Origin of the sequence: Actibacterium atlanticum, assembly GCF_000671395.1 — a bacterium.
Taxonomy (GTDB): domain Bacteria; phylum Pseudomonadota; class Alphaproteobacteria; order Rhodobacterales; family Rhodobacteraceae; genus Actibacterium_D; species Actibacterium_D atlanticum.
Genome location: NZ_AQQY01000007.1, coordinates 1 through 199,981, shown reverse-complemented (window position 1 = coordinate 199,981; position 199,981 = coordinate 1). Strand labels below are relative to the sequence as shown.

At 59.3% G+C, this 199,981-nt stretch carries 208 protein-coding genes, 6 tRNA genes and 1 pseudogene; 120 read left to right on the top strand and 95 right to left on the bottom strand.

Translation table 11 applies throughout. The features are described from left to right. Nucleotides 1-211 precede the first annotated feature (211 nt). The 4 genes from ATO10_RS12185 (at nucleotide 212) to ATO10_RS12170 (ending at nucleotide 4,171) form a co-directional block, all read left to right on the top strand. Complete coding sequence (locus ATO10_RS12185; RefSeq protein ID WP_035251835.1) at nucleotides 212-1,030, top strand: TIGR00282 family metallophosphoesterase; 819 nt, start codon at nucleotides 212-214, stop codon at nucleotides 1,028-1,030. An 83-nt stretch (nucleotides 1,031-1,113) separates the two neighbouring features. Then, nucleotides 1,114-2,892, top strand: coding sequence for an SLC13 family permease (locus ATO10_RS12180; RefSeq protein WP_035251834.1), 1,779 nt, complete (start codon nucleotides 1,114-1,116; stop codon nucleotides 2,890-2,892). A 74-nt stretch (nucleotides 2,893-2,966) separates the two neighbouring features. Further along, nucleotides 2,967-3,332 (top strand): hypothetical protein, encoded by a 366-nt coding sequence (locus tag ATO10_RS12175; RefSeq protein WP_035251831.1) that lies wholly within the window; start codon nucleotides 2,967-2,969, stop codon nucleotides 3,330-3,332. Nucleotides 3,333-3,430: 98 nt separating this feature from the next. Continuing rightward, the gene (locus ATO10_RS12170) at nucleotides 3,431-4,171 is read left to right on the top strand and encodes a YebC/PmpR family DNA-binding transcriptional regulator (protein ID WP_035251828.1); all 741 of its coding nucleotides are present in this window, start codon (nucleotides 3,431-3,433) and stop codon (nucleotides 4,169-4,171) included. 74 nt (nucleotides 4,172-4,245) lie between these two features. On the opposite strand, the gene ATO10_RS16045 is transcribed toward ATO10_RS12170, so the two are convergent. Next, nucleotides 4,246-5,853, bottom strand: coding sequence for a calcium-binding protein (locus ATO10_RS16045; RefSeq protein ID WP_051598126.1), 1,608 nt, complete (start codon nucleotides 5,851-5,853; stop codon nucleotides 4,246-4,248). Nucleotides 5,854-6,014: 161 nt separating this feature from the next. Here ATO10_RS16045 and ATO10_RS12160 point away from each other — a divergent pair, with 161 nt between their 5' ends. After that, nucleotides 6,015-6,263, top strand: coding sequence for an HP1242/YdcH family protein (locus ATO10_RS12160; RefSeq protein WP_035251826.1), 249 nt, complete (start codon nucleotides 6,015-6,017; stop codon nucleotides 6,261-6,263). On the opposite strand, the gene ATO10_RS12155 is transcribed toward ATO10_RS12160, so the two are convergent. Together ATO10_RS12155 and ATO10_RS12150 are read right to left on the bottom strand one after the other, a co-directional pair. Then, a complete protein-coding gene (locus ATO10_RS12155) occupies nucleotides 6,260-7,663 on the bottom strand; it encodes a helix-turn-helix domain-containing protein (RefSeq protein ID WP_035251823.1) in 1,404 nt (467 codons plus the stop codon). The genes ATO10_RS12160 and ATO10_RS12155 overlap by 4 nt on opposite strands. Nucleotides 7,664-7,743: 80 nt before the next feature. Then, complete coding sequence (locus ATO10_RS12150) at nucleotides 7,744-8,949, bottom strand: multidrug effflux MFS transporter (RefSeq protein WP_035251821.1); 1,206 nt, start codon at nucleotides 8,947-8,949, stop codon at nucleotides 7,744-7,746. A 175-nt stretch (nucleotides 8,950-9,124) separates the two neighbouring features. On the opposite strand from ATO10_RS12150, the gene ATO10_RS12145 reads away from it, so the two are divergent. The 9 genes from ATO10_RS12145 to ATO10_RS12110 all read left to right on the top strand — a co-directional run bounded on the left by ATO10_RS12145 (nucleotide 9,125) and on the right by ATO10_RS12110 (nucleotide 16,229). Then, nucleotides 9,125-10,657: an acyl-CoA carboxylase subunit beta gene (locus ATO10_RS12145; RefSeq protein WP_035251819.1), complete on the top strand. Its 1,533-nt coding sequence runs from the start codon at nucleotides 9,125-9,127 to the stop codon at nucleotides 10,655-10,657. A gap of 35 nt (nucleotides 10,658-10,692) precedes the next feature. Next, nucleotides 10,693-11,034 carry a hypothetical protein gene (locus tag ATO10_RS12140; RefSeq protein ID WP_238323494.1) on the top strand — a complete coding sequence of 114 codons (342 nt, stop codon included), beginning with the start codon at nucleotides 10,693-10,695 and terminating at the stop codon, nucleotides 11,032-11,034. Next, a complete protein-coding gene (locus ATO10_RS12135; protein WP_035251816.1) occupies nucleotides 11,027-11,428 on the top strand; it encodes a RidA family protein in 402 nt (133 codons plus the stop codon). Before ATO10_RS12140 ends, ATO10_RS12135 begins: the two co-directional genes overlap by 8 nt. Next, nucleotides 11,425-11,805, top strand: a complete 381-nt coding sequence (locus ATO10_RS12130; RefSeq protein WP_051598125.1) for a DUF6497 family protein — start codon at nucleotides 11,425-11,427, stop codon at nucleotides 11,803-11,805. The genes ATO10_RS12135 and ATO10_RS12130 overlap by 4 nt, the downstream gene beginning before the upstream one ends. A 214-nt stretch (nucleotides 11,806-12,019) precedes the next feature. Next, the gene (locus ATO10_RS16705) at nucleotides 12,020-12,151 is read left to right on the top strand and encodes a hypothetical protein (protein WP_272945306.1); all 132 of its coding nucleotides are present in this window, start codon (nucleotides 12,020-12,022) and stop codon (nucleotides 12,149-12,151) included. A gap of 66 nt (nucleotides 12,152-12,217) precedes the next feature. Beyond that, nucleotides 12,218-12,568: a hypothetical protein gene (locus ATO10_RS12125; RefSeq protein WP_035251813.1), complete on the top strand. Its 351-nt coding sequence runs from the start codon at nucleotides 12,218-12,220 to the stop codon at nucleotides 12,566-12,568. Between the two features lie 340 nt (nucleotides 12,569-12,908). Further along, entirely contained in the window at nucleotides 12,909-13,109 is a 201-nt protein-coding gene (locus tag ATO10_RS12120) for a hypothetical protein (RefSeq protein WP_035251811.1), read from the top strand. A gap of 133 nt (nucleotides 13,110-13,242) precedes the next feature. Further along, nucleotides 13,243-15,288 (top strand): acetyl-CoA carboxylase biotin carboxylase subunit, encoded by a 2,046-nt coding sequence (locus ATO10_RS12115; RefSeq protein ID WP_035251809.1) that lies wholly within the window; start codon nucleotides 13,243-13,245, stop codon nucleotides 15,286-15,288. A gap of 20 nt (nucleotides 15,289-15,308) precedes the next feature. Beyond that, nucleotides 15,309-16,229: a hypothetical protein gene (locus tag ATO10_RS12110; RefSeq protein WP_035251807.1), complete on the top strand. Its 921-nt coding sequence runs from the start codon at nucleotides 15,309-15,311 to the stop codon at nucleotides 16,227-16,229. 25 nt (nucleotides 16,230-16,254) lie between these two features. Here the strand turns inward: ATO10_RS12110 and ATO10_RS12105 are convergent, their stop codons facing one another. Next, entirely contained in the window at nucleotides 16,255-16,719 is a 465-nt protein-coding gene (locus ATO10_RS12105; protein ID WP_035251805.1) for a DUF4174 domain-containing protein, read from the bottom strand. A gap of 102 nt (nucleotides 16,720-16,821) precedes the next feature. On the opposite strand from ATO10_RS12105, the gene scpA reads away from it, so the two are divergent. Further along, nucleotides 16,822-18,954, top strand: coding sequence for a methylmalonyl-CoA mutase (scpA, locus tag ATO10_RS12100; protein WP_035251804.1), 2,133 nt, complete (start codon nucleotides 16,822-16,824; stop codon nucleotides 18,952-18,954). Between the two features lie 112 nt (nucleotides 18,955-19,066). Further along, the gene (locus tag ATO10_RS12095; RefSeq protein WP_035251802.1) at nucleotides 19,067-19,690 is read left to right on the top strand and encodes a VOC family protein; all 624 of its coding nucleotides are present in this window, start codon (nucleotides 19,067-19,069) and stop codon (nucleotides 19,688-19,690) included. Here the strand turns inward: ATO10_RS12095 and nhaA are convergent. Then, nucleotides 19,687-20,865, bottom strand: coding sequence for a Na+/H+ antiporter NhaA (gene nhaA, locus ATO10_RS12090; RefSeq protein ID WP_035251801.1), 1,179 nt, complete (start codon nucleotides 20,863-20,865; stop codon nucleotides 19,687-19,689). The two genes, ATO10_RS12095 and nhaA, sit on opposite strands and share 4 nt — an antisense overlap. 110 nt (nucleotides 20,866-20,975) lie before the next feature. Between nhaA and ATO10_RS12085 the strand changes: the two genes are divergently transcribed. Genes ATO10_RS12085 through ATO10_RS12075 form a run of 3 tightly spaced genes read left to right on the top strand, consistent with a single transcriptional unit; the run spans nucleotide 20,976 to nucleotide 23,092 of the window. After that, complete coding sequence (locus ATO10_RS12085; protein WP_035251800.1) at nucleotides 20,976-21,659, top strand: molecular chaperone DjiA; 684 nt, start codon at nucleotides 20,976-20,978, stop codon at nucleotides 21,657-21,659. Beyond that, entirely contained in the window at nucleotides 21,656-22,690 is a 1,035-nt protein-coding gene (locus ATO10_RS12080; RefSeq protein ID WP_035251798.1) for an endonuclease/exonuclease/phosphatase family protein, read from the top strand. The genes ATO10_RS12085 and ATO10_RS12080 overlap by 4 nt, the downstream gene beginning before the upstream one ends. A 39-nt stretch (nucleotides 22,691-22,729) precedes the next feature. Further along, a complete protein-coding gene (locus ATO10_RS12075; protein ID WP_035251797.1) occupies nucleotides 22,730-23,092 on the top strand; it encodes a hypothetical protein in 363 nt (120 codons plus the stop codon). On the opposite strand, the gene ATO10_RS12070 is transcribed toward ATO10_RS12075, so the two are convergent. The 4 genes from ATO10_RS12070 to ATO10_RS12055 are packed head-to-tail and all read right to left on the bottom strand — an operon-like array spanning nucleotide 23,089 to nucleotide 28,660. Further along, nucleotides 23,089-24,627, bottom strand: coding sequence for a Ppx/GppA family phosphatase (locus ATO10_RS12070; protein ID WP_420313646.1), 1,539 nt, complete (start codon nucleotides 24,625-24,627; stop codon nucleotides 23,089-23,091). The genes ATO10_RS12075 and ATO10_RS12070 overlap by 4 nt on opposite strands. A 53-nt stretch (nucleotides 24,628-24,680) precedes the next feature. Further along, entirely contained in the window at nucleotides 24,681-26,849 is a 2,169-nt protein-coding gene (locus ATO10_RS12065) for an RNA degradosome polyphosphate kinase (protein WP_035251795.1), read from the bottom strand. A 30-nt stretch (nucleotides 26,850-26,879) separates the two neighbouring features. Then, nucleotides 26,880-27,560, bottom strand: a complete 681-nt coding sequence (locus tag ATO10_RS12060) for a P-loop NTPase family protein (protein ID WP_035251793.1) — start codon at nucleotides 27,558-27,560, stop codon at nucleotides 26,880-26,882. Then, entirely contained in the window at nucleotides 27,560-28,660 is a 1,101-nt protein-coding gene (locus ATO10_RS12055) for an AI-2E family transporter (RefSeq protein ID WP_035251790.1), read from the bottom strand. Before ATO10_RS12055 ends, ATO10_RS12060 begins: the two co-directional genes overlap by 1 nt. Before the next feature lie 135 nt (nucleotides 28,661-28,795). Here ATO10_RS12055 and proS point away from each other — a divergent pair, with 135 nt between their 5' ends. From proS to ATO10_RS12030, 5 genes are all read left to right on the top strand, one after another. Continuing rightward, the gene (proS, locus tag ATO10_RS12050) at nucleotides 28,796-30,130 is read left to right on the top strand and encodes a proline--tRNA ligase (protein ID WP_035251789.1); all 1,335 of its coding nucleotides are present in this window, start codon (nucleotides 28,796-28,798) and stop codon (nucleotides 30,128-30,130) included. Nucleotides 30,131-30,276: 146 nt separating this feature from the next. Beyond that, nucleotides 30,277-31,191 carry a Hint domain-containing protein gene (locus ATO10_RS12045; RefSeq protein WP_035251788.1) on the top strand — a complete coding sequence of 305 codons (915 nt, stop codon included), beginning with the start codon at nucleotides 30,277-30,279 and terminating at the stop codon, nucleotides 31,189-31,191. 82 nt (nucleotides 31,192-31,273) lie between these two features. After that, the gene (locus ATO10_RS12040) at nucleotides 31,274-31,765 is read left to right on the top strand and encodes a DUF2937 family protein (RefSeq protein ID WP_035251787.1); all 492 of its coding nucleotides are present in this window, start codon (nucleotides 31,274-31,276) and stop codon (nucleotides 31,763-31,765) included. A gap of 100 nt (nucleotides 31,766-31,865) precedes the next feature. Beyond that, nucleotides 31,866-33,113, top strand: a complete 1,248-nt coding sequence (locus ATO10_RS12035) for a lipoprotein-releasing ABC transporter permease subunit (protein WP_051598130.1) — start codon at nucleotides 31,866-31,868, stop codon at nucleotides 33,111-33,113. Then, nucleotides 33,106-33,783, top strand: coding sequence for an ABC transporter ATP-binding protein (locus ATO10_RS12030; protein ID WP_035251783.1), 678 nt, complete (start codon nucleotides 33,106-33,108; stop codon nucleotides 33,781-33,783). Before ATO10_RS12035 ends, ATO10_RS12030 begins: the two co-directional genes overlap by 8 nt. Nucleotides 33,784-33,932: 149 nt before the next feature. Here the strand turns inward: ATO10_RS12030 and ATO10_RS12025 are convergent, their stop codons facing one another. The 4 genes from ATO10_RS12025 to ATO10_RS12010 all read right to left on the bottom strand — a co-directional run bounded on the left by ATO10_RS12025 (nucleotide 33,933) and on the right by ATO10_RS12010 (nucleotide 35,768). Then, the gene (locus ATO10_RS12025; protein ID WP_035251781.1) at nucleotides 33,933-34,709 is read right to left on the bottom strand and encodes a hypothetical protein; all 777 of its coding nucleotides are present in this window, start codon (nucleotides 34,707-34,709) and stop codon (nucleotides 33,933-33,935) included. A gap of 102 nt (nucleotides 34,710-34,811) precedes the next feature. Then, the gene (locus ATO10_RS12020; protein WP_051598124.1) at nucleotides 34,812-35,135 is read right to left on the bottom strand and encodes a FadR/GntR family transcriptional regulator; all 324 of its coding nucleotides are present in this window, start codon (nucleotides 35,133-35,135) and stop codon (nucleotides 34,812-34,814) included. A gap of 140 nt (nucleotides 35,136-35,275) precedes the next feature. Then, nucleotides 35,276-35,351 (bottom strand) — tRNA-Ala (locus ATO10_RS12015). Nucleotides 35,352-35,441: 90 nt separating this feature from the next. Next, complete coding sequence (locus tag ATO10_RS12010; RefSeq protein ID WP_035251779.1) at nucleotides 35,442-35,768, bottom strand: TIGR02300 family protein; 327 nt, start codon at nucleotides 35,766-35,768, stop codon at nucleotides 35,442-35,444. A gap of 149 nt (nucleotides 35,769-35,917) precedes the next feature. Here ATO10_RS12010 and ATO10_RS12005 point away from each other — a divergent pair, with 149 nt between their 5' ends. Together ATO10_RS12005 and ATO10_RS12000 are read left to right on the top strand one after the other, a co-directional pair. Further along, nucleotides 35,918-36,622, top strand: a complete 705-nt coding sequence (locus ATO10_RS12005; protein ID WP_035251777.1) for a M48 family metallopeptidase — start codon at nucleotides 35,918-35,920, stop codon at nucleotides 36,620-36,622. Nucleotides 36,623-36,653: 31 nt separating this feature from the next. Next, on the top strand, nucleotides 36,654-37,304 hold the full coding sequence (locus tag ATO10_RS12000; RefSeq protein WP_035251776.1) for a GntR family transcriptional regulator: 651 nt from the start codon (nucleotides 36,654-36,656) through the stop codon (nucleotides 37,302-37,304). A gap of 161 nt (nucleotides 37,305-37,465) precedes the next feature. Here the strand turns inward: ATO10_RS12000 and lpdA are convergent, their stop codons facing one another. From lpdA to mdh, 7 genes are all read right to left on the bottom strand, one after another. Next, a complete protein-coding gene (gene lpdA / locus ATO10_RS11995) occupies nucleotides 37,466-38,860 on the bottom strand; it encodes a dihydrolipoyl dehydrogenase (RefSeq protein ID WP_035251774.1) in 1,395 nt (464 codons plus the stop codon). A gap of 290 nt (nucleotides 38,861-39,150) precedes the next feature. After that, the gene (gene odhB, locus ATO10_RS11990; protein WP_035251772.1) at nucleotides 39,151-40,650 is read right to left on the bottom strand and encodes a 2-oxoglutarate dehydrogenase complex dihydrolipoyllysine-residue succinyltransferase; all 1,500 of its coding nucleotides are present in this window, start codon (nucleotides 40,648-40,650) and stop codon (nucleotides 39,151-39,153) included. Between the two features lie 4 nt (nucleotides 40,651-40,654). Beyond that, entirely contained in the window at nucleotides 40,655-43,621 is a 2,967-nt protein-coding gene (locus tag ATO10_RS11985) for a 2-oxoglutarate dehydrogenase E1 component (protein ID WP_035251771.1), read from the bottom strand. A 144-nt stretch (nucleotides 43,622-43,765) separates the two neighbouring features. Next, the gene (gene sucD, locus ATO10_RS11980; protein ID WP_035251770.1) at nucleotides 43,766-44,653 is read right to left on the bottom strand and encodes a succinate--CoA ligase subunit alpha; all 888 of its coding nucleotides are present in this window, start codon (nucleotides 44,651-44,653) and stop codon (nucleotides 43,766-43,768) included. A gap of 12 nt (nucleotides 44,654-44,665) precedes the next feature. Next, nucleotides 44,666-45,208: a hypothetical protein gene (locus ATO10_RS11975; RefSeq protein ID WP_035251768.1), complete on the bottom strand. Its 543-nt coding sequence runs from the start codon at nucleotides 45,206-45,208 to the stop codon at nucleotides 44,666-44,668. Between the two features lie 3 nt (nucleotides 45,209-45,211). Beyond that, nucleotides 45,212-46,405 carry an ADP-forming succinate--CoA ligase subunit beta gene (sucC, locus tag ATO10_RS11970; RefSeq protein WP_035251767.1) on the bottom strand — a complete coding sequence of 398 codons (1,194 nt, stop codon included), beginning with the start codon at nucleotides 46,403-46,405 and terminating at the stop codon, nucleotides 45,212-45,214. A 334-nt stretch (nucleotides 46,406-46,739) separates the two neighbouring features. Further along, a complete protein-coding gene (gene mdh / locus ATO10_RS11965; protein ID WP_035251765.1) occupies nucleotides 46,740-47,702 on the bottom strand; it encodes a malate dehydrogenase in 963 nt (320 codons plus the stop codon). 157 nt (nucleotides 47,703-47,859) lie between these two features. On the opposite strand from mdh, the gene ATO10_RS11960 reads away from it, so the two are divergent. Next, nucleotides 47,860-48,615 carry a sulfite exporter TauE/SafE family protein gene (locus ATO10_RS11960; RefSeq protein ID WP_035251763.1) on the top strand — a complete coding sequence of 252 codons (756 nt, stop codon included), beginning with the start codon at nucleotides 47,860-47,862 and terminating at the stop codon, nucleotides 48,613-48,615. A 14-nt stretch (nucleotides 48,616-48,629) separates the two neighbouring features. On the opposite strand, the gene ATO10_RS11955 is transcribed toward ATO10_RS11960, so the two are convergent. Next, nucleotides 48,630-48,926 carry a hypothetical protein gene (locus ATO10_RS11955; RefSeq protein ID WP_035251760.1) on the bottom strand — a complete coding sequence of 99 codons (297 nt, stop codon included), beginning with the start codon at nucleotides 48,924-48,926 and terminating at the stop codon, nucleotides 48,630-48,632. Between the two features lie 180 nt (nucleotides 48,927-49,106). Between ATO10_RS11955 and ATO10_RS11950 the strand changes: the two genes are divergently transcribed. The 10 genes from ATO10_RS11950 to ATO10_RS11910 all read left to right on the top strand — a co-directional run bounded on the left by ATO10_RS11950 (nucleotide 49,107) and on the right by ATO10_RS11910 (nucleotide 56,030). After that, entirely contained in the window at nucleotides 49,107-49,961 is an 855-nt protein-coding gene (locus ATO10_RS11950) for an HpcH/HpaI aldolase/citrate lyase family protein (protein ID WP_035251758.1), read from the top strand. 3 nt (nucleotides 49,962-49,964) lie between these two features. Continuing rightward, nucleotides 49,965-50,516: an NnrU family protein gene (locus ATO10_RS11945; RefSeq protein WP_035251755.1), complete on the top strand. Its 552-nt coding sequence runs from the start codon at nucleotides 49,965-49,967 to the stop codon at nucleotides 50,514-50,516. A 1-nt stretch (nucleotide 50,517) separates the two neighbouring features. Next, the gene (locus ATO10_RS11940) at nucleotides 50,518-50,721 is read left to right on the top strand and encodes a DUF1737 domain-containing protein (RefSeq protein WP_035251751.1); all 204 of its coding nucleotides are present in this window, start codon (nucleotides 50,518-50,520) and stop codon (nucleotides 50,719-50,721) included. Beyond that, nucleotides 50,721-51,755 carry a MaoC family dehydratase gene (locus ATO10_RS11935; RefSeq protein WP_035251750.1) on the top strand — a complete coding sequence of 345 codons (1,035 nt, stop codon included), beginning with the start codon at nucleotides 50,721-50,723 and terminating at the stop codon, nucleotides 51,753-51,755. The genes ATO10_RS11940 and ATO10_RS11935 overlap by 1 nt, the downstream gene beginning before the upstream one ends. Nucleotides 51,756-52,049: 294 nt before the next feature. Then, the gene (gene sdhC, locus ATO10_RS11930) at nucleotides 52,050-52,454 is read left to right on the top strand and encodes a succinate dehydrogenase, cytochrome b556 subunit (protein WP_035251748.1); all 405 of its coding nucleotides are present in this window, start codon (nucleotides 52,050-52,052) and stop codon (nucleotides 52,452-52,454) included. Further along, nucleotides 52,454-52,825 carry a succinate dehydrogenase, hydrophobic membrane anchor protein gene (gene sdhD, locus ATO10_RS11925; protein ID WP_035251746.1) on the top strand — a complete coding sequence of 124 codons (372 nt, stop codon included), beginning with the start codon at nucleotides 52,454-52,456 and terminating at the stop codon, nucleotides 52,823-52,825. The genes sdhC and sdhD overlap by 1 nt, the downstream gene beginning before the upstream one ends. A gap of 14 nt (nucleotides 52,826-52,839) precedes the next feature. Further along, nucleotides 52,840-54,651: a succinate dehydrogenase flavoprotein subunit gene (gene sdhA, locus ATO10_RS11920; RefSeq protein ID WP_035251744.1), complete on the top strand. Its 1,812-nt coding sequence runs from the start codon at nucleotides 52,840-52,842 to the stop codon at nucleotides 54,649-54,651. Between the two features lie 11 nt (nucleotides 54,652-54,662). Then, nucleotides 54,663-55,442, top strand: a complete 780-nt coding sequence (locus ATO10_RS11915) for a succinate dehydrogenase iron-sulfur subunit (RefSeq protein WP_035251741.1) — start codon at nucleotides 54,663-54,665, stop codon at nucleotides 55,440-55,442. 159 nt (nucleotides 55,443-55,601) lie between these two features. Further along, the gene (locus tag ATO10_RS16535) at nucleotides 55,602-55,757 is read left to right on the top strand and encodes a hypothetical protein (protein ID WP_202898661.1); all 156 of its coding nucleotides are present in this window, start codon (nucleotides 55,602-55,604) and stop codon (nucleotides 55,755-55,757) included. 90 nt (nucleotides 55,758-55,847) lie between these two features. Beyond that, nucleotides 55,848-56,030 carry a hypothetical protein gene (locus tag ATO10_RS11910; RefSeq protein WP_035251739.1) on the top strand — a complete coding sequence of 61 codons (183 nt, stop codon included), beginning with the start codon at nucleotides 55,848-55,850 and terminating at the stop codon, nucleotides 56,028-56,030. A gap of 58 nt (nucleotides 56,031-56,088) precedes the next feature. Here ATO10_RS11910 and ATO10_RS11905 read toward each other — a convergent pair whose 3' ends face one another. From ATO10_RS11905 to ATO10_RS11890, 4 genes are all read right to left on the bottom strand, one after another. After that, nucleotides 56,089-56,214, bottom strand: coding sequence for an entericidin A/B family lipoprotein (locus ATO10_RS11905; protein WP_035251736.1), 126 nt, complete (start codon nucleotides 56,212-56,214; stop codon nucleotides 56,089-56,091). Between the two features lie 517 nt (nucleotides 56,215-56,731). After that, complete coding sequence (locus tag ATO10_RS11900) at nucleotides 56,732-57,577, bottom strand: hypothetical protein (protein ID WP_155886759.1); 846 nt, start codon at nucleotides 57,575-57,577, stop codon at nucleotides 56,732-56,734. Then, on the bottom strand, nucleotides 57,574-59,532 hold the full coding sequence (gene parE / locus ATO10_RS11895; protein ID WP_035251731.1) for a DNA topoisomerase IV subunit B: 1,959 nt from the start codon (nucleotides 59,530-59,532) through the stop codon (nucleotides 57,574-57,576). The genes ATO10_RS11900 and parE overlap by 4 nt, the downstream gene beginning before the upstream one ends. Before the next feature lie 117 nt (nucleotides 59,533-59,649). Beyond that, nucleotides 59,650-59,901, bottom strand: coding sequence for a hypothetical protein (locus ATO10_RS11890; protein WP_035251729.1), 252 nt, complete (start codon nucleotides 59,899-59,901; stop codon nucleotides 59,650-59,652). A 216-nt stretch (nucleotides 59,902-60,117) separates the two neighbouring features. Here ATO10_RS11890 and ppk2 point away from each other — a divergent pair, with 216 nt between their 5' ends. The 3 genes from ppk2 to ATO10_RS11875 all read left to right on the top strand — a co-directional run bounded on the left by ppk2 (nucleotide 60,118) and on the right by ATO10_RS11875 (nucleotide 63,181). After that, entirely contained in the window at nucleotides 60,118-61,119 is a 1,002-nt protein-coding gene (gene ppk2 / locus ATO10_RS11885) for a polyphosphate kinase 2 (protein WP_051598123.1), read from the top strand. A 74-nt stretch (nucleotides 61,120-61,193) separates the two neighbouring features. Next, nucleotides 61,194-61,790 (top strand): SAM-dependent methyltransferase, encoded by a 597-nt coding sequence (locus tag ATO10_RS11880; RefSeq protein WP_035251726.1) that lies wholly within the window; start codon nucleotides 61,194-61,196, stop codon nucleotides 61,788-61,790. Nucleotides 61,791-61,831: 41 nt separating this feature from the next. Continuing rightward, on the top strand, nucleotides 61,832-63,181 hold the full coding sequence (locus tag ATO10_RS11875; protein ID WP_035251724.1) for an MATE family efflux transporter: 1,350 nt from the start codon (nucleotides 61,832-61,834) through the stop codon (nucleotides 63,179-63,181). Between the two features lie 4 nt (nucleotides 63,182-63,185). Here the strand turns inward: ATO10_RS11875 and ATO10_RS16040 are convergent, their stop codons facing one another. The 4 genes from ATO10_RS16040 to ATO10_RS11855 form a co-directional block, all read right to left on the bottom strand. After that, nucleotides 63,186-65,195 (bottom strand): acyltransferase family protein, encoded by a 2,010-nt coding sequence (locus ATO10_RS16040; RefSeq protein ID WP_081806511.1) that lies wholly within the window; start codon nucleotides 65,193-65,195, stop codon nucleotides 63,186-63,188. After that, on the bottom strand, nucleotides 65,192-65,605 hold the full coding sequence (locus ATO10_RS11865; protein WP_035251721.1) for a hypothetical protein: 414 nt from the start codon (nucleotides 65,603-65,605) through the stop codon (nucleotides 65,192-65,194). The genes ATO10_RS16040 and ATO10_RS11865 overlap by 4 nt, the downstream gene beginning before the upstream one ends. A 219-nt stretch (nucleotides 65,606-65,824) precedes the next feature. Further along, nucleotides 65,825-66,436: an SGNH/GDSL hydrolase family protein gene (locus tag ATO10_RS11860; RefSeq protein ID WP_035251718.1), complete on the bottom strand. Its 612-nt coding sequence runs from the start codon at nucleotides 66,434-66,436 to the stop codon at nucleotides 65,825-65,827. A 184-nt stretch (nucleotides 66,437-66,620) separates the two neighbouring features. Beyond that, nucleotides 66,621-67,823 (bottom strand): pyridoxal phosphate-dependent aminotransferase, encoded by a 1,203-nt coding sequence (locus tag ATO10_RS11855; RefSeq protein ID WP_035251717.1) that lies wholly within the window; start codon nucleotides 67,821-67,823, stop codon nucleotides 66,621-66,623. A 139-nt stretch (nucleotides 67,824-67,962) separates the two neighbouring features. Here ATO10_RS11855 and ATO10_RS11850 point away from each other — a divergent pair, with 139 nt between their 5' ends. Beyond that, on the top strand, nucleotides 67,963-68,223 hold the full coding sequence (locus tag ATO10_RS11850) for a succinate dehydrogenase assembly factor 2 (protein ID WP_035251714.1): 261 nt from the start codon (nucleotides 67,963-67,965) through the stop codon (nucleotides 68,221-68,223). Nucleotides 68,224-68,367: 144 nt separating this feature from the next. Beyond that, on the top strand, nucleotides 68,368-68,865 hold the full coding sequence (locus ATO10_RS11845) for a MarR family winged helix-turn-helix transcriptional regulator (RefSeq protein ID WP_420313645.1): 498 nt from the start codon (nucleotides 68,368-68,370) through the stop codon (nucleotides 68,863-68,865). Here ATO10_RS11845 and ATO10_RS11840 read toward each other — a convergent pair whose 3' ends face one another. Then, complete coding sequence (locus ATO10_RS11840; RefSeq protein WP_035251710.1) at nucleotides 68,866-69,294, bottom strand: VOC family protein; 429 nt, start codon at nucleotides 69,292-69,294, stop codon at nucleotides 68,866-68,868. It abuts the gene before it with no gap. Nucleotides 69,295-69,450: 156 nt separating this feature from the next. Between ATO10_RS11840 and thyX the strand changes: the two genes are divergently transcribed. From thyX to ATO10_RS11825, 3 genes are all read left to right on the top strand, one after another. Further along, a complete protein-coding gene (gene thyX, locus ATO10_RS11835) occupies nucleotides 69,451-70,359 on the top strand; it encodes an FAD-dependent thymidylate synthase (RefSeq protein ID WP_035251709.1) in 909 nt (302 codons plus the stop codon). 129 nt (nucleotides 70,360-70,488) lie between these two features. Next, nucleotides 70,489-70,818, top strand: a complete 330-nt coding sequence (locus tag ATO10_RS11830; RefSeq protein WP_035251707.1) for a hypothetical protein — start codon at nucleotides 70,489-70,491, stop codon at nucleotides 70,816-70,818. An 83-nt stretch (nucleotides 70,819-70,901) separates the two neighbouring features. Then, the gene (locus ATO10_RS11825; RefSeq protein WP_162174099.1) at nucleotides 70,902-71,207 is read left to right on the top strand and encodes a hypothetical protein; all 306 of its coding nucleotides are present in this window, start codon (nucleotides 70,902-70,904) and stop codon (nucleotides 71,205-71,207) included. Here ATO10_RS11825 and ATO10_RS11820 read toward each other — a convergent pair. Together ATO10_RS11820 and ATO10_RS11815 are read right to left on the bottom strand one after the other, a co-directional pair. Continuing rightward, a complete protein-coding gene (locus tag ATO10_RS11820; RefSeq protein ID WP_035251704.1) occupies nucleotides 71,204-71,491 on the bottom strand; it encodes a hypothetical protein in 288 nt (95 codons plus the stop codon). The genes ATO10_RS11825 and ATO10_RS11820 overlap by 4 nt on opposite strands. A gap of 239 nt (nucleotides 71,492-71,730) precedes the next feature. Next, nucleotides 71,731-71,937, bottom strand: a complete 207-nt coding sequence (locus ATO10_RS11815; protein WP_035251702.1) for a cold-shock protein — start codon at nucleotides 71,935-71,937, stop codon at nucleotides 71,731-71,733. A gap of 216 nt (nucleotides 71,938-72,153) precedes the next feature. Here ATO10_RS11815 and ATO10_RS11810 point away from each other — a divergent pair, with 216 nt between their 5' ends. Both ATO10_RS11810 and ATO10_RS11805 read left to right on the top strand, forming a co-directional pair. Further along, nucleotides 72,154-72,465, top strand: a complete 312-nt coding sequence (locus tag ATO10_RS11810) for an arsenate reductase family protein (RefSeq protein WP_035251700.1) — start codon at nucleotides 72,154-72,156, stop codon at nucleotides 72,463-72,465. 48 nt (nucleotides 72,466-72,513) lie between these two features. Continuing rightward, nucleotides 72,514-72,870, top strand: coding sequence for a hypothetical protein (locus ATO10_RS11805; protein ID WP_035251697.1), 357 nt, complete (start codon nucleotides 72,514-72,516; stop codon nucleotides 72,868-72,870). On the opposite strand, the gene ATO10_RS11800 is transcribed toward ATO10_RS11805, so the two are convergent. The 8 genes from ATO10_RS11800 to ATO10_RS11765 all read right to left on the bottom strand — a co-directional run bounded on the left by ATO10_RS11800 (nucleotide 72,852) and on the right by ATO10_RS11765 (nucleotide 83,359). After that, the gene (locus ATO10_RS11800) at nucleotides 72,852-73,415 is read right to left on the bottom strand and encodes a DoxX family protein (RefSeq protein ID WP_035251693.1); all 564 of its coding nucleotides are present in this window, start codon (nucleotides 73,413-73,415) and stop codon (nucleotides 72,852-72,854) included. The two genes, ATO10_RS11805 and ATO10_RS11800, sit on opposite strands and share 19 nt — an antisense overlap. Before the next feature lie 2 nt (nucleotides 73,416-73,417). Then, complete coding sequence (locus tag ATO10_RS11795; protein WP_035251691.1) at nucleotides 73,418-74,173, bottom strand: HvfC/BufC N-terminal domain-containing protein; 756 nt, start codon at nucleotides 74,171-74,173, stop codon at nucleotides 73,418-73,420. Next, nucleotides 74,170-75,030, bottom strand: a complete 861-nt coding sequence (gene bufB, locus ATO10_RS11790) for an MNIO family bufferin maturase (protein ID WP_035251689.1) — start codon at nucleotides 75,028-75,030, stop codon at nucleotides 74,170-74,172. Before bufB ends, ATO10_RS11795 begins: the two co-directional genes overlap by 4 nt. Nucleotides 75,031-75,093: 63 nt before the next feature. After that, nucleotides 75,094-75,372: a BufA1 family periplasmic bufferin-type metallophore gene (locus tag ATO10_RS11785; RefSeq protein WP_035251902.1), complete on the bottom strand. Its 279-nt coding sequence runs from the start codon at nucleotides 75,370-75,372 to the stop codon at nucleotides 75,094-75,096. Between the two features lie 217 nt (nucleotides 75,373-75,589). Further along, the gene (thrS, locus tag ATO10_RS11780) at nucleotides 75,590-77,536 is read right to left on the bottom strand and encodes a threonine--tRNA ligase (protein WP_035251688.1); all 1,947 of its coding nucleotides are present in this window, start codon (nucleotides 77,534-77,536) and stop codon (nucleotides 75,590-75,592) included. Nucleotides 77,537-77,636: 100 nt separating this feature from the next. After that, complete coding sequence (locus ATO10_RS16035) at nucleotides 77,637-79,793, bottom strand: tetratricopeptide repeat-containing sulfotransferase family protein (RefSeq protein WP_051598120.1); 2,157 nt, start codon at nucleotides 79,791-79,793, stop codon at nucleotides 77,637-77,639. A gap of 11 nt (nucleotides 79,794-79,804) precedes the next feature. Beyond that, the gene (locus ATO10_RS11770) at nucleotides 79,805-82,864 is read right to left on the bottom strand and encodes a valine--tRNA ligase (protein WP_035251687.1); all 3,060 of its coding nucleotides are present in this window, start codon (nucleotides 82,862-82,864) and stop codon (nucleotides 79,805-79,807) included. A 63-nt stretch (nucleotides 82,865-82,927) separates the two neighbouring features. Continuing rightward, the gene (locus ATO10_RS11765; RefSeq protein WP_035251685.1) at nucleotides 82,928-83,359 is read right to left on the bottom strand and encodes an Lrp/AsnC family transcriptional regulator; all 432 of its coding nucleotides are present in this window, start codon (nucleotides 83,357-83,359) and stop codon (nucleotides 82,928-82,930) included. Nucleotides 83,360-83,481: 122 nt separating this feature from the next. On the opposite strand from ATO10_RS11765, the gene ATO10_RS11760 reads away from it, so the two are divergent. After that, the gene (locus ATO10_RS11760) at nucleotides 83,482-84,627 is read left to right on the top strand and encodes a type III PLP-dependent enzyme (protein WP_035251684.1); all 1,146 of its coding nucleotides are present in this window, start codon (nucleotides 83,482-83,484) and stop codon (nucleotides 84,625-84,627) included. A gap of 69 nt (nucleotides 84,628-84,696) precedes the next feature. Beyond that, the gene (locus ATO10_RS11755) at nucleotides 84,697-85,764 is read left to right on the top strand and encodes a DUF2235 domain-containing protein (protein ID WP_051598119.1); all 1,068 of its coding nucleotides are present in this window, start codon (nucleotides 84,697-84,699) and stop codon (nucleotides 85,762-85,764) included. Between the two features lie 2 nt (nucleotides 85,765-85,766). Here ATO10_RS11755 and ATO10_RS11750 read toward each other — a convergent pair whose 3' ends face one another. Further along, nucleotides 85,767-86,228, bottom strand: a complete 462-nt coding sequence (locus tag ATO10_RS11750) for a PaaI family thioesterase (protein ID WP_035251682.1) — start codon at nucleotides 86,226-86,228, stop codon at nucleotides 85,767-85,769. Beyond that, nucleotides 86,225-87,094 carry a methylenetetrahydrofolate reductase [NAD(P)H] gene (gene metF / locus ATO10_RS11745; protein ID WP_035251681.1) on the bottom strand — a complete coding sequence of 290 codons (870 nt, stop codon included), beginning with the start codon at nucleotides 87,092-87,094 and terminating at the stop codon, nucleotides 86,225-86,227. The genes ATO10_RS11750 and metF overlap by 4 nt, the downstream gene beginning before the upstream one ends. Nucleotides 87,095-87,196: 102 nt before the next feature. On the opposite strand from metF, the gene ATO10_RS11740 reads away from it, so the two are divergent. Beyond that, on the top strand, nucleotides 87,197-88,099 hold the full coding sequence (locus tag ATO10_RS11740; RefSeq protein WP_035251679.1) for a LysR family transcriptional regulator: 903 nt from the start codon (nucleotides 87,197-87,199) through the stop codon (nucleotides 88,097-88,099). Between the two features lie 90 nt (nucleotides 88,100-88,189). Next, nucleotides 88,190-88,975, top strand: coding sequence for an inositol monophosphatase family protein (locus tag ATO10_RS11735; protein ID WP_035251677.1), 786 nt, complete (start codon nucleotides 88,190-88,192; stop codon nucleotides 88,973-88,975). Between the two features lie 24 nt (nucleotides 88,976-88,999). Here the strand turns inward: ATO10_RS11735 and ATO10_RS11730 are convergent, their stop codons facing one another. Further along, nucleotides 89,000-89,740 carry a rhomboid family intramembrane serine protease gene (locus ATO10_RS11730; protein ID WP_035251896.1) on the bottom strand — a complete coding sequence of 247 codons (741 nt, stop codon included), beginning with the start codon at nucleotides 89,738-89,740 and terminating at the stop codon, nucleotides 89,000-89,002. Nucleotides 89,741-89,856: 116 nt separating this feature from the next. Between ATO10_RS11730 and ATO10_RS11725 the strand changes: the two genes are divergently transcribed. The 4 genes from ATO10_RS11725 to ATO10_RS16025 all read left to right on the top strand — a co-directional run bounded on the left by ATO10_RS11725 (nucleotide 89,857) and on the right by ATO10_RS16025 (nucleotide 93,907). Next, nucleotides 89,857-90,402 carry a tetratricopeptide repeat protein gene (locus ATO10_RS11725; RefSeq protein WP_051598118.1) on the top strand — a complete coding sequence of 182 codons (546 nt, stop codon included), beginning with the start codon at nucleotides 89,857-89,859 and terminating at the stop codon, nucleotides 90,400-90,402. A gap of 47 nt (nucleotides 90,403-90,449) precedes the next feature. Then, nucleotides 90,450-90,535 (top strand) — tRNA-Leu (locus ATO10_RS11720). Between the two features lie 302 nt (nucleotides 90,536-90,837). Next, nucleotides 90,838-92,334: an SGNH/GDSL hydrolase family protein gene (locus ATO10_RS16030; RefSeq protein ID WP_051598117.1), complete on the top strand. Its 1,497-nt coding sequence runs from the start codon at nucleotides 90,838-90,840 to the stop codon at nucleotides 92,332-92,334. A gap of 79 nt (nucleotides 92,335-92,413) precedes the next feature. Beyond that, nucleotides 92,414-93,907: an SGNH/GDSL hydrolase family protein gene (locus ATO10_RS16025; protein ID WP_051598116.1), complete on the top strand. Its 1,494-nt coding sequence runs from the start codon at nucleotides 92,414-92,416 to the stop codon at nucleotides 93,905-93,907. 86 nt (nucleotides 93,908-93,993) lie between these two features. Here the strand turns inward: ATO10_RS16025 and metG are convergent, their stop codons facing one another. Then, the gene (metG, locus tag ATO10_RS11705) at nucleotides 93,994-95,712 is read right to left on the bottom strand and encodes a methionine--tRNA ligase (RefSeq protein ID WP_035251675.1); all 1,719 of its coding nucleotides are present in this window, start codon (nucleotides 95,710-95,712) and stop codon (nucleotides 93,994-93,996) included. A gap of 144 nt (nucleotides 95,713-95,856) precedes the next feature. Between metG and ATO10_RS11700 the strand changes: the two genes are divergently transcribed. Both ATO10_RS11700 and ATO10_RS11695 read left to right on the top strand, forming a co-directional pair. Then, the gene (locus tag ATO10_RS11700; RefSeq protein WP_035251672.1) at nucleotides 95,857-96,285 is read left to right on the top strand and encodes a DsrE family protein; all 429 of its coding nucleotides are present in this window, start codon (nucleotides 95,857-95,859) and stop codon (nucleotides 96,283-96,285) included. Between the two features lie 71 nt (nucleotides 96,286-96,356). Continuing rightward, the gene (locus ATO10_RS11695) at nucleotides 96,357-97,400 is read left to right on the top strand and encodes an aldo/keto reductase (RefSeq protein ID WP_035251670.1); all 1,044 of its coding nucleotides are present in this window, start codon (nucleotides 96,357-96,359) and stop codon (nucleotides 97,398-97,400) included. A gap of 227 nt (nucleotides 97,401-97,627) precedes the next feature. On the opposite strand, the gene ATO10_RS11690 is transcribed toward ATO10_RS11695, so the two are convergent. Next, nucleotides 97,628-97,701: transfer RNA gene (locus tag ATO10_RS11690), tRNA-Cys, on the bottom strand. Nucleotides 97,702-97,856: 155 nt separating this feature from the next. On the opposite strand from ATO10_RS11690, the gene ATO10_RS11685 reads away from it, so the two are divergent. The 3 genes from ATO10_RS11685 to ATO10_RS16020 all read left to right on the top strand — a co-directional run bounded on the left by ATO10_RS11685 (nucleotide 97,857) and on the right by ATO10_RS16020 (nucleotide 100,943). After that, nucleotides 97,857-98,510: a protein-L-isoaspartate O-methyltransferase family protein gene (locus ATO10_RS11685; protein ID WP_035251668.1), complete on the top strand. Its 654-nt coding sequence runs from the start codon at nucleotides 97,857-97,859 to the stop codon at nucleotides 98,508-98,510. A 57-nt stretch (nucleotides 98,511-98,567) separates the two neighbouring features. Next, the gene (locus ATO10_RS11680) at nucleotides 98,568-99,947 is read left to right on the top strand and encodes a TolC family outer membrane protein (protein WP_337588307.1); all 1,380 of its coding nucleotides are present in this window, start codon (nucleotides 98,568-98,570) and stop codon (nucleotides 99,945-99,947) included. Between the two features lie 78 nt (nucleotides 99,948-100,025). Further along, complete coding sequence (locus tag ATO10_RS16020; RefSeq protein WP_051598115.1) at nucleotides 100,026-100,943, top strand: hypothetical protein; 918 nt, start codon at nucleotides 100,026-100,028, stop codon at nucleotides 100,941-100,943. A gap of 72 nt (nucleotides 100,944-101,015) precedes the next feature. Here the strand turns inward: ATO10_RS16020 and ATO10_RS11670 are convergent, their stop codons facing one another. Further along, nucleotides 101,016-101,336, bottom strand: coding sequence for a DUF6280 family protein (locus tag ATO10_RS11670; protein WP_035251662.1), 321 nt, complete (start codon nucleotides 101,334-101,336; stop codon nucleotides 101,016-101,018). A 225-nt stretch (nucleotides 101,337-101,561) separates the two neighbouring features. Here ATO10_RS11670 and efp point away from each other — a divergent pair, with 225 nt between their 5' ends. Beyond that, nucleotides 101,562-102,125, top strand: a complete 564-nt coding sequence (gene efp, locus ATO10_RS11665) for an elongation factor P (protein ID WP_035251660.1) — start codon at nucleotides 101,562-101,564, stop codon at nucleotides 102,123-102,125. 6 nt (nucleotides 102,126-102,131) lie between these two features. Here the strand turns inward: efp and ATO10_RS11660 are convergent, their stop codons facing one another. The 4 genes from ATO10_RS11660 to ygfZ form a co-directional block, all read right to left on the bottom strand. Next, the gene (locus ATO10_RS11660; protein ID WP_035251658.1) at nucleotides 102,132-102,824 is read right to left on the bottom strand and encodes a helix-turn-helix transcriptional regulator; all 693 of its coding nucleotides are present in this window, start codon (nucleotides 102,822-102,824) and stop codon (nucleotides 102,132-102,134) included. Further along, on the bottom strand, nucleotides 102,824-103,207 hold the full coding sequence (locus ATO10_RS11655) for a VOC family protein (protein WP_035251656.1): 384 nt from the start codon (nucleotides 103,205-103,207) through the stop codon (nucleotides 102,824-102,826). The genes ATO10_RS11660 and ATO10_RS11655 overlap by 1 nt, the downstream gene beginning before the upstream one ends. A gap of 63 nt (nucleotides 103,208-103,270) precedes the next feature. Then, entirely contained in the window at nucleotides 103,271-104,077 is an 807-nt protein-coding gene (locus ATO10_RS11650; RefSeq protein ID WP_081806509.1) for a fructosamine kinase family protein, read from the bottom strand. After that, entirely contained in the window at nucleotides 104,070-104,810 is a 741-nt protein-coding gene (gene ygfZ, locus ATO10_RS11645; RefSeq protein WP_035251654.1) for a CAF17-like 4Fe-4S cluster assembly/insertion protein YgfZ, read from the bottom strand. Before ygfZ ends, ATO10_RS11650 begins: the two co-directional genes overlap by 8 nt. Before the next feature lie 197 nt (nucleotides 104,811-105,007). On the opposite strand from ygfZ, the gene ATO10_RS11640 reads away from it, so the two are divergent. After that, a complete protein-coding gene (locus tag ATO10_RS11640; RefSeq protein WP_035251652.1) occupies nucleotides 105,008-105,334 on the top strand; it encodes a hypothetical protein in 327 nt (108 codons plus the stop codon). A 256-nt stretch (nucleotides 105,335-105,590) separates the two neighbouring features. Here ATO10_RS11640 and ATO10_RS16235 read toward each other — a convergent pair whose 3' ends face one another. After that, the gene (locus ATO10_RS16235) at nucleotides 105,591-106,433 is read right to left on the bottom strand and encodes an SRPBCC family protein (RefSeq protein WP_081806508.1); all 843 of its coding nucleotides are present in this window, start codon (nucleotides 106,431-106,433) and stop codon (nucleotides 105,591-105,593) included. Continuing rightward, the gene (locus ATO10_RS11630; protein WP_035251651.1) at nucleotides 106,426-106,752 is read right to left on the bottom strand and encodes an ArsR/SmtB family transcription factor; all 327 of its coding nucleotides are present in this window, start codon (nucleotides 106,750-106,752) and stop codon (nucleotides 106,426-106,428) included. The genes ATO10_RS16235 and ATO10_RS11630 overlap by 8 nt, the downstream gene beginning before the upstream one ends. A 104-nt stretch (nucleotides 106,753-106,856) precedes the next feature. Here ATO10_RS11630 and ATO10_RS11625 point away from each other — a divergent pair, with 104 nt between their 5' ends. After that, nucleotides 106,857-107,306 carry an MmcB family DNA repair protein gene (locus tag ATO10_RS11625; RefSeq protein ID WP_035251649.1) on the top strand — a complete coding sequence of 150 codons (450 nt, stop codon included), beginning with the start codon at nucleotides 106,857-106,859 and terminating at the stop codon, nucleotides 107,304-107,306. Here ATO10_RS11625 and ATO10_RS11620 read toward each other — a convergent pair. Next, nucleotides 107,290-107,490, bottom strand: coding sequence for a DUF6324 family protein (locus ATO10_RS11620; RefSeq protein WP_035251648.1), 201 nt, complete (start codon nucleotides 107,488-107,490; stop codon nucleotides 107,290-107,292). The genes ATO10_RS11625 and ATO10_RS11620 overlap by 17 nt on opposite strands. Before the next feature lie 102 nt (nucleotides 107,491-107,592). Here ATO10_RS11620 and ATO10_RS16715 point away from each other — a divergent pair, with 102 nt between their 5' ends. Further along, nucleotides 107,593-108,495 carry a helix-turn-helix domain-containing GNAT family N-acetyltransferase gene (locus tag ATO10_RS16715; RefSeq protein WP_035251645.1) on the top strand — a complete coding sequence of 301 codons (903 nt, stop codon included), beginning with the start codon at nucleotides 107,593-107,595 and terminating at the stop codon, nucleotides 108,493-108,495. 60 nt (nucleotides 108,496-108,555) lie between these two features. Beyond that, nucleotides 108,556-108,632: transfer RNA gene (locus ATO10_RS11610), tRNA-His, on the top strand. A 166-nt stretch (nucleotides 108,633-108,798) separates the two neighbouring features. On the opposite strand, the gene ATO10_RS11605 is transcribed toward ATO10_RS11610, so the two are convergent. After that, on the bottom strand, nucleotides 108,799-110,769 hold the full coding sequence (locus tag ATO10_RS11605; protein ID WP_035251643.1) for a TonB-dependent hemoglobin/transferrin/lactoferrin family receptor: 1,971 nt from the start codon (nucleotides 110,767-110,769) through the stop codon (nucleotides 108,799-108,801). Nucleotides 110,770-111,075: 306 nt separating this feature from the next. Between ATO10_RS11605 and ATO10_RS11600 the strand changes: the two genes are divergently transcribed. From ATO10_RS11600 to ATO10_RS11560, 9 genes are all read left to right on the top strand, one after another. Next, nucleotides 111,076-112,128, top strand: coding sequence for a hemin-degrading factor (locus tag ATO10_RS11600; protein ID WP_035251641.1), 1,053 nt, complete (start codon nucleotides 111,076-111,078; stop codon nucleotides 112,126-112,128). Further along, complete coding sequence (locus ATO10_RS11595) at nucleotides 112,125-112,964, top strand: heme/hemin ABC transporter substrate-binding protein (RefSeq protein ID WP_035251640.1); 840 nt, start codon at nucleotides 112,125-112,127, stop codon at nucleotides 112,962-112,964. The genes ATO10_RS11600 and ATO10_RS11595 overlap by 4 nt, the downstream gene beginning before the upstream one ends. After that, nucleotides 112,964-114,037 (top strand): FecCD family ABC transporter permease, encoded by a 1,074-nt coding sequence (locus tag ATO10_RS11590; RefSeq protein WP_035251637.1) that lies wholly within the window; start codon nucleotides 112,964-112,966, stop codon nucleotides 114,035-114,037. Before ATO10_RS11595 ends, ATO10_RS11590 begins: the two co-directional genes overlap by 1 nt. Before the next feature lie 3 nt (nucleotides 114,038-114,040). Continuing rightward, nucleotides 114,041-114,835, top strand: a complete 795-nt coding sequence (locus ATO10_RS11585; protein WP_035251635.1) for a heme ABC transporter ATP-binding protein — start codon at nucleotides 114,041-114,043, stop codon at nucleotides 114,833-114,835. Between the two features lie 2 nt (nucleotides 114,836-114,837). Next, nucleotides 114,838-115,509 (top strand): MotA/TolQ/ExbB proton channel family protein, encoded by a 672-nt coding sequence (locus tag ATO10_RS11580; RefSeq protein WP_238323491.1) that lies wholly within the window; start codon nucleotides 114,838-114,840, stop codon nucleotides 115,507-115,509. A gap of 4 nt (nucleotides 115,510-115,513) precedes the next feature. Further along, the gene (locus ATO10_RS11575) at nucleotides 115,514-115,891 is read left to right on the top strand and encodes an ExbD/TolR family protein (protein ID WP_035251632.1); all 378 of its coding nucleotides are present in this window, start codon (nucleotides 115,514-115,516) and stop codon (nucleotides 115,889-115,891) included. Then, nucleotides 115,888-116,277 (top strand): ExbD/TolR family protein, encoded by a 390-nt coding sequence (locus ATO10_RS11570; RefSeq protein ID WP_035251631.1) that lies wholly within the window; start codon nucleotides 115,888-115,890, stop codon nucleotides 116,275-116,277. Before ATO10_RS11575 ends, ATO10_RS11570 begins: the two co-directional genes overlap by 4 nt. Nucleotides 116,278-116,298: 21 nt before the next feature. After that, nucleotides 116,299-117,126, top strand: a complete 828-nt coding sequence (gene tolA / locus ATO10_RS11565; RefSeq protein WP_051598114.1) for a cell envelope integrity protein TolA — start codon at nucleotides 116,299-116,301, stop codon at nucleotides 117,124-117,126. Nucleotides 117,127-117,239: 113 nt separating this feature from the next. Further along, a complete protein-coding gene (locus tag ATO10_RS11560) occupies nucleotides 117,240-117,854 on the top strand; it encodes a CDP-alcohol phosphatidyltransferase family protein (RefSeq protein WP_035251627.1) in 615 nt (204 codons plus the stop codon). Here the strand turns inward: ATO10_RS11560 and ATO10_RS11555 are convergent. Further along, nucleotides 117,851-118,165, bottom strand: coding sequence for a DUF6476 family protein (locus ATO10_RS11555; protein WP_035251626.1), 315 nt, complete (start codon nucleotides 118,163-118,165; stop codon nucleotides 117,851-117,853). The genes ATO10_RS11560 and ATO10_RS11555 overlap by 4 nt on opposite strands. On the opposite strand from ATO10_RS11555, the gene ATO10_RS11550 reads away from it, so the two are divergent. The 3 genes from ATO10_RS11550 to ATO10_RS11540 all read left to right on the top strand — a co-directional run bounded on the left by ATO10_RS11550 (nucleotide 118,164) and on the right by ATO10_RS11540 (nucleotide 121,324). Further along, nucleotides 118,164-119,192, top strand: coding sequence for an RluA family pseudouridine synthase (locus ATO10_RS11550; RefSeq protein WP_035251625.1), 1,029 nt, complete (start codon nucleotides 118,164-118,166; stop codon nucleotides 119,190-119,192). The two genes, ATO10_RS11555 and ATO10_RS11550, sit on opposite strands and share 2 nt — an antisense overlap. Nucleotides 119,193-119,344: 152 nt before the next feature. Further along, on the top strand, nucleotides 119,345-120,241 hold the full coding sequence (gene rpoH / locus ATO10_RS11545; protein WP_035251624.1) for an RNA polymerase sigma factor RpoH: 897 nt from the start codon (nucleotides 119,345-119,347) through the stop codon (nucleotides 120,239-120,241). Between the two features lie 105 nt (nucleotides 120,242-120,346). Then, entirely contained in the window at nucleotides 120,347-121,324 is a 978-nt protein-coding gene (locus ATO10_RS11540; protein ID WP_035251623.1) for a Gfo/Idh/MocA family protein, read from the top strand. Here ATO10_RS11540 and ATO10_RS11535 read toward each other — a convergent pair. Next, nucleotides 121,312-122,706, bottom strand: coding sequence for a DUF3179 domain-containing protein (locus ATO10_RS11535; RefSeq protein WP_051598113.1), 1,395 nt, complete (start codon nucleotides 122,704-122,706; stop codon nucleotides 121,312-121,314). The genes ATO10_RS11540 and ATO10_RS11535 overlap by 13 nt on opposite strands. 97 nt (nucleotides 122,707-122,803) lie before the next feature. Here ATO10_RS11535 and ATO10_RS11530 point away from each other — a divergent pair, with 97 nt between their 5' ends. Continuing rightward, nucleotides 122,804-123,100: a DUF4389 domain-containing protein gene (locus ATO10_RS11530; protein WP_035251622.1), complete on the top strand. Its 297-nt coding sequence runs from the start codon at nucleotides 122,804-122,806 to the stop codon at nucleotides 123,098-123,100. Here ATO10_RS11530 and ATO10_RS11525 read toward each other — a convergent pair. Then, entirely contained in the window at nucleotides 123,097-124,920 is a 1,824-nt protein-coding gene (locus tag ATO10_RS11525; protein ID WP_035251621.1) for a M3 family oligoendopeptidase, read from the bottom strand. The two genes, ATO10_RS11530 and ATO10_RS11525, sit on opposite strands and share 4 nt — an antisense overlap. Before the next feature lie 129 nt (nucleotides 124,921-125,049). On the opposite strand from ATO10_RS11525, the gene ATO10_RS11520 reads away from it, so the two are divergent. Next, nucleotides 125,050-125,880, top strand: coding sequence for a fumarylacetoacetate hydrolase family protein (locus ATO10_RS11520; RefSeq protein WP_035251620.1), 831 nt, complete (start codon nucleotides 125,050-125,052; stop codon nucleotides 125,878-125,880). Here ATO10_RS11520 and ATO10_RS11515 read toward each other — a convergent pair. Both ATO10_RS11515 and ATO10_RS11510 read right to left on the bottom strand, forming a co-directional pair. After that, nucleotides 125,877-126,599 carry an NUDIX hydrolase gene (locus ATO10_RS11515; RefSeq protein WP_051598112.1) on the bottom strand — a complete coding sequence of 241 codons (723 nt, stop codon included), beginning with the start codon at nucleotides 126,597-126,599 and terminating at the stop codon, nucleotides 125,877-125,879. The two genes, ATO10_RS11520 and ATO10_RS11515, sit on opposite strands and share 4 nt — an antisense overlap. Then, the gene (locus ATO10_RS11510) at nucleotides 126,560-126,937 is read right to left on the bottom strand and encodes a DUF983 domain-containing protein (protein ID WP_035251619.1); all 378 of its coding nucleotides are present in this window, start codon (nucleotides 126,935-126,937) and stop codon (nucleotides 126,560-126,562) included. The genes ATO10_RS11515 and ATO10_RS11510 overlap by 40 nt, the downstream gene beginning before the upstream one ends. 212 nt (nucleotides 126,938-127,149) lie before the next feature. Between ATO10_RS11510 and ATO10_RS16015 the strand changes: the two genes are divergently transcribed. The 4 genes from ATO10_RS16015 to ATO10_RS11490 all read left to right on the top strand — a co-directional run bounded on the left by ATO10_RS16015 (nucleotide 127,150) and on the right by ATO10_RS11490 (nucleotide 129,235). Further along, a complete protein-coding gene (locus tag ATO10_RS16015; protein ID WP_051598111.1) occupies nucleotides 127,150-127,677 on the top strand; it encodes an EF-hand domain-containing protein in 528 nt (175 codons plus the stop codon). A gap of 82 nt (nucleotides 127,678-127,759) precedes the next feature. After that, complete coding sequence (locus tag ATO10_RS11500) at nucleotides 127,760-128,344, top strand: RNA polymerase sigma factor (protein ID WP_035251618.1); 585 nt, start codon at nucleotides 127,760-127,762, stop codon at nucleotides 128,342-128,344. A gap of 1 nt (nucleotide 128,345) precedes the next feature. After that, nucleotides 128,346-128,708, top strand: a complete 363-nt coding sequence (locus tag ATO10_RS11495; protein ID WP_051598110.1) for a hypothetical protein — start codon at nucleotides 128,346-128,348, stop codon at nucleotides 128,706-128,708. Continuing rightward, entirely contained in the window at nucleotides 128,705-129,235 is a 531-nt protein-coding gene (locus tag ATO10_RS11490) for a periplasmic heavy metal sensor (protein WP_051598109.1), read from the top strand. Before ATO10_RS11495 ends, ATO10_RS11490 begins: the two co-directional genes overlap by 4 nt. Here the strand turns inward: ATO10_RS11490 and ATO10_RS11485 are convergent. After that, a complete protein-coding gene (locus ATO10_RS11485) occupies nucleotides 129,232-130,611 on the bottom strand; it encodes a diguanylate cyclase (RefSeq protein WP_035251617.1) in 1,380 nt (459 codons plus the stop codon). The two genes, ATO10_RS11490 and ATO10_RS11485, sit on opposite strands and share 4 nt — an antisense overlap. A gap of 100 nt (nucleotides 130,612-130,711) precedes the next feature. Between ATO10_RS11485 and ATO10_RS11480 the strand changes: the two genes are divergently transcribed. From ATO10_RS11480 to ATO10_RS11460, 5 genes are all read left to right on the top strand, one after another. After that, on the top strand, nucleotides 130,712-130,990 hold the full coding sequence (locus ATO10_RS11480; protein ID WP_035251616.1) for a DUF3572 domain-containing protein: 279 nt from the start codon (nucleotides 130,712-130,714) through the stop codon (nucleotides 130,988-130,990). A gap of 57 nt (nucleotides 130,991-131,047) precedes the next feature. Next, nucleotides 131,048-131,749 (top strand): HAD family hydrolase, encoded by a 702-nt coding sequence (locus ATO10_RS11475; protein WP_035251615.1) that lies wholly within the window; start codon nucleotides 131,048-131,050, stop codon nucleotides 131,747-131,749. Nucleotides 131,750-131,821: 72 nt separating this feature from the next. Further along, nucleotides 131,822-133,588 (top strand): DUF4153 domain-containing protein, encoded by a 1,767-nt coding sequence (locus tag ATO10_RS11470; RefSeq protein WP_035251614.1) that lies wholly within the window; start codon nucleotides 131,822-131,824, stop codon nucleotides 133,586-133,588. Nucleotides 133,589-133,657: 69 nt separating this feature from the next. Beyond that, nucleotides 133,658-134,245: a heme NO-binding domain-containing protein gene (locus ATO10_RS11465; protein WP_035251613.1), complete on the top strand. Its 588-nt coding sequence runs from the start codon at nucleotides 133,658-133,660 to the stop codon at nucleotides 134,243-134,245. Between the two features lie 16 nt (nucleotides 134,246-134,261). Then, nucleotides 134,262-135,257, top strand: coding sequence for a diguanylate cyclase domain-containing protein (locus ATO10_RS11460; RefSeq protein WP_238323489.1), 996 nt, complete (start codon nucleotides 134,262-134,264; stop codon nucleotides 135,255-135,257). Nucleotides 135,258-135,267: 10 nt separating this feature from the next. Here ATO10_RS11460 and ATO10_RS11455 read toward each other — a convergent pair. From ATO10_RS11455 to ATO10_RS11430, 6 genes are all read right to left on the bottom strand, one after another. After that, nucleotides 135,268-135,342 (bottom strand) — tRNA-Glu (locus ATO10_RS11455). A 36-nt stretch (nucleotides 135,343-135,378) separates the two neighbouring features. Continuing rightward, nucleotides 135,379-135,453 (bottom strand) — tRNA-Glu (locus tag ATO10_RS11450). A gap of 84 nt (nucleotides 135,454-135,537) precedes the next feature. Further along, complete coding sequence (gene recJ, locus ATO10_RS11445; protein ID WP_238323486.1) at nucleotides 135,538-137,289, bottom strand: single-stranded-DNA-specific exonuclease RecJ; 1,752 nt, start codon at nucleotides 137,287-137,289, stop codon at nucleotides 135,538-135,540. Further along, nucleotides 137,286-138,248 carry a class II fructose-bisphosphatase gene (gene glpX, locus ATO10_RS11440; protein ID WP_035251611.1) on the bottom strand — a complete coding sequence of 321 codons (963 nt, stop codon included), beginning with the start codon at nucleotides 138,246-138,248 and terminating at the stop codon, nucleotides 137,286-137,288. Before glpX ends, recJ begins: the two co-directional genes overlap by 4 nt. Before the next feature lie 84 nt (nucleotides 138,249-138,332). Further along, nucleotides 138,333-139,619 carry a homoserine dehydrogenase gene (locus ATO10_RS11435; RefSeq protein WP_035251609.1) on the bottom strand — a complete coding sequence of 429 codons (1,287 nt, stop codon included), beginning with the start codon at nucleotides 139,617-139,619 and terminating at the stop codon, nucleotides 138,333-138,335. Nucleotides 139,620-139,697: 78 nt separating this feature from the next. Next, complete coding sequence (locus ATO10_RS11430; RefSeq protein ID WP_051598108.1) at nucleotides 139,698-139,997, bottom strand: hypothetical protein; 300 nt, start codon at nucleotides 139,995-139,997, stop codon at nucleotides 139,698-139,700. 157 nt (nucleotides 139,998-140,154) lie between these two features. Here ATO10_RS11430 and ATO10_RS11425 point away from each other — a divergent pair, with 157 nt between their 5' ends. Beyond that, nucleotides 140,155-140,643 (top strand): hypothetical protein, encoded by a 489-nt coding sequence (locus ATO10_RS11425; RefSeq protein WP_035251607.1) that lies wholly within the window; start codon nucleotides 140,155-140,157, stop codon nucleotides 140,641-140,643. Here the strand turns inward: ATO10_RS11425 and ATO10_RS11420 are convergent, their stop codons facing one another. From ATO10_RS11420 to ATO10_RS11410, 3 genes are read right to left on the bottom strand one after another with little or no spacing between them, the layout of a single operon-like run. Then, nucleotides 140,644-141,228, bottom strand: coding sequence for a TadE/TadG family type IV pilus assembly protein (locus ATO10_RS11420; RefSeq protein WP_035251605.1), 585 nt, complete (start codon nucleotides 141,226-141,228; stop codon nucleotides 140,644-140,646). Continuing rightward, entirely contained in the window at nucleotides 141,225-141,821 is a 597-nt protein-coding gene (locus tag ATO10_RS11415; RefSeq protein WP_155886757.1) for a TadE/TadG family type IV pilus assembly protein, read from the bottom strand. Before ATO10_RS11415 ends, ATO10_RS11420 begins: the two co-directional genes overlap by 4 nt. Continuing rightward, entirely contained in the window at nucleotides 141,821-143,578 is a 1,758-nt protein-coding gene (locus ATO10_RS11410; protein ID WP_035251601.1) for a TadE/TadG family type IV pilus assembly protein, read from the bottom strand. The genes ATO10_RS11415 and ATO10_RS11410 overlap by 1 nt, the downstream gene beginning before the upstream one ends. 328 nt (nucleotides 143,579-143,906) lie before the next feature. Between ATO10_RS11410 and dnaG the strand changes: the two genes are divergently transcribed. The 3 genes from dnaG to ATO10_RS11395 all read left to right on the top strand — a co-directional run bounded on the left by dnaG (nucleotide 143,907) and on the right by ATO10_RS11395 (nucleotide 148,573). Then, on the top strand, nucleotides 143,907-145,859 hold the full coding sequence (dnaG, locus tag ATO10_RS11405) for a DNA primase (protein ID WP_035251599.1): 1,953 nt from the start codon (nucleotides 143,907-143,909) through the stop codon (nucleotides 145,857-145,859). Nucleotides 145,860-145,976: 117 nt separating this feature from the next. Further along, nucleotides 145,977-147,962, top strand: a complete 1,986-nt coding sequence (gene rpoD / locus ATO10_RS11400; RefSeq protein WP_035251597.1) for an RNA polymerase sigma factor RpoD — start codon at nucleotides 145,977-145,979, stop codon at nucleotides 147,960-147,962. Further along, a complete protein-coding gene (locus tag ATO10_RS11395; protein ID WP_035251595.1) occupies nucleotides 147,962-148,573 on the top strand; it encodes a hypothetical protein in 612 nt (203 codons plus the stop codon). Before rpoD ends, ATO10_RS11395 begins: the two co-directional genes overlap by 1 nt. A gap of 86 nt (nucleotides 148,574-148,659) precedes the next feature. Here ATO10_RS11395 and ATO10_RS16010 read toward each other — a convergent pair whose 3' ends face one another. Then, complete coding sequence (locus ATO10_RS16010; protein ID WP_162174098.1) at nucleotides 148,660-149,325, bottom strand: family 16 glycosylhydrolase; 666 nt, start codon at nucleotides 149,323-149,325, stop codon at nucleotides 148,660-148,662. Nucleotides 149,326-149,480: 155 nt separating this feature from the next. Here ATO10_RS16010 and ATO10_RS11385 point away from each other — a divergent pair, with 155 nt between their 5' ends. From ATO10_RS11385 to ribD, 3 genes are all read left to right on the top strand, one after another. Continuing rightward, on the top strand, nucleotides 149,481-149,885 hold the full coding sequence (locus tag ATO10_RS11385; protein ID WP_035251594.1) for a secondary thiamine-phosphate synthase enzyme YjbQ: 405 nt from the start codon (nucleotides 149,481-149,483) through the stop codon (nucleotides 149,883-149,885). 145 nt (nucleotides 149,886-150,030) lie between these two features. After that, nucleotides 150,031-150,498, top strand: coding sequence for a transcriptional regulator NrdR (gene nrdR / locus ATO10_RS11380; protein ID WP_035251592.1), 468 nt, complete (start codon nucleotides 150,031-150,033; stop codon nucleotides 150,496-150,498). A 3-nt stretch (nucleotides 150,499-150,501) separates the two neighbouring features. Then, nucleotides 150,502-151,596 (top strand): bifunctional diaminohydroxyphosphoribosylaminopyrimidine deaminase/5-amino-6-(5-phosphoribosylamino)uracil reductase RibD, encoded by a 1,095-nt coding sequence (gene ribD / locus ATO10_RS11375; RefSeq protein ID WP_051598106.1) that lies wholly within the window; start codon nucleotides 150,502-150,504, stop codon nucleotides 151,594-151,596. Here the strand turns inward: ribD and ATO10_RS11370 are convergent. The 3 genes from ATO10_RS11370 to ATO10_RS11360 form a co-directional block, all read right to left on the bottom strand. Continuing rightward, nucleotides 151,593-153,593 carry a capsular polysaccharide biosynthesis protein gene (locus ATO10_RS11370; RefSeq protein ID WP_035251591.1) on the bottom strand — a complete coding sequence of 667 codons (2,001 nt, stop codon included), beginning with the start codon at nucleotides 153,591-153,593 and terminating at the stop codon, nucleotides 151,593-151,595. The two genes, ribD and ATO10_RS11370, sit on opposite strands and share 4 nt — an antisense overlap. 6 nt (nucleotides 153,594-153,599) lie before the next feature. After that, entirely contained in the window at nucleotides 153,600-154,733 is a 1,134-nt protein-coding gene (locus ATO10_RS11365; protein ID WP_035251589.1) for a polysaccharide biosynthesis/export family protein, read from the bottom strand. 96 nt (nucleotides 154,734-154,829) lie between these two features. Next, nucleotides 154,830-156,131 (bottom strand): capsule biosynthesis protein, encoded by a 1,302-nt coding sequence (locus tag ATO10_RS11360; protein WP_035251854.1) that lies wholly within the window; start codon nucleotides 156,129-156,131, stop codon nucleotides 154,830-154,832. Nucleotides 156,132-156,341: 210 nt separating this feature from the next. Between ATO10_RS11360 and ATO10_RS11355 the strand changes: the two genes are divergently transcribed. From ATO10_RS11355 to ATO10_RS11330, 6 genes are all read left to right on the top strand, one after another. Next, a complete protein-coding gene (locus ATO10_RS11355; protein ID WP_035251587.1) occupies nucleotides 156,342-156,941 on the top strand; it encodes a riboflavin synthase in 600 nt (199 codons plus the stop codon). A gap of 128 nt (nucleotides 156,942-157,069) precedes the next feature. After that, a complete protein-coding gene (gene ribB, locus ATO10_RS11350) occupies nucleotides 157,070-158,179 on the top strand; it encodes a 3,4-dihydroxy-2-butanone-4-phosphate synthase (RefSeq protein ID WP_035251585.1) in 1,110 nt (369 codons plus the stop codon). Nucleotides 158,180-158,182: 3 nt separating this feature from the next. Next, nucleotides 158,183-158,722 (top strand): 6,7-dimethyl-8-ribityllumazine synthase, encoded by a 540-nt coding sequence (locus ATO10_RS11345; RefSeq protein ID WP_035251583.1) that lies wholly within the window; start codon nucleotides 158,183-158,185, stop codon nucleotides 158,720-158,722. Further along, the gene (gene nusB, locus ATO10_RS11340) at nucleotides 158,719-159,171 is read left to right on the top strand and encodes a transcription antitermination factor NusB (protein WP_035251580.1); all 453 of its coding nucleotides are present in this window, start codon (nucleotides 158,719-158,721) and stop codon (nucleotides 159,169-159,171) included. The genes ATO10_RS11345 and nusB overlap by 4 nt, the downstream gene beginning before the upstream one ends. 173 nt (nucleotides 159,172-159,344) lie before the next feature. Further along, nucleotides 159,345-160,028, top strand: coding sequence for a M90 metallopeptidase family protein (locus ATO10_RS11335; RefSeq protein WP_035251578.1), 684 nt, complete (start codon nucleotides 159,345-159,347; stop codon nucleotides 160,026-160,028). A gap of 55 nt (nucleotides 160,029-160,083) precedes the next feature. Further along, nucleotides 160,084-160,461, top strand: a complete 378-nt coding sequence (locus ATO10_RS11330) for a hypothetical protein (protein ID WP_035251576.1) — start codon at nucleotides 160,084-160,086, stop codon at nucleotides 160,459-160,461. 46 nt (nucleotides 160,462-160,507) lie between these two features. Here the strand turns inward: ATO10_RS11330 and ATO10_RS11325 are convergent, their stop codons facing one another. Next, nucleotides 160,508-162,271: an ABC transporter ATP-binding protein gene (locus ATO10_RS11325; RefSeq protein ID WP_035251852.1), complete on the bottom strand. Its 1,764-nt coding sequence runs from the start codon at nucleotides 162,269-162,271 to the stop codon at nucleotides 160,508-160,510. Nucleotides 162,272-162,415: 144 nt separating this feature from the next. On the opposite strand from ATO10_RS11325, the gene ATO10_RS11320 reads away from it, so the two are divergent. After that, entirely contained in the window at nucleotides 162,416-163,615 is a 1,200-nt protein-coding gene (locus ATO10_RS11320; protein WP_035251574.1) for a pyridoxal-phosphate-dependent aminotransferase family protein, read from the top strand. Here ATO10_RS11320 and ATO10_RS16530 read toward each other — a convergent pair. Together ATO10_RS16530 and ATO10_RS11315 are read right to left on the bottom strand one after the other, a co-directional pair. Further along, nucleotides 163,612-163,788 (bottom strand): hypothetical protein, encoded by a 177-nt coding sequence (locus tag ATO10_RS16530; RefSeq protein ID WP_202898660.1) that lies wholly within the window; start codon nucleotides 163,786-163,788, stop codon nucleotides 163,612-163,614. The genes ATO10_RS11320 and ATO10_RS16530 overlap by 4 nt on opposite strands. Nucleotides 163,789-163,845: 57 nt before the next feature. After that, nucleotides 163,846-164,958: a pyridoxal phosphate-dependent aminotransferase gene (locus tag ATO10_RS11315; RefSeq protein WP_035251572.1), complete on the bottom strand. Its 1,113-nt coding sequence runs from the start codon at nucleotides 164,956-164,958 to the stop codon at nucleotides 163,846-163,848. Between the two features lie 97 nt (nucleotides 164,959-165,055). On the opposite strand from ATO10_RS11315, the gene ATO10_RS11310 reads away from it, so the two are divergent. From ATO10_RS11310 to ATO10_RS11300, 3 genes are all read left to right on the top strand, one after another. Further along, the gene (locus ATO10_RS11310; RefSeq protein ID WP_035251570.1) at nucleotides 165,056-165,808 is read left to right on the top strand and encodes an alpha/beta hydrolase; all 753 of its coding nucleotides are present in this window, start codon (nucleotides 165,056-165,058) and stop codon (nucleotides 165,806-165,808) included. A gap of 3 nt (nucleotides 165,809-165,811) precedes the next feature. Continuing rightward, nucleotides 165,812-166,774, top strand: coding sequence for an alpha/beta hydrolase (locus tag ATO10_RS11305; protein ID WP_035251568.1), 963 nt, complete (start codon nucleotides 165,812-165,814; stop codon nucleotides 166,772-166,774). 120 nt (nucleotides 166,775-166,894) lie between these two features. After that, complete coding sequence (locus tag ATO10_RS11300; RefSeq protein ID WP_272945303.1) at nucleotides 166,895-167,641, top strand: alpha/beta fold hydrolase; 747 nt, start codon at nucleotides 166,895-166,897, stop codon at nucleotides 167,639-167,641. A 62-nt stretch (nucleotides 167,642-167,703) separates the two neighbouring features. On the opposite strand, the gene phaZ is transcribed toward ATO10_RS11300, so the two are convergent. Further along, nucleotides 167,704-168,969: a polyhydroxyalkanoate depolymerase gene (gene phaZ / locus ATO10_RS11295; protein WP_035251566.1), complete on the bottom strand. Its 1,266-nt coding sequence runs from the start codon at nucleotides 168,967-168,969 to the stop codon at nucleotides 167,704-167,706. A 114-nt stretch (nucleotides 168,970-169,083) separates the two neighbouring features. Here phaZ and phaC point away from each other — a divergent pair, with 114 nt between their 5' ends. From phaC to ATO10_RS11275, 4 genes are all read left to right on the top strand, one after another. Further along, entirely contained in the window at nucleotides 169,084-170,868 is a 1,785-nt protein-coding gene (gene phaC / locus ATO10_RS11290; RefSeq protein ID WP_035251564.1) for a class I poly(R)-hydroxyalkanoic acid synthase, read from the top strand. 143 nt (nucleotides 170,869-171,011) lie between these two features. After that, complete coding sequence (locus ATO10_RS11285) at nucleotides 171,012-171,461, top strand: phasin family protein (RefSeq protein ID WP_035251561.1); 450 nt, start codon at nucleotides 171,012-171,014, stop codon at nucleotides 171,459-171,461. 134 nt (nucleotides 171,462-171,595) lie between these two features. Continuing rightward, nucleotides 171,596-172,153, top strand: a complete 558-nt coding sequence (gene phaR / locus ATO10_RS11280; RefSeq protein ID WP_035251559.1) for a polyhydroxyalkanoate synthesis repressor PhaR — start codon at nucleotides 171,596-171,598, stop codon at nucleotides 172,151-172,153. A 26-nt stretch (nucleotides 172,154-172,179) separates the two neighbouring features. Continuing rightward, on the top strand, nucleotides 172,180-173,148 hold the full coding sequence (locus ATO10_RS11275; RefSeq protein WP_035251554.1) for a LysR family transcriptional regulator: 969 nt from the start codon (nucleotides 172,180-172,182) through the stop codon (nucleotides 173,146-173,148). Here ATO10_RS11275 and ATO10_RS11270 read toward each other — a convergent pair. From ATO10_RS11270 to ATO10_RS11200, 15 genes are all read right to left on the bottom strand, one after another. After that, entirely contained in the window at nucleotides 173,145-174,344 is a 1,200-nt protein-coding gene (locus ATO10_RS11270) for a DegT/DnrJ/EryC1/StrS family aminotransferase (RefSeq protein WP_035251543.1), read from the bottom strand. The genes ATO10_RS11275 and ATO10_RS11270 overlap by 4 nt on opposite strands. A 90-nt stretch (nucleotides 174,345-174,434) precedes the next feature. Further along, the gene (locus ATO10_RS11265; RefSeq protein WP_035251540.1) at nucleotides 174,435-175,736 is read right to left on the bottom strand and encodes an NAD(P)/FAD-dependent oxidoreductase; all 1,302 of its coding nucleotides are present in this window, start codon (nucleotides 175,734-175,736) and stop codon (nucleotides 174,435-174,437) included. After that, the gene (locus tag ATO10_RS11260; RefSeq protein WP_035251537.1) at nucleotides 175,733-177,088 is read right to left on the bottom strand and encodes a glutamine synthetase family protein; all 1,356 of its coding nucleotides are present in this window, start codon (nucleotides 177,086-177,088) and stop codon (nucleotides 175,733-175,735) included. Before ATO10_RS11260 ends, ATO10_RS11265 begins: the two co-directional genes overlap by 4 nt. Continuing rightward, entirely contained in the window at nucleotides 177,081-177,797 is a 717-nt protein-coding gene (locus ATO10_RS11255) for a type 1 glutamine amidotransferase (protein WP_051598105.1), read from the bottom strand. Before ATO10_RS11255 ends, ATO10_RS11260 begins: the two co-directional genes overlap by 8 nt. Before the next feature lie 65 nt (nucleotides 177,798-177,862). Next, entirely contained in the window at nucleotides 177,863-179,197 is a 1,335-nt protein-coding gene (locus ATO10_RS11250; protein WP_035251534.1) for a glutamine synthetase family protein, read from the bottom strand. Further along, nucleotides 179,194-180,000 carry an ABC transporter permease gene (locus ATO10_RS11245; RefSeq protein ID WP_035251533.1) on the bottom strand — a complete coding sequence of 269 codons (807 nt, stop codon included), beginning with the start codon at nucleotides 179,998-180,000 and terminating at the stop codon, nucleotides 179,194-179,196. Before ATO10_RS11245 ends, ATO10_RS11250 begins: the two co-directional genes overlap by 4 nt. Next, on the bottom strand, nucleotides 179,997-180,881 hold the full coding sequence (locus ATO10_RS11240; RefSeq protein ID WP_035251531.1) for an ABC transporter permease: 885 nt from the start codon (nucleotides 180,879-180,881) through the stop codon (nucleotides 179,997-179,999). Before ATO10_RS11240 ends, ATO10_RS11245 begins: the two co-directional genes overlap by 4 nt. A 67-nt stretch (nucleotides 180,882-180,948) precedes the next feature. Further along, nucleotides 180,949-181,668, bottom strand: coding sequence for a transporter substrate-binding domain-containing protein (locus ATO10_RS11235; RefSeq protein WP_035251529.1), 720 nt, complete (start codon nucleotides 181,666-181,668; stop codon nucleotides 180,949-180,951). A gap of 33 nt (nucleotides 181,669-181,701) precedes the next feature. Next, complete coding sequence (locus tag ATO10_RS11230) at nucleotides 181,702-182,481, bottom strand: ABC transporter ATP-binding protein (RefSeq protein ID WP_051598104.1); 780 nt, start codon at nucleotides 182,479-182,481, stop codon at nucleotides 181,702-181,704. A 153-nt stretch (nucleotides 182,482-182,634) separates the two neighbouring features. Beyond that, nucleotides 182,635-183,078, bottom strand: a complete 444-nt coding sequence (locus tag ATO10_RS11225; RefSeq protein WP_035251526.1) for a tellurite resistance TerB family protein — start codon at nucleotides 183,076-183,078, stop codon at nucleotides 182,635-182,637. A gap of 15 nt (nucleotides 183,079-183,093) precedes the next feature. Continuing rightward, nucleotides 183,094-183,510, bottom strand: coding sequence for a tellurite resistance TerB family protein (locus ATO10_RS11220; protein WP_035251524.1), 417 nt, complete (start codon nucleotides 183,508-183,510; stop codon nucleotides 183,094-183,096). 68 nt (nucleotides 183,511-183,578) lie between these two features. Next, a complete protein-coding gene (locus ATO10_RS11215; RefSeq protein ID WP_035251521.1) occupies nucleotides 183,579-184,256 on the bottom strand; it encodes a hypothetical protein in 678 nt (225 codons plus the stop codon). A gap of 8 nt (nucleotides 184,257-184,264) precedes the next feature. Further along, entirely contained in the window at nucleotides 184,265-185,908 is a 1,644-nt protein-coding gene (locus tag ATO10_RS11210; protein WP_035251519.1) for a CTP synthase, read from the bottom strand. Between the two features lie 166 nt (nucleotides 185,909-186,074). Continuing rightward, complete coding sequence (secG, locus tag ATO10_RS11205) at nucleotides 186,075-186,443, bottom strand: preprotein translocase subunit SecG (RefSeq protein ID WP_035251517.1); 369 nt, start codon at nucleotides 186,441-186,443, stop codon at nucleotides 186,075-186,077. 79 nt (nucleotides 186,444-186,522) lie between these two features. Further along, the gene (locus ATO10_RS11200) at nucleotides 186,523-186,921 is read right to left on the bottom strand and encodes a DUF6524 family protein (protein ID WP_035251515.1); all 399 of its coding nucleotides are present in this window, start codon (nucleotides 186,919-186,921) and stop codon (nucleotides 186,523-186,525) included. A gap of 135 nt (nucleotides 186,922-187,056) precedes the next feature. Between ATO10_RS11200 and ATO10_RS11195 the strand changes: the two genes are divergently transcribed. Next, nucleotides 187,057-188,370, top strand: coding sequence for an adenylosuccinate synthase (locus ATO10_RS11195; RefSeq protein WP_035251513.1), 1,314 nt, complete (start codon nucleotides 187,057-187,059; stop codon nucleotides 188,368-188,370). Continuing rightward, nucleotides 188,370-188,630, top strand: coding sequence for a DUF2842 domain-containing protein (locus ATO10_RS11190; RefSeq protein ID WP_051598103.1), 261 nt, complete (start codon nucleotides 188,370-188,372; stop codon nucleotides 188,628-188,630). Before ATO10_RS11195 ends, ATO10_RS11190 begins: the two co-directional genes overlap by 1 nt. Nucleotides 188,631-188,664: 34 nt before the next feature. Here ATO10_RS11190 and ATO10_RS11185 read toward each other — a convergent pair whose 3' ends face one another. Continuing rightward, the gene (locus ATO10_RS11185; RefSeq protein ID WP_155886755.1) at nucleotides 188,665-190,902 is read right to left on the bottom strand and encodes a hypothetical protein; all 2,238 of its coding nucleotides are present in this window, start codon (nucleotides 190,900-190,902) and stop codon (nucleotides 188,665-188,667) included. A 149-nt stretch (nucleotides 190,903-191,051) separates the two neighbouring features. Between ATO10_RS11185 and ATO10_RS11180 the strand changes: the two genes are divergently transcribed. The 7 genes from ATO10_RS11180 (at nucleotide 191,052) to ATO10_RS11150 (ending at nucleotide 197,851) form a co-directional block, all read left to right on the top strand. Then, on the top strand, nucleotides 191,052-191,705 hold the full coding sequence (locus ATO10_RS11180; protein WP_337588306.1) for a thiamine diphosphokinase: 654 nt from the start codon (nucleotides 191,052-191,054) through the stop codon (nucleotides 191,703-191,705). Nucleotides 191,706-191,783: 78 nt separating this feature from the next. Then, a complete protein-coding gene (gene rpiA, locus ATO10_RS11175; protein WP_035251508.1) occupies nucleotides 191,784-192,566 on the top strand; it encodes a ribose-5-phosphate isomerase RpiA in 783 nt (260 codons plus the stop codon). A gap of 17 nt (nucleotides 192,567-192,583) precedes the next feature. Further along, a complete protein-coding gene (gor, locus tag ATO10_RS11170) occupies nucleotides 192,584-193,942 on the top strand; it encodes a glutathione-disulfide reductase (protein ID WP_035251505.1) in 1,359 nt (452 codons plus the stop codon). Between the two features lie 65 nt (nucleotides 193,943-194,007). Beyond that, nucleotides 194,008-195,147 (top strand): FtsH protease activity modulator HflK, encoded by a 1,140-nt coding sequence (gene hflK / locus ATO10_RS11165; protein WP_035251503.1) that lies wholly within the window; start codon nucleotides 194,008-194,010, stop codon nucleotides 195,145-195,147. Nucleotides 195,148-195,149: 2 nt separating this feature from the next. Continuing rightward, nucleotides 195,150-196,028 (top strand): protease modulator HflC, encoded by an 879-nt coding sequence (gene hflC, locus ATO10_RS11160; protein ID WP_035251501.1) that lies wholly within the window; start codon nucleotides 195,150-195,152, stop codon nucleotides 196,026-196,028. Next, on the top strand, nucleotides 196,028-196,222 hold the full coding sequence (locus ATO10_RS11155) for a DUF2065 domain-containing protein (RefSeq protein ID WP_035251499.1): 195 nt from the start codon (nucleotides 196,028-196,030) through the stop codon (nucleotides 196,220-196,222). Before hflC ends, ATO10_RS11155 begins: the two co-directional genes overlap by 1 nt. A 204-nt stretch (nucleotides 196,223-196,426) precedes the next feature. Continuing rightward, the gene (locus ATO10_RS11150) at nucleotides 196,427-197,851 is read left to right on the top strand and encodes a DegQ family serine endoprotease (protein WP_051598128.1); all 1,425 of its coding nucleotides are present in this window, start codon (nucleotides 196,427-196,429) and stop codon (nucleotides 197,849-197,851) included. 44 nt (nucleotides 197,852-197,895) lie between these two features. Here ATO10_RS11150 and ATO10_RS11145 read toward each other — a convergent pair whose 3' ends face one another. Beyond that, nucleotides 197,896-198,432: a peptidoglycan-binding domain-containing protein gene (locus tag ATO10_RS11145; RefSeq protein ID WP_081806514.1), complete on the bottom strand. Its 537-nt coding sequence runs from the start codon at nucleotides 198,430-198,432 to the stop codon at nucleotides 197,896-197,898. 163 nt (nucleotides 198,433-198,595) lie between these two features. Between ATO10_RS11145 and ATO10_RS11140 the strand changes: the two genes are divergently transcribed. Together ATO10_RS11140 and ATO10_RS11135 are read left to right on the top strand one after the other, a co-directional pair. Then, entirely contained in the window at nucleotides 198,596-198,919 is a 324-nt protein-coding gene (locus ATO10_RS11140) for a 2Fe-2S iron-sulfur cluster-binding protein (protein WP_035251495.1), read from the top strand. Beyond that, a complete protein-coding gene (locus ATO10_RS11135; RefSeq protein ID WP_081806506.1) occupies nucleotides 198,919-199,758 on the top strand; it encodes an FG-GAP repeat domain-containing protein in 840 nt (279 codons plus the stop codon). Before ATO10_RS11140 ends, ATO10_RS11135 begins: the two co-directional genes overlap by 1 nt. Before the next feature lie 49 nt (nucleotides 199,759-199,807). Here the strand turns inward: ATO10_RS11135 and eno are convergent. Continuing rightward, nucleotides 199,808-199,981, bottom strand: a pseudogene (gene eno / locus ATO10_RS16230) (phosphopyruvate hydratase); the annotation flags it as partial.

The following is a 199,981-nucleotide window of genomic DNA, read 5'->3' as shown; positions in this document are numbered from 1 at the left end:
ATGTTCAGCACCGCGCTTTCTGCGTCAGCAACACGTTGTTTTTCCACAGAATCGGCTCAAAGCGGACTTTCAGCTGTTTGTTGGATGATGGCGCCGCGCTCGATGGTGGATTTTGCTGGTTTTATGCGGGCGGCCGTTCTTGCATGGGTCCAAGACCGCTATGGGTGGGACAAGGCTTGCCCTTTACGGCCTCTGCGCATAGTCAGATGATATGAAGATCCTGTTTCTTGGAGATGTGATGGGGCGCGCTGGGCGTGCTGCGATGACCGAGCGCCTTCCGAAACTTCGCGCCGACTGGGGCCTCGATTTTGTCGTGGTGAATGGCGAAAACGCGACCTCGGGCCACGGGCTGACTGCGGCTCATGCCAAAGCGTTGCTGGGGGCGGGGGCTGACGTTCTGACTCTTGGGGATCATGCTTTTGATCAAAAAGAGATGCTGAGTTTCATTGATCAGGAGCCCCGCATCATCCGGCCTCTGAACTTTGCCAAGGATGCGCCGGGGCGTGGCGCGCGGCTGTTCAAGGATGGGCGTGGCCGCAAGGTTCTGGTGGCGCAGGTATTGGGGCAGGTCTTTATGAAACGCCCCTTTGATGATCCGTTTTCCGCCATTGAACAGGTGCTGAAGACCAACCCGCTGGGCGGGCTGGCGCAGGCGTCGCTGGTGGATATCCACTGTGAAGCAACCTCCGAAAAAATGGCGATGGGGCACTGGTGCGATGGCAAGGCCAGCGTGGTGGTCGGCACCCACACCCATGTGCCCACGGGCGATGCGCAAATCCTGCCCGGTGGCACGGCGTTTCAGTCAGATGCAGGCATGTGCGGCGATTATAACTCGGTCATTGGGATGGAAAAGGCGGAACCCTTGCGCAGGTTCATCACCGGCATGCCCAAAAACCGGTTCACCCCGGCAACGGGCGAGGCAACGCTTTCGGGCCTGTACGTGGAAACCGATGATCGCACCGGAAAGGCCACCAAGGTGCGCATGGTCCGGGATGGCGGGCGCCTTGAAACTGCGCATCCGGGGGCGTGATTTCGCGCGCCCTGCACGAGAAGCCTTGTGCGGCAGCGCTTTGGCGCTAATGATGGCTGCGGACAAGAGATTGACCTAACGCAATGATAGACCTCGCACTTTCCCAGACATCCCAAGCGATTTTGGCGCTGACCATTGTGGTCATCATGTTCGTGCTATTCGTACGGGAACGCTACCCAACCGAGGTCATCGCCCTGTCGGGGGCGGCCTTCATGCTGGTGCTGGGCATTTTGCCGTATCAGAACGCGCTGGATGTGTTTTCCAACCCCGCTCCCTGGACCATCGCGGCGATGTTTATCGTCATGGGCGCGATGACGCGGACGGGTGCGTTGGAAGGTTTCATGAGCTTCGTCGATCGAATCTCGGTGCATCGTCCGATGTGGGGGATTATCGGTTTGTTGGGGTTTGTCGTTGTGGCGTCGGCCTTCATGAACAACACCCCCGTGGTTGTCTTGATGATCCCGGTCTTTGTGAAGCTGGGCCGCACGTTGGGCTTTCCGGTCAGTAAGTTGCTGATCCCGCTGTCTTACGCGTCGATCCTGGGCGGCATGACGACGTTGATCGGCACCACGACCAACCTGTTGGTGGACGGTGTCGCGCGCGAAGCGGGGCTGGAGCCGTTTTCGATTTTCGAGGTCACCCCGATGGCGGTGATCCTGGTGGCCTGGGGCATGATCTATTTGCGTTTTATCGGCAAGCGTCTGCTGCCGAACCGGGAATCCATGGCTGATTTGCTGTCTGATCGCTCGCGCATGAAATTCTTCACCGAGGTGGCGATCCCGGAAGGATCAGAGCTGATTGGTGATTCCGTCACCAAGGTGGACCTGTTCAAACGTGATGGTGTGCGGCTGATCGACGTGCTGCGCGGGGATGCGTCTTTGCGGCGGGACATGAAGAATGTTGCACTTGAAGCCGGGGACCGCGTGGTTTTGCGCACCGAGATGTCCGAACTGCTGGGCCTGCAGCAAAACAAAAAGCTGAAGATGGTCGACAAGCTGTCTTCGCGCGAAACCAAGACGGTCGAGGCGCTGATTTCGCCCGGTTGCCGGATGATTGGCCGCTCGCTGGGCGAGCTGCGATTGCGTCGCCGCTATGGTGTTTATCCGCTGGCGGTGCATCGCCGGAACCAGAATATCGGCCGCAAACTGGATGATCTGGTGGTTAAGGTGGGCGATACCCTGCTGCTGGAAGGCGCGCCCGAAGATATCCGCCGTCTGGCCGCGGATATGAACCTTGTCGATATCTCGCAACCTTCGGCCCGCGCGTTTCGACGCAGCCACGCGCCCTTGGCGCTGGGCGCTTTGGCGGGGATCGTGCTGTTGGCGGCGTTGGGGATCGCGCCAATCCTGTTGTGCGCCATCTTGGCTGTCGCGGTGTTGTTGCTGACCCGCTCGATTGACTCGGAAGAGGCGTTTTCGGTCGTTGACGGGCGTTTGCTTGTGCTGATCTTTTCAATGCTGGCCGTTGGCGCGGGGTTAGAGGCCTCGGGCGCGGTCAGTATGATCGTAGGCCAGTTCAGCCCCTATCTGGCGCAATTGCCGCCCTTCTTCCTGGTCTGGGCGATCTATCTGATGACTTCAGTGCTGACCGAGCTGGTGACCAACAACGCCGTGGCAGTGGTGCTGACGCCGATTGCCATCGGGCTGGGGCAGGCATTGGGCATTGATCCGCGCCCGTTGGTGGTGGCGGTGATGGTGGCGGCGTCGACATCGTTTGCCACGCCGATTGGATACCAAACCAACACGCTGGTTTACGGCCCCGGCGGATACCGGTTCACCGACTTCCTGAAGGTGGGCATTCCGCTGAACCTGTCCATTGGCTTGCTGGCCTCGGCGTTGATTCCGTTCTTCTGGCCGTTGTGATCGGTTAACGCGCTCGTGTCTGGACGCGGGCGGTGGATCGCGTCAGTGTCTGCAGAAAGCCAATTGAGGACCCCATGCGCAAAATCGCTTTGATCAGTTTCGCCCTGCTGGCTGCCTGTGCCAGCGATCAGGACGCCGCGCCCAAAGAGGTGCGGGTGACCCAAGACACGCTGAGCGTGCGGCTGACCAATGGCAAGCTGTGCAAGGCTCCGCGGCCTGAGACGGGCAATTGGGCCGGGCAGTTTGACACCTGCGACAGCCCGATTGAGTATCGGGTGGAAGGGGTGGATCGCACCAACCCGGTACGCATCCTGTTCGAGGAATTCTTTGGCGCGCTTGGCGGCGAGGATTTGTTACTGCCCGAGGCGCGCGTGACCCTGACCGCGCCGGATGGTCAGGCGTGGGTGTTCCTGTCACCACCCCGCGTAAAGGCGGATTGATCGGCTGCCCAGTACCGCAAATCCGGCCCTAGCCCTTGCAGGGCAGGGCGGCGCTGCCGTATAGAGGCGCGGACCAGATTTAAAGCGCGGAGAGTTCCATGGCAGGCCATTCAAAATGGGCAAACATTCAGCACCGTAAGGGGCGTCAGGATGCGGCCCGTTCGAAGCTGTTTTCGAAACTGTCAAAAGAGATCACCGTGGCCGCCAAAATGGGCGATCCTGATCCTGAAAAGAACCCGCGCCTGCGTTTGGCTGTGAAAGAGGCCAAATCGCAATCCGTGCCCAAGGACGTCATCGAGCGCGCGATCAAAAAGTCGACCGCGGGCGAAGGCGATGATTACGAAGAAATCCGCTACGAAGGTTATGGCCCCGGCGGCGTGGCGGTGATTGTCGAAGCGATGACCGACAACCGCAACCGCACCGCATCAAGCGTGCGCTCGACCTTTGCTAAAAACGGTGGAAACCTGGGCGAAACCGGTTCGGTTGGGTTTATGTTTGAACGCAAGGGCGAGGTGACCTATCCGGCCGATGCGGGCGACGCCGACACCGTGATGATGGCCGCGATCGAAGCGGGCGCCGAAGATGTCGACAGCTCGGACGATGGTCACATTATCTATTGCGCGGATACCGATCTGCACGCGGTATCGCAGGCGCTTGAGGCAGAACTGGGTGAATCCCAGTCGACCAAGCTGATCTGGAAGCCGACCACCACCACCGAGCTGGATCTGGAAGGGATGCAGAAGCTGATGAAGCTGATGGACGCGTTGGATGATGATGACGACGTGCAGCGTGTGACCGTGAACTTTGAAGCTTCGGATGAGGTTATGGAGCAGCTCTAAGCGCCCATTATTAAATTGAAAAAGGCCGCCCCTAGGGGCGGCCTTTTGCGTTTTTAGGTGGGCGCGTAACGCCGTCACACGAAGACAATATCGTCCACCAGGTTGTTGGCATTGTTGACGCCCAGCAGGATCATGCGGTCATCGCCGACGCTGAGGATCGTGATATCTCCAAAGGTGATGGCGTTATCGGCGACAAAGCTGCTGGCGTTGTTATAGCCAAAGCTTTCGTCCACGCCGATCATGTCGATGTTGTTTTCAAAGTCCAGAACGATGTCCACCTCGTTGCCCTGCAGGAACACGAAGGTGTCAGCGCCGTCGCCGCCGATCTGGATGTCCTGACCCGAACTGCCGTTCAGCACATCATCACCCGCCTGCGCCAGCAGCACGTCATTGTCTGCGCCACCGTCGTAGTAGTTGTTGCCCGCGATGCCGATGATGAAATCTTCGCCGGTGCCGCCGAACATTTCGTCATTGCCGCCGCCGCCAATCAGCACATCGCCATCTGCGCCGCCAAACAGGAAATCATTGCCGCCGCCGCCGTTCAGCGTGTCATTGCTGTTAAGGCCAAAGATTGCATCTTCGGTCGTGGTGCCGGTGATGTCATCCGCCACGGTCGTGGTATCCCCTGCGTCCCCGACAATGATGTTTTCAAACAGGGCTGCCTCTTGTGCGACGCTGGTGGCACCTGCCAACAGGTTGTCCAGCGCGGTTTGCAGATCTCCGACTGCCCCGGCCACATCCCCCAGAAGGGCGGTTGCGGCGCTTTGGATATCGTCCAGCACGTCAAAGATGGGGTCCATGATCGCGGTCATCTGGCTGGCGATCGTGTCGAACACGGCGTTGATGTTGATGCCCAAAGCAGCCAGAACGTCGATCACGAAATCTTCGACAATGCCCAGGATCAGGCTGCCCAGATCGGCCACGGTTTCGATGATATCTAGGATGTTGATCGTCGGGCCAAAGGGCGGGATGTAGATATCAACGTCCAGCGCGTTTTTGATCGAATTTGCGATGTCGGCGGCCGCGTCAAAGACCGCCAGGGCCGAGTTCAGCGTGCTGGTGATCGAGCTGAGGCTGGGCACCAGTGCATCAATGTCATCAACGGTGCCTTGAATCGCGCTGATCGCGGCGTTCACCGGGGCCATCAGCGCATCGCGCGTGGTGATCCAGGAATCCGCGATGTCGGAATAGTCCTGCATGCGGCTGGCCAGTTCCGAGCCTGAATAGATTTCCTGATCGCCCAGGCTGTCGACCAGAAGGTCGGCCTCGGTTACCCGGTCGGAATTCAGCGTCAGCAATCCCTGAACGCTGGTGTTCACCGTGCCCAGAAACGTTGACATATTGTCGACAACGCTGCGGGTGGGCGCCCATGCGTCATCCAGCACTCCCATCACATCGGCCTGATCGTCGACGGTGCCCGAGACGGTATTGGCGATATTGTTGAGCTGGGTGATGGCGGTGCCGATGCCGAAAGGCGCGGCCCCCAAAAGGTTCACCACAGAGTTGGGCAGATCAATCGCATCGGCGCGCTCGCGCAGAAGGTCTTCGATTTCTCCGGGGAGTTCCAATACGTCCAGCGCGACGTCCAGAACGGTGTCAATCGTTCCGGTTGTGCCGGCAATGCCGCTAAGATCGCCCTGAACTGAATTTACGTCATCGACGTAGTTTGAAATTTGTACCATTGCGCGTAACCCGTTTCCTGAACTAATGCGCGAAACTTGCACAAATTGCGTTTCATGTCACGAAAAACAAGGGTTTGCCCCGGCGCGTTTGATCCGCGTCAATGTCGCCGGGTGAGGGCGGCAGTAGGCTTGGTTTGCTTTAAGAAGGAAGGAAACCGCCAATGTCGAATACGCCCCATGAACTGATCGAAGAATTCCCGGACAAGGTGGAGATCATGCGCGAGCTGAAGGTCTCGGATGCGCATTTCGCCAAGCTGTTTGATCAGTATCACGAGGTGAACCGGGCCATCCATCGCGCCGAAACCAACGTCGAGCCGACGGAGCAGTTGCACGAAGGAGAGTTGCGTAAGCAACGTATGGCGCTGAAGGATGAGATTGCTCAGCTGATCTCGGCGGCGCAGACCGCTTAATCCGCGATCTCATAGGGCAGGATGCCGCGCTTGTCGGGGTCGATGCCCAATCTGCGCTCAAGGGGCGGGACGGCGCGCTGGTGACAGTTGTGCCGCTCGCATATCCGGCAGGAAATGCCGATCGGCTCGTAGGCCGCGTCGCGCCCGACATCCAGATCATCGGCATAGACGATCTGGCTGGCATGGCGGACTTCACACCCCAATCCAATCGCGAAACGCCGCCGGGGCGCGCCCCAGGCCCCCCCTGGTTTAGTGATGTCATGCGCCAGACAGAAGTACCGCGCCCCATCTGGTGTTTCGGCCAGTTGGCGCAAAAACTTGCCGGGGGCTTCGAAAGCGTGGTGGGCGTTCCATAGCGGGCAGGCACCGCCGAAACGGGCGAATTGCAGCTTGGTGGCAGAGTGGCGCTTGGTGATCGTACCGGCCTGATCGACCCGCGCAAAGAAGAACGGCACGCCCTTGGCGCCCGGGCGTTGCAAGGTGGACAGCCGGTGCGCGACCTGTTCCAGCGAGGCGCCGAACAGGTCGGCCAGTCGCTCCAGATCGTGCCGGGTGTCGCGCGCGGCCTCCAGAAAAGCGCGATAGGGCAGCATGGCCGCCCCGGCGAAATAGTTGGCCAGCCCGATACGGGCAATCGCGCGGGCTTCGTCGCTTTGGAACCGGGCGAAATCCAGCGTGGCATCCAGCAGGTCGGCCTGAGTCAGCAGGGCGACCTGATGCAGCAGTTGAAAGCGCTGGGTGGCCGGGTCTGCGCTGGCCGAGAGCGTCAGGGTTCGGCTGGCGGGATCATACTGCCGTAAGGGCGCATCGGGGAGCCGGGTGACGGTGACGCCTCCGCGTTCCAGCGCCTCTTTGGCGGTGATGTAGGGATCAAGCCGTTCGCCTTTGGGGCAGATGAAATGTTCTGCGGCGCGGTCGACGGCATCAATGTAATTGTCGCAATAGTGGAAAAAATCGCGCACTTCTTCCCAGGCGCTGGGCTGGACGCGGGCGTCTTCGCGCCCCAGAGCTTCGTCCAGCGAGGCCAGCCGTTCATGGGTTTGGCGATAGGCGCGGTGAAGATCCAGAAAGGCGCGCGCAAGGGCAGGGGCGTTGGAGGCGGCCAGTCGCAGATCGGCCAGCGGCGGCGTGGTATCGCCAAAGACCGGGTCGGCCAGAGCCTCGCGCATGTCGGCGACCACGCGTTCCGCATCGCCCGAGGACAGTTCAGTTACGTCAAAGCCGAACTCTTGTGCCAGCGCCAGCACCACGCTGGTCGATACTGGTCGGTTGTTGTTTTCCATCTGGTTCAGATAGGGCAGCGAGACGCCCAGCTTGGCGGCGAAATCCTTTTGCGTTAGTCCAAGGCGGGTGCGTGTCTCGCGCAGTTTGACGCCAGCATAGAGTTTTTGATTTGCCATGAGGGCCTTCGCGACTTTGCATAAATCCGGATTAGTATTTGCAAACTTACGGCAAGCCGCTGCCAAAGGCACGCGTGTTTTTAGCGGTCGCGCATCACACGGTCGACTTTCAGCACATAAAGCATGCACAGGATCGACGCGGCAGAGGTGGCCAGCATGATCAGCAACAGCGGGTAAATCCCGGTGCCAGGAGACAGCAGGGCGCCAGCCAGCGCGGACAATCCGGCGCCACCCCCAATGATGATCGCCCCGCCCAGCCCGCTGGCGGTGCCCGCCAGATGCGGGCGCACCGACAGCGCACCCGCCGTGGCGTTGGGCATCACCAGCCCATTGCCCAGCCCCAGCGGGACCATAAAGCCAAAGAAGGCGATCGGGTGGGTGGCGCCTATCAGGAACAGGAGCAGGCTGGCGGCCAAGCCCGCGGTCGTGATCAGCGTACCCATCACGATCATCGGGTTGATCCCGATCCGCGCCGAATAGCGCCCGGACAGAAAATTCCCCATGATATACCCCATCGCACTGGTCGAAAAATACAGGCCAAGCTGTGCGGGCGATAGTTGGAACACGTTTTCCCCCACATAAGGCGCACCGCCCAAAAAGGCGAAGAAGGCGCCCGATATCAGCCCGGCCACCCCGGCGTAGCCCCAAAACCGGCGCGAGGACAGCAATTCGGGGTATTCGCGAAACTGGGCGGCAAGGGACAGGTCTGATGGGGCCTTGGTTTCACCCAGATCCTTCCAGACCAGCGCCCAAACCCCAAGCCCGCTGGCCAGCAAAAACCCAAAGCTTGCCCGCCAGCCAAAGGCCTCGTCCAATAGTCCGCCAATGGCCGGGCCGACCATCGGCACCACGGCCATGCCCATGGTGACATAGCCGATCATCGAGGCCGATTGTTCGGTATCATGTGTATCGCGCACCACGGCGCGCGACAGAACCATGCAGGCGGCTACCACGGCCTGCGTCATTCGACACAACAGGAAGACCGAGGCGTTTGGGGCGATCAGACACCCCAAGGTGGCAAGGCAAAACAGCGATACTGATCCCAGAACCACAGGCCTGCGCCCGTATTTGTCCGAGATCGGTCCGATGAAGATTTGCAGCACCGCATTGACGGCCAGATAAGCGGCGACCGACAGTTGCATGACGCGGTAGTCGGTTTCGAAATAAGCGGTCATCCCCGGCAGCGACGGCAGAAAGATATTTAGCGACAGCGCCGAGAGCCCGGCCATCAGGACCAGAGTCAGGATATGGGGCGCTTTGCCAAAGGGTGGGGGCGCGAGGGGCATAGATTTGGATTAGGGTTTCTCGGCACGCCTGTCCAGCAATCTGTCGCTGAGAAATTAGCAAATTTGCAATTCGCTATGCTAAGCCTGCCAACAGTTTGCAAATATACCGAATTTCGCTTTGGTTTCTGCGGTGCGGCGGTTAGTGTGCCCCAAATCTGCATGGGGAGAGAGTCACATGAAAGACATCCTGCAAGAGCTCGAAGAGCGCCGCGAAGCCGCCCGTCTGGGCGGGGGTCAGCGCCGCATCGACAGCCAGCACAAAAAGGGCAAACTGACCGCGCGCGAACGGATCGAGCTGCTGCTTGACGAAGGGTCGTTCGAAGAGTTCGACATGTTCGTGTCGCACCGCTGTACTGATTTCGGTATGGAAAATCAAAAGGTTGCGGGCGATGGTGTGATCACCGGCTGGGGCACGATCAACGGCCGTATGGTTTATGTGTTCAGTCAGGACTTTACCGTTTTGGGCGGCTCTTTGTCGGAAACCCACGCGCAGAAGATCTGTAAAATTCAGGATATGGCGGTGCAAAACGGCGCGCCTGTGATTGGCCTGAATGATTCAGGCGGGGCGCGGATTCAGGAAGGTGTGGCCTCGCTTGCCGGGTACGCCGAAGTGTTCCAGCGCAACATTATGGCGTCCGGCGTCGTGCCACAGATCAGCGTGATCATGGGCCCCTGCGCCGGTGGCGCGGTGTATTCGCCCGCGATGACCGACTTTATCTTCATGGTCAAAGACACGTCCTATATGTTTGTGACTGGCCCCGACGTTGTGAAAACCGTCACCAACGAGGTCGTCACCGCCGAGGAACTGGGCGGTGCAAGCACCCATACCAAGAAATCCTCGGTCGCTGACGGCGCCTTTGAAAACGATGTTGAGGCGCTGGCCGAGGTTCGCCGTCTGGTGGACTTCCTGCCGCTGAACAACCGTGAAAAGCCCCCGGTACGCCCGTTCTTTGATGCCCATGACCGGGTTGAAGACAGCCTCGATACGCTGATCCCCGACAACCCGAACCAGCCTTACGACATGAAAGAGCTGATCACCAAGGTTGCCGATGAGGGCGATTTTTACGAGATTCAGGAGGATTTCGCTAAGAACATCCTGACCGGTTTCGTGCGCATCGAAGGCCAGACCGTGGGCGTTGTCGCCAACCAGCCGATGGTTCTGGCTGGTTGTCTGGACATTGACAGCTCGCGCAAGGCCGCGCGTTTCGTGCGCTTCTGCGATGCGTTTGAAATTCCGATCCTGACGCTGGTGGATGTGCCCGGCTTCCTGCCCGGCACCAGCCAGGAGTATGGTGGCGTGATCAAGCACGGTGCGAAGCTGCTGTTTGCCTATGGCGAAGCTACCGTGCCCAAGGTTACCGTGATTACCCGCAAGGCTTACGGCGGGGCGTATGACGTGATGGCGTCCAAACACCTGCGTGGTGATTTCAACTATGCCTGGCCGACCGCTGAAATCGCGGTGATGGGGGCCAAGGGTGCGACCGAGATCATCCATCGCGCCGATCTGGGCGACGAAGAGAAAATCGCAGCGCACACCAAAGACTATGAAGACCGCTTCGCCAACCCGTTTGTGGCAGCCGAACGTGGCTTCATCGACGAGGTGATCATGCCCCATTCGACCCGTCGCCGGGTTGCCCGCGCCTTTGCCGCGCTGCGGGGTAAGAAGCTGCAGAACCCCTGGAAGAAGCACGACAACATTCCGCTGTAATCCAGGGCTGCCAGCCGATGCGCACAAAGTGGCATATGCAACGTGAAGAGGGCGCGCTGACGATCGCGCGCCAGCTGCCGCCGCGTTTCGACGTGGAGGTCACCACGCGTATGCCCAAAGGGCGCAAGGGCCGGTTGGCTCATCTGATCCGGCAAGACCTGTGGCGCGCCATGCAGCGTCAACGCGGGTTCTCGCCGGTGGTGCGGGTCGAGGAGGACGGATCGCACCTACTGGTCCGGGCGGGAGGACGCATCCTCGCCCGGACCTTCCCAGTCGACTATGTTCAGAACGTGATCAAGGGCGTTCTGGAACATCCTGAAAACCGCGCCCGCTGGGCTGCCAATGCCCGTATCGAAAAGGAGAAAGATCATGCCTGAATTTCACCTCTTCGCGAAGGGGCCACGCCCGGTAGCGCCGTTTTCCCATGCGGTTGAAGCAGACGGTTGGGTGATCCTGACCGGCCAGATGCCCACCGACCCCGAGGCGCCCGATGCGCCTCTGCCCGAGGGTATCGAGGCCCAGACCCGGCGCGTGATGGACAATCTGGCGCTGATCCTGGCCGAAATGGGCCTTGATCTGAGCCACGTGGTGCAGTGCCGCTGTTTTCTGACCGAATTCGAACGCGACTATGCGGCGTTCAACGACACCTATCAGACCTATTTTCCCGAAGACCGCCGCCCGGCCCGCACCACTGTGGGGGTGACCGCGCTGGCCGTGGGCGCGTTGGTGGAAATTGACTGTATCGCCCGCCGCCCCGAGGCTGGCGCATGAAGCGTGCGGTCGCATATCTGGCGCTGATGGCGCTTCCTGCCGCCGCACAGGCCGCCATCGAGGTGCCCTCGGGCCGCGCGCTGAGCCATCATGATGTGATCATGGATGCGCCAGGGGCTTCGGGTGTGACCGCGCGGTATCGTTTTATCGCGCCCGGGTTGCTGCCCGAAGATGTGGCCGCTTTGGGCGATGATATACAGTACCTGTGCGATCAATTTGTTCTGCCGCGATTGCAGGGCAGCGACCAGCAGGTGGCGCATATCGTTATTTCAGTCAGCGACCGTGTGTTGCCTTTCGGCGAAGCTGCGCCGCATGCCACCCAGGTTTTCGAGGCCTTCCGTGTCGAAGACGGGCTCTGCATATGGGAGGGTTTTTGATGACTCTACAATATGTTGCGTGGCAAAGCTTAGGTGCTGGGGCGGTTGCGTCTTTCGCGCCACAGCGTCCTCAGCCCCCGATCTTTCCATATGCTTCCAAGCCGATCTGCGGTATGATCCCGTCGGGCCTTGAGTATTGTGCCCGCAGTATTGGTACCATCCCGTCGTTGCATTGGCAGAACCGGCGGGGCCAGAAATGGAACAGGAGAGAGACATGTCGAAAACCATCAAGACCGTCGTGGCCGTGTGCCTGGTCGCCTTCACCGCTGCTTGCGCTGCAGAAGAAGAAATCATCTATGTTGAGCCCGAGCCCGTCGTTTCGGAGCCGGTCTACAACAAGTACTAAAACAACCTTGGGGCGGGCTTTGCGGCCCGTCCCTGGCCCCCTCCGTATTGCCGTTCAGGAGGGAACATGCTGAAGCATCGCGGTTTTCCAAGCCGTCTACCCGGCACAGATTTTCAATTTACCATCCGTCGCGACAACAAGAAGGGCGCCACCGCCCTGATTGCACGCGAGCGCTACGCCGATCGCCGCCCTGCTGACAGGCGCGCCGACACGGGCTTTATTCAGGCCCTGTGGGAGCATTTTGGCGACGAACCGTTTGAGCGCGGTAATCTGGATGCCGGGCGGCTGAGTTGGCTGTTTGGCCGCGAGGTTGTCCCCGCCGAAGATCCGTTCGACCCTGAAAGCTATGAAGCGCTGTTGCGCATCGACATAGATCGTGCCCGGGCCGCGTTCCCGGACGTGTTTGGGGGCGAATGATCGGCATGATTTTGCTTGTATCACCAGTATTTGGGCAAAAAACGGCCCAGCGCGCGCTGCACGGCGCCAAGGGCTTTGCGACGCGCCTGACCTGCGGCACTGTCAGGTCAGAGCGGGCGTCTTGCTTGCGTCGTGGGACGCCTGGTCGATACAACAACCGTTACCCTTCCCCTTCTTACTGGTCTGACCTTTCCCGGGTCAGACCAGCCCTTTCAGTGGTGATATCTGATCGGCGATCTGCCGCCCAAGCGGCGTTGGCAGACGACTGTGGCCTTTCAAATAAGGCCCAAAGCCCCCATATTGGGGGGGTATATAACCCCCATGAAGGCGGAGCAGATCAATGTCCAAGCTTAAATACATCGCAATCCCTGCAATGGTTCTTGCCCTTGCCGGCTGTCTTGAAGACGACGGCGAGCGCGCGCTTGCGGGCGCCGTTGCCGGTGCGCTCATCGCAGATGCCACGGGCGAAAATGTCGCCGCTGGCGCAGCCATCGGTGCAGCTGGCGGTGCCCTGTGCGACGACGCAGGCGTGTGTAACTGATTTCGTAAACGCGCGGGTCATCCGACCCGCATCAAACTATCGAAAAGCCATCCGGACCGCGTGTCCGGGTGGCTTTTTTCGTGATCCGGCGGGGGCGACGAACATGCCCCGGCCCAATGCTGGAGGGGACTGAATGTTCGACAAGATCCTGATCGCCAACCGTGGTGAAATTGCCTGCCGTGTGATGAAGACGGCCAAGAAAATGGGCATCAAGACGGTGGCCATTTATTCGGATGCCGACAAAAACGCGCTGCATGTGAAAATGGCAGACGAGGCTGTGCATATCGGCCCGCCCCCGGCAAACCAGTCTTACATTGTGATCGACAAGGTCATGGATGCGATCAAACAGACCGGCGCGCAGGCTGTGCACCCCGGTTATGGTTTCCTGTCGGAGAACTCCAAGTTCGCCGAAGCCTTGGAAGCTGCTGGCGTTGCCTTTGTTGGCCCGCCCAAAGGTGCGATTGAAGCCATGGGTGACAAGATCACCAGTAAGAAAATCGCGCAGGATGCAGACGTGTCGACCGTGCCCGGTTACATGGGGCTGATCGAAGACGCCGATGAGGCCGTGAAAATCTCGAATGAGATTGGCTATCCGGTGATGATCAAAGCCTCGGCCGGTGGCGGTGGTAAAGGGATGCGGATCGCCTGGAACGACGAAGAAGCCCGCGAAGGTTTCCAGTCGTCCAAGAATGAAGCCGCCAACAGCTTTGGCGACGACCGTATCTTTATCGAGAAATTCGTCACCCAGCCACGTCACATTGAAATTCAGGTTCTGTGCGATGCGCATGGTAACGGTATTTACCTGAACGAGCGTGAATGCTCGATCCAGCGTCGTAACCAGAAGGTTGTGGAAGAAGCCCCGTCGCCCTTCCTGGACCCTGAAACCCGCAAAGCCATGGGCGAACAGTCGGTCGCACTGGCCAAGGCGGTTGGGTACACCAGCGCCGGTACCGTGGAATTCATCGTCGATGGCGACAAGAATTTCTATTTCCTTGAGATGAACACCCGCTTGCAGGTGGAACACCCCGTGACCGAGCTGATCACCGGTGTTGATCTGGTGGAGCAGATGATCCGCGTTGCCAATGGCGAGCCGCTGACCATCACGCAGGACGATGTGCAGATCAACGGCTGGGCAATTGAAAACCGCCTGTACGCCGAAGACCCGTATCGCGGTTTCCTGCCGTCGATTGGCCGCCTGACCAAGTACCGCCCGCCCGCAGAACAGGCCGCTGGCCTTATGCTGGAAAACGGCAAATGGCAGGGCGATGCGCCTGCTGGAGATCATGCCGTACGCAACGATACCGGCGTCTATGAAGGCGGCGAGATCAGCATGTATTACGACCCGATGATCGCCAAACTGTGTACATGGGCCCCGACCCGTGAAGCGGCGATTGAAAGCATGCGCGTAGCGCTGGACAGCTTTGAGGTCGAAGGCATTGGCCACAACCTGCCATTCCTGTCGGCCGTGATGGATCATCCGAAGTTCATCTCGGGCGACATGACCACCGCCTTTATCGAAGAAGAATACCCCGAGGGTTTCCAGGGTGTGAGCCTGCCCGGTGACGCACTGCGCAAAGTGGCGGCGGCTGCGGCAGCAATGTATCGCGTCGTTGAAATTCGCCGGGCGCGGATTTCGGGCACCATGGACAACCATGAACGCAGCGTGGGCAATGATTGGGTGGTCACCGCCCAGGACGAAAGCTTTGCCGTGACCGTGGATGCGGATCAGGAAGGTTCAACCATCACTTTCGCCGAAGGCGACAGCGTGCGCGTTTCGTCGGATTGGGTGCCGGGCCACAGCCTTGCCCATATCGACATCGACGGCACCAAGCTGGTGCTGAAGGTCGAGCAAACGCCGAACGGCTTTGGCATCCGCACCCGCGGCGCTGAGATGGTGGTGAATGTCTTCACCCCGCGTCAGGCTGAACTGGCTGCGCTTATGCCTGAAAAGGTGGCGCCGGATACCTCGAAACTGCTGTTGTGCCCGATGCCGGGTCTGATCGTGAAAGTCGACGTCGAAGTGGGCGACGAAGTTCAGGAAGGTCAGGCGCTGTGCACCGTCGAAGCAATGAAGATGGAAAACATCCTGCGGGCCGAAAAGAAAGCCGTGGTGACCAAGATCAACGCCGCAGCGGGTGACAGCCTTGCGGTGGACGATATCATCATGGAATTCGAGTAAGGCAATCAACGGGCATCCAGATGGACCTGATCCTGCATCTTGGCGCGCATCGCACTGGCTCGACCACGTTTGAAAAGACGTTGTCGAAGAACGCTGCTGTGTTGCGGGCCGAGGGGACCGGGGTCTGGACGCCAGCAAAAGTGCGACAGATCGAGGGGTTTTCCTCGATCTGTGGCAGACAAGAGCAGCTTGCCAAAGGCGACTCGCGCTCTGTTCTGGAGGCGGCTATTGCCCGTGGCGCGCTGCAAGACCGCCTGAATCAGGCTCAGGAGTCCGGGTTAAAGACCTTGCTGATCTCGGAAGAGAACATGCTGGGCACAATGCAGCGCAACCTTACAATTTTGCAGCTTTACGATAATGCGGCGTGGCGGTTGAAAACCTATGCCGACTATTTCGACAGGGCACCTAAACGGGTGGTGATGGGGCTGCGCAGTTATAGTTCTTATTGGCGTTCGGCCTATATCTTTGCGCTGCGCAAGCGGCCTGAAACGTTGTTTTCCAACATCTCCTATGAACTTGCGACGCAGCCGTTGGGCTGGTGTGACCTTGTGCAGGGGGTTCGGAAAGCCTTTCCCGAAGCCGAGATTTGCCTGTGGACGCAGGAAGGGTTTCGCAACAAAGAGTTGGGCATCATTGCCAAGGCGTTGGGGCGCCAGAATGCTGACGGTCTGGAAGCGTTGAACCGGGAGGCCAATATCGGTCTGGGTGTCGCCGACATCCCCTATATTTTCCGCGCCCGGCGTCACAAGGCCGAAATCGCCGACAAGGAATTGGACCGCCACATCCAGCGCAACCGCGCCCGTGGCGTCGTGCTGCCTGAACCCGCGATGTTCACGCAAGACCAAGACGCCTTAATGGACGCAAAATACGCGGAAGATATCGCGAAACTGCGTGCGGGCTATTTGGGTGCTCGGATGCTGGATGAGGGAGCCGCCGCATGAGCATGCCGCTTCTCCATCCCGTCGTTCAGCGCCGGTCGCGGATTTCCTGCTGGCGCAGCGGCATTTTGTCGATGGCGCGGCTTAGCTCGCGCACGTCCCACGGAAACGGCTTGCGCAGGTTCACGGTGCCGTCTTTGGCGATCAGCGCCAGCATGAACCCACGCGGACGCAGGGCGGTGCGTGTGGATGACATCGCTGCCGGATCAGTATCGGTGATCACCACAACATCGCGCACGGCCAATTCCTCGGGCAGGGCGGCCAGCAGGTCCATTTGCTGCACAAAACGCGGGTCATTGGGTGAGTCTGCAAAGACAACCACGGGGCGCGCCAGCCATTCAAACGCGGCAAGGTCCGTATCCTGCGCTGAAAACACGGTTTCAGGCGCTTCCTGCCAGATTTCCAGCGGTGTGGGGGCGGTTGCATCCGTGGCCTGCGCCAAAGCCGGCGTGAATCCCGCCAGCACAGTCAAAAACGACAATACAAATTTCATGACACCTCCGTACCTCCAACATATAGGCGGGATACGGGAAAATGCGAAGGCTGCTTGGGGCGAAAATCCTGGCGCCATGACGAAAAGTGAAAGGACGATCCGATGACGGATAAGCTGAATTCCTGGTCCAAGATGGCCGAGAAGGAACTGCGCGGGAAGCCTCTGGATGACCTGACATGGAACACCCGCGAAGGTATTGAGGTTAAGCCGCTCTATACTGAAGCCGATGCCGATGGCCATGATCACATGGGTTCGGTTCCTGGTCAGGCGCCCTTTACCCGTGGCCCCAAGGCGACGATGTATGCCGGGCGTCCGTGGACGATCCGTCAGTATGCGGGCTTTTCGACGGCCGAAGCTTCGAACGCGTTTTACCGCAAGGCGCTGGCCGCCGGTCAGCAGGGCGTTTCGGTGGCTTTCGATCTGGCCACCCACCGCGGCTATGACAGTGACCACCCCCGCGTTGTGGGCGACGTCGGTAAAGCCGGCGTGGCCATCGACAGCGTCGAGGATATGAAAGTTCTGTTTGACGGTATCCCGCTGGACAAGGTGTCAGTGTCGATGACGATGAACGGCGCCGTGATCCCGATCCTGGCGAACTTCATTGTCACCGGCGAAGAGCAGGGCGTCGATCGCTCTGTGCTGTCGGGCACCATTCAGAACGACATTCTGAAAGAGTTCATGGTGCGCAACACCTATATCTACCCGCCTGAGCCGTCGATGCGGATCATTTCGGACATCATCGAGTATACCTCGACCGATATGCCGAAGTTCAACTCGATCTCGATCTCGGGTTACCACATGCAGGAAGCGGGCGCCGATCTGGTGCAGGAGCTGGCGTTTACGCTGGCCGACGGCAAGGAATACGTCAAGGCAGCGCTGGGCTGCGGGCTGGACGTCGATGCCTTTGCCGGGCGTCTGTCGTTCTTCTTCGCCATCGGCATGAACTTCTTCATGGAGATCGCCAAGCTGCGCGCCGCGCGCTTCCTGTGGCACGAAATCATGAGCGAGTTCGAACCCAAGAACCCCAAGTCGCTGATGTTGCGCACGCACTGTCAGACTTCGGGCGTGTCGCTGCAGGAACAGGACCCGTATAACAACGTGGTCCGCACGGCTTATGAGGCCATGTCGGCCGTGTTGGGCGGCACCCAGTCGCTGCACACCAACGCGTTTGACGAAGCCATTGCGCTACCGACCGAATTCTCGGCCCGGATTGCACGCAACACCCAGCTGATCTTGCAGAACGAAACCAAGGTCACCAAGGTCGTCGATCCGCTGGCGGGCTCGTATTACATCGAAAGCCTGACCAACGAGCTGGTCGAAGCGGCGCGTAAGATCATCGCTGAGATCGACGAGATGGGCGGCATGACCAAGGCTGTGGCCAGCGGCATGCCCAAGCTGCGGATCGAAGAAGCCGCGGCCAAGTATCAGGCCTCGGTTGATCGCGGCGACGAGGTGATCGTCGGCGTCAACAAGTTCCGTCTGGAAAAAGAAGACGAGATCGACATTCTGGATGTCGACAACGTGGCGGTGCGCGAATCTCAGGTCGCGCGCATCAACAAAACCCGTGCAGAGCGTGATCAGGCGGCGTGTGACGCCGCGCTGGCCGCTTTGTCGGAAGGCGCAAAGAGCGGCGAGGGCAACCTGCTGCGTCTGGCTGTGGAAGCCGCCCGCGCCCGTGCAACTGTCGGAGAAATCAGCATGGCTATGGAAGATGCGTTCGGCCGCCATCGCGCCGAGGTGAAGACATTGGCAGGCGTTTACGGCGCCGCCTATGAAGGCGACGAAGGCTTCGCCGCGATCCAGAAATCGGTGGAAGATTTCGCCGAAGAAGAGGGCCGCCGCCCGCGTATGCTGGTGGTGAAAATGGGGCAGGACGGTCACGACCGCGGCGCCAAGGTCATTGCCACCGCCTTTGCGGATATCGGTTTTGACGTCGACGTAGGCCCGCTGTTCCAAACCCCCGAGGAAGCCGCGCAGGACGCTGTCGACAATGACGTGCATATCGTTGGCATCAGTTCGCAGGCTGCGGGTCATAAGACACTGGCGCCCAAGCTGGTGCAGGCCCTGAAGGACGCCGGGGCCGAGGATATCCTTGTGATCTGTGGCGGTGTGATCCCGCAGCAGGATTACCAGTATCTCTATGACAACGGCGTTTCCGCGATCTTTGGTCCGGGCACCAACATTCCCGAGGCCGCGCAGGATATCCTGAAACTGGTCCGCGATAGCCGCAGCTAAACATCGACGACGTAGGTTTCTGGAACACAGAAAACGCGTCGCCCTTTCTTGCCCCCTGCGCGGATCGCGTGGGGGGCTTTCTTTTTGAAACTGTGCTGGCTAGGGTCCGTTGATGACCACGTTGACTTTTGATCATTTGGCCGTCACGGCACCCGATCTTGACGCTGGCACAGCTTGGGTGGAAGCCTCGTTAGGCGTAGAATTGGCCCCGGGAGGCAAGCACCCGGTGATGGGCACCCATAATCGCCTGTTGGGACTTGCTCCGCACGAATATCTGGAAGTGATCACTGTTGACCCAGAAGCGCCCGCGCCGGATCGGGCGCGCTGGTTTGGCTTGGATCAGGTCAGTGGCCCACCACGCCTGACCAGCTGGGTGTTGCGGTGCGACGATATTGATACGGCGCTGGCTGCCCTTCCGCCCGGGGCAGGCCGCGTCCTCGCTCTGCAACGTGGGGATTTACGCTGGCGCATGGCGGTGCCAGACAACGGGTTACTGCCGTTTGACGGGCTGTTTCCAGCGCTGATCCAATGGGATTGCCCGCACCCTGCGCCAAACTTGCCCGACTCGGGGTGCCATTTGGTGGAGCTGTCCTTGGCACATCCACGCGCCAAAGACCTAGACCAGCTGCTATCCCCGTTTCTGGACGCGCCCCGCATCCAGTTCCTGTCCAAGCCACGTGCTGCCCTGTCAGCGGTGATCGACACACCGACAGGGCGTAAGGCGTTGCGCGGTTAGGCGGGGGCGGGTTCCTCTTGGGGCCGCGCGGCCAGCATCAGTACCCCAAAGCCGATCAGGGCCGAGATCAGCGAGCCGCTGAGCACGCCCAGGCGCACCTGGTTCATCAGTGCCGGGTCGCCAAAGCTGAGCGAGCCAATGAACAGCGACATGGTAAACCCAATACCCGCAAGGCAGGACAGGCCGTAAAGATGCAGCCAAGTGACACCGTGTGGCAATTGGCCCAGCCCGGCCTTCACGGCCAGCCATGTGATGCCAAAGACGCCCAGCTGTTTGCCCAGTATCATCCCGGCGGCGATGCCAAGGGGCAGGGGGGTGAACAGGTCGCTTACGGACAAGCCAGCCAGCACAACACCCGCGTTCGCAAAGGCAAAGACAGGTACGATCAGGTACAAAACATAGGGCGTCAGCCCGTGTTCAAGCGCGTGCAGGGGGGACTTGCCCCATTTGTCGGTCATCGGGATAAAGAAGGCAGTGATCACCCCGGCCAGCGTCGCGTGGACGCCGGACTTCAGCACCAGGACCCACAAAACCAAACCCAGCAACAACGACGGCGCCATGCGGTGTTGCCCTGTGAAATTGCGCCACGCCAACCCGGCAATGGGCAGCAGCGCCAGCAACAGGTAATCCACCTTAAGTTCGGCAGTATAGAACAAGGCAATCACGATGATCGCGCCAAGGTCGTCCAGAATGGCCAGTGTCAGCAGGAACACCTTGAGCGCCACCGGCACACGATTGCCCAACAGGGCCAACACGCCCAGCGCAAAGGCGATATCTGTTGCCGCGGGGATCGCCCAGCCGCGCAGGGTCTCGGGCGAGCCCCAGTTCAGCGCCGCGTAAATCAGGGCGGGCACGGCCATGCCCCCCGCCGCTGCTACGGCGGGCAGAACCACATCGCGTGGGTTCTTCAGATTGCCTTCAAGGATTTCTCGTTTCAGCTCTAGCCCGATCAGAAAAAAGAAAATCGCCATCAACCCGTCATTGATCCACAGGATCAGCGGTTTTTGCAGCCCATCACCGTTCAGGGTGACCGCCAGCTTGGCGCCCAAGGCCCCGTCATAGAACGGAAAAAGAGACGAGTTTGCCACTGCCAACGCGGCAATGGCCGATAGCATCAACAACACGCCTCCGGCGGCATCGTGTTTGAAAAATCGGTCTACAGCGCGCAGTAACATTAGTCCCCCTGGATTTGTCTTAGTGTTTCAGATGGGATTGACCGACGCAGGGTCAAGAGAATTCGCAAAATCCCCTGTAAAAGATTTCAAATGGGGCCTAGGGTGCCCACATGTCGGTCTGGTCTCGCATCGCAGAAGCTGTCTCGGCCCTTGCCAATGGTGAAAGCCTTGCGCAGGTGTTTGATGCTTTGCGTACGCCGCCTGAACGCAGCGTTGGCTTTACCATTGCTGTGATTGCACTGGGGGCCAAGATGGCCAAAGCCGACGGCCACGTTACCCGCGATGAAGTCACCGCCTTTCGTGAAGTTTTCACCATCCCGCAGTCGGAAACCGAAAACGCCGCCAAAGTGTTCAACATGGCGCGGCGCGACGTCGCCGGTTTTGAGGATTACGCCCAACGTATCCGCCGCATGTTTGGCGACGAGACCGGCCCGCTGACTGACCTGATGGAAGGGCTGTTTCATATCGCCATGGCGGATGGGGAATACCACCCCGCCGAACAGGAATACCTGCGCCGGGTGTCGCAGATCTTCGGGCTGGGGGATCGTTGCTTTAACGTGTTGCAAGCACGATTTGTGCCGGATGCAGCACCTGACCCCTATGATGTGCTGGGCGTTGCCCCGGATCAGCCGCTGGAAGACATCCGCAAGGCATGGCGCGGCTTGGTACGGGAAACCCACCCGGATCAGATGATCGCGCGCGGCGTTCCCGAAGAGGCAGTGAAACTGGCGCAGACCCGTCTGATCGCCATCAACGCCGCGTGGGAGCAAATCCTGGCCGAGCGCGCCGCATGAGGATCGCGACGTATAATGTCGAATGGTTCAATACCCTGTTCGACGATGCGGGGGGCCTGATTGACGATGACAGCTGGTCCAGCCGCCATGACGTGACCAAGGCCCAGCAGACCGAGGCCTTGGGGATTGTGTTCACCGCGCTGGATGCCGATGCGGTGATGATCATCGAAGCCCCCGATCACAATGGTCGCCGCGCCACCGTGCCCGCGCTGGAAAACTTTGCACAGACCATGGGCCTGCGCGCCAACCGCGCCATCATTGGGTTTGAAAACCACACGCAGCAGGAAATCGCGCTGTTGTATGACCCCACCAAGCTTACCCCGCGCCATGACCCGCTGGGACATGAAACCGGCAAGAAAGGCGCCCGTGATGCGCCCCGCTTTGACAGCGTGTTCCGCTGGGATCTGGATGTAGATGCCGCGCCTGATCTGATACGGTTTTCCAAACCTCCGCTGGAACTGGAGGTGGAAACCGCCGCCGGCAACCGGCTGCGCATGATCGGGGTGCATGCCAAGTCCAAGGCGCCCCACGGTGCCCGCAACGACGCCGAGGCAACCCGCCTGTCGATTCAGAACCGCCGCAAGCAGCTGGCGCAATGCATTTGGCTGCGCCAACGGGTTGAACATCATCTGGATGCGGGGGATCCGCTGATTGTGCTGGGCGATTTCAACGATGGCCCCGGCCTTGATGAATACGAAAAGCTGTTTGGCCGATCCGGTGTCGAGATCGTGCTGGGCGGTGAACAGGCCGACCCCGCGCGCCGTCTGTTCGATCCGCACGCCCATCAGGCGTTGCTGGGCCGTATTGCCGCGCAACCGGTGACGGCGCGCTTTTATCTGGCGCATAAAAAACGCTATCTTTCGGCGCTTTTGGACTATGTCATGGTGTCCGAAGATCTGCGCGCCAAACGTCCCGTATGGCGCATCTGGCATCCCTTCGATGACGTCGCCTGTTATCAGGTACCGGAACTGCGCGAGGCCTTGCTGACGGCCTCGGATCACTTCCCGGTGACGCTGGATATAGAGCTTTGACACCTTCAATTGTTACATTGATGTGCTTATATAAAAGGCATGAAACATTTTGCCGCGTATAGCCTTGTTGCCCTGTTGTCACTGCCATTGGCCCCCGTTGCCATGGCACAGGAAAGTTCCGACCCCACTGAGATGAGCGAAGGTCTTGACCTGTTGGGGGAGGGGCTGAAGCTGTTGATGGAAGGGCTGGGCGACGAGGTCGAAGGCCTGGCGCAGGAAATGGAACCGGCGCTGCGTGATCTGGCGGGTCAGGTCGGCCCGGCGATGCAGGAACTGCTGGAACTGGTCGACGACTTTAACGCCTATCACCTGCCGGAAATCATGCCCAACGGCGATATCATCATTCGCCGCAAAACCCCGCAGGAAATGGAGATCGAACCGGAAGGCGAGATCGAAATCTAGCGGCGTTTGCGTTTGAGTACCGGCTCAACGCCCAGCGATTTACACAGCGATACCATGCGTGCTTCGGCCACTTCCCCGAACAATGCATCCGCATGGGCGGGCACTTTGACCTCAAGCAGGCCCTTCTTGGGATACAGTTTTATCTGCGGCAGCGCGTCATGGGTCGGGCTGGTAAACATTGCGCCCAGACGCATGGCTTTGCCCAGTACCTCGGCTTCTTTCAGTTGACGCGCATCCAGAAGATCGAACAGCGGCTCCAGCCGGCTGCCCGCGCGCGAGTTCTTGTAGCGGTGCAGCAAAGCAACGCCCAGAAACACCCGTCCGGGGTGGTTCAGCCCCCCCAGATTGGCGCGGGTGGCATTGTCAAAACACACTTCGTGCCGGTAATCGGGATGGGCGCGCCAGGCGGTGTCGTGCAGCAGGCAGGCGGCTTTGATCAGGCGCTTCTGGTCTGTGCGTGCACTGCCAAAAAGCGGCAGGACGAAATCATAAAGCTTGCGCCCAAATCCAGGCACGCGGGATGAGCTTGCCTCGGCAAAGCGACAGGCCTCGATCAGGGGGTCGCGTTCCCGCAGAACCTGCGGCATTTGTTCATAGAGCATCCCCTCGCGGATCCCGTAGGACGACACGAATATCTCGGCTGGTTTCAGCGTGCGCACCAGTTGTTTCAGCACTTGGCCCGCAATCGGCAAGAGCGCCATCCGGGTGGCAGAAATAGAGGTACGGGCGCGCAGGGTCTCAGGGCCCTGTTCCTCCATCCATTTGATCGTGTCGATGATCGACTTGCGGGTCATCTGGTATTCGTGCTGCACCAACAGCGGATAGCCACGGCGTTCCATATCCAGACGCGCGATGGCCCGCCACGAGCCCCCCACAAGGTACAGCCGCTTGTGGCCGGTGCCCATCTGTGCGGCCAGATCGTCAATGGTTTCAGCGATATAGCGCTTGAGCCCTTTTTGTCCGCCCTTCACATCGCGCAGTTTCAGCGGCCCAAGGTTCGAAGTCACACGCTTGCCGACCTCGCCACTGGCCAGCTCGGCCAGTTCCAGCGACGAGCCGCCAATATCGCATACCAAGCCTTCCGCGCCGGGCCAGCCCAACAGCACGCCCTGCGCCGATAGCCGGGCCTCTTCGCGGCCATCAATGACCCAGACCTTCAGGCCGGTCAGTTCTTCAACAATGCGCTGAAATTCGGGGCCGTCTTCGGCGTCGCGCATCGCGGCAGTGGCGACGACGGTCAGAGGCGTCGCCCCGATGGCCTCGGCAACACCGGCAAATCGCTGCATCGCGGCCAGCGCGCGGTCGCGCCCTTCGGGGTTCAGGCGGCCGGTTTCCGACAGGCCCGCCCCCAACATGCACATCAGCTTTTCGTTGTAAAAATAGGCCGGGCTGCGCGCGGCACCGTCAAACACCACCAAACGAACAGAGTTCGATCCAACGTCGACCACGCCGACACGAGACAAATCGCGTGCGGCTGGGTCGTCAAACAGCGGGCGGCCAAAGGGGCCAAATTCTTCGCTGCCATCCATCGCCATGGGCGCTTCCCCGGTTAGTTCTGGTTCATCTTTCCCCTGTTTGGGGGACGAGGTCAATCGTTGGGACGCGCCAGTTTGGGCACGTCCTGCGCACCAGCAGTGCCACGGCCCGACAACGATGGGTTTTCCATGAAGAAACGATGGCAGTTAAAGGCGTTTTCTTCGAACGGATGGCGCGTATAGCTGTTGTCAGGGTTCATGACCCAGCTTTGCGCCTGATCGGCCAGATTGGCAGTCATCACCTGATCGACGATCTGCGCCTTGACCGTGGGGTTGCGGATTTCCACCAGCGTCTCAATGCGGCGGTTCAGGTTGCGCCCCATCCAGTCGGCGGAACTGATGTAAACGCGGGCGTTCTGTGACGGCAGGCCCGCGCCATTGCCAAAGCAGGCGATGCGGGAGTGCTCCAGAAATCGCCCGACGATAGATTTGACGCGGATGTTTTCTGACAGCCCCTTGATGCCGGGGCGCAGGCCGCAAATGCCGCGGATCACCAGATTGATCTTCACCCCGGCCTGACTGGCCTCATAAAGCGCATCAATCACATCAGGTTCGATCAGCGAGTTCGCCTTGGACCAAATCTCAGCCGGTTTGCCCTGACGGGCGAATTCAGCTTCGCGGCGGATGTTGTCGATCAGCGTGGATTTCAGTGTCAGGGGTGAGATCGACAGGTTTTCCAGCCCTTCTGGCTCGGCGTAGCCACCAACATAGTTGAACACTTTGGTGGCGTCGCGCCCCAGTGCTGGGTCGCAGGTAAAGAACGACAGGTCTGTGTAAACCTTGGCAGTAATCGGGTGATAGTTGCCGGTGCCGTAATGGGTATAGGTCACCAGCTGATCGCCCTCGCGCCGCACCACGGTGCTGATCTTGGCGTGGGTCTTATAGTTTATGAAACCGTAAATCACATGCGCCCCCGCACGTTCCAGACGGCGCGATTGGCGGATGTTGGCGGCTTCGTCGAACCGGGCCTTCAGCTCGACAAGCGCGGTGACCGATTTGCCATCTTCGGCGGCTTCGCACAGGGCCGAAACGATCGGGCTGTTTTCCGAGGTGCGATAAAGCGTTTGTTTGATCGCAACCACATCCGGGTCGCGCGCGGCCTGTTGCAGGAAGCGCACCACCATATCGAAGCTTTCATAGGGGTGATGCAGCAACATGTCTTTCTGCCGGATCGCCGCGAACATATCGCCTTCGTGGTCCTGCACCCGTTCTGGCACGCGCGGGGTAAACTTGCGCCACAGCAGATCACGCCGGTCATCCAGAACCAGTTCCGAAAGGTCTGACACGCCGATCAGCCCCCGAATTTCGACCACCTCGGCCTCGGTGATCATCAGCTCGTCAATAATCACCTGACGCAGTTCTTCGGGGGCCCCGGACGAGATTTTCAGACGCACGACCTCGCCGCGACGGCGACGTTTCAGGGCGACTTCAAATTCGCGGACCAGATCTTCGGCTTCTTCTTCAACCTCCAGGTCACTGTCGCGCAGCACCCGGAAGGTGCAGCTGCCGGTGGCCTTATAGCCCGGGAACAGCTGCCCCACATGGATCAGCAACAGCTCTTCCATCGGCAGAAAACGCCGCTTGCCGGATTTTGAGGGCAGGGCGATGAACCGCTCGACCTGATGCGGAATCGGCAACAGCGCCTGCAATGGCGCGCCATCGCGTTCGCGCTCTAACTGCAGGGCCAGACAAAAGCCGGTGTTGGGGATAAACGGAAACGGGTGTGCCGGGTCGATGGCCAGCGGCGACAGCACCGCAAACACCCGGTTCATGAAATGGTCGCGCAGGTGGGCCTTGTCAGCTTTGTTCAGCTTGGCGCGGGTCAGGATGGTGATCCCTTCCTTTTCCATTTCAAGCTTCAGCTGGTTCCAAACGGTTTGTTGCGATTGCAACAGTTTACGCGCGTCTTTGTTGATCAGCACCAGTTGTTCAGCCGGGGTCAGCCCGTCCGCAGCAGGGGAGGTGTTTCCCTTGTTGGCCAGCTCGCGCAGGCCGGCCACGCGGACGGTGTAAAACTCGTCAAGGTTGGTCGCCGAGATTGACACAAACCGTACGCGCTCCAGCAATGGCACGGCGGGGTTTGAGGCTTCCTCCAGCACACGCCAGTTAAAGCCTAGCCAGCTCAGCTCGCGATTGCCAAAACGTTTCGGGCCGGTGCGCTGGGCCTCGGGCAATTCAACGGGGGTGGGAAGCGGGGATTTTAAGAAATCTGCCGGAGTCATGGTGCGATCAACTGTTGGGAGACTGCTATATCACCCATCCGGGTTCAGATTGTCCAGAACCTGTGCCGCCAACCCTCGGGTAACTGCGCGGTTTTCACGCAGAGCGGCCGCGTCCAGCGCTGCAACAAGGCGCTGGGCGTCGCCGAAAGAGCGTTCCATCCGTCCGACCAGATAGGGAATCAGCGTCGGGTTCACCTGCAGTTGCCGGTCGGTGAAAAGCTTGACCAGAAGGGCAGACAGTAACGCATCATCGGGGGCCTCCAGCGTGGCGGTCGCGGTGGCCTCCATCCGGCTTTTCAGATCGGGCAGGGCCAATGGCCATTGGCGCGGCGACGCGCGCGCGGTCAGCAGCAACGTGCCCCCCTCGGCCAGCACAAGATTGTGCAGGTGAAACAACGTGGCTTCGGATTTTGGGCCAAAGATGCGATCCGCGTTTTCCACCGCCACAGCGCCGCCGCCAGCCAGACTGGCGACATCTGTTGTCAGAATGTCGGCGCCGTTGATGACGCGTGCACCGCAGATATCCGCCCAGACATGGGTCAGATGGGTTTTGCCCGCGCCTTCGGGGCCCACCAGCACCAATTTGCGCTGGGGCCAGTTTTGCCAATCATCCATCTGCGCCACGGCCAGCGCATTGGCAGGCGACACAAAGAAATCGTCGCGCCCTTGCGCCGTGCGCTGGGGCAAATCGAATGTCAGCTGTTCCGACATTATGCCTCGTCGGTGTCCGGTTGTGTCTCGGCTTCGCGCACCAGTCGCCCGGTGGTGCCGTTGTAAAGTCGCCCTTGCTGGTACTGGCGTAGCCCGAACCGCAGCAGCACCCCGATAGACGCGGCTATCGGCACGGCCACCATAAGGCCGACAAAGCCAAACACCGTGCCAAAGGCCGTCAGCGAAAAGATCAGCCACACCGGGTGCAGCCCGACCGAGCCGCCTACCAGCTTGGGGGTGATGAAATTGCCCTCAAGGATTTGACCGCCGATGTAAATGGCAGCGACCAGTCCGATCATGTGCCACTCCCCCCAAAACTGGAAAATAGCCAAACCGATGGCCAGAACGCCCCCCAGGATCGAGCTGACGTAAGGGATGAACGCAATGATGCCCGAGAAGAAACCGACAACCAGCCCGAACTGCAAACCGACCAGCATCAGGGACACGGCATAAAGCGTGCCCATGATCAGGCAGACGGTGCCTTGGCCCCGGATGAAAGCCGCAAGCGTTTTATCCACCTCTTTGGCCACATGACGGATGGCGGGGGCGTGATCCAGCGGCAAAAGCTTGTTGATCTCGGCCACCATGCGGTCCCAGTCCATCAGCAGATAGAAAGTGATCACCGGCACAAGCACGATCAGCATGACGACGTTGATGACGCTCATCGCAGAGTTCAGCACCGTATTCAGCAGCTCTCCGCCGCGCGCCTGAATGGTGTCACCCAGCGAGACCAGCGATTGGCGAATGGTCGAGTTTTCATCCTGAAGCGCCGGGAAGCGTTCCGTCAGATAGGCCTGCAATTCCTGCGCCGCCTGCGGTGCAACATTGACCAGCGCCAAGGCCTGTTCGATCAGCATCGGCAAAACCAGAAGGGCGGCGGCGACAAAGATCAGCAACGCAAAGAAGGTGATCGTGACCGTCGCCCAAACGCGCGAGAACCCGTGGTCCTCCAGCCAGTCGGCGATTGGGTCAAGACAATAGGCAATGGCCATGCCCACCACAAAAGGCAGGATCACATCGCCCAGAACCCACAGCAGCGCCATGAGCACCGCGCCCGCAACGCCCCAATATTTCATCTGATCGCGTACCGGCAATGCCATGTCGCCTCCTGCAAATTGCTTTTCTCAGTCATGTCGCATGGCCCCAAGTGATGCAAGGGGCGCGCGATGCTTGCTCGGCTGGTCGCATTGCCATAAAGCAAGACGGAACGTTTTCTAACCAAAGGCCCGCTGCCCATGCGTCTGTCGCGTTATTTCCTGCCCGTTTTGAAAGAAACGCCGTCCGAGGCTCAAATCGTCAGCCACCGATATATGTTGCGTGCCGGCATGATCAAACAGCAGGCGGCTGGAATTTATTCGTGGTTGCCGCTGGGCTTTAAGGTTCTGCGCAAGATCGAAGACATCGTGCACGAAGAACAACAGCGCGCGGGTCATATCCCGCTGTTGATGCCCACGCTGCAATCGGCCGACCTGTGGCGTGAAAGCGGCCGCTATGACGATTACGGCGAAGAGATGCTGCGCATCACCGACCGTCATGGCCGCGATATGCTGTACGGCCCGACCAACGAAGAGATGGTCACCGATATTTTCCGCAGCCATGTCAGCAGCTACAAAGACCTGCCGCTGACGCTCTATCATATCCAGTGGAAATTTCGCGATGAGATCCGCCCCCGTTTCGGCGTGATGCGCGGGCGTGAATTCCTGATGAAGGACGGTTATACCTTTGACCTGACCAAAGAAGACGCGCTGCATGCCTATAACCGGCATCTGGTCAGCTATCTGCGCGCCTATGAACGCATGGGCCTGCAGGCGATCCCGATGCGCGCGGATGGTGGGCCAATTGGCGGCGACTATACGCATGAATTCCTTGTGCTGGCCGAAACCGGTGAATCCGAGGTCTTCTATGACAGCGATGTCACCGACCTGACCTTTGGTGACCGCGAGATCGACTATGATGACGTGGCGCAGTGTCAGGGCGTGCTGGAGGAGTTCACCAGCCGTTATGCCCGCACCGACGAAACCCACGACGAAGCCCTGTTCAACGAAATCCCCGAGGAACGCCGCCGCGTCGCCCGTGGGATCGAAGTCGGTCAGATCTTCTATTTCGGCACCAAGTATTCGGACTCCATGGGCGCCACCGTGCAAGGCCCCGATGGCAAGCCGGTTCCGGTGGAAATGGGCAGCCACGGCATTGGCGTCAGCCGCCTGCTGGGCGCGATCATTGAAGCCAGCCATGACGATAAGGGCATCATCTGGCCCGAAGGCGTGACCCCGTTCCACTGTGGTATCGTGAACCTGAAACAGGGTGACGAGGCCGCCGATGGCGCTTGTGAAGCTTTGTATGAACAACTGACCAACGCGGGGCTTGAGCCTTTGTATGATGATCGCAAGGAACGTGCCGGTGGCAAGTTCGCCACGATGGACCTGATCGGTCTGCCTTGGCGTATCACCGTTGGCCCGCGCGGGTTGAAGAACGGCGTTGTGGAACTGACCTGCCGCCGTACTGGTGAAAGCGAAGAATTGTCGCCCGAAGCCGCAGTGGCGAAGGTCGTGAGCATCTACGCCGCTTGACAATTGCGCCGTGTGGCTTGTCGCGCAGCGTCAGGTTGTGCTAGATTCTACCTAATGCCCTGATCCAACAAAAGATTGGGCGGGGCGAGGCGGTAAATCGAGCATAAAATATGCCTCCACCAAACGGCCCCGGAAACGGGAACAATGTGACCATCTATACGGACACGTTTTACGTGATGGATCCGTATAATCCGCCCCCTGCGGGGACGGAGCTGGAAGCTGTTGAGCTGAATGTTGTCGACCATCGCAGCGATGAGGTGATGGGGCGTCAGGGCCGGGATGCGATTGACGACACGGATATCGTGGCCTCTTACACCGGGGATACGGTCACCGTTCAGTACCCGGATGGCTCGACCGAAACGATCACGGGCGTCACCTTTTATCTGTCTGACGGGCGCGAGGTGTTTACCCCGACGGATGGTTCAACGCTGACGGATGCGGTGCTGGTGTCGACCAGCTGGACCACAATCGAAGAGCCCGTCACGCTTCAGGAATTGGGCATCACCTGCTTTACCCCCGGGGTCCGTATTCGAACACCTGATGGCACGGTAAAGATTGAAACGCTTGAAGTGGGCGATCTGGTGGTGACCAAAGACAATGGCCCGCAGCCGGTCCGCTGGATCGGCAACCGCGAGGTGGACGCCCGCGGCGAGCACGCCCCGATCCACTTTGCGAAAGGAGCGATTGGCAACCGGCGCCCGCTATTGGTATCGCCGCAACATCGGTTCTTGATCCGCGACTGGCGCGCACCGCTGTATTTTGGGCAGGACGAAGTCCTGATCGCCGCCAAACATCTTGTCAACGGCGATACGATCGCCCGCAGCCCGCGCGACACGGTCACCTATCTTCATCTGCTGTTTGATCAACACGAGATCATCTATGCCGAAGGTGTCACCACCGAAAGCTTTCACCCCGGCAATTACATTCTTGAAAAAGATGAGGAAATCCGGGCAGAGCTGGAAGCGATTTTCCCTGAATTGTCCGGTGGGCACTCTGGCGAATGGCCCACTGCGCGCCCGGTGCTCAAGTCACATGCTGCGCCGCTTGTCGCGCGGCGCTAGGGGGCGTGTTGGCACGTTCGCCCCTGATGATTATCGGTGCCCGGTAACGGGCATGACCTGCTGAACCACCTAAGAGGACCAAATGCTGCGTATCCTAACATTGGCGGCCGGGCTGTCGGGGGCGGCGGGCTTGTCGCAATTCCCTGAATTTTCGCAACAGTATCTGCAACGTCTGTCTGGTGCTGTGGATGAGCTGCGGGGCATGGCCGTGGCCTTTGACGTGACGGCCAAGATGCGCGGGCTAAGCCGCGAAGAGGCGCTGGCCCAGCTTGAAGGCACCGCGTTCAAAGAGGACCTGCGCGATACAATGGGCGCCACTTTGGCGCGATATGACCGCTTGCAGGCCGACTATGACACCATGAAAGCGCAGTCTGTTGTGCAGCGCCTGTCGACCCCGTGGAACTTCGCGGATAGCGAACTGGCGCAGCGCACATGGGATACGTTCAAACCTGCGCTTCCCTTGACCGTGGATGGCGCTATTTGTGCGGCTGTGGGCTTTGTTAGCGGCTGGGCGATCATGGCCGCTTTTCTGTCTTTGCTGTTATGGCCCGTGCGGCGGCTTTTGGCGGCGTAAACCCGCCGCCACCGCTTGACGCGCACGGGTGGGATGGCCACTGTCAGCGCGAGCCAAGGAAGGACAAGAATTGACCGCCCCTTTTTCCCGTTTTGAATGGATGATCGCTTGGCGATATCTGCGCGCGCGCCGCTCTGAGGGCGGGGTCAGCGTGATGACCTGGATTTCCCTGATCGGCATCACCCTTGCCGTGGCTGCGCTGATTATCACGCTGGCGGTGCGCTCGGGGTTTCGGGCTGAATTTGTCGATACAATTCTGGGCGCCAATGCCCATGTGACGGTTTATTCCAGCGTCTATGTAAACGACGCGGGTCAGACCACCCGCACCATTGCCGACTATCAGGAGATGGCGGCGCGCATTGCTGAGATCGACGGCGTCACCCGCGCCGCGCCTTTGGTAAAAGGGCAGGTCATGGCCAATCTGCGCAGCCGCAACGCGGGCGTTGAGGTCTTTGGCATCACCCTTGAAGACCTGCGCGAAGTGCCTCGTATTGCCGCGCCCGAAGTGTCCTTTGGCACGTTGGATGACTTTCAACAAGGCGTCGCAATCGGCACCGGCGTGGCGCGTAATCTGGGGGTGCAGGTTGGGGATACGATCAAGCTGATTTCGCCCAATGGGGTGAAGACAGCCTTTGGAACCTCAATCCGATCAAAGGCTTACAAGGTTGTCTATGTGTTTCAGGCCGGTCGATACGAGATCGACCGCACGCGCGTCTACATGCCCTTTACCGAGGCCCAGAGCTTTTTTAACCGCGAAGGCGCGGCCGACGAAATTGAGGTCATGGTGACAGAGCCTGAGGCGGTGGACGACTATGCAACCGCGCTGCTGCGGGCAGGCGGTGAGCGTGCCCTGTTGTGGACATGGCGCGATGCCTCTTCCAGCTTCCTGAAAGCGCTGGATGTGGAAGATACGGTGATGTTCGTGCTGATGTCGGTGCTGGTGCTGATCGCGGCGATGAACATCATCTCGGGTCTTGTGATGCTGGTGAAAAACAAGGGGCGCGACATTGGCATTTTGCGCACTGTGGGGCTGACCGAAGGGTCGGTGTTGCGGGTGTTTTTCCTGTGCGGCGCTTTGGTTGGCATTCTGGGCACCGGGTTCGGCGTGATCCTGGGCTGCCTGTTCGCGGTCTATTTCGACCCGATCCTTGCCTTTGTAAACGGCGCATCGGGGGGCGGGGTTTGGGATCCTTCCATCCGCGGCATCTATCGTTTGCCCGCGGTACTAGAGCTTTCAGACGTGATGTCTGCGGTTGGGTTATCGCTGGGATTGTCATTCATTATCACCATTTTCCCGGCCCGCCGCGCGGCCCGGATGAACCCGGTAGAGGCGCTGCGCTATGAGTGATCCAACGCTGGTTTTACAAGCTATTACAAAGACCTACGGCAAAGGAAAGCCCAACGCCGTAGAGGTTTTGCGCGGGGTGGATTTGCAAGTGCAACCGGGCGAGGCCGTGGCGATGGTTGCGCCCTCGGGCGCGGGGAAATCGACGCTGTTGCACATCGCGGGTCTGCTGGACACGGCCGACGGTGGTGTGGTGCAGATTTCAGGTCAGGCGGTGGACCAATTGTCAGACCGCCGCCGCACCGCGATCCGGCGCAATGATGTTGGTTTTGTCTATCAGTTTCACCACCTGCTGCCTGAATTCACGGCGCTGGAGAACATCGTTCTGCCGCAGCTGGCCAATGGCGTGGCGGACCGCGAGGCCCGTGCCTATGCCCTTGATTTGTTGGCGAAAGTCGGCGTGGATCATCGTGCCGATCACCGCCCCGCAGCCCTGTCAGGTGGCGAGCAGCAACGCGTCGCCTTTTGCCGGGCGATGGCGAATAAGCCCAAACTGCTGTTGGCCGATGAGCCGACCGGAAACCTTGACCCGGAAACATCAGACACGGTGTTTGCCGCGCTGATGGATCTGGTGCATGAGACCGGTCTGGCGGCGCTGATCGCCACCCATAATCTGGAGCTTGCAGCGCGGATGGACCGCACGGTCAGGCTGCAAAACGGGGCGCTGATTTAGGCATACACAAGGGATGCACAACCCATGCACATCCTATGCATACGATGTGCGGGGGGCTTGGCGTGGCGCGCCGCCGCGCTGATCGTACCTTTGGCATCGGAAGTGTCCTGACCGGCGCGCGTACCCGTGGCGTGGGCAGGGGGGGGTATTCAGGTCACCTCGGCGCGGCGTTCGGCAAGCATGTGCAAATGCACCATGACCACGGCAGGGACGATCACCAGATGTTTCAGCGTATGGCCGCTGAGCGTGTGGTGGAGCGCTTCGTAGAGCTGCACGTCCATGGCTTCGAGCGGTTTTGACAGCGCATAAAACCCTACCGCTGCGAACAGATACTTGGCGGGCAACCCGCGCCGGACCCGGATCACGGCAAACAAGAGCACACTCAGCAGGATGAACACTTGGCAAAAGGCATAGGGGCCGAAGCTCTCTACGCCATGTTCGGCGGTATAATACCACCACATCAGCCCCAGCACGCCATAGAGCGCCCCGATGTACATGGCGCTGAGCGCCTGACGGTGGCTTAGCAGCGGTGTGATGGCGATGCCCATCAGGAAAATGCCCGACATGATGATGATGATCCGGTCAGGCAGCACGGTGAAGTTTTGCGGATCAAGGTGATAGGCGGTGGAGGTAATCGCAACCGTCCCTGTGGCCAGAAAGAACGCCAGATAGTAAAGCTCGCGCGCCTGCACCGGGCCACGCAGAATCTGCAGGATCGGCAGGGCCGAGACCAGCGCATAGGGAAAGTTCGACAGGATATCGCCCATGCCGGTGAAACCGTGCCAATGCGAGACATCCGCGAAGTCGTGATATCCGGGCGCCTGTGCGATCGGGAAGGCTGACAAAAGCACGGTCGCCAGCGCCAGAATGGCCAGCATCAACAAAATGAAATGGCGCAACAAGACATCAGTGAAACGGTCAAACATATGGGGCCTTTGGAAAATCTGATAAGGCCAGATGTAAGGCGCGGGGGGAACCGGCTCAAGGTGTTTCGCGATATTGCCGGGGGGCGGTGCGAACCGCCGCGCCTAGCTTGATTGCATGACTTCCAATGCGCGCGGGTGAAGGGTGATCGGTGCGTGCATATCAACCCCAAGAATTTCATAGCCCGTACGGAAGTCACGTATGTGACGGGCCATCCACTTTTCCGCGGTTTTGGGATCGTGGCCAATAATGGCTTCCATGATGGCTTCATGGGCTTGCACAAGCCTGTGGCGGGCCTGCGGCACGCCAGAATAGAGGTTCACCGTGGCGGAAAACAGCAACGCGCCAACCGGGGCGACCGAAAGCGACAGGGCAGAGTTCTTTGCTGCCTCTGCGATCAGTTGGTGAAATTCTGTGTCATTGCTCACTGCAACCGCATTCAAATGAGCCAAACGACCTTTTCAGCGGGCTCTGGCGGGTGTGTATGCGAGAGTAGAAACGCCGCTTGAAACGTCGATTTTACTTACCCATCATGGGTTTATCGGTTGTCGCTGCGGGAAAAGAAAAATGGTGGAGCCTAGGGGAGTCGAACCCCTGACCTCTTGCATGCCATGCAAGCGCTCTCCCAACTGAGCTAAGGCCCCTACCTTGTCAGACGTTGCCGTCTGTGCGGGCGTATTTAGAGAAGCCCACGGGGGAGTTCAAGCATAAATCCCCCGCGCGCCAGAGCTTTTTTAGCTGTCGTCGTCTTCGGACGCGACATCGGCAATTTCTTCCAGCGATACCTCGTCGTCGTCGGCGTCATCGTCCAGAACGTCATCGCCCAGATCCAGATCGGTATCTGCATCATCCAGGACGTCTTCGCCTTCCACCAGCGCCTCTTCGGCTTGGGGTTCACTTTTGGCGTCGGATTTGTCTGCAACCAGGGTACGGCCTTTGCCGGTATCCAGATTAACGATCTCGCCGGTGTATGGGCTTACGACGGGGTCTTTGTTCAGGTCATAGAACCGTTTTCCGGTGGTCGGGCAAACGCGTTTGACGCCCCATTCTTCCTTGGGCATGGAGATCCTCTTACATCAATCACAATCAGTGCGGAGTCGATGCCAACTGCCACAAGTGCCCGGGGCTGTCAAAGCCCTTTTGGGGTTCAGCCAAGAATTCCGCCAATATTGGCTGGATTCCGGGGCTCAGCACGTTAGGGTGCCCGACGATGCGCACAGACCCGAAGTCCACCTTTTTGCCCGGTGATCCGCCGTTGGAGATTCGCCTGCGTCGTTCTGGCCGCGCGCGGCGCTATAGCCTGCGCATATCGCAGCTTGACGGGCGGGTGACGCTGACACTTCCGCCCCGCGCCCCGCTGGATGACGGATTGGCCTTTCTCAATGAAAAGGCCGATTGGATTCGGGGACATCTGAAGGCGCATCCGGATCAGGTGCACGTGGATTTTGGCACGCGTGTCCCGTTTGAGGGCACCTTGCATGCGGTGATGCCGGATCAGGTGCGCAGCGCGCGGGTTGAGGACGGTGAAATCCTGGTGCCTGTGTCGGCAAGCCGCCCGGGCAAACGGGTAGAGGCCTTTCTTAAGCTGGCCGCGCGGGACCGTTTGGCGGCGGCCTCGGATAAATATGCTGCGATGCTTGGCCGCCCCTACTGCAAGCTGACTTTGCGCGATACGCGGTCCCGCTGGGGCTCGTGTTCTTCGACCGGGAACCTGAGCTACTCGTGGCGGCTGATTATGGCGCCCTGTGAGGTGCTGGACTACGTCGCCGCGCATGAGGTCGCCCATTTGCAGGAAATGAACCACTCAGCAGCGTTCTGGGCCGTGGTAGAGCGGCTCTGTCCTGATTACGCAGTTCATCGGCGCTGGCTGCACGAACAAGGGGCGGGACTGCATCGCTGGCGTTTCGCGGATTGACGCTGGTCAAATTTGTGATCACATTCAAGCCATGTTGACCCAACCTCTTTCCAGTGATGGAACCTCTGCCGCGCACGAGCAGATCTATCGCCACCTGCGCACCATGATCATGCATGGCCAGCTGACGCCGGGTGCGTCGCTGACTTTGCGTGGGGTGGCCAAGCAGTTCGATGTTTCGATGACACCCGTGCGAGAGGCAATGCGCAGGCTGGTGGCCGAAGGCGCATTGTCGATGTCGCCTTCGGGCCGGGTAACCACGCCTGAGCTGTCCAATGAACGGATCGAAGAGCTGGCGGCGCTGCGTGCCCTGTTGGAGACCGAGCTGGCCTCGCGCGCGTTGCCCCGTGCCCATATGGCGCTGATCGAACGGTTGCAGGCGATCAATGTGACCATTTCCGAGGTTGTCAGCCGCAACGATGCTGTGGGCTATATCCGTAGCAATCTGGATTTTCACCGCACGCTGTACCTGCGGGCGCAGGCGCCTGCGATGCTGGCCCTGACTGAAACGGTCTGGCTGCAACTGGGGCCGACGATGCGGGCGCTTTATGGGCGGCTCGGGCGCAGTGAATCCCCGCGCCATCACCGTGATATTGTTGATGCTTTGCGGGCCGGAGACGAGCCGGCCTTGCGCTTGGCCGTGCGCACGGATGTGACGCAGGGCCTACGGATGCTGACCAACTAAAATTTTATTAAATAAAGTTCGACGGAAGCGCTGGCGGCCTTCGTATTACAGGTGTGAGCGGGCTGCGCCCCTTGCGCCCACCACTCGCGCCTGTCCCAGTATTTGAAAGGGACAGGAAGGACTGGCCGGGGTCTTCATCCCACTCCGGCCAGTCCAATCTTTTAGGCGTGAATCGCGCCGTCGCCACAGGCCAGAGCGGCTTCGCGCACGGCTTCCGAATAGGTCGGGTGGGCGTGGCAGGTCAGCGCCAGATCCTGGGCCGAAGCACCAAATTCCATCGCTACGCAGACCTCGTGGATCAGGTCACCGGCTGCCGGGCCGATGATGTGGCAGCCCAAAATGCGGTCTGTTTCAGCATCCACGATCAGCTTCACAAAGCCATCGCCCTGGAACACGGCCTTGGCGCGGGCGTTGCCCATGAAGGGGAACTTGCCGACTTTGTACTTGCGGCCTTCTTCCTTCAGCTGAGCTTCGGTTTTGCCGACAGCTGCAACCTCGGGTGTGGTGTATATCACACCAGGGATTACATCATAGTTAACGTGGCCGTGCTTACCGGCGATCACATCGGCAACTGCCATGCCTTCGTCTTCGGCTTTGTGGGCCAGCATCGGGCCGTCGATGGCGTCTCCGATGGCATAGACGCCTTTGACGTTGGTCTGCCAGTGGGCGTCGGTCTTGACCTGACCGCGCGGCTGCATCTCCACACCCAGCGCTTCCAGACCCAGACCTTGGGTATAGGGCACGCGGCCGGTGGCGACCAGAACGGTGTCGGCGTCGATGGTGTGCTCAGAGTCGTCTTTGCGCAGCTTGTAGGTGACTTTGGCCTTGGTTTTCATCGTGTCGACCTTCGACACGGCGGCGCCCAGAACAAAGTTAAGACCTTGCTTTTTCAGGGTCTTTTGCAGACCCTTCTGCAAGTCAGCATCCATGCCGGGGGTGATGTGATCGAGGAATTCAACGACCGTTACCTCGGAACCCAGACGGGCATAGACCGAGCCCATTTCCAGACCGATGACACCAGCGCCAACAACCACCATTTTCTTGGGGATTTTACCCAGCTCCAGCGCGCCGGTCGAGGTGACGACGATTTTCTCGTCGATCTCGACTTCGGCACCGGGGATCGAGGCGGCCTCGGACCCGGTGGCGATCACGATGTTTTTGGCGGTGTGAATGTCATCGCCGACTTTGACCTGACCGGCAGCAGGGATCGAACCCCAGCCTTTGATCCAGTCTACCTTGTTCTTTTTGAACAGAAATTCGATGCCGGTGGTGTTGCCGTTCACGACGTCCTGTTTATAGGACTTCATCTGGTTCCAATCGACCGAGGGCGATTTGCCCTTCAGGCCCATGGTGGCGAAGTTGTGCTCGGCCTCGTGCAGGCTGTGGGTCGCGTGCAGCAGCGCCTTGGACGGAATGCAGCCCACGTTCAGGCAGGTGCCGCCAAGGGTTTCGCGCCCTTCGACACAAGCGGTTTTCAGGCCCAGCTGGGCGCAGCGGATGGCGCAGACATAGCCGCCGGGGCCACCGCCGATTACGATCACATCATAGTCAGCCATTTTCGTCTCCTTGGCTCGGAATTCGGGGATGCACATTCCATGCACATCTGATGCACATCCCATGCATATGTTTGGTGCCTGCGGCTATGGTCTTTACTGTCACAGCATCGAACGTGCCAGCGGCCGGGGCGGGAATGAGTTGGGGGGTTGGGCAGGTCATGTCAGGCAGGGTGCCCATCGCCCGGCATCACCGGGCAGCGCCCGACCGCCCCCATCGGGCGGGCGCTTCTCGCCCAGCCGGCGGTCGCGCGCTGCCCTATGTTGGGGACGGTCGGTCATTGTTTTGATCCTTACAGATCCATCAGCAGGCGACGGGGATCTTCCAGTGCTTCTTTGACGCGCACAAGGAAGGTTACGGCGCCTTTGCCGTCGACGATGCGGTGATCATAGGACAGGGCCAGATACATCATCGGGCGGATTTTGATCTCGCCGTTGATGACCATGGGGCGGTCCTGGATCTTGTGCATCCCCAGAATACCCGACTGCGGCGGGTTCAGGATCGGCGAGGACATCAGCGAGCCATAGACACCACCGTTGGAGATGGTGAAGGTGCCGCCCTGCATTTCGGCCATCGACAGTTTGCCGTCACGGGCGCGTTTGCCTTTTTCGGCGATGGCTTTCTCGATGTCTGCAAAGGACATCTGATCGGCGTCGCGGATCACCGGCACAACCAGACCCTGCGGGGTGCCTGCAGCGATGCCCATGTGAACATAGTTCTTATAGACCACATCGGTGCCGTCGATTTCGGCGTTCACCTCGGGCACTTCTTTCAGCGCGTGGCAGCAGGCTTTGGTGAAGAACGACATAAAGCCCAGACGCGCGCCGTGTTTCTTTTCGAACAGGTCTTTGTACTCTTTGCGCAGCGCCATCACCTCGGTCAGGTCGACCTCGTTATAGGTGGTCAGCATGGCGGCGGTGTTCTGGCTTTCTTTCAGGCGGCGCGCGATGGTCTGGCGCAGCTTGGTCATTTTGACGCGTTCTTCGCGCACGGCGTCGTCCGCCGGAACCGGCGCGCGCGGTGCCGCGGCGGGGGCCGGGGCAGGAGCGGGCGCGGTGGCGGCTTTCAGCACGTCTTCTTTCATGATGCGACCGTCGCGGCCCGAGCCAGCAACGTTTGCCGCGTCGATGCCTTTTTCCGCCATCAGCTTGTTGGCCGAGGGGGCGTTTTCGACGTCTTTGCCAGCAGCGGCAGCCGGGGCCGCAGCGGGGGCAGGGGCCGCCGCCGGAGCAGCCGCAACAGCGCCCGCGCCCGAGGAAATCACCGCCAGTTTGGCAGAGGCGTCCACAGTGGCGCCTTCGGGCGCTGTGATTTCAGCCAGAACGCCGGCTGCGGGCGAGGGGACCTCGACCGAAACCTTATCGGTTTCCAGCTCGCACAGCATTTCGTCCTGAGCAACGGTGTCGCCGACGGCTTTGAACCAGGTTGAAACGGTGGCTTCGGTGACGCTTTCGCCCAGGGTCGGGACCATCACGTCAACCGCGTCGCCCCCCGACGCAGCGGGGGCAGCGGCGGGGGCGGCCTCGGCTGCGGGTGCCGGGGCTGCGGCAGCGCCGCCCTCAGAGATGGTGGCCAGCAGCGCGTCGACGCCAACGGTGTCGCCTTCGGCGGCAACGATTTCGCCCAGGGTGCCAGCGATGGGCGAGGGGACCTCGACCGTCACTTTATCGGTTTCCAGTTCGCAGAGCATTTCATCAACTGCAACCGCATCGCCGGGTTGTTTGAACCAGGTGGCAACGGTGGCTTCGGTGACGCTTTCGCCCAGGGTGGGTACGCGGACTTCGGTGGACATGGACTTATTTCCCTTCGATGGTCAGAGCGTCGTTCACGAGCGCTTCTTGCTGTGCTTTGTGCATGCTGGCCAGACCCGTCGCGGGCGAGGCAGATGCGTTGCGACCGACGTAACGCGGACGCTGATGTTTGGCTTTGATGCGTGTCAGAACCCATTCGATATTGGGTTCGATAAAGGTCCAGGCGCCTTGGTTCTTGGGTTCTTCCTGACACCAGACCATTTCGGCATTGGTGAAACGACCCAGTTCCTTGGCCATCGAGATGGCCGGGAACGGATAGAACTGTTCCAGACGCAGGATATAGACATCATCCAGACCGCGGGCATCGCGTTCTTCCAGCAGGTCGTAATAGACCTTGCCCGAACACATGACGACGCGTTTGATCTTGTCGTCTGCCTTCAGCTTGGTGTCCGAGCGCCCCAGTTCAGCATCATCCCACAGCACGCGGTGGAAGCTGGACCCGGTGGTGAAGTCTTTGGCTTCGGACACGCAGAGCTTGTGGCGCAGCAGCGATTTCGGCGTCATCAGCACCAAAGGCTTACGGAAGCTGCGGTGCAGCTGGCGGCGCAGGATGTGGAAGTAGTTCGCCGGGGTCGAGCAGTTGGCCACGATCCAGTTGTCCTGACCACACATTTGCAGGAAACGTTCCAGACGCGCCGAGCTGTGCTCGGGGCCCTGGCCCTCAAAGCCGTGCGGCAGCAACATCACCAGCCCCGACATCCGCAGCCATTTGCTTTCGCCCGAGGAAATGAACTGATCGAACATGATCTGAGCGCCGTTGGCGAAGTCGCCGAACTGGGCTTCCCACATGGTCAGGGCGTTGGGTTCGGCCAGCGAGTAGCCATATTCAAAGCCCAGAACCGCGTATTCCGACAGGGCCGAGTCGATGACCTCGTAGGGGGCCTGACCTTCGCGGATGTGGTTCAGCGGATAGTAACGCTCTTCGGTGTCCTGATTGATCAGGCCCGAGTGGCGCTGCGAGAAGGTGCCGCGGGTACAGTCCTGACCGGCCAGACGCACCGGGTAGCCTTCGGTCTGCAGCGAGCCAAAGGCCAGCGCCTCGGCGGTGGCCCAGTCAAAGCCGCTGCCGGTTTCCATCATCTTCTTCTTGCTGTCCAGAAGGCGACCAACGGTTTTGTGCAGGGCAAAACCTTCGGGCACGCGCGACAGGGCAGAGCCCACATCTTGCAGGGTCTCTTCCGAGATTGAGGTTTCGCCACGCTGGTAGTCTTCGCCTTCGCGGTCCAGATGCGACCAGCGCCCGTCCAGCCAGTCGGCCTTGTTGGGCTTATACTCTTTGCCGGCCTCGAATTCGTCATTCAGATGCGCTTGGAAAGCGGCCTTCATGTCTTCGATTTCGCCTTCGGGGATCAGCCCGTCTTTGACCAGGCGGTCGGTATAAAGCTGCAGCGTGGTTTTGTGCTTCTTGATCCGCTTGTACATCACCGGGTTGGTGAACATCGGCTCGTCGCCTTCGTTGTGACCAAAGCGGCGGTAGCAGAAGATGTCGATAACCACATCTTTGTGGAACTTCTGGCGGAATTCGGTTGCAACCTTGGCCGCGTGCACCACGGCTTCGGGGTCGTCGCCGTTCACGTGGAAGATCGGGGCCTCAACCACCAGCGCGTTGTCGGTGGGATAGGGCGAGGAGCGCGAGAAGTGCGGCGCCGTGGTAAAGCCGATCTGGTTGTTCACCACGATGTGGATCGTACCGCCGGTCTTGTGACCGCGCAGACCCGACAGGGCGAAACATTCAGCCACAACACCCTGACCCGCAAATGCCGCATCGCCATGCAGCAGGATCGGGATCACGCTGGTGCGGTCGGGATCGTTGTTCTGGTCGGACTTGGCGCGCGCTTTGCCCAGTACAACCGGGTTCACGGCTTCAAGGTGCGAGGGGTTGGCTGTCAGCGACAGGTGCACCTCGTTGTCGTCGAACGAGCGGTCCGACGAAGCACCAAGGTGGTATTTCACATCGCCCGAGCCATCCACATCTTCGGGTTTGAAGCTGCCGCCCTGAAATTCGTTGAAAATCGCGCGGTAGGGTTTGGACATCACGTTGGCGAGCACCGACAGACGACCGCGGTGCGGCATGCCGATGATGATGTCGCGGGCGCCCAAAGCACCACCACGTTTGATGATCTGCTCCATCGCCGGGATCAGGCTTTCGCCGCCGTCCAGACCGAAACGCTTGGTGCCCATGTATTTCACATGCAGGAACTTTTCAAAGCCTTCGGCTTCGACCAGCTTGTTCAGGATCGCGCGGCGCCCTTCGCGGGTAAAGGTGATCTCTTTGTCGAAACCTTCGATCCGCTCTTTCAGCCAGCCCGCTTGCTCGGGGTCGGAAATGTGCATGTATTGCATGGCAAATGTGCCGCAATAGGTGCGTTTCACGATGTCGAGGATCTGGCGCATCGTGGCAACCTGCAAGCCCAGCACGTTGTCGATGAAGATCGGACGGTCCATGTCGGCTTCCGAGAACCCGTACGAGGCCGGGTCCAGCTCGGGATGCGGTGTCTTGTCGCGCATTTCCAGCGGGTCCAGATCGGCGATCAGGTGACCCCGGATACGGTAGGCGCGGATGATCATCAGCGCGCGGATACTGTCCAGAACGGCGCGTTTGACCTGATCGTCGGTCACGGACACGCCTTTTTCGGCAGCCTTTGCTTTGATCTTCTTGCCGGCGTCCTTGACCTCGGCCGCGGGGGCGGCGGGCCACTGGCCATCAAGGGCGGCGGTCAGATCGTCATTCGGGGTCGGGGGCCAATCGGCGCGCTGCCAGCTGGGGCCAGCGGCTTCGGCTTTCACGTCCAGCTCGGCGTCGCCAAGCTGCGCGAAAAACTCCTGCCAGGCCGCATCAACGGCGGTCGGGTCATTGGCGTACTGGGCGTAGACCTGCTCCAGATACTCGGCGTTGTGCCCCTGCATGAAGCTGGAGGCATGGAAAATGTCGTTTGGGCTTTGGTCGGACATCGAGGACTCCCGCGCCTGATTGTTGCAATTAGAGCGCCCCGGCGCCGGGGCGGTTTTGGGTCAGGGCCCGCAAAGGGCCCCGGCCGGTGTTTCGTCGCGCGGGGTCGGTGGACGCTCCCGACGTCCGCGCGGAATGGCCGGGCCTTAGCCCAGCTCGATGGCTTTCTGAACAGCTTCGCCCAGAGTGGCGGGGCTGTCAGCCACAACGATACCAGCCGATTTCATGGCTTCGATCTTGTCTTCGGCACCGCCTTTGCCGCCAGCAACAATCGCGCCAGCGTGACCCATGCGGCGGCCCGGAGGCGCCGTGCGGCCAGCGATGAAACCAGCCGTCGGTTTCCAGCGACCTTTCTTCTTTTGCTCGGTCAGGAATTCAGCAGCTTCTTCCTCAGCCGAGCCGCCGATCTCACCGATCATGATGATCGAAGTGGTTTCGTCGTCGTCCAGGAACATGTCCAGCACGTCGATGTGCTCGGTGCCCTTGATCGGGTCGCCGCCGATGCCCACAGCGGTGGACTGGCCCAGACCGATGTCAGCCGTCTGTTTCACGGCCTCATAGGTCAGGGTGCCCGAACGCGACACAACACCAACCGAGCCACGCTTGTGGATGTGGCCGGGCATGATGCCGATTTTGCAGGCGTCGGGGGTGATGACGCCGGGGCAGTTGGGGCCGATCAGACGCGATTTGCTGTCTTCCAGCGCGCGCTTCACCTTCATCATGTCCAGCACCGGGATGCCTTCGGTGATGCAGATGATCAGTTCCATCTCAGCGTCGATCGCTTCGAGGATACTGTCGCCAGCGAAGGGCGGGGGCACATAGATCACCGATGCGTTTGCTTCGGTCTTGGCCTTGGCTTCGTGCACCGAGTTGAAGACGGGCAGGCCAAGGTGTTCAGCGCCACCTTTGCCGGGGGTCACGCCGCCAACCATTTTGGTGCCATAAGCGATGGCTTGTTCCGAGTGGAAGGTGCCCTGCGAGCCGGTGAAGCCCTGACAGATTACCTTGGTGTTTTCATCTACGAGGATTGCCATGTTGGCGTCCTTTCAAAATTCTAGCTGCGAAACTTCATAACCTGGGGTTTCGGAAGTCGGGACATACGAAAAACGAATGAAGACATCCGGCAGATTAGGAAATTCCCATAGATAGGTTACGTGTTCGCCTGATATGTGAGAGTTGGCAGGGTCTCCGAGAAACAATCCATCAACAAGTTCGGCCAGCGCGAAATTTGGGTTGTCGTTAGTCACAACCACCGAACAAACGGACCTAGCTTCTTCGAAAACAGAAGACGCTTCGCCCACTGCAAAGAAAGCATATCGCCGCATTCCTTCGTCAAACTTCACAAGCGTTTCCGGTTCTCCGGTAAGCATATGTAAATCGAACGAAATTTCAGCGAAGTAGCCAGTAAGTGCACCCAGCGGGGGCTTTTCATAGCCCACCGACAAGGCTTTCTGTTTCGCACTTTTGATTTTGCCAACGTGTTTTGCGCAGACATCAATAAAGTCCGGAGCAAGACTCAATTGGTCGCTGACTGCCGCCGAAGGCGCACCAGCGTAAACCAGAAGAGCAAGTATTGTTCCGAACTTCACTGCTTAACCCTTCACCGCTTTCACGATTTTCTCAGCGCCGTCCGACAGGTTGTCGGCTGCGATGACGTTCAGGCCCGAGGTGTTGATGATCTCTTTGCCCGCATCAACGTTGGTGCCTTCAAGGCGCACAACCAGCGGCACTTGCAGACCGACCTCTTTCACCGCGGCGACAACGCCTTCGGCGATGACGTCACAGCGCATGATGCCGCCAAAGATGTTCACCAGAATGCCCTTTACGTTGGGGTCCGAGGTAATGATCTTGAAGGCTTCGGTCACTTTCTCTTTGGTGGCGCCGCCGCCAACGTCGAGGAAGTTTGCAGGCTCAGCACCATACAGTTTGATGATGTCCATGGTGGCCATCGCCAGACCAGCACCGTTCACCATGCAGCCGATTTCACCGTCCAGAGCGATATAGTTCAGGTCGTATTTCGACGCTTCCAGCTCTTTGGGGTCTTCTTCGGTTTCGTCGCGCAGCGCGGCGACGTCAGCGTGGCGGTAAACCGCGTTGCCGTCAAAGCCCAGCTTGGCGTCCAGCAGTTTCAGGTTGCCATCGGGCATGACGATCAGCGGGTTGATTTCCAGCATCTCCATGTCCTTCTCAACGAAGGCGGTATAGAGCTGACCCAGCAGTTTCACGCATTGTTTGACCTGTGCGCCTTCCAGTTCCAGCGCGAAAGCAACGCGGCGGCCGTGGTAGGGCATATAGCCGGTGGCGGGATCAATCGAGAAGCTCAGGATTTTCTCAGGGGTGGATGCAGCCACCTCTTCGATGTCCATGCCGCCTTCGGTCGAGGCCACAATCGAAATGCGCGAAGACTGACGATCCACCAGGAAGGCGAGGTAAAGTTCGCGCTCAATGTCCGAGCCATCTTCGATGTAGATGCGGTTGACCTGCTTACCAGCGGGGCCGGTCTGGTGCGTGACCAGAGTGCGGCCCAGCATCTTTTTGGCTTCTTCGGCGGCTTCTTCCACCGACTTGGCCAGACGCACGCCGCCTTTTTCACCAGCTTCGGCTTCCTTGAAGGTGCCTTTGCCGCGACCACCTGCGTGGATCTGCGCTTTGACGACCCAAAGGGGGCCACCCATCTCGCCGGCTGCGGTTTTCGCATCTTCGGCTTTCAACACGGCCCGGCCTTCAGAGACCGGGGCGCCGTATTCACGAAGGAGAGCCTTCGCCTGATATTCATGAATGTTCATGAAACTGTCCCGTTTCTAGTGCAATTCAAGCGCCACCATGCACGCCTGCCCTGCACGAACAAACGGTTTTTCATCATGTTAGCGTTATTTTACAGGGATTTTGCGATTTGTGATCACGGCTATTCAGAGTGTGATCACAAAAGCCGCACGCCGGGCTGCTTGCGTTGATTCGCCTGACGCTGCAAGGCGGAAATGAATAAACCGTCGCGGGTAGGGCCGCGCAGCATTCAGGGTGCTTAAAATTGTAGCCCGTTGGCCTGCTGTTTCTGGACGGGACGCATAGAAAAGGCCGGCCCCGCAGGACCGGCCTTTGATCTTTTCGCTGTGTTGGCGCTTAGGCCAGGGTTTCGTCGATGCCTTTGCAGGCCTCGACCAGGCCTTTCACAGCGTTGACCGAAACGTCGAACATTTCCTGCTCTTCTTTGTTGAGCTTGATGTTCACGACTTTCTCGATGCCGCCGGCGCCGATGATGGTGGGCACGCCCACATACATGCCGTCCAGACCGAACTCGCCGTCACAGTAAGCGGCGCAAGGCAGCAGGCGTTTCTGGTCTTTCAGATAGGCTTCAGCCATTTCGATGGCCGAGGTGGCGGGCGCGTAGTAAGCCGAGCCGGTTTTCAGCAGGCCAACGATCTCGGCGCCGCCATCACGGGTGCGCTGAACGATCTCGTCCAGTTTCTCCTGCGAGGTCCAGCCCATTTCAACCAGATCGGGCAGCGGGATGCCGCCAACGGTCGAGTAACGCACCGAAGGAACCATGGTGTCGCCGTGGCCGCCCAGAACAAAGGCGGTGACGTCTTTCATCGACACGTCGAATTCAACCGACAGGAAGTGACGGAAGCGTGCGCTGTCCAGAACACCGGCCATGCCGACAACTTTGTTCGCGGGCAGGCCCGAGAACTGCTGCAGCGCCCAAACCATGGCGTCCAGCGGGTTGGTGATGCAGATCACAAAGGCGTCGGGAGCGTTGGCAGCAATGCCTTCACCAACCGATTTCATAACCTTCAGGTTGATGCCCAGCAGGTCGTCGCGGCTCATGCCCGGTTTACGGGGAACGCCAGCGGTTACGATGATCACGTCTGCACCCGCGATATCGGCGTAATCGGTGGTGCCTTTCAGAGCGGCGTCAAAGCCTTCCGAGGGGCCCGATTCCGCGATGTCGAGCGCCTTGCCCTGCGGGATACCGTCAGCAATGTCGAACAGTACGACGTCGCCGAGTTCTTTAATTGCGGCCAGGTGGGCGAGCGTGCCACCGATCTGACCTGCACCGATGAGGGCAATCTTGGGTCTGGACATGAAGTTGATCCCTGTCTGATTGAAATTGGCGGAATGCCTAGCCATTCGAGCGGCTTCGCGCAAGCCCGCTGCGCCGCGGCACGGGCGAAATCGCGCTTTTTATTGCGCTAACGTTGGTGTAGCGGTGTGAAAAGCAGGGGTTTTCCGGAGCAGCGCGATGTTCGAGATGAATATGGTTTTTTTTGCGCTAGCGATACCGGCGGTCATTTTTGCCGCTGTGTCGAAGGCCGGGTTCGGCTCTGGTGCCTCATTTGCGGCGACTCCGATTCTTGCGTTGATCCTGCCACCGGGGCCGGCGATCGGAGTGATGTTGCCGCTTTTGATGCTGATGGATATGGCGTCGCTAAAGCCCTATTGGAAGAAGTGGGATGCAACGCAGGCCAAGATGCTGATCTTGGGGGCGGTGCCCGGTGTTGCGCTGGGCGCGCTGCTTTACAAGTCCACCAACCCGGATGTGTTTCGGTTGCTGATCGGGCTGATCGCGGTGGGGTTTGTGATCTATCAGATGGTGTTGAAATCGGGGCTGTTGCGCCTGCGGTCCGGCGGGTTTTCCAACCCGATGGGTGGCGTGTTCGGTATGGTCACGGGCTTTACCAGTTTCGTCAGCCATGCGGGCGGGCCACCGGCGACGATCTACCTGCTGGCCTCGCAGCCCAGTAAGACCACCTATCAGGCGACCACGGTAATCGTGTTCTGGGCAGTGAACGTGATGAAATTCGTGCCCTATGCCTTTTTGGGGATCTTCACCACGCAGACGCTGTTGGCGGATCTGGTGCTGGCGCCCTTTGCGGTGGCCGGGGCATGGCTGGGCGTGAAGGCCCACCATCTGGTGCCCGAGCGGGCCTTCTTTGCATTGACCTATGTCTTGCTGACGCTCACCGGGTCTAAGTTGATCTGGGACGCGCTGACCTAGGCCAAAAGCGGCCTTTAGACAGGGAAGCCCGCGGGTTTCAGGTGCGGCTCATAACTTTCGCCGCTGGCAACAAGGCAGGTCAGGCCGTTGGGCAGGGTCACGGTAATGGTCCAGGTGCCGCTTTGCGGGGCGGCAAACAGTTCGACCACCGATTGGTTGCCACCCAGGCCGGACGCCTGAAGGGTTTCGCCATATTTTGAGCTAAGACGCTCCAGCACTGTGGCGCGCGGGGCGCAGTTGGTCTGTTGCTGGGCGGCCGTGGGTGTGGCCAGCGCGATCAGGCCAGCTGTGAGGATGTACAGATATTTCATCGGTCCTCCTTTCGAGGGAATGCGCCATGTGCGAATTCCAAAAGCGTGGCCCTCAGGGTCAGAAAATAGAGTTAACGGCCCGGCCGTTCCTGCTCTTTTCTGCGTCGCGGCAAATCAGGGCTTGCCATTTGCTGCGTGAATGTGAAGGTTTGCGCAACAAAATTGCGGGAGTAAAGAATCATGCAAAGCAGTGCACGCCCTTACCGTTCGGTGCTGTATATTCCTGGCTCGAAAGAGCGCGCTTTGGAAAAGGCCAAGACCCTGCCGGTCGACGCGATCATCTTTGATCTGGAAGATGCCGTGGCCGTGGATGAAAAGGTCAACGCACGTGGCTTGCTGGCCGAGACCCTGAAAACCGCTGATTACGGCCCGCGCGCGCGGATCGTGCGGATCAACGGTCTGGACACCGAATGGGGCGCTGATGACGTGGCCGCATTTGTCGGCGCTGACATCGAAGCGATCCTGATCCCCAAAGTGGGCTCGGCCGCGGATGTGCAGGCGGTTGCCGATCTTATCCCCGATGTGCCGCTGTGGGCGATGATGGAAACGCCGATTGGGATGCTCAACGCCCTTGAGATCGCCGCGCACCCGCGCATGGAAGGTTTCGTGATGGGCACCAACGATCTGGCGAAAGAGCTGAAATGCCGCTTTCGCGCGGATCGCCTGCCGATGGTCACGTCGCTGCAGCTGTGCCTGCTGGCCGCCCGCGCCGAAGGCATTGCCGCCGTTGATGGCGTTTACAACGCGTTCAAAGACGAAGAGGGCCTGAAGGTCGAATGCGATCAGGGCCGCGACATGGGCTTTGACGGCAAAACCCTGATCCACCCGGCGCAGGTTGCAATTGCAAACGAAGCCTTCGCCCCGTCCGCCGCCGAGATTGATCTGGCCGAACGTCAGATTGAGGCCTTTGAAAAAGCCGAGGCCGAAGGGCTGGGTGTGGCTGTTGTGGATGGCAAAATCGTTGAAAACCTGCATATCGTGACAGCGAAGGAAACGCTGGCCAAAGTGGCCGCGATCAAATCGCTGGAAGGATAATCCATGCTGTTGCTCGTCCTTGGTGTGGCCCTGTGGTGGGCCGCGCATCTGTTCAAACGCTTCGCACCGGATGCCCGTGCCCAACTGGGCGACAAGGGTCCCGGTTTCGTGGCCATCGCCTTGGTGGTGGCGATTGTGCTGATGGTGTTTGGCTATCGCAGCGCCGGGGACGTGTTCCTGTGGGCCGCGCCCTATTGGACGTTGCATCTGAACAATCTGGTGGTGCTGGTCGCGTTCTACATGACCAGCCCCGCGCCCAAAAAGGGCAAGCTGCTGGCCGGAATGCGCCACCCGATGCTGGCGGGCTTTGCCCTGTGGGCGGGGGCGCATCTGGTGGTGAATGGCGATCTGGCCTCGCTGGTGCTGTTCGGTGGTTTGCTGGTCTGGGCGCTGAGCGAGTTGGTGGTGATCAACCGCGCTGAACCCGAATGGCAACCCCGCCCGGGCGGCAGTCTGGCCAAGGATGCGATGTTCTTTGGCGCGTCGATTGTGCTGGTGCTGGTGATCGGCTTCCTGCACGGCTGGCTGGGCCCGTCGCCCTTCCCCGGAGGATAGGATGAAAGCTTACAGATTGCTGACCGAGGAAGACACCGCCGCCTTTTGTCACAAGGTGACGCAAGCTTTGGCAAAGGGCTGGGAGCTGCATGGCAGCCCGGCCTATGCCCATGATCCGGCGACCGGCAAGATGCGTTGTGCGCAGGCCGTCGTCAAAGAGGTAGAGGGTGAATACTCGCCCGAGATGAAGTTAGGACAATTGTGATGGCCAAGACCAACGCTGGCAATTTTTTCGAAGACTATAAGATCGGTCAGGTGATCAAACACGCCGTGCCGCGCACCGTTTCGGGCGGCGAGCGGGCGATGTATCACGCGCTGTATCCGGCCCGTCATGCGCTTTACTCGTCGGACGAGTTTGCACGGGCCTCGGGCCTGCCGGCCTCGCCTATGGACGATCTGATTACCTTCCACACCGTGTTCGGCAAGACCGTGCCGGATGTGTCGCTGAACGCCGTGGCGAACCTTGGTTATGGTGAGGGCAAGTTCCTGAAACCGATCTATCCTGGTGACACGCTGCGCTCGGAGTCCGAGGTCATCGGCCTGAAGCAGAACTCGAACGGCAAGTCGGGCGTGGTTTACGTGCGCACCCGCGGTCTGAACCAGAATGACGAGGCCGTGCTGGAATACGTGCGCTGGGTGATGGTGCGTAAGCGCGATCTGGATGCGCCCGCGCCCGAAACCGTGCTGCCCGATCTGGCCAAGGTCGTCGACCCGGCCGATCTGGTGATCCCAGAGGGGCTGGATTTCACCAACTACGATTTTGATCTGGCCGGTGAAAGCCATCGCTGGGGCGACTATGAGGTCGGCGAGACCATCGACCACGTTGATGGTGTGACCATCGAGGAAGCCGAGCACATGATCGCCACCCGCCTGTGGCAGAACACCGCCAAGGTGCATTTCGATGCCACCTTCCGCCCCGATGGCCAGCGCCTGATCTATGGCGGCCACGTGATTTCGATGGCGCGGGCGCTGTCGTTCAACGGGCTGGCCAATGCGCAGATGATTGTCGGGCTGAACGGTGGGGCACATGCCAACCCGTGCTTTAGCGGCGACACGGTGAAAGCATGGACGGAGGTTTTGGACAAAGCGGAAACCAGCGCCCCGGGTGTTGGCGCGGTGCGCCTGCGTCTGGTCGCCACCAAGGCCGGGGCCGAACCCTTTGCCCTGAAAGGCGAGGACGGAAAGTACCTGCCTGACGTCCTTTTGGATCTGGATTACTGGGCTTTGATGCCCTTGTGATCACAAGGGTGATCCGGCGTTTTCCGCGCTGGGTCACCCTGTTTACACTTGCGACTGCGACATCCTGCCCCAGCCGTGCAATGTTTCAGGGGCAATTTCCCGACTTATTGGGTAAGATTTCAAAATCGCCGAAATTTGTGATCACGCTTCGGATGCATGTGATCACATTGTAAAAAATTCCTCAAAAAACGGACCAAAAACCCTGCGTTCAGCGCTAACGCGACGTGACTCCGGTGGGAAAATGCGTAAGACCTTGGTCCAATGAGCTTATACTTGTGAAGAGAAGGGACAGTCATGGCAGATGTGAACAGAGGCAACCGTCCTCTTTCCCCATTTATGATCGGGCCATATTACCGACCTCAGATCACCTCGATTTCGTCGATCATGGTCCGCATCACGGCGATCGCGTCTTATGGTGTTGTTGTACTGGCCATCATTTGGCTGCTGGCTGCGGCGACATCGGATGCTGCATTCGGCTTTGTTGACGGGGTGCTGCGCAGCTGGTTTGGCGACCTGCTTTTGTTCCTGTTCTCGTGGGCGCTGTGGTACCACATGCTGGGCCGCCTGCGTCATGTGATCTGGGACTTCGGCTACTGCCTGGATCTTGAGATTTCGAAAAAGATGGGGTGGGGCATGTTTATTGGCGCGACAGTGTTGGCCGTTCTGACCGCAATCATCATGGCAATGGGAAGCGCATAATGCAGTACCTTACCGACCGTAAACGCGCCCAGGGGCTTGGTGCCGGTGGTGCCGGCGCCCATCACCATTGGGTTGAAATCGCGACCTCTATCGCGCTGCTGTTCATCGTGCCGCTGGCAATTTTCGTCTTTGGCTTCGGCATGGGGGGCACCCGCGAAGAGGTTCTGGCCTATTTCGCCCACCCGTTTGTCGCCATTGTCCTGTCGATCTGTCTGATCATTGGCATCTATCATATCAAACTGGAAACGCTGGCTGCTGTTGAAGACTACGTCCACGGCATCAAAGGCAAACTGACCCAGATTGCCGTCACCGGATTTTCTTATGTCCTGATCGGCACCGGCCTGTTCGCCATTGCGCGCATCGCGTTTTAAGGAGCAACAAGAATATGTCTGCATATGAATACGAGACGCATTCCTATGACGTTGTGGTCGTAGGGGCCGGCGGCGCGGGTCTGCGCGCCACGCTGGGCATGGCCGAGCAAGGCCTGCGTACTGCCTGTGTCACCAAGGTGTTCCCGACCCGCTCGCACACGGTTGCCGCGCAGGGTGGTATTGCTGCCTCGCTGGGCAACATGGGCCCCGACAGCTGGCAGTGGCACATGTACGACACCGTCAAAGGGTCGGACTGGCTGGGCGACACCGACGCAATGGAATACCTAGCGCGTGAGGCGCCCAAGGCCGTGTACGAGCTGGAGCACTATGGTGTGCCGTTCTCGCGCACCGAAGAAGGTAAGATTTACCAGCGCCCGTTCGGCGGCCACACGACTGAGTACGGTGAAGGCCCGCCAGTTCAGCGGACCTGTGCCGCAGCTGACCGGACCGGCCACGCGATCCTGCACACCCTGTACGGCCAGTCGGTCAAGAACAACGCGGAATTCTTTATCGAATACTTCGCTATCGACCTGCTGATGTCGGAAGACGGTGAATGTCAGGGTGTTCTGTGCTGGAAGCTGGACGACGGTACCTTCCACGTTTTCAACGCCAAGATGACTGTTCTGGCGACCGGTGGTTACGGCCGCGCCTATTTCTCGGCCACCTCGGCCCACACCTGCACCGGCGACGGTGGCGGTATGGTGATGCGCGCCGGCCTGCCCATGCAGGACCTTGAGTTCGTTCAGTTCCACCCGACGGGCATCTACGGTTCGGGCTGCCTGATCACCGAGGGTGCCCGCGGCGAAGGCGGCTACCTGACCAACTCTGAAGGCGAACGCTTCATGGAGCGTTACGCACCCACGTATAAAGACTTGGCACCGCGCGACTATGTCAGCCGCTCGATGACCATGGAAATCCGCGAAGGCCGCGGTGTGGGCGATGAGGGCGATCATATCTTCCTCAACCTCAACCACCTGCCCTCTGACGCGCTGGCCGAACGCTTGCCGGGCATCTCGGAAAGCGCCAAGATTTTCGCCGGTGTTGACGTGACCAAAGAGCCGATCCCGGTTCTGCCGACCGTGCACTATAACATGGGCGGTATCCCCACGAACTATTGGGGTGAGGTTCTGAACCCGACTTCTGAGGACCCGACCGCTGTTGTCCCCGGCCTGATGGCCGTGGGCGAAGCAGGTTGTGCTTCGGTTCACGGGGCGAACCGTCTGGGCTCGAACTCGCTGATCGACCTTGTGGTGTTTGGCCGTGCCTCGGCCATCCGCGCCGGTCAGGTTGTCGATGCCTCGACCCCGGTTCCGGTTGCGCCTGCCTCGGAAATCGAGAAATCGTTCAACCGTTTCGACGGTCTGCGCCACGCCAAAGGCTCGATTTCCACCGCCGATCTGCGTCTGGAAATGCAGAAGACCATGCAGCGTGATGCTGCAGTCTTCCGTACCGCCAAGACTATGGCCGAAGGCGTCGAAGCCATGACCGAGATCGCCGGTAAGATGGGTGATCTGGCCGTGACCGACACCTCGCTGGTGTGGAACTCAGACCTGATGGAAACGCTGGAACTGACCAACCTGATGCCCTCGGCCCTGAGCACAATCGTGTCGGCCGAGGCGCGCAAGGAAAGCCGCGGCGCCCACGCGCACGAGGACTTTGCCGAACGCGACGATGAAAACTGGCGCGTCCACACCGTCAGCCGCATCGACGAGACCGGCACCAAGGTTGATCTAAGCTATCGCCCTGTCATCACTGATCCTCTGGTTTCCGAGGATGACGGTGGCATTGAACTCAAGAAAATCGCGCCCAAAGCGCGGACGTTCTAAGGAGGACACAAATGGCACAGTTTACACTCCCCAAGAACTCGAAGATCACGCAGGGCAAAACCTGGCCCAAGCCTGAAGGCGCGACCAATGTGCGCAAGTTCAAGATCTATCGTTGGAACCCCGACGATGGTCAGAACCCGCGCGTTGATACCTATTTCCTGGACATGGACAAATGTGGTCCGATGATCCTGGATGCGCTGATCAAGATCAAAAATGAGATCGACCCGACCCTGACCTTCCGCCGGTCGTGCCGTGAGGGCATTTGTGGCTCTTGTGCCATGAACATCGACGGGATCAACACGCTGGCCTGTATTTACGGGCTGGACGAGGTGAAGGGCGATGTGAAGATCTATCCGCTGCCGCACATGCCGGTGGTCAAGGACCTGATCCCCGATCTGACCCATTTCTATGCGCAGCATGCGTCGATCATGCCGTGGCTGGAGACCAAGACCAACCGCCCCGCCAAAGAGTGGAAGCAGTCCATCGAGGACCGCAAGAAGCTGGATGGCCTGTATGAATGCGTGATGTGCGCCAGCTGCTCGACCTCGTGCCCGAGCTACTGGTGGAACGGCGATCGCTATCTTGGGCCAGCCGCCCTGTTGCATGCTTACCGTTGGATCATCGACAGCCGCGACGAAGCCACCGGCGAGCGTCTGGACCAGTTGGAAGACCCGTTCAAGCTTTATCGTTGTCACACGATCATGAACTGCACCAATACTTGCCCCAAAGGTCTGAACCCGGCCAAGGCAATCGCAGAGATCAAAAAGATGATGGTCGAACGCGTGGTTTAAGCCACTGAAAAATCAAGAAGATCGCAGCCCGGCCTTTGGTCGGGCTGTTTTCGTATTGCAGTCACTGCATGGCGAGTTTGCGGGATTGTGGGCTGTCACGGCGCGCCGGCGGGCCTATGTAGCGGGGCAGGGAGGGCAACAATCCACCCGGAGTAACCAATGAACAATGTTGAAAAAATCCCGTCGGCGTCAGCCCAAAACGCCCTGAAACTGCTGGAGCAGGCTTGGGCATACTACACCCCGCTGTCCAAACCGGCGCTGACTGTCGCCGACAAAGACACCCCGCAAAACTTTGCCTATTACGAGGCCGCCTAGGCCCCGGGCAAAACATGTCGAACCCCCGCCCCACCTGCGGGGGTTTCTTGTTTGGAGGTGTTGACATAGGGTCGCGCACAGGAGGCCCCCATGCCCTTGGTTCTGATCATTCTGATCGTGGCTTTGATCGTGATGTTCTATCGCTTCAAAACCACCAGCCTGACACGCAATTGCCGCTGGCGAGAAGACCGCGCCGAGGCGTGCTGGCGCTGCGCCTTTTGCGGTGCGCGCCAAGAGGGCGCGGCGGTGCCAAAACGTTGTTTGCAACGCTAAAAAGCGGATGCACAAGCGATGCACATCCCATGCACAACCTATGCATACGCTGTGCGGCTTACTTGGCGCTGCGCGCCGCCTCGGAGATCGCATCCCCGGCGGTCGAAATGTCCTGACCGGCGCCTTCAATCGTGGCGCAGGCGGCAAGGGTGGTGAGGGCAAGGATCAGGGTCAGGCGTTTCATAGCGGGCCTCCGAAAGTGTTTGTTAACCGGGTTATAGAATGTGGGCCGGGGCAGGGGAAGCGGCGGCACAGGCGCAGACGGGTTTTCGCGCATTTTTGGGTTGTAAAATCATCAGCGCGGTAATGATCCCCCGGATCAATTTTGATCGTGCATTACCACCCCTCGGGCGGGATCATCTTGATACAAGGTTCAGAGGAGTGCGCCGCCCCATCAACCGTCTGGCACGGCCGATAGGCCGGGCCGCGCCCGTTCGACACGGAATTGATCCCCCGGATCAATTCTGATCGTGCCTCACCCCCCACGGGCGGGATCATCCGGATGCAAGGGTTCGAGCTTTGCAGTGCCCCATCAACCGTTCCGCCCGGGCGATAGGCCGGGCACCGCCCGACCCGCCCCCACGGGCGGGCGCTTCACGCCCACCCTCGGGTCAGGCGCTGCCCTTGGGTGATGGCAAGTCAGATGGGTGATCAAGGCCGGTCTGAGTGCGCCGCTGTTTCCGAACCTGAAACCTCATTTGTTAGCTCAAGTAACCCCAATACATCTCAAGTAACCCCAATACATCTAGAGCACCGATTAGCGCTGAAATCGCAATAATTACGGTTAGCCAAAGAAGTCTTCGGTTTTGTTTTACCTGATCCTCGTGACGCTGTTGTTCAGATTCAAATTCGGCGATCGTTCGAAGGGATCTCGCTTTCAGTTGATAGCTAAAGGTATCGTTTGAGTATGAAAGGTCCCCGCTATCTAAAAGTGATTTTAACAGTAGTTCAAAGCGGGCGTATTCCTCGTAGAATCTTGAGCGCGATGCTGATCTGCCTCCATGAAGCTTAAAGTAGATATTCATTGCTGTGCCCAAATCGGGTTCTTGAAAACTTTGATTGCTGGACTTGGCATTGATATAGAGTTCAACAAGCTCACTAAGCAGCACAATTCTGTCGGTGCGCGATTTGTAGGTAATATTGAAGAGATGCTGCCTTAGCTGATCCCACCTAAGGGCAATCCAGCTGTATCCCAAGGTATCGGCGATCAAAAAAATTAAGGCTGTATTATGTGTTGACCTGACCGGACCAAGAAACCGTGTAACTTCAAGTTGATAGTTTTCCAATTCCTGCACTGGTATCGAACTGGGTATATGAAACCTACGTTCCGCTTCATCAAATAACCTGCAAATCACTTCCTGATCTTCTATCGCGTCAAAAAGTGCGGATTTTTCTCGTTGCCCTCTGAGATGAAGATAGGCGTAGTAGCAATTAGTTTCCTTTGTGCTACGCCCCATCGGTATCATCGCGGGTGCTGGGCGTCTTTCAACACGGGCAAGCGCGCTTTTGTTGAGAAGCCGTTGGAAGCGCTTGCGCAGATGCCTCAAATATCCAACTCCTCCACGAACCGTGCGTTCTCCTGGATATATTCAAACCGTTTCTCGGGCTTTTTCCCCATCAGGTTCTGCACCAGCGTGTCGGTTTCGCCGGGTTCGTCCTCGTCTATCGTCACCCGGATCAGCTTGCGGGTTTCGGGGTTCATGGTGGTATCTTTCAGGTCTTTGGCGTCCATCTCACCCAGGCCTTTAAAGCGCGAGACATCAATCTTGCCCTTGCCGCCGATGCCTTTTTGCAGCCAGTCGTCGCGTTCGAACTCGTCCAGGCAGTAAACCCGTTTGGAGCCCTGCGTAAGCCGGTAGAGCGGCGGGCAGGCCAGATACAGGTGCCCCTGGTCGATCAGCGGGCGCATTTGGGTGAAGAAGAAAGTCATCAACAGCGACGCGATATGGGCGCCGTCGACGTCGGCGTCGGTCATGATGATGATTTTCTCATAGCGCAGATCGTCGATGTTGAACTTGGTGCCCAGCCCGACGCCCATGGCATCGCACAGATCCTTGATCTCGGCGTTCGTCGACAGTTTCGAGCTGGCCGCGCCCAGCACGTTCAGGATTTTGCCGCGCAGGGGCAGGAGGGCCTGTGTCTCGCGGTTGCGGGCGGCTTTGCCCGAGCCGCCGGCGCTGTCGCCCTCAACAATGAACAGTTCCGTGCCGTCGCGGTTGTTGCGCGAGCAATCCACCAGCTTGCCGGGCAGGCGCAGCTTTTTGGTGGCGGATTTGCGTTGGGTCTCTTTTTCCTTTTTGCGGCGCAGGCGTTCTTCGGCGCGCAGGACAAGGAAATCGAGGATCGCGCCGGCGGCCTTGGTGTCGGAGGCCAGCCAGTTGTCGAAATGGTCGCGCACGGCGCCCTCAACCAGCTTTTGCGCGGCCTCGGTCGACAGGCGGTCTTTGGTTTGGCCGACAAAGCTGGGGTCGGCGATGAAACAGCTGACAAGCGCGCTGCCGCCGGTCATCAGGTCGTCGCGGGTGATTTGCGCGGCTTTCTTGTTGTTGACCAGCTCGCCATAGGCGCGGATGCCCTTAAGGATCGCGGCCCAGAAGCCGGTGACATGGGTGCCGCCTTCGGGGGTGGGGACGGTGTTACAGTAGGACTGGATGAAACCGTCGCGGGCCGGGGTCCAGTTGATGGCCCATTCGACGGAGCCCGGTTCGTTGAACTTTTCCTTGAAGTCCACTTTGCCCGCAAAAGGGGCGTCAGAATAGGTGGCGGCGCTGCCCAGAACCTCGGACAGGTAATCCGCCAGACCGCCGGGGAAGTGAAAGGTGGCTTCCGTGGGGGTTTCGCCATCGTCGATTTCCGATTTCCAGCGGATTTCCACGCCGGAAAACAGGTAGGCTTTGGAGCGGGCCAGCGTGAACAGGCGTTTGGGTTTGAACCGGTGGTGGCCGAAGATTTCTTCGTCAGCGTGGAAGGTCACGGTGGTGCCGCGCCGGTTGGGAGCGGCGCCGATCTGTTCGACCCCGCCAAGCGGCAGGCCGCGCGAAAAGCGTTGTTCAAACAGTTCGCGGTTGCGGGCGACTTGCACGATCAGCGAATCTGACAGGGCGTTCACCACAGAGCTGCCAACCCCGTGCAGACCGCCCGAGGTTTGATAGGCTTTGCCCGAGAACTTACCGCCCGCGTGCAGGGTGCACAGGATGACCTCTAACGCGGATTTATCGGGGAACTTCGGGTGCGGGTCGATGGGGATGCCGCGGCCGTTGTCGCGCACGGTGATGGAGTAATCAGCGTGGAGTTCAAGTTCGATCCGATTGGCGTGGCCGGCGACGGCCTCGTCCATCGAGTTGTCCAGAATTTCGGCCACCATGTGGTGCAGGGCGCGTTCGTCCGTGCCGCCGATATACATGCCGGGGCGTTGGCGGACGGGCTCCAGCCCCTCAAGCACCTCAATCGAGGATGCATCGTAATCGTCGGGGGAGGCCCCTGTCAGAAGGTCGTTGGCCATACCGCTGCTCTTTATTGGTGTTTGTATTGGGGTCTTATTAGAGCAGGGGTCGGGGCAAGGAGCAATGGCACATGCAGTTAGATTTGGCGAAATCGCTGGGATTCCACGCTTGCGCGCCTAGCCCTTTTGCTTGGGAATCCCGGCGATGGTGCCGTATTCGCCTTCGGCATTTGTGCGCCAGTAGAGCCCGCCGTGCTTGCGGATATGCTTGGCGGCGTGATGGTACGACTGATCAATGGGCATCGAGAGGGAGAGGGTGAAGCCAAGCTCTGTCAGGATCTCAAGGCTGCTAAGCCCCTGTTCCTTGCAGGCAATATACCAGTTGCCCGAAACATCGCGCCCTGCAGTGCAATATCTTGTGTCTACCATGGGTTTCCCCCGGGATACCTTCCAAGGCGCGGAATCGGCCTTTGGCACCAAGTTAATTTACGTAGCGTCAAGTACAAACAAATTTCTCGTATGACGTGAATAGTATCACTCTGCTTCGCCAAATTGGAGGTGAAATAAACGCCGTTTGATGCGCATCAAAGCGGGCTTGTTACCAAACTGTTACAGCGCAGGTATTCACACAAAGGAGTCCTGCCCATGCCCACAGCCAAAGCTGCAACAAACGGTGCTCAGCCCTCGACGGCTGCGAAACCTGTCGCTTCGAAACCTGCGGCTGCACCGCGCGCCACGGCGCCCGCGAAAGCCCCCGTTGCGGCGGCTGAGCCCACCATCAATGACCTGCCGACAACAGAGTCGATCGCCCATGCTTTTGAAAGCGGCGAATACCCCTATACGACCAAGCTTTCGCGCCGCGACTACGAAAGCCAGAAGGCCCGGTTGCAGGCTGAGCTGTTGAAAGTTCAGCTGTGGGCGCAGGAAACCGGGCAGAAATTTGTGCTGCTGTTTGAAGGCCGCGATGCCGCCGGTAAGGGCGGCACGATCAAGCGTTTCACCGAACACCTGAACCCGCGTTCGGCCCGTGTTGTTGCGTTGAACAAGCCCACCGACGAAGAGCGCGGCCAGTGGTATTTCCAGCGCTATATTGACCACATGCCCACCAAGGGTGAAATCGTTCTGTATGACCGTTCGTGGTACAACCGCGCCGGTGTGGAACGTGTCATGGGCTTTTGTGAACCCAACGAATATCTGGAATTCATGCGCCAGACCCCCGAGCTGGAGCGGATGCTCGTGCGCTCGGGTATCCGTTTGTACAAATACTGGTTCTCGGTCACGCAGGACGAACAACGCCGCCGCTTTGCTTCGCGTGAGACGGATCCGCTCAAGCAATGGAAATTGTCGCCGATTGATAAGGCCAGCCTGAACAAGTGGGACGATTACACCGAGGCCAAAGAGGCGATGTTCTTTTACACCGACACCGCTGATGCGCCGTGGACCATCATCAAGTCGAATGACAAGAAACGCGCCCGTCTGGAATGCATGCGTCATTTCCTGAGCACCGTGGATTACCCCGGCAAAGACCCCGAGGTTGCCACCGTCCCCGATCCGTTGATCGTGGGACAGGCGCAGCATGTGATCCACAAGTCGAATCATATTCTGGGGACCTCGCTGCACCCCAGCCAGCGCAAACCGCGCAGCTAAGGTGCATCACACCTGTAACTTTCTGCCATCGCCCTCATATTGGGGGCGATGGTTTTCTTTTGTGGGGCAGCAGCATGTGGAATGAGCGTTACGCGGGGCAGGAGTATCTGTTTGGAACAGCGCCCGCGCAATTTATGGATCGGTTGGGGCCGCATATCGCCGCCGGGCAGTCGGCCCTGTGTGTGGCCGACGGTGAAGGGCGAAATTCGGTCTGGCTGGCTGAACAGGGGCTGGATGTGACCGCCTTTGATTTCGCCCCCAACGCGGTGGACAAGGCGCTGGCACTGGCGCAGACCCGGGGGGTCACGGCGGACATTCGTCAGGGCGATGTCACCACCTGGGACTGGGGCGCGCGGCCCTATGATCTGGTGGCGGGGGTGTTCATCCAGTTCTTTGGCGCCGAGGGACGCGCCCGGGTTTTTGACGGGATGAAACAGGCCGTGGCGCCGGGCGGGTTGATCGCGCTGCATGGCTATACGCCCAAACAGCTGGAGTACCGCACCGGCGGGCCCGGCGTGTTGGAAAACCTCTATACCGAAGACCTGCTGGCCGAGGCTTTCGCGGGCTATGAGATGTTGCGGCTGGAATCTTACGAGGCCGAGATTGATGAAGGCGCTGGGCACAGGGGCCGTTCGGCCTTGATCGACATGATCGCACGTCACCCCGGCTGACGGGGGTGGACCCGGCATTTTCGCTGGCATAAGGCTGGGGGATGACGCAGGTCGCCCAAACATATGCGCAGCACTTTCGTGCCATTTTGATACTTGGCCTGCCTTTGGTGGGCAGCCAGTTGGCGCAATTTGGGATCACGCTGACCGATGCTGTGATGCTGGGCTGGTATGACGTTGAAGCGTTGGCCGCCGAGGTGGTCGGTGGCGGTATTTTCTTTGTGCTTTTCGTGGTCGGATCGGGATTTGCCATGGCTGTCACGCCCATGGTGGCGCGCGCGCGTGCTGCCGGAGAAGGCCGCCAGCCCCGCCGCATCACCCGCATGGCACTGTGGCTGTCGACGCTGTTTGGTCTGGCCTGCTTGCCGGTCTTTGTGTTCTCGGGGCCGTTGATGCGGGCGCTGGGACAAGAAGACACAATCGCTGAACTGGCGCGCCAGTATCTGAGCGTGCGGGGCTGGGGCATTGTGGCAGCGCTGTGGGTGATGGTGTTGGAAAGCTATCTGGCGGCATTGGAACGCACCCGGGTGATCCTGTGGGTGACCTTGGTGGCGGTGGTTCTGAATGCGTTGGGCAATTACGCGCTGATTTTTGGCAATTGGGGAGCGCCAGAGCTGGGCATCGCCGGCGCGGGCTGGGCTTCGTTGGGGGTCAGCGGGGCGATGGTGCTTGTGCTGGTGGTCTATGTGATCCGTGCGGTGCCCGACGACAGTCTGTTTACCCGGCTTTGGCGCCCCGATTGGGAGGCCTTTCGCGCCGTGTTTCAGCTGGGATGGCCGATCGGCATCACCCATCTGGCCGAAGTCGGGCTGTTTGCGTTCTCGTCGGTGATGATGGGCTGGATCGGCACGATAGAACTGGCCGCCCATGGGATCGCTTTACAGATCGCATCGCTGGTTTTCATGGTGCATCTGGGGCTGGCCAGCGCGGGCACGGTGCGTGCCGGACAGGCCGTCGGGCGGCAAGATCAATTCAACCTGCGCCGAGGTGCCATGGTTCTTGTCTATATGTCCGGCGCGGTGGGCGTGGTGACGATCCTTGTTTTTCTATTGCTGCCTGAAACCTTGCTGGGGTTGTTCTTGTCGCCGCAGGACCCGGACCGGGGGGCGGTAATCGCCATCGGGATCGGGCTTTTGGCCGCAGCGGCGCTGTTTCAGTTTGTCGACGCGGCCCAGGTGCTGGCGATGGGCTTGTTGCGCGGCGTGCAGGACACGCAGGTGCCCATGGTACTGGCCGCGGTGTCCTATTGGCTGATCGGCATGCCGGTGGCCTATGTTCTGGGATTCACCTTGAACTGGGGCGGCATCGGCATCTGGCTGGGGCTGGCCGTTGGGCTGGCGGTTGCCGCCGCATCGACCATGTACCGTTTCTGGACCCGCAACTACATCGCCTAGCCGGTTAACCGCCGCGCGCAGCGAACCAAGTGAACGGGTAGGGCCCCGTTTCAATCAGACGGCGGCCAAAATACGCCTCTCCCTTGGCGCTCCAGTGATGCCCGTCGCGCCAGTAAGCCACATCGCATGTGATGATTTCTGTGGCCGGGTCATAGATATGCATCTGCGACAGCGGCAGATAGCGCAGCCCGTCCACGCCAAGCTGCGGAATGCGCTCTTGGAAATAGGTATCCAACTGGGTGAACAGCGCCATCTGACCGCTGCGCAGTTTATAGGAGACATCGCAGCCCTGGCGCATCACCTCGGCGGCGGGGACATGATGTTCGACGCGGGGCGCAAGGAAATACACCGGCACATGTGCGGCGAGGCGGGCGGCATAATCCAGCCCGGTCTCAACAAGTTCCGTGTTCAGCGTCAGCGGCGGGATTTCGGCGTCATAGGCAAGGGCGCGCAGATCCTGAACAAGAACCGGGCTGCCAGAGGGCCAGACCATCTGGGGTGAAGACAGCTGTTGAGTCACAACGGCTTCGAAGACTTCGGGGTGGCGGCTGGCGAAATCCAGAATCTGATCCAGCGAGCATTTGTCGACCGGGCGATTCAGGCGACAGCCCCCCAGGGTCAGCCCCAGAATGAAGGGGCGCTCTGACGCCGCAACCATGGCGCCGTGCAGGTCTTCGGCGATGCTGTCCCCCAGCACGGCAACCGCAGGGCCATACTGCGCATAGCAGGCGAGAATTTGTTCTTCGGTCTGGGCATTGAACTGGCGGTGGTTCCGGGTGCAGGGGCGAGACTTATCCGGGCGGGTTTTGTGGTTTTCACGGCCATCGTGCAGCAGGGCATACTCTCGGGCGATGTCCGGGTTGGCCAGTTTCCAGCGTTCCAGCCGCCCGTCCGAGGCCCGTCCGTAAAGCCCGTATGCAAAGGTCACGGCGATCAGCACAGCCGAGCCGATAAATATCTGGCGGCGCGAAAACTTTGCGTCGGTGCCACGGCTGCGGAAGGGTTGTTCTACAAACTTCCATGACACGAAGGCCAGCGCGAAGGTCATCGCGATTAGCGCGGTGGTCAGCAGGGCGTTCAGGGGCACCCATTCTTGCACCCTGGCAAAGGCCAACAGGGGTTGGTGCCATAGGTAGGCGCTGTAACTGATCAACCCGACCCAGACCAGCAAGGGCAAGGACAACAGGCGCGCGGTTTGCGTGCCGTCGCGGGCGAACAGCAACACCAGCGCGGTGCCAACCACGGGCAACAAGGCATAGATCGAAGGGAAGGGGACCTCTTCAGAATAGCCAAAGATCGCGGCCACGATCATCGCCAGCCCAAGGCCCGCCAACCAGCCATTCGTCTGCGGTGCACGCCGCGCCCAGATCGCACTGAGAGAGCCGATGAAAAGCTCGAACGCGCGCGACCCGATGAAGTAGAAGTTGATCGTCGGTTCGTTTCGCCAGCCCCATTCCGCCAAGGCCAAAGACGCCAGCGTCATCGCTGTCAAAGTTGCCACGATGGTTTTTGGCCCGGCCTTCCAAAGCGCCCACAGGATCAAGGGGAACAGTAGGTAATACTGTTCTTCGACCGCCAGGCTCCAGGTGTGCAACAGCGGGCTTTCTTCGCTGATCGGGTCGAAATACCCCGAGTTTGCCCAAAAGAACACGTTCGACAGGAACACGGCCGCTGTGCCCGCGCTTTCGGCGAAGTCCTGATACTCGCCGGGCAGCAGGATCAGCTCGGCTGCGACCACGCAGGCGGCGATCATGGCGAACAGGGCCGGAAGGATGCGCCGGGCGCGCCGTTCATAGAACGTGACCAGAGAGAACCGGTCTTTTTCCAGATCATTCATCAGGATCGAGGTGATCAGGAAGCCGCTGATGACAAAGAACACGTCGACCCCGACAAAGCCGCCGGTGAAAAACGGCACCTGAGCGTGGAACAGGATTACAGGGACAACGGCGATGAACCGCAATCCGTCAACTTCCCTGCGATAGGCAAGCGGAGAGTGCACTTTAGGAGGAGTCATTTTTGCGGGGTATTCTTCATGATGCGGTCGGCTTTCTTGCGTACCAATACGGTGCGCAGGTCATGCATGGCCAGCAACAAAGAATCTGTCACCGTATCCAGCTGATCGTCCGTCGCTTTGCTTTGCGCCCATTGGGTGGTCAGGTTCAGATGATCCACCGTGCGCAGGATATCGTCGATGTTGCGCTCTTCCAGCTGGGCGCGACGGGCCTCCATCCATTTCTGGATGGCCGCCATGTCAGCCTCAGAAAGCTCGCGCCCGCCGTGGGGCTTGATGTCACCGTTTTTGACATTGGCCACCGCGATCTGATCCATCTCGATACGGCGCTGACGGTTCTCCGTGTCGATACGGAAAACCATGGCGCCGTTTTCACGCACGCGGAAATAATACTCCGGCAGTTCGGTGGTCATGCTCGCGGTCCTCTTGGTGAGAGTATCGTTAACAGAACCCGGCACGCCCCGCCAACATGGTTTTGAGCCGCAAGCGAAAAGGCGCGCCCGAAACTTGTCGTGCCTGACGTTTCAGCATGGGGCGGGTCGAGCGGTGTGGTCTGAAGGCCCGTTGCATGCCCATAGTCACGGGTGCAGCGGCGCTTGCGAATGTCTGCTCCGCCGCAGTGCGCGCACCCGTCAGTTTGGCCCAAGCGTCCGAAGAATCGCGTCCACGATCTTTTGTCCGCCTTGTGATGAGGGCTCTATCGGGGACATCGCCGAAAAGTCACCTTGTTCTGCACATGCCATGTCCAAACGGATCACGGGTATATCACGCGCCTCTGCGAGACCTTGGATTATGGCATTAAAGGCGCTGATCGCAGAGGGCGCATGATCCCTCATTTCCTGCTCTGCGAAAGGGATTGCGGTGTAGATTGTGCAGACGCTTACTCTGAGGCCAAGTTCAGAAACCGCGTCTAACATCCAACCATAAGCGATTTCAAAATCCGCGAGTGGCGTCGCGATAAGTTCTTTCAGATTGCTGCCTTGCGCAAGCTGAGGGAGCAGATAGCGGAGTTTCATAAGATCGTTTCCACCGATACTCACAACAATATCTGTCGTGTGTGTTGGCACCTTCTCAAGCTGGGTCGGAATGTGTTCCATGCAGTCGCCATCTACGGCGACTTTGAACGCCGACCAGGACTTTGGGATTGAACGACGCATCTGTTCGATGACGCCAGGTTCCCCTAAAATGTACCCATCGTTGTCAAAGATGGAGTCTCCCATTAGGCAAATATGCTTTTCAAACATCGAATTGCTCGTTCTAGAAATTTAACTCTATGAACCACTACCTGTTCTAGCCAATAATTCAATCACCGTTCCGAAAGCGGTTGTTCCTTCTGCTCTGGGGAGCGACAACTTCGTTCCGCCCCCCAGACATGAAAAAGCCCCGCAGGGTCCTGCGGGGCTTTTCAAATTCAGCAGGGGCTCTGGCTTAGCTTAGCGAGGCGCAGAAATCCTGGATGCGGGTGCAGGCTTCTTTCAGGGCCTCGTCCGAGGTGGCATAGCTGACGCGGAAGTTGGGTGACAGGCCAAAGGCCGCGCCGAAGACCACGGCCACGCCTTTTTCTTCCAGAAGGGCGGTTGCGAAGCTCTCGTCATCTTCGATCTTCACGCCTGCGGGAGAGGTTTTGCCGATGCAGCCTGCGATGGACGGGTACACGTAGAAAGCACCTTCGGGCATCGGGCATTCGATGCCCTCAGCCGCGTTCAGCATGTCGACCACCAGATCGCGGCGGCGTTTGAACAGCTCGTTGTTCTCAGGGATGAAATCCTGCGTGCCGTTCAGGGCCTCCAAAGCCGCATACTGGCCGACCGAGCTGGGGTTGGAGGTGGACTGCGACTGGATCTTGCGCATCGCGCCGATCAGCTCAACCGGGCCCGCGGCGTAACCAATGCGCCAGCCGGTCATGGCATAGGCTTTGGAGACACCGTTGCAGGTCAGCGTGCGCTCATAGAGGCCCGGCTCGACCTGCGCGGGGGTGCAGAATTCGAAATCGCCATAGGTCAGGTGCTCGTACATGTCATCGGTCATGACCCAGACATGGGGGTGCTTCATCAGCACATCGGTCAGCGCCTTGAGCTCGTCCCAGGTATAGCCCGCGCCGGTGGGGTTCGACGGCGAGTTGAAGATCAGCCATTTGGTCTTGGGCGTGATCGCGGCTTCCAGCTGTTCGGGCGTCAGTTTGAAGCTGTTTTCAATCGGGCACTCAATCGCGACGGGCTCACCCCCGGCCAGCAGCACCATATCGGGGTAGGACACCCAATAGGGGGCGGGGATCAGAACCTCATCACCCGGGTTCAGCGTGGCCACAAGGGCGTTGTACAGGATCTGCTTGCCGCCGGTCCCGACCGAGATTTGCGCCGGGGTGTAGTCCAGACCGTTGTCGCGCTTGAACTTGGCGCAGATCGCGTCTTTCAGCTCGGGGATGCCGTCGACGGCGGTGTATTTGGTGTGGCCCGCGTCAATCGCGGCTTTCGCGGCATCCTTGATGTTTTGCGGCGTGTCGAAGTCGGGCTCGCCCGCGCCAAGGCCGATCACGTCTTTCCCGGCCGCCTTCAGCTCGCGTGCTTTGTTGCTTACCGCGATGGTCGGCGAGGGCTTAACACGTGCAAGGGATTCGGAGAGAAAGGTCATGGGTGCCTCCTGTTTGAAAATGGGCCGTAACCCTCTTAGGGTGCGGCGCGGGGGCGTTCAAGACGGATTGACCGTTTTGCCCTTGCAGCGCGGCAAAATGCGCTTCATTCAGCGTGAAAGTCCAGTGAGGAGACAGCAAATGGCGGAACTTCGCGAACATCGACTTAAGCGGATGAAGATGCGGGCGTGGCATCGCGGCATGAAAGAGATGGATTTCATTCTGGGCCGGTTCTCGGATGACACGCTGCACAGCCTGTCTGATGCTGATCTGGATGCATTGGATGCGCTGATGGAAGAAAACGATCAGGACCTGTATAAATGGGTCTCGGGTCAGGAACAGGCCCCTGCCCAACACCAGCCCCTGATCGAAACCATCGCCCGCCACGCCGGGGCGCTTTAGGGCGCGAGACGGGCCCGCGCAACGGGCCGCGTTTCAAAGGGTTTTCACAGATTATTTTGCGGCGTACGCAAGTTTTGCTTCGAATTAACGGAATGTTCGAGAAGTACCCCTAATTCTGTTCACGTCAAGAAGACGGAGAACAGTATGAGTATGCAACGTCCATTCCCGGCCCCCATGCGGCAGGGTTTCATCGCCGGGTATCTGGAGGCGCTCGCTCTGGTAGAGCGATTGCACCGACTTTTGCTGGATGTGATCAAGGATGAATTTGAGCGGGTCGGCGTGCTGGAAATCAATCCGGTGCAGGCGTTGCTTTTGTTCAATGTCGGGGATCACGAGGTCACCGCCGGAGAGCTGAAAAGCCGTGGCTATTACCAAGGCTCGAACGTCTCGTACAATCTGAAAAAGCTGGTGGAACTGGGCTATATGCATCACCAGCGCTGCGAGATTGACCGGCGTTCCGTGCGCGTGCGCCTGACCCCAAAGGGGCGCGAAGTGCGCGATGTCGTGGCCGACCTGTTTGAACGCCATGCCGATGGCTTACAGGACAAAGGCGTGATTGATCATGCCGGCCTTGAAGATATCACCAGCAGCCTGCGTCGCATGGAACGCTATTGGAGCGATCAGATCCGCTATATCTATTGATCACCAATGCCCGGTGTTGCCCATGCTGGCCCAGGGTTCCTGGGGCGGCAGGTCCTCACCGATTTGCAGCAGCTCGATCGAGACATTGTCCGGGCTGCGCACAAACGCCATGTGCCCATCGCGCGGCGGCCGGTTGATGGTAACCCCGTTGTCTTGCAGAAACTGGCACATGGCATAGATGTCTTCGACCCCGTAAGCCAGATGGCCAAAGTGGCGGCTGTCAGCGGGCAGGCCATCGTCTCCGTCCCAATTATAGGTCAGTTCCAACGGGCAGTCCTCTTGCCCCTCGGGGGCCATGAAGACCAGTGTAAAGCGCCCGCGTTCGCTGTCGTGGCGTCGGGTCTCTTTCAGACCCAGCAATTTGTAGAACGCGACGGAGGCCTCCAGGTCTTTTACCCGAACCATCGTGTGCAAATAGCGTAGTTTCATCCTGGGTTCCGTTCTGTGTTGGCACTGTCAGATATGGATATCACCTGATTCTGATGCGGCTGTAAATTCCATGCGTCAACCCGCATATCGCGGTTTGCGTGGTTGGCTACCATATATATAGTGGTGCAACGACTCAGAATCGAGAAGGACTCCAAGATGCCCCTGAGCCCCGAGCAACTGGCCGAAATTGAAGAGCTACGCGCCAACCCTCAGCCCACCCTGCGGGCGGTATCTGCGGGGATGGAACAGCATCTTTACAAGCCTCTTGAGGTTCTGGACCACGGTTTTGTCCGCGTCATCGACTATATGGGGGATGACGCCGCAATCTGTCAGGCAGCGCGGGTGTCTTATGGCAAAGGCACCAAATCCGTCAGCAATGACGAAGGGCTGATCCGCTATCTGATGCGGCACTGGCATTCGACCCCGTTTGAAATGTGCGAGATCAAGCTGCACGTGAAACTGCCGGTCTTTGTGGCGCGTCAATGGATTCGCCATCGCACTGCCAATGTGAATGAGTATTCTGCCCGCTATTCAATTCTGGACCGCGAGTTCTATATCCCCGAACCGCAGCATATCGCCGCGCAATCGGTGGTGAACAACCAGGGCCGGGGCGAGGCCCTGACCGGCGAGGAAGCCGCCCGCGTGTTGGAGATTCTAAAATCCGACGCTGCGCGCTGTTACGATCACTACGAAGAAATGATCAGCCAGGAAGATCAGCAAGGTCTGGCCCGCGAGCTGGCCCGCATGAACCTGCCCGCCAATATTTATACGCAATGGTATTGGAAGGTTGATCTGCACAACCTGTTCCATTTCCTGCGTCTGCGCGCCGATGCCCACGCGCAATACGAGATCCGCGTCTATGCCGATGCGATTTGCAACGTTGTGGCAGATTGGGTGCCCTTTGCCTTTAAAGCCTTCGAAGATTACCGCATGGGCGGCGCGACCTTGTCGACCAAGGCGCTGGATTGCGTCCGTCGGATGCTGAAGGGCGAAGACGTTAGCCAGGAAAACTCGGGCATGAGCAAGGGCGAGTGGCGCGAGTTCATGGGTATCCTCGAGAACTGATCCGCTACGTTACCACATAGGAAACACTCTGTTTCAGTGTCGCCTTGAAATTGACATATTCGGCGCGACCGTTAAGGTGTTGTTAACAAAAAAATATTTCGAGCAGCACCACAGTTTGTAGAGGTTGTTATGACGTACACCAAATACGCCGCGGCCGCGGCGGCACTGCTTGTGACCTGCGGGTCTGCTCTTGCCAATCCGGTCACCGATTCCATCACGCGCCAGTGGGATTACACCGCCCCGGCCGAGTTCAACTCGCCAGCGCCACGGGCGGCCAACGCCCCGACCATTGCCTGCCCGGCAGGTCAGACCGCGCTGGTTGGGACCATGGGGGTCTATTGTGAATACAAGCCCACCGGTCGTTTCGTTCAGGTGGACGACGTGCCCCAGGGCTATGTCGGACGCGTGTTCTATATCAATACGCGGCAGGGGCGTGGCACCCAGGGGCTGGGCTGGTAACCTTTTCGGAAACCGGGCCTCCACAGATCGTCATATAACTGTTACAATCGGCTTCGAACCCCACGTTCCGGAGCCGATTTTCAGTGTTTGCCCTGCGTTTGATAGCTGTTTGTACCCTGTTGCCGTCGCTGGCGAGCGCAGCGTCGCCGGTTGCGCCAATACTCTGCGCGCCCAAACAGGAAATGCGCCAAAAGCTGACACAGCAGTTTGCTTCGACCCAGATTGCTGCGGGCATTCGGGATCGGGAAAGCGTGATGGAGGTTTGGAGTTCCGTCAGTACTGGTGACTGGACGATGGTTGTCACCTATACGGATGGCAACAGTTGCATCGTTGCCATGGGGCAGGACTGGTTTGACCTGCGGCCCGTTCCCGATCAGGACCCGGCTTAACCTTGCCAGAGCAAATCTGCGCTGGATTGGCGTAAATCCCGCACTTGCGGCCCGTTTTGCGTTTCCCATTCTTTGAAACGTAAATAGGCCAACTGCATGATCGTCGCTTTTTGCGCCGTGTCACCGGTCTGATAGCTGTGCAAATCGTCACTGCTTAGAAACTGTAGCTTGACCGTCTTATAGATTTTCGCACAGTGCATTGCCTCGTCTTTTGGCAAGAGCATCTGCGTCGCGGCCTCATCGCAGGCATAGTATATCGCGAGCAGTGAAATAAAATCTGTCATGCAAGCCCCCTTAGGCTGGGGTGGCAAGCGCAGATGCGGAAGCAAAGCCGCCGCAACGGCGTCTTACCTCCCATGTGATGAGCTTAGGTTAGCCCAAAGGGGTTAATAATTGCAGATGTGCAATGCTGCGATGCAGCGAAGGGCGGCACTTGTGGACATATTTTGAGCTCAAGGCCGTCAAAATAAGCAGCCTTGATGTGAATTTTTATAATCCGGTAGGGAATTGGACGGGGCTGGCGCTACATCGCTTTCAAGTCTGCGGCCAGCTGCCGGCCATCACGGCCTTCCTGCAGCTCATAGGACAATTTCATGTTGTCCGTCAGTCCGGTCATGCCCGAGCGTTCAACCGCTGAAATATGCACGAATACATCTTTGCCGCCTTCGTCGGGCGCAATGAACCCATAACCTTTGGTGGTGTTAAACCATTTCACAGTGCCGGTCGGCATGCCGTTTCTCCTTAATGTATGCCCTGTCGCGGTATTGCGTCGGGTCAGCACAGCCTAGGTCTTCCAAGTCTTCCGGCAGCCCCTTATGGAGGAGCGGACGTCCAAGAATTTCCGTTGCCACGTAAAAATCATGAAGTACGAATCGCGCCAAAAGCAAGTGACAACTCTATTGCAAATGTGTGACGCAGCACGGGTGCACAAAAATTGGAGAAAGAGATGCGTATTTACGGTCTGAAAAACTGCGATACCTGCCGCAAGGCGCTGAAATCGTTAGCAGGTGCCGAATTGGTGGACGTTCGTGCGACTCCGTTAAGCGCCCAACAGCTTGAAACATTTCTGGCAGAGTTTGGTGAGGCGCTGGTCAATCGGCGTTCAACCACATGGCGTGGGTTGGATGACACTGCACGTGCGCGCAGCCCGCAAGATTTGCTGACGAAATACCCTGCCTTGATGAGGCGCCCTGTGATTGAAGCCGGGGACAAGCTGTATCTGGGCTGGGGCAAGGATGTGCAGGCGGCGCTTGGATAACCCGCCCTGCGCCCCTATGTTTGCGGCGGTACTAGTAAGGAGAGCGTAATGCGGAATGCGGCCCTGACCCTTGGGGTGATTGCAGGTGTGATTGGCCTGATTGTCGGCTTTTTCAGCTATGGATACACGGTGTTCATCGACGCGTTTGGCGAGATCGGAAGCGTTGCCCAACAGGTTGAAAATGTTGGGTTGGTGCGGGGCGCGGCCCTGCTGGCGCCGATTTTGGCCATTGCGGGGGGCGCCATGGCCCGGTCGCAAAATATCGCCGCCGGAGTGCTGTTGCTTCTCTCGGCGGCGGGGATGTTCTGGGCGTTCGGTTTTGGCGTGTTCACCATGTTCCCGATCGCGATGAGCGCTTTGGGCGGGGTATTGGCCCTTGCGGCGCGTCAGCCCGATGCGGCCTGACGCCCGAGAATGCGATCCAAAGACAAGGGGCCGGCGCCTTTGATCACGATGGTGATCAGGATGGTCATCCAGAACAGGCGCTGATCCAGCACCACCGCATCCGGCACCTTGTCAAACCACGCGCCCAGCGTTTCGGCATGTGCGATACCGCCATGGCCGTAAAGATCTGTCAGGCTTTGAACCACGACAAAACCGATCATGCCCAAGGCGGCAAGGCGGGTGGCAAACCCGATCACGATCAGCAGGGGCAGGATGAATTCAGCATAGGTGCCGGCCAGCACCACCAGCGTGTGAAACAGGCCCAGCTGCGAGGTGTCATAGCCTACGGCCTCCATCGCTTTGGGAAAAATCTGGGCGTAAGCGTTCAGGGAAGGGCTGAAGAGCCCCAGGAGTCCGTCGCCCAACTTGGTCAGACCTGACTTCCAGAAATAAATCAGAAGCGTTGCAGCAAAAGTAAAACGTGCAAGCGTTGGAATCAGCCAGGACTCCGTCTTGGATTCGACTTGGTCGAATACGGAATCATGCAGTGTTACCAGAGTGTTCATTGTCATCCCTCATTCAATACTTCTGTTATGGCACCGGTGTGCAAGAGCATTTGCAAAACGGGCGTCAGGTTGAAATTTGTAAACTGGGCTTCCGCGGCCTCGACCGCGTTACCAAGGGTTTGACCGGCCATCAGGGCCAAGACAAAGGCCGCGCCCCCGGCGGGAAGCCGTTCGATTACCGGGTCAAACTCGGGCCGGATAATCAGGGCATCCTCGGGCTGGGCTGTGGGCGCTGGGGCGCCTTCGATCATATTGGCGCGCCAGATACCAACCACAGGATGGGCCGAGCATATGACCTTGAGGCTGGGCGCAAGGGTCAGGCGCAAAGCCAGTAGCTGATCCGCCGACATGGTCGCCATGGCCGAACAATCGGCAGGCGTGGCATCGGCAGCGTGATAAGAGTCCCGCAGGGCCAATTCCAGCCGCGCCACATCGGGCAGGTAGGGCAGGTGGGCGACGGGCGCAAACCCGGCCAGACAGGTCGGCATTTCTTGCCCAAAGAACATCAGCATTGGGGTGGCGGGCGGATGGGCGCGCAGGTAAATCCCGCCCATCGCATCAAAAAACTCATCCCCCAGCAGTTTGCGCAGCACCGGAAAGCCGGTGCGCAGTGCGTCCAACAGGCTGGAGGCCACGTTGTTGCGATAGACATCAAACCGCTTGGTTGCGGGTTGGCCATCAGGGTTGGTCAGCCCCTCTGGCACCTCGCGCGCCGGGTCCAGCAGCGCAGCGGTGAAATCGGTTTGTCCGACGCTCATGGGGATACCTTGTCCAGCACCAGGGCCGCGCGGGTGGCTTCGGCCGCCAGTTCCGGCCAGTCGGGCACGTCGTTGTCCCATTCGATCAGCGTGGGCCGGGCGCCTGCGCGTTGGATCGTGTAGTCGTACAGCGCCCAAACCGGATCAACCACGGGCTTGCCGTGGCTGTCGATCAACAGCGGCGCGCCGGTTTCGTCTTCGTCTTCATCGTGGCCGCCCAGATGAATTTCACCCACCTGCGCCAGCGGAAAAGCGTCGATATAGGCGCGGGCGTCGAGGTTTTGGTTTGTCGCCGACACAAACACGTTGTTGACGTCCAGCAGCAGGCCACAGCCAGAGCGCCGGGCCACTTCGGCCAGAAAGTCGGTTTCCTGAAGCGTGCTTTCAGCAAAGGCCAGATAGGTGGATGGGTTTTCCAGCATCATTTCGCGGCCCAGCACATTCTGAACCTGATCAATATGATCGCAGACGCGGGTCAGCGTGGCGTTGGTATAGGGCAGGGGCAGCAGGTCATTCAGGAAGTGGGTATCGTGGGTGGACCAGGCCAGATGTTCGGAAAACCGGGCCGGTTGCAACCAGCCAACCAGATGTTTCAGACGGTCCAGATGATCCTGATCCAGCGGCGCTTCGCCGCCAATCGACAGCCCGACCCCGTGCACGGAAATCGCATAGCGTTCCGCCAGATAGCGCAGTTGCGCCAGCGGGCGGCCACCTTGACCCATATAATTTTCAGCGTGAATTTCGAACCATTCGACGGGGCCTGCATCCTGCATGATGTCCGCAAAATGCTGGGGCTTGTAGCCAACACCGGGCCGATTTGGCAGGCGATCAAAGCGTTTGGGCTGCGCATCAAGCATGGGGGTCTCCGGAACGGTCAATGGTAAGACCCCCCCGCGATGGCGGAGGGGTCTGGGCGTGGCTTATGCCGGCAGGTCGCGCTCCAGCGGCTCCAGCGAGCCAACGCGACCTTCGGGCAGTTCCATGGTTTCGCAGGTGCCTGCGGGAACCAGGGTCCAGGCGTTGCCTTGGTAATCAACGGTCGAGGTGCCAGCGCAGGTGGTGCCGGGGCCAGCAGCACAGCCGTTTTCGCCAGCCAGCGAAACACCATAGCATTTTTCATTGCCCGCAGCGTGCGAGGCGGTGGTGAAAGCAGCGGCTACTGCGCTTGCAACGGCCAGAGTTTTTACGGTTTTGGACATGGTCATTCCCTTACTAAAAAATCCGAGTGCGTCGTCTCCTTGCGACACCAATAGAGGTAGTATGCCAGGGTGTTAAAATACTACTCACATGGCTGTGTTGCACGCGTGCGTTATGAACTGAAACAATTGAAAATCCGTATGTTAGCAGGTGCAGAAAGATAAAAAGCACCGGAAATCCGGTGCTTTTTAAGGGGTTTACAGCCGGGGCTAGCGCGCTTTAGCGCAAGTCAGGCGGGGTCGCTTCGACGGCCAGTGTTTCGGCCACGGCCTCAAGTGTTTCAACCGCAGTCTGTTTTTGACCAAGCCGCCGCATGGTGACAGTGCGATCTTCGACCTCTTTCATGCCCACAGCCAGAATCACGGGCACCTTAGACAGCGAGTGTTCGCGGACCTTGTAGTTGATCTTTTCATTCCGCGTGTCGGCTTCGGCCCGCACGCCTGCGGCGCGCAGCGTGTTGACGACCTCGTGCACGAAATCATCGGCATCCGACACGATCGAGGCCACAACCACCTGGCGCGGGGCGATCCAGAAGGGCAGTTTGCCAGCATTGCTTTCGATCAGGATGCCGATGAAGCGCTCGAAAGAGCCCAGAACGGCGCGGTGCAACATCACAGGGCGGTGCTTGTCGCCGTCGGCGCCGATATAAGTGGCGTCCAGACGTTCGGGCAGCACAAAGTCCACCTGCAAGGTGCCACACTGCCAGTCACGGCCAATGGCGTCGGTCAGAACGAATTCAAGCTTGGGCCCGTAAAACGCGCCTTCGCCCGGGTTCAGGTCAAAATCATAGCCTGCGGCTTCGGTCGCGGATTTCAGCGCGGATTCAGCCTTGTCCCAAACGTCGTCTTCGCCGGCGCGGGTTTCGGGGCGGTCCGAGAATTTCACCGCGAATTTCTCAAAGCCAAGGTCTTTGTAGATGGCCGAGAGGAATTCGATGAACTTCTTGGTTTCGGCTTCGATGTCCTGTTCCGCACAGAAGATATGCGCGTCGTCCTGCGTGAAACCGCGCACCCGCATGATGCCGTGCAGCGCGCCCGAGGGTTCATAGCGGTTGCACGACCCGAATTCAGCCATGCGCAAAGGCAGATCGCGATAGGATTTCAGACCCTGATTGAACACCTGCACGTGGCAGGGGCAGTTCATCGGTTTTAGCGCGTTGATCGCCTTTTCGCGGGCATGTTCTTCGTCAACTTCGACGATGAACATGTTTTCCTGGTACTTGTCCCAGTGGCCCGAGGCCTCCCACAGCTGACGGTCGACGACTTGCGGGGTGTTCACCTCGACATAGCCGTCGCGTTCCTGCATGCGGCGCATATAGTCCTGCAGCGTGGTGTAGATGCGCCAGCCGTTGGGGTGCCAGAAGATCTGGCCGGGGGCCTCTTCTTGCATGTGGAACAGGTCCATCTCGCGGCCCAGCTTGCGGTGGTCGCGTTTGGCGGCCTCTTCCAGCATGGTCATGTGGGCCTTCAGATCCTTGCGGTTCTTGAAGGCCACGCCGTAGATACGTTGCAGCATCGGACGGGTCGCATCGCCCAGCCAATAGGCGCCAGCGACATGGGTCAGCTTGAAGGCGTCGGCGGGCAGTTGACCGGTTGTTTGCAGGTGCGGGCCGCGGCACAGATCCTGCCAGTCGCCGTGCCAGTACATCCGCAGGTCTTCGCCTTCGGGGATGCGGTCGATCAGCTCAACCTTGAAAGGCTCATTCGCGTCTTCGTAGTGTTTGATCGCGCGGGCGCGGTCCCAGACCTCGGTGGTGACGGGCTCGCGGGCGTTGATGATCTCTTTCATCTTGGCCTCGATCACGCCTAGATCTTCGGGGGTGAAGGGTTCCTCGCGGTCGAAGTCATAGAACCAACCGTAATCGCGCACCGGGCCGATGGTGACTTTGACGTCGGGCCAGATGGCCTGCACCGCGCGGGCCATGACGTGGGCCAGATCGTGGCGGATCAGTTCCAGCGCCTGATCGTCATCCTGCAGGGTATGAATGGCGATGCTGGCGTCCTCATTGATCGGCCATTGCAGATCAAAATGAGCGCCGTTCACGGTGGCCGAAATGGCCTTTTTTCCCAGCGATTTAGAAATGCTGGAGGCGACTTCGGCGGGGGTCACCCCAGCATCGAATTCGCGCGCATTGCCATCAGGAAAGGTAAGAGAGATTTGGGCCATGCTGTTGGGCCTCCTCGTCAGTTTGGCGCCCACGGAACGCCCGGTTGCGGGTATGTTGTTCGGGATGCTTCTTGGCCGCGCGCGTGCGCGCTGTCAAGCCTTACCAGCCTTCCAGCGCGCCGCCCTTGTCCAGGATGTCGATCAGCGGCTTGAGCTCGGATTCGAAATTCTTCCACGCACCCACTGAGGACGAATAGATCGGCTGGCGGACTTGATAGACCGACAGGGTTTTGACCTTGCTGGCGTTCTTATAGAACTCCAGACACCGATCTTCCCAGTCAAGGCCGCATTCCGCGATCAGCTCGCGTGCCTTTTCTTCGGGGTTGCCGATCAGATCTTCATAGCGGATTTCATGGAACGCCCCCGGTGTGGCCTTGCGCCAATAGTCCAGCGTTTCCAGATAGCTCAGATAAGTCTTGGCCAGGGTTTCCAGATCGGTTGTGTAACGGTGCGTGCCCTCGACAAACATGTTTTTGTACATCGACAGGCAATTGTCGCGCGGATCGCGGCGCACAACAATGATGCGACTGTCAGGCAACAGATGGCGGATGAGACCTGTGAACATGAAGGTGGTGATCCCTTTGTCTGTGACAAAGGGCGTATCGGGGGCTTTCGACTGATACTTCTTGTTGGCCTTGCTCAGCGCTGCGGTCAGATCGCTTAGCTGCAAAGGGTTGTTTGCCGCATCGCGCAGCGCAAGCGGATCGATCAGGGCGGTGTTCATATGCCCAAGCTCTCCGCCAGCGGTAACCAGAGAGTGACTGGCAACAATCTGTTCGACCAGCGTGGTGCCAGAACGTGGCATGCCGCAAACGAACAAAGGGGCTGGGTTGAGTTTTGGGGTCGTCGTAGGCAAATCGGGCAGGCCCCTTTCAAACGCCTTTTCAGAAAGCTCTGCCGGGCGCATGAAGTTCTCTGCAGCCACGGGATAGCGTTCTCTCAGCCCGTCGTTGCCTTCTTGCAGGAATTTGAATGCAGCGGAATGATCTTTCAGGTCTTCTTTTACCTTGGCAAGGGCAAAGGCCATAGGTTCACGCGTACCTTCAACCTCTCGTCCTGTTTCAAAGGCGTCTTGCATCGCTTGGGCCAGCGGATCATTTGCTGTGGCTTTGTGTCCGGTGACGTAGCGCCGGTAGAGCCCGCCATCCATGTGTCCGCGTTCAAACAGTTCCATGGATAGAGCCGAGGTTTCTTCAAAATTGCCCATCAACTGATGGTGCCATGTCAAGGCGTTCAGGATGGCAATGTCATCTGGCGCCATATCGTGGGCTTTTTTAAAACAATTTAAGGCCGCTTCGTTTTCATCAAGTTCGGCCAGCACAGAGCCCTGCGTACGGAGGATATCTGCGCTGATTGGGCAGTGGTCCAGGGCGTGTTCTATCGTTAGCCGCGCCTGTTTCAGTTCGCCGGTTTCGCGCTGGCTGTTCGACAAAGCGATCAAAAGCCTCGCATCGTTTGGAAACTGTTTTTGCGCGGCTGCAAGCAAAGGGACGGCCTTCGCGAAAGCCCGCTCTGACGCTTCGAGCAGGCCAAGGTGGCGGTTTGCCTCGGCTGATTTGGGCGCTTTGGAAAGGGCCACTTCCAGGTGCTTTCGTGCTTCAGTCTTTTCATCCAAATGCATCAGAAGTTGGCCGAACTGAGCGTGGGCTTCGACATAATTCGGGTCGACAGCAATGGCCTTTCTATAGGCATTTTTAGCTTCGTCTGATTTGCCTTGGGTGGCTTGCGCAGCCCCTAGAAGGGCCAGCGCCGGGGCCACATTAGGTGCTCCGGCCAGCATGGCTTTGGCGGCATTTTCGGCCTCGGCTGCTTTGCCAGACTGGTACAACGCTGCAGCGTGTTCAAATACCGCCTTGTCAATAGAACCTAGCTGACCCACACCTTCACGGTTTTCGGTTTTAAGCTTGTTTTCAAGTTCTTGTACAACCCGAAACGGCAGACGACCTTTCTTAGACTCAGCCAAAAGAACTTTGGCCGATTGGCGATCTTTCAGCGCCAGATAGGCGTCCATCATGGTGGTCCATATGACGGGCTCATCGGATTTGATCTTGCGCGCTGTCTTAAGGTGGCGCAGCGCTTGTCTTGGACGCTCAAGGCCCATTTCCAGCCGCCCCAACTGATAATGCACCTCGGGCAGCTTGGGGTTTGCCTTTAGGATTTGGCCGTACAGCTCTCGCGCCAAATCCGCCTTACCGTTGTTTTGCGCCTGCATGGCGCGGCGAAACAGATCGCGGATCGGGGTTGGGGCCAGAGCCATGGTTTAAATCCTTATGCCAGTTCGGCCAGACGGGCCAAGGCAGCGTCCAGCTTGGATTTTTCGTCCAGTTTCAGCGCAGCCAGTTCGCGGGTTTCTTCCACGACCTCGGCGGGCGCGCTGGCGACGAATTTGGCGTTCTTCAGACGCCCTTGCAAGCCGCCCAGTTCCTTGGCCAGTTTTTGCAACGATTTTTCCAATCGCGCCTTTTCTTCGGCCACGTCGATCACATCGGCCAAAGGCAGCCCAAAGGTGCCGCCTTCGACCGTCAGGGTGACGCAGCCTTTGGGCAGGGTGTCGACGGCCTCAAGGCTGTCGATGCGGGCCAGCCGTTTGATCAGCGTCTCGTTCCGTGCCCAAGCTGCGGCGCCTGCTTCGTCCAGTTCCAGCTGCAACATCGGCAGCTTGGCCCCGGCGGGCACGTGCATTTGGGCGCGGACCGAGCGGATTTCTTCGATCAATGCGATCACCCAGTTCATCTCGCGGTCGGCGTCGGCGTCGACCAGATCGGTGCCATAGCTGGGCCACTCGGTGACCATTAGCATGTCGTCGCGCTTGCCCAAAGTGCCCCAGAGCTCTTCGGTGATATAGGGCATGATCGGGTGCAGCAGGATGAAACACTGATCCAACACCCAAGCCATGGTGGCGCGGGTTTCAGCCTTTGTCGCATCGTCGCCGTCCATGATCAGCGGCTTGGCGAATTCGACGTACCAGTCGCAGACCTTGCCCCAGACAAAGGCATAAAGCCCGTTGGCGGCGTCGTTGAAACGGTATTCCTCGAACGCTTTATCCACGACCTCGCGGATGCGGGCGGTTTCGCCGATGATCCAGCGGTTCACGGTGGCGGTGGGCTGCGGAATGTCGCTGGTCGCGTGGCCCTCAAACGCGCCGTTCATTTCGGCAAACCGCGCGGCGTTCCAGATTTTAGTGCCAAAGTTCCGATAGCCCGCGATGCGCTGCATATCCAGTTTCAGCACGCCACCCAAAGCGGCCATCGCAGCGGAGGAGAACCGCAGCGCATCGGCGCCGTATTCGTCGATGATCTCCAGCGGATCAATCACGTTGCCGGTGGATTTCGACATCTTCTTGCCCTTGGCATCACGCACAAGGCCGTGCAGGTAGACGGTGTCGAACGGGATTTTATCCACGACAGCCAGCTGCATCATCATCATCCGGGCGACCCAGAAGAAGATGATGTCAAAGCCCGTCACCAAAGTGTTGGTGGGGAAGTATTTATCCAGCTCAGCCGTGTCATCGGGCCAGCCCAGCGTGCCGATGGGCCACAGACCCGAGGAGAACCAGGTGTCGAGCACGTCGGGGTCGCGGTAAACATAAAGAGTTTTACCGTTTACCTTATATGAGGGCAGATCTTGGATGGTCCCCAGGTTCCCCAGATAAACATCCATTGGGTTAACGTAGTTATCATCATCATATTGGGACGAGTCGATCATGATTTCTTTGACCTCATCACAATTGAACTCTGCTTTGATAATGTCGGCGGCTTCGTCAAAACTTGCAGCACAATACGCCTTTGGTTCAGCGCCTTCTGCGGTCCCCATCAGATACCAGACCGGGATCTGATGCCCCCACCACAGCTGGCGCGAGATGCACCAGGGTTCGATGTTTTCCAGCCAGTGGAAATAGGTTTTCTCGCCGCTTTCGGGCAGGATTTTGGTGTCGCCGTTGCGTACCGCGTCCAGCGCCGGGCCGACGATCTTGTCGGTGTCGACGAACCATTGGTCGGTCAGCATCGGCTCGATCACCACTTTGGAACGGTCGCCAAAGGGCTGCATGATCGGCTTGTTTTCGACCATCGGGCAGGGGCGGGTCTCTTCCTCGCCCTCGTCGTTTTTGACGGTCTCGGTCGTCATCACGGCCAAGCCTTCATCGGTGATTTGCTGCACCACCAGTTTACGGGCCTCAAACCGGTCCAGCCCGCGCAGATCGTCGGGGACAAGGTTGATGGCGTCGGTTTCGGCCTCGGTCAGCGTGCGTTCACCCTTGGCGACGGCCATGGCGATGGTCGCGGCCTCGTCATAGCCCGCGCCGTCCGCCCGCATGTGGCCTTTGGTGTCCATCAGGCGATACATCGGGATGCCGCCCCGTTTGGCGACCTGATAGTCGTTGAAGTCATGCGCGCCGGTGATCTTCACTGCGCCCGAGCCGAAGTCTTTGTCGGGGTATTCATCGGTGATGATCGGGATCAGGCGGCGGTGTTCCTTGGGGCCAACCGGGATTTCGCACAGTTTGCCGACGATGGGCGCGTAGCGTTCGTCCGACGGGTGCACGGCCACCGCGCCGTCGCCCAGCATGGTTTCGGGGCGGGTGGTGGCGATGGAGATATAATCGCGCTCTTCCTCCAGCACGACATTCCCGTCTTCGTCTTTTTCGACGTAGGTATAGGTCGCGCCGCCGGCGAGGGGGTATTTGAAGTGCCACATGTGACCGGCAACTTCGATGTTTTCGACCTCTAGGTCGGAAATCGCGGTTTCAAAATGCGGGTCCCAGTTGACCAGACGCTTGCCGCGATAGATCAGGCCCTTTTCATACATGTCGACGAAGACCTTGATCACCGCGTCGTGGAAGTTGCCTTCCTCTCCCGCAGGGGCGCTTTCAGCGCCCGACATGGTAAAGGCGTTGCGATCCCAATCGCAGGAGGCGCCAAGACGTTTGAGCTGGCTGATGATGGTGGACCCCGATTCAGCCTTCCAGTCCCAGATCTTTTTGGTGAACTCTTCGCGGCCCAGCTCGCGGCGGCCCGGCTGGCCTTCCTCGGCCAGTTTGCGCTCCACCACCATTTGCGTGGCGATCCCGGCGTGGTCTTGGCCGGGCTGCCACAGGGTGTCAAACCCGCGCATCCGGTGCCAGCGCACAAGGATATCCTGCAGCGTGTTGTTGAACGCGTGGCCGATATGCAGAACGCCGGTGACGTTGGGCGGCGGGATCATGACGCAGAAGGTGCTGGTTTCGGCGTTGTCCACGTGTTTGCCCGCCGTGAAACAGCCCGCGTCTTCCCATGCCTGATACAGGCGGGCCTCGGCGGCGGCGGCGTCGAATTTCTTTTCCATCGGCATCGGGTGCGTCCTTAAGATCGGTTCCGATGCGGAATACCCAATGGAAGGGCGAAGGAAAACCCCTCAGACGCCTCTGTCGATGCGGGTTGTCAGATGAATAAGCGATTCCGAGGATTTTACCCCCTCAATCAGCCCGATCCCGTCCAGCACCTTGTCCAGCGCGGCGGTGCCCGTGGCGGCGACCTGAAGCAGCAGATCGAAGCGGCCAGAGGTGGTGTGGGCGGTTTCGACCTCGGGGATGGTTTTGAGCCGCGCCAGAATGGCAGGCTGGGCGCGGGGTTCCACCGACAGCAGGATGGTGGCGCGGATGCGGTTTTGGCGTCCTGCCTCCCCCAAGCGCAAGGTATAGCCCGCGATCACGCCACTGCGCTCCAGACGTTCGATCCGCGCCTGCAGCGTTGTGCGCGCCACCGAGAGTTTACGCGCCAGCACCGAAAGCGAGACCCGGGCGTCGCGCGCCAGATGAGACAGGATTTGCTTGTCGAGGTCGTCCATCAATTTACCCATTATAGCGTTAATATGACGAAACTTAGAGTCAGTATTCCATATTTGCCGCGCGATTACGACGAAAAACCCGGGTATCCTTGAAGAAACAGGCGCGCAACAGGAGGCAGGCCATGGGCCTAACGCAGGATATCTGGGCAAACCCAGGCGAACATCTTCGGATTACCCACCCCGACCACCCGGTACTTTACACCGCCCCATCGGTTTTGATGTCCACCGCGCGGCGGTTTCTGGATGGCTTTCCCGGCATGGTGACCTATGCGGTCAAGGCGAACCCGTCGGAGTTTGTTCTGACCAACTTGTTTGCTGCGGGAGTTTCGGGGTTCGATGTGGCCTCGCCCCATGAAATGGCGCTTGTTGCCCGCGCGGCCCCCGGTGCGGTGATGCATTACAACAATCCGGTGCGCTCGGCCGCGGAAATATTGGCGGCGCTGGAACATGAGGTGGTGTCGTGGTCGGTGGACGCGCAGTCTGAGCTGGATAAAATTCTGCACCATGTAGATGGATCTGCGGAAATCGCTGTGCGGTTCAAGCTGCCGGTCAAAGGCGCGGCCTATGATTTTGGCAGCAAATTTGGGGCCTCGGCCGAACAGGCGGTTGATCTTTTGCAAAGGGTGGCGCGTGCGGGGCATGTCCCGGCGCTGACCTTTCATCCGGGCACGCAATGCACCGATCCGGCGGCGTGGGCGGCGTATATCGAAACGGCGGCGCAGATTAGCGCCGCAGCGGGCGTTGATCTGGCGCGGTTAAACGTCGGCGGGGGCTTCCCATCGCATCAAATTCGTGCCGACGCCCCGCAACTTGAACAGATATTCGATACCATCGCGCACAGCACGGACAAGGCTTTTGGATTGAACGCGCCAGTACTGATCTGTGAGCCGGGCCGTGCGATGGTGGCTGAGGCCTATACGCTGACCACCCGCATCAAGGCGATCCGCGATGGCGATCATGTATTTCTGAATGACGGCATATACGGGGGCCTGTCAGAGGCCCATGTTGTCGGGCTGACCGACCGCATTGAAATATGGAGCCCCGAAGGGACCCGCAGAAACGGCCCCTTGGGGTCGCGCACGGTGTTCGGCCCGACCTGTGACAGTATCGACAAGCTACCGGGTCAGGTGATGCTGCCCGCGGATCTGCAAGAGGGCGACTATGTGATGTTCAAAGGGGCAGGGGCCTATTCGACGGCCACTGCGACGCGCTTTAACGGCTATGGCGCCTTAGAGCAGGCAACCGTCTTGTCGTTGATCTCACGCTGATTTTCGTGGACGCCACCGCACCGCACCCCCATATTAAAGGAATGAAGGCACAGAAACGGGATATCCCCGATGCGTAGCGCCAAACGGTTTTGGAACTGGCTGCGCGGCACCCGCACGACCGAGGCGCATAGCCCCGTCACGGCGCGCGGCTCCGTTACCCATATCGTTATTCTGGATGGCACGATGTCATCGCTTGAACCGGGATGCGAGACCAACGCCGGTCTGATCTATAAGCTGCTATGCGATCAAAAGGCGCAGGACCTTTCACTGTATTACGAGGCCGGCATCCAATGGCGCGAATGGCGCGATGCGATGGCGGTGATCACCGGGCGTGGCATCAATCGGCAAATCCGGCGGGCCTATGGGTATCTGGCGTCACGCTACCATCCGGGCGACAAGATCATTTTGTTAGGCTATTCGCGGGGCGCCTTTGCCGCGCGTTCATTGGCGGGGGTGTTGGACCGCGTGGGCCTGTTGCAGGCCAATCACGCCACGGAACGTAACGTACAAGTGGCCTATCGGCATTATCAATCTGGTGCCCGCAATGAAGTGGCGCGGGCGTTCAGCGCGACGTATTGCCTGCCGGAAATTCAGGTCGAAATGGTCGGTGTTTTCGACACGGTCAAAGCGCTGGGGGTGCGTCTGCCGATTTTGTGGAAGTTCACCGAGCCCAACCACGCCTTTCACAACCATGCCCCAAGCGGCGTGATGAAACGCGGCTTTCAGGCGCTGGCCCTGAATGAAACACGACAGGTATTTGCACCCGTGATCTGGGAGTGCACACCCGAATGGAAAGGCCGCGTTGAACAGGTTTGGTTCAAAGGCTGTCACGGCGATGTCGGCGGGCAGCTGGGTGAGGTCGAAGAAGCGCGCCCCTTGGCCAACATTCCGCTGGTCTGGATGTTGGGCAAGTTGGAAAGCTGCGGCGTGCGCCTGCCGCAGGATTGGCTGGAGCGCTTCCCCTGCGATGTGCACGCACCGTCGATTGGCAGTTTCCGCGGCTGGGGTAAGATGTTCTTGCTGCGTAAGAAGCGCTATGTCGGTGGTGATCCGTCCGAGTCTCTACACTCCACGGTCACGGGGGAAAGCAGGGCCGACAGCCTGCCTTCGCTTGAGGTCTTGGGCAACGGCGCCTGAGATCAGTGTTGCAAAACGATGCAGGTGGTCGAACCCGTCGCATAGAGCCGGTTATCGTCGCGCCCGCGGACTTCGCCGTTGGCCACCAGCGTGGAACGTCCGCTGTGCTGGACATGCCCGGTGGCGATAAGCTCTGCCCCGATTTTGGCGGGGCGTACAATATTCACTTTATATTCCAGCGTGGTGTGGGTTGCGCCTTCGGGGACGCAGCTCATGCAGGCGCAGCCCATAGCGGCATCCAGCACAATGCCATACCAGCCCCCGTGTACTGTCCCGATGATATTGCCATGCGCGGGCAGGGGCGCGGTATGCAGGGTGATCTGCCCCTGTGCGACATCAGACAGGGTGATATTGGACGTCGCCCACATTTGCGGCGCCGCGATACGCCCATCGAGCATGCGGCGCATATATTCTTCGCCACTTAGTCCGATCAGCAGGTCACGAGAAAACCCTGTGGTGCTCACGCCACTTCCGCGATGTTGCTTTCGGCCTTCACGCCCAGAGTTTCACAAATTCCGCGCGTCAGGTGCGGCTTGTTGAGCGTGTAAAAATGCAGGTCTTCGACCCCGCCTGAAATCAGGCTGTCGCACAGTTCCACGGCCATGTCAGTGGCGACCTGTTCGGCGTTGCCCGCAGCGTCAGCGGCGGCGAATTTTTCGTCCACCCATGTGGGGATATAGGCACCGCAGCGCGCGGCGAACTTACGCACGCCATTCCAGTTTTCAATCGGCAGGATGCCCGGAATGATCGGCGCATCAATACCCGCCTTGGCGCAATCGTCGCGGAAGCGGAAGAATGTATCGGCCTCAAAGAAAAACTGCGTGATCGCCGAATTGGCGCCCGCATCAATCTTGTGCTTCAGCCAGGTCACATCATTGCCCGCGCCTTTGGCTTCGGGGTGCGGGTCAGGGTAGGCGCCAACACGTATGTGAAACTTGCCGGTCTCGGCAATGGCAGCGACCAGTTCGGCGCTGTTCTGAAACCCGTCGGGGTGCGCGCTAAAGCTGCCCTGACCTTTGGGCGGGTCACCGCGCAGTGCGACGATTTCGGTCACGCCAGCCTTGGCGTAGCTGTCCACGATTTCCATTGTTTCTTCGCGCGAGGCATCGACACAGGTCAGATGCGCAGCAACGTTCAGCCCATAGTTCTTGTGGATCGTGGCCACAGCGTCATGGGTCAACTTGCGCGTCGTACCACCCGCACCATAGGTCACCGACACAAAGCCGGGGTTCAGCGGTGCCAAAGCACGCACGGTGTCCCACAGGCGAAAAGACGCCTCAAGCGATTGCGGCGGGAAGAATTCGAAAGAAATACGCGGTGCGGCGGGCATATCAGTGTCCAGGGCGGTTTTTGCAGAGTTTCCTCTTGTCGCACACTGCGCCGTGTGAAACAAATTCATAATTCTCAACAAGAATATGAATCCGGTTAAAGTATGCATCTGGAGCTAAGACATCTGCGCACCATTCGCGCCATCCATCAGGCGGGCGGCTTGGCGCGCGCGGCTGACCTGTTGAACATGACCCAATCGGCCCTGTCGCATCAGGTTAAAGGGCTGGAAGAGCAGGTCGGGATGGAGCTGTTCGTGCGGCGCTCAAAACCGCTGAAACTGTCAGCGGCAGGGATGAAGCTGTTACGGCTGGCCGATAAAGTCCTGCCCGAGGTTGCAGCGACCGAAGAAGAGTTCCGCGCTCTGCACGAGGGAAAATCGGGCCGTCTGCACATCGCGATGGAGTGCCACGCCTGTTTCGACTGGTTGTTGCCGGTGCTCGAAGATTTCCGCCACAGCTGGCCTGAGGTCGACGTTGATATCCGTGCCCGCCTATCGTTTGAGGCCCTACCGGCGCTGTCGCGCGAAGCCGTCGATCTGGTGATCTCTTCCGACCCGGACGACCTGCCGGATGTAAGTTTCGTGCCGCTATTCGATTACTCGCCGGTGTTCATCGCGGCCAAAACGCATCCCTTGGCGGGACGGGACTACATCGTGGCACAGGACTTGGCCGATCAGAACCTGATTACCTATCCGATGGATCGCGCGCGTCTGGACGTGTTCAAGGAGTTGCTAAGGCCGGCCAAGGTCGAACCCGCAACCGTGCGGCAAGTGGAGCTAACCGCGGTGATCCTGATGCTTGTGGCGTCAGGGCGCGGGGTGGCCGTATTGCCCGATTGGGTGGTGCGCGAAAGCAATGCTTCCGATCTGGTGGTCAAACCGCTGACTCAAAGCGGCATTACCCGGCGTATGTATGCTGCCGTGCGGGCCGATGATGCCAGCAAGCCCTTTATGGCGCATTTTATCCGGCTGGCCCGGTCGCAGCCGGTGAAACTGCAACGCGGATAACGGTGGGGCGCGACAAATCCCGCGTTTATTGCCCCTTGGAATCAAAGCGTACCCGGCGTATACGCGCGCCCTGATACAGGAGTTTCCCAGATGATCGGCAGCGCAAACCTTAACATCATGATCAAGGCCGCCCGCAAGGCAGGCCGCAGCCTTGTGAAGGACTTCCGCGAGGTTGAAAACCTGCAGGTCTCGATGAAAGGCGCGGGCGACTTCGTGTCGCGTGCCGATATCGCCGCCGAAAAGATCATCCGCGACGAGTTGATGGAGGCCCGCCCGAACTATGGCTGGGTTGGCGAAGAATCCGCGCCGGTTGAGGGCAATGACCCGACCCGTCGCTGGATCGTTGATCCGCTGGATGGCACCACCAACTTCCTGCACGGCCTGCCCCATTGGGCTGTGTCGATCGCTCTGGAACACAAGGGCGACATCGTCGCCGCCGTGGTCTTTGACGCCGCCAAGGACGAAATGTTCTTTGCCGAAAAAGGCACCGGTGCATGGATGAACGAAACCCGCCTGCGGGTATCTGGCCGCAACCGGATGATTGAATCGATCTTTGCTACGGGCCTGCCGTTTGGCGGCCGTTCGGACCTGCCCGAAACCCTGCAGGATCTGGCACGCATCATGCCGCAATGCGCGGGCGTGCGCCGTTGGGGCGCTGCGGCGCTGGATTTGGCCTATGTCGCCGCCGGTCGCTATGACGGCTTCTGGGAGCGCCGCCTGAACGCGTGGGATATGGCCGCTGGCCTGCTGCTGGTAAAAGAGGCCGGTGGCCTGATCGCCCCCATCCAGATGGACGGCGATATAATGGAAGATGGCGAAGTGATTGCCGGCAACGAGCCGATTTTCGATCAGTTCGCCAAGGTCGTGCGCGGCTAACCCCGCCAGCCTTAAAAATCTGACTTATCTGCGCCGTTGCACCCGTGGAATGCGGGTGTCGGTGTAAAGCGCATCGGGATGCGGCGGGTGACCGTGATTGCGGTTCCAATACTGCGTGCCCCCTGCGCGCAGCCAGAAGGGCACCATCATCAAAAGCCCGGCCACGAAACCACCTGCATGCGCCCAATAGGCCACGCCGCCTTGATCGCCCGTGGTGCCGAACCCGGCAAACAGCTGCAACGCAAACCACCCGCCCAGCATGATCCATGATGGGATCGGAAAGATGCGGAAAATGATGATGATGATGATCAGAATGTCGACCTTGGCCTTTGGGAACAGCAGCAAATAGCCCCCCATCACCCCGGCAATCGCCCCAGAGGCCCCGACCATCGGCACCACCGAATAGGGGGCTGATAAATACTGCGCCATCCCCGCCGCAAAACCCGCGGCCAGATAGAACAGCAGATAGGTCACATGGCCCAGCTCGTCTTCCAGATTGTCGCCGAAAATCCACAGGAACAGCATGTTGCCGCCCAGATGCATCAAGCCTCCGTGCAGAAACATTGATGTCAGAAAACCGTGCCACGACAAGCCTTCGCTGACGGCCGCAGGCACCAGGGCCCAGTCATAAAAGAAGCTTTGCAACTGCTGTGGTTGATCAAAAAGTGGCCAATACAGCAGAAAAACCCCGATATTGAGCGCCATTAACGCATAAGTGACGTACGGGGTGCGCTCGGACGGGTTATGATCACGTATCGGAAACATGGGCGCGAGGCTACCGCGCAGACCGGTCAGGTCAAGCGGTGTTGGCATGTGGCGCCTGAAATTTTGCACGCTATCTGGAAGGGATACGCCGCGCGCACGACAAAGGGAATACCATCATGCTGATACGTTTCGCATTCGCTTTTCTTCTTATGCCCACGCTGGCTGTGGCACAGGACTGTCCGGCCAACCTGCCCGAAGACCCGCGTCTTGGTCCGCTGATGGAACAGGTCAAAACCGCCCCCGATGAAATGTCGGCCTTGCTGACCACCAACGAGCTTTGGGCAGTCTGGGCCACGGCCCCGGATGAACAGGCACAGGAAATTCTGGATGTCGGGATCGAACGGCGCGCGCTGAACGATCTTGAATCGGCCCGTGCGGCATTCGATGCGCTGATAGAATACTGCCCGGACTATGCCGAGGGCTATAACCAGCGCGCATTTGTGTCGGTTATTTCCGGCAAGATCGAACAGGCGCTGCCCGATTTGGATCGCGCCATTGAACTTGACCCGGATCACTATCCGGCGCTGACCGGTCGCGCGATGGTATTGATGCACATGGGCCGCCTGCAAGAAGCGTCTGAAACGCTGCAAACCGCGCTGGATTTGAACCCGTGGTTGCCCGAACGACGGTTTATGGCAGATCTTCCCGAAACCCGGCTTTGATCCACTTGCACCCGCCCACAACTTGCCTATTGTCACGCCACCCGCGTGCCCGCGTGGTGGAATGGTAGACACAGGGGACTTAAAATCCCTAGGCAGGAATGCCGTGCCGGTTCGAATCCGGCCGCGGGTACCACATTTTCTTTAGGCCGTGATCAGATCGCCAAAGCGCTTTGTCTGGCACGCTAAAATATTTTTCTGAACAATGATCATGACTTAGGCCCGCTGAGGCGTTTTTATGCCTATGTTTCGCGGTCTGCACGCTTGCCCGAGGGGCGGATTTAGTGATTTTATGCCTAACGCCTCAAGATATAGAGGGCTGGAAGGGGCACTGGCCTGGCATAGCTACGCCATAAATCAGCCCCAAAGCGCGGTTAAAACGTTGTTCACACCCGCGTCGGTGGACATACATCAACTTTGGGAACAGGCAGAAATATCATGGCCACTACGTCGAACCTGGTTGTATTTGGTGACTCTCTTGGTGACGATGGAAACCTCTATGAAATGTCCGAAGGCCTGATCACGAATGACGTCCGTGAAAACATCGGCGGTGATTTGCACCGTTTTACCGATGGGACCGTTTTCACCGAATATTTCGAAGGCCTTGGGCTTTATGACACGGTCTATAACTATGCTGTTGCCGGGGCCGAAGCCAATGGCGAGCAGACCTTTCGCGATCTGCTGTCTGAACTGATCGGTCAACCCAGTTTTATCGTGCCACCCAACCACCCCGACGTACAGGCAGACATCAATCTGTACGCCCAGATCGACCAATTCCTGGCCGACATGGAAGGGCAGTCGTTGGACGGGTTTACCGCGATGATCGAGATTGGCGGCAATGACTATGCGGCCTTTACGGTATCAGACATAGACAACATTGAAGCCGAACTATTGGCCTATCTTGATGCGACAACTGCGGCCATTTTGCAGGCTGCTGTTGATCTGGCGAATGCTGGAGTCAGCACGGTTCAGATTGTATCGCTTTCTCCGATCCACGCGACGCCGCTGGCCGCCGGGATGACGCAAGATCAGATTGCGCTATGGACGTATCTGTATGACTCGCACAATGCGATTATCGAGGGCACGCTCGCCCAGTTGAATATTCCGGGTGTGACCTTCGAATACATTGATCTGAACCCGCTCTATGATGTGGTGCTGGATGATGCGGAAAGTTTTGGCTTTATCGCCCCCGTAGAGTCGGTGATCCGCGACGAAGAGAATTCAGCCCTGAATGACTATGATGCGGATCAGGTCATGTTTTTTGATCAGGTGCATGTTTCAACCGCGATGCACGGCGTCTTGGCGGCTTACATGACGGCGCTGGACAGCAAGGAACTGATCGATGCAAACGACCTGGGCGGACTTATCCAAAGTAGTGCCGCGCAGGGGGCGCTGGTTATGGCAGGGGCAGGCGCGGACATTGCTTTGACCGGCTTGGGCGATGATATCGTGTTTACCGGCTCGAATGATGATGTCGTGAGTGCCGGGGACGGGGATGACCTTGTTTCGGGTGGTTCAGGGGCGGACACCCTTCTTTCGGGCGCAGGACATGACATCGTCGATGGCGACAGCGGGGATGACCTGCTGTTGGCCGGGGATGGCGATGATGTGATCATCGACGGCTTGGGCAGCGACATCGCCCTTGGCGGTGCGGGTGCGGATGACTTTGTCTTCACCGAAGCAAGCCTGATCGGCGGCGAGGCCGGCGACACGGACATCTTCGCAGGGGGCAGCGGTGTGGACACCCTGTACCTGGTTTTGAGTGCGCAAACTGCGGCAGAGTTGGGCGAAGAAGTTACCACCGAAGAGCTGGCCGGTCTGGGGATCACGACTTTCGGCGTTGAAAACATCGTTGTCATCAACGGGCGCGATAATCTAAGCGACATGTCCGGCGAAAGCTGGTTTGCCAGTGCTGACATCTGGGGGCTGATCTAACCAAAGGTTTCCTTTGAGATCTGCGCCCTATGTCGTACCCTGACCAAAGTTTGATTTATGTATTGGTCAGGAGCGCGCGATGACCGAACCAACAAAGTTTGTATTCTTTGGGGACAGCCTGTCCGACCCGGGAAACCTTTATGACCTTGGCGAAGGCATCGTTGACGAAGGGGTGCGAAACTCTATTGGCGGGCCGACGAACTCTGTTTCTGATGGGATTGTCTTTACCGAATATCTTGATCAGATCGCGGGTGATGGGGCTGCGCTAAACTATGCGATTGCCGGCGCACTTGCCGGTGGCTCCCTGTCCTTGGGAGAACTTATCGGCGGCTCGATTGGCGAAGATGACCTGTTGGTGCCGCTGGATGACCCGGCGTTGGATTTCGATATCAATCTCAGCGCTCAGGTCGACAGGTTTACCGATGACTTTGAGGGGCAGGATGTCAGTGACTACACCGCCTTCATCCTGATCGGCGGAAATGACTATTCTGGCATTGATACGTCGGACATCGCGGGGGCCGTGGCCGAATTCGCAAGCCGGGTCTTGGCCGCTGTTGGCGATACGCTGGCCTCGGTTCTTCAGCTGCAGCAGGCCGGTGTGTCCCAGATCGTGGTTTCAACCCTGCCAGACTCGATCTTCTTTCCGCGCGCCATTGACCTGTCGCCGGCCGAACAGGCGGTGTCACAACTGGCTTTTGGTATCCACAACGCCTTGCTGACCGCCGGCATAGAGGCCCTGGCCGACAATGGCATTGCCGTCGAAATCATTGATTTGGGTCCGATCAGCCGTGCCTTGGCGGGTGATCCTGAAAACTTTGGGTTCTTGGCGCCGCTTAGTGACACGCTGACCGAAGCCGGGGGCGCGGTGCTTGACGATTTCGCCGCGGATCAGGTGGCCTTTTTTGATGACATACACCCCAGCACCGCGGCGCATGGGGTGATTGCGGCCTATCTGGCGCATGCGTTGGAAAACCCGGTTCACGAGTATGATGACCAATCAAACTTTGCGTTGCTGGGCGGTGCAGATGATCTGATCTTTGCCAATGGCGGTAATGATATTGTGCTGGCCGGGCAGGGGAATGATCTTGGTTTTGGTGGCGAGGGCGAAGATGTGCTGTGGTCCGGGGGGGGCGATGATCTGACGTCCGGAGGGTCAGGGCATGACACCATCCGTGCCGGGGCGGGGGCCGATATACTGGATGGCGACAGCGGCGATGATGCGCTGATGGGCGGGTTGGGGGACGACCTGCTTGTAGATGGTTTAGGCAGCGATACAGCGTATGGCGGGTTTGGCTCGGACAGCTTCGTGTTCACCCAGTCCGATCTGATCGGAGGGGATGCGCCCGACGACGATTATTTCATCGGTGGCTTGGGGCACGACACCTTGTATCTGGTGGTGGACGCCGCCACGGCGCAGGCACTGGGGGCAGAGGTCAGCACGCAAGAGCTGTCGGATCTGGGGCTGACCATCACTGGTATCGAAGAGATCATCATCGTGCCCGGACGGGACAATCTGGATACGCTCTCAGATCAGGTCTGGTTCGCGCAGGCCGATATCTGGGGCGTGATATAAATAGGCACGATCCGCGCCCAATTTCTGAGTTATCAGCGCCCAGAATTGCCCCGGTCTTACCTGCAGCTCGTTGCGAGCACCGCGCCTTAATCGCGTGTGCCGGCGAACTTGCTTTCCCATTCTTCGCGTTCCTCGTCTGAAATCTTGCGGAACGTGACGTCGGGCACCGTAAAGGCGTGACCGGCAGGCAGGGTGTTCAGCGCAGCGGCGACATCTTCGGGCCAGCTGTTGTCGTCTGTCTGCATTGCGGCCATCAGCGTATCGCAGGCGTCAGGGATGAACGGGCGCGAAAGCACCGCATAGATACGGATCAGGTTCAGCGCCAGACGCACCTGCGCGGCGGCCTGTTCGGGGTCGGTCTTGAAAGTCGACCACGGCGCGGCTGATTGCAGGTATTCGTTGCCCGCCACCCAGATCGCGCGCAGCTCACCGGCGGCTTTGCGAACTTCCATCGCTTCCATATGGCCCTCATAGGCGCGGATGCGGCTGGTCAGATCAGCGATCAGCGCCTCTTCCTGTGCGCCCCATGCCCCGCCTTCGGGCACAGCCTCGGTGAATTTTGAGCGGCAGAATTTGGTGACCCGGCTGACAAAGTTGCCCAGCACGTCGGCAAGGTCTTTGTTCACTGATTGCTGGAAATTTTCCCAAGTGAATTCGGAATCCGAGCTTTCCGGCGCGTGGCTCAGCAGCCACCAGCGCCAGTAGTCAGCCGGCAGGATGTCCAGCGCCTGATCCATGAACACGCCACGGCCCTGGCTGGTCGAAAACTGACCGCCATCATAGTTCAGGTAGTTGAACGATTTGATGAAATCGACCTTTTTCCACGGCTCGCGCGACCCCATCAATGTGGCGGGGAAGCTGAGCGTGTGGAAAGGCACGTTGTCCTTGCCCATGAACTGCACATAGCGCACGTCGTCTGCGCCTTTGTCGGTGCGCCACCAGCGCTCCCAATCGGCATCCGTCTTGCCGTTGGCATCGGCCCATTCGGCAGTGGCGGCGATATATTCGATGGGGGCGTCGAACCAGACATAGAACACCTTGCCCTCCATCCCCGGCCAGGGCGCATCGCCCTTGGTGACGGGGACGCCCCATTTCAGGTCGCGGGTGATGCCGCGGTCTTGCAGCCCATCGCCATCATGCAGCCACTTCTTGGCGATCGAGGTGGTCAGCACGGGCCAGCCTTCCTGACTGTCGATCCACTGGTCGATCTCGTCCTTCAGGGCAGTCTGTTTCAGATACAGGTGCTTGGTCTCGCGCACTTCCAAATCGGTGGAGCCGGACACAGCCGAGCGCGGGTCGATCAGATCGGTCGGGTCCAGTTGCTTGGTGCAGTTTTCGCACTGGTCGCCGCGCGCGCGGTCATAGCCGCAGTTAGGGCAGGTGCCTTCGATATAGCGATCCGGCAGAAAGCGGCCATCGGCATTGGAATAGACCTGCTTTTCGGTCACCTCCTCGATGAAGCCATTCTCGGCCAATTTGTTGGCCAAGTGCTGGGTGATCGCATGGTTGCGCTGCGACGAGGAGCGACCATAGTGATCAAACGACAAGCGGAAGCCCTTGGCCAGTTCGGCCTGCACGTCATGCATCCGGGCACAGTAGGTGCTTACTTCTTCGCCGGTCTTCGCAGCGGCAAGTTCGGCAGGTGTGCCATGTTCGTCGGTGGCGCAAATGAACATCACCTCATGTCCACGCTGGCGCATGTAACGGGCGTACAGGTCAGCCGGTAGCTGGCTACCGACAAGGTTGCCCAGATGCTTAATGCCATTGATGTATGGCAAAGCCGAGGTGATCAGGATTCGGGACATGCGCGGACCTCTTTTGATACGTCTGGCCCCCTATAGCGTTGCGTCTCGGCAAAGGCTAGCGCGGCTGCGATATTCACAAATTCGTTAGTCATGATTTGTTGCAATGGAATCATGTTACCGTCCCCCCATTAATGGGAGGAAGAAATGCGAAAATTCTTATTGGCGGCTGCATTTGCCGCCTCGTCAACCATGGCCTTGGCCGGTGGTGGGACGCATCACATTGCGATCCATGTGGATGAGTCCGATCCGCAGGTCATGAATATGGCTCTGAACAATGTGCAAAACATCAACAAATACTATCAATCCAAAGGCGAAGACGTGGTGATCGAACTTGTCGCCTATGGCCCGGGGTTGCAAATGTATCTCCCCGACAGCCCGGTCGCGGCCCGTCTGTCGACCATGTCGCTTGAAATGGACAGCCTGACCTTTGCCGCCTGCGGCAATACCCATCGTAAAATGAGCGAAAAAGCCGGCAAAGAGATCACGCTGGTAGACGAAGCCACGATGGTGCCCTCGGGCGTGGTGCGGTTGGTCGAACTTCAGGAACAGGGATATTCTTACGTCAGACCCTAAGTTTTTGAGCCGGGGCCTTGAGGCTCCGGCCTGAAACCTTAACTGTTCCCTCATTGCGTGAGGGAACAGTTATGAAATACACAACACTTGGCCAAAGCAGCATTGAAGTATCCGAAATTTGCCTGGGGTCGATGACCTGGGGCACGCAGAATACTCTGGAAGAAGGCCATGCCCAGATCGACATGGCACTGGATCACGGGGTCAACTTTATCGACACTGCCGAGCTTTACCCGGTGAACCCTGTCAGCGCCAAAACACGCGGCCTGACTGAAAGCATCATCGGGGAATGGATCGCCAAGACCGGGCGCCGCAACGACATTGTCATCGCAACGAAGATCGTTGGGACAGGCTCGGGCGTGGTGCCCGGTGGCCCAGAGATTTCCGGCGCCCGCATCAAAGAGGCGTTCGACGAATCTTTGCAGCGCCTGAAAACCGATGTGATCGATCTCTATCAGTTTCATTGGCCCAACCGTGGCTCTTACCACTTCCGCCAAAACTGGAAGTATGACCCTTCGCGCCAGAACCGGGCCGAGGTGATGGACCATATGAATGAAGCGCTGGAAGCCCTGCAAGGCTTGGTGCAGGCGGGCAAGCTCCGGGCCTTTGGCCTTTCGAATGAAACGGCATGGGGCACGTCACAGTGGCTGAGACTGGCGCAGGACAAAGGGCTTCCCAGGGTCGAAAGCATCCAGAATGAATATTCTCTGCTGTGCCGGATGTATGATCTGGATCTGGGAGAACTATCCCACCACGAACAGGTGACCTTGCTGGCCTATACGCCGCTGGGCGCGGGGCTGCTGACCGGTAAGTACGATGGGGATGTCACGCCCGAAGGTACGCGGCGCGCAATCAACCCTGACCTTCACGGGCGCATTACCCCAAATTCGATGGCGGCAGTGACGCGCTATTTGGACGTGGCGCGCAAACACGGTCTGGACCCTACCCAGATGGCGATTGCATGGACGCTGACCCGCCCCTTTCCCATCGTCCCGATCATTGGGGCGACCTCAACCGCGCAGCTGCAAACCGTGCTGGGCGCCGCCGACATCAGCCTGTCGGATGAGGTGCTGAAAGACATCAATTTGGTCTACAAAGAATACCCAATGCCGTTCTGACCTGACGTCGAACAACAACATGAAAGCCCCGGCATTTGTCGGGGCTTTTTATGTAATTTGTCCCCGGCGCTACACACGCTCGCTAACAAATGGACTGGAAACTCGCAGCCACGTACCGCAGACAGAATGCCGGGTTCGTAATGCTACATGTCCGATGCGATTCCAGAATCAGATAGGTCCAAAGCCTGAAATGTGGCTATATTTTTCTGATAAATGAAGGGGTTTATTGGAGGCGAGTACCGGAATCGAACCGGTGTACACGGATTTGCAATCCGCTGCGTAACCACTCCGCCAACTCGCCGAAGTGGCGGTGGAATAGCCTATGCTTTCAGCGGGCGCAAGCACTTGAATTGGGGGATGCGCTTAAGCATGCGACAAGTTGGCTCTCTGGTTGCTCAGCGGCTCGATCTGTGGCATGACAAACGCATATCAAATTGGACTGAAGGGTTTAGTTACATGGCTGATTTCGCCACGCGTCGCAGAATGATGGTTGATACGCAGGTGCGCCCTTCGGACGTTACCAAATTCCCGATCATTGACGCGATGCTTTCAGTGCAGCGTGAAATGTTCGTCCCTGCGGAAACGCGCGAAGCGGCCTATGTCAGCGAAAATGTCGGTTTGGGTAACGGACGGGTTGTTCTGGAACCGCGCACGCTGGCCAAGATGTTGGACGTTCTGGACATCCAGCCCGATGAGCTGGTGTTGGATCTGGGCTGTGGCCTTGGCTATTCCTCGGCTGTGATCGCCCGTTTGGCAGAAGCCGTTGTCGCAGTGGAGGAAGACGCCTCCATGGCCTCAGAGGCGCAGGATCTTCTTTCTCAGGCGGGCATTGATAATGTTGCCGTGATCGAAGGCGAGATGGCCGCAGGCGCATCGAAGCATGGCCCTTATGATGTGATCACCGTACAGGGGGCGGTTGAGCATATTCCTGACGCTGTGACGGATCAGTTGCGTGACGGTGGCCGCATCGTGGCCTTGTTCATGGATGGTGCGCTGGGTGTGTGCCGGATCGGATACAAGATTGACGGCGTGATGAACTGGCGTTTTGCATTCAATGCAAGTGCCCCGGTCTTGCCGGGATTTGAGCGCCAGCGCGCGTTTGTGCTGTAGGAAATATTGAACGGGTGAAAAACGCCCGCATATAAAGCTTAGTTGAGGCGAGAGCGAATGCAGATGACAAAGACATTCAGAACGATGTTGGCGGGGGTTTGCACAGCAGCCTCTGTCAGTTTGAGCGCCGGCGCGCCGGTTCAGGCCGAGACCCTGACCGATGCGATGATCCTGGCCTATAAAAACAGTGATCTGCTGGAACAAAACCGCGCGCTGCTGCGGGTGCAGGATGAAGGTGTTGCCCAGGCCGTGGCGGCGCTGCGCCCCGTGTTGGCATTTGCGGCTTCAGCCACCGAGGTCGATTCTGACAACCCCCTGCAAGATGGTTTCAACAAATCGCTTTCATTGAACGGATCGTTGACCCTGTTTGATGGCGGCAGCAATCGCCTTGCCATCGAGGCCGCAAAAGAGTCTGTACTGGCGACCCGCGCGACGCTTTTGGGCGTCGAGCAAGCCGTTTTGCTGAATGCAGTTCAGGCCTATCTGAACGTGCGAAGCTCCAGCGAGAATGTCTCGCTCGGGTTTAACAACGTCCGGGTGATCACCGAACAACTGCGTGCTGCGAAGGACCGGTTTGAAGTTGGCGAAGTGACCCGCACAGACGTATCGCTGGCAGAGTCACGATTGGCCTCGGCGCAAAGTTCGCTTGTCACATCGCAAGGCACCTTGGCGAGCGCGCGTGAGGCCTATCGCCTGTCAGTTGGCAAGTACCCGCCCGCCGTCCTCACGGGGACGCCGCGCGTGCCCAAATTGCCGGGATCGCTCAAGGAAGCTTCGTCCATCGCGCAGCGCAGCCATCCCGATCTGGATGCGGCGCAACGTCAGGTGACCATTGCCGAGCTGAACATGCTTCGTGCCCGATCGGCCAGGGGGCCTTCCTTGACCGGTACCATCAGCGTCGGTGAAACCAATGGCGTCGATTCCAGCTCTATCGGGCTGAACTATAACCACACGCTCTATGCTGGCGGCTCGCTTGTGTCGTTTGAGCGTCAGGCCCTGGCCAACCGCGAAGCCGCGCTGGCATCGCTTCATCTGACGTCGCGTACTGTCGATCAGGGCGTGGCCAATGCATGGGCCGAATTGGCCGTGTCGCGTGCTCAGCTCGAAGCCAGCCTGAAACAGATCAGCGCCGCGCAGCTTGCCTATGATGGCACGCGCGAAGAGGCCCGGCTTGGGTCGCGCACCACGCTGGACGTTCTGGATGCTGAACAAGAGCTTCTGAACGCTCGTACATCACGTGTGACAGCCGAAGCTGCCCAGTATGTTGCCTACTATAGCGTGCTGGAATCGATGGGCCTTCTGACGGTTGAGCATCTTAATCTGGGCATCCCGACCTATGACCCTGCGGCGTATTACAACGCGGTGAAATCCGCGCCGGTGCGCTCGGTTCAGGGGCAGCAGCTGGATAAGGTTCTAAGAAGCATCGGTCGCGAGTAACGCTTTTATTACGATGACTGGTTCCATTTGTTGTGTGAGGGGGCAGGCCGCGCTACTATCCCCGGTAAAGGAGGGCGCATGTCTGACCCGATAAAACAGATGGAGATTGAGGATGTATTGTCCTCTATCCGGCGGCTGGTCGCGGACGAAGTGGCTGAGCGCGCTGTGCCCGAAGCTTTGAAAGTTGACGACGACCTGCTGGATCAGGTCGAAGTCAGCCCTGCAGAAGCTGCTGAAGATTCTCCCACCGAAAAGTTGGTGCTGACCGCTGCGCTGCGTGTTCCGGAAGCTGCTGGCGAAGAAGATGCGGCCGAATCTGACGAGGCCCCTGAAGCGCAGGAATCAGAGACAGCTGAGGCCGAAACCGACGGTACCGATGACGCCCCCGCGATGCCTGAGGCCGAAGAGGCATCCGAGGAGGAAGCGCACGAGGGCCACACAGAGCCTGAGGCCACCGATGCGGATGAAGAAGCACCTGCAGATACCATCCCACAACAGGCGCAGGCCGATGCTTGGGAGGAGATATCTCTGGAGGACCGGATCGCTGAACTTGAAGCAGCTGTCTCCGACCGTGACGAAGACTGGGAGCCGGATGGCAGCGAAGAGATGCAGGCCGAGGACATTCAGTTCACCTCGTTGCGCGCGTCTTTCAGCGAGGTAAAGGAAACCCCGCAGGAACCTGTGGAAGACCACGTGGCCGATGACACGGTCGCAGAGCCCGCGGCGCAGGAGGAGGATGCAGCAGCTTCAAGCGCGTCAGAGGCCCAGACCGAGGCTGAGGCCGAGGAGGCGCAGGAGGCGGCTCAAGACGAGGGTGCTTCGAACATGTTCGATGAAGAGTCGGATGTGATGGACGAAGAAATGCTGCGCCAGCTGGTTACAGATATTGTGCGCGAGGAGTTGCAGGGCACGCTGGGGGAGCGGATCACGCGAAATGTACGCAAGCTGGTGCGCCGCGAAATCAACACGCTGCTGGCGACCCGCGATTTCGACTGATCGGGTAAGCCTTTAACAGAAAACAAAAAACGCGCCGTGATGGCGCGTTTTTTCGTTTGGTTCGGGCTGCAATTAAGCGGCTTCAGCCTGCTCTTGCATCTGGCGACGTTCGGACTCTTCCCGCGACAGCGCAACCGAGGTCCGCACGCCTTTCGAGACAAACTCCATCAACCCGCCGACCACGCGTTCATTGGGGTCGATGCCAGCGCAAGACAACACTTCACGGCCATCGCGCGAGCGCGCCCAGCGGGCGATCTGCTCGGGGCCGTTGCCATACTTTTTGTCATCGGCAATAGCATCATCCAACGCAGCCAGAACAACTGCGGCGAACAATTTTCGGGCACGGTTGCCCTGTTCGTGGTTGAAAGCTGTGCCGTCAACAAAATCAGCCATTGGCGTTTCCTTTTATTCTTGCTCTTGCATTTCGGTGCGTTTTTTGGCGTTGGGCGAATATGACGTTTTTGCGTCGATTCGGTATCCCTCATTAGGAATGCCTCCTATGCTCTCAGCGCATAGCTCGCGAAGCCCGTATCCGCCTCTGCTCGCCTTGCCACAGGGGGGTGGGCAAGATATAGGGTTTTCAACTTCTGGATCAAGAATGCGCCAAGGGAATAAGCTATGCCCAAGATCAACGGCAACGAAATCCGCCCCGGTAACGTGCTGGAGCATAACGACGGTCTGTGGGCCGCTGTCAAAGTCGATCATGTGAAGCCCGGCAAGGGCGGCGCTTTTGCGCAGGTCGAGTTGCGCAACCTGCGCAACGGCTCGAAACTGAACGAACGGTTTCGCAGCGCCGACAAGGTCGAGCGTGTCCGTCTGGAACAGAAAGATCAGCAGTTCCTGTACGAAAGCGACGGCATGCTGGTGTTCATGGACACCGAAACCTACGAACAGATCGAACTGCCCGCCGACCTGCTGGGCGATCGCCGCCCGTTCCTGCAAGATGGCATGACCATTGTGGTTGAATTCTACGATACCGAAGCGCTGAACGCGACCGTGCCGCAGAAAGTGACCTGCAAGGTTGTCGAAACCGAGCCGGTTGTCAAAGGCCAGACCGCGGCCAACAGCTTTAAGCCAGCTATTCTGGACAATGGTGTCAAGGTTATGGTGCCGCCCTTCGTGGGTCAGGACGAAGACATCATCGTCAACACTGAAACCATGGAATACGCCGAACGCGCTTAAGGGCGGTCAAGCGTGCCAGTTTTCACGCTCTAGATATTCATAGAACGCGGTCAGATCCTGGCCGCGTTCGTGTTTTATGGGGCCAAGTTCGTGTAGATCCTGAATCCGATCCAGTCGGAACATCCTGAAATCTGCGCGCAGCTCGCACCAGGCGATCAGGGTCCAGACCTTGCCCCAGAACCACAGACCCAGCGGGCGGATGTTTCGGCGCGTCGGCTTGCCCTCGGCATCGGCGTAGTCGATTGACAGACGCTGGGGGCCGTTTACCGCTGTTTCCACCCGATCCAGCAGCGCGCGCAGCTCATCCGGCATCTCAGGCATGTTCATCGCGTGAACCTGCACCCGCGTGGCACGGTCGCGGGCGGCGTCTGGCAACACGGCGTCGATTTTCGACAATGCGTTTTCGGCGGCGCGGGCCATGTCCAGCCCACCCCAAGCCTTGATCATCCGGGCCCCTGCGACCAGCGCGGCGATTTCATCCTCGGTGAACATCAAGGGCGGCAGGTCATAGCCCGCGCGCATGATATAGCCAACCCCGGCTTCGCCTTCGATTGGAACCCCCGAGCCAATCAGATCCGCGACATCGCGATAGATCGTGCGCTCGGATACTTCCAGCTGTTCAGCCAGATCGCGCGCAGTCAGCAGCCGACCGCCGCGCAGATACTGCACGATCTGAAACAGGCGGTCGGCGCGGCGCATCAGGCGGCCGCGGGCTGGAACAGCCCGATGGAGTTGCCATCGGGGTCCAGCGCATAGGCAAAGCGCCCGGGCGGGATGGTGATGACGGGGCTGACCTCTTCGCCGCCATTGTTCACGACCCGGTCCATGGCGTCTTCAACCGTATCAGGCACGCACAGATGAACCGTCGGACCAGTGCCTTTGGCAGGAGGCTTTCCCGGATACAAATGCCCGGCCACGCCCTGCTCATCCGCCGAAGAGATCATCCCAACAGGGTTCGGGGGCATGGAGCTGTCAATCTTAATGTCAAAGTCAAACACCGTTTCATAAAAGGCTTTTGCCTTTTCCAGATCAAGCACCGGCAGTTCGATCCAGACGGTGGGGTTTTGCGGTTTAAAGGGCATGTTGAACATCCTTATTGGGTTGCGATGCCGCCTTCATGACATACCCCTCCTGACAGCATTCTGTCAGGAGCCGACAGCCTTAAGCCGTTTTTCCACCATGTCACGGTAGCCAGCGCCAAACAGCCGCAGATGCACCAGCGCGGGCCACAGCTGATACAGCGCGCGCCGCATTTGCCAGCCTTCGGGCAACGCCCCATAGGAGTCTATGAATTGTGGTCCGGGCGCCCCGAACAGGTGTAACATCGCCAGGTCGACCTCGGCGTCGCCATAGTAACAGGCCGGGTCAATCAGCTTGCCCCCCTGCAGGGTAAACAGAACATTCCCTGTCCAAAGGTCGCCATGCAGCAGGCTGGGCGTGGGATGTGCTGGCAGCAGGTCGGGCAGGCGCTTGTTTAGCGTTTCAAGTCGTTTCACAACGTCGCCGGGCAAGTCAGGGGCAAGGGCCAAAAGGCGTTGCTCTCCCCAGAAATCCGGCCAGCTGTGGCGCGGGGCATTGGGAATGATGGCCGGGCCAAAAGCATAGTCCTGCTCCCAGCCATAATGCGTGCCCATAGTGTCGTGAAGCTGGCGCAAGGCGCGCCCAAGACTGGCCCAGCCCGACGGATCAGCCGGGACTTCCTGTTCCAGCGTCATGATCAGAACATCACCCTGCGTGGCCAATACAGTGGGGCAGGGGGCGCCGCTTTGGGCGATGGCGCGCAACATGCGGGCCTCGGCATCGACATAGGCGCCAAGTTTGATCGCGACTGTGCGCCCATCTGTCAGGTCGACTTTGTAAACCTCGGACAGATCACCGCCGTGCAGCGGGGTGAACCCGGTGACAGGTTGGCCCATAAGCCGTTCAACCTTGTCGAGCAGGCCTTCAGCCATTCCAAGTTACGGTGGCGTCTGCCGCTTGCATCGGACCCTTGGCGCGATCAAACCGCAGATAAGCAATGGCACGATCACCAACGCAGGTGTGCAGCGTGCCGACGGCCTTGCCATCTGCGGTGATCGGTGTGCCCGGCGCGGCATCGCCTTGGAGCGTAACCGTGGTGAAACCCTTGCGAAGCTCGGTCTTGTGTTTCATCCGGGCGGTGACCTCTTGCCCAACATAGCACCCTTTGCGGAAGTCGACGCCGTGCAGCCGTTCAAAACCCGCTTCCAGAATGTAGCTGTCTTCGGTCAGCTCGGTGCCTGTGGCGGGGATGCAATGGGCCACCCGCAGCGCGTCCCAGTCCACCTCGGACCCGACGACGGGCGTATCGCCATAGAGCCGCCATCCCAATGCTTCGTGCCGGGGGTCTGGTAGGGCTCCGTCCGGGGCCTCCTCGATGCCGCAGCTGACGGTGAGGTCTGTCGCGCGCAGGGTAACATCGGCGCGCAGCTTATACATTGTCAGACGCTGAACCAGCGCAGGGGCGCGATCTGCGGCGACATCCAGCCAGATCGCATCCGGGCGTGCAATCATAAAGAAATCGAACAGGTACTTGCCCTGCGGTGTCAGTAGCGCGCCATAGCTGATCCCGCCGGGTTCCGGCAGGGCATTGGTGACAAGGCCATTCAGAAAATGGGCGTGCTCGGTCCCGGTAACTTCGATAACGGTCCGGTCTGTATAAGACATGCGAGGCTCCTGTTGCGCGATGTGTAGTATAGGAAGCCCACAGGGCAGGGCCAAGCCATTGCCGCCTCTAACGGGGTGCTGATTTTTCGTGCACATCAGCGCGGGAAGGTGCCAAAGCCCCCCTGCGACAGTGTATACTCTTTGCCAAAAGTGGCAGCGCGCTTATCGTTAAGGGGAAGCACAGGAGGACCGGAATCTTGCCGCATCTCGTTCGTCTTTACATCAAACAAGTCGTGATCGGGTTCGCCCTTTCGGGGATTTTCGTCGCCGGGCTGCTTTGGTTCAATGTTGCAAACCTGTGGCATCTGGTGTCCAGCTCAAGCGCCGGGGTTTTGGCCGTGCTGATGATGTTCGTATTCAACGGTATCGTGTTTTCGGGCGTGCAGTTTGGCATCGTGATTATGCGCATGGCAGACAGCGGCCCCGACGACACAGGGGGCAAGCGTCAGCCCGAACCTGTCCGCCAGCATGCAACCGTTCCCGTCCCGGTGCGTGGCGATCCACGCGCGATGCGCCGTTTCTGAGCGGTCTATCTGATCTATGAAAAAGGGCGGCCCTTAAAGGCCGCCCGTTTTGATTGTGGCGGAACCACCAAGCAACCGTAGAGGTGTGTATTCCCGAGGACCTGTATATACAGGTGGGTGCCAGGTAACGAGGCCAGGACCACGACAGAGCCAGCTCCCTCGGAATTGCTTAAGGCCACCGGAATGTACCCTCGTGTACGCGAAGGGCAGAACCGCCTAGGCCGGACATAAGCCGCCCCGCCTGACGGATCAAGGGTCAGCTGAGTTCAGGGCTTGGGGATTGACCCGAAAGATGGGCCTTTAGGCTGTTCTCAAAGAAATGCTGCCAGCCGCGGCTGCACACATCATGACAGGCCAGATCGGCGTTCAACCCCTGATGGGTCAGCATCACGCGCGCTCCGCTTGGGTCAGGGCGAAGGTGCCAGATCAGGCGGGTGCCTTCCCATTCGGAACTGTCTTCAATCCCTTCGATGATCATATTGGCGTCGGTGCACAGCCAGCGAAACCCGTCATTCGCATCACCGCCCTCAAAGGCAAAGCTGGCGTGGCTGTTGTTGAATCGAACGGTGACGCCGTCATCGATGCGCTCGACCCGGTTGGTCCACCAGATATCCATCTCATCGAAAATAGCGCGCTGGGCTTGGGCTGGCGTCGTGGGCACGGTAATCATCGCCATGTAATCGCCGCCGGTCTGGGCCAGAATTTGGAGGTTGCCGACAAAACCGTGCCAGCCTTTGTCCAATGCCAGCACAAGCCCAAAACCCTCGGCGCTTTGTGGCAGGCCTGAATGCGTCAGGCTCAGCCTTGTGCCGCCCGGCGCGTCCTCGAGATGCCATTCAACAGTGCTTAAGGCGCCGTCCATTGGGCCGACGGTAAAGGACCATTTCATATAGCTGTGCGGGGTCATTTCCAGAACTTCGCCCCAACACATCTTGTCGCCATCTCGGCTGTTGCGCAGGGTGTAAGGTTGCCCGGTCTGCATCGGGGCATCTGCTGGATGGAACCATTGTTCCAGCTTCGCGGGCTCGGTCAGAAAGGCCCAGACGGTGGCGCGATCGGCGGGCAGGAAGATGGATTTTCGAATGATCGTGTCAGTCATCTTGGGCCTCAAACTGTTGAAGGGCGGTTTTAAGGGCGTCCAGACGGTCGTCCCAGAACAGGTCAAATGTGGCGATCCAGTCGATGACTGGCGTTAGCCCTTCGGGGCGGAACTGGTTGATACGTTCGCGGCCCTTGGTTGTGACGCTGATCAGCCCGCCATCGGACAGCACGGTCAGGTGTTTTTTGACGGCGGCGCGGGTCATATCGAACTGATCCGAGACCTCGGCGATGGACATGTCTGCCTTTGTCAGCAGGTGCAGGATGTCGCGCCGGGTCGGATCCGCCAGAGCGCGGAATGTATCTTGAGGGGCAGGCATAGAGCCTCCATAAATAAAACCATAAGGTATCATATTAATTGAGTACCAAATGGTATCATGTCAAGGGGCTTGATTTATGTTCATGAATTGTTCACCCTTTCTGCATGGCGACCCAGATGACACCCGGACAGACTCTTGCGCGCGGCGTATGCCGCCATTTGCGCGGCTACAACTTTGTCACGATTGAAGAATTCGTGCCCACAGCAGGGCTGCGTGTCGATGTGATGGCCCTTGGCCCGAAAGGAGAAGTCTGGGTGATTGAATGCAAATCATCCCGCGCCGATTATCATTCTGACAACAAATGGCAGGGATATCTGGAGTGGTGTGACAGGTATTTCTGGGCCGTGGATGAGGCTTTCCCGACCGATCTGTTGCCGCCCGACTCGGGGCTTATTCTGGCAGATGGCTATGGGGCCGAGATCATGCGCATGCCCAGCGAGGCCAAACTGGCAGCAGCGCGGCGCAAGAAACTGACGCAGATGTTTGCCCGTCACGCCGCGCTCAGACTTCAGGCGCTGCGGGACCCGGGCGTTGGGGTTAACGGGATTTCTTAGTCCCGACCGCGCGGGCGCGCGCTGCTGCGGCTTTAATCTCTTCGGCAATCTCGTCGGCTTCATCCGGGTCGAAATCAAACGGCAGTTCCATGCCCTCTGCTTCGACGTAAAGGCGCACCATGCCCTCGGACGTGGGGCCGATCTGCAGATTTGCAGCGATTTCGCTTTCGTTGTTGATGCCCATGACGGTCTCCTGACTGGATTTTTGTCAGGTATCGCGCAGGGGCGGAAAGGGCAAGCCTGATAAAGCTTGACGTAGTCAAGCAAATGCCCGCCATATGTTGCTATGGACACCATCGACCGCATCCGGGACTTCAACCGTTTCTACACCGCCCAGCTGGGGGTTTTGGAACGTGGGTTTCGGGGGTCCGGTCGGTCGCTGGCCGAAATTCGCATCCTATACGAGGTTGGTACCGGTAAGGAGGTCACCGCCCGCGCGCTGGCAAATCAGATCGGCATGGATGAGGGCCAGCTAAGTCGCACCGTGTCCAACTTGGAGCGCGATGGCCTGTTGGAGCGTCGCGCCAACCCTCTGGACGCGCGAAAGCGGGTTTTGGCCCTGACCCGGCAGGGGCAGGCGGTGTTGGCGCAGATGATCAAGCTTTCACGTGCTTCGATCGGGCAGCAGGTGGCGCATCTGTCGCCCTCTCAACGGCAGGATATGGCCACGCAGATGGAGCGAATCCGCGCCGCGATGACAGCGCCTGCGCCGGTGCTGGTTCGGGGTTTGCAGCCGGGCGATATTGGCTGGCTGTTGCAACGTCACGCCGAGCTTTACAAGGAAAGTGACGGATTTAATGCCGAGTTTGAGGTTCTGGTCGCTGAGGTGCTGACCGATTTCGCGCGCAGCCATGATGCCACCCAAGAACGCGCTTGGATCGCGCATCGTGGTGCGCAACGGTTGGGCTCTGTCTTTTGTGTGAAGGGCGATGCGCCGGATGAGGCCAAGCTGCGCTTGTTTATGCTGGAACCCGCGGCGCGCGGGCTTGGGCTGGGGAATCGGATGCTGGATATGTGCATCCGCTATGCCCGCGATCGGGGCAATAAGCGCCTGACGCTGTGGACCCACGAAAGCCATCGCGCCGCCTGCGCGCTCTATGCACGGCACGGCTTTCGACTGACCGCCACGCAGGCGGTGCATGATTTCGGGGTGGATCTGGTGCGGCAGAACTGGATGTTAGAATTTTAGCCAAAGCACCCCAAAGCCCCTTGCATTGCGCTACGCCCGCCTGTAAATCGCGTCGTCAGTGCCGCCTTAGCTCAGTAGGTTAGAGCGCTTGATTGTGGATCAAGAGGTCTCCCGTTCGAACCGGGAAGGCGGTACCATTCAAATCAGATTTGAAGCCTAGGGCGACGTATCGGAGAGATGCGTCATAAGGCTTTGTGTCTGCCCCTTTTGCCCCTTCGGCCGCGTGTGACAGCGCAGGGGCAATAAAAAACCGCCGCGCAGATTCAATCTGCACGACGGTCAGGACCGCAAGCATTATGCGCGTCAGAACGACCAGGTCGCCGAAATTTCCACCGTGCGGCCCGTTTGGGCAAGACCGTTGGGATAGATGGTGTAATTCTCATCGAACAGGTTATCGATGCCAAAGCGGATCACACCGCCGGCCATCGGACCGGTATCGGGCGCGTAGGTGGCATAGAGGTCAAGCAATTGGTAACTGCCGCCAATGGCATCACCCGCAGGCACCTTGTCTTGCGCCGCCGCAAATGTGGCCTGCGCGCCCAGTTCCCAGCCCTCCCAAGGGCGTAGACCTGCGTTCAGGGTCAGGCGGTCTTGGGGGATCGAACCCAGCCAGTCGCCGTCATCCCCGTGCCCGCGCGCGATGCTCAGCCCGGCCCTGGCGAACCAGCTTTGCGCGTCATAATCCAGCTCGGCTTCAAAGCCCCACAGCTGTGCGTCCACGTTGTTGGTGGTCGTGGTGCCTGCAAAGATGTCTACATTCTGCTCGATATAGTTCTGAACGTCGGCGTAGTAGGTGTTGACCGAGAACGTCAGTGTATCTTCGGCCTGCCAAATTCCGTTGCCCTCGAAACGGGTGCCCAGTTCAAGTTGGGTCGACTCTTCGGGTTCCAGATTGGGGTTGGGTACAAAGAAGTTGTCCGGGGGAAACGGTACACTGCCCGGGAAGTGCAGGCCATCATTGTACAGCTCGGTCAGAGAGGGCGCGCGGAACGCCCGAGCGATATTCCCATACACTTGCCAATTGTCATTCGGACGGTAGTTCAGACCAATCCGCGGCGACAAGAAGCTTTCGTCAACATCGGCCAGAGCGATATCGTTGGGATCACGCTGATAAATGTCATAGCGCAGCCCGGTGGTCAGATCCAACTGCTGTGACAGCTCGGTCGTGGCCTCGGCATAGAAGCCCATGGTCAGCGCTTCAGCCTCGGGGAAAGCCGGGCGGGTTGCGCCGTCTCGCAGACCTTTTTGCGAGTCCTCGAAGATTTCAAAACCATAGACCAGCTCTACCGGACGCCCTAAATCCAGACTGGTGCGGTTGGTGACGTCCAGACCAATTGTGTCATAGGTCGTTTCGTCCAGACGTGGTGCACTGATACGATCTTCGGTGATTTTCAGGGTTTCCCCATAAAACAACACTGACAGGTCCAGCCAATCCGAGTCAGATGGCGCATAGTCCCAACGCAGGCGCAGGCTGCTGACGTCAGAGTCACGGTCGACCACGGGGTTAGAACTGCTGTCGGTGTCGCTGGCATTTGCGGGCGTCAGGCCGGAATCTTCAAAGGCGGAATAGCTTAGTTCGATCCGGCTGTCGGGGCTTGCCTCAAACCCGATCTTGGCCATCAGGTTGTTTTGGTCGATGTCCGAGAAAGGCACCGCCGTGCCGCCACCAGCGTCCAGATTGTCGCCAATTTGCTGTGTGCCCAGGAACAGCAGGGCATCCCACGCCCCCCAGTCCCCAAACACCGCAGCCGAGCTTTTCAGAATCTCGCCATTCGTGCTGTAGCCCAAAGAGACCCGCGCGCCCGTGGTTTCTCCCGGTTCCAGCAGGTCCGCAACATCCCGCGTTTCGACCGAAATAACCCCGCCCAATGCGCCCGAACCATAAAGGGTCGATCCACCGCCCCGGATCACTTCAACGCTTTGAACCAGTTCCGGATCGATAAAGAACCGGCCCCGGTGCCCTTGGGTGAAATTGAAGCGCCCACCATCAAAACGCAGCACGATCTGATCGTCGTCAAACCCCCGGATGTTGGGAGTTTGCGAAATGCCGCGCGGCCCGCCGCCAATGGTCAGGCCCGGCACATTGCCAATGAGTTCATAAAAGTCACCAGCTTGCTTGGTCTCCAGCGCGTCCACCTCGACCACCGACACGGTCACGGGCGTATCCTGAAGTGCGCGCGGCGCACGAAACACCGAGTCTACATAGATCGTGTCCAGATCAATCACATCCTGGCCCAAGGCGGCGCTTCCGGCTGCGACCAGTGCGGTTGTCATTGTTAGAATTCTTCGACGCATTTTCATCCCCTTTTCAGTGCATAAGTTTGCCTGCCTGCCAAAGGGGTGGGTGGCGTAGTTTTCTGGCAGCTACCTATCTTTAGTAAAACTGTCAAGATAAGCCTTGCGGCACGGAAATCACTTTTGCCGGGTTGCCCGTCAGGCGCATTTTCGGCACAAATCTATTGTATCTGACAAAAAGAGTCAGTAATAAGCGGCCAGCAGCTTTATATGATCCAGCGGTACGACTCCGGTTTCGGTGCGTCAGCCAGATAACCTGACCCACTGAAATCTAAGGAGGCCCCGATGGACGCCACTGAACCGCTGTCATCTGTTGAGATTCGCGCCGAACGCGCGAAGAACCCCAAGATGCGGGATCGTGATTTTGCCACGCAACTGGGCATTCCCGAAGCCCGCCTTTTGGCGGCCTATGTCGGGCAAGGTGTCACGCGGATCACCGCTGATCTGGATGCGGTCATGCCTGCAGTCGGTCGGCTGGGCGACGTGATGGCCCTAACCCGCAACGAAAGTTGCGTGATCGAAAAAATGGGCGCTTATGCTGACTATCACTCGGGCCCCCTCGCTGCGATGATCCTCAGCCAAGAGATCGACATGCGGATGTTCCCGCGCCATTGGGTTCACGGGTTTGCTGTGGAACTTGAAACCGACGCCGGGACCAAACGTTCGCTTCAGCTGTTCGACGCCGCGGGTGATGCGGTGCACAAGGTCTTTCTTCGCGATGGTTCATTGGTGGAAAACTGGGCATCGGTTGTCCAAGACCTCAAGCTTGATAGCCAGAGCGATGAAATCACCTTCGCACCCCGCACCCCGGTCGAGTCGCCCAAGGCTGATCCAAGTCAGGCCGCCCAGTTGCGCGCAAATTGGGACAAGCTGACCGATACGCACCAATTCCTGCAGATGGTCCGCAAGATGAAGATGAACCGACAAGGGGCCTATCGCATTGCCGGGGCCCCCTATGTGCGCCCGCTGGCCGTATCGGCGGTTGAAACCTTGCTAAACCGGGCGGCTGACAGCGACCTAGAGATCATGGTCTTTGTCGGCAATATGGGTTGTATCGAAATTCACACGGGGCCGGTTCACGATATCCGCCCCATGGGCCCGTGGCTGAACGTACTGGACCCCGGTTTTAACCTGCACCTGCGCGGCGATCACATCGCCGAGGTCTGGGCGGTCACCAAACCCACGCGCCGGGGCCCGGCCATTTCTGTCGAAGCATTTCGCGAAGATGGGCTGTTGATTGCGCAGTTCTTTGGGGTGCTAAAGGGGGCGGATGGCGCCGCAGCCTGGAATGAACTTGTAGCCGACCTGCCCAGCCTCAAAGCCGAGGCCGTGGCATGATCCGTCTGGCAGCTTTGTGCGCGTTCTTGGCTGGCCCTGCTTTGGCTGATGCGTACCCCAATGCGCAACGCATCATTTCGGTCGGCGGCAGCGTCACGGAAATTGTCTATGCTCTGGGGGAGCAAGATCGGCTGGTGGGGCGCGATACCACTTCAAGCTATCCGGTGGCGGCGCGCGCTTTGCCCGATGTCGGCTATATGCGCCGCCTGTCGCCCGAAGGCGTGTTGTCCATCAACCCCGATCTCGTGCTGGCAGAGGAGGGGGCAGGCCCGCCCGAGACCATTGCGCTGTTACAGGGTGCTGCGTTGCCGATGGAGACCATCCCGGGCGGGTATGATCGAGACGCAGTTGGCGCCAAGATTTTTTCCGTTGCGCAGGCTCTGGGCGTGCCCGAAAAGGGCCGCGCGCTGTCGCAACAGGTTCTGGCGGAGATCGACGCGGCACTAACCGAGGTTGCGCAGCAAACCCGCCCACCTCGGGTGTTGTTTGTCCTGTCGATGCAGGGCGGGCGGATCATGGCTGCGGGCGCGAATACCTCGGCGCAGGGCATTCTTAATCTGGTCGGCGCGCAGAACGCCCTGAGCGGGGTTGACGGGTACAAACTTGTCACCGATGAGGCCATCGCAAATTCGCAGGCCGACGTGATCTTGATGATGGACCGCAACGCAGGCCGTCATCAGGCCGATGTTTTGCGACACCCTGCAATCCTGACCACCCCTGCCGGGGTAAACCAACGCCTGATCCGGATGGATGGGCTGAAACTTTTGGGGTTCTCCGTTCGTACCGGCACCGCCGTCCGCGAGCTGTCCGCTGCCTTGACGCAGGTTCAGGGCTGATGGCAGACCTTGTCGTTCATGCGGGGCTTCAGGCCCCCGGCAGCCGCGCAAATGGGGCCCGCCTTCTGACGCTCTTACTGCTTGTTGCCCTTGTCGGGGCGAGCCTGATGAGCCTTGCCATCGGGGCTTCGGGCACATCGCTGTGGCGGGCGTTCAATGATCTGGTATCCGGGCAAAGCCTGAGCCTGCGCGACCAAGTGGTTCTTTGGGACATTCGTGTGCCACGCACAGTTCTTGGCGTCTTGGTCGGGGCGTCTTTGGCGATGTCGGGCGCGGTGCTACAGGGGCTGTTTCGAAATCCACTGGCGGACCCGGGGATCGTTGGGGTTTCAAGCGGAGCAGGGCTGGGCGCGATATCGGCCATCGTCTTGGGCAGCTTTCTGCCCGCTGTTCTGGCTGAACGACTGGGGTACTATCTGGTACCTGTGGCCGCGTTTTTGGGTGGATGGGCCAGCACCTTGGTTCTGTATGGGATCTCCACCCGCAAAGGGCGCACGTCGGTTGGGACGATGCTGCTGGCCGGGATCGCTCTGGGCGCCCTGACAGGCGCGCTGTCGGGGATCATGGTCTATGTGGCCGATGACCAGCAGCTGCGTGATCTGACCTTTTGGGGCATGGGATCACTTGCCGGGGCGACCTGGACCAAAGTCATTGCCGCGACGCCGCTGATCATGGTGGCGATGCTGGGCACGCCGTTTTTGGCGCGTGCCCTGAATGGGCTGTCTCTGGGCGAGGCATCAGCCGCGCATATCGGCATTCCGGTTCAGCGGATGAAACGTTTGGCGATTCTGGCAGTGGCCGCCGCGACGGGGGCCTCGGTCGCGGTTTCGGGAGGCATCGGTTTTGTCGGGATTGTTGTGCCCCATCTGTTGCGGCTGATGGTTGGTCCAGATCACCGGTATTTGCTGATCAACTCGGGCCTTTTGGGCGCGGCACTCTTGCTGATCGCCGATGTGATCAGCCGCACCATCATTGCCCCCGCTGAATTGCCCATCGGGATCGTCACCGCGACTTTGGGGGGGCCATTTTTCCTTTGGATTTTGCTGCGCCAGCGCGGCCTTGTGGACATGTGATCAATGCTAGACGCCAAGGATATCACCGTTTCATACGGCGCTCGGGCGATCCTGCACGGCGTGGCGTTCACCGCCAAGCCGCGCCAGATCACCGCAATTGTCGGCCCCAATGGATCGGGCAAAACCACCCTGTTGCGCGCCCTGACCGGGGAGTGCCGCTTTGGCGGGCGGATCACGCTGAACGGCACGGATATTTCGCGCGCCAAACCATGGGAGCTATCGTCGGTGCGCGGGGTGTTGCCTCAGGCGATAGCCCTGGCCTTTCCCTTCAACGTGGCCGAAGTCGTCAGGATTGGATTGCAGCGTGGGCTAGAGGCGCAGGAACGCGGTTTGATATCCCGGGCGCTGGAGCGTGTTGGTCTGACCGGGTTCGCCGACCGTCTGTATCAGGACCTGTCAGGTGGTGAACAACAGCGGGTTCAACTGGCCCGCGTATTGGTGCAGGTCTGGCACCCCGTTCGCGATGGTCAGCCCCGTTGGCTGTTTCTGGATGAACCGGTTTCCAGCCTCGATATCGGGCACCAGCTGCAAGTGATGAACATCGCCCGGGATTATGCCGATCAGGGCGGCGGAGTTGTTGCGGTCATGCATGACCTTAACCTGACGGCAATGTTCGCCGATCAGATCGCACTGATCAGTAAGGGGCGGTGTCTGAAACAGGGTACGCCCGAGGCGGTGATGCAGAATGCCCTGCTGGGCGATGCTTATCACTGCAACCTGCGGGTCAACACCGCGCCCGTGCAGGGGGCTTACCTGCTTCCGCATACTGCCAGTCTGACAGTCGAAGAAAGAGGATGACTATGGCCGAGTTGCTTTCCCGTTGGGCAGAAGTGCAGGGGTTTCTTGCAAAAGGCGGCCCTGCCATTTGGGCGATCTCGGCGCTTTCCGTGCTGACGATGGCCCTGATCCTGTGGAAAATCTGGCGCTTGTTGCTTTTAGGGGCCTGGGCCGGGCAAACCACCGAACGCGCGGTGCGCTTGTGGGAGGCCGGACAGATTGAACCGGCCCAAACTTTGTTGCAGCGGCGCAAGGCCTTGCGCGCGACTGTTGCACGCAGCGCGATGGAAGTCCGCTTGAACGCCCATTTTACCAAGGAAGATGCCCGCGAAGAGATCACTCGGATCGCCAAAAACCAGTTGATCCATGCGCGTCAGGGTTTGCGTGCGCTTGAACTGATTTCAACCATCGCGCCACTGTTGGGGTTATTGGGCACCGTGCTGGGTATGATTGCCGCGTTTCAGACGTTGCAAGACGCGGGATCACGCGCTGATCCGGCGGCGTTGGCGGGCGGCATATGGGAGGCCCTGTTGACCACCGCCGCAGGGATGGCCGTTGCCATTCCCGCCGGTGTCGCCCTGACGTGGTTTGAAAGCGTCGCTGACCGGGCGCAGGCAGATATGGAAGACGCGATTACCCGAATTCTGACGCGCAGTCCGGACGTTCGCGTGCCGGTACAACAGGCTGCCGAGTAGCCCGATGCTTTTGTCCCCGCCAATCCGCCGCCGTGCTCCCAGTCTGACCCCGATGATTGACGTGGTCTTTCTGTTGCTGGTGTTCTTCATGCTCAGTGCGCGCTTTGGGCTGGAGGTCGAAATCGAACTGCCCCTGTCGGCCGCTTCGCGCGACGCATATCAGGGACCGCCGCGTTTGATTGATATCACGCCGCAAATGGTTCGCCTGAACGGGGTCGAGATGCCGTCTGGGGATTTGTTGCCGTCGTTGGCGCCCCTGATGCTGAGCCACGATGACATCATCGTGCTGCGCCCACGTCAGGATGCTGATCTGCAGCGCGTGATTGAACTGATGGAGCTGCTCACGGGGGCGGGCTATGAAACCTTGGTGTTGGTGCAATGACGTTTGAACTTTCCCGGCCAAAGCGCCGCGCGCCGCGCGAAAACTTTGTACCCATGATCAACGTGGTGTTTCTTCTGTTGATCTTCTTCCTGATGACCGCACAGGTCGCCCCGCCAGAGCCTTTTGAGGTCACGCCGCCGGACTCGGCCCAAGACACCCCGGCAGGGACGGGAACAACGCTGTTCGTTTCGGCAAAGGGTGATCTGGCGCTGAACGCGTTGCGCGGCGAAGCTGGCATTCTGGCCCATCTGCAGTCCCAAGAACCCGGTTCCGAACTGATCTTGCGGGCGGATGCGCGGGTCGCGGGCGAAACCATTGCCGCGTTGATGCCCAAGCTCGCTGCCGCAGGTGTTACCCGTCTGAAACTGATCTCTTCGCACAGGTGATGCATGCGCAGGATTGCAGAAATGATTGTCTTTCTGGGCGCGGCCTTGATGGCGCATCTAAGCGTCTGGCCCGAAGCCGATGAGGGAGCGATTCAATCTGGCGGGGTGGGGGGCGATGCGGTGCTGAACATCTTGGCGGCCAACGCCATGATCGCCAACATGGTCGATCTGTGGGACAGTCCCCCCCAAGTGACTCCGATTGAAGTCGCCCTTGCACCGCCCCAATTTGTTGCGTCCGATCCGTCGCCTCGGGTCACGTCCTCGCAGACTGATGCGCCATTGTTGCGTCCCCCGCAAGTAGCGCCCGTACCGCCGTTGCCTAACGTGCCAGATGCGCCGTCCTTGCCGGTGCAAAGCCCGTCGCCACCCAAGCAGCCAGTGCCACAGCCGCCAAGCCCAACAGTAGCGCCCAAGCCTGCGCCCGCCGCCCCCGAGACACCCAAAACGGCCCCCCAGAAAAAGCAGCCAGCGCCAGCATCTGCCGCGCAAAACGCCAAACGCGCCGCCGGCAGCGGCCAGAAACAAGCCGCAGGGGAGCAGGGCAAGGCGCAAGAGGCGACCCTATCGGACAAAAAGCGCGTTCACTTGATGTCGAAATGGGGCGCGCGCATACGCGCCAAGATTGCCCGCAAAATCCCCAAAGGTCAGGGCAAGGGAACCGCCATGGTGATGATCACCGTGGCGCCGTCAGGCGCTTTGATCTCTGCTAAAATCGCGGGGTCGTCAGGGGACCCCGAATTGGACAAGCTGGCGCTTGGCGCCGTGCACCGCGCCGCGAACTTCCCCGCCGCGCCAAAAGGCGTCGCCACGGGGGCGCAATCGTTTCGGTTGCCGCTTGTGTTCAAGTAACCCGGCTATACAGCTTTCGGGGCCAGAATTTTTCACCCGATCTGATCACGACTTCGTACATGCGCTTGCCAACATTGTGTGTTTGGGCCGAAAAAGCAGACAGGAGGCCTGCGATGCTCGATGCGACGATGCGAAAACTGATCGACCCGGCGTTGAACCGACTGGGCGCTGGGCTTGCCCGCACAGGGCTGACGGCCAATGCGATCACACTGATTGGATTGGGGATGGGTCTGGCCTGCGCTGGCTTGATCGCGCTTCAGCAACCGCTTTGGGCTTTGCTGCCCTTAGCCTTGAGTCGATTGGCTGACGGGTTGGATGGCGCTGTGGCGCGGGCGACCGAGAAAACCGACTTTGGCGGCTATTTGGACATCTTTTGCGATTTCGTGTTTTACGGCGCGGTGCCGATGGGCTTTGTCTGGGCCGATCCTACGGCCAATGGCATGGCTGGCGCGTTTCTGCTGACCAGTTTCTATGCCAACGGGGCCTCGTTTCTGGGCTATGCCATCCTGGCCGAGAAGGCTCAGATGCACAGCACGGCACGCGGGGTGAAATCGCTCTACTTTACGGGCGGTCTGCTGGAAGGCACTGAAACCATCGCGTTTTTCGTGGCGCTTTGTCTGTGGCCGGATTTGTTTGCGCCATTGGCCTGGGCCTTTGGTGTTTTGTGTTTTGCGACAGCGAGCGCGCGCGTGGTTTTGGCGCGCAAGGTCTTTCCCGGGAAGGGTTAGTCGCCCAAGACCACCTGCGTGGATTGCAGCAACTCGCCTGACTTTGCGTCAAAGATCAGGATTTGCTGATCGCCCGTCACCACCGCGTACCAGCCATCCCCTTTTGTGAAGGCGGAAATGCTTGCGCCAGCGGGCAGCACGATCTGATCGGGCAGGGTAAAGGGTTTATCGCCCCAGAAGCGGATGACAATCAGTGCGATGATCACTAGAACCCCAATGATCATCGTTGCGGTCAACACGGTTACCAGTTGCCGCAGGAATTGCAGATTGGGGGGCAGGGTGCCCTCGTCCTCGTTCGGAGTGTCATCCATGTCCGTTATCCGCCGCCTTATCGTGACCATCGCGGAAAACCCGCCTGCACGTCTTGATAAGGCACTCGCCCGCGACGTGCCAGAGGAAGCAGGGCTTTCGCGGTCACGTTTGGCCAAGCTGATCGCGGCGGGGGACGTGTCGCGCGCGGGCGAGGTGCTGGACAACCCACGCGCTAAGGTGGCCGAAGGCGACGAATTGGAGCTGACGTTCACCGAAGCCACGGATGTGGAAGCCCAGCCCGAGGATATCCTGCTGGAGGTGGTCTATGAGGATGCCGCGCTGATCGTGATCAACAAGCCCGTGGGGATGGTCGTGCACCCGGCACCCGGCACACCGACCGGCACGTTGGTCAACGCGTTGCTGCATCATTGCGGAGACACCCTTTCAGGCATAGGCGGCGAAAAGCGCCCCGGCATCGTGCACCGGATCGACAAGGACACCTCTGGCCTTTTGGTCGTTGCGAAAAGCGACAAGGCCCACACCGGGCTGGCAGCGCAATTTGAGGCCCACACGGTCAACCGTCACTACCGCGCCGTGGTATACGGCCTGCCCGATGCCGGTGATCCGCGGGTGCGCGGCGTGCGCGGTGTCAGTTTTGAGCAGGGCAATGTGATGAAAATCACCACGCAGCTGGCGCGTCACAAGCACGACCGTCAAAAGCAAGCCGTGCTGTTTTCGGGTGGGCGCCACGCCGTAACCCGGGCCCGCGTGGTCGAGCCATTCGGGACCCCGCCCGTGGCCACTTTGGTTGATTGCTGGCTGGAAACCGGGCGCACCCATCAAATCCGCGTGCATATGGCCCATGCCGGGTTCGGGCTGATTGGCGATCAAACCTATGGCGGGCGGCGCAAACTGGCGGAAAAGGCGATCGGTGCAACAGGCGCGGCAGCGGCGGCCAACTTCCCGCGTCAGGCGCTGCACGCTGCCACGTTGGGTTTTGAACATCCCGAAACCGGCGAGCACATGGCGTTTGAAGCCCCACTGCCCGCCGACATGCAGGATCTGATCGACGCATTGCGTTTGTGACAGGCCCGCACAAGCCTGTGAATTTTCGTAGCAAAGGCTGAAATCGCCGGAATGCTCCCCATTTCCCGTGTAACATGAACGGGAAAGCCGATCTTGAACCGTTTGGTTTAGGTCTTATATCCTGACGCAACTATATGTTCAGAGGGACAAAAATGAGCAATTATACCAATCTTCCCGCGCCCAGCCCGGAACAGGGTCTGAGCCGCTACATGCAGGAAATTCGTAAATTCCCGCTGTTGGAGCCGGAAGAGGAATATATGCTGGCCAAACGCTGGGTGGATCATCAGGACACTGAAGCTGCTCATAAAATGGTGACCTCGCACCTGCGACTGGCCGCCAAAATTGCCATGGGCTATCGCGGTTATGGTTTGCCGCAGGCCGAAGTGATTTCCGAGGCCAACGTGGGCCTGATGCAGGCGGTTAAGAAATTCGACCCTGAAAAAGGCTTCCGTTTGGCAACCTATGCGATGTGGTGGATTCGTGCCTCGATCCAAGAGTATGTTCTGCGGTCTTGGTCGATGGTTAAGCTGGGCACGACCTCGGCACAAAAGAAGCTGTTCTTTAATCTGCGCAAGGCCAAGGCCCGCATCGGCGCGTTGGAAGAGGGCGATCTGCGCCCCGAAAACGTCAAGAAAATTGCCGAAGATCTGAGCGTGACCGAGGAAGAGGTCATCAGCATGAACCGCCGTATGTCGGGCGGGGATGCCTCGTTGAACGTGTCTGTTGGCACCGAGGATGACAGCTCGACCCAGTGGCAGGATTGGCTTCAGGATGAAGATGCCGATCAGGCAGGTGACTACGCCGAACGCGACGAGTTGGAAGCGCGCCGCGAGATGCTGGCCGAAGCCATGGATGTGTTGAATGACCGCGAAAAGGACATTCTGGTTCAGCGTCGTCTGCAAGACGAGGTGGTGACTCTGGAAACCCTTTCGGGCAAATATGACGTCAGCCGCGAGCGTATTCGCCAGATCGAAGTGCGCGCTTTTGAGAAACTGCAAAAGCGTATGCGCGACCTGGCGCGGCAAAAAGGATTGCTGGCCCAGGCCTAATCGGCCGCCAAGATCCGTCCTCTTGAAAGCCCGCCCCATGTGGCGGGCTTTCGTTTACGTAAGGCCGCGTTCGCGCTAACATGGCTCTCAAAACAGGAGAGGACCATGGCAGATATCGTAAACTGGGGTATTTTGGGCGCGGCGAAGTTTGCACGTGAACACATGGCTCCGGCCCTCCACCAAGCCAATGGCGCAAGGCTGGCGGCTTTGGCGACTTCGTCCTTGGACAAAGCCGCGCCGTTTCAGGCGATGTGTCCCGACCTGTCCATCCATCTGGAATATGACACGTTACTGGCTGATCCGGGGGTGGACGCGGTTTACATCCCCTTGCCCCACACAATGCATGTGGAGTGGGCGATCAAAGCGTTGAAAGCGGGCAAGCATGTGCTGGTGGAAAAGCCTGTGGCGATGCAAGCGGATCAGATTGACCCATTGATCGCGGCGCGCGATGACAGCGGGCTGGTCGCGGCCGAGGCCTACATGATTGTCCATCACCCGCAATGGCAACGCGCGCGTCAGATGATCCGCGATGGGGCGATCGGGCAAGTAGCGTATATCGACACGGTTTTCACCTATGACAACCGCAAGGATCCGGACAACATTCGTAACCGGGCGGGCACCGGCGGCGGGGCCTTGCCGGATATCGGGGTTTACATCCTTGGCGCGGCGCGCTGGGTCACCGGGGCAGAGCCCAGATCGGTGGACTGTGATATCACTTGGGAAGGACGGGTCGATGCAACCTCGCGAGTGACCGCCCGTTTCCCCGGTTTTAGCTACAGCGGCATGGTCTCGATGCGTATGCTGCCTTATCAGCGCTTTACCATCCATGGTGATCAAGGGGTGCTTGAGCTGACCGCACCGTTCAACGCGGGTGTCTATGACATCGCCCAAATCATCGTGCATCAGCCCGGTATGGGCCGGCGCGTGGAGCGCTTTCCGGGCGTGAACCAATATAAGCTGCAGGTCGAAAACTTCTGCGCGGCGGTGACTTCAGGGGCCGAGTACCCTTGGACGCTGGAAAACGCCAAGGGCACCCAAGCCGTCATCGACGCGGCCTACGCCGCCGCCGGTCAGCCGTCGTAAAGCGCGCTTTCTGCGCCCAGATAGCCGTTCCATGCAAACCAATAGGCGATATGCCCGGCGACGCGGGGCAGGGTCGTGCCATCGTTTGCAACCAATGCGTCTTCGGTCACCTGCCAGCTGCGGCCCCGATTGTCTGTCAGGGCATCCGGGCCGCCTTTGAAGGTCAGGTCGCGGCGCTCATAGGCGCGGACGGATCGGGTTTTGGCATCCCCCAACAACACCAGCGGCGTGTTGATCATGCCATCATTGATCACCTTGCGGCGCGCGAACGCGCTGAGCGGCCAGGCCTTGGCACCGCCAAACTGGCGGATGCCAAAGACATAATCCTTTTGCTTGTGTTGGCGTTGGTCAACCTGCGTCGGGAACATCAGCTCGTTCGAAGCGAAGTATTCATAATACACCACACCCGAGCCGTAATCGCGCCGATGCCCGGTGTTCAGCGACAAAATCCGTGTGTCCGGGTTGTCGCGCCGCCAGTTGTCCCATGTGGTGATCACCACGGGGCGCTGTTGCAGCTCGATCCCGCTGTTTACCAGCTTGCCGGATACGGGCTTGCCGGTGAACTGGTTCCACAGCGAATGGGTCTGGCGGTCAAACATCAGTTTGTTTGAACGATATAGGAACCCCGACGAGCCAAAGACCAATGGCTTTGTGCGTCCCTTCACCTTGGTTTCAAACAGGATGCCCGACCCGCACAAGGTGCAATACGCCAGCGCTACGGGCACGCCGCCGATCACCTCGTTAAACATCTCGTGCCAGCCCATGATCCGCAGCGGATAGGCGCGGGTGTCGCCGTTGATCGACACGCCAAAGACCAGATCATCGCCGCGCATATAGCTGGCTTTGTCGGCGGCGATCAGCGTGGGGTTGTCCAGTGACGGAATGCCATCCTTGCGCACGCCGCCCCAAGTGATTTCTTCAAGCCGGATTTTCATCTTGTCACGCTGCAGGTGGCGTGGCTTGAGGAAAACCTCGAAGTTGGGGTCGATGCTTAGGAATAGTTCGCGTTTGAAATCGGTGAAATAGGGGTGCGGTATGACCTGCGGGTTGGCCTCTTGCCACAGCATCCAGTCAAACCAACCCTTGCCCGGATTGGCGCCGGTGATTTTGCGCAGGGTTGTTTCGATCGCGGCTTGCGAGCCGCTGGTAAACCGTAACGCCTGTATCAGGCTGGCGGCCATATCGGGGTTTGCGCGCGCCTCGATGGCGAGCAGCGCGTCAAAAAAAGGCTGCGCCGGACCGTTTATCAGGGCCAGATGGATGGCCTCGGCATCAAAGCTCTGCGCCAAGGCGGGTGAGGCCGCTGCAGCGGCAAGAGAGGCGGTAAAAGAACGGCGGGTCAGGTGCATGGGCGGGCCTTTGGGTTGCTTTGCCCAAAGCATGGGGCAGGGCCTGATCACATGCACGCCACGTTGTGGTGAACGGGCGCTGGATTTCACGGTGGACGCTGGCTAAGCTGCCCACAAAGGAGTGATCCCGATGCCCAACGACCCGATTGAAGGCCGCCTGCACGGCGAGCAACCCGACGCCCCCAAAGACGGCATGGCCATGCGTTTGCTGTACATGGTGCTTCTGTGGATCATGCTGCAACTTGCACAATCGGTGCTTCTGGTGATCACCGTTGTGCAGTTCATCATCATGCTGGTGTCGAACGGCACGCCCAACGAGCGGCTGGCCGATTTCGGTACCGATCTGGGCATCTGGATCGCCAAGGCGGCCCGTTACCAGACCGCCGCCAGCGAGGTGAAACCCTGGCCCTGGACCGAGCTGGATTAATCCTCCATCGCCTCCAGCTCGTCGATGAAGCCTGAGATCATGCTCAGGCCCTTATCCCAGAATTTCGGGTCCGAGGCATCAAGGCCGAAGGGCGCCAATAGTTCTTTGTGGTGCTTGGATCCACCCGCCTTGAGCATGTCGAAATACTTGGCCTGGAAGTCGGCGTCGCCTTCTTCGTAGACCGCATAAAGCGCATTCACCAGACCGTCGCCAAAGGCATAGGCGTAGACGTAGAAGGGCGAGTGTACGAAGTGCGGGATGTAGGCCCAGAAGGTCTCATACCCTTCCATGAAGTTGAACACGGGGCCAAGGCTTTCGGCCTGCACCGACATCCACAGGGCATTGATGTCTTCGGGGGTCAGTTCTCCCTCGGCGCGGGCGGCGTGGAGTTTGCATTCAAAATCATAGAACGCGATCTGGCGCACAACCGTGTTGATCATGTCTTCAACCTTGCCGGCCAGCAGGGTTTTGCGCTCGGCTTTGGTTTTGGCGTTGTCCAGCAGCTTGCGGAAGGTCAGCATTTCGCCAAAGACCGAGGCGGTTTCCGCCAGCGTCAGCGGGGTCGAAGCCAACAATTCGCCCTGATCCGCCGCCAGAACCTGATGCACGCCGTGGCCCAGCTCATGCGCCAGCGTCATCACGTCGCGCGGTTTGCCCAGATAGTTGAGCATCACATAGGGGTGGACCTCGGTCACGGTGGGGTGGGCAAAAGCACCGGGGGCCTTGCCGGGTTTGACCTCGGCGTCGATCCAGCCTTTGTCAAAGAACGGCTCGGCGATCTTGGCCATTTCGGGGTCGAAGTCGCCATAAGCGTCCATCACCATTCTGCGGGCCTCTGCCCAGTCGACGGTTTTGGGGTCTTCGGTCGGCAGGGGCGCGTTGCGGTCCCAAACTTCCAAAGTGTCCAGCCCCAGCCACTTGGCTTTCAGCGCATAGTACCGATGCGACAGCTTGGGGTAGGCGTCGACCACGGCGTTGCGCAGGGCCTCGACCACCTCGGGCTCAACATGGTTTGACAGGTGCCGCCCGGTTTGCGGGGTCGGCATGTTGCGCCATTTGTCCTCGACCGACTTTTCCTTGGCCAGTGTGTTGTGAACGCGGGCAAAGAGCTTGATGTTGTCACCGAACACACGCGCCAGTTCGCGCGCACCGGCCTCGCGCTGGTCGCGGTCGGGCTCTGTCAGCAGGTTCAGCGTGCCTTCAATGTTCAGCTCTTCGCCGTTCACATCAAAACTCAGACCGGCGATGGTTTCATCGAATAGCTTGTTCCACGCGGCAGCGCCCACGACCGACTGGTCGTGCAGGAACTGCTCCAATTCATCCGAGAGCTGATGCGGGCGCATGGCGCGCAGGCGGTCGAACACCGGCTTGTAGCGGGCCAAATCGGCATTGGCGGCGAACCAGCCGTCCAGAACCTCGTCGGGCAGGCGGTTGATTTCCAGCGTATAGAATACCAGCGGCGTGGTCAGCGTGGTGATCTTGTCCTGACAGTCGGAAAAGAACTTGGCGCGCTCGCCATCGGTGGTGTTCTGGTAATAGCGCAGCCCGGCAAAAGACATGATCCGCCCGCCGATTGTGTCGATCCGTTCATAGCGCTGCACGCAGCCCAGCATGCCGTCGGCATCCAGATCGGCCAGCTTTCCCTGATGGTCAGTGGCGAAACTGGCGCAGGCCTGTTCCAGCCATTCCATATCGCGGGTCAGCTCGGGCGCGTCTTCAGCCGTGTAAAGATCGCTCAGGTCCCATTCGGGCAGATCCCCCAAACTGCCGCCCGAAGAGGCGTTGGCGTCAAACAGGGGGCGGGGCTGACAAATGGTCATGGCGATCCTCTTAGCTGGGTTTCCACAACAGATAGGCAGGCATCGCCCAAAGGTTCAAGCCAAAGTGGCGATTGGTTGACGCTCTTGTGTGTGGCGGTTCAGATAGCCGTGCACAAAACAGGAGGCGACATGCGGTTTGTCAGGTTCGGAGAGGTCGGGGCGGAAAAGCCCGGAGTGTTGGATGCAGACGGCGTGTTGCGCGACTTGTCGGGTGTTATGAACGACCTGTCAGGAGACGTGTTGGGCCGCTTGGCCGATCTGCCGTTAGACGGATTGCCGGTGGTTGGCGGCGATCCGCGATTGGGGGTGCCCGTGGCGGGCGTCGGTAAGGTGATCTGTATCGGATTGAACTACTCTGATCACGCGGCCGAGGCAGGCATGGCCGAACCCGATGAACCCATCGTTTTCATGAAGGCCACATCCGCGTTGAACGGCCCGGATGATCCGATCATCCTGCCCCGCGGCTCGGAAAAAACTGACTGGGAGGTCGAGCTGGGCGTCGTCATCGGCACCCGCGCGCAATACGTGTCCGAAGCCGAGGCGCTGGACCATGTTGCGGGCTATACCATCGTGAACGATGTGTCCGAGCGTGCTTTTCAGATCGAACGCGGCGGGCAATGGACCAAGGGCAAAAGCTGTGACACGTTTTGCCCGGTTGGCCCGTGGCTGGTGACATCGGATGCCGTGGCCGACCCGCAGGATTTGGACTTGGCGCTGGATTTGAACGGCGTTCCGGCGCAGCGCGGAAACACCCGGTCGATGATCTTCACCGTGACGCAAATCATATCCTACCTCAGTCAGATGATGACTTTGCACCCCGGGGACATCATCGCCACGGGCACGCCGCCGGGTGTGGGCATGGGGCAGGACCCGCAGGTCTTTCTTAAGCCGGGCGACGAGATGGAGCTGCGGATCGATGGGCTTGGGGCGCAGCGCCAAACCGTGCTGCCGCCGGTTTAACTGATCCGCAGAAACTCTGACCGCGTATCGGTGTTGCGAAAGAACGGCACCGACTTTGGGGGAAGGCCCGTTTTAAGCATGCCCATGACTTCGGCCAGAACAACTTCGGTGATGAAGGGCAGGTTGAACTGGCGGGCCTCGTGAATGGGAACCCACTGCAGATGTGAAAGCTCGTCCTCGGCGCCTGAAAAATCATCCAGATCACCCGAAATCCGTGCAGCATCCACCAGAAAGAAACGCGCATCAAAGCGGCGTGGGCGGCCCGGTGGGGTGATTGCGCGAAAGATGAAGTGCATGTCCTGTGCGCTGGGCAGGTGCCCGGATTGTGCGAACCCTTCCCAGCCTTCGGGCACCGGTCCGTGCCACTGACCGGGTGCGCCCAGCGTCAGACCGGTTTCTTCCCACAGCTCGCGAATGGCGGCCGAAATCAGACGGTGGGTCAGGTCCGGATCGGACTGCTGTTGCAGACGCCGCATACAGGCTTCGGGCAAAGAGGGGTGCAGCGGCACCTGCGCGTCGCCGGCATCCACGGCACCGCCGGGAAAGACAAACATGTTGGGCATAAAGGCCGCTTTGGCGCCGCGCTGACCCATCAGGACCTTTGGCGCATGATCCGCATCGCGCATAACGATCACCGTGGCTGCATCGCGGATCTTTGTCTTGTCGATAGAAGGGGGGGTTAGCTCTTGGCCCCGAACCCGTGCATTCTTTTCGCCCATTGCAGTGCTACAAACGCTCCTTTGATCCTTGGCAGAAGGTAGAGCGACAAGCCCACACATCCAACAGAAAAGATCGCCGACAGCACGTAAGGGTCGGGGCGGTAGGTTTCAAACACGATCAGGATAAGGGGGGCCATCAGATGGCCCACGATCAGGATGGTTACATAGGCCGGGCCATCATCGGCGCGCTGATGATGCAGCTCTTCCTGACACACGGTGCAGGTGTCGCGCACTTTCAGATAGCCTTTAAGCATCGGACCCGAGCCACAATTCGGGCAGCGGCGTCGCCAGCCGTGCCAAAGCGCTGGTTTGAGGTCTCGTTGCGGGGTGTTGCTCATACCGAGCTCCTTCGTGTTCGCGCGCGCATCTTCCAGAGCACACCTTAGCGCTGAACGGGACTGCTCCAAAAGGGACATACGGGTTTTGCGTCGGCATGTCGCAGGACGACAGAAAAAACTGCGACGGAAATCGTCAGCTGGTGCGTTTGTCTATCAGAACGTCGCAAAAACGCGATGTCACACAACGCTGAATAAATACAGGAGTAAGCGCAATGAAACGCAAGTCGCTGATCATGACCGTATCGAGCCTGACCTTGGGGGCCGTCGTGTTGGCCACCGCTCTGCCGGCCGCTGCAATGGGCCCCGGTAAAGGCGCCGCCTTTGGTGTCTTGGATGCCGACAACAGTGGCACCGTGACCTTCGAGGAATTTCAGGCGCCGCTGCAAGAACGCTTTGGAGAAGCCGATACCGATGGGGATGGCGTGCTGAGCGAAGACGAGCTGGCCAATTTCAAACCCAAGTTTGGCAAGCAGGGTCACCGTCTCGGCGGTAAAGAAGGCCCGGGCGGCCAAGGTCGTTTTGGGGGCTCGCCAGAAGAGCGCGCCCAGCGGATGGTCGAAATGATGGACGCCAATGATGATGGGTTGTTGAGCGCTGAAGAGATCAGCGAAGGCCCCTCAGCCGCGCGGATCTTTGCCAAACTGGACGCCGACGGCAGCGGTGCGCTGAGCGTCGAAGAGTTTGAGGCCGCCAAGAAGCACCTCAAGCAGTTCCGTCACGGCAAACCTGCGGTGGACTAATTCTGCGCCCGAAAAGGCAGCGCCGGGCCACGCCCGGCCCGGCGTTGCCATCAATCGGGTTGCAGGCTACGGCTAGTACGGGATGGATATGGCCTTTGATGCAGGAAACGAGCTTTCGGACGAAGCGCTGCTGGTGTTGTTTGGCAACGGCGACGGCGCAGCGGCCCGTCAGCTTGCGCAGCGTTTGACGCCGCGGGTTCTTTCACATGCGTTCCGGGTTCTTGGTGACCGGGCCGAAGCCGAAGATGTCGCGCAGGAAGCCATGCTGAAACTGTGGAAAATCGCGCCAGACTGGCGGCAAGGCGAGGCCAAGATAACAACCTGGCTCTATCGCGTTACTGCCAATATGTGCACCGACCGGCTCCGCAAACGGCGTGGGGTTGATCTCGAGGACATCCCCGAACCCGAAGACGACACGCCCAGTGTTGAAAACCAGATGCACAGCGCTGCCCGGGCACAGGCCTTGCAGCAGGCATTGCAATCCCTGCCGGACCGTCAGCGTCAGGCTGTGGTGTTGCGGCACATCGAGGGGCGTAGCAACCCCGAGATTGCAGAGGCGCTTGAGATCAGCGTCGAAGCGGTCGAAAGCCTGACTGCGCGCGGGAAACGTGCGCTCAGGTCGATCTTGATCGAACGCCAAGATGAATTGGGCTACAAGGAGGACTGACATGACCCGCGATAACGATACACAGCTGACGTCTTTCTTTGAGGCCGCGACGGAACACGCCCCACGGCCTTCAGATGAACTGATGGCGCGGATTCTGGCGGATGCAGCACAGGCGCAGAGCGACATGTTCTCGTCGCAGATGCCCGCTGCGCGCACGTCTCGCTTGTCCGGCATCCTTGGCGTTCTGGGCGGTTGGGGGGCCTTGGCCGGTTTGGCGACGGCAACTGTTGCGGGTGTGTGGATCGGCTTTGCCGAACCCGGAGGTCTGGGGGACTATACCAATCTGATCCTGCCCAGTTCGGGCTATGGCGTGACGGATCTGATGCCCGGAATTGACAGCTATCTTCTGGAGGATGGGGTATGAGCAACGCAGAAAAGCAACCAGAGGCGGGCAAGACCAGCTTTCGCTGGGGCCGCTTGGTGCTTGTGATCTCGTTGGCGTTGAACCTGATGGTGTTGGGCATCGTCGGGGGCGCGGTTCTGAGCCGGGGAGGGCCGTCAGGACCGCCGCGCATTGATGTGCTGAGCTTTGGCCCCTACACGGCGGCGCTGGATCAAGATGGTCGCCGTGTTCTGCGTCGTGAGATATTTGCCGAAGGGAAGGGCGTGGGCAATGTGCGCAAGCTTTTGCGGCAGGATTTCGAGGCGGTTCTTGCCGCCCTGCGCGCGACCCCGTTTGATGCAGAAGCCACCGGGGTGCTGATGAACGTGCCGACGGACCGCATTGCAGGACATGCAGACTATGTGCGCCAGCATGTGTTGGAATTGATCATGCAAATGGATGACGCCGAGCGCGCCGCCTATGCGGATCGTTTGGAAGAAAAGCTGCGCAAAGGGCCGCCGCGCCCGGACAAACCGCCACGCCCGCCGCAAGATCGCGCGGCTGACTAAGCCGCCGTGCTTGCGGCAATGATCACTTTGTTCCGCCCGTCGGACTTGGCGTTGTAAAGAGCCTTATCCGCGCGGTGCAGCAGCACATCCGATGTGTCTTGCACTGCTTCGCTGAGCGCCAACCCGATCGAAGCGCTGATGGTCAGACTGCCCTTGCCTCCGGGCAATAGGATCAGGTGATCATTGATGGCGCAGCGCAGACGTTCGGCAGCGGTTTCCGCCAGTTCAAGGTCGGCTTCGGGCAGGGCGATCAGAAACTCTTCGCCACCGATCCGCGCGACCAGATCAATGGGTCGCAGATTGCGTGTCAGCAGCTGCGCGACCTCATGCAAAACGACGTCGCCCGTGGCGTGACCATGACGGTCATTGATGGTTTTGAACCGGTCCAAATCCAGCATCATGACGGCACAGCTGCGCCCGGTTGACCGGCTGCGTTCAAGAATATGATCCAGATGCGGTAGGGCGTAGCGCCGGTTGAACAGGCCTGTCAGCGGATCTGTCATCGCCATACGCAACCCATCCTTGACCGAATTGCGCAGCCGGTCCGCTTGGTATTTGCGGTTTAGCTGCGTGGCGATACGCAGGGCCATCTCGCGCGGTTCAAAGGGCAGGGTGACCAGATCGTTGGCGCCCAGGTCCAGCGCCATCGCGGCTGAATCACGCGCGCCTTCCGGAACGGCGATAATCACCGCAGAATTACGCGAAGCGCCCCGCGCCCGCAAATCGCTGAGCAACCGTAAACCGGAACCGGGATGCCCCATATCTGCGGCAATGATAAACAGGTCAGGAACGTCTTCGGGGCGGGCAACGCCCAGGGCTTCGGCCCGGGTCATCACCCGCAACTCTGATTGGACAAGCCCTGTCAGACGGTTCTTCCATTTCAAAGCCTCTTCGCGAGAGGATGCGATCAGCGAAATCTTTCCGGGGGGGGTGTCATTGTTCAGCTCGTGGTCGGCGCCAAGCGCGCGGCGCGTTGTGTCCCGCAGGGCCAGTTCTTTATCTGTATCGCTGGCGCGCAAAAGATTGCGTACCCGCGCTAGCAGGGTCACCTCATCCAGCGGTTTTGAAAGAAATTCATCCGCGCCGCCCTCAAGCGCGCGCACCTTTTCGCTTACGTCCCGGGCCGCGGTGACAACAATGATCGGGATCGCAGCTGTCTGTGGGTCAGCCTTCAGAATTTCGCACACTTCTACCCCATCCATGTCGATCATCATCAGATCAAGCAGGATCAGGTCAGGCTTTTCGGCGCGGGCCAGTTCTATGGCCGCGGCGCCACTGTCTGCCTGGATGACCTCATAGCAGGCATCGTTCAGCAGTACCTTCAGAATAATTCGGTTCGTGGCGATGTCGTCCACGACGAGGAGCTTGCCTTGCATAAAGGCCCCTCCCTTGCCTGTGAGTGGGTTTGTCCGTATCGCTTAACTTATTGCGAAAAAGTATTAACAAACCCTTTAACCAAGCTGGAGACGCGAACAAATGAAGGCAGATCAGGCCGAGACACTGGCATTAAAGGCGCTTGGCTGGCTGGCCGGCAATGATGAATTGTTCCCGGTGTTTCTGGGGGCAAGCGGTGCCTCGACCGGGGATGTTGCTGCGCGTGCTTCGGACCCGGAGTTCCTGATCGCAGTTCTGGATTTCATTGCAATGGACGATGCCTGGGTCATCGCGTTTTGTGATCAACATAGCTTACCCTATGACACCCCGGTGCGTGCCCGCCATGCTCTGCCCGGTGGTGCCGAAATGAACTGGACCTGACACGCGATTGTCGTAAAGGCGCGTTAGCACGCCGTAAATTGAAAGAGGTGAACCTGAATGCAGACCCTGCGCGCGATCATTTTCGACAAAGATGGAACGCTGTTCAATTTTCATGCGACCTGGGCGGCGTGGGCCGCTGATTTCCTGACAGACCTGTCTGGCGGCGACACCAATCGGGCGCAGTTTCTGGGGGATCAACTTGGCTTTGACATGGCATCGCAAACCTATGCCCCCGACAGTCCCGTGATCGCGGGCACCCCTGAAGAGATCGCTTCCCACCTTTTGCCGCATCTGCCGGGAATGTCGGCGGCGCATTTGGTTCTGCACATGAACGAGGCCGCAGCCTGTGCCCCGATGAAAGAAGCCGCCCCCCTGATCCCGCTGCTGGATACCCTCAAGGCGCGCGGCTTGGCCCTTGGCGTGGCGACCAATGATGGCGAGCACCCCGCCCGTGCCCATTTGCAATCGGCAGGCATCGAAACCAGGTTTGACTTTATTGCCGGGTGTGACTCGGGGTTTGGGGCGAAACCGGCGCCCGGGCAGCTTCAGGCCTTTGCGCGCCATGTCAGCCTGCCGCCCTCGCAAATCACCATGGTTGGCGACAGTCGGCACGACCTGTTGGCCGGACGCGCTGCTGGGATGACGACGATTGGCGTACTGACCGGGCTGGCCCTGGCCGAAGACCTGCACGATCTTGCCGATGCAATCCTGCCCGACATCGGGCACTTGCCGGGCTGGCTTGACGGCGCCAGCACTTAAATTCAGGGGTTTGCATGGCTGGCGTGGTTGACGGAACGCGCTTATGCTGACCTCAGAAAGGCAGGTGATGGCATGGCTTTAAACCCTTCTCCGACCCTTGGGCGCGCGATGATGGGCGCGATTGGCGCTTTGGCGGGGCTTTGTCTGTGGCTTTTGGTGGATGTGCTGGATGATCAACTGCGGGCGGTGCCGCGCCTGTTTCTGGCATTGGTCGCCTTTTACGGCGTGTTCTTTACCTCTTTGCTGGCCCTGCTTGGTCCGCTTCGGTTGCGGCGTGCCGGGCCTTTCGCGGCTTTACAAGGGGTAGGCGTCACCGCGCTGGTCTTGTGGTTCAGCCTGCGGTTTGACCACATCGAACAAACGCTGGAAAGCCCGACAGCCTGGGTTGCGGCAATCATCCTGACATTGATCCCGCTGCCCTTCGCCATCGCGCAGGTCAAAGAGGGCCGGTGGAGCGACTACAGCGGGCTGTTCGCCCATTCCTGGGACATCGTCGTGCGCTACGCTGCGGCCTGGGTCTTTGTTGGCCTGGCCTGGGGGGTGGTGATGCTGTCAGATCAGCTGTTCCAACTGGTCGGGATCGAGCTGATCGAGCACCTGCTTGATGTTGATCCGGTTCCCTTTCTTCTGACCGGGACTGCGCTGGGCGTTGCTTTGGCAGTGGTGAATGAACTGTCAGACTATGTTTCGCCCTATCTGGTGTTGCGGCTGTTGCGGCTGTTACTGCCCGTGGTGCTGGTTGTGATGGCGGTATTCCTTGTGGCCTTGCCGTTCCGGGGGTTGTCACATCTGTTCGGCGGGTTTTCGGCTGCTGCAACCTTGATGACCATGGCGATGGGGGCGACCACGCTGATCACCACGGCGCTGGACGCCGATGACAGCCGCGCGGTGGCCTCGGCCCCGATGCGGGTTATGGCGCAACTGATGGCGCTGATTCTGCCCGCGCTGGGCGTTCTGGCAGCAGTCGCCATCTGGCTGCGCGTCGATCAGTACGGCTGGACCCCGGACCGCCTGGCGGCCTCGGTAATCGCGGCGCTGGTTCTGGCCTATGGCTTGGCCTACGCCGTATCTGTGATTTTGCGGGGCGACTGGACCGGGCATATCCGGCGCGTGAACATGGTTCTTGCACTGGCCGCTCTGGTGGTTTCGGCGGCGTGGCTCAGCCCTTTGCTGAACGCGCACCGCATTTCCACAAACAGTCAGGTTGACCGATTCGAGGCCGGCCAGACCGATGTTGCCGATCTGGACCTGTGGCTGATTGGGCGCGAGTGGGGCCGGGCTGGTCAGGCTGGCCTTGCGCGGCTACAGACCATGGAGGGCCACCCACAGGCGGACGTCTTGCAACAACGTATCACGCGTCTGAACGACGCCGACAGCCGGTATGACTTTGCCAACGAAGATCGCGCGGTCACGGCAGAAACACAGCTGCGCGACCTTGCGGATTTGCTTCAGGTTGTGCCCGAGGGTAAATCGGTGCCTGACTGGTTCTGGGATGGTCTGCCCCTGCATAAAGTTGAACAATTACAACGCGCATGCGCCCGGCGTACACCGGCGCAAAACCGCGGATGCATGGTGCTGTTTGCCGATCTGAGCGACCTTGTCGACGGGGACGAGGCCGTCGTGTTTGCCCTCAGCGCCAATGACAGCCTTGTTGTGGATGGCTATTTCAATCGCACCGGTCGGATCGACACGCGGCGGGCTAATTTTCTTGGGGGCAGCAACCTGACCAAAGGCGGGGCAGCGGTGTTGGATCAGCTTGCTGAAGGCGCCTTTGCGTTGGCCCCCGTCCCAGCCAGAGTATTGGAACTGGGCGGTCGCCAGCTCTATTTTGCGCCCTGAAAAGAGATTTTCGAATTGTTAAGACCTCGCACCTAGTCTCGTTTGAAACGAGTAGAGGTGTTTGGGTTCATGCATGGCCTGATAAACAGATCCATCCAGTGTTTCCTGCAAGATACCTATGGTCCCCCGTTGTGGCGTTCGGTTGCCGAAGAATCTGGGGTTGGTGGCGATGGGTTCGAAGCAATGCTCAATTACGAGGATCGTCTGACAGATGATGTTCTGGGCGCGGCTTGCCGCCATCTAGATAAAAGCCGCGAAGCCCTGCTCGAAGACATGGGCACCTATCTTGTTTCAAACCCACGTCTTGAAAACCTTCGGCGGCTATTGCGTTTTGGTGGCAGCAACTTCCTGCAATTCCTGCATTCGCTGGATGACCTGCGCGGGAGGGCGAAACTGGCCGTTGATGATCTGGATCTTCCTGACCTTGAAGTCATTGACGACAGTCCGGTTGCCTTTCGTCTGGAATGTCGCTGGCATTGGCCCGGAAGCGGGCACCTCATGACCGGTTTGCTGCGCGCCATGGCGGATGACTATGGGGCGCTGGTGTTGCTGGAAGTGCAGGACGCCAGGAATGGAGTCGAAACCGTAGTAGTGGAATTGCTGGACAGCGCCTTTTCAGAAGGGCGTAGCTTTGATCTGGCGGCGCGGGCGGGATAACGCAATGCACAATAACATGCCGATATCTCATCGGGCGATTGCCCAACTGATGCCAATGCATGTCTGGCTGACGCCTGATGGGCGCATTCGGGCTGCGGGTCGGTGCTTTCAGAAGCTTTGTCGTGACTGCGACCTGGAAGGGCGACTGTTTACCGAAGTGTTCGACATCCGTCGTCCACGCTCGGCGCGTTCGATCAACGGGCTGCTGAAAGCGGATGGGGTCCAATTACAGCTCTCGCTGATCGCCCCGCCCCATACCACTCTTAAAGGGGTTGTTGTCCCGCTTGAAAAGGACGGTGGCGTGTTGATCAACCTGTCCTTTGGCATCGCGGTGGTCGATGCCGTGGCAGATTTTGGCCTCACGCTTGATGATTTCGCCGCCACCGATCTGACGGTGGAGTTGTTATATCTGGTCGAAGCCAAAGCCGCCGTTATGGATGAGCTGCGCAAATTGAACACCCGCCTGCAAGGCGCGCGTATTGCCGCCGAAGAACAGGCCTTTACCGACACCCTAACCGGACTCAAGAACCGCCGGGCCTTGGAACATGTCACCGCGCGTTTGCAGGATCACGGGCAGGACTTCGGCCTGATGCATCTGGATCTGGACTATTTCAAAGCTGTGAATGACACCTATGGTCACGCCGCCGGGGACCATGTGTTGCAGCAGGTGGCCAAGATTCTGGTCGAGGAAACTCGCGTGAATGACACCGTCGTTCGAATTGGCGGGGATGAATTTGTTCTGGTCTTTGAGGGGCCGATTGACATGAAACGGCTTGATCGTGTCGCACACCGTATCATTGAACGGCTGGAGGCACCGATTTCATATGACGGGGCCCAATGCAGTGTCTCGGCCAGTATCGGCACGACCATGTCCAGTTTCTATCAATCCCCAGACTGGGAGACGATGCAACGTGACGCCGATATGGCGCTTTATGCATCCAAGCGGGCAGGGCGCTCGCGCGTGACACTGGCAGCAATTCAGGATCGCCGTGGTCAGGTCGCATCCGGGTAACGTTGAAAAGTGGCAGCCCGTAGGGGAATCGAACCCCTCTTTCCAGGTTGAAAACCTGGCGTCCTAACCGATAGACGAACGGGCCACACAACAGCGCCCGGCAATCCCCCCAAAAGGAAGGTGGCAGCCCGTAGGGGAATCGAACCCCTCTTTCCAGGTTGAAAACCTGGCGTCCTAACCGATAGACGAACGGGCCATACCGTGGCGTGACGCGGTAATTAGGGAAAATGACGGCGCAGCGCAAGAGGATTTTCCCGAAAATTTCAATCGCCTGTCACGATCATGCCGGCGCGGCGTCTTCCAGTCGTAACTGTACCTGCGTACGCCCGCCCCAACTGTTAATTTCTAGCCGCCCAGCCAGATGAAACGGTGCGCCACCGTGGTTCTCAAGTGCGGGGCCAAGCGGCCCGTCAAAGGCTCCAAAGGCGATGGCGTCGATGGCTTTGCCGATCCCGTCCGAAAAGCTGAGTTTCAGATGGGTCGCGCCAACGCGTTTCACGAATCGGATCTTAGCGTCAGGAAAGGCAAAGCGGGGTGCCGGGGCCGATGCCCCAAAAGGTCCGGCGGCTTCGATCTGTTCAATCAGCTCCACCGAGGCGCCGCCGGGCATCAATACCGCATCCAGCCGCAAATCCGCCGCGCCGCGCTCTGCGGCACCTTGTTTTTGCATCAGTTCTGACAGGCGTGCCATCGCCGGTTCCAGTTGATCGCGGGTCAGGCTCAACCCGGCAGCCATCTTATGTCCGCCGCCTTTGCTCAGCAGGCCTTCGCCCACCAGCCGCTGAACCGAAGCCCCAAGGTCGACCCCACTTACCGACCGGCCAGAGCCTTTGCCCGCGTCGCCGTCAAACCCGATGACCACAGCGGGGCGGTTGGTGGCCTCTTTCAGGCGGGCGGCCACAATGCCGACAACGCCCGCATGCCAACCTTCGCCCGCGGCCCAAACCAGCGGTGCCTCCAGCCCGCGCGCTTCGGCCTGGGCCATTGCGGCGTCGCGGACAGCGTTTTCAACGTCGCGCCGCTCGACGTTCAGCTGCTCTAAGCGTTCCGCGATGGCGGCGGCCTCGGCCACGTCATCGGTGGCCAACAGGCGCGCGCCCAAATCGGCTTTGCCGATCCGTCCGCCAGCGTTGATGCGTGGCCCTAGCACAAACCCCAAATGATAAGAGCTGGGCGCGCGATCAATCCGCGCGGCGTCGGACAGGGCCACCAGCCCGGGCCGCGCGCGCCGCGCCATAACCTTCAGACCCTGACGAACAAACGCGCGGTTCACCCCGGTCAGCGGCGCCACATCGGCAACCGTGGCCAGCGCGACAATATCCAGAAAATCCATCATATTCGGGCCTTTATGGCCCGCTTCGCGCAGCTGACGCCCGGCTTCGACCAACATCAGAAACACCACCGCAGCAGCACACAGATGCCCCAGATCGCCGCTTTCATCTTGCCGGTTCGGGTTCACCACGGCCAGCGCAGGCGGCAAGGTTTCACCGCCCAGATGGTGATCCAGCACCACCACATCCGCGCCCTGTGCGGCGGCGATAGGTTCGTGCGACAAGGTTCCGCAATCCACGCAAAGGATCAGATCATGATCTTGCGCCAGCGCCTGCATGGCGGGCACGTTGGGCCCGTAACCTTCGTCGATGCGGTCGGGGATATACAGTGTGGCCGGGCGGCCCATCTGGCGCAGCCAGTCAATCAGCAACGCGGCCGAGGCCCCGCCATCAACGTCATAATCCGCGAAAATCGCAATCTGTTCGCGGTTTTGAACGGCGCTCAGAAAGCGAGCGGCGGCGGCTTCCATGTCGCGCAGGCTACGCGGATCAGGCAGCAGATCGCGCAGGGCAGGGGCCAGAAATGCCGGGGCCTCGGGCGCGCTTACCCCGCGTGCGGCCAGCACGGCGCATAGGGCGCCGGGCAAGCCGGTGTCTTGTTGTAAGGCTTCGCTTTGGCGCGTCTGATCCAGGGTCGGCCCGACCCAGCGGCGTCCGCTGATCGAGCTATCGACCCCTAAAAACGCGCGCGCTTGGATCACTTGATCGGGTTGCGGTAAACCATGCGCCGCACCGACCCGGTTTTCGAACGCATCAGGATCGTCTCAGTGGTCAGGTGAGTGGGTTCGCGTTTGATACCGCTCACGACCGAGCCATCGGTGACGCCGGTGGCCGCAAAGATCACGTCTGCGGTGACCAGTTCATCGCGCGAATAGATGCGGTCCAGATCGGTAATACCGGCTTTGGCGGCACGGCCACGTTCGTCATCGTTGCGGAACAACAGCTTGCCCCACATCTGACCGCCCATGCATTTCAGCGCCGAAGCGGCCAAAACGCCTTCGGGCGCACCGCCCGAGCCCATGTACATGTCGATGCCGGTGATTTCGGCCTCGGCGCAATGGATCACACCAGCCACATCACCATCGGTGATCAGGCGGATCGCGGCGCCGGTTTCGCGGATCTCGGCAATGGTGTCTTCGTGGCGCGGGCGTTCCAGAACGCAGACGGTGATGTCATCTGCGTCACAGCCTTTTGCCTTGGCCAAAGCTTCAACGCGTTCGCGCGGCGACATGTCCAAAGACACCACATCCTTGGGATAGCCCGGGCCGATGGCCAGCTTTTCCATATAGGTGTCGGGCGCGTGCAACAGCGTGCCGCGCGGTGCCATGGCGATCACGGTCAGGGCGTTGGGCATGTCTTTGGCGGTCAGGGTGGTGCCTTCCAGCGGGTCCAGCGCGATGTCGACTTCGGGGCCGGTGCCCGCGCCAACTTCCTCGCCGATGTACAACATCGGGGCCTCGTCGCGTTCGCCTTCACCGATCACCACAACGCCCTGGATGTCCAGTTTGTTCAGCTGGTCGCGCATGGCGTTCACAGCGGCCTGGTCAGCGGCTTTTTCATCACCGCGGCCAACCAGTTTGGCTGAGGCCATGGCAGCGGCTTCGGAGACGCGGGCCAGACCCAGCGAGAGCATACGGTCGTTGAAATCAATTTTCGACATGGGGGAGGTTCCCTGAAAAGAAGTGTGGCATTCGGTCTGGGTTTATCCGCCCCGTGCAACGCGCACAAGACGAAGGGCGTTTCGTCAGACCTGCTCGATGCGCAACGCAACAGGATTGCCCGAAACGACGCCAGTTTCAGCAAAACCGCTAAGCGCCTGATCCAGTGCATCGCGGGTTGTCTTGTGCGTGACGATCAAAACCGGCGCTGTTGGCTCGGAATGGCCGTACTGACGCATCCGATCAATCGACACGCCGGACTCGCCTAGAACGGTGGCGATTTTGGCCAGCGCGCCCGGTTTGTCCTGCAGCTCCAGACGCAGGTAATAAGGCGCCGCGGAATCGACGCGCGCCCGGCGCATCTTTTCCAGCCCCTTGGCGGGCTGGCCGAAAGTTGACAGGCGGATACCCCGCGCGATGTCCAGCACGTCAGACAGCACGGCGCTGGCTGTCGGGCCTTCGCCCGCTCCGGCGCCACGCAGTACGATCTGGCCCACGGCGTCGCCTTCCAGCACCACCATGTTGGTGCCGCCTTCCAACTGGCCCAGCGGGCTTGCGGCGGGCACAAGGCAGGGCGTCATACGCTGTTCCAGCCCGCGCCCGGTCAGCTGTGCAACGCCCAGCAACTTGATGCGAAAGCCCATATCGGCGGCCTGATGGATGTCCTCAATCGTGACCTGACCGATGCCTTCCAGCTCAACTCCGCCGAAATCGACCTTGGTGCCAAAGGCAATCGCCGACAAAAGCGCCAGCTTGTGGCCCGCATCAATCCCGCCCACATCCAGGTTCGGGTCAGCCTCCAGATAACCAAGCTGGTTGGCCTCTTCGAACACTTCATCATAGGGCAGCCCGGCGCTTTCCATCCGGGTCAGGATGTAGTTGCAGGTGCCGTTCATCACGCCCATGACGCGGTCGATCTGGTTGCCGGCCAACCCTTCGGTCAGCGCTTTGATCACCGGGATGCCACCGGCGACGGCGGCCTCAAACCGGATCAACTGACCGGCGTCTTCGGCCAGCTCGGCCAATTCCTGACCATGCACGGCCAGCATCGCTTTGTTGGCGGTGACCACATCTTTGCCGGCTGCAATCGCGGCTTCGGTGCCGGCTTTGGCCGGACCGTCTTCGCCGCCCATCAGTTCAACGAACACATCCACGTCGTCGCGCTTGGCCATGGCAACGGGATCGTCTTCCCAACCATAGGCCGACAGATCGACACCGCGATCCTTGCTGCGCGAGCGGGCCGAGACACAGGTGATCTCGATCGGGCGCCCGGTGCGTGCGGCCAGAAGATTGGCACGCTGCTGGATGATTTTGACGACGCCGACACCGACGGTGCCCAGCCCGGCAATGCCAAGGCGCAAAGGAGTGGTCATGAACGGAGGCTCCCGTAGTGGAATTTTGGTTGCGGCGGTGTTAGCGCGTTGCGCCCCGGCATGCAACGCGTCAGAGCGTCAACCACCATGCTGCGTGACGGCGCTTTGCAGACGCGCGCGCTCGGTAGAACTCAGCACGTTTTGGCCCCGCAGTTGGGCCGCGCGCTGGCGCAACCACGCCGCGCGCCGGATCAGCGCCGCGGCGCTGTCATCATCCAGACGCGGCGCCTGTTGTGTGCCAATCACATCATCCGTAGGGGCAAGGGTCGGGAAAACGGTGTCATAACCGCGGGTGTTCATCGCGGTATCCACCTCGGGGAACTGCGTGCAGCTGGCGCACGTGATGGCGATCAAACCTGTCGCAACGATACGTTTCATGACGTCCCCAATTGGATTCGCTGCACTGTATCTTGGCCGTATAGGCGCGGGCAAGCCGTGGGGTTTGCGCTTGTGGCGGCATCTCGCTGGTTGCAACATGGCTCGACCTTTGGTGCCGGGCGCGCTAGAGCGGAACCACACGAAGGGAAGGGTCTCCATGTCAGAACCGTTGTTCACGCTTTCAACGTCTCCCGCACGACGGGTGATCGGGATTTCCATGCTGCTGGTATTGGGGGCGGTTTCGGTCTTCATCGCCTTGACGCGTGGGCATGACTCTTTGTTCTGGCAGATCTTTTTGCTGATCCTTGGCCTGGCGGTCCTGTATCAGGCTGAAATGATGCGCCGCGCCACGGCGCTAAGCCTGGAACTTTACCCGGATGTTTTGCGCGACAGCGCCGGGCAAGAGCTGGCCCGGATCGACGACATCAAAGAGCTGGACCGCGGCACTTTTTCCATAAAACCGTCGAACGGATTCACCATTGTGACCCACACATCCGGCCAACGCAGCTGGGCACCAGGGCTGTGGTGGCGCCTGGGACGTCGTGTTGGGGTGGGGGGCGTGACCAGCGCCCCGCATTGTAAGGCGATGGCCGAAATGATCGAGGCGATGTTGCGCGAACGGGATCAGGCCGACGAAACCGGATGATCAGCTGTTGCAGTTGATCCCTTCAAAACACATGATCGGAACCCAGCGTGGCCGGGTGACAATGATGTTTTCAAACGTCACATCGTCCAGCCCGACAGATTCAAACGCTGGGGTGTAGTCGACCGTTGTTTCGACCAGAATCGCCCGGTCTCCGGTGCTCATAACCGGGATTTTGTCGTCAAATTCGCTAAGCTGACCTTCAACCAAAGCCGACTTGCCAACCCCATATGACCAGTCCATGCGCAACACGCGGCCCGTATCCTCCAGCCCGCAGTTGTCTTCGCAATAGACCACAGTGACCCGAATTTCCGGGTTGGCACCCGCATCCAGCGTCAGATAGCTGAAGACAGTATGCAGGCCGTCAATATAGTTAGCATTCACCGAGGTGTCTTCGCGGCTTAGAATGTCGCTGATCGTATAGGCCGCGCGGATATTGGTGGCCTTTGCCGCATAGGTTTGGAAATAGTCCACTATGCCGACGTAAAACAGGGCGATGAAGGGCAGGATCATCACACCCTCGGCCAGGATGTTGGCATCTTCTTCCGCCCAGAACCGGGCGCACGCGTTGCGGATTGACGTAATCATGATTCAGATGCTCCGCCTGGTTCAACCGCGAAGGCCGATGTCGAATGCAGGCGAATGCCGGATTCGCCCTCCTCGAAATTGCTGTCCCCGTCATGGTCCTGCAGACGATTGGCCAGCTTGGTGCCCGGGAAGATCGGGTCGACCAACAGGCAGACATGAAGGATCATCAACGAGTTCTCGGTCGCGGGGTCAAAGTAGATCACCGGGCTTACTGTGGCGCCGCGGTTTTGGCATTGCTGCAAGTCATCCGCGATGCTCCAGACATCCGTCGAGACTTCGATAAGCGCAACGCGAATGTCATCCGAGCATTCCCCGCCCAGAAAATCACCGCCATATTCGCAGATCTGACTGACCAGCTGATCCCCCGAAATATCCGGAAAGCTGCCCAGACGCAGATCGCGCACGGCCATATCCACGCTGTGGTTCAGAACCGCATGGCGCGCCTTGAGCCAAGACAGCTCGAACGCCCAAAGGAAGGTGAAATACACCACGGGCATCATCATGACGAAGGCCACGGTGGTTGTGCCGCGCTCGTCAGCAGCAAAGCCGCGCAGGCGCATCCACATAGGGGTGAAAGAAGTAAAGCGCCGCATTATTGGGTCAGCCTCAACTGGTTAATGGAACTGGCGATAACGCCGAAGGTTTCAGACAGGTTGGTGCCGTCTGCCGCGAAGTAGTGGCCCGGCGTGCTGGCGCAGTCTGACATCACGTCATCGGCGTTGCCCGACACCTCGAAGCCAATGGTATAGACGATGATCCCTTGCGCACGCGCAGCAGCACAGATTTGCGACAGACGGGTGTTCTTGGTGCCATTGCCCCAGTGGGTTTCGGGGTCTTCCAGCCAGGACCAGTCGCCAAACCAGTCGGTGGTGAATTTGTCCCAGACCTCAGGATAAGTCATCTGCACGGCAGAACCGGGCTGTTGTTCATAGGTGGTCTCGGTTTCGGTCCAGCAACGGCGCCCATACCACCACGACCAGGTGCAATAGGTGTTGGTCACGGTAATAGGCTCACCATCTGCATCCCCGTACGGGTAATCATTCCATGTACCGTTGTGGGTATAATAGTATTTGCCGGTGCTTTCTTTGTAGATCGAATACCGATCCGAATAATGGGTGTTCCGCCATACGGGAGAGTCACCTTCGCGATACCCGTCTTTCAGATAGTGCTGATCGGTGTTCACCCCATCGGTCATCAGCACGATCACCTTCATCATGTAGTCCTGCGTATAGCTGTAAGGACGATCAAAGAAGACGGCGTCGACGATAGGATCGGGGTTGCCGTCATCATCGTTGTGGCCGATCAGATCAATGACGGTGTCGCGCATGCTGGGGTCCAGCAGGGCGGCGCCCCACTTCATGCCCACGTCGATGGAGGTGTTCCCGCCGGCGCTCAGATCGTCGATATAATTGATAAGCTGTACGTAATCGCCCTGCACGGGGCGGATTTTACGCCAGTTGTTCGTGCGGCAGGTCCGGCTGTTGTTGCTGGCCCAGGTTCCGTTGTTCCACGGATCAAAGTGCCCCGTGCGCTGCAAAGGGTCTGGATTGTCAGGATCGTCTTCCAGCGGGATCGTGGTGGTCAGCATGTCATCTGCGCTGAAGGTTACGCAGTGCGAATAGTCATGCTCGGCGGTGACATGCATGTAATCCAGCAGCTCCTCACCGGCGGTGACCTGCTCGGCATAAGGCACCAAAGAGATCGACACTTTGCCTTCCTCGACCGAGCAATCCGCGCCCGAGCCACGCTCTTCATTCGGGTTGCACTGCATGTAATAGACAAAGTCTTTTGCCGCCTGACGCAGTTCGTAAATCTTGGAGTTGCCCGAGCTGGAGGACCAGCCCATGGAGCCAGACACGTCCACCACCAGCGACACTTCAAGGTCGGTGATGCCCTCTTCGGCGGTGCTGTAAGCCGTGGCCTGCAAATTGTCGACACCCAGCAGGTGTAGCCAAATCGTTGTGATGTTCGCGGTGGCGGTGGCGTTTACGCGGCGAAAGCTCAGCTCGCCCGATGCGGTTGAACTATCAACATTGATCGAGTCGGTATCCAGAAATTCCGACAGGCCAGCCTTATCGAAATAGTCGATCACCACGGCGCGGGCGTCTACGTCCTGATCCAGATCAGCGGCAGCCAGAACCGCGCGGTCCAGCGTGTTTTGCAGTTCCATCCGGCGCGCTTCAAAACGGATGGTGTCAATCGCCAGTCCCGCGCACAGCAGCATCGCAATCATGATGTACATGCCAAAGAGCAGCATCGAGCCCTCTTCGTTGCGGCCAAAACTGCGCGCCAGTCGACGCAGCCCGCTGGCGGGGCGTGGGGTGAGACTCTGAACCGTACGATTAAACATAACACTTCCCTTTCGACGAACTGGCCACAGGACTCAGCGCGCACGTATCGCATCGGTACTTATCGCAAGGGGGTGTGTTGGCAATTTAGCCGAATTACGGCGAAAATGAGGAAGTAAACACGAAGTTAACCCAAACCGCAGGAAACCGGCAGTTTGTTAACAAAACGTAAACGAAAACACGGTTTCGTGACGTAGCGTCAGGCTTAGCAACTGCGCTGAACCGATCAAGTGTAGATTGCGAAACAATCTGGACGTGTTGTTTCTGACCAAATTCAGAGGCTGGATTCAGGGGCTGGATCAGCCGCGCCGGAAACCGCTATAAAACCCTATGAGCCTTCCGCCCGGATTCCTTGATGAACTCCGCACCCGCACCTCGCTTTCGCAGGTCGTGGGCCGAAAGGTCATGTGGGATCAGCGCAAATCCAATCAGGGCAAGGGCGACATGTGGGCGCCTTGCCCCTTCCATCAGGAAAAAACCGCTTCTTTTCATGTGGATGACCGGAAAGGTTATTATTACTGCTTTGGCTGTCACGCCAAAGGCGATGCGATCTCGTTCATTCGTGAAACCGAGAATGTCGGTTTTATGGAAGCAGTTGAAATTCTGGCGCAGGAAACCGGCATGCCGATGCCGGCGCGTGATCCCAAAGCACAGGAAAAGGCTGATCGGCGGACGCTGCTGGTGCAGGTCATGGAACAGGCGGTGCAGTATTTCCGCTTGCAGCTGAAAACCGGGGCCGCCGCCGCCGCGCGCGACTATCTGGCGGGGCGCGGTCTTTCTGAACCCGCGCAAGAGCGCTGGGAAATTGGTTTTGCCCCGGACGCATGGCAGGGGCTTTGGGACCATCTGGTCGCCAAGGATGTCGCCCCTGAGCTGATCCTTGCCGCGGGGCTGGCCAAACCCAGTCAAAAGGGCGGTAAACCCTATGACACGTTCCGGGGCCGCATCATGTTCCCGATCCGCGATGCGCGCGGGCGGGCAATTGCCTTTGGCGGGCGTGCGATGGACCCCAATGACAATGCCAAATACCTGAACAGCCCCGAGACCGAGCTGTTCGACAAAGGCCGCACGCTGTTCAACCATGGCCCCGCCCGCGAGGCCGCGGGCAAGGGGCAACCGCTGATCGTTGCCGAAGGCTATATGGATGTGATTGCCCTTTCTGAGGCCGGGTTTGGTGCCGCCGTTGCCCCCTTGGGCACCGCAATCACCGACAATCAGCTGCAGCTGCTGTGGCGCGTCGCCAACGAACCAATCATCGCGCTGGATGGCGACACGGCGGGCCTGCGCGCGGCGCATCGCTCGATTGATCTGGCCCTGCCGCTGCTGGAGGCCGGCAAATCCCTGCGCTTTGCTCTTATGCCCGCCGGAAAAGACCCCGATGACGTAATCCGTGCAGGCGGGGCAGGGGCGATGACCAAACTGCTGGATGCGGCCCAACCCATGGTGCAGCTTCTTTGGTCACGAGAGACCGAGGGAAAGGTTTTCGACAGCCCGGAACGCAAGGCCGCGCTAGATAAAGATCTGCGCACGGTGATCGCCCGCATTCAGGACCCGTCGATCCGTGGCCATTACGGCGAAGAAATCAAGCGACTGCGCTGGGACCTTTTCGGCCAGAAGCGCGGCGCACAAAAGGGCAAGTGGCGCCCGCGCAACGCCCCGGCACCGGCGCTGGCCAGCACCCGCGCCTCTTCTCTGGTGGCGGCCACCGAACGATTCAGCGAAGAGCTGCGCGAAGCCGTTATTCTGGCCTTGTTGATCCGCTATCCCGGGCTGATGCCCCGGTTTGAATCGCAGCTGGAGGAGCTGAACTTCACCAGCTTCGAACATCAAAAACTGCAAAATGCCCTGTTGCAAAACCACGCCCAGACCGATCCGGCGCTGATGCAAAGCGCGATTGAGGCTGAAACTGGCCCTGCGCCTCTTGAAAACCTGTTTTCGCTTGGCCATGTGCAGATTGTGCCAGCCCTGCGCGCGCCCGGAAATGAGGAGGCGGCGCAGCTTGCCTTGGCCGAGGCTTTCGCCAAACTCATTGCCGACCGCGCCCATGAAAGCGAACTCAGCCATGCCGAGGCCGAAATGGCCGCCACGCCAAACGAAGCCCTGACATGGCACCTGCGGGAAAATAATCAGGCCCGCGATTCTGCCATGCGCGGCGATACAGAGGATCGTGCGGAATATGACACGTTGGATAACGGGGCCCGATTGGTGCGCGAAGAACGGGAAAGGTTCCGCACCTTGCTTGCACAACTGGGCATGGATGAATCAAATTCCGGTGGGTCGTGACGTTCTGGCGACGAATGCATAAAGAATCAGGTTTAAACGGGTGTGCATGCGCGTGATTCGCGCTATTGATTCGTTTCAAATACGAGCGAATCAGTTCCACGCCGCAAGGAGCTCTACATGGCCGCAAAAGACAACGACGACCGCAAGTCCGAGCAGGAGCCTGAAACTTCTCTCGATATGAGCCAGGCCGCCGTCAAGAAGATGATCGCCGAGGCACGCGAAAAGGGCTACATCACCTATGAGCAGCTCAACCAGGTGCTGCCACCCGATCAGGTCTCGTCCGAACAGATCGAAGATGTGATGTCCATGCTGTCCGAAATGGGCATCAATATCATCGAAGAGGAAGAGGCCGAGGAGGAAGAGCAAAAAGGCTCGACCGCCGTGGTTGAAACCTCGACCTCGCGGGAAGTCACTGTCGCTGCGACAGAAACTGAAAAGCTGGACCGCACCGATGACCCCGTCCGCATGTACCTGCGTGAAATGGGCTCCGTCGAACTGTTGTCGCGCGAAGGCGAGATCGCCATCGCCAAACGGATCGAAGCCGGTCGCAACACCATGATTTCCGGGCTGTGTGAAAGCCCGCTGACCTTTCAGGCGATCACCATCTGGCGTGACGAACTTCTGAATGAAGACATTCTGCTGCGCGACGTCATCGACCTGGACGCCACCTTTGGGCGCTCGTTGGCCGAAGATGAAGACGACGAAGAACCCGTCGTTGCCGAAGTCGACACCTCGGCGGCCCCCGCAGCCAAGAAGGACGATCAGCCTGAACTGGATGCCGATGGCAATCCGATCAAGGCCGAAGAAGAAGATGACGAGGACGAGCAGGCCAACATGTCGCTGGCCGCGATGGAAGCCGCGCTGAAACCGCGCGTGCTGGAAACGCTCGACCTGATCGCCCAAGACTATGCCCACCTGTCCGAAATGCAGGACCTGCGCATGTCGGCTACCCTGAACGAGGATGACAGTTTCTCGAAGAAGGAAGAGCAGGCCTATCAAAAGCTGCGCTCGGAAATCGTTGAGCTGGTGAATGAACTGCACCTGCACAACAACCGGATCGAAGCGCTGATCGACCAGCTTTACGGCATCAACCGCAAGATCATGCAGATTGATGGCTCGATGGTGAAACTGGCTGACCATGCCCGCATTAACCGGCGCGAGTTCATCGAGGCCTACCGTGGCTATGAGCTGGACCCGACCTGGATGGAGCGCATGTCCGAAAAGGCCGGGCGCGGCTGGCAGGCTTTCGTTGAACGTTCTGGCCCCAAGGTCGAAGAGCTGCGCGGCGAGATGGCCCAAGTCGGCCAGTATGTCGGCGTCGACATCCCCGAATTCCGCCGCATCGTGCAGCAGGTTCAAAAGGGCGAAAAAGAAGCCCGTCAGGCCAAGAAAGAAATGGTCGAGGCCAACCTGCGTCTGGTGATCTCCATCGCCAAAAAGTACACGAACCGTGGCCTGCAATTCCTTGATCTTATTCAGGAAGGTAACATCGGCCTGATGAAGGCGGTCGATAAGTTCGAATACCGCCGCGGCTATAAATTCTCGACCTACGCCACATGGTGGATCCGTCAGGCGATCACCCGCTCGATTGCCGATCAGGCGCGCACGATCCGTATTCCGGTGCACATGATCGAAACGATCAACAAACTGGTACGGACCGGTCGTCAGATGCTGCACGAAATCGGCCGCGAGCCGACGCCCGAGGAACTGGCCGAGAAGCTTCAGATGCCTCTGGAAAAGGTCCGCAAGGTGATGAAAATCGCCAAAGAGCCGATCTCTCTGGAAACGCCCATCGGCGACGAAGAAGATTCACAGCTGGGCGATTTCATCGAGGACAAGAACGCCGTTCTGCCGCTGGACAGCGCCATTCAGGAAAACCTGAAAGAGACCACCACCCGCGTGCTGGCCTCGCTGACCCCGCGCGAAGAACGTGTTCTGCGCATGCGCTTTGGTATCGGCATGAACACCGACCACACGCTGGAAGAGGTCGGCCAACAGTTCAGCGTGACCCGCGAACGTATCCGCCAGATTGAGGCCAAAGCCCTGCGAAAACTGAAACACCCCAGCCGCAGCCGCAAACTGCGGAGTTTCTTGGATCAGTGATGGCACTTAGGCCTGCCCGCCGACCATCTATATCGAAGTCGGATGCAGTGATTTCGCAGCTCGAGGCGGCGGTGTTGCTGCTTCTACGAGGATTTGACCCCATACCGGTTCATACGCTGGTATGGGCGTCTCGAACCGTTCTCAATGATCTAAACAAGATTGAGACGATACCGATCCTTGACATGTTGGATGATGCTGTCTTGCGAAGGGTAGAGCCGGGTTTCGTGGGTGAATGGAAGCGTCACCAAAATCGCGCCGCGAACTTTTTCAAACATGCAGATCGAGATCCAGATGAGACACTTGAGGGCGTCAACTTAGATGCGCTTAACAGTATTGAACTGCTCATTTGCATTTTAGCCACACAGCAATTAGCAGGAGAGATACCGCGAACTCTTGCTTGTGGGTTGACTTACTTGGGTCACCGATCTGGTAGATGGTTTGACTTCAGAGGTTACTGTGAAGACGTTCTAGGGGGAACGGAACATTACGACAGCTTCCGCCGTTGGCGGCCAGAAAAGCAGCGAGAAATTGCCCTTGGTGCATTTGAAAGAGCCTACATGGAGCAAAACTGGAGTGGTTTGCGTGTTCCGACAACAAACCCGGTGAAGTAAAGGCGCCCGATGCCCCGCATCGGGCAGCACCCGTCCCGCCCCATGGGCGGGCGCTTCACGCCCACCCCGGGCCGGGCGCTGCCCGCTTAGGATGTCCCACCTAAATCCGGAATAAACCGCACCGACAGCACCCGCGCCTGCGCCCATGTGCCCGGCTTTACCTCGCCTGACCAGCCAGCCACCGACGGGTCCGCCGCCCACAGGTTGGCAAACAGCCGGCCCGGTACGGTCGGGATTGCGCCATCGCGGGCGCGGTGTTCAAAGATCAACCGCCCCTCGGCGTACCAGCGCAGCCCTTCGGGGCGCCATTCAAACGCATAGGCGCGTGGGCGCTCCGCCGCGTCAAATCCTAAGTCGATGAACTTATTGGTGATTTCACCATCCACGAACCACGCCACATGCATTTGCGTGGTGTCTTTGCCCAGAAACTCGATGTCGATTTCATCATGCCGCGTGCCGTAGTGCGGCCCGGTATAGGTGAAGAACCCGGTCACCAGACCGTCGCCTTTGGCGGGCTGCATCACCACCTCGTAGCGGCCATAATGGGTCGGCTCTTCGCGCCGGACAGAGCCGCCAACAAAGCGGTTCAACCCGTCATGCGGCGTTAGATGCAGCTCCAGCCCATCGGCCAGCCGCACCTGCGCGCGCCGCCAATCGGTGTCAAAGGCGTGATGATCGAAATCATACTCTGCCACATGCCAGGCACTGCCCAGCCCCTCAAAGTTATCCGCAAATGCCAGCGGGTCAGCCACGGCGGCTGTCCCCATCCAGCACGCGGCCAAAATGCGCCCCCACATCTCGCCCCCGTTAAGATTAACGATGGGTTAACAGTTAACAGATCGTTAACAGATCACGAGATCACAAAGACGTATTGGTTAACGGGGGCAGCTTGCGGTAGGCAGGGACCATGCAAACCGAATTCACCCTCCAAACCGCTGGCCAAGGCCTCTATGAATTCACCCGGGACGTTGCGCGCTGGGTGCAGGGCGACGGGCTGTTGACGCTGTTCGTGCGCCACACCTCGTGCAGCCTGTTGATACAGGAAAATGCCGACCCCGAGGTCCAGACCGACCTGCGCAATTACTTCGCCCGGCTGGTGCCGCCCACGACGGACCCGTCGATGCGCTATCTGACCCATACCTATGAAGGCCCCGATGATATGCCCGCCCATATCAAGGCGGCGATGATGCCGGTCAGCCTGTCGATCCCGGTGCAGGGCGGGCAGATGGTGCTTGGCACATGGCAGGGGATTTACCTGTTTGAACATCGCGATGCGCCGCATCAACGACGGGTCGCGGCGCATCTGGCCTGAGCATCGCGTATGCATAGGATGTGCATCGCTTGTGCATGGGATGTGCATCCGCCATATCTTGCGGTTGATTTCCCCCCTACACAAATCCTAGCGGCTGACCTATAGTACCTGTGGATAACTTGGGACGAACACCGAGGGAGAGGCCATGCGTTGCCCGTTTTGCGGAAATATTGACACTCAGGTGAAAGATTCCCGCCCCGCTGAAGATCACGTTGCCATCCGCCGTCGGCGGTTCTGTCCGTCTTGTGGCGGGCGCTTTACCACCTATGAACGGGTGCAGCTGCGCGACCTTGTGGTGATTAAATCCAATGGTCGACGAGAAGATTTCGATCGTGACAAACTGGAACGCTCGATCCGTATCGCGTTGCAAAAACGCCCGGTAGAGCCGGATCGCATCGACCAGATGATTTCCGGGATTGTGCGTCGTCTGGAAAGTATGGGCGAGACCGATATAGATTCAAAATCCATCGGTGAAATCGTTATGGAAAGCCTCGCGCGGATCGACACTGTGGCATATGTCAGATTTGCGAGTGTTTACAAGAACTTCCAAGAGGCTGGAGATTTCGATAAATTCGTTAGCGAGCTACGCCCGCCTGAACAACCGGAAGAATGATCCATGCAAAATGACCGCCGTTTCATGGCGCTTGCCCTTTCTTTGGGGCGGCGCGGGATGGGGCGGTGCTGGCCAAACCCGGCCGTCGGCTGTGTGATCGTCAAGGACGGGCGCATTGTCGGGCGCGGCTGGACACAGCCCGGGGGTCGCCCTCATGCCGAGGTGGTGGCGCTGGCGCAGGCCGGGGCGGCGGCTCAGGGGGCAACGGCCTATGTCACGTTGGAGCCATGTGCGCATTATGGCAAAACCCCGCCCTGTGCTTCGGCGTTGATTGGTGCCGGGATTGCGCGCGTTGTCAGCGCCTTGCAAGACCCCGATCCGCGGGTTGACGGTGGTGGCCACAAGATGCTGCAAGACGCTGGAATCACAGTTGAAACCGGAGTGATGGCCGATCAGGCAGCGCTGGATCATCAGGGGTTTCTCATGGCCCATACACAGGCGCGCCCCCTGCTGACGCTCAAGCTGGCTGGCTCTTTTGATGGGCGCATCGCGACCGCAAGCGGCGAAAGCCAGTGGATCACCGGACCCGAGGCTCGCCGGCAGGTGCATGCGCAACGCGCAGTGCACGACGCCGTGATGGTGGGCGGGGGAACGGCACGTGCGGATGACCCTTCGTTAACCGTTCGCGGGTTAGGAATGTCCCATCAGCCCGTGCGGGTGGTCTGTGCCCGAAAGCTTGATGTGCCGCTGGATGGCAAGCTGGCGCAAACGGCGCGTGATGTGCCGGTCTGGCTATGTCACGGACCGGATGCGCCGGATCATCTGCGACACAGCTGGCAGGATCTGGGCGCCCAATTGGTCGAGGTGCCGGTCATCTCGGGCGGGCAGCTGTCACCGCTTCCGCTTTTGAAACAACTGGCGGCGTTGGGGCTGACGCGGATTTATTGCGAAGGCGGCGGCGCATTGGCGGCCAGCCTTCTCAGCGCGGATTTGGTCGATCACCTGATTGGTTTCACTGCGGGGCTGACAATCGGGGCCGAAGGCACACCGGGAATTGGCGCGATGGGGATCGGTCGACTGGCAGAGGCGCCTCGATTCAATCTAAAAGAAACGCGCCAGATCGGGGCGGACATCCTGCATCACTGGGTGCGCGCCTAACGCCACAGGTGGGCATAGCTGGCCAGAACCCCCTGCAGTTTTGACAGCATCCGATTGGCCAGCCCCGGATGGGGAATATCCCCGCTTTGCAGGCGCTCAACCGCCACTTCAACAGGGCAGGGGCTGCCGGTGACTGGATCAAAATAGCGTGGATAATCAATAAGAACCGCATGAACCATGCCGTCCAGATCGGGGCGGGCCTGACGGCGTTCGGGCACTTCTCCCAGATCGCGTGTCAGCCCCCAACCGGCATAAAACGGGGCCCCCAACGTGGTGACCCGAATGTCGCGCAGCAGGGCCTCAAACCCAAGGGTAGAGGTCATGGTCCAGACCTCATCCACCACCGACAGCAGGGCCATGACATCGGCCTGTTCTGCAACCAGATCGGCAAAGACTTCGGCCTCGTCTCGTGGCAAAGTTCCCGCGCGCAGGCCCGCTTCTACATCGGGGTGGGGTTTATAGATGATCATCGCCTCGGGGTTTTCCGCGCGGGTGCGTTCCAGCAATTTCAAGTTGGTGTTCACCGCGCCTGTGCCAGTACGGATAGACGCGTCATCCTCAACCTGGCCGGGCACTAAAATGCGATGACCCTCGGGCAGATCGGGCAGGGCGCCGGGCAGGTTGTACTTGGAAACCCCGGATTTGATCAGCCGTTTGCGCAGGGCCCGGGCGCGGACGCGGGCGTCTTCGGGCAGGTCTGCACGGGCGGCGATCAGCTGCTCTAGGCGGCTTTCACGCGTAGGATCGTAATAGATCCCAAGGTCATCCGTGACCAAAGACAGCGGTGGAACCAGCTCGGCCCCCAGCCCGCGAGAGCGCAAGAAACCATCTTCAATCCGCGTGACATCATGGCCCTCGGCCTTACCGGACCAGCACATCACCCGGGCGTCTTGCGCTGGTGTCTCCTCAAACCGGATTGCACCGTAGCCGCCATAGAATTTCTGCAAATGCCTGCGCTTCCACAGGCGCATGCCCTGTGCGACCCAGCCTTTGTGATCCTCGCGCCAAGCGCGGGTTTCTGCCTCAAGCGTATCAATTGCCTGTTCCAGCTCGCACAGCTGATCGCGGTAGGGGTCATACCATGTGGGGGCCAACATCATCGCCCCTGCAAAAAGCTGCGCGCGGGTTAGTTTGCGTTCGCGCCGGGCAACAGGGTGTTCATCTTGGGTCAGACCCCACCCCCCATAGAAGGGTTGGCCGAAGATCCGGGGTTTGTGACCTGCAAGGATCGCTTCGAACCCAAGCTGTGAGGAAAATGCATAGACCGCCACAGCCCCTTCGAACAATTTCCAGGGGCTGACGGCCGCATCAAACAGGGTTGTGCGCGCATCTTCGTTCTCGGCGTCGAAATACCCCGGTCTGTGTCCAAAGGACGATTCAGGATGGGTCTTGATCAGGATACGGGCGCCGGGATGTTCGATTTGTGCAAAGGCCAACATCTCTCGAAAGCGCGCTTTCGTGCCCCCCGACGCGGTGACAGAGGCATCGTTTTCGGTTTGGTCCACCACCACAACATATCCCGGCTCTGGTAGGGGGGCATTCGGGTCAAAGGCGTTGTACTTTGACATATCCAGCCGTTTCAGGCGGGCAATGGCGTTGCGCGCGCGGCTCATCAGGGCGCTGTCATCAAGCGGGTGGCTGGCCAGAAGGTGTTCCAGATCGCTGGGGCGGGACGGGTCAAAATGCACGCCGCGCTGATCCAGCATCAAGCCAACCGGGGGCTGCCCTTGGCGCCCGGGAAGGACTGAGCGCAAGAACGCGTCCTCGACCCGCAGAACGGGCGCCTCGGTGCGCTCAGCGACGGCCTGCCCGCGCCATGCGGTGGGCGAATTGCCCCAGACCCCAATCATATCCCCCGCTCCGGGCTTACCTAGCTTGATGTCATAGCCTGACAGCTGAAGGATACGCCGGACGCGCGATTGGGTCAGGAAACCGCCATTGTAAACGAAAAGCCGCCGGGCGTTTTGGGCTCCGGCGGCTTGGTAATGGTCTTGCATCGGGCTTTAGTTGCCGCCGATACCGGCCAGCGAGTTCGCCGCACCGGCAGTTCCGGTCAGGATGCTAAGCGTTTTGGTCCACTGCACATACGGGGCTTCTGTGACATACAGCGTGTCATCGTCGCGGATGACAAAGTCGCGGGCCTCAAACATGCCGGTGGGTTGGGTCAAATCCAGAACATAGGCGAAACGCTGATCACCGGTCAGGTCATTGCGGCCCAAAACGGAATTGGCGATCTCGGCGGGCTCGTTGCGGAAGACGAAGACGCCGGTTGGGTCAGCCAGGTTGGTGCTCAGCCCGCCGACCTGCGCGATCGCTTCGATGGCCGAGATGGTTTGGGTGTTAAAAGGCACGCGGTTCTGACTGCCGGTCGCGCCCAGAACGGTGAAGGCGCGGCTGTCTTCTTCGACAAGAATACGGTCACCACCACGCAGGGCGATATCCATGCTGGGGTGTTCATAGATATCCTGGAACCACACAACTTCTGATGTTTTTCCGCGGGTTACGGTGATTTGCGCAACCTCTGTCGGGATCACAACGCCACCTGCACGTGCCAGCATAGATGTCAGTGTCCGGGTCGGGCGTTCAATGGGGTAAACGCCTTGTGCGCCCACACCGCCTGCTACCGAAACAGTCGAGCCATCCCCGGCCAGACGGCGTACAACCACCTGCGGATCAGGCGTTTGGGCGTCCAGCTTTTCGGTAATGATCTGGCGCAGACGTTCGGGCGTATTGCCCGAGGCCCGAATACGGCCAGCGTAGGGAATGAAGATATAGCCAGCGCCGTCGACCTGAACTTCGTCCAGAACCGAGGCATTCACCCCGTTCGCGGCCAGCAGGCCATCGTCAACGTTTTCATAGACCGTCAGGCCCAGCGTATCGCCCGGGCGGATAGTATCCGACCCGACGATCCCGGCGTTTTGAAATTTGCTGCTGAAGCCAAGGGCCGGAACAACGGCGGTGGCGCGGGTGACGCGGCTGTCAACCGTGACGATGAATGCATCGCCCTGGTTTTGCACCGACCCCTCAAAAATCTCGCGCTTGTTGGGGCCAGATCGGGGCAGGCCGCATGACGCAGCTGTGGCCACCAAAGCCACAAGGGCCAACAGCTTGGCCCCGCGGGATGACATGATTTTCACGGCTCGGGTTCCTCGTTTAACTAAAACTGCCTCAAGTTTTTTTTGTAACCCTACAGAATCCCGCGACAAAAAGCCAGTGCGGGTTTCCGGTTGAGCCTATTGAACCACGTGCAACTGTTGCCGAGGTGCCGCGTTTCCAAGCGCCAGCGCGTCATAGGGGTCTTCGGGGGCCAGCATCAGGTCAACCACCTGACGCAGCAGGTGGCGCCGCCCGCGCGCCGAATAGAACCCGCCCGAAAGCTGCGAGGTTTCCAAAAGATACCGCCGGTAATCGCGATAGGCGCGCCCGTCGGGGCGGCCGGGATGGGCGAAAAACTTGGCCAGCGGCTGATCCGATACGAATTCAGGCTTCGAATAGACGGCTTCACCAAAAACCTTCAAGGGGATGCCCCGCCAGAGCACCTGTTGCGCCGCGGTCGAATTCACCGTTACCGCCGTGCGCGCCAAATTCAACAGCGCCGCCAGCTTGCCGCCACGCACATAATGTACGCGCTTTTCGACGCCATAGAGTCGGGCAAGGCGTTTGATTTCTTTGCGCACGGGCACCCGACCGTCTTCCAGCGGATGGGCTTTGAATACCAGATGGTGGTGGGACGGGGCGCCCTCGGCAAAGCCCTTGACGCAGAGATCAAGGAACTCGGTCATGGAGTTGAACGGGCTGTGCGCCTGAAAGCTGGCGTCATGTTCAAGCTGCAAAAGCACCAGATGATAGGGAAAGCCGCCGTGTTTGATCCGCTGGGTCGAGATAAACCGCTGCGCGGCCTGCCATGGCATCAACAGCAATCGTTTCAGGTACAGCTCGAACTCTTTTTGGACAGGGATCGACCGATGCGGGCGGAAATTGGCATAGCCGCCGTTCCGGAACATCACAAAGTAATGGTAGAGAGCGCCATAGAACACGTGATGCCGCATATCGCCCCAATGGGCGGGCGCGTCAGGCTGATCCAGATCGACCGCATCCAGCGCTTTGCGCATATCGGACACGTCCAGATCCATCAACTTGGAGTGCCCGTTCGAGCCTCCGCGCTCATAGGTCACCCAGTAGGGGCGCAGGTAGCCTTCTTCGAACACGTGCACCTGAATGCCCCGAGACCTTGCAATTTCAATGGCTTGGGCATGGATCGGGCGCACATCGCCATAAAGCACAATGTCTGTGATATCGCGGGCGTTCAAAAGGCCGCGCAACGTGTCGGGCCAATCTTCGGGCGTGCCGCCGAACGGGATGTAAGAGGCGCTGTCAAACCAGAATGCCTCGTCCCCGCGGTTAAAGCCGACACGCCACACCTTTGCCCCGGCTGCGCGCAACATCTTGGCGAGCCGGTTGAAGAACGGGCCGTGGGGCCCTTGCAAAAACAGGAAATTGCGGTCCTGTTCCAGAGTGGCAGTATCGCGAAACATACGTTTAACTTTCAGTGCCCCTGCGGGGGTCTGGTGAAACTGGCCGATTTCGGGGCCTGTCGCAACCACCACAAGGAGAGATCCGTTTACGTTAGTTTTATTCACGTAAAAACGGCGGTATTGAGGCGAAACCCGTGCATCCACCTGACTTGAACGCAGCGCAACAGAAGGTTAGGTGGAAGGGGAAAAATCTGATCAGGGGCGCCCGCCATGTTTACAGGCATCATCACCGATATCGGCACGATCCGCGACTTGCAGCAGAAAGGCGATCTGACCGCCCGGATCGGCACGTCCTATCCGGCCGAAGGCATCGCGCTGGGGGCCTCGATTGCCTGCAACGGCGTCTGCCTGACCGTCACGGCGATGGGCACGGATGATCAGGGCGACTGGTTTGACGTGGATATTTCCGCCGAGACGGTTTCGAAAACCAATATTGCGGCCTGGCAAATGGGTCAGCGCATCAATCTGGAACGCGCCCTTAAGATCGGCGACGAATTGGGCGGGCATATCGTTTCGGGCCATGTGGATGGCGTGGCCGAAGTGGTGGGTCTGACCGACGAGGGCGACAGCACCCGCGTGACCTTTCGCGCGCCCAAGGAACTGGCCAAGTACATCGCCCCTAAAGGATCTGTCGCGCTGAACGGCACCTCGCTGACCGTGAACGAGGTCGATGGCTGCGATTTCGGCGTCAATTTGATCCCGCATACCAAAGAGGTGACCAACTGGGGCGACATCGCCGTGGGGCAGGGCATCAATCTGGAAATCGACACCGTCGCCCGCTATGTCGCCCGCCTACGCGAGTGGGATTAACCCGCCAAACCACCCCGCCGTGCTTTGGTACGCAAGCTCTGTGAATTGATGCACGCAGGTTTGGTTGCGCTTGCTCTGGCCAATGTTTTCTGGTTCAGGTAACCCTCCGCGGCAGGAAGGACACCGCAATGACCGATTCAACCGACGACGTTCTGGCGGGCGCGATCTCGCCCATCGAAGAGATCATTGAAGAAGCCCGCAAGGGCCGGATGTATATCCTTGTCGACGAAGAAGACCGCGAGAACGAGGGTGACCTTGTGATCCCGGCGGAATTTGCGACGGCCGACGCCATCAACTTCATGGCCACCCATGGGCGTGGCCTGATCTGCCTGCCGATGTCCGCCGAAAGGGTGGATCGTCTGGGCTTGCCGATGATGGCGGTCAACAACTCATCGCGCCACGAAACGCCGTTCACCGTATCGATTGAGGCACGCGAAGGGGTCGAAACCGGTATTTCCGCCGCCGACCGTGCCCATACCGTGTCGGTTGCGATCGACGAGCAAAACACCATGGCCTCGCTGGCGACACCCGGCCACATCTTTCCGCTACGCGCCCGCGAAGGGGGCGTGCTGGTGCGCGCCGGTCATACCGAGGCTGCCGTGGACATCTCGCGCCTTGCGGGGCTGAAACCTGCCGGTGTGATCTGCGAGATCATGAACGAAGACGGCTCGATGGCGCGTCTGTCCGACCTGATCCCCTATGCCAAAAAGCACGGGCTCAAGATCGGCACGATCATGGACCTGATCGCCTATCGCAGCCGCCACGACCATCTGGTGTCGGAAACTCACAGTCGCACCGTGCAATCCGAATTCGGCGGCGAATGGACGATGCGCATCTTCACCGAAAAGACCGAAGGCACCGAACATGTCGTGCTGACCAAAGGCGACATTTCGACACCCGAGCCGGTTTTGATCCGCACCCATGCGCTGAACGTGCTGGAAGACTCGCTGGGGATCAGCACCGATCACGCCCCGCACACCCTGACCAAAGCGATGCAGATCATCGCCGAAGAAGGCCGGGGCGCCGTGTGCTTGTTCCGCGAACCGCACCCCAAGCTGTTCCGCCCCGAGGAAGACGGCCCGCGCACCGTTAAGAACACCGGTCTTGGCTCGCAGATTCTGGCGGCCATGGGGCTTCATGATCTGATCTTGCTGACGGATTCCCCGCAGACCAAATATCTGGGTCTGGATGCCTATGGCCTGACCATCACCGGCACCCGCCCCATCACCACGGAGTAAATCATGGCCGGATCTGAAAGCCATTACATTCTGGACCTGCCCAAGTTCGATAAGCCCGTGAAGGTGCTGATCGTGGTCTCGCCCTATTACAAGGACATCGCCGATAACATGGTCGCCGGTGCCGTGGCCGAGCTGGAAAAAGCCGGTGCTGCGCATGAGATCATTGAAGTCCCCGGCGCGTTGGAAGTGCCCACCGCGATTTCGATGGCGCACCGGATGTCCAACTATGACGGCTATGTCGCGCTGGGCTGCGTGATCCGGGGTGAAACCACCCATTATGATACGGTCTGCAACGACAGCTCGCGCGGGATGACCCTGTTGGGGCTGCAAGGCGCCTGCATTGGCAATGGTATCCTGACCGTAGAAAACCGCAAACAGGCCGAAGTGCGCGCTGATCCGGCAGATCAAAACAAAGGTGGAGGCGCGGCTGCTGCGGCGTTGCATCTGATCGCACTGGGCCGTCGCTGGGGTAATGAAACCCGCGGCGTAGGCTTTAAACCGATGGGCGAATTTCAGATCGCCGAAGGAACAACCAAGGCATGAACAAACGTCAGATGAAATCCGCCGCGCGGCTCTATGCGGTGCAGGCACTGTTTCAGATGGAACACTCCGGTCAAACACTGGATTCGGTGTGCGTTGAATTTGAAGACCACCGTTTTGGCGCCACCTATGAAGGTGACGAGATGGCCGAGGGGGATGTCAAAACCTTCCGCGCGCTGGTGCAGGATGCCGTCAGCCATCAGGCCAAGATCGACCAGATGACCGACCGCGCGTTGGTGGCCAAATGGCCAATCGACCGGATTGACCCGACCCTGCGCGCCCTGTTCCGCGCTGCAGGTGCCGAAATGACCGAAAGCAACACGCCCCCCAAAGTGGTGATTTCGGAGTTTGTCGATGTGGCCAAAGCCTTCTTCCCCGAAGGCCGCGAACCGAAATTCGTCAACGCCGTGCTGGACCACATGGCACGCGAGGCCAAACCCGAGGCGTTCTAAGGCCTGACCTTGCCTTAGCTACCCGACCAAGTTGCATCAAAGTTACGCCAACCCTTCGTTTGTTTAGCGGATGGGTCAAGTTTAGTTGAATCCTTTAGGTGCGGCTGTTAGCTGTTTTTACAACCCGACGGTGAGTTGGATTCGACCACAGGGATGTCTAGTAAGGTCTCGTTTTGAAAAATCTTTTCCTATCCATTGTCTGCACGATTGCAGTTACGGTTTCTTCTGCATATGTCGCTTTCGCGGCAGCACCGACCAGCAGTTATACAAAGCTGAACATCAATGGTTGGACTGTTTATGTGTCGCCGGCGTACAAGCAAAAAACGCGCGCGCGCAATATCATCATCAATAAAATCAAAAAACAAACCGCGGCGATGGTTGCGGATTTACCCGACAAACAGCTTGCCGGGCTGCGCAAAGGGCACATTTGGGTTGAGCCGGGGCGGCACTATCGGGTGCTGGGCCGGTATTTCAACACCAAGTCCATGATTTATCAGGAAAACTTGAATCCAGCCAAGCTGTACCATGTTGAAATCTTTGAAACTTTCGCAGATCGCAAATACCCAACGCTGATGCTGCACGAACTTGCCCACGTCTACCACGACCGCAAACTTCGTTTTCAAAGCGCGAAAATCAAAAGGTTGTTCAACGCATTTGAGACCCAGTTTCCATCGGCAAAAGACAAGTGCGGGCGTCCCGTGAAGGCCTACGCGCTAGAGAACGAGAATGAGTTCTTTGCGACCTTCACCGAGTCCTATTTCAACGACACCTGTGGCTACCCGTATAATCAGGCCAACATTCGCAAAAATCACCCGGATATGTATGCCTTTTTGGCAAAGGTCTGGGGAGTAGAGTAACCCTGTTCACGCCCGAAAATTCCAATCGGCGCATTGATAAACAAAGGAAGATCAAATGATTAAGACAGCCCTGACTGCCGCAGCATTCAGCCTGCTTGCTTCTGCCGCTTCGGCAGAGTTGCTGACTTGCAAAACGACACAGGTATCCAAAAGCGGCTTTGTGAATCTGGCAGCCGCGCAGTCTTGGTTTCCTGAGGAATTTAAAATCCGAATTTCGGGTGAAGAGGCTGTGTCTGATTTCTATGGTCAGGGGACCGCGAAAAACAAATCAGGTCGCACCTATATAACCTTCGTTCTTGCCAGCTCGAAAAACACGAAGACGAAGGTTAAGCTTACATTCATCCCCAAGACGGCGAAGTTCGTGGGGCGTCTGAACTCGCCGGGGAACTATGCACAAACGCCGGGCGCTTCGGGAAGCTGCACTGTTTCTTAATACGGTTGTCTACTCTTGAGAACAGCGCGCAGTTGATAGCTGCGCGCTATTTTTCTGTCGCGAACTGAAGTCTGTACAAGCCGGAATAAATCCCGTCTTGCGCCAGAAGTTCATCATGGGTGCCCTGTTCCACCACGCGGCCTTTATCCATTACGATGATGTTGTCTGCCTCGCGCACGGTGGCAAGCCGGTGGGCGATGACCAGCGTGGTGCGGTTCTTGGCCAGGCGTTCCAGCGCTTCTTGAACGACTTTTTCGGATTTGGCGTCCAGAGCAGAGGTCGCTTCGTCCAGCAGCAGGATCGGAGCGTCTTGTATCAGGGCGCGGGCGATGGCGACGCGTTGGCGTTGCCCACCAGACAGGCTTGACCCGCGCGGCCCGGCGCGGCTGTCCAGACCGTTGGGCAGTTTGGGCAGGAAGTCATTGACATGCGCAGCATCCAGAATCTCGTTCAGGCGCGCATCAGACACATCGGTACGGCCCAGAAGGATGTTGTCGCGTAGGGTTTCGTCAAACAGGGAAGAGTCCTGACTCACGACCGAGAACTGCCCGCGCAGTTCCTCCAGCGCCATCTGTTCGATGGGAACACCGGCCAGGGTGATCTGCCCCTGCTGGGGTTCAACCAGTCGGCTGAGCAGGTTGAAGATCGTACTTTTGCCCGCGCCCGACGGGCCAACCAACGCGGTCATTTGTCCGGCGCGCGCGGTCAGGCTTAGCCCATTCAGGACCGGCTGATCGTCATAGGCCATGACAACATTGTCCAGCACGATATCTGCCTGGCCACCGGGGCAGGGCAGGGGCTGCGGTTGGGCAGGAGAAACAATGGTGGGGTGTTCCTGAAACACCATGTACAGGCGTTCGATACTGGCCATCGAGGCCTGTAAAATCCCGGAAACCCGGCCCATGCGGCGGAGCGGTTCGAACAACAAGGCAATGGCCGTGAAGAAGCTCATGAACTCACCAACGGTCTTCTGACCCTCGATGATCTGATAGCCACCGTAGGTCAACACCCCGAAAAAGCCAGCGCCCGCAACGATGTCGACCATGGCCGGAATTCCGGCCTGCGTGGTTTCAGACCGCAGGCGCGCCCGCACGAACCCATGAAGGATACGGTCAAAAATTCCTTCTTCACGTTCTTCAAGGCGGTTCAACTTGATGGTGGTGATGCCGTGGAAAATCTCGTCCAGCTTGGTGGCGATTCCGGCGGCTTCCTCGCGGGCGATACGGCTGCTTTTGCGCACAAGGCGCTGTAGAAGTGACACGGGAAATACCAGCAAAGGTACGGCGGCAAAGGCAATCAGCGTCCACAGCCAATCCACCGACATCGCAACGGCAAACAGCGCGATGATCGACACAAAATCCCGCCCGCCAGTCACCAAGACCTGCGACCACAGGGTTGTGGTCACTTCGGTGTCTCCGCGCACGCGTTCGATCAGGTTGCCGGGGGCATTGGTGTGAAAGAACTGGTTGTCGAGCCGCTGCATATGGGCGAGCAGACTGTATTGAAGCGCCGCGTTTACCTTTTGGCCAACGCGGGCCATCAAGACCTTGTGGCCGAAACCGGCAAAGGCGCGCACCAGAAACAGCCCAAAGATCATCAACCCGACCATAGGCACTGCACCACGATCACCCGTGACCAGCACGTCATCAAACATCGGCTCGATCAAATAGCTGAGCGCACCAAGCGCGGCACCATCGATGCTCATCATCGCCAGTGCGATCAGAATAATGCCCAGATATTTGCGCAGATATTTGCGCCAGATCCAAGGAAACAGGATTTTGGTTTCAATGGGTTGGGTCGGCGTGCTCATGCGGGGGTTCGTCGCTTTCATGCTGCATGTGGCCTTCGGCCGATGTCGGCGGACAGTAGCGACAATCCTTGGCAGTGACAAGCGAGCCCCGGCTTTGCTATGGCTTGCTCAGGGGGGAATGCGCAGCATGAAAGGACGCGGTCAATGTCATTGCATCACGGTCGACCCTATCTGGCAATTCCCGGACCTTCGGTCATGCCTGATCGGGTGTTGCAGGCGATGCAGCGCCCCGCCCCGAACATTTACACCGGCGCATTGGTAGAACTGTTCGAAAGCATCCTGCCTGATCTGAAAGCTGTCGCCCGCACCAAGCATCATGTGGCGACCTATATCACCAACGGCCATGGCGCATGGGAGGCGATCCTGGCCAACCTGGTGGCCCCCGGCGAGGCCGTTCTGGTTGTCGCCACGGGCAATTTTGGCACCGAATGGGCGCAGATGGCCCGCCGGATGGGGATCGTGGTGGACCTGCTGGATTTCGGCAAACGCAGCCCGGCTGATCCGGATCAGGTGGAAGCCCGTCTGCGGGCGGATAGGGATGGCAGGATCAAGGCTGTGCTGGCAACCCATGTGGATACGGCCACCTCGGTGCGCAATGACATCGCCGGGTTGCGCCAAGCCATGGACGCGGCAGGCCACCCGGCCCTGTTACTGGCCGATTGTGTGGCCTCATTAGGATGTGACCGCTTTGAAATGGATGACTGGGGCGTCGACGCGATGCTTGCGGCCAGCCAGAAAGGGCTGATGACGCCTCCGGGTCTTGGCTTTGTCTATTTCAACGACAAGGCGGCGCAGGTGCGTGCCAAGATGGAACAGGTCAGCGCCTATTGGGACTGGACCCCGCGCACCCAGCCTGACGCGTTCTATCAGTACTTCGGTGGCACACCGCCCACGCATCACCTTTATGCGCTGCGCGAGGCCCTGACGATGTTGGTGCATGAAGAGGGAGTCGAGGCCGCTTGGGCCCGTCATGCCCATTTGGCCCGCACGATCTGGGCCGCGCTTGAGGTCTGGGGCGAGGGCGGTCCGATGGAGATGAACATTCAGGACCCTGCGTTGCGCGCGCACGAGGTCACCGCCGTGCGGCTGGGGGCGCCAAATGGCACGGTTCTGCGAGAGTGGCTGGAGGCACACACCGGTGTCACGCTGGGGATCGGTCTGGGCATGGCACCCGCAGGAGACCCCGCAGCAGACGGTTTTTTCCGTATTGGTCACATGGGGCATGTGAACGCGCATATGATCCTTGGCGTTCTGGCATCAATGCAGGCGGGGTTGGTGGCGCTGGGCATACCGCATGGCAAGGGCGCGCTGGACGCCGCCGCGGCGGTTGTTGCGCAGGCTTAATCGCGGGCTGGAATACGGTCGATCAGCTTCATGACAATGAAGGCAAGGAGCAGGGCGTATTCAAACCCCCAAACCGCCCAGATCACCAAAAGGGCGCAAAACAGGTTCACAAATCCCATGACAAGGGCCGGGGTGGTATAGTTCGGAGCTTCAGAAATCGGATGATCGCGCATGGCGGGGCCTCGTACTGTGTGAGGCTCAGTTTAGTGCGAAATCCGTAAAAAGCCCGTTCACGATGCCGTTTGGGCGGCCTTCAGCGCATCGGGCAGGGCATCTGCGAAGATTTTCAGCGCCTGTGCCGGGGCGGTAGTCACACGGATACAGCGATCCTGAGGGGCAACAAAGGGCATGCGCACAAAGACCCCGCGCTGTGCCAACTGCGCCACCACACGCCCGGCGTAACCACCGTCCCGTCCGCAATCCATGGTGACGAAATTGGTGGCCGAGCTTATCGGCGAGAGCTGGTTGGCGCGGGCAAGATCGGCCAGAGCGTCGCGGGCGGTGACCACCTGCGTCTGTACATGTTCCAACCAGTCCTGATCCGCCAAGGCCGCCAATGCGCCTGCAAGGCTGGCGCGTGCCATGCCAAAATGGTTGCGCACTTTGTTAAAGCTGCTGATCAGATCAGAGTGCCCGATAGCATAGCCCACCCGCGCACCGGCCAGTCCGTAAGCCTTTGAAAAAGTGCGCATTCGGATGACGCGTGGATCGTCCGTGTTGAACTCGGGCGCCGTGCCGTGGGGCGCGAATTCAATATAGGCTTCGTCCAGTATCAGAAGGCAGTCTTGGGGCAGGGCATCGATCATGGCCTGCATTTTGGCCGCATCATGCCACGTGCCCATCGGGTTGTCCGGGTTGGCGATATAGATCAGCTTGGGCCGCGTTTCCCGGGCCAGTTCGATCAGCGCCCGAGGGTCCTCGTGATCGTCGCGATACGGGGCCGCGTGCAACACACCGCCATGGCCGGTGACATGAAAGTTGAACGTGGGGTAGGCGCCTTTTGAGGTCACAACCGCGTCGCCCGGATCAACTAAAAGCCGCACCAAAGACCCAAGCAAGCCATCAATGCCGCCGCCAATGACGATGTTCGCCGCAGCGACATCGTGATGGCTGGCCAGAGCGTGGCGAAGATCGTGGTTTTGCGAATCTCCGTACATCCAACTGTCGGCGGCGGCCTTTGCCATGGCCTCTATTGCGACAGGAGACGGTCCAAAAAGGCTCTCGTTTGCGCCAAGCCGTGCGGCAAACCTGTGCCCCGTGGTGCGCTCGATCGCTTCGGGGCCAACAAAGGGTACCGCATCGGGCAGGCTGGCAATCAATGGGGTGTAGCGGGGACCGGTCATGGCGCCATGATGCGTGCGACATCATCTTTGGGCAAGCGCATCTTTGGCGTTGCCTCGGGCCGCGGGTCGGGCCAATCTGCCCAAAACCGGAGGGACCATGCCGCAGTTTCTGGAAACGCCCAGCGGGCGCCGTATCGCCTATCATCAGACCCCGGGCATCGGGCCGGGGATCGTGTTTCTTGGCGGGCTGAAGTCAGACATGACCGGCACCAAAGCCGTGCACCTTGAGGCCTGGGCGAAAGCGCATGGGCGCGCCTTTTTGCGGTTTGACTATTCCGGGCATGGTGAGTCCTCGGGCGCGTTTGATGAGGGCTGTATCGGCGATTGGGCGCAGGACGCGGCGGATGTTCTGGACGCGCTGACCGAAGGGCCGCAGGTGTTGATCGGCTCGTCCATGGGCGGCTGGGTTTCGTTGCTGCTGAGCAAACGGCGCGCGGAGCGCATCTGTGGACTTGTCACCATCGCCGCCGCACCGGACTTTACCGAAGACGGGTTTTGGGCCGGGTTTTCCGACGCCCAAAAGAGCGAACTGATGGCGCAGGGGCGGGTTGAAATCCCGTCGGAATATGAAGACAGCCCCTATGTTATAACCCGTCGCCTGATCGAGGACGGTCGCGACCAACTGGTCCTGCGCGACCCGCTGCCATTGCCGTTTCCGGTACGGATGTTGCAAGGCACGGATGATGCTTCGGTAGAAACCGCCGTGGCGCTGCGTCTGTTGGATCATGCGCAGGGAGACGACATTCGCCTGACGCTGGTCAAACATGCCAATCACAGCTTTTCAGACCCCGATTGTCTGAAGCTGATCGAAACCGCCGCGCTGAAAGTACTGGCGCGGGCCGAGGTGTAACATATGGGCCGGTTTCTATTGAACCTGATCGCATTGGCTGCGGTTGGTGCCTTGTTCTTCTATTGGGCGCCGCGCGAAGAAATGCAGGGCGACCCGACCTTTGATGACACGCAGATTGGCGACGATGTGCAGGCCTATATCGCTGCGGCCGAAGCCCGGTTTGAAACCATCCGACCGGGGCTCAACAAACAAATCATCTGGGCCGGGGACGCTGGAAAAAAGACTGCGCTGTCCGTTGTTTATGTGCATGGGTATTCTGCATCCCTGCAAGAGGTGCGCCCGCTGCCTGACGATATTGCCAAGGCGCTTGGCGCCAACCTGTTTTACACCCGCCTGACGGGGCACGGGCAGGATGGGGCCGCGCTGGCAAAGGCCACTGCAGGCGACTGGCAGCGCGACATGGCCGAGGCTTTGGCCTTGGGGCGTGCCGTGGGGCAAGAGGTGCTGGTCATTGGGACATCGACCGGCGGCACCTTGGCCGCGCTGGCTGCGCTGAACGCTGAACAGATGGCACAGGTGAAAGGCGTGGTGCTGATATCTCCGAATTTTGGCATCAAGAACCCGCTCTCTGTTCTGTTGCGCTTTCCCTTGGCACGACAATGGCTGCCGCTGATTGCCGGGCAAGTGCGCGGCTTTACCCCGCAAAACGCCGCGCATGAACAATATTGGACAACCAGCTACCCTTCGGTTGCCTTGTTCCAGATGGCCGCGCTGGTCGCGCATGGCGCGGCGCAGGACTATGGGCAGGCGCAGGTGCCGGCGCTGTTTGTGATCTCGGATGAGGATCAGGTGATCCGCGCTGATCTGGCCCGCAAAGCGGCGGCACAATGGGGGGCGGAGGTGTTTCAGGTTCTTCCGGCGGAGGGTCTCGATCCCTTCAACCACGTTTTGGCGGGGGATGTGTTGTCTCCCAATGGAACGGCGCCCACCGTTGAGGCGATCCTGAATTGGGTCGCGGCAAACTGAGTCTTCCGCGCAGCTATTTCTAGCCTCATCCTTGCGGGGGTGTTACAACATGCCCAATCGCGGACAAACCGCGAGACCGCGCAAAGCGGTATCTGAGGCAACAGGCAGAAGGCGGGCACCATGGCACAACAGCCGGGCCTAGAGCAAAAGGAGCGCATCGCAGAGCCCTTGGTTTTGGTGCCAGGACTCATGAGCGACGCTCGCATTTTCTCGGATCAAATTGTTGCTTTTGGCGGCGAAAGAGCCGTGCACTTAGCCCCGATCTGCGATGGGCTTTCGATTGGCGATATGGCGCGCCGCGTTTTGGAAACGGCACCTGCGCGGTTTGCCGTGATGGGGCAGGGGCTGGGTGCTTTGGTTGCCATGGATATGCTGCGGATTGATCCCGCGCGTGTCACCCGGATCGCTATGGTGACCTGCTCGCCTTTGGCAGAAACCCCACAAGAGGCCGCGACACGGGAAGACCGCATCGTTTCGGCCAAGGCGGGCCTGTTTGACCAGGTTGCACGGGCCGAGGTGCCGGATACCGCGCTGGCGCCGGGCACCAATGTCGCCCGCGTCCACCGCAGCTTGGAACTGATGCTGCGCACCGTGGGCAGCGAGCGTTTCCTGCGCCAAAGCCGCGCCATGCAGCGCCGCCCCGATATGCAAAAAGTGCTGCGCAGGATGCGCGCCCCGGCTTTGGTGCTGTCAGGCGCCCATGACACAATTATCCCGCCGCGGCGGCACGAATTCATGGCCGAACTGATTCCCCATGCCGAATACAAGGTTCTTGAGAACGCGGGGCATATGCCCTTGCTGGAATCCCCTGCCGAAGTCACCGCCGCGCTGAAACCCTGGCTTTGCGCACCTTTCCGCTTGGTCTGATGTAAAACAAAAAACGGGCACCCCAAGGGCGCCCGTTCGTACATCGTTATAGCTGACTTGGATCAGACCGATTTCAGCCGTGTCACTTTGCGCTGGGTGCGCGCATTGGCGTCGATGAATTCCAGAACCAGCGGGCGGATGTTGTTGCGCCAGCTTTTGCCAGCAAAGATGCCATAGTGGCCAGCACCCGGTTCCAGATGGTTTGCTTTCTTTTCGTCGGGCAGGCCGGTGCACAGGTCCAGCGCAGCAACGCATTGGCCCGGTGCCGAAATGTCATCTTCGGAACCCTCAACGGTTTTTACCGCCACATCGGTGATCTTGCCGATGTCGACATGCTTGCCGTTTACGGTGAATTTGTTCTGGGCGATTTCCAGACCTTTGAACACACGCTCTACCGTTGACAGATAGAATTCAGCGGTCATGTCCATGACGGCCAGATATTCGTCATAGAACCGGTTGTGTTTGTCATGGTCAGCGGCTTCGCCTTTGGCGACGCGCAGGATCTGCTGATAGAAGGCGTTCGAGTGGCTTTCAGCATTCATCGACATGAACGAGCTAAGCTGAAGCAGCCCCGGGTAAACCAACCGGCCCACGCCACGATACTTGAACCCAACACGTTGAATGGCAAGCTGTTCCAGCTGGCCCATGGTCAAACGGTTGCCGAAATCGGTGACGTCAGTCGCTGCGGCATCAGGGTTAATCGGCCCCCCGATCAGCGTCAGTGTGCGGGGCTGGGCTTCGGGCTCTTCCTGCGCCAGATAGGCGGTCGCAGCCAGCGTGATCGGTGCGGGTTGGCACACGGCAATCGCGTTGGTGTCGGGGCCCAGATATTTCATAAAATCGACAAGGTAGAGCGTGTAGTCTTCGATATCGAATTTACCCTCGGACACCGGGATATCACGCGCGTTATGCCAATCGGTCACATAGACTTCGCAGTCAGGCAGCAGGCTGGCGACGGTGGTGCGCAGCAGCGTTGCATAGTGACCAGACATCGGCGCAACCAGCAGAATCTTACGCTCCATGGTGGGGCGGCCGTGCACGCGAAAGTGGACCAGATCACCAAACGGGCGGTTTACGCAGACGTCGACGCTGACCATGTGGTCGCGGCCGTCATCGCCAACAACAGTGTGAATGTTCCAGTCAGGCTTGGCGACCATGCGGGCAAAACTGCGTTCTGTCACCTCGCCCCAGGCGGCCATCATTTGCATGAAGGGATTGGGCATCAGACCAGAGATCGGATAGGAACCCAAAGCCAAGGCGGTAGCCCCCAACCATTGGTTGGTATTGCGCACACTTTCCATCAAATCGTATGTCGCTAGGTTTTTCACGCCGTACTCCTTTGCTTCCCATCAGACCCGGTTATACTGCATCGTAGCAGGCCCGCATATACACCTTTAGATGTGTTTTTCTGCGGGCGCGAAGGATAGGGGGGATTTTTGAATATGACAACCAGTGATACCGTGGAACACGTAAAAGCGGATCAATTGAATGAAAATCTCAAGAGAGTTGAGCAACTTTCAGAACGATTAGTTCACGCGCTTTCAGGAAAACGCAAAGTTGATCCGAATCTACAAGGGCCAGGCCACGAACTGATTATGAGGGCCAGTTCGGCCTATATTAACGAGCTGATGCAGCACCCTTCCAAAGTTTTTGAACAACAAGTGACCTACTGGGGGAAAGCCCTTCAGAACTTTATTGAGGCGCAGGAAGCCTTGGCCTCGGGCAAGCTGGCCGCGCCAGACGTTGAAGACGATACCAACGATCCCCGTTTTCGGCATGAACTTTGGAACAGCCACCCGTTTTTCAATTATATCAAGCGCCAGTATCTGAACACTGCCGAGGCCACCCGCAAGGCAATTGACGCGGTTGAGGGCCTCTCGGACAAAGACCGGGAACGTATTGAGTTTTTCACCGGTCAGATTGTCGACATGATGGCCCCAACCAATTTTTTGGCCACCAACCCCGAGGCCCTGACGCGGGCGGTTGAAACGGAAGGGGCCTCTTTGGTGAAAGGTTTGGAAAACCTTGTCGCCGACATCGAAGAAAACCGCGGTGATCTTTTGGTGACCCTGGCCGATAAGCAGGCGTTCAAAGTTGGTGAAAACCTTGCCACCACACCGGGCGAGGTCGTGTTCCGCAATCGTATGTTTGAACTGATCCAGTACACCCCGACGACGGAACAGGTCTATTCCACGCCGCTGATCATCTTTCCACCGTGGATCAACAAGTTCTATGTGATGGACCTCAAGGAAAAGAACTCCTTGATCAAATGGATCGTCGATCAGGGCTTCACCCTGTTTGTGGTCAGCTGGGTCAACCCGGATGAATCCTATGCTGATGTGGGCATGGATAACTATGTCGAAGAGGGCTATCTGACCGCGATCAACGAGGTCAAGAAAATCACCGGTCAGAAGAAGGTCAACGTGACCGGCTATTGTATCGCCGGCACGACACTAAGCCTGACCCTTGGCCTGATGGAAAAGCGCGGCGACAAATCTGTGCGCTCTGCCACGTTTTTCACAACGCTGACGGACTTTTCGAACCAGGGGGAAGTCGGGGTATTCTTGGACGAGGACTTTGTGGGCGGCATTGAACGCGAAGTTTCGGAATCGGGATATTTGGACAAGTTCTTTATGTCGCGCACCTTCAGCTTCATGCGATCGAATGATCTGATCTATGGGCCCGCGATCCGCAGCTATATGATGGGCGAGGCCCCGCCAGCCTTTGATTTGCTCTACTGGAATGGTGACGGAACGAACCTGCCAGCGAAGATGACAGTCGAATACCTGCGCGGGTTGTGTCAGGGCGATGGGCTGGCAAAAGGCGAGTTCACCATATGTGAAGAGCAGCCCAAGCTGAGCGACATTAAAGTGCCGATCTGCGCCATCGCCTGCGAGACCGACCACATCGCTGCTTGGAAATCCAGCTTTAACGGGATCAAGCAGATGGGCAGCCGGGACAAGCTGTTCATATTGGCCGAGTCCGGCCATATCGCGGGCATCATCAATCCGCCGTCAAAAAAGAAGTATGGCCACTATACCAGTGAGGGGCCAGTCGCAGGGACGCCGGACGAATGGAAAAAAGGCGCGCAGTTCAACGAGGGGTCGTGGTGGCCGCGCTGGGCGTCATGGCTTCAGAAGCGTTCCGGCAAGAAGGTTGAGGCGCGCCAACCGGGTGATTCGTCACATCCTGCACTTGCGAAAGCACCAGGAACTTACGTCACATGACGATTAAGTAACTGAAATATTGTTTAAAAATGAAATTTCTGCAGTGCAGCAAAAAAGCTTGATTTGCTGCACTGCAGCATTTATAAACTAAGGGCAGACGAAATTACGGGGTCCCCACCACCCCGACCCTTAGGAGAACTACCATGGCTAACACCCAAGACTTCACCAAGATGCTTCAGGAAATGATGGCATCCTTCCCCGTTGACACCACTGCTGCGCAGGACGTTTTCAAAACTCAGGCCGCTCTGGGCGAAAAAATGTCGAAAGTTGCTCTGGAAGCTGCTGAAAAATCGACCGAGCTGTCGGCCAAGTGGACCAAAGACACCCTGGGCAAAATCAGCGATGTAACTGCTGTTAAAGACGATCCTGCTGATTACACCAAAGCCATCACCGATTTCGCTTCGACTTCGGCCGAGCTGGCTGCTGAAAACCTGGCCTCCTTTGCTGAGATCGCCAAAAAAGTTCAGATGGAAACTGTTGAACTGATGCTGGCCGCTGGCAAAGACATGACCGAAGAAGCTTCCTCGGCTGTTAAAAAAGCCACCGAAGAAGCAACTGCTGCCGCTAAAAAAGCGACCGCCGCTGTTAAGTAATCGCGAACCCCAACGCCGACAAACCTCCCTGTCGGTGTGATCGCGGAGGGTGGGCTGCAAAGCCCGCCCTTTCTTTTTGTTTCAACTCCCCCTAAGCTTCTCTGCGACTGCAAGATGATGTCCCTGGGAGGTTTATGGTGACGGAAGATGCAAAGCCCCTGCTGATAAAGCGTTATGCCAGCAGGAGGCTCTATAATACCGAGACCAGTGACTACGTGACACTGGATGATATCGCGCGATTCATTCGGGACGGCCGCGAAGTTCAGATCGTTGACCTGAAAAGTGGCGATGACCTGACCCGCCAGTACCTTCTTCAGATTATTGCTGAACACGAAAGTCGTGGCGAAAACATGCTGCCGATCAACGTGTTGACGGATTTGGTACGTGGGTACACCACACAGGCCCAAAGCCTGGTGCCACAGTTTCTGGCAATGAGCTTTGATATGATGCGCGACGGTCAGAGCAAGATGATGGAAAATCTTGGCCTTCCGAATCCGATCGCAGGTGTGCCGGGCATGGATGCGCTGCAGGCGCAACAGCAGGCGTTTCTAAAGGCGATGACTGGCGCGGGCTGGCCAACCGCTACGACCGGCGCCTCAGAAGAGGCTGCCAATGACTCTTCGGATGATTTGGACACCATCAAACAGCAGCTGGCTGATCTTCAGGCCAAACTCTCCAAGTTGGGCGACTGACGCAAGATAACGGATAGGGCCGGGGGATGGTTCAACATTCGGGCCGCGTGACCCTTTTGGGGATCGAAGCCTTCGTGACGACCTCTGAGGAGGGGTCTGTCTCGGCGGCGGCACGGCGGTTGAAGCTTAGCCCCTCGGCCGTGTCCCAACAGATCACGACGCTGGAAAGCGCTTTGGGCGCGGTCTTGATTGACCGTTCTGCCCGTCCTGCAAGCCTGACTCCGGCGGGGCAGATATTTCGTCGCCGCGCTGCGATTATTCTGAACGAAACGCAGCAGGCCCGGTCTGAACTGGCTGCGCAGGACTTGGCGGCGCTGACCGATTTTCGACTGGGTATGATTGAGGATTTTGACGCCGACGTGACCCCGCGCCTGTTGTCAGACATGGCGGACGAATTGAAATCCTGCCAATTCCTGTTGGAAACCGGTGCCAGCCACCATCTGCATGGCCAACTGAGCGCGCGCACGCTGGATGTGATCGTCGCGGCGGAGCTGTCCGATATTTCAGAGGGGATGGAGGTCCACCCCCTCTTGCAAGAGCCTTTTATCGTCGCAGCCCCGCGCGGTGCAGTGGAATCCGGGCGTGATGCCCTTGAACAGCTGCAAGCGCTGCCGATGATCCAGTACACGTTGCGCCACCAGATGGGGCGCCAGATCGCGCGCCATCTTGCCCGGCAAAATCTAAACCTGACACATCGGTTCGAATTGGACAGCTACCACGCGATTTTGTCGATGGTGGCAACAGGGGTGGGCTGGACCATTCTGACCCCATTGGGTCATGCCCGGGCGCACCGGTTTCACGACCATGTAGACTTGCTGCCGTTGCCTTGCGCCCCGCTTGATCGCCAGATCAGCCTGAGCGCCCGTCAGGGCGTGTTGCAGGACATGCCAGCACAGGTCGCGGGCCGTTTGCGGCCGCTGTTGCAAGAGATGGTCGTCGACCCAGCCAAAGCCCGAATGCCGTGGCTGGGAGATGCGTTGAAGGTTTTGGGTTAAGTGCCGTAGGCGCGAGGTTCGGCCATGACCTCTTCTGCGGCGTTGATCAGCGCAGACGCGATGAAATCCAGATCATCCTTCTTCAGACGCGCGGGCAGCCGTACATCGCAGGCGCGCATCAACATGGCGCGGGTCTGGGGCAGGTCGGGCATATCCCCCGGGATAAACTGCCAGTTCCAATAGGCCCGGGCGTTGTCTGAAGACAGACCAAATACCTGAACACTGATGCCACGTGCAGCGGCCGCATCCTGAAACGCGCGGGCCTGATCATCGGTGTCAAACCCAACAAGGTTGAACTGGATGGAATCCGGCGCCCGGGTTTCAGGCGTCAGCGCTGGCGGCACATTCAGCCACATCGACCCGTTCAACTGATCGGCCACATAGTCATGATTGGCCAGACCATCGCTCACGCGGCGCGCCACTTCGGCGATTTGCGGACGGATCACCGCGGCAGACAGGTTTTGCATCCGGGTGTTGTAAAGCGGCAGTTTGTTTTGCCAATGGGCGAAACGGTCATGGACCACCGGGTGCTTTTTCCAGTTATGTTCATAGGCACCGGACATGATGATGGCCTGCGCGATGATGTCTGCGTCATCGGTGATCAGAATGCCGCCTTCGCCAGCGTTGATCATCTTGTAAGACTGGAATGAGAAACACCCGATCTTGCCCAATGTGCCGATCTTTTTGCCATGCCACTGCGTGCCCAGAGAATGGGCCGCATCTTCGATGACCGGAAGCCCTTTGGCCTCGGCCAGTGCCATGATGGCATCCATGTCAGACGTGTGTCCCCGCATGTGCGAGATCAGAACGGCGCTGATGTCGTCGGTCAGTTTGGCTTCAAAGTCTGCCATGTCGACGCGGTAGTTTTCACCGACCTCGACCAGAACGGGTTGGCAATCGGCATGGACGATGGCCGAGGGCACGGCGGCAAAGGTGAAGGCCGGTACAAGAACCTTGGCCCCACGCGGCAGTTGCAGCGCCTTGAGCGACAGGAACAAAGCCTGCGAGCATGACGATACGGCCAGCGCGAACTTGGTCCCCATGAATTCGGCAAACTCGCGTTCCAGCAGGGCAACTGGGGCATCCTGCGGCGCGGTGTAACGGAAAAGATCCCCTGATTTCAGCAGCCGGTCAATCTCGGACCGGGCGGCGGCGGGGATGGGTTCGGCGTCGTACACGTTGGGTGCGGGTTTCATTCCTTCACCTTTTCTAAACTGCTCTTTCAGAAAATGTGTAAAGGAAGGATGTGAATCCGTAAAATGAATTCTTGTGAATTCTTTGCGACGTTACAAACCGATGCGATCCCGCAACGCGAACCAGCTCATGGCGAGTTTCAAAAGAGGCGACCGCATCGAAGCCCCGCCGGGGAACCGGCTGACGGGCAGACGGGCCATTACGTCAAACCCATCGCTTTGCCCTTCCAGGGCCTGCGCCATCAACATGCCTGCCAGCACCGACAGGGCCACCCCGTGACCGGAATAGCCTGAGGCGCTCATGACATTGGAGGCGGGGCGCGCGAAGTAAGGCAGGCGATTCATCGTAATCGCCAAGGTGCCGCCCCAAGCATAGTCGATGCGTGTGTTTTTCAGATGCGGAAAGACTTCAAGCATCGGTTTTTGAACGGTTTCTTTGATATCGGGAAATTTGTAGCCATAGCTTTCGCCACCGCCAAACAGCAGCCGCCCATCGCCAGACAGGCGGAAGTAATTGATCACGAACTTGCTGTCAGCAACCGCGACATCACGTGCCAGAACCCGCTTTGCGTTTTCTCCCAACGGTTCGGTGGCAACGATGAAATTGTTGATCGGCATTACGCGGGCCGCAACCTTACGTTCCAGCCCGCCCAGATACCCGTTGGCGGCAAGGATCACCTGATCCGCCGTCACGCGGCCCAGTTCAGATTGCACAACGGCGGGTTCGCCGGGGCGAATTTCCAGCACGCGGGATGTTTCGTGCAAAATGGCGCCGGCCTGCACGGCAGCTTTAGCCAGCCCAAAGGCCAACGACAGAGGGTGCAGATGCCCCGCGCCCATGTCCAAAGTCCCGCCCTTATAGGCGTCAGACCCAACAATAGCGCGGATTTCCTCGCGGTTTAGGGGGCTGATTTGGTCATAGCCATATTCGCGTTGCAGTTTCTCGGCATAGGCGTGGCTGTGCGGGACATCGCGGGCGTTCCAATCGGCGTGGACGATGCCGGGGCGATAGGCGCAGTCGATCCGGTGCTCGCGGATCAGGTCAGTGACCAGCGACTTGGCGTCTTCGGCCAGATCCCAAAGCAATCGCGCATCGCCTTGTCCGACCATGCGCTCCAGCGCGTCCTGTTCGACCCGCTGGCCCGAGTCAACCTGCCCACCATTGCGCCCTGAGGCGCCAAAACCCACGCGGTGGGCCTCAAGCAGGATCACTTTGCGCCCGGCCTGCGCCATGTGCAACGCGGCGGAAAGCCCGGTAAAACCGCCGCCAATAATGCAGACGTCGGCGTGATGTTCCCCCTTTAGCTGATCATAGGGCCCGGGCGGGGTTGCGGTGGCGGCGTACCAGCTGTCGGGGTACTGGCCGCGTTTGTCATTGGTGAAAAGCAGGTTCATACATTTAACAACAGATGCTCGCGTTCCCACGGGCTGATAACCTGCAGAAAAGCTTTGTATTCAAGGGATTTAACAGCGCTGTAAGCAGTACAGAACTGTTCACCCAGCACGTCGCGCAGGGCGGTATTTTCGGCAAAGAGATCCAGCGCTTCGTTCACCCCACGCGGAATGCCTTCGTCGCTATCATAGGCGTCGCCGACAAACTCCTGGCTTGGGGAACGTTGTTCAATCAGCCCCAGATAGCCGCAGGCCAACGAGGCCGCGATGCCCAGATAGGGATTGCAGTCCATACCCGCCAGACGGTTTTCCACCCGCCGGGCATCTGGCCCAGAGATCGGCACCCGCAGACCCGTGGTGCGGTTGTCGCGCGCCCAGGCCAGATTGATAGGGGCGGCGTGATCGCGCACGTAGCGGCGGTACGAGTTCACATAAGGTGCCAGCAACGCGATGGCCGAGGGCAGGTGGTGCTGCAGGCCGCCGATAAAGTGTTGAAAATAATGGGTTTCCGACCCGTCCGGGTTGGAAAAGATATTCACGCCGGTTTTGCTGTCGACGACCGAATGGTGGATGTGCATGGCGGACCCCGGTTCATCCTCGATCGGTTTGGCCATGAAGGTGGCATAGCAATCGTGGCGCAGGGCGGCCTCGCGGATCATCCGTTTGAAATAGAAAATCTCATCTGCCAGTTTCACAGGGTCGCCGTGGCGCATGTTCAGCTCGACCTGACCGGCGCCGCCTTCCTGCAAAATCCCATCAATTTCAAAGCCTTGCAGCTCGGCGAAGTCATAGATGTCGTCGATGACCGGGCCGTATTCATCGACCGCCGACATAGAGTAAGCCTGACGTGCCGCAGCCCGGCGGCCCGAGCGGCCCATGGGGGGCTCAATCGGCAGGGCGGGGTTGGTGTTGCGGGCAACCAGAAAGAACTCCATCTCGGGGGCAACGACCGGAGTCCAGCCTTTGTCTTGGTATAATTTTACCACTCTTTTCAATACGTTGCGGGGTGATATGGGCACCGGGTTGCCGTCTTGGTCGTTGATGTCGTGGATCACCTGAAGCGTCACATCTCCGGTCCAGGGCGCGGCGGTGGCGGTGTTGAAATCGGGGGTCAGCACCATGTCTGGTTCGGTCCAGGCCTCGCCCTCAATATCCGCCCAATCCCCTGTAATCGTTTGCAAAAAGATGGAATTGGGCAGGTAGAAATGGCTTTGCTTGGCGAACTTGGGGCCGGGCATGGCTTTGCCGCGCGCAACCCCTGCAAGGTCGGAAACGATGCATTCGACCTCGTCCAGATGGCGGCCTTGGATATAGGCCTGCGCGGCTTCGGGGATGGTGTCTGTCCAGTCAGCCATCTTGCACCTCGGGGGATGGTTTAATGTTTGTTTTAACGGATGTTTTAAAGAACGTCGCGATTTGTGCGCCAAACTTTAAACCATCATCGGGGGTTTTCAGCCGCTCTTGGGCCGCATTCAGCAACGCGTCGGGCACCACGCCCTGACCGCGATGGGTGATCAACCCCTGAATCATGTCGGCACCGAATTCGGGGTGGGGCTGCACGGTCAGCGCGTGATCGCCGTAGCGCAGAGCACCGTAGCGGCAAAAGGCGTTGCCGCCGATCACCTGAGCGCCGTCGGGCAGTTGCGTGACCTGATCCTGATGCCAGGCGTTGAGGGTAATGTGCTGGCCGTCGAGGACATAGTCGGTGGCGCCCACCGACCAGCCGCCCGAGAATTTCTCGACCGTGCCGCCAAGGGCCTGCGCGATGATCTGATGGCCAAAGCAGATGCCCACCATGGGCACGCGCGCGGCATAGACCTTGCGGATGAAATCCTGCAGCGGGGGAATGAAGGGCAGGTCTTCGTAGGCGCCATGGCGCGAGCCGGTCAGCAGCCAGCCGTCGCAGGCATGGACGTCTGCGGGGAAGTCCATGTCGACCACATCCCAGCGGCTAAAGGTGAACCCGTGCCCGGCCAGCAGCCGTTCGAACATGTCGGCATAGTCGCCAAGGGCGGGTGTCAGGCTGTCGGGGGCATGGCCGGTTTGCAAAAGGCCGATCTGCATGGGGAACCTGTCAATTGTTATAACACGCAAGCTACAGCGCCGATACGGGTCGGGCAAGGGCGGTGTCAGACGGTATCCAGATAGAGCGCGATCTGATCGGCGCGCTCCAACTGGGCATATTTCGTTGCTTCCTGTCTTTTGGTCAGGATCAGGTTTTCGATCAGTTGCTGGGGCAGGATACGGTGCATCACGGTGCTGGTTTCCAGTTCAGCAATTGCGGCCTGCCAACTGTCGGGCATTTGCGGCAGGTCCAGATCATAGGCGTTGCCGGTGATTGGGTCGGGCGGGGTCAGGGCGTCTTCGATCCCTGTTAGCGCCGCGCCAAGCACGGCGGCCAGCATCAGATAGGGGTTGATGTCACCGCCTGCGACGCGGTGTTCAATCCGGCGGGCCTTGGGGCTGCCGCCGGGCACGCGCACGGCGGCGGTGCGGTTTTCATAGGCCCAGCAGATTGAGGTCGGCGCATGGGCTCCCGGCACCATCCGATCATAGGAGTTGCCATGGGGCGCAAAGATCAGCCCCGAGGCCGGGATCGCCCGCAGGCACCCGGCAACGGCGGCCAGTAGGTCATCCGACCCACGCGCGGTGCCATCATCAAAGATGTTGTTGCCGTCATTATCCAGCACCGAAAAATGCGTGTGCATCCCGTTGCCTGCATAGTCGGGATAGGGTTTGGCCATGAAACTGGCCGCAAACCCGTGTTTGCGCGCCAGACCGTGCACCAGCATCTTGAACAGCCAGGCGTCATCGGCGGCTTTCAACGCGTCGTCCTGATGCATCAGGTTGATCTCAAACTGGCCCCAGCCGGATTCCGAAATCGCTGCGTCGGCAGGGATATCCATCGCTTCGCAGGCATCGTAAAGCTCGGTAAAGAAGCCATCAAACGCGTCCAGCGTGCGTAGTGACAGGGTGTCTGCGCCCAGTCGCCGTTTCCCTGAACGAGGGGAGGCGGGAACGCGCAATTCATCGCCGCTGTCGTCGATCAGGTAGAACTCTAACTCGGTCGCGACCACGGGGGTCAGGCCGCGTGCTTTGTAACGATCCTGCACCGCCGCCAGCGCATGACGGGGGTCTCCTGCAAATGGGGTGCCATCGTCATGAGACATCCACACCGGCAACAGCGCACTGGGGGCGTCCAGCCATGGCATTGGAACATAACCGCGCTCGGTCGGGTGCAGGGTGCCATCCGGGTCACCCGAGGCAAAAACCAGCGGGCTGTTTTCGATATCGTCGCCCCATATGTCCAGGTTCAGCACCGACATGGGAAAGCGCGTGCCACCCTGTTCGGCCTTGCCAGCAAACCGGGCCGGCAGGCGCTTACCGCGCGGTTGCCCGTTCAGGTCGCAGGCCGCGATGCGGATCGTATGGATTTCGGGGTGGGCGGTCAGATAGTCAGTCATCGGATGATTTGGGGTCTGATCTTGAGTTTCTTGCGCCGCGTATGCGGCAAGTGCCGGTTCAGGCGCCGGTTGATGAGCCCGAACCCGGCAATGACCGTCAGGGTCAACAGGATAAAGTAGAAGGCCAGGATCGGGTAGGGGACGAACGGGTTGAACGTCTTGTCGGCAAAGTAGCTGGCGTAATAGAGCGCGTCGCCCTGTTGTTTCAGCGTCGGAAAGCCAGAGAAAAACACCAGCGTTGTGGCGTGGAACAGAAAGATCGCCTCGTTGGTATAGGCGGGCCATGCAAGGCGCAGCATGGTCGGGAAGGTGACGCGGCGAAACCGCGCCCAGCCGGTCAGGCCGTAGGCATCGGCGGCCTCAAGATCGCCCTTGGGCACGGATTGCAGCGCGCCATAGAAAATCTCGCCCGAATAGGCGGCGGTGTTCAGGAACAGCACCACCAGCGCCCCCAGCCAAGCCGATGTCAGTGGCGAAAAGAACGGGACGGATTGTTTGAGCGACAGGAACAGGAAGTAGGCAAAGAAGAACTGTACAAAGAGCGGCGAGCCGCGAAAGACAAAGATGAACCATTCGGCCGGTTTGCGGATCGCCTTGATGTGTGAGGCTTTGCCGACCGCGACGCTGACCGCCAGAAAGAACCCGGCACACAGAGCCAGCACGCCGAAATAGATGTTCCACAACATGCCCGAGCCGATCAGCGTGAACTGTTGGCACAGGGTGAAATCTTCGCGCGGGAGCAGGCGTTCGCCAATGCCGATAGAGCGCAGGCTGTAATCCGCGATGGTCTCAAGGCAGCTCATGTTGCGGCCTTTCGTTGGGCCTCACCGGCGGCGGTGGCTTGTCCGTGGGTTAGCTTGGCCATGATGCGGTCCAGCACGATCTCGGACACCCGCGTAAAGCACAGGTAGAACACCATCAGCGCCATGAAATACCACATGCGCCAGTCGCCGTGCGGGTAGTCGGTGAAGCGGGCGTTCTTGGTGCCGCCCAGCTCGCGGGCCCAATAGACGATGTCTTCGACCCCCAGCAGGAACAGCAGGGGCGTGGCCTTGATCAGGATCATCCACAGGTTCGACAGGCCCGGCAGGGCATAGACCCACATCTGCGGCACCAGAACGCGCCAGAACGCCTGACGTTCGGACATGCCGTAAGCCTCGGCGGTTTCCATTTGGGCGCGGGGCACGGCGCGCATGGCGCCAAACAGAACGTTCGCGGCAAAGGCGCCAAAGACGATGGCAAAGGTCAGGACTGCCAGAAAGAAGCCGTAGGTTTCATGCACCCATTGCGGCGCGTTTGACAGCGGCAGTTTGGCGGCGGTGCACACGACGAAATCATTGCCCTGACGGATCGGGTGTTCCCAGTCGGGGCAGAATACCTGATGGCGTAGCCATTCAAATCCTTGGTCTAACGCAATGACAAAAAACAGAAAAAACGCGATGTCGGGCACGCCGCGCACGATCGAGGTATAGCCCTTGCCCAGCCATGCGATGGGCCAGATGCGCGACCGTGCGGCCGAAGCGCCCGCAAAACCAAACGCCAGCGCCACAGGTGCCGTGATGGCCAGCAACACCAGCACCACCACAACCGACACGTAAAGGCCCATGTGCTTGCCCGTGGTCAGGTAACAGCTGAGCCATGTCAGCCCCTCAAGCGAGGATGGATCGGTGCAGTAGGAAAACATGCAAGCCCGTCTTCAAATTGATGGGCCCGCGACGCGCGCGGACCCAAGGACCCGTTAAGGGATCAGATTAAAATTGCGAGGCAACTTCCCATTTGGCGATCAGCGCGTTCAGGGTGCCGTCTTCCTTCATCGAGGTGATGGCCGCGTCGAACTTGGCGCGCAGTTCAGCGTCGGATTCGCGCAGGCCCATGCCCACGCCACCGCCGATGGCCTCCATGCGGTCCAGCATCACCAGACCGTCGGTGCCGGCCACGGTATCAAGGAAGCTTTTGTCGGCAAGAACCGCGTCGGCCTCGCCGTTGCGTACGGCGGCAACGGTTTCTTCGGGCGTGGCGAATTCAATCAGGGTCCAGCCTTTTTCAGCGATAAAGCCCGCCTGAATGGTGGTGGCCTGTGCGGCGATCACCGCGCCTTCAACGTCCAGACCCGCGTCCAGCGCGACATAGGCCGAGGGATCTGGCGGAGTGTAAGGCTGGGTGAAATCAATCACTTCGTCGCGTTCGGCGGTGATGCTCATGCCCGCGATGATGGTGTCATAGTTGCCCGACACAAGGTTGGGGATGATGCTGTCCCAATCGTTCTTGACCCATTCGCAGGTCAGCTCGGCGCGTTTGCACAGCTCGTCGCCCAGCTCGCGCTCAAAGCCGTCGATTTCACCGGCGTCGTTGATGAAGTTCCATGGCTCGTAAGCGCCCTCGGTCCCCATCCGCACAACCGAATGACCGCCCGCAAGGGCCATGCTGGCTGTTACGGCCAAAGCAGCTGCGCCAAGTAGAAGATGTTTCATATTCTCAACTCCCATGTTGAAGGTTCTTGTTGTTCAGGCTGGCGCAGTCGCAGACAGAAACTGTTTCAGCCGTTCGGTTTGGGGATTGACCAGAATGTCGGCGGGATCGCCTTGTTCTTCGATCTTTCCCTGATGCAAAAACACGACCGTATCCGAGATATCGGCGGCCATGCGCATGTCATGGGTGACGATCAGCATGGTGCGGCCCTCGTTGGCCAGCGATTTGATGACCTTGATCACCTCTTGTTCGAGTTCCGGGTCCAGCGCCGAGGTCGGCTCGTCAAACAGCAGGGCGCGCGGCTCCATGCATAGCCCGCGCGCGATAGCGGCGCGCTGTTGCTGGCCGCCTGAAAGCTGTGCGGGGTAGGCATCGCATTTGTCGCCGATCCCGACCTTATCCAGATACTTGCGCGCTGACGCCTCAACCTCGGCCTTGTCGCGGCCCAGCACGGTGACCGGGGCCTCCATGACGTTTTCAAGGATCGTCATATGGGACCACAGGTTGAACTGCTGAAACACCATCGACAGGTTGGTGCGGATACGCATGACCTGTTTGCGGTCGGCGGGCACGCGGGACGCGCCTGTGCCCTTCCATTTGACCGGTTCGCCTTCGAACAGGATATCACCTTTTTGGCTGTTTTCCAAAAGGTTGGCGCAGCGCAGAATGGTGGACTTGCCAGAACCAGAGGAGCCAATCAGCGACACGACATCGCCCTTGTGGGCGACAATATCGACCCCCTTGATCACTTCGAGCGCGCCGAAGCTTTTGTGAAGGTTCTTAATCTCGATGACGGGCGGTTCGTTGAGTGGCACGTGAATCCGCTTATTTGTTGTGGGTCGACCCCAAGTTGGGCGCAAAAAACCCGCCTTGGCAACGTTTGATCCAGATTTACGCTGGGTCACGTCCACAAAACAGGCGCCGGACCGGGCCCGGCGCCATCAATTAAGCGTAGATGTTATAACAGTTCAAGCGAGTCGTGCTTCAACCCGCTTTCGGGCAAGGTTCGAGTCGCGGTCATTCACCCCCAACAGATTCGCCAGAAGGCGCAGTTGCGCGTCTTCTTCGTGGTCGCGAATGCCGTCGGCCAGAACCACCTGCCACAGGGCCTCGATCACGCCTTCGCGGTCTTCATAGGCGACGGCGTCTTTGATGGCGCGGGTAAAGCGGACTGTGTCGGGGGCTTCGGCCTCCATCGCTTCGCACTGGCGGCGCAGGGTCTGGGCGTCATTATCGGGCAGGCCATAGCGCGTGGCCAGAATCAGGTCGATCTGTTCGGCCTCTTCATGGGCGTATTCGCCATCAGACCGGGCAATGCGCACCATCAGCGCCCCCAAGGCAAGCCGGGCGTCATCATCGTTCAGCCGTTCGGGCTGAGGCTGGATCAAGCGGGAAAGGATATTACCAAACATGTCAGGTGATATAGGTCAGGCCTGGCGATCACGCAAATCCGCAGTGTCCACGCCCAGCGTATCGGAGATCGCGGTAAAGAGGCATTTTTCCTCGTTGCGCTCTACGCCGTCGGCCATGACTACATTCCAGACCTCTGCCACGATGGCAGAGCGCTCTTCGTAACAGACCAGCTCTTTGACCTTGGCGGCGAAGTCCTGCGTGTCGGGGGCGTCATGCTCTAGGTGCTCGCATTGGGCGCGCAGCTTCATCGCTTCGACTGGGTTCAGGCCAAAGCGGGCTGACAGGATTTTGTCGATCTGGCCGATCTCGGTTGCGTCATAGTGGCTGTCTGATTTGGCGACCCGCACCAACAAAGCGCCAAGTGCCAGCTGGGTGTCTGTTGCCTCAATAGGGGTGGGGCTGGACAGGCGGGAAAGCAATCCTTGAAACATGGGTGGTGCCGGGCCTTGAGATGTGTCGGTTTCCCAAGTGATAGCGGGCAGGAAGATGTGCGTCCAGCCTAACCCAGAAATGGCGCGCAGCCATACACAACGTCATCTATAGAGATTCCGCCCGGGTCGAGGTTCAGAACCTGTACGCCGGCGATGTCAGCGGCGCCTGCACTGCGGATAAACCCAAGATCGGAAATTCCTGCGGGCAGCCGCAGATCGTGCCGGTCAATCAACGCGCCATCGCGGCCAAAGAACAGCACCTCCACGGCGCCCAAATGCCCGGCCAGAGTGCCCAGATCATCTTCGTATTGGGTGTGCACTTTCAGGCCGAACTGACAGATGTCTTGGTCAAACAGAAAGGCGGCCATGCCCTCGCCGCGTGCCTGGGGATGGGGCTGACCCAAAGGCCCCAAAGGGTACAGAACATTCGAGTCAAAGACCCGGTGACGCGATACCGATAAGTTGGTGCCCGCAGGCCCCATGCGCAGGGTCAGCGGTGCCGAGGGGGCCGGGTTGGACAAGCTGTCGAACCGGTTGCCCAGATAGGTGATTTCATCCATCGCCTGACCGGCGAAATGTTCGCCGATATGGCCATCGTCAAAGGCCAGACCGTGGTCCAGATTGAACCCCGGATAGGCCTGTTCAGGCAGGGCATCAAAGCGGATTTCGCCGCGCGTGGCCTGCGCCACCTGATCATAGGGGGCAGGGTCGACCGGGCCAGCAACAGCCGCCCCGGCGCACAGCAAAGCCGCAATCAGACCAAGCGCGAGGTTTCCACCGCCGCGCGCACGAAGTCGGCAAACAACGGGTGCGGCGCGAAAGGTTTGGATTTGAGTTCCGGGTGGAACTGCACGCCGATGAACCAAGGATGATCTTTCCATTCGACAATCTCGGGCAGGCGGCCATCGGGCGACATGCCTGAAAAGAGCAGCCCCTGCTCTTCAAGCTTAGCACGGTATTTCGTGTCGACCTCGTAACGATGACGATGGCGCTCTTCGATCGCGGTGCCTTCATAGACCTGCGCAACCTTGGAGCCTTCGGTGAGGGTCGCCGAGTAAGCGCCCAGACGCATGGTGCCGCCTTTGTCGTCGCCGACTTTGCGGGCGACGGTCTTGTTGCCCTGCACCCATTCCTTGAGGTGGTAAACCACGGGGGTAAAACGTTTTTCTCCGGCTTCGTGGTCGAATTCCTCGGAGCCGGCATTCGCCATGCCTGCCACGTTACGTGCGGCCTCGATCACGGCCATCTGCATGCCCAGACAGATACCCAGATAGGGGATGCCACGTTCGCGAGCGAATTGCGCCGCTTTTATCTTGCCCTCGGTGCCGCGTTCGCCAAAGCCGCCGGGCACCAGAATCGCGTGAAAGCCTTCCAGATGCGGGGCCGGGTCGGTGGTGTCGAACACTTCGGCATCGACCCAAGACACGTTCACCTTGACCCGATTGGCCATGCCGCCATGGGTCAGGGCCTCTTTGATCGACTTATAGGCATCTTCCAACTGGGTGTATTTGCCCACGATGGCCACGTTCACCGCGCCATCGGTGTTGTGAATGCGGTCGGCCACATCTTCCCAGACACGCAGATCGGGCTTGGGAGCGGGCGAAATCGCAAAGGCATCCAGAACGGCCTGATCCAGCCCCTCGCGGTGATAGGCCAGCGGCGCTTCATAGATGGATTTCAGATCATACGCGGCCACAACGGCCTCTTTGCGCACGTTACAGAAAAGGGCGATCTTGCTGCGCTCTTTTTCCGGGATCGGCTGTTCGGACCGACACACAAGAATGTCGGGGGCGATGCCGATGGATTGAAGTTCTTTGACCGAGTGCTGGGTCGGTTTGGTTTTCAATTCGCCCGAGGCGGCCAGATAGGGCAGCAGCGTCAGGTGCATGAAAATACACTGGCCGCGCGGCTTGTCATGGCTGAACTGACGGATGGCTTCAAAGAAGGGCAGGCCTTCGATGTCACCCACGGTGCCGCCGATTTCACAGAGCATGAAATCAACCTCATCCTCGCCGATTGCAAGGAACTCTTTGATCTCATTGGTCACATGGGGGACGACCTGAATGGTTTTGCCCAGGTAATCGCCGCGACGTTCTTTTTCCAGCACGCTGGAATAAATCCGGCCCGAGCTGACGGAATCGGTGTTGCGGGCGGGGACGCCGGTGAAGCGTTCGTAATGGCCAAGGTCCAGATCGGTTTCAGCGCCGTCATCGGTAACGAACACCTCGCCGTGTTCAAACGGCGACATGGTGCCGGGATCGACGTTCAGATACGGGTCCAGCTTGCGCAAACGGACCGAATAGCCCCGCGCCTGCAACAAAGAGCCCAAAGCCGCCGAAGCAAGGCCTTTGCCCAATGATGAAACCACACCGCCTGTAATGAAAATGAACCGTGCCATAGGGCTGGCATCCCCCGTGATTGTTAGTTTGTTGGCTGCTTGATTCGGCCTGCAAAAGCCACAGCATCACGGGATTTAAGATATAACGGATTCGCACGCGCGCCGCAATAAGACCGCAAGATGCTGCGGCCCGAAAACGGGCCGGATCAACAATTAGTAGGTAGGATTACTCCGCGCGGGGCGGCAAAAGCGTGTCATCTGCGCTGGGAACGGGCGGCGGCAGCAGCGCGCTACCATCATCCGCAGGTACCGATTCTTCGGCTGCCGGTGTGCCCAAACGATCCAGAACCGAACTGTCAGCAGCATTGCGTGCGGCCATAACAGTCAACAGGATCGAGGTGCAGATAAAGGCGATTGCGAAGACCCAGGTCAGTTTGCCCATCGCCGAGGCAGCAGCGCGCCCCGACATGACGCCGGTACCACCGCCGCCGCCACTGCCCATTCCAAGACCGCCGCCCTCTGAGCGTTGCAGTAGCACGACGCCGATAAGGCACAGTGCTAGGATCAGATGGACGATCAGGAGTACGTTTTCCATAGTGGCAGGGCCCGGGGCTGTTCTTTGACGGCTCTACTTAGGCCCATGCGCGGGGTATCGCAACCCCTGTTGGGTGGGTTTACTGATCAATATCATCCATGTCGATCTGACCGGACAGGTGGCGCCGCACCATGCTCCAGCTTAGGCCAATGCCCAACACCACGGACATGGCGAAAATGCCCAGCCACAGGTTAAAGTGGCTGTTTTCCAGCGTCAGAACGCCCCAGTCGATCAGCACCCAAACCATGGTCCCAACCAGGGCAGCCACCAAAAACATGCCCGCCGCCCCGATAGAACGCAGCGTCGCACGCAGGTAAATGATATAGCCGATCAGAAGCAATAAGCCGAAGAAAACGGTCAGGGGCAGCTCTTGGGTATAAGAGCTGCGTGCCCATTGAACGTAATTCAGTTGCGTCGGGTTGAAGGTTACGCTCAGCAACAAGAACGCAAACACCCATCGCACGAAGATGCCCGTCATCTGTCCCTCTGGTTTTTACTAAGTGGTGCCGCAATGCGGCGTTTGTGTCCAGTCTTTTGCGTAAAACGCAATTGCGCTTGCCCTGTTCCCGAGTCTATACGGTGCCGGGTTTTCCTAAAGGATTAAGGATCAGCTATGGCCAATGTCGTCGTCGTCGGCGCCCAGTGGGGTGACGAAGGAAAAGGCAAGATCGTGGACTGGCTTTCAGAGCGCGCAGATGTAATTGCGCGTTTTCAGGGCGGTCATAACGCAGGCCATACGCTGGTCATTGATGGCAAGGTTTACAAGTTGCACGCGCTGCCCTCGGGCGTGGTGCGCGGTGGCAAGCTTTCGGTCATCGGCAACGGTGTGGTGCTGGACCCCTGGCACCTGCTGAAGGAAATCGAGACCGTTCGGGCGCAGGGCGTCGAGATTTCGCCCGAAACCCTGATGATCGCCGAGAACACCCCGCTGATCCTGCCGATCCATGGTGAGCTGGACCGCGCCCGCGAGGAAGCCGCGTCCAAAGGCACCAAGATCGGCACCACCGGCCGCGGCATTGGCCCGGCCTATGAAGATAAGGTGGGTCGTCGTTCGGTCCGCGTGGCCGATCTGGCCGATGATGCGACGCTTGTGGCCCGTGTGGACCGCGCCTTGCAGCACCACGACCCGCTGCGCAAAGGTCTGGGGATCGAGCCCGTCGACCGTGATGCGCTGATCGCGCAGCTGCGCGAGATCGCGTCTGAAATCCTGCCCTACGCCGCGCCGGTGTGGAAAGTGCTGAACGAAAAGCGCAAATCGGGCAAACGTATCTTGTTTGAAGGCGCACAAGGCGCGTTGCTGGACATTGATTTCGGGACTTACCCGTTTGTGACCTCGTCCAACGTGATTGCAGGCCAAGCCGCGACCGGTGTGGGCATCGGCCCCGGCTCGATTGACTACGTTCTGGGCATCGTGAAGGCCTATACCACACGTGTGGGCGAAGGCCCGTTCCCGACCGAGCTGCTGAACGCCGATGGCAGCCCCGATGCCGATGGTCAGCGTCTGGGCGAGCGCGGGCACGAGTTTGGCACCACCACCGGCCGTCAGCGTCGTTGTGGCTGGTTCGATGCTGCATTGGTGCGCCAGACCTGCGCGACCTCGGGCATCAAGGGCATCTGCCTGACCAAGCTGGACGTGCTGGACGGGTTCGAAACCCTGAAAATCTGTGTCGGTTACGATCTGGATGGTGAAAAGCTGGATTATCTGCCCACCGCCGCTGATCAGCAGGCGCGCTGTACCCCGATCTATGAAGATATCGACGGCTGGTCGGAATCGACCGAAGGCGCGCGCAGCTGGGCCGATCTTCCTGCAAACGCCATCAAATATGTGCGCCGCGTCGAAGAGCTGATCGACTGCCCGGTGGCCCTTGTTTCCACCAGCCCGGAGCGGGAGGACACCATTCTGGTGACCGACCCGTTTTCTGACTGATGGCGCTGTCGTACAAAGCGCGCCGGCGTTGGTCTTTGGTGATCCTGCTGCTGGGATTGCCCGCCTATATTGCCGCCGTCTGGTGGGTGCTGAGCCTGTTTGATGAACGCCCTGGTTTGTTGATCGAACTGGCGGTCTATATTGTGCTGGGTATTCTGTGGGCGCTGCCCTTTAAGTTCGTCTTCAAAGGTGTCGGTCAGGCCGACCCGGACGTCGCGCAAGGCGCTGATACAGAAACGAAAAAGGCGGAAGACCAATAGGTCCTCCGCCGACACTCGTCACCACAATCGTCAGTTATCGGGGTATAAACCGCGATGTTTGAGAAATGGTGAACCTACCGCGTTTAACTTTCTCGATCCGGCCCTCGCGCAGCAAGGCGCCAAAGGCGCGCAGACCGTCTTCGCGGGCAAGGGGCTGATCGCCCATGGCCTCGGATACCAGCCCCATGACCTGCGGGCGGGTAAAGAACTCCTGATTTTCGACCGCGATGGAATAGGCGGCAGCTGCCTCTAGCAAGTCGGGCAGTTTATCGGCGCCCATACGTTCCGCAAAATCCGAGAAACCATCTTCATCGGCAAAGATGTTGCCTGCATCCGGGGCGCGTGCATCCAGCAGGTCTTCATCCTGCAGCGCCAGATTGCCTGAACGACGGTGCGCCACGCGGGGGGCAGGGGCGGCAGGCTGTGCGGGCGCGTCGTCGATGCGCTGCTCGGATACCAGCATCAGCGGTGGCATCTTTTCGGCTTTGGCCGGACGCACCACTTTGGCCAGATCATCGCGATAGCTTTCGCGCGCCTCTTCTTCGGCCTCATCTCCGGCTTTCCCACGTCCAAAACGCTCTGCGGCGGTGGCGGCAACAGCGGCTTTCAGATGCGCGATGGCGGAACGTTTGCGGCGATGTTCAGAGCCTTCCAGCTTGGTATTCACCTCGCTGACAAGACGCGACACAGCGTTGTCATCGCCATTCAGCCCCGAGGCCTTAAGACGATCACGACCGTCGGAATGATCCTCGGACCCGCGGGCAGAATCGCGCTCGACCTCGGCCAGTTCGGCCATCAGTTCGGCTTCGGCCTCGGCGGATAGGGTCGATTCGGCGGCCGGGGTCGGTTCTTGCGTCGCCGCGGGCTGCGGCGCGTCGTCAATCAGGTCGGCGCGTTTGACTTTCAAGACGCGGGCGCGGGCCCGCGCGGCGGCTTCGGTACGCCCTTCTCCGGCTTCGGGATCGCTGTTGCGCGCTTGTTCAGCGGCTGCGCGACGTGCGCGACGGCGTTCAGCCCGCTCTTCGTCGCTCATCTTCTTGCGACGTACGATAACACGACCCGCCAGCGGCGACTCTTCGTCATCAATCATGTCGGTGTCGACATGAGAGTCATCTGGCGCAGTCTGGGTAAACGCGTCGTCCAGTGTCTCGTCGAATTCGGGGGCATCGGCCAGCGCGTCGTCGTCGTCGGCTTCAGGTTCGGCCAGCGTCTCTTCTTCGAGAGCATCTTCAATCAGTTCGTCGCTCAGCGATGCGTCGTCTTGCAGATCGTCTTCATCCAGAGCGACCTCATCCAGAAGGTCCTCGTCAAAGTCTTCGACCGGCTCTTGCGACATCAGCGGAGCAGGAGCGTCTATGGCCTGCTCAACTTCCTCGGCAGCCTCTTCGGCGGGCAGGTTCAGTTCAAACGGTTCTTCTTCTGCCTCGTCCTCGAATTCGGCCTCGTCTTCGAACTCGGCGATATCTTCAAGCGCGACCTCTGCTTCAGTGTCGGCATGCTGATCTTCGCTGAACTCAGGCTCGGGCTCGGCTTCGGGTTCCTGATGCACAGCGGCACGGATGCGGGCCAGCTTTGCAGCCACATTGCCCAGATCTTCGTCAGGCTCGGCAGGTTCAGGCGCGTAGTCTTCTTCGGGGATCGCAACGGCTTCAAGCACGGGCTCGGCCTCGGCTTCAAAGCTGTCAGCCAGCTCTGCGTCGCCCAGAATGTCTTCTTCGATGGCAGGCAGGTCGGTCTCTTCGGCAAGCTCTGCTTCGGCTTCAAAGGCGACTTCTTCCTCAGGCGTTTCCTCAATCGGGGCGACTTGCGGAACGGGCGCGGCTTCAGCGGTCGGTGTCTCGACGATGTCTTCCATCGCGGTTTCGACCGGCGCGTCTTGCTCGGGTTCTGCTTCGACGACCGGGGCCGCAACAGGGGCCATTGGGGCGGGGGCGGGTTGAGGAGCAGCGGCAGGTTGGGGCGCAGGAGCCTGTTCAATCGCAGGTGCAGCGGCTGGCACTGCCTGAGCTTCGGGCGCATCGGTCGGGCGCAGGACAACGCCGTCGCCATCAACGCGCGCTTCAACACGTTTGCTGATTTCGCGTTCCGCGATCCGTTGCAACATCTCTGCATCCGGGGTCGGAGGTTCCGCCCCAAAGTAACGGTCATCCGCAGCGAGGTCCCGGAAGTACTCGGCAATGGCCTTCATCGTGCCAAAGGAATCATCGAATCCCTCTAGCGTGCAGGAGAAAGTGCCGTATGACACCGTTAGAATTTTACTCGCACCAACCATTACTTGCTCGTGTCCTCTCACAATTTGTGATGACCTGTTTACCATAGGCTGTTTCCTGAAATGGAACAGAACTGGGATTTTTGGGGGGATTAATCATGACAAGAATGTGTTTTATTGCCCCAAATGAGCAAGAATAGGGCGCGTGCGGTGTGATTGTAGATGTATCGGAAATGATCACCCTTGTTGGCGGCGGTGATCTGGCCGCGGAAGACCTGCAGGCTGCGTTAACCATTGCGCCGGTGCTTGTCGCAGCAGATAGCGGGGCTGACAAAACCCTGGCGGCCGGTGTCGTCCCGCAGGCGGTGATCGGGGATTTGGATTCTATTTCACCCGGTGCGCGCGCAGCCGTGCCGGAAAGCGCGATACATCACATCCCGGAACAAGACAGCACTGATTTCGACAAAGCCTTGCGATCAGTGAAAGCGCCGCTGGTCCTGGCGCTGGGCTTTCTTGGCGCGCGGCTGGATCATTCGCTGGCGGCCTTGAACGTTTTGGTACGACAGCCACAGCAGCCTTGCATCTTGATCGGGGAACAGGACGTGGCGTTCTTGTGCCCGCTTGAACTCCGCATGACTTTGCCGGTTGGCACGCGGTTTTCGTTGTTTCCCATGGGTCCGGTTCAGGGCCAGAGCACCGGGTTGCGCTGGCCGCTTGAGGGGCTGGAATTTTCACCGACAGGGATGATTGGCACATCAAACGAGGTTTGCGGTGACCCGCTTAGGGTTACCCTTGACGCGCGGGCCATGATTGCCATGGTCCCACGTACACATCTGAAGGCGGTGATAAAATCCCTAACAGCTTAGGCGCAATTGGGCACGATTCACACTCGCCCCTGCATCGTTGATCTAATATAACATCTCAAACCCTCGCAGGAGACCACAATGACCGGAGAGCTTTCCCCCATCGACAAAGCCAAGTTCGTGGCTGCGAAACGGGCTGTCGATTATGTGGAGGATGGCATGCGGGTCGGGCTGGGAACCGGATCGACCGCAGCATGGATGGTACGGTGTCTGGGAGAGCTGGTGCGCGATGATGGGCTGCGTATCCGGGGCGTTCCGACCTCTACGCGCACCGCAGAGCTGGCGCGGCAGGTCGGCATTGATGTCATCAGTCTGGATGAAGCCAAATGGCTGGACCTGACCATTGATGGCGCCGATGAATTTGACGAGAACCTGAACCTGATCAAAGGCGGCGGCGGCGCGCTGTTGCAGGAAAAGATCGTGGCCACCGCCTCGGATCGCATGATTGTGATTACCGACGCCGCCAAGGAAGTCGCGCAGCTGGGCAGCTTTGCTTTGCCGGTCGAAGTGATCCCTTTTGGCTGGCAGACAACCAAGGCGCTGCTGGAAGAAACACTCATCAATCTTGATGTTTTGGGGCGTGAAACCTCGTTGCGGATGAATGGTGACGCGCCTTTCGTCACCGATGAAGGCAACTTCATTCTGGATCTCCACCTGATCCGCATCGGCAATGTCCGACAACTGGCGCTGGTGCTAAATCAGATCCCCGGGGTGGTTGAAAACGGGCTTTTCATTGATATCTGCGACATCGTGGTGATCGGGCATGGCGACGGGCGTGTCGAATTGCGCGACATCAATGAAGGCACCGTGCAGGAAGACAAAATCGACTTCCTCGACAATGACAACATGTTCTCAGACCTCTGAAAGGGGCAATCGATCCCATGACTTTTGACTACGATCTGTTTGTGATCGGGGGCGGCTCGGGCGGCGTGCGCGCGGCCCGTCTGGCCGCCAGCGAAGCCGGTGCCAAAGTAGCTTTGGCCGAAGAATACCGCATGGGCGGAACCTGCGTGATCCGCGGCTGCGTGCCCAAAAAGCTGATGGTGTTTGCCTCGAGCTATAAAGACGGGTTCGAAGATGCCCGCGCCTATGGCTGGGACGTGCAGGATGGGGCCTTTGACTGGGATCTGTTCAAAGGCAAAATGCATGCTGAACTGACCCGGCTGGAAAGCATCTATACCACCAACCTGGGCAAGGCCGGGGCCGAGATATTCCACCAGCGTGCCGTGGTGAAAGACGCCCATACGGTGCAACTGGCCGATGGCCAGACCTTTACGGCCAAACATATTCTGGTGGCCACAGGCGGGCGCCCGTTCATCCCCGAGTTTGAAGGCAGCGATCTGGCGATCACCTCGAACGAGATGTTCCATCTGGATGCCTTGCCCAAGCGCCTGCTGATCGTGGGCGGTGGTTTTATCGCTTGTGAGTTCGCCTGCATCATGAACGGGCTGGGTGTCGAGGTGACGCAGTTCTATCGCGGTGAACAGGTTCTGCGTGGCTTTGACAACGAAGCCCGCGGTCACGTGGCCGATCTGATGCGCGAAAAGGGTGTGAACCTGCATGTGGGCACCGACGTTTTGTCGATGGCCAAAACCGATGACGGGATCGCGGTGAAATCCTCGACCGGGCATGATGGCACGTTTGATGCGGTTATGTATGCCACGGGCCGTGTGCCGAACTCGGCTGGTCTTGGTCTGGATGAGCTTGGCGTGAAAACGGCGCGCAACGGTGCGATCGAGGTCGATGACTATTCGCAAACCGCGGTACCCTCGATTTATGCCATTGGCGATGTGACGGATCGCGTAAACCTGACGCCGGTTGCAATTCGCGAAGGCGTGGCCTTTGTGGAAACCGTGTTCCACGGCCGCCCCACCAAGCCCGATCATGACCTGATTCCAGCCGCTGTTTTCACCCAACCTGAACTGGGTACGGTCGGCCTGACCGAGGAAGAAGCCGCCGCCAAAGAACCGATCGAGGTCTATTCCGCGGCTTTCCGTCCGATGCAGTCGCTTTTCGCTGGTCGTGACGACCGTGTCATGATGAAACTGATCGTAAGTCAGACCACGCGCGTCGTGCTGGGGTGCCATATCGTTGCGGATCATGCCGGAGAGCTGATCCAGCTGGCGGGCATCGCCATCAAGATGGGGGCAACAAAAGAAGATTTTGATCGCACTGTCGCGGTGCATCCCACCATGTCCGAAGAGCTGGTGACGATGAAAACACCGACGCGCAGAACTTGATTTTACGGGGCTTTCGCCCCAGTTGATGTAAAGACCAACCGACACGAGAAGAGGTAGAAACCTGCATGTCTGGAAATAACGGCGGCCCCTGGGGAGGGGGCGGATCTGGCGGCGGCGGTGGGCAAGGCCCACGCGGCGGCGGCCGAGGCCCCGGCGATGATGGCCCGCAGATCCCTGAGATCGACGAGATTATGAAAAAAGGCCAGGAACAGCTGAAAGTGCTGATGGGCGGACGCGGGGGCGGTGGTCGCCCCAACGGGCGTCCTGGCGGTGGCTCTGGCGGGCCGGGCCTGACCAAGGGTACGCTCTTTTTGGGGGCAGTCGCAGCGTTGGTACTTTGGGCGCTGGCCTCGTTTTACACCGTGAAGCCCGAAGAACAGTCAGTAGAGCTGTTCTTGGGGGAATGTCGGGGCACCTGTGTCGGCAACCCGGGCCTGAACTTTGCGCCTTGGCCGATTGTGACCCGTCAGGTTCTGCCGGTGACGCGTGAACAGACCGAAGATATCGGGGTGAGCAGTGCGGGCGCGGATGCGGGCCTGATGCTGACCGGCGACGAAAACATCGTCGACATTGATTTTCAGGTCGTCTGGAACATCAACGATGCTGCCAAGTTCCTGTTCAACCTGCGCGATGCGCGCACCACGATCCGCGCCGTGTCGGAATCGGCCATGCGTGAAATCATCGCTCAGTCCGATCTGGCACCGATCCTGAACCGCGACCGTGGTCAGATCGCTGAACGCCTGAAAGAACTGATCCAGTCGACGCTGGACAGCTATGACAGTGGGATGAACGTTGTGCGTGTGAACTTTGACAAGGCCGACCCGCCGCGCGAAGTGATCGACAGCTTCCGTGAAGTTCAGGCTGCTGAACAGGAACGCGACCGTTTGGAAAAGCAGGCGGATGCCTATGCCAACCGCGTTGTAGCAGGGGCCCGTGGTGAAGCCGCTCAGAAACTGGAAGAGGCCGAAGCCTATCGCGCGCAGGTCGTTAACGAAGCTGTAGGTGAAGCCAGCCGTTTCACCGCCGTTCTGAACGAATATCGCAAAGCGCCTGAAGTGACACGTAAGCGTCTGTACCTTGAAACCATGGAGCAGGTGCTGGGCGACGTAGACAAGATCATCCTGGATGATCAGGCCGAGGGGGGACAGGGTATTGTGCCTTACCTGCCGCTGAACGAGCTGCGTAAGCCGGCTGGGGGGAACTGATCATGAAAAAGACCACATTCCTTCTGCCCATCGTGGTGTTGGTGATTGCCGGGCTGTTGTCCTCGGTGTTCATCGTCTCGGAAACGCAAAAAGCGCTGGTACTTCAGTTTGGCCGGGTTGTTGCGGTTAAAGAAGAGCCGGGGCTGGCGTTCAAAATCCCGGCGATCCAGACCGTTGTCTATTATGATGACCGTATCCTGAGCCGCGATGTTGACCCGCTGGAAGTGACCCCGCTGGATGACCGTCGTCTGGTTGTGGACGCCTTCGCGCGCTATCGCATCGCCGATGTGAACCAGTTCCGCGAGGCTACTGGTGCCTCGGGCGATCAGGCGATTGAAATCGCCGGGCGTCGTCTGGATTCGATCCTGCGTTCGGAAACCCGGGAAATTTTGGGTTCGGTCAGCTCGAACGATATCCTCAGCTCGGACCGTTTCGCGCTGATGCTGCGTATTCGGAACGCCGCCATTGCCGAAGCCCGCGGTTTGGGGCTTGAGGTGATCGACGTACGTCTGAAACGCACCGACCTGCCAGAGCAAAACCTTGCCGCCACCTTTGCCCGGATGCGGGCTGAACGGGAACGCGAGGCCGCAGACGAGGTCGCACGCGGTGAAGAAGCCGCGCAGCGTGTGCGTGCACAGGCCGACCGGACGGTGGTGGAACTGGTTTCCGAAGCCAACCGTCAGTCTGAAATCGTACGTGGTGAAGCAGATGCTGAACGCAACGCGATCTTTGCCGAAGCCTATGGTGCCGACACGGAATTCTTTGAATTCTACCGGTCTCTGACCGCCTACAGCCGCGCGCTGCAGGGGGGCAACTCGTCGATGGTGCTGTCGCCTGACAGTGAATTCTTTGAGTACCTGAAACAGGCCGAGCGCCCCTGATGGGCACATTGATACTGGCCATTGGTTTGGTCCTTGTCTTCGAGGGGCTGGTGTTCGCACTGGCCCCTTCGCGTTTGGAAGACCTGATCAAAGCGATTGAAGACATCCCGCCAGACACCCGCAGACTGATCGGATTGTTGGCAATTGGTGCGGGTGTTGCTTTGGTTTGGCTTGCCCAAAGCCTTGGCACCTGAGAAGGTGGGCGTAAGCCCGGGGCCTTCACACTCGCGTGAAGTTTCGGTGAAAAGTTTGATTATGTGATCATGCTTCCCATGTGAAGAAGAAGCAGATTGCGGGCGCCGGCAGTGCCGTGCCCATACCAACAAGAACAGGAGGGTTCTGATTTGCAAGCCAAGTCCATTTCCATCCCTGCCGAGCAGGCTCAGCATCAAAGCCGTATGCGCCTTATGTGGGTGATGGCGTTGGGGGCCGTGCTGGTGCTTGCGCAGGCCATGGCCGCCACCGCGCGCGGCATGCCCGAAAGCTTTGCGGATCTGGCCGAACAGGTCAGCCCTTCGGTGGTGAACATCACCACATCGACCACCGTGGAGACCTCGGCGGGGCCAGGGCCTCAGCTGCCAGATGGTTCTCCGTTCGAAGATTTCTTCCGTGACTTCATGGACCCCAATGGTGATCAGCCCCGTCAACGCCGCAGTCAGGCGCTTGGGTCGGGCTTTGTGATTTCCGAGGATGGGTTCATCGTCACCAACAACCATGTCATCGAGAAAGCCGATCAAATCACCATCGAATTTTTCTCGGGCAAAGAACTGGAGGCAACAGTTGTTGGTACCGACCCAAAAACCGATATCGCGCTGTTGAAGGTCGAAAGCGATCAACCGCTGCCGTTCGTGCCTTTTGGCGACAGTGATCTGGCCCGTGTCGGTGACTGGGTGATGGCCGTGGGCAACCCGCTGGGACAGGGTTTCTCGGTTTCTGCCGGGATCGTATCCGCCCGCAACCGTGCTCTGTCGGGCACCTATGATGACTTCATCCAGACCGATGCGGCGATCAACCGGGGCAACTCGGGCGGGCCGCTGTTTAATACCGACGGTCAAGTGATCGGCGTTAACACCGCAATCCTGTCTCCGAATGGTGGGTCCATCGGCATCGGTTTTTCGATGGCGTCCAATGTGGTGACCAACGTTGTGGATCAACTCAAAGAGTTCGGTGAGACCCGCCGCGGCTGGCTGGGTGTGCGCATTCAGGATGTGACCCCGGATGTGGCCGAAGCCATTGGTCTGGAAAGCGCCTCGGGCGCTTTGGTGACCGACGTGCCAGAAGGCCCCGCCAAAGAGGGCGGTATCCTGTCGGGTGATGTGATCATGTCGTTTGATGGCACTGACGTGGCGGATACCCGCGAACTGGTGCGCATGGTCGGCAACTCTGCCGTAGGTACTTCGGTGCGCGTGGTTGTGTTCCGCGAGGGCAAGACCCAGACGCTGAAGATCACGCTGGGCCGTCGTGAAACGGCTGAAAACGCGGTCCCTGCCGTGCAGCCTGTACCCCAGGAAGAGCCGCAAGAGACGGATGTTTTGGGCATGACCCTGACCCCGATCACCGATGAAATGCGCGCGCAACTGGAATTGCCCGACGGCATGGAGGGCCTTGTGGTTGCCAATGTCGACGAGTCCAGCGCGGCCTATGAAAAAGGTCTGCGTGCCGGTGACGTGATTACCGAAGCTGGGCAGCAGAAAGTTTCTGCGGTCGCTGAGTTCCAGGATCGTATCGGCGAGGCAAAAGAGGCAGGACGCAAGTCGCTCTTGCTGTTGATCCGCCGTCAGGGCGAGCCGCGTTTCGTTGCGATCTCGATCGACGAAGAGTAAACGCGCAAGACACCAAACAGTTTCAGGGGCGCCTTTGGGCGCCCCTATTCATTGAAGTCATAGTCTACGATGCCAAGTTGGCGCGCTGCCGCCATAGACAGAATTCCGCTGTCCAGCCCCTGTTCTGACTGAAACCTGCGCACCGCACGTTTGGTGGCGGTGTTCACTTCACCACTGATCGGCCCGCGATAATGCCCGCGGGCCTGTAGCGCGCGCTGCAACGTGGCAATGAACTCGGCGTCCATCTGGCCGTCACAGGGCGTCTCAAACCAAATCTCACGCCGTTCACGCACGATGCGTTGCTGGGTTTCGGTCTTGTACAGGGCAGGGGCGATCACCGCCCCGTCCGAGGTGACTTGGGCGGGTTGCAACAGAACCTGTTCCGTCACGGTTTCCACCACAGCCGGGGTCACGTCTGTACCCCAGCAGGTGCCGGGTTTGGCGCCGGGGGGCGGGGTGTCATGGCTGTGCGTGAGCTGCCCGTCTTCCAGACGTGTGACGCCCGCGCCAGACAGGCTGTTCTGGCAGGCCGTAAGGCTGATAGCGGCCGCAAGGGCCACAAGGGTAGGGCGGGTGATCATATCTGTCTGCTCTGCCAAGGCTCTGAGGGGCCTGATTGCCTTCTATCATAGCTCTTTTGTCACGCCCAAGAAAGTGCGAAGCCCAATCTTGCTACGGGACTGGCAAATCGGGCGGGCGCGCATTATCTGGGGGTGGACTTGAATCAGACGACCAGAGGGCAAGATGGCCAAGATTACTTATGTCGAGCACAATGGAACCAAGCACGAAGTGGACGTGGCCGCAGGGCTGACCGTCATGGAAGGCGCGCGTGACAACAATGTACCGGGGATCGAGGCCGATTGTGGGGGGGCTTGCGCCTGTTCGACATGCCACGCCTATATTGATGGCGATTGGTATGCCAAAGCCGGCGATATGGAATCCATGGAGCAGGACATGCTGGATTTTGCCTTCCAGCCCGAAGCCGGGCGCTCGCGCCTGACCTGCCAGATCACCGTCACCGAGGATATGGACGGTCTGGTGGTGCAACTTCCCGAACGCCAGATCTAATGCTTTTGCGCGGCGCTTTCCTTGCCGGGATGGCCGCGCTTGTGGCCTCTGGCGCGCAGGCCTGCGATGCCATCACCGATGGGATCGGCCTGCCCGGGCGCTTTGCCGAGGTCACCTTCAGCAACACAGCGCCGCGCGGACAGCACGAAAACTGGATCGCCGCCGATGCACAGCTGGTGATGCATGCGGGCTTTGATGTTTTGACCTCGGAATATGGTCACAACATCATGGGCCCGCTGCGCGACACCAAAGAGCTGGCCATCCATGTGCGTCAGGCAGGTGACACCAGCCGGATCACCTGCCCCAAAGGGGTGGTATTGCCCGAAGGTCAGGTGTTTGAGGACATCGCCCCACGTCTGGTGGATGTCGATGGCGATGGCCTGCCCGAAGTGATCACCGTTCAAAGTGACGTCAAACTGGGCGCGCGTCTGGCGATTTATGACCGGCGCGGCAAACTGGCGGCCGCCACGCCCAACATCGGGCGCACCAACCGTTGGCTGGCGCCCATTGGTGCCGCCGATCTGGATGGCGATGGCTATATTGAAATCGCCTATATCGACCGTCCGCATCTGGCCCGCCTGATGCGCGTGTGGCGCTATAAGAACGGCAAGCTAGAGCTGGTCGCCGAGCGTGACGGGCTGACGAACCACCGCATTGGCGAAGATTTCATTTCCGGCGGTGTGCGCGATTGCGGGCAGGGGCCCGAGCTGATCACCGCCAATGCGGATTGGTCTCGTGTGATGGCGACGACTCTGTCGGACGGGACGTTGCGCGCGCGCGATATTGGCCCGCACACCGGCCCAAGCAGTTTCCAAAACGCACTGGCCTGCAAAAAATAAAGCCCCGCTGTTGCCAGCGGGGCTTCGAATTTTTAACGAAAAATTCGGATCACTTCAGGATCGAACGACCCGCGTACTCAGCGGTTTCGCCCAGCATTTCCTCGATGCGGATCAGCTGGTTGTATTTCGCCAGACGGTCCGAACGCGACAGTGAGCCGGTTTTGATTTGGCCACAGTTGGTCGCCACGGCCAGGTCGGCGATGGTGGCGTCTTCGGTTTCGCC

What these genes read in the sequence shown, in the direction of transcription:
- ATO10_RS12185 (WP_035251835.1), top strand. Translation starts at nt 212, where the DNA reads ATGAAGATCCTGTTTCTTGGAGATGTGATGGGGCGCGCTGGGCGTGCT.
- ATO10_RS12180 (WP_035251834.1), top strand. Translation starts at nt 1,114, where the DNA reads ATGATAGACCTCGCACTTTCCCAGACATCCCAAGCGATTTTGGCGCTG.
- ATO10_RS12175 (WP_035251831.1), top strand. Translation starts at nt 2,967, where the DNA reads ATGCGCAAAATCGCTTTGATCAGTTTCGCCCTGCTGGCTGCCTGTGCC.
- ATO10_RS12170 (WP_035251828.1), top strand. Translation starts at nt 3,431, where the DNA reads ATGGCAGGCCATTCAAAATGGGCAAACATTCAGCACCGTAAGGGGCGT.
- ATO10_RS16045 (WP_051598126.1), bottom strand. Translation starts at nt 5,853, where the DNA reads ATGGTACAAATTTCAAACTACGTCGATGACGTAAATTCAGTTCAGGGC.
- ATO10_RS12160 (WP_035251826.1), top strand. Translation starts at nt 6,015, where the DNA reads ATGTCGAATACGCCCCATGAACTGATCGAAGAATTCCCGGACAAGGTG.
- ATO10_RS12155 (WP_035251823.1), bottom strand. Translation starts at nt 7,663, where the DNA reads ATGGCAAATCAAAAACTCTATGCTGGCGTCAAACTGCGCGAGACACGC.
- ATO10_RS12150 (WP_035251821.1), bottom strand. Translation starts at nt 8,949, where the DNA reads ATGCCCCTCGCGCCCCCACCCTTTGGCAAAGCGCCCCATATCCTGACT.
- ATO10_RS12145 (WP_035251819.1), top strand. Translation starts at nt 9,125, where the DNA reads ATGAAAGACATCCTGCAAGAGCTCGAAGAGCGCCGCGAAGCCGCCCGT.
- ATO10_RS12140 (WP_238323494.1), top strand. Translation starts at nt 10,693, where the DNA reads ATGCAACGTGAAGAGGGCGCGCTGACGATCGCGCGCCAGCTGCCGCCG.
- ATO10_RS12135 (WP_035251816.1), top strand. Translation starts at nt 11,027, where the DNA reads ATGCCTGAATTTCACCTCTTCGCGAAGGGGCCACGCCCGGTAGCGCCG.
- ATO10_RS12130 (WP_051598125.1), top strand. Translation starts at nt 11,425, where the DNA reads ATGAAGCGTGCGGTCGCATATCTGGCGCTGATGGCGCTTCCTGCCGCC.
- ATO10_RS16705 (WP_272945306.1), top strand. Translation starts at nt 12,020, where the DNA reads ATGTCGAAAACCATCAAGACCGTCGTGGCCGTGTGCCTGGTCGCCTTC.
- ATO10_RS12125 (WP_035251813.1), top strand. Translation starts at nt 12,218, where the DNA reads ATGCTGAAGCATCGCGGTTTTCCAAGCCGTCTACCCGGCACAGATTTT.
- ATO10_RS12120 (WP_035251811.1), top strand. Translation starts at nt 12,909, where the DNA reads ATGTCCAAGCTTAAATACATCGCAATCCCTGCAATGGTTCTTGCCCTT.
- ATO10_RS12115 (WP_035251809.1), top strand. Translation starts at nt 13,243, where the DNA reads ATGTTCGACAAGATCCTGATCGCCAACCGTGGTGAAATTGCCTGCCGT.
- ATO10_RS12110 (WP_035251807.1), top strand. Translation starts at nt 15,309, where the DNA reads ATGGACCTGATCCTGCATCTTGGCGCGCATCGCACTGGCTCGACCACG.
- ATO10_RS12105 (WP_035251805.1), bottom strand. Translation starts at nt 16,719, where the DNA reads ATGAAATTTGTATTGTCGTTTTTGACTGTGCTGGCGGGATTCACGCCG.
- scpA (WP_035251804.1), top strand. Translation starts at nt 16,822, where the DNA reads ATGACGGATAAGCTGAATTCCTGGTCCAAGATGGCCGAGAAGGAACTG.
- ATO10_RS12095 (WP_035251802.1), top strand. Translation starts at nt 19,067, where the DNA reads ATGACCACGTTGACTTTTGATCATTTGGCCGTCACGGCACCCGATCTT.
- nhaA (WP_035251801.1), bottom strand. Translation starts at nt 20,865, where the DNA reads ATGTTACTGCGCGCTGTAGACCGATTTTTCAAACACGATGCCGCCGGA.
- ATO10_RS12085 (WP_035251800.1), top strand. Translation starts at nt 20,976, where the DNA reads ATGTCGGTCTGGTCTCGCATCGCAGAAGCTGTCTCGGCCCTTGCCAAT.
- ATO10_RS12080 (WP_035251798.1), top strand. Translation starts at nt 21,656, where the DNA reads ATGAGGATCGCGACGTATAATGTCGAATGGTTCAATACCCTGTTCGAC.
- ATO10_RS12075 (WP_035251797.1), top strand. Translation starts at nt 22,730, where the DNA reads ATGAAACATTTTGCCGCGTATAGCCTTGTTGCCCTGTTGTCACTGCCA.
- ATO10_RS12070 (WP_420313646.1), bottom strand. Translation starts at nt 24,627, where the DNA reads ATGGCGATGGATGGCAGCGAAGAATTTGGCCCCTTTGGCCGCCCGCTG.
- ATO10_RS12065 (WP_035251795.1), bottom strand. Translation starts at nt 26,849, where the DNA reads ATGACTCCGGCAGATTTCTTAAAATCCCCGCTTCCCACCCCCGTTGAA.
- ATO10_RS12060 (WP_035251793.1), bottom strand. Translation starts at nt 27,560, where the DNA reads ATGTCGGAACAGCTGACATTCGATTTGCCCCAGCGCACGGCGCAAGGG.
- ATO10_RS12055 (WP_035251790.1), bottom strand. Translation starts at nt 28,660, where the DNA reads ATGGCATTGCCGGTACGCGATCAGATGAAATATTGGGGCGTTGCGGGC.
- proS (WP_035251789.1), top strand. Translation starts at nt 28,796, where the DNA reads ATGCGTCTGTCGCGTTATTTCCTGCCCGTTTTGAAAGAAACGCCGTCC.
- ATO10_RS12040 (WP_035251787.1), top strand. Translation starts at nt 31,274, where the DNA reads ATGCTGCGTATCCTAACATTGGCGGCCGGGCTGTCGGGGGCGGCGGGC.
- ATO10_RS12035 (WP_051598130.1), top strand. Translation starts at nt 31,866, where the DNA reads ATGATCGCTTGGCGATATCTGCGCGCGCGCCGCTCTGAGGGCGGGGTC.
- ATO10_RS12030 (WP_035251783.1), top strand. Translation starts at nt 33,106, where the DNA reads ATGAGTGATCCAACGCTGGTTTTACAAGCTATTACAAAGACCTACGGC.
- ATO10_RS12025 (WP_035251781.1), bottom strand. Translation starts at nt 34,709, where the DNA reads ATGTTTGACCGTTTCACTGATGTCTTGTTGCGCCATTTCATTTTGTTG.
- ATO10_RS12010 (WP_035251779.1), bottom strand. Translation starts at nt 35,768, where the DNA reads ATGCCCAAGGAAGAATGGGGCGTCAAACGCGTTTGCCCGACCACCGGA.
- ATO10_RS12005 (WP_035251777.1), top strand. Translation starts at nt 35,918, where the DNA reads ATGCGCACAGACCCGAAGTCCACCTTTTTGCCCGGTGATCCGCCGTTG.
- ATO10_RS12000 (WP_035251776.1), top strand. Translation starts at nt 36,654, where the DNA reads ATGTTGACCCAACCTCTTTCCAGTGATGGAACCTCTGCCGCGCACGAG.
- lpdA (WP_035251774.1), bottom strand. Translation starts at nt 38,860, where the DNA reads ATGGCTGACTATGATGTGATCGTAATCGGCGGTGGCCCCGGCGGCTAT.
- odhB (WP_035251772.1), bottom strand. Translation starts at nt 40,650, where the DNA reads ATGTCCACCGAAGTCCGCGTACCCACCCTGGGCGAAAGCGTCACCGAA.
- ATO10_RS11985 (WP_035251771.1), bottom strand. Translation starts at nt 43,621, where the DNA reads ATGTCCGACCAAAGCCCAAACGACATTTTCCATGCCTCCAGCTTCATG.
- sucD (WP_035251770.1), bottom strand. Translation starts at nt 44,653, where the DNA reads ATGGCAATCCTCGTAGATGAAAACACCAAGGTAATCTGTCAGGGCTTC.
- sucC (WP_035251767.1), bottom strand. Translation starts at nt 46,405, where the DNA reads ATGAACATTCATGAATATCAGGCGAAGGCTCTCCTTCGTGAATACGGC.
- mdh (WP_035251765.1), bottom strand. Translation starts at nt 47,702, where the DNA reads ATGTCCAGACCCAAGATTGCCCTCATCGGTGCAGGTCAGATCGGTGGC.
- ATO10_RS11960 (WP_035251763.1), top strand. Translation starts at nt 47,860, where the DNA reads ATGTTCGAGATGAATATGGTTTTTTTTGCGCTAGCGATACCGGCGGTC.
- ATO10_RS11955 (WP_035251760.1), bottom strand. Translation starts at nt 48,926, where the DNA reads ATGAAATATCTGTACATCCTCACAGCTGGCCTGATCGCGCTGGCCACA.
- ATO10_RS11950 (WP_035251758.1), top strand. Translation starts at nt 49,107, where the DNA reads ATGCAAAGCAGTGCACGCCCTTACCGTTCGGTGCTGTATATTCCTGGC.
- ATO10_RS11945 (WP_035251755.1), top strand. Translation starts at nt 49,965, where the DNA reads ATGCTGTTGCTCGTCCTTGGTGTGGCCCTGTGGTGGGCCGCGCATCTG.
- ATO10_RS11940 (WP_035251751.1), top strand. Translation starts at nt 50,518, where the DNA reads ATGAAAGCTTACAGATTGCTGACCGAGGAAGACACCGCCGCCTTTTGT.
- ATO10_RS11935 (WP_035251750.1), top strand. Translation starts at nt 50,721, where the DNA reads ATGGCCAAGACCAACGCTGGCAATTTTTTCGAAGACTATAAGATCGGT.
- sdhC (WP_035251748.1), top strand. Translation starts at nt 52,050, where the DNA reads ATGGCAGATGTGAACAGAGGCAACCGTCCTCTTTCCCCATTTATGATC.
- sdhD (WP_035251746.1), top strand. Translation starts at nt 52,454, where the DNA reads ATGCAGTACCTTACCGACCGTAAACGCGCCCAGGGGCTTGGTGCCGGT.
- sdhA (WP_035251744.1), top strand. Translation starts at nt 52,840, where the DNA reads ATGTCTGCATATGAATACGAGACGCATTCCTATGACGTTGTGGTCGTA.
- ATO10_RS11915 (WP_035251741.1), top strand. Translation starts at nt 54,663, where the DNA reads ATGGCACAGTTTACACTCCCCAAGAACTCGAAGATCACGCAGGGCAAA.
- ATO10_RS16535 (WP_202898661.1), top strand. Translation starts at nt 55,602, where the DNA reads ATGAACAATGTTGAAAAAATCCCGTCGGCGTCAGCCCAAAACGCCCTG.
- ATO10_RS11910 (WP_035251739.1), top strand. Translation starts at nt 55,848, where the DNA reads ATGCCCTTGGTTCTGATCATTCTGATCGTGGCTTTGATCGTGATGTTC.
- ATO10_RS11905 (WP_035251736.1), bottom strand. Translation starts at nt 56,214, where the DNA reads ATGAAACGCCTGACCCTGATCCTTGCCCTCACCACCCTTGCCGCCTGC.
- parE (WP_035251731.1), bottom strand. Translation starts at nt 59,532, where the DNA reads ATGGCCAACGACCTTCTGACAGGGGCCTCCCCCGACGATTACGATGCA.
- ATO10_RS11890 (WP_035251729.1), bottom strand. Translation starts at nt 59,901, where the DNA reads ATGGTAGACACAAGATATTGCACTGCAGGGCGCGATGTTTCGGGCAAC.
- ppk2 (WP_051598123.1), top strand. Translation starts at nt 60,118, where the DNA reads ATGCCCACAGCCAAAGCTGCAACAAACGGTGCTCAGCCCTCGACGGCT.
- ATO10_RS11880 (WP_035251726.1), top strand. Translation starts at nt 61,194, where the DNA reads ATGTGGAATGAGCGTTACGCGGGGCAGGAGTATCTGTTTGGAACAGCG.
- ATO10_RS11875 (WP_035251724.1), top strand. Translation starts at nt 61,832, where the DNA reads ATGACGCAGGTCGCCCAAACATATGCGCAGCACTTTCGTGCCATTTTG.
- ATO10_RS16040 (WP_081806511.1), bottom strand. Translation starts at nt 65,195, where the DNA reads ATGACTCCTCCTAAAGTGCACTCTCCGCTTGCCTATCGCAGGGAAGTT.
- ATO10_RS11865 (WP_035251721.1), bottom strand. Translation starts at nt 65,605, where the DNA reads ATGACCACCGAACTGCCGGAGTATTATTTCCGCGTGCGTGAAAACGGC.
- ATO10_RS11860 (WP_035251718.1), bottom strand. Translation starts at nt 66,436, where the DNA reads ATGTTTGAAAAGCATATTTGCCTAATGGGAGACTCCATCTTTGACAAC.
- ATO10_RS11855 (WP_035251717.1), bottom strand. Translation starts at nt 67,823, where the DNA reads ATGACCTTTCTCTCCGAATCCCTTGCACGTGTTAAGCCCTCGCCGACC.
- ATO10_RS11850 (WP_035251714.1), top strand. Translation starts at nt 67,963, where the DNA reads ATGGCGGAACTTCGCGAACATCGACTTAAGCGGATGAAGATGCGGGCG.
- ATO10_RS11845 (WP_420313645.1), top strand. Translation starts at nt 68,368, where the DNA reads ATGAGTATGCAACGTCCATTCCCGGCCCCCATGCGGCAGGGTTTCATC.
- ATO10_RS11840 (WP_035251710.1), bottom strand. Translation starts at nt 69,294, where the DNA reads ATGAAACTACGCTATTTGCACACGATGGTTCGGGTAAAAGACCTGGAG.
- thyX (WP_035251709.1), top strand. Translation starts at nt 69,451, where the DNA reads ATGCCCCTGAGCCCCGAGCAACTGGCCGAAATTGAAGAGCTACGCGCC.
- ATO10_RS11830 (WP_035251707.1), top strand. Translation starts at nt 70,489, where the DNA reads ATGACGTACACCAAATACGCCGCGGCCGCGGCGGCACTGCTTGTGACC.
- ATO10_RS11820 (WP_035251704.1), bottom strand. Translation starts at nt 71,491, where the DNA reads ATGACAGATTTTATTTCACTGCTCGCGATATACTATGCCTGCGATGAG.
- ATO10_RS11815 (WP_035251702.1), bottom strand. Translation starts at nt 71,937, where the DNA reads ATGCCGACCGGCACTGTGAAATGGTTTAACACCACCAAAGGTTATGGG.
- ATO10_RS11810 (WP_035251700.1), top strand. Translation starts at nt 72,154, where the DNA reads ATGCGTATTTACGGTCTGAAAAACTGCGATACCTGCCGCAAGGCGCTG.
- ATO10_RS11805 (WP_035251697.1), top strand. Translation starts at nt 72,514, where the DNA reads ATGCGGAATGCGGCCCTGACCCTTGGGGTGATTGCAGGTGTGATTGGC.
- ATO10_RS11800 (WP_035251693.1), bottom strand. Translation starts at nt 73,415, where the DNA reads ATGAACACTCTGGTAACACTGCATGATTCCGTATTCGACCAAGTCGAA.
- ATO10_RS11795 (WP_035251691.1), bottom strand. Translation starts at nt 74,173, where the DNA reads ATGAGCGTCGGACAAACCGATTTCACCGCTGCGCTGCTGGACCCGGCG.
- bufB (WP_035251689.1), bottom strand. Translation starts at nt 75,030, where the DNA reads ATGCTTGATGCGCAGCCCAAACGCTTTGATCGCCTGCCAAATCGGCCC.
- ATO10_RS11785 (WP_035251902.1), bottom strand. Translation starts at nt 75,372, where the DNA reads ATGTCCAAAACCGTAAAAACTCTGGCCGTTGCAAGCGCAGTAGCCGCT.
- thrS (WP_035251688.1), bottom strand. Translation starts at nt 77,536, where the DNA reads ATGGCCCAAATCTCTCTTACCTTTCCTGATGGCAATGCGCGCGAATTC.
- ATO10_RS16035 (WP_051598120.1), bottom strand. Translation starts at nt 79,793, where the DNA reads ATGGCTCTGGCCCCAACCCCGATCCGCGATCTGTTTCGCCGCGCCATG.
- ATO10_RS11770 (WP_035251687.1), bottom strand. Translation starts at nt 82,864, where the DNA reads ATGCCGATGGAAAAGAAATTCGACGCCGCCGCCGCCGAGGCCCGCCTG.
- ATO10_RS11765 (WP_035251685.1), bottom strand. Translation starts at nt 83,359, where the DNA reads ATGGACGACCTCGACAAGCAAATCCTGTCTCATCTGGCGCGCGACGCC.
- ATO10_RS11760 (WP_035251684.1), top strand. Translation starts at nt 83,482, where the DNA reads ATGGGCCTAACGCAGGATATCTGGGCAAACCCAGGCGAACATCTTCGG.
- ATO10_RS11755 (WP_051598119.1), top strand. Translation starts at nt 84,697, where the DNA reads ATGCGTAGCGCCAAACGGTTTTGGAACTGGCTGCGCGGCACCCGCACG.
- metF (WP_035251681.1), bottom strand. Translation starts at nt 87,094, where the DNA reads ATGCCCGCCGCACCGCGTATTTCTTTCGAATTCTTCCCGCCGCAATCG.
- ATO10_RS11740 (WP_035251679.1), top strand. Translation starts at nt 87,197, where the DNA reads ATGCATCTGGAGCTAAGACATCTGCGCACCATTCGCGCCATCCATCAG.
- ATO10_RS11735 (WP_035251677.1), top strand. Translation starts at nt 88,190, where the DNA reads ATGATCGGCAGCGCAAACCTTAACATCATGATCAAGGCCGCCCGCAAG.
- ATO10_RS11730 (WP_035251896.1), bottom strand. Translation starts at nt 89,740, where the DNA reads ATGTTTCCGATACGTGATCATAACCCGTCCGAGCGCACCCCGTACGTC.
- ATO10_RS11725 (WP_051598118.1), top strand. Translation starts at nt 89,857, where the DNA reads ATGCTGATACGTTTCGCATTCGCTTTTCTTCTTATGCCCACGCTGGCT.
- ATO10_RS16030 (WP_051598117.1), top strand. Translation starts at nt 90,838, where the DNA reads ATGGCCACTACGTCGAACCTGGTTGTATTTGGTGACTCTCTTGGTGAC.
- ATO10_RS16025 (WP_051598116.1), top strand. Translation starts at nt 92,414, where the DNA reads ATGACCGAACCAACAAAGTTTGTATTCTTTGGGGACAGCCTGTCCGAC.
- metG (WP_035251675.1), bottom strand. Translation starts at nt 95,712, where the DNA reads ATGTCCCGAATCCTGATCACCTCGGCTTTGCCATACATCAATGGCATT.
- ATO10_RS11700 (WP_035251672.1), top strand. Translation starts at nt 95,857, where the DNA reads ATGCGAAAATTCTTATTGGCGGCTGCATTTGCCGCCTCGTCAACCATG.
- ATO10_RS11695 (WP_035251670.1), top strand. Translation starts at nt 96,357, where the DNA reads ATGAAATACACAACACTTGGCCAAAGCAGCATTGAAGTATCCGAAATT.
- ATO10_RS11685 (WP_035251668.1), top strand. Translation starts at nt 97,857, where the DNA reads ATGGCTGATTTCGCCACGCGTCGCAGAATGATGGTTGATACGCAGGTG.
- ATO10_RS11680 (WP_337588307.1), top strand. Translation starts at nt 98,568, where the DNA reads ATGCAGATGACAAAGACATTCAGAACGATGTTGGCGGGGGTTTGCACA.
- ATO10_RS16020 (WP_051598115.1), top strand. Translation starts at nt 100,026, where the DNA reads ATGTCTGACCCGATAAAACAGATGGAGATTGAGGATGTATTGTCCTCT.
- ATO10_RS11670 (WP_035251662.1), bottom strand. Translation starts at nt 101,336, where the DNA reads ATGGCTGATTTTGTTGACGGCACAGCTTTCAACCACGAACAGGGCAAC.
- efp (WP_035251660.1), top strand. Translation starts at nt 101,562, where the DNA reads ATGCCCAAGATCAACGGCAACGAAATCCGCCCCGGTAACGTGCTGGAG.
- ATO10_RS11660 (WP_035251658.1), bottom strand. Translation starts at nt 102,824, where the DNA reads ATGCGCCGCGCCGACCGCCTGTTTCAGATCGTGCAGTATCTGCGCGGC.
- ATO10_RS11655 (WP_035251656.1), bottom strand. Translation starts at nt 103,207, where the DNA reads ATGCCCTTTAAACCGCAAAACCCCACCGTCTGGATCGAACTGCCGGTG.
- ATO10_RS11650 (WP_081806509.1), bottom strand. Translation starts at nt 104,077, where the DNA reads ATGGCTGAAGGCCTGCTCGACAAGGTTGAACGGCTTATGGGCCAACCT.
- ygfZ (WP_035251654.1), bottom strand. Translation starts at nt 104,810, where the DNA reads ATGTCTTATACAGACCGGACCGTTATCGAAGTTACCGGGACCGAGCAC.
- ATO10_RS16235 (WP_081806508.1), bottom strand. Translation starts at nt 106,433, where the DNA reads ATGACTGACACGATCATTCGAAAATCCATCTTCCTGCCCGCCGATCGC.
- ATO10_RS11630 (WP_035251651.1), bottom strand. Translation starts at nt 106,752, where the DNA reads ATGCCTGCCCCTCAAGATACATTCCGCGCTCTGGCGGATCCGACCCGG.
- ATO10_RS11625 (WP_035251649.1), top strand. Translation starts at nt 106,857, where the DNA reads ATGGCGACCCAGATGACACCCGGACAGACTCTTGCGCGCGGCGTATGC.
- ATO10_RS11620 (WP_035251648.1), bottom strand. Translation starts at nt 107,490, where the DNA reads ATGGGCATCAACAACGAAAGCGAAATCGCTGCAAATCTGCAGATCGGC.
- ATO10_RS16715 (WP_035251645.1), top strand. Translation starts at nt 107,593, where the DNA reads ATGGACACCATCGACCGCATCCGGGACTTCAACCGTTTCTACACCGCC.
- ATO10_RS11605 (WP_035251643.1), bottom strand. Translation starts at nt 110,769, where the DNA reads ATGACAACCGCACTGGTCGCAGCCGGAAGCGCCGCCTTGGGCCAGGAT.
- ATO10_RS11600 (WP_035251641.1), top strand. Translation starts at nt 111,076, where the DNA reads ATGGACGCCACTGAACCGCTGTCATCTGTTGAGATTCGCGCCGAACGC.
- ATO10_RS11595 (WP_035251640.1), top strand. Translation starts at nt 112,125, where the DNA reads ATGATCCGTCTGGCAGCTTTGTGCGCGTTCTTGGCTGGCCCTGCTTTG.
- ATO10_RS11590 (WP_035251637.1), top strand. Translation starts at nt 112,964, where the DNA reads ATGGCAGACCTTGTCGTTCATGCGGGGCTTCAGGCCCCCGGCAGCCGC.
- ATO10_RS11585 (WP_035251635.1), top strand. Translation starts at nt 114,041, where the DNA reads ATGCTAGACGCCAAGGATATCACCGTTTCATACGGCGCTCGGGCGATC.
- ATO10_RS11580 (WP_238323491.1), top strand. Translation starts at nt 114,838, where the DNA reads ATGGCCGAGTTGCTTTCCCGTTGGGCAGAAGTGCAGGGGTTTCTTGCA.
- ATO10_RS11575 (WP_035251632.1), top strand. Translation starts at nt 115,514, where the DNA reads ATGCTTTTGTCCCCGCCAATCCGCCGCCGTGCTCCCAGTCTGACCCCG.
- ATO10_RS11570 (WP_035251631.1), top strand. Translation starts at nt 115,888, where the DNA reads ATGACGTTTGAACTTTCCCGGCCAAAGCGCCGCGCGCCGCGCGAAAAC.
- tolA (WP_051598114.1), top strand. Translation starts at nt 116,299, where the DNA reads ATGATTGTCTTTCTGGGCGCGGCCTTGATGGCGCATCTAAGCGTCTGG.
- ATO10_RS11560 (WP_035251627.1), top strand. Translation starts at nt 117,240, where the DNA reads ATGCTCGATGCGACGATGCGAAAACTGATCGACCCGGCGTTGAACCGA.
- ATO10_RS11550 (WP_035251625.1), top strand. Translation starts at nt 118,164, where the DNA reads ATGTCCGTTATCCGCCGCCTTATCGTGACCATCGCGGAAAACCCGCCT.
- ATO10_RS11555 (WP_035251626.1), bottom strand. Translation starts at nt 118,165, where the DNA reads ATGGATGACACTCCGAACGAGGACGAGGGCACCCTGCCCCCCAATCTG.
- rpoH (WP_035251624.1), top strand. Translation starts at nt 119,345, where the DNA reads ATGAGCAATTATACCAATCTTCCCGCGCCCAGCCCGGAACAGGGTCTG.
- ATO10_RS11540 (WP_035251623.1), top strand. Translation starts at nt 120,347, where the DNA reads ATGGCAGATATCGTAAACTGGGGTATTTTGGGCGCGGCGAAGTTTGCA.
- ATO10_RS11535 (WP_051598113.1), bottom strand. Translation starts at nt 122,706, where the DNA reads ATGCTTTGGGCAAAGCAACCCAAAGGCCCGCCCATGCACCTGACCCGC.
- ATO10_RS11530 (WP_035251622.1), top strand. Translation starts at nt 122,804, where the DNA reads ATGCCCAACGACCCGATTGAAGGCCGCCTGCACGGCGAGCAACCCGAC.
- ATO10_RS11525 (WP_035251621.1), bottom strand. Translation starts at nt 124,920, where the DNA reads ATGACCATTTGTCAGCCCCGCCCCCTGTTTGACGCCAACGCCTCTTCG.
- ATO10_RS11520 (WP_035251620.1), top strand. Translation starts at nt 125,050, where the DNA reads ATGCGGTTTGTCAGGTTCGGAGAGGTCGGGGCGGAAAAGCCCGGAGTG.
- ATO10_RS11515 (WP_051598112.1), bottom strand. Translation starts at nt 126,599, where the DNA reads ATGGGCGAAAAGAATGCACGGGTTCGGGGCCAAGAGCTAACCCCCCCT.
- ATO10_RS11510 (WP_035251619.1), bottom strand. Translation starts at nt 126,937, where the DNA reads ATGAGCAACACCCCGCAACGAGACCTCAAACCAGCGCTTTGGCACGGC.
- ATO10_RS16015 (WP_051598111.1), top strand. Translation starts at nt 127,150, where the DNA reads ATGAAACGCAAGTCGCTGATCATGACCGTATCGAGCCTGACCTTGGGG.
- ATO10_RS11500 (WP_035251618.1), top strand. Translation starts at nt 127,760, where the DNA reads ATGGATATGGCCTTTGATGCAGGAAACGAGCTTTCGGACGAAGCGCTG.
- ATO10_RS11495 (WP_051598110.1), top strand. Translation starts at nt 128,346, where the DNA reads ATGACCCGCGATAACGATACACAGCTGACGTCTTTCTTTGAGGCCGCG.
- ATO10_RS11490 (WP_051598109.1), top strand. Translation starts at nt 128,705, where the DNA reads ATGAGCAACGCAGAAAAGCAACCAGAGGCGGGCAAGACCAGCTTTCGC.
- ATO10_RS11485 (WP_035251617.1), bottom strand. Translation starts at nt 130,611, where the DNA reads ATGCAAGGCAAGCTCCTCGTCGTGGACGACATCGCCACGAACCGAATT.
- ATO10_RS11480 (WP_035251616.1), top strand. Translation starts at nt 130,712, where the DNA reads ATGAAGGCAGATCAGGCCGAGACACTGGCATTAAAGGCGCTTGGCTGG.
- ATO10_RS11475 (WP_035251615.1), top strand. Translation starts at nt 131,048, where the DNA reads ATGCAGACCCTGCGCGCGATCATTTTCGACAAAGATGGAACGCTGTTC.
- ATO10_RS11470 (WP_035251614.1), top strand. Translation starts at nt 131,822, where the DNA reads ATGGCTTTAAACCCTTCTCCGACCCTTGGGCGCGCGATGATGGGCGCG.
- ATO10_RS11465 (WP_035251613.1), top strand. Translation starts at nt 133,658, where the DNA reads ATGCATGGCCTGATAAACAGATCCATCCAGTGTTTCCTGCAAGATACC.
- ATO10_RS11460 (WP_238323489.1), top strand. Translation starts at nt 134,262, where the DNA reads ATGCCGATATCTCATCGGGCGATTGCCCAACTGATGCCAATGCATGTC.
- glpX (WP_035251611.1), bottom strand. Translation starts at nt 138,248, where the DNA reads ATGTCGAAAATTGATTTCAACGACCGTATGCTCTCGCTGGGTCTGGCC.
- ATO10_RS11435 (WP_035251609.1), bottom strand. Translation starts at nt 139,619, where the DNA reads ATGACCACTCCTTTGCGCCTTGGCATTGCCGGGCTGGGCACCGTCGGT.
- ATO10_RS11430 (WP_051598108.1), bottom strand. Translation starts at nt 139,997, where the DNA reads ATGAAACGTATCGTTGCGACAGGTTTGATCGCCATCACGTGCGCCAGC.
- ATO10_RS11425 (WP_035251607.1), top strand. Translation starts at nt 140,155, where the DNA reads ATGTCAGAACCGTTGTTCACGCTTTCAACGTCTCCCGCACGACGGGTG.
- ATO10_RS11420 (WP_035251605.1), bottom strand. Translation starts at nt 141,228, where the DNA reads ATGATTACGTCAATCCGCAACGCGTGCGCCCGGTTCTGGGCGGAAGAA.
- ATO10_RS11415 (WP_155886757.1), bottom strand. Translation starts at nt 141,821, where the DNA reads ATGCGGCGCTTTACTTCTTTCACCCCTATGTGGATGCGCCTGCGCGGC.
- ATO10_RS11410 (WP_035251601.1), bottom strand. Translation starts at nt 143,578, where the DNA reads ATGTTTAATCGTACGGTTCAGAGTCTCACCCCACGCCCCGCCAGCGGG.
- dnaG (WP_035251599.1), top strand. Translation starts at nt 143,907, where the DNA reads ATGAGCCTTCCGCCCGGATTCCTTGATGAACTCCGCACCCGCACCTCG.
- rpoD (WP_035251597.1), top strand. Translation starts at nt 145,977, where the DNA reads ATGGCCGCAAAAGACAACGACGACCGCAAGTCCGAGCAGGAGCCTGAA.
- ATO10_RS11395 (WP_035251595.1), top strand. Translation starts at nt 147,962, where the DNA reads ATGGCACTTAGGCCTGCCCGCCGACCATCTATATCGAAGTCGGATGCA.
- ATO10_RS11385 (WP_035251594.1), top strand. Translation starts at nt 149,481, where the DNA reads ATGCAAACCGAATTCACCCTCCAAACCGCTGGCCAAGGCCTCTATGAA.
- nrdR (WP_035251592.1), top strand. Translation starts at nt 150,031, where the DNA reads ATGCGTTGCCCGTTTTGCGGAAATATTGACACTCAGGTGAAAGATTCC.
- ribD (WP_051598106.1), top strand. Translation starts at nt 150,502, where the DNA reads ATGCAAAATGACCGCCGTTTCATGGCGCTTGCCCTTTCTTTGGGGCGG.
- ATO10_RS11370 (WP_035251591.1), bottom strand. Translation starts at nt 153,593, where the DNA reads ATGCAAGACCATTACCAAGCCGCCGGAGCCCAAAACGCCCGGCGGCTT.
- ATO10_RS11360 (WP_035251854.1), bottom strand. Translation starts at nt 156,131, where the DNA reads ATGTTTCGCGATACTGCCACTCTGGAACAGGACCGCAATTTCCTGTTT.
- ATO10_RS11355 (WP_035251587.1), top strand. Translation starts at nt 156,342, where the DNA reads ATGTTTACAGGCATCATCACCGATATCGGCACGATCCGCGACTTGCAG.
- ribB (WP_035251585.1), top strand. Translation starts at nt 157,070, where the DNA reads ATGACCGATTCAACCGACGACGTTCTGGCGGGCGCGATCTCGCCCATC.
- ATO10_RS11345 (WP_035251583.1), top strand. Translation starts at nt 158,183, where the DNA reads ATGGCCGGATCTGAAAGCCATTACATTCTGGACCTGCCCAAGTTCGAT.
- nusB (WP_035251580.1), top strand. Translation starts at nt 158,719, where the DNA reads ATGAACAAACGTCAGATGAAATCCGCCGCGCGGCTCTATGCGGTGCAG.
- ATO10_RS11330 (WP_035251576.1), top strand. Translation starts at nt 160,084, where the DNA reads ATGATTAAGACAGCCCTGACTGCCGCAGCATTCAGCCTGCTTGCTTCT.
- ATO10_RS11325 (WP_035251852.1), bottom strand. Translation starts at nt 162,271, where the DNA reads ATGAGCACGCCGACCCAACCCATTGAAACCAAAATCCTGTTTCCTTGG.
- ATO10_RS11320 (WP_035251574.1), top strand. Translation starts at nt 162,416, where the DNA reads ATGTCATTGCATCACGGTCGACCCTATCTGGCAATTCCCGGACCTTCG.
- ATO10_RS16530 (WP_202898660.1), bottom strand. Translation starts at nt 163,788, where the DNA reads ATGCGCGATCATCCGATTTCTGAAGCTCCGAACTATACCACCCCGGCC.
- ATO10_RS11315 (WP_035251572.1), bottom strand. Translation starts at nt 164,958, where the DNA reads ATGACCGGTCCCCGCTACACCCCATTGATTGCCAGCCTGCCCGATGCG.
- ATO10_RS11310 (WP_035251570.1), top strand. Translation starts at nt 165,056, where the DNA reads ATGCCGCAGTTTCTGGAAACGCCCAGCGGGCGCCGTATCGCCTATCAT.
- ATO10_RS11305 (WP_035251568.1), top strand. Translation starts at nt 165,812, where the DNA reads ATGGGCCGGTTTCTATTGAACCTGATCGCATTGGCTGCGGTTGGTGCC.
- ATO10_RS11300 (WP_272945303.1), top strand. Translation starts at nt 166,895, where the DNA reads ATGGCACAACAGCCGGGCCTAGAGCAAAAGGAGCGCATCGCAGAGCCC.
- phaC (WP_035251564.1), top strand. Translation starts at nt 169,084, where the DNA reads ATGACAACCAGTGATACCGTGGAACACGTAAAAGCGGATCAATTGAAT.
- ATO10_RS11285 (WP_035251561.1), top strand. Translation starts at nt 171,012, where the DNA reads ATGGCTAACACCCAAGACTTCACCAAGATGCTTCAGGAAATGATGGCA.
- phaR (WP_035251559.1), top strand. Translation starts at nt 171,596, where the DNA reads ATGGTGACGGAAGATGCAAAGCCCCTGCTGATAAAGCGTTATGCCAGC.
- ATO10_RS11275 (WP_035251554.1), top strand. Translation starts at nt 172,180, where the DNA reads ATGGTTCAACATTCGGGCCGCGTGACCCTTTTGGGGATCGAAGCCTTC.
- ATO10_RS11270 (WP_035251543.1), bottom strand. Translation starts at nt 174,344, where the DNA reads ATGAAACCCGCACCCAACGTGTACGACGCCGAACCCATCCCCGCCGCC.
- ATO10_RS11265 (WP_035251540.1), bottom strand. Translation starts at nt 175,736, where the DNA reads ATGAACCTGCTTTTCACCAATGACAAACGCGGCCAGTACCCCGACAGC.
- ATO10_RS11260 (WP_035251537.1), bottom strand. Translation starts at nt 177,088, where the DNA reads ATGGCTGACTGGACAGACACCATCCCCGAAGCCGCGCAGGCCTATATC.
- ATO10_RS11255 (WP_051598105.1), bottom strand. Translation starts at nt 177,797, where the DNA reads ATGCAGATCGGCCTTTTGCAAACCGGCCATGCCCCCGACAGCCTGACA.
- ATO10_RS11250 (WP_035251534.1), bottom strand. Translation starts at nt 179,197, where the DNA reads ATGACTGACTATCTGACCGCCCACCCCGAAATCCATACGATCCGCATC.
- ATO10_RS11245 (WP_035251533.1), bottom strand. Translation starts at nt 180,000, where the DNA reads ATGAGCTGCCTTGAGACCATCGCGGATTACAGCCTGCGCTCTATCGGC.
- ATO10_RS11240 (WP_035251531.1), bottom strand. Translation starts at nt 180,881, where the DNA reads ATGTTTTCCTACTGCACCGATCCATCCTCGCTTGAGGGGCTGACATGG.
- ATO10_RS11235 (WP_035251529.1), bottom strand. Translation starts at nt 181,668, where the DNA reads ATGAAACATCTTCTACTTGGCGCAGCTGCTTTGGCCGTAACAGCCAGC.
- ATO10_RS11225 (WP_035251526.1), bottom strand. Translation starts at nt 183,078, where the DNA reads ATGTTTGGTAATATCCTTTCCCGCTTGATCCAGCCTCAGCCCGAACGG.
- ATO10_RS11220 (WP_035251524.1), bottom strand. Translation starts at nt 183,510, where the DNA reads ATGTTTCAAGGATTGCTTTCCCGCCTGTCCAGCCCCACCCCTATTGAG.
- ATO10_RS11210 (WP_035251519.1), bottom strand. Translation starts at nt 185,908, where the DNA reads ATGGCACGGTTCATTTTCATTACAGGCGGTGTGGTTTCATCATTGGGC.
- secG (WP_035251517.1), bottom strand. Translation starts at nt 186,443, where the DNA reads ATGGAAAACGTACTCCTGATCGTCCATCTGATCCTAGCACTGTGCCTT.
- ATO10_RS11200 (WP_035251515.1), bottom strand. Translation starts at nt 186,921, where the DNA reads ATGACGGGCATCTTCGTGCGATGGGTGTTTGCGTTCTTGTTGCTGAGC.
- ATO10_RS11195 (WP_035251513.1), top strand. Translation starts at nt 187,057, where the DNA reads ATGGCCAATGTCGTCGTCGTCGGCGCCCAGTGGGGTGACGAAGGAAAA.
- ATO10_RS11190 (WP_051598103.1), top strand. Translation starts at nt 188,370, where the DNA reads ATGGCGCTGTCGTACAAAGCGCGCCGGCGTTGGTCTTTGGTGATCCTG.
- ATO10_RS11185 (WP_155886755.1), bottom strand. Translation starts at nt 190,902, where the DNA reads ATGGTTGGTGCGAGTAAAATTCTAACGGTGTCATACGGCACTTTCTCC.
- rpiA (WP_035251508.1), top strand. Translation starts at nt 191,784, where the DNA reads ATGACCGGAGAGCTTTCCCCCATCGACAAAGCCAAGTTCGTGGCTGCG.
- gor (WP_035251505.1), top strand. Translation starts at nt 192,584, where the DNA reads ATGACTTTTGACTACGATCTGTTTGTGATCGGGGGCGGCTCGGGCGGC.
- hflK (WP_035251503.1), top strand. Translation starts at nt 194,008, where the DNA reads ATGTCTGGAAATAACGGCGGCCCCTGGGGAGGGGGCGGATCTGGCGGC.
- hflC (WP_035251501.1), top strand. Translation starts at nt 195,150, where the DNA reads ATGAAAAAGACCACATTCCTTCTGCCCATCGTGGTGTTGGTGATTGCC.
- ATO10_RS11155 (WP_035251499.1), top strand. Translation starts at nt 196,028, where the DNA reads ATGGGCACATTGATACTGGCCATTGGTTTGGTCCTTGTCTTCGAGGGG.
- ATO10_RS11150 (WP_051598128.1), top strand. Translation starts at nt 196,427, where the DNA reads ATGCGCCTTATGTGGGTGATGGCGTTGGGGGCCGTGCTGGTGCTTGCG.
- ATO10_RS11145 (WP_081806514.1), bottom strand. Translation starts at nt 198,432, where the DNA reads ATGATCACCCGCCCTACCCTTGTGGCCCTTGCGGCCGCTATCAGCCTT.
- ATO10_RS11140 (WP_035251495.1), top strand. Translation starts at nt 198,596, where the DNA reads ATGGCCAAGATTACTTATGTCGAGCACAATGGAACCAAGCACGAAGTG.
- ATO10_RS11135 (WP_081806506.1), top strand. Translation starts at nt 198,919, where the DNA reads ATGCTTTTGCGCGGCGCTTTCCTTGCCGGGATGGCCGCGCTTGTGGCC.